This window comes from Arthrobacter sp. FW306-06-A, assembly GCF_021870055.1.
GTDB lineage: Bacteria > Actinomycetota > Actinomycetes > Actinomycetales > Micrococcaceae > Arthrobacter.
Genome location: NZ_CP084552.1, coordinates 1 through 226377, shown reverse-complemented (window position 1 = coordinate 226377; position 226377 = coordinate 1). Strand labels below are relative to the sequence as shown.

The 226377-nt window shown below is 65.2% G+C and carries 219 protein-coding genes, 3 tRNA genes, 7 pseudogenes and 2 riboswitches (1 of these 231 only partly in view); of the genes and pseudogenes, 114 read left to right on the top strand and 115 right to left on the bottom strand.

The window, feature by feature from the left end; translation table 11 throughout:
- Together istB (LFT49_RS01135) and LFT49_RS01130 are read left to right on the top strand one after the other, a co-directional pair.
- Positions 1-486 carry the 3' portion of an IS21-like element helper ATPase IstB gene (gene istB / locus LFT49_RS01135; RefSeq protein ID WP_237428195.1) on the top strand. Its footprint begins 303 nt before the window's first position, so the window shows 486 of its 789 coding nt (coding positions 304-789); the start codon falls outside the window, past its left edge; the stop codon is at positions 484-486.
- 120 nt (positions 487-606) lie between these two features.
- Positions 607-1179, top strand: coding sequence for a hypothetical protein (locus LFT49_RS01130; RefSeq protein WP_237429467.1), 573 nt, complete (start codon positions 607-609; stop codon positions 1177-1179).
- Here the strand turns inward: LFT49_RS01130 and LFT49_RS22670 are convergent.
- Positions 1172-1465: pseudogene (locus LFT49_RS22670) on the bottom strand (hypothetical protein); the annotation flags it as partial. The gene LFT49_RS01130 and the pseudogene LFT49_RS22670 overlap by 8 nt on opposite strands.
- Positions 1466-1950: 485 nt before the next feature.
- Here LFT49_RS22670 and LFT49_RS01125 point away from each other — a divergent pair.
- The 4 genes from LFT49_RS01125 (at position 1951) to LFT49_RS01110 (ending at position 3700) form a co-directional block, all read left to right on the top strand.
- Complete coding sequence (locus tag LFT49_RS01125) at positions 1951-2121, top strand: hypothetical protein (RefSeq protein WP_237429466.1); 171 nt, start codon at positions 1951-1953, stop codon at positions 2119-2121.
- A complete protein-coding gene (locus LFT49_RS01120) occupies positions 2118-2786 on the top strand; it encodes a helicase associated domain-containing protein (RefSeq protein WP_237429465.1) in 669 nt (222 codons plus the stop codon). Before LFT49_RS01125 ends, LFT49_RS01120 begins: the two co-directional genes overlap by 4 nt.
- Before the next feature lie 80 nt (positions 2787-2866).
- Positions 2867-3010, top strand: a complete 144-nt coding sequence (locus LFT49_RS01115) for a hypothetical protein (protein WP_183044490.1) — start codon at positions 2867-2869, stop codon at positions 3008-3010.
- A 258-nt stretch (positions 3011-3268) separates the two neighbouring features.
- Positions 3269-3700, top strand: coding sequence for a LexA family protein (locus tag LFT49_RS01110; RefSeq protein ID WP_237429464.1), 432 nt, complete (start codon positions 3269-3271; stop codon positions 3698-3700).
- 609 nt (positions 3701-4309) lie between these two features.
- Here the strand turns inward: LFT49_RS01110 and LFT49_RS01105 are convergent.
- The 5 genes from LFT49_RS01105 to chvE form a co-directional block, all read right to left on the bottom strand.
- Positions 4310-5215 carry an aldose 1-epimerase family protein gene (locus tag LFT49_RS01105; RefSeq protein WP_237429463.1) on the bottom strand — a complete coding sequence of 302 codons (906 nt, stop codon included), beginning with the start codon at positions 5213-5215 and terminating at the stop codon, positions 4310-4312.
- A 176-nt stretch (positions 5216-5391) separates the two neighbouring features.
- Entirely contained in the window at positions 5392-6606 is a 1215-nt protein-coding gene (locus tag LFT49_RS01100) for an ROK family transcriptional regulator (RefSeq protein ID WP_237429462.1), read from the bottom strand.
- A gap of 33 nt (positions 6607-6639) precedes the next feature.
- Entirely contained in the window at positions 6640-7842 is a 1203-nt protein-coding gene (gene mmsB, locus LFT49_RS01095; protein WP_237429461.1) for a multiple monosaccharide ABC transporter permease, read from the bottom strand.
- Positions 7843-7844: 2 nt separating this feature from the next.
- The gene (gene mmsA / locus LFT49_RS01090; protein WP_237429460.1) at positions 7845-9374 is read right to left on the bottom strand and encodes a multiple monosaccharide ABC transporter ATP-binding protein; all 1530 of its coding nucleotides are present in this window, start codon (positions 9372-9374) and stop codon (positions 7845-7847) included.
- Between the two features lie 95 nt (positions 9375-9469).
- Complete coding sequence (chvE, locus tag LFT49_RS01085) at positions 9470-10570, bottom strand: multiple monosaccharide ABC transporter substrate-binding protein (RefSeq protein WP_237429459.1); 1101 nt, start codon at positions 10568-10570, stop codon at positions 9470-9472.
- Positions 10571-10879: 309 nt separating this feature from the next.
- On the opposite strand from chvE, the gene xylA reads away from it, so the two are divergent.
- Both xylA and LFT49_RS01075 read left to right on the top strand, forming a co-directional pair.
- The gene (gene xylA / locus LFT49_RS01080) at positions 10880-12067 is read left to right on the top strand and encodes a xylose isomerase (RefSeq protein ID WP_237429458.1); all 1188 of its coding nucleotides are present in this window, start codon (positions 10880-10882) and stop codon (positions 12065-12067) included.
- A 78-nt stretch (positions 12068-12145) separates the two neighbouring features.
- Complete coding sequence (locus LFT49_RS01075; RefSeq protein ID WP_237429457.1) at positions 12146-13570, top strand: xylulokinase; 1425 nt, start codon at positions 12146-12148, stop codon at positions 13568-13570.
- Between the two features lie 170 nt (positions 13571-13740).
- Here the strand turns inward: LFT49_RS01075 and LFT49_RS01070 are convergent, their stop codons facing one another.
- From LFT49_RS01070 to LFT49_RS01060, 3 genes are all read right to left on the bottom strand, one after another.
- A complete protein-coding gene (locus LFT49_RS01070; protein ID WP_237430445.1) occupies positions 13741-14289 on the bottom strand; it encodes a recombinase family protein in 549 nt (182 codons plus the stop codon).
- 78 nt (positions 14290-14367) lie between these two features.
- Complete coding sequence (locus LFT49_RS01065) at positions 14368-15258, bottom strand: AAA family ATPase (protein ID WP_237429456.1); 891 nt, start codon at positions 15256-15258, stop codon at positions 14368-14370.
- 13 nt (positions 15259-15271) lie between these two features.
- Positions 15272-16369, bottom strand: coding sequence for a Mu transposase C-terminal domain-containing protein (locus LFT49_RS01060; protein ID WP_237429455.1), 1098 nt, complete (start codon positions 16367-16369; stop codon positions 15272-15274).
- A gap of 152 nt (positions 16370-16521) precedes the next feature.
- Between LFT49_RS01060 and LFT49_RS01055 the strand changes: the two genes are divergently transcribed.
- Positions 16522-16707 carry a hypothetical protein gene (locus LFT49_RS01055; protein ID WP_237429454.1) on the top strand — a complete coding sequence of 62 codons (186 nt, stop codon included), beginning with the start codon at positions 16522-16524 and terminating at the stop codon, positions 16705-16707.
- 191 nt (positions 16708-16898) lie between these two features.
- Here LFT49_RS01055 and LFT49_RS01050 read toward each other — a convergent pair.
- A pseudogene (locus LFT49_RS01050) lies at positions 16899-17246 on the bottom strand (recombinase family protein); the annotation flags it as partial.
- Positions 17247-17668: 422 nt separating this feature from the next.
- On the opposite strand from LFT49_RS01050, the gene LFT49_RS01045 reads away from it, so the two are divergent.
- The 8 genes from LFT49_RS01045 (at position 17669) to nhaA (ending at position 25083) form a co-directional block, all read left to right on the top strand.
- The gene (locus LFT49_RS01045; RefSeq protein WP_237429453.1) at positions 17669-18529 is read left to right on the top strand and encodes a hypothetical protein; all 861 of its coding nucleotides are present in this window, start codon (positions 17669-17671) and stop codon (positions 18527-18529) included.
- A 42-nt stretch (positions 18530-18571) separates the two neighbouring features.
- Positions 18572-18662: riboswitch (Fluoride riboswitch) on the top strand.
- 21 nt (positions 18663-18683) lie between these two features.
- The gene (locus tag LFT49_RS01040) at positions 18684-19439 is read left to right on the top strand and encodes a 2,3-bisphosphoglycerate-dependent phosphoglycerate mutase (RefSeq protein WP_237429452.1); all 756 of its coding nucleotides are present in this window, start codon (positions 18684-18686) and stop codon (positions 19437-19439) included.
- A gap of 30 nt (positions 19440-19469) precedes the next feature.
- Positions 19470-20756 carry a phosphopyruvate hydratase gene (gene eno / locus LFT49_RS01035; RefSeq protein ID WP_237429451.1) on the top strand — a complete coding sequence of 429 codons (1287 nt, stop codon included), beginning with the start codon at positions 19470-19472 and terminating at the stop codon, positions 20754-20756.
- A 23-nt stretch (positions 20757-20779) separates the two neighbouring features.
- A complete protein-coding gene (locus tag LFT49_RS01030) occupies positions 20780-21334 on the top strand; it encodes a universal stress protein (RefSeq protein WP_237429450.1) in 555 nt (184 codons plus the stop codon).
- Positions 21334-21948, top strand: coding sequence for a fluoride efflux transporter FluC (locus LFT49_RS01025; protein ID WP_237429449.1), 615 nt, complete (start codon positions 21334-21336; stop codon positions 21946-21948). The genes LFT49_RS01030 and LFT49_RS01025 overlap by 1 nt, the downstream gene beginning before the upstream one ends.
- 5 nt (positions 21949-21953) lie before the next feature.
- Positions 21954-22322 (top strand): fluoride efflux transporter FluC, encoded by a 369-nt coding sequence (locus LFT49_RS01020; protein ID WP_237430582.1) that lies wholly within the window; start codon positions 21954-21956, stop codon positions 22320-22322.
- A 58-nt stretch (positions 22323-22380) separates the two neighbouring features.
- Positions 22381-23628, top strand: coding sequence for an MFS transporter (locus LFT49_RS01015; RefSeq protein WP_237429448.1), 1248 nt, complete (start codon positions 22381-22383; stop codon positions 23626-23628).
- A 108-nt stretch (positions 23629-23736) separates the two neighbouring features.
- Positions 23737-25083, top strand: coding sequence for a Na+/H+ antiporter NhaA (gene nhaA, locus LFT49_RS01010; RefSeq protein ID WP_237429447.1), 1347 nt, complete (start codon positions 23737-23739; stop codon positions 25081-25083).
- A gap of 200 nt (positions 25084-25283) precedes the next feature.
- Here nhaA and LFT49_RS01005 read toward each other — a convergent pair whose 3' ends face one another.
- The 5 genes from LFT49_RS01005 to LFT49_RS00985 form a co-directional block, all read right to left on the bottom strand.
- Positions 25284-25853: an inorganic diphosphatase gene (locus LFT49_RS01005; protein WP_237429446.1), complete on the bottom strand. Its 570-nt coding sequence runs from the start codon at positions 25851-25853 to the stop codon at positions 25284-25286.
- A gap of 126 nt (positions 25854-25979) precedes the next feature.
- Positions 25980-26057: riboswitch (Fluoride riboswitch) on the bottom strand.
- 248 nt (positions 26058-26305) lie between these two features.
- Positions 26306-27145, bottom strand: coding sequence for an undecaprenyl-diphosphate phosphatase (locus LFT49_RS01000; protein ID WP_237429445.1), 840 nt, complete (start codon positions 27143-27145; stop codon positions 26306-26308).
- Positions 27146-27334: 189 nt separating this feature from the next.
- On the bottom strand, positions 27335-27946 hold the full coding sequence (locus tag LFT49_RS00995; RefSeq protein ID WP_237430581.1) for a recombinase family protein: 612 nt from the start codon (positions 27944-27946) through the stop codon (positions 27335-27337).
- 235 nt (positions 27947-28181) lie between these two features.
- Complete coding sequence (locus LFT49_RS00990; protein ID WP_237429444.1) at positions 28182-28613, bottom strand: DUF3105 domain-containing protein; 432 nt, start codon at positions 28611-28613, stop codon at positions 28182-28184.
- Positions 28614-28877: 264 nt separating this feature from the next.
- The gene (locus LFT49_RS00985; RefSeq protein WP_237429443.1) at positions 28878-30065 is read right to left on the bottom strand and encodes a TDT family transporter; all 1188 of its coding nucleotides are present in this window, start codon (positions 30063-30065) and stop codon (positions 28878-28880) included.
- Between the two features lie 106 nt (positions 30066-30171).
- Between LFT49_RS00985 and LFT49_RS00980 the strand changes: the two genes are divergently transcribed.
- The 7 genes from LFT49_RS00980 to LFT49_RS00950 all read left to right on the top strand — a co-directional run bounded on the left by LFT49_RS00980 (position 30172) and on the right by LFT49_RS00950 (position 37209).
- The gene (locus LFT49_RS00980) at positions 30172-31125 is read left to right on the top strand and encodes a LysR family transcriptional regulator (RefSeq protein WP_237429442.1); all 954 of its coding nucleotides are present in this window, start codon (positions 30172-30174) and stop codon (positions 31123-31125) included.
- Positions 31126-31302: 177 nt separating this feature from the next.
- Complete coding sequence (locus LFT49_RS00975) at positions 31303-31908, top strand: recombinase family protein (RefSeq protein WP_237429441.1); 606 nt, start codon at positions 31303-31305, stop codon at positions 31906-31908.
- A gap of 41 nt (positions 31909-31949) precedes the next feature.
- Positions 31950-32402 (top strand): helix-turn-helix domain-containing protein, encoded by a 453-nt coding sequence (locus tag LFT49_RS00970; RefSeq protein WP_237429440.1) that lies wholly within the window; start codon positions 31950-31952, stop codon positions 32400-32402.
- A 3-nt stretch (positions 32403-32405) separates the two neighbouring features.
- A complete protein-coding gene (locus LFT49_RS00965) occupies positions 32406-32663 on the top strand; it encodes a hypothetical protein (RefSeq protein ID WP_306971917.1) in 258 nt (85 codons plus the stop codon).
- A gap of 60 nt (positions 32664-32723) precedes the next feature.
- Entirely contained in the window at positions 32724-33917 is a 1194-nt protein-coding gene (locus LFT49_RS00960; protein ID WP_157238326.1) for a tyrosine-type recombinase/integrase, read from the top strand.
- Positions 33914-36625 carry a tyrosine-type recombinase/integrase gene (locus tag LFT49_RS00955; RefSeq protein ID WP_237429439.1) on the top strand — a complete coding sequence of 904 codons (2712 nt, stop codon included), beginning with the start codon at positions 33914-33916 and terminating at the stop codon, positions 36623-36625. Before LFT49_RS00960 ends, LFT49_RS00955 begins: the two co-directional genes overlap by 4 nt.
- The gene (locus tag LFT49_RS00950; RefSeq protein WP_157238328.1) at positions 36622-37209 is read left to right on the top strand and encodes a hypothetical protein; all 588 of its coding nucleotides are present in this window, start codon (positions 36622-36624) and stop codon (positions 37207-37209) included. The genes LFT49_RS00955 and LFT49_RS00950 overlap by 4 nt, the downstream gene beginning before the upstream one ends.
- Before the next feature lie 178 nt (positions 37210-37387).
- Here LFT49_RS00950 and LFT49_RS00945 read toward each other — a convergent pair whose 3' ends face one another.
- From LFT49_RS00945 to LFT49_RS00925, 5 genes are all read right to left on the bottom strand, one after another.
- Positions 37388-38086, bottom strand: a complete 699-nt coding sequence (locus tag LFT49_RS00945) for a GOLPH3/VPS74 family protein (protein WP_157238329.1) — start codon at positions 38084-38086, stop codon at positions 37388-37390.
- A 219-nt stretch (positions 38087-38305) separates the two neighbouring features.
- Entirely contained in the window at positions 38306-38644 is a 339-nt protein-coding gene (locus LFT49_RS00940) for a hypothetical protein (RefSeq protein WP_157238330.1), read from the bottom strand.
- Between the two features lie 65 nt (positions 38645-38709).
- On the bottom strand, positions 38710-39342 hold the full coding sequence (locus LFT49_RS00935; protein ID WP_157238331.1) for a LutC/YkgG family protein: 633 nt from the start codon (positions 39340-39342) through the stop codon (positions 38710-38712).
- Positions 39339-40865 carry a LutB/LldF family L-lactate oxidation iron-sulfur protein gene (locus tag LFT49_RS00930; RefSeq protein WP_237429438.1) on the bottom strand — a complete coding sequence of 509 codons (1527 nt, stop codon included), beginning with the start codon at positions 40863-40865 and terminating at the stop codon, positions 39339-39341. The genes LFT49_RS00935 and LFT49_RS00930 overlap by 4 nt, the downstream gene beginning before the upstream one ends.
- Positions 40862-41665 carry a (Fe-S)-binding protein gene (locus LFT49_RS00925; RefSeq protein WP_237429437.1) on the bottom strand — a complete coding sequence of 268 codons (804 nt, stop codon included), beginning with the start codon at positions 41663-41665 and terminating at the stop codon, positions 40862-40864. Before LFT49_RS00925 ends, LFT49_RS00930 begins: the two co-directional genes overlap by 4 nt.
- 186 nt (positions 41666-41851) lie before the next feature.
- Here LFT49_RS00925 and LFT49_RS00920 point away from each other — a divergent pair, with 186 nt between their 5' ends.
- The 3 genes from LFT49_RS00920 (at position 41852) to LFT49_RS00910 (ending at position 45884) form a co-directional block, all read left to right on the top strand.
- Positions 41852-43594: an L-lactate permease gene (locus LFT49_RS00920; RefSeq protein WP_237429436.1), complete on the top strand. Its 1743-nt coding sequence runs from the start codon at positions 41852-41854 to the stop codon at positions 43592-43594.
- A 74-nt stretch (positions 43595-43668) separates the two neighbouring features.
- The gene (locus LFT49_RS00915) at positions 43669-44415 is read left to right on the top strand and encodes a FadR/GntR family transcriptional regulator (RefSeq protein ID WP_237429435.1); all 747 of its coding nucleotides are present in this window, start codon (positions 43669-43671) and stop codon (positions 44413-44415) included.
- 452 nt (positions 44416-44867) lie between these two features.
- Positions 44868-45884: an ATP-dependent DNA ligase gene (locus LFT49_RS00910; protein WP_306971984.1), complete on the top strand. Its 1017-nt coding sequence runs from the start codon at positions 44868-44870 to the stop codon at positions 45882-45884.
- A 26-nt stretch (positions 45885-45910) separates the two neighbouring features.
- On the opposite strand, the gene LFT49_RS00905 is transcribed toward LFT49_RS00910, so the two are convergent.
- The 16 genes and pseudogenes from LFT49_RS00905 to arsB form a co-directional block, all read right to left on the bottom strand.
- Positions 45911-47164, bottom strand: a complete 1254-nt coding sequence (locus LFT49_RS00905; protein WP_094180404.1) for an APC family permease — start codon at positions 47162-47164, stop codon at positions 45911-45913.
- Positions 47157-47477 carry a PadR family transcriptional regulator gene (locus LFT49_RS00900; RefSeq protein WP_094180403.1) on the bottom strand — a complete coding sequence of 107 codons (321 nt, stop codon included), beginning with the start codon at positions 47475-47477 and terminating at the stop codon, positions 47157-47159. Before LFT49_RS00900 ends, LFT49_RS00905 begins: the two co-directional genes overlap by 8 nt.
- Before the next feature lie 123 nt (positions 47478-47600).
- Complete coding sequence (istB, locus tag LFT49_RS00895) at positions 47601-48419, bottom strand: IS21-like element helper ATPase IstB (protein WP_237429434.1); 819 nt, start codon at positions 48417-48419, stop codon at positions 47601-47603.
- Positions 48416-49399, bottom strand: a pseudogene (locus LFT49_RS00890) (Mu transposase domain-containing protein); the annotation flags it as partial. The gene istB (LFT49_RS00895) and the pseudogene LFT49_RS00890, both read right to left, overlap by 4 nt.
- Positions 49400-49445: 46 nt before the next feature.
- On the bottom strand, positions 49446-51881 hold the full coding sequence (locus LFT49_RS00885; protein ID WP_028264595.1) for a site-specific integrase: 2436 nt from the start codon (positions 51879-51881) through the stop codon (positions 49446-49448).
- 2 nt (positions 51882-51883) lie between these two features.
- Positions 51884-53095 carry a tyrosine-type recombinase/integrase gene (locus LFT49_RS00880; protein ID WP_028264596.1) on the bottom strand — a complete coding sequence of 404 codons (1212 nt, stop codon included), beginning with the start codon at positions 53093-53095 and terminating at the stop codon, positions 51884-51886.
- 71 nt (positions 53096-53166) lie between these two features.
- Positions 53167-53871, bottom strand: a pseudogene (istA, locus tag LFT49_RS00875) (IS21 family transposase); the annotation flags it as partial.
- A gap of 344 nt (positions 53872-54215) precedes the next feature.
- A complete protein-coding gene (locus LFT49_RS00870; RefSeq protein WP_237429433.1) occupies positions 54216-54692 on the bottom strand; it encodes a universal stress protein in 477 nt (158 codons plus the stop codon).
- Entirely contained in the window at positions 54682-55902 is a 1221-nt protein-coding gene (locus LFT49_RS00865) for an MFS transporter (protein ID WP_237429432.1), read from the bottom strand. The genes LFT49_RS00870 and LFT49_RS00865 overlap by 11 nt, the downstream gene beginning before the upstream one ends.
- A gap of 3 nt (positions 55903-55905) precedes the next feature.
- Complete coding sequence (locus tag LFT49_RS00860; protein ID WP_237429431.1) at positions 55906-56337, bottom strand: arsenate-mycothiol transferase ArsC; 432 nt, start codon at positions 56335-56337, stop codon at positions 55906-55908.
- Positions 56334-56993 carry an arsenate reductase ArsC gene (locus tag LFT49_RS00855; RefSeq protein WP_237429430.1) on the bottom strand — a complete coding sequence of 220 codons (660 nt, stop codon included), beginning with the start codon at positions 56991-56993 and terminating at the stop codon, positions 56334-56336. Before LFT49_RS00855 ends, LFT49_RS00860 begins: the two co-directional genes overlap by 4 nt.
- A gap of 30 nt (positions 56994-57023) precedes the next feature.
- Entirely contained in the window at positions 57024-58412 is a 1389-nt protein-coding gene (locus LFT49_RS00850) for an FAD-dependent oxidoreductase (protein WP_237429429.1), read from the bottom strand.
- 184 nt (positions 58413-58596) lie between these two features.
- A complete protein-coding gene (gene trxB, locus LFT49_RS00845) occupies positions 58597-59595 on the bottom strand; it encodes a thioredoxin-disulfide reductase (RefSeq protein WP_237429428.1) in 999 nt (332 codons plus the stop codon).
- Between the two features lie 29 nt (positions 59596-59624).
- The gene (locus LFT49_RS00840; protein WP_237429427.1) at positions 59625-60047 is read right to left on the bottom strand and encodes an arsenate reductase ArsC; all 423 of its coding nucleotides are present in this window, start codon (positions 60045-60047) and stop codon (positions 59625-59627) included.
- A gap of 129 nt (positions 60048-60176) precedes the next feature.
- Positions 60177-60851 (bottom strand): arsenate reductase/protein-tyrosine-phosphatase family protein, encoded by a 675-nt coding sequence (locus LFT49_RS00835; protein ID WP_237429426.1) that lies wholly within the window; start codon positions 60849-60851, stop codon positions 60177-60179.
- Between the two features lie 56 nt (positions 60852-60907).
- A complete protein-coding gene (gene arsB, locus LFT49_RS00830) occupies positions 60908-61903 on the bottom strand; it encodes an ACR3 family arsenite efflux transporter (RefSeq protein WP_237430579.1) in 996 nt (331 codons plus the stop codon).
- Between the two features lie 202 nt (positions 61904-62105).
- Between arsB and LFT49_RS00825 the strand changes: the two genes are divergently transcribed.
- The 5 genes from LFT49_RS00825 to LFT49_RS00805 all read left to right on the top strand — a co-directional run bounded on the left by LFT49_RS00825 (position 62106) and on the right by LFT49_RS00805 (position 66217).
- Entirely contained in the window at positions 62106-62456 is a 351-nt protein-coding gene (locus tag LFT49_RS00825) for an ArsR/SmtB family transcription factor (protein ID WP_237429425.1), read from the top strand.
- A 199-nt stretch (positions 62457-62655) separates the two neighbouring features.
- Positions 62656-63114 carry a DinB family protein gene (locus tag LFT49_RS00820; protein WP_237429424.1) on the top strand — a complete coding sequence of 153 codons (459 nt, stop codon included), beginning with the start codon at positions 62656-62658 and terminating at the stop codon, positions 63112-63114.
- 192 nt (positions 63115-63306) lie between these two features.
- Positions 63307-64836 (top strand): IS21 family transposase, encoded by a 1530-nt coding sequence (gene istA, locus LFT49_RS00815; RefSeq protein WP_237428196.1) that lies wholly within the window; start codon positions 63307-63309, stop codon positions 64834-64836.
- Complete coding sequence (istB, locus tag LFT49_RS00810) at positions 64833-65621, top strand: IS21-like element helper ATPase IstB (RefSeq protein ID WP_237428195.1); 789 nt, start codon at positions 64833-64835, stop codon at positions 65619-65621. The genes istA (LFT49_RS00815) and istB (LFT49_RS00810) overlap by 4 nt, the downstream gene beginning before the upstream one ends.
- Before the next feature lie 284 nt (positions 65622-65905).
- The gene (locus tag LFT49_RS00805) at positions 65906-66217 is read left to right on the top strand and encodes a thioredoxin family protein (protein ID WP_237429423.1); all 312 of its coding nucleotides are present in this window, start codon (positions 65906-65908) and stop codon (positions 66215-66217) included.
- A 369-nt stretch (positions 66218-66586) separates the two neighbouring features.
- Here LFT49_RS00805 and LFT49_RS00800 read toward each other — a convergent pair whose 3' ends face one another.
- From LFT49_RS00800 to LFT49_RS00780, 5 genes are all read right to left on the bottom strand, one after another.
- A complete protein-coding gene (locus LFT49_RS00800; protein WP_237429422.1) occupies positions 66587-66796 on the bottom strand; it encodes a helix-turn-helix transcriptional regulator in 210 nt (69 codons plus the stop codon).
- Complete coding sequence (locus tag LFT49_RS00795; protein WP_237429421.1) at positions 66793-67299, bottom strand: hypothetical protein; 507 nt, start codon at positions 67297-67299, stop codon at positions 66793-66795. The genes LFT49_RS00800 and LFT49_RS00795 overlap by 4 nt, the downstream gene beginning before the upstream one ends.
- 32 nt (positions 67300-67331) lie before the next feature.
- Entirely contained in the window at positions 67332-67976 is a 645-nt protein-coding gene (locus tag LFT49_RS00790) for an NADPH-dependent F420 reductase (RefSeq protein ID WP_237429420.1), read from the bottom strand.
- A gap of 396 nt (positions 67977-68372) precedes the next feature.
- Positions 68373-68594, bottom strand: coding sequence for a hypothetical protein (locus LFT49_RS00785; protein ID WP_237429419.1), 222 nt, complete (start codon positions 68592-68594; stop codon positions 68373-68375).
- Between the two features lie 281 nt (positions 68595-68875).
- Positions 68876-69055 carry a hypothetical protein gene (locus LFT49_RS00780; RefSeq protein WP_237429418.1) on the bottom strand — a complete coding sequence of 60 codons (180 nt, stop codon included), beginning with the start codon at positions 69053-69055 and terminating at the stop codon, positions 68876-68878.
- 24 nt (positions 69056-69079) lie between these two features.
- On the opposite strand from LFT49_RS00780, the gene LFT49_RS00775 reads away from it, so the two are divergent.
- Entirely contained in the window at positions 69080-70369 is a 1290-nt protein-coding gene (locus tag LFT49_RS00775; RefSeq protein ID WP_237428630.1) for an ISL3 family transposase, read from the top strand.
- A gap of 45 nt (positions 70370-70414) precedes the next feature.
- On the opposite strand, the pseudogene mscL reads toward LFT49_RS00775, so the two are convergent.
- Together mscL and LFT49_RS00765 are read right to left on the bottom strand one after the other, a co-directional pair.
- Positions 70415-70732, bottom strand: a pseudogene (mscL, locus tag LFT49_RS00770) (large conductance mechanosensitive channel protein MscL); the annotation flags it as partial.
- 278 nt (positions 70733-71010) lie between these two features.
- A pseudogene (locus LFT49_RS00765) lies at positions 71011-71307 on the bottom strand (ATP-binding protein); the annotation flags it as partial.
- 289 nt (positions 71308-71596) lie between these two features.
- Here LFT49_RS00765 and LFT49_RS00760 point away from each other — a divergent pair.
- Complete coding sequence (locus LFT49_RS00760) at positions 71597-72844, top strand: IS256 family transposase (RefSeq protein WP_237429415.1); 1248 nt, start codon at positions 71597-71599, stop codon at positions 72842-72844.
- A gap of 352 nt (positions 72845-73196) precedes the next feature.
- On the opposite strand, the gene LFT49_RS00755 is transcribed toward LFT49_RS00760, so the two are convergent.
- Both LFT49_RS00755 and LFT49_RS00750 read right to left on the bottom strand, forming a co-directional pair.
- Positions 73197-73844: a tetratricopeptide repeat protein gene (locus tag LFT49_RS00755; RefSeq protein WP_237429417.1), complete on the bottom strand. Its 648-nt coding sequence runs from the start codon at positions 73842-73844 to the stop codon at positions 73197-73199.
- A 53-nt stretch (positions 73845-73897) separates the two neighbouring features.
- Positions 73898-74086 (bottom strand): hypothetical protein, encoded by a 189-nt coding sequence (locus LFT49_RS00750; protein ID WP_237429416.1) that lies wholly within the window; start codon positions 74084-74086, stop codon positions 73898-73900.
- 1216 nt (positions 74087-75302) lie between these two features.
- On the opposite strand from LFT49_RS00750, the gene LFT49_RS00745 reads away from it, so the two are divergent.
- The 3 genes from LFT49_RS00745 to LFT49_RS00740 all read left to right on the top strand — a co-directional run bounded on the left by LFT49_RS00745 (position 75303) and on the right by LFT49_RS00740 (position 77472).
- On the top strand, positions 75303-76550 hold the full coding sequence (locus LFT49_RS00745; protein ID WP_237429415.1) for an IS256 family transposase: 1248 nt from the start codon (positions 75303-75305) through the stop codon (positions 76548-76550).
- Between the two features lie 63 nt (positions 76551-76613).
- Positions 76614-76757, top strand: a complete 144-nt coding sequence (locus LFT49_RS22710) for a hypothetical protein (RefSeq protein ID WP_442863722.1) — start codon at positions 76614-76616, stop codon at positions 76755-76757.
- Positions 76758-76899: 142 nt separating this feature from the next.
- Positions 76900-77472, top strand: coding sequence for a recombinase family protein (locus LFT49_RS00740; RefSeq protein WP_237429414.1), 573 nt, complete (start codon positions 76900-76902; stop codon positions 77470-77472).
- Positions 77473-77905: 433 nt separating this feature from the next.
- Here the strand turns inward: LFT49_RS00740 and LFT49_RS00735 are convergent, their stop codons facing one another.
- From LFT49_RS00735 to LFT49_RS00710, 6 genes are all read right to left on the bottom strand, one after another.
- Positions 77906-78226 carry a hypothetical protein gene (locus LFT49_RS00735; RefSeq protein ID WP_237429413.1) on the bottom strand — a complete coding sequence of 107 codons (321 nt, stop codon included), beginning with the start codon at positions 78224-78226 and terminating at the stop codon, positions 77906-77908.
- Positions 78226-78858: a division plane positioning ATPase MipZ gene (locus LFT49_RS00730; protein ID WP_013603138.1), complete on the bottom strand. Its 633-nt coding sequence runs from the start codon at positions 78856-78858 to the stop codon at positions 78226-78228. The genes LFT49_RS00735 and LFT49_RS00730 overlap by 1 nt, the downstream gene beginning before the upstream one ends.
- A 547-nt stretch (positions 78859-79405) precedes the next feature.
- Positions 79406-80203: an SDR family oxidoreductase gene (locus LFT49_RS00725; RefSeq protein WP_237429412.1), complete on the bottom strand. Its 798-nt coding sequence runs from the start codon at positions 80201-80203 to the stop codon at positions 79406-79408.
- A gap of 82 nt (positions 80204-80285) precedes the next feature.
- A complete protein-coding gene (locus tag LFT49_RS00720; protein WP_236800514.1) occupies positions 80286-80732 on the bottom strand; it encodes a hypothetical protein in 447 nt (148 codons plus the stop codon).
- Between the two features lie 89 nt (positions 80733-80821).
- Positions 80822-81271 carry a hypothetical protein gene (locus LFT49_RS00715; RefSeq protein ID WP_236800513.1) on the bottom strand — a complete coding sequence of 150 codons (450 nt, stop codon included), beginning with the start codon at positions 81269-81271 and terminating at the stop codon, positions 80822-80824.
- A 175-nt stretch (positions 81272-81446) separates the two neighbouring features.
- Complete coding sequence (locus LFT49_RS00710; protein WP_237430578.1) at positions 81447-82223, bottom strand: class I SAM-dependent methyltransferase; 777 nt, start codon at positions 82221-82223, stop codon at positions 81447-81449.
- Between the two features lie 226 nt (positions 82224-82449).
- On the opposite strand from LFT49_RS00710, the gene LFT49_RS00705 reads away from it, so the two are divergent.
- The 3 genes from LFT49_RS00705 to LFT49_RS00695 all read left to right on the top strand — a co-directional run bounded on the left by LFT49_RS00705 (position 82450) and on the right by LFT49_RS00695 (position 86905).
- Entirely contained in the window at positions 82450-84105 is a 1656-nt protein-coding gene (locus LFT49_RS00705; protein WP_237429411.1) for an ATP-binding protein, read from the top strand.
- Between the two features lie 19 nt (positions 84106-84124).
- Positions 84125-85672 (top strand): putative bifunctional diguanylate cyclase/phosphodiesterase, encoded by a 1548-nt coding sequence (locus LFT49_RS00700; protein WP_237429410.1) that lies wholly within the window; start codon positions 84125-84127, stop codon positions 85670-85672.
- Between the two features lie 171 nt (positions 85673-85843).
- Positions 85844-86905: an EAL domain-containing protein gene (locus LFT49_RS00695; RefSeq protein WP_237429409.1), complete on the top strand. Its 1062-nt coding sequence runs from the start codon at positions 85844-85846 to the stop codon at positions 86903-86905.
- Between the two features lie 54 nt (positions 86906-86959).
- On the opposite strand, the gene LFT49_RS00690 is transcribed toward LFT49_RS00695, so the two are convergent.
- A complete protein-coding gene (locus LFT49_RS00690) occupies positions 86960-87196 on the bottom strand; it encodes a DUF6480 family protein (protein ID WP_236800509.1) in 237 nt (78 codons plus the stop codon).
- 135 nt (positions 87197-87331) lie between these two features.
- Here LFT49_RS00690 and LFT49_RS00685 point away from each other — a divergent pair, with 135 nt between their 5' ends.
- Complete coding sequence (locus LFT49_RS00685; RefSeq protein ID WP_237429408.1) at positions 87332-87700, top strand: hypothetical protein; 369 nt, start codon at positions 87332-87334, stop codon at positions 87698-87700.
- A 33-nt stretch (positions 87701-87733) separates the two neighbouring features.
- On the opposite strand, the gene LFT49_RS00680 is transcribed toward LFT49_RS00685, so the two are convergent.
- From LFT49_RS00680 to LFT49_RS00665, 4 genes are all read right to left on the bottom strand, one after another.
- On the bottom strand, positions 87734-88561 hold the full coding sequence (locus LFT49_RS00680; protein WP_237429407.1) for a glycerophosphodiester phosphodiesterase: 828 nt from the start codon (positions 88559-88561) through the stop codon (positions 87734-87736).
- Positions 88562-88607: 46 nt separating this feature from the next.
- Positions 88608-88856: a hypothetical protein gene (locus tag LFT49_RS00675; protein WP_237429406.1), complete on the bottom strand. Its 249-nt coding sequence runs from the start codon at positions 88854-88856 to the stop codon at positions 88608-88610.
- Positions 88857-88976: 120 nt separating this feature from the next.
- Complete coding sequence (locus tag LFT49_RS00670) at positions 88977-89795, bottom strand: HAD family hydrolase (protein ID WP_237429405.1); 819 nt, start codon at positions 89793-89795, stop codon at positions 88977-88979.
- A gap of 118 nt (positions 89796-89913) precedes the next feature.
- Entirely contained in the window at positions 89914-90471 is a 558-nt protein-coding gene (locus LFT49_RS00665; protein ID WP_237429404.1) for a hypothetical protein, read from the bottom strand.
- Between the two features lie 137 nt (positions 90472-90608).
- Here LFT49_RS00665 and LFT49_RS00660 point away from each other — a divergent pair, with 137 nt between their 5' ends.
- Together LFT49_RS00660 and LFT49_RS00655 are read left to right on the top strand one after the other, a co-directional pair.
- On the top strand, positions 90609-91040 hold the full coding sequence (locus LFT49_RS00660; RefSeq protein WP_237429403.1) for a LexA family protein: 432 nt from the start codon (positions 90609-90611) through the stop codon (positions 91038-91040).
- Between the two features lie 23 nt (positions 91041-91063).
- Entirely contained in the window at positions 91064-92362 is a 1299-nt protein-coding gene (locus LFT49_RS00655; protein ID WP_236820953.1) for a Y-family DNA polymerase, read from the top strand.
- 83 nt (positions 92363-92445) lie between these two features.
- On the opposite strand, the gene LFT49_RS00650 is transcribed toward LFT49_RS00655, so the two are convergent.
- Positions 92446-92592 carry a lmo0937 family membrane protein gene (locus tag LFT49_RS00650; RefSeq protein WP_236800501.1) on the bottom strand — a complete coding sequence of 49 codons (147 nt, stop codon included), beginning with the start codon at positions 92590-92592 and terminating at the stop codon, positions 92446-92448.
- A 290-nt stretch (positions 92593-92882) separates the two neighbouring features.
- On the opposite strand from LFT49_RS00650, the gene LFT49_RS00645 reads away from it, so the two are divergent.
- Both LFT49_RS00645 and LFT49_RS00640 read left to right on the top strand, forming a co-directional pair.
- Positions 92883-94061, top strand: coding sequence for an ABC transporter substrate-binding protein (locus tag LFT49_RS00645; protein WP_237429402.1), 1179 nt, complete (start codon positions 92883-92885; stop codon positions 94059-94061).
- A 359-nt stretch (positions 94062-94420) separates the two neighbouring features.
- Positions 94421-95203, top strand: coding sequence for a matrixin family metalloprotease (locus LFT49_RS00640; protein ID WP_237429401.1), 783 nt, complete (start codon positions 94421-94423; stop codon positions 95201-95203).
- Positions 95204-95289: 86 nt separating this feature from the next.
- Here LFT49_RS00640 and LFT49_RS00635 read toward each other — a convergent pair whose 3' ends face one another.
- Together LFT49_RS00635 and LFT49_RS00630 are read right to left on the bottom strand one after the other, a co-directional pair.
- On the bottom strand, positions 95290-96246 hold the full coding sequence (locus LFT49_RS00635) for a carbohydrate kinase family protein (protein WP_236820946.1): 957 nt from the start codon (positions 96244-96246) through the stop codon (positions 95290-95292).
- Positions 96247-96288: 42 nt separating this feature from the next.
- Positions 96289-97080 (bottom strand): alpha/beta hydrolase, encoded by a 792-nt coding sequence (locus LFT49_RS00630; protein ID WP_237429400.1) that lies wholly within the window; start codon positions 97078-97080, stop codon positions 96289-96291.
- Positions 97081-97226: 146 nt separating this feature from the next.
- Between LFT49_RS00630 and LFT49_RS00625 the strand changes: the two genes are divergently transcribed.
- From LFT49_RS00625 to LFT49_RS00610, 4 genes are all read left to right on the top strand, one after another.
- Positions 97227-97874 carry a cyclodeaminase/cyclohydrolase family protein gene (locus LFT49_RS00625; protein WP_237429399.1) on the top strand — a complete coding sequence of 216 codons (648 nt, stop codon included), beginning with the start codon at positions 97227-97229 and terminating at the stop codon, positions 97872-97874.
- A gap of 92 nt (positions 97875-97966) precedes the next feature.
- Positions 97967-98932 (top strand): hypothetical protein, encoded by a 966-nt coding sequence (locus LFT49_RS00620; protein ID WP_237429398.1) that lies wholly within the window; start codon positions 97967-97969, stop codon positions 98930-98932.
- Positions 98933-99022: 90 nt separating this feature from the next.
- Entirely contained in the window at positions 99023-99256 is a 234-nt protein-coding gene (locus LFT49_RS00615) for a hypothetical protein (RefSeq protein WP_236800495.1), read from the top strand.
- Between the two features lie 93 nt (positions 99257-99349).
- Positions 99350-100090, top strand: a complete 741-nt coding sequence (locus tag LFT49_RS00610; RefSeq protein WP_237429397.1) for an SDR family NAD(P)-dependent oxidoreductase — start codon at positions 99350-99352, stop codon at positions 100088-100090.
- Between the two features lie 124 nt (positions 100091-100214).
- Here LFT49_RS00610 and LFT49_RS00605 read toward each other — a convergent pair whose 3' ends face one another.
- Genes LFT49_RS00605 through uriH form a run of 3 tightly spaced genes read right to left on the bottom strand, consistent with a single transcriptional unit; the run spans position 100215 to position 103726 of the window.
- The gene (locus tag LFT49_RS00605; protein ID WP_237429396.1) at positions 100215-101177 is read right to left on the bottom strand and encodes a ribokinase; all 963 of its coding nucleotides are present in this window, start codon (positions 101175-101177) and stop codon (positions 100215-100217) included.
- Entirely contained in the window at positions 101174-102604 is a 1431-nt protein-coding gene (gene uriT / locus LFT49_RS00600) for a uridine transporter UriT (protein ID WP_237429395.1), read from the bottom strand. The genes LFT49_RS00605 and uriT overlap by 4 nt, the downstream gene beginning before the upstream one ends.
- Positions 102605-103726: a uridine-preferring nucleoside hydrolase UriH gene (gene uriH / locus LFT49_RS00595; protein ID WP_237429394.1), complete on the bottom strand. Its 1122-nt coding sequence runs from the start codon at positions 103724-103726 to the stop codon at positions 102605-102607.
- Positions 103727-103944: 218 nt separating this feature from the next.
- Here uriH and LFT49_RS00590 point away from each other — a divergent pair, with 218 nt between their 5' ends.
- The 12 genes from LFT49_RS00590 to LFT49_RS00535 all read left to right on the top strand — a co-directional run bounded on the left by LFT49_RS00590 (position 103945) and on the right by LFT49_RS00535 (position 117378).
- The gene (locus LFT49_RS00590) at positions 103945-104934 is read left to right on the top strand and encodes a LacI family DNA-binding transcriptional regulator (RefSeq protein ID WP_442863741.1); all 990 of its coding nucleotides are present in this window, start codon (positions 103945-103947) and stop codon (positions 104932-104934) included.
- 47 nt (positions 104935-104981) lie between these two features.
- Positions 104982-106088, top strand: coding sequence for a GTP pyrophosphokinase (locus tag LFT49_RS00585; RefSeq protein WP_237429392.1), 1107 nt, complete (start codon positions 104982-104984; stop codon positions 106086-106088).
- Positions 106089-107069 carry a hypothetical protein gene (locus LFT49_RS00580; RefSeq protein WP_237429391.1) on the top strand — a complete coding sequence of 327 codons (981 nt, stop codon included), beginning with the start codon at positions 106089-106091 and terminating at the stop codon, positions 107067-107069.
- 259 nt (positions 107070-107328) lie between these two features.
- On the top strand, positions 107329-109479 hold the full coding sequence (locus tag LFT49_RS00575; RefSeq protein ID WP_237429390.1) for an amylo-alpha-1,6-glucosidase: 2151 nt from the start codon (positions 107329-107331) through the stop codon (positions 109477-109479).
- A gap of 108 nt (positions 109480-109587) precedes the next feature.
- A complete protein-coding gene (locus LFT49_RS00570) occupies positions 109588-110640 on the top strand; it encodes a D-2-hydroxyacid dehydrogenase (RefSeq protein WP_237429389.1) in 1053 nt (350 codons plus the stop codon).
- Between the two features lie 12 nt (positions 110641-110652).
- A complete protein-coding gene (locus LFT49_RS00565) occupies positions 110653-111390 on the top strand; it encodes a fumarylacetoacetate hydrolase family protein (protein ID WP_237429388.1) in 738 nt (245 codons plus the stop codon).
- An 89-nt stretch (positions 111391-111479) separates the two neighbouring features.
- Positions 111480-112277, top strand: coding sequence for an IclR family transcriptional regulator (locus LFT49_RS00560; protein WP_237429387.1), 798 nt, complete (start codon positions 111480-111482; stop codon positions 112275-112277).
- Positions 112278-112433: 156 nt separating this feature from the next.
- Positions 112434-113783 (top strand): MFS transporter, encoded by a 1350-nt coding sequence (locus tag LFT49_RS00555; protein WP_237429386.1) that lies wholly within the window; start codon positions 112434-112436, stop codon positions 113781-113783.
- A 71-nt stretch (positions 113784-113854) separates the two neighbouring features.
- Complete coding sequence (locus LFT49_RS00550; protein WP_237430577.1) at positions 113855-114709, top strand: NAD(P)-dependent oxidoreductase; 855 nt, start codon at positions 113855-113857, stop codon at positions 114707-114709.
- Positions 114710-114767: 58 nt separating this feature from the next.
- A complete protein-coding gene (locus LFT49_RS00545; protein WP_237429385.1) occupies positions 114768-115544 on the top strand; it encodes an SDR family oxidoreductase in 777 nt (258 codons plus the stop codon).
- Between the two features lies 1 nt (position 115545).
- Positions 115546-116604 (top strand): L-idonate 5-dehydrogenase, encoded by a 1059-nt coding sequence (locus LFT49_RS00540; RefSeq protein WP_237429384.1) that lies wholly within the window; start codon positions 115546-115548, stop codon positions 116602-116604.
- Between the two features lie 138 nt (positions 116605-116742).
- Positions 116743-117378 carry a PAS and ANTAR domain-containing protein gene (locus tag LFT49_RS00535; protein ID WP_237429383.1) on the top strand — a complete coding sequence of 212 codons (636 nt, stop codon included), beginning with the start codon at positions 116743-116745 and terminating at the stop codon, positions 117376-117378.
- Between the two features lie 20 nt (positions 117379-117398).
- Here the strand turns inward: LFT49_RS00535 and LFT49_RS00530 are convergent, their stop codons facing one another.
- The 5 genes from LFT49_RS00530 to LFT49_RS00510 form a co-directional block, all read right to left on the bottom strand.
- A complete protein-coding gene (locus tag LFT49_RS00530; RefSeq protein ID WP_237429382.1) occupies positions 117399-118286 on the bottom strand; it encodes a helix-turn-helix transcriptional regulator in 888 nt (295 codons plus the stop codon).
- A 30-nt stretch (positions 118287-118316) separates the two neighbouring features.
- Positions 118317-120656 carry a beta-galactosidase gene (locus tag LFT49_RS00525; protein ID WP_237429381.1) on the bottom strand — a complete coding sequence of 780 codons (2340 nt, stop codon included), beginning with the start codon at positions 120654-120656 and terminating at the stop codon, positions 118317-118319.
- 12 nt (positions 120657-120668) lie between these two features.
- Entirely contained in the window at positions 120669-121988 is a 1320-nt protein-coding gene (locus LFT49_RS00520) for a cellulase-like family protein (protein WP_237429380.1), read from the bottom strand.
- Positions 121985-125311: a DUF5107 domain-containing protein gene (locus LFT49_RS00515; RefSeq protein WP_237429379.1), complete on the bottom strand. Its 3327-nt coding sequence runs from the start codon at positions 125309-125311 to the stop codon at positions 121985-121987. Before LFT49_RS00515 ends, LFT49_RS00520 begins: the two co-directional genes overlap by 4 nt.
- Before the next feature lie 121 nt (positions 125312-125432).
- Positions 125433-125822 (bottom strand): CBU_0592 family membrane protein, encoded by a 390-nt coding sequence (locus LFT49_RS00510; protein WP_236800475.1) that lies wholly within the window; start codon positions 125820-125822, stop codon positions 125433-125435.
- A 220-nt stretch (positions 125823-126042) separates the two neighbouring features.
- Between LFT49_RS00510 and LFT49_RS00505 the strand changes: the two genes are divergently transcribed.
- From LFT49_RS00505 to LFT49_RS00495, 3 genes are all read left to right on the top strand, one after another.
- Complete coding sequence (locus LFT49_RS00505; RefSeq protein ID WP_237429378.1) at positions 126043-126492, top strand: helix-turn-helix transcriptional regulator; 450 nt, start codon at positions 126043-126045, stop codon at positions 126490-126492.
- Positions 126489-126908: a VOC family protein gene (locus tag LFT49_RS00500; RefSeq protein ID WP_236800473.1), complete on the top strand. Its 420-nt coding sequence runs from the start codon at positions 126489-126491 to the stop codon at positions 126906-126908. The genes LFT49_RS00505 and LFT49_RS00500 overlap by 4 nt, the downstream gene beginning before the upstream one ends.
- Before the next feature lie 111 nt (positions 126909-127019).
- Positions 127020-129389, top strand: coding sequence for an ATP-binding cassette domain-containing protein (locus tag LFT49_RS00495; RefSeq protein WP_237430576.1), 2370 nt, complete (start codon positions 127020-127022; stop codon positions 129387-129389).
- Here LFT49_RS00495 and LFT49_RS00490 read toward each other — a convergent pair.
- Positions 129386-130348, bottom strand: a complete 963-nt coding sequence (locus LFT49_RS00490; RefSeq protein ID WP_237429377.1) for an alpha/beta hydrolase — start codon at positions 130346-130348, stop codon at positions 129386-129388. The two genes, LFT49_RS00495 and LFT49_RS00490, sit on opposite strands and share 4 nt — an antisense overlap.
- Before the next feature lie 104 nt (positions 130349-130452).
- On the opposite strand from LFT49_RS00490, the gene LFT49_RS00485 reads away from it, so the two are divergent.
- Together LFT49_RS00485 and LFT49_RS00480 are read left to right on the top strand one after the other, a co-directional pair.
- On the top strand, positions 130453-131034 hold the full coding sequence (locus tag LFT49_RS00485) for an MOSC domain-containing protein (protein WP_237429376.1): 582 nt from the start codon (positions 130453-130455) through the stop codon (positions 131032-131034).
- 243 nt (positions 131035-131277) lie between these two features.
- Positions 131278-132261 carry a trypsin-like serine peptidase gene (locus tag LFT49_RS00480; RefSeq protein ID WP_237429375.1) on the top strand — a complete coding sequence of 328 codons (984 nt, stop codon included), beginning with the start codon at positions 131278-131280 and terminating at the stop codon, positions 132259-132261.
- Between the two features lie 136 nt (positions 132262-132397).
- On the opposite strand, the pseudogene LFT49_RS00475 reads toward LFT49_RS00480, so the two are convergent.
- From LFT49_RS00475 to LFT49_RS00440, 8 genes and pseudogenes are all read right to left on the bottom strand, one after another.
- Positions 132398-133042, bottom strand: a pseudogene (locus LFT49_RS00475) (cyclase family protein); the annotation flags it as partial.
- Positions 133043-133112: 70 nt separating this feature from the next.
- Positions 133113-133370, bottom strand: a complete 258-nt coding sequence (locus LFT49_RS00470) for a hypothetical protein (RefSeq protein ID WP_236820915.1) — start codon at positions 133368-133370, stop codon at positions 133113-133115.
- 9 nt (positions 133371-133379) lie between these two features.
- Positions 133380-134717, bottom strand: coding sequence for a TRAP transporter large permease subunit (locus tag LFT49_RS00465; protein WP_236820914.1), 1338 nt, complete (start codon positions 134715-134717; stop codon positions 133380-133382).
- Positions 134718-134796: 79 nt separating this feature from the next.
- Complete coding sequence (locus LFT49_RS00460; RefSeq protein ID WP_236800466.1) at positions 134797-135576, bottom strand: NAD(P)-dependent oxidoreductase; 780 nt, start codon at positions 135574-135576, stop codon at positions 134797-134799.
- A 37-nt stretch (positions 135577-135613) separates the two neighbouring features.
- Positions 135614-136243 carry a methyltransferase gene (locus LFT49_RS00455; protein ID WP_236800465.1) on the bottom strand — a complete coding sequence of 210 codons (630 nt, stop codon included), beginning with the start codon at positions 136241-136243 and terminating at the stop codon, positions 135614-135616.
- A 31-nt stretch (positions 136244-136274) separates the two neighbouring features.
- Positions 136275-137288 carry a tripartite tricarboxylate transporter substrate binding protein gene (locus LFT49_RS00450; RefSeq protein WP_236800464.1) on the bottom strand — a complete coding sequence of 338 codons (1014 nt, stop codon included), beginning with the start codon at positions 137286-137288 and terminating at the stop codon, positions 136275-136277.
- 58 nt (positions 137289-137346) lie between these two features.
- Positions 137347-138849, bottom strand: a complete 1503-nt coding sequence (locus tag LFT49_RS00445; protein WP_236800463.1) for a tripartite tricarboxylate transporter permease — start codon at positions 138847-138849, stop codon at positions 137347-137349.
- A gap of 2 nt (positions 138850-138851) precedes the next feature.
- Positions 138852-139355, bottom strand: coding sequence for a tripartite tricarboxylate transporter TctB family protein (locus LFT49_RS00440; protein WP_236800462.1), 504 nt, complete (start codon positions 139353-139355; stop codon positions 138852-138854).
- A 121-nt stretch (positions 139356-139476) separates the two neighbouring features.
- On the opposite strand from LFT49_RS00440, the gene LFT49_RS00435 reads away from it, so the two are divergent.
- Complete coding sequence (locus LFT49_RS00435; protein ID WP_236820910.1) at positions 139477-140277, top strand: IclR family transcriptional regulator; 801 nt, start codon at positions 139477-139479, stop codon at positions 140275-140277.
- Positions 140278-140506: 229 nt separating this feature from the next.
- Here LFT49_RS00435 and LFT49_RS00430 read toward each other — a convergent pair whose 3' ends face one another.
- Together LFT49_RS00430 and LFT49_RS00425 are read right to left on the bottom strand one after the other, a co-directional pair.
- On the bottom strand, positions 140507-141886 hold the full coding sequence (locus LFT49_RS00430; RefSeq protein ID WP_236820909.1) for an MFS transporter: 1380 nt from the start codon (positions 141884-141886) through the stop codon (positions 140507-140509).
- A 220-nt stretch (positions 141887-142106) separates the two neighbouring features.
- Positions 142107-142979, bottom strand: coding sequence for an NAD(P)-dependent oxidoreductase (locus LFT49_RS00425; protein ID WP_237429374.1), 873 nt, complete (start codon positions 142977-142979; stop codon positions 142107-142109).
- 120 nt (positions 142980-143099) lie between these two features.
- On the opposite strand from LFT49_RS00425, the gene LFT49_RS00420 reads away from it, so the two are divergent.
- Positions 143100-143351 (top strand): DUF3072 domain-containing protein, encoded by a 252-nt coding sequence (locus tag LFT49_RS00420; RefSeq protein ID WP_237429373.1) that lies wholly within the window; start codon positions 143100-143102, stop codon positions 143349-143351.
- A 146-nt stretch (positions 143352-143497) separates the two neighbouring features.
- On the opposite strand, the gene LFT49_RS00415 is transcribed toward LFT49_RS00420, so the two are convergent.
- A complete protein-coding gene (locus LFT49_RS00415) occupies positions 143498-143701 on the bottom strand; it encodes a hypothetical protein (RefSeq protein WP_236820908.1) in 204 nt (67 codons plus the stop codon).
- Positions 143702-144055: 354 nt separating this feature from the next.
- Between LFT49_RS00415 and LFT49_RS00410 the strand changes: the two genes are divergently transcribed.
- Together LFT49_RS00410 and LFT49_RS00405 are read left to right on the top strand one after the other, a co-directional pair.
- A complete protein-coding gene (locus tag LFT49_RS00410; RefSeq protein ID WP_237430575.1) occupies positions 144056-145345 on the top strand; it encodes a glycosyltransferase family 87 protein in 1290 nt (429 codons plus the stop codon).
- A gap of 28 nt (positions 145346-145373) precedes the next feature.
- Positions 145374-146630 (top strand): DUF2029 domain-containing protein, encoded by a 1257-nt coding sequence (locus tag LFT49_RS00405; RefSeq protein WP_236820907.1) that lies wholly within the window; start codon positions 145374-145376, stop codon positions 146628-146630.
- Here the strand turns inward: LFT49_RS00405 and mptB are convergent.
- Positions 146627-148258, bottom strand: coding sequence for a polyprenol phosphomannose-dependent alpha 1,6 mannosyltransferase MptB (mptB, locus tag LFT49_RS00400; protein ID WP_237429372.1), 1632 nt, complete (start codon positions 148256-148258; stop codon positions 146627-146629). The two genes, LFT49_RS00405 and mptB, sit on opposite strands and share 4 nt — an antisense overlap.
- Positions 148259-148428: 170 nt before the next feature.
- On the opposite strand from mptB, the gene LFT49_RS00395 reads away from it, so the two are divergent.
- Complete coding sequence (locus tag LFT49_RS00395; protein WP_442863721.1) at positions 148429-150012, top strand: SulP family inorganic anion transporter; 1584 nt, start codon at positions 148429-148431, stop codon at positions 150010-150012.
- A gap of 74 nt (positions 150013-150086) precedes the next feature.
- Here the strand turns inward: LFT49_RS00395 and LFT49_RS00390 are convergent, their stop codons facing one another.
- From LFT49_RS00390 to LFT49_RS00370, 5 genes are all read right to left on the bottom strand, one after another.
- A complete protein-coding gene (locus LFT49_RS00390) occupies positions 150087-151208 on the bottom strand; it encodes an NAD(P)/FAD-dependent oxidoreductase (protein ID WP_237429370.1) in 1122 nt (373 codons plus the stop codon).
- 73 nt (positions 151209-151281) lie between these two features.
- Positions 151282-152325: a Gfo/Idh/MocA family protein gene (locus LFT49_RS00385; RefSeq protein WP_236820903.1), complete on the bottom strand. Its 1044-nt coding sequence runs from the start codon at positions 152323-152325 to the stop codon at positions 151282-151284.
- Positions 152325-153101, bottom strand: a complete 777-nt coding sequence (locus LFT49_RS00380) for an amino acid ABC transporter ATP-binding protein (protein WP_272912535.1) — start codon at positions 153099-153101, stop codon at positions 152325-152327. The genes LFT49_RS00385 and LFT49_RS00380 overlap by 1 nt, the downstream gene beginning before the upstream one ends.
- Positions 153098-153886: an amino acid ABC transporter permease gene (locus tag LFT49_RS00375; RefSeq protein WP_236820902.1), complete on the bottom strand. Its 789-nt coding sequence runs from the start codon at positions 153884-153886 to the stop codon at positions 153098-153100. The genes LFT49_RS00380 and LFT49_RS00375 overlap by 4 nt, the downstream gene beginning before the upstream one ends.
- A gap of 110 nt (positions 153887-153996) precedes the next feature.
- Positions 153997-154860 (bottom strand): ABC transporter substrate-binding protein, encoded by an 864-nt coding sequence (locus LFT49_RS00370; protein WP_236820901.1) that lies wholly within the window; start codon positions 154858-154860, stop codon positions 153997-153999.
- A 172-nt stretch (positions 154861-155032) separates the two neighbouring features.
- Here LFT49_RS00370 and LFT49_RS00365 point away from each other — a divergent pair, with 172 nt between their 5' ends.
- The gene (locus LFT49_RS00365; RefSeq protein ID WP_237429369.1) at positions 155033-156136 is read left to right on the top strand and encodes a LacI family DNA-binding transcriptional regulator; all 1104 of its coding nucleotides are present in this window, start codon (positions 155033-155035) and stop codon (positions 156134-156136) included.
- Between the two features lie 34 nt (positions 156137-156170).
- On the opposite strand, the gene LFT49_RS00360 is transcribed toward LFT49_RS00365, so the two are convergent.
- Both LFT49_RS00360 and LFT49_RS00355 read right to left on the bottom strand, forming a co-directional pair.
- Positions 156171-156872 (bottom strand): polysaccharide deacetylase family protein, encoded by a 702-nt coding sequence (locus LFT49_RS00360; RefSeq protein WP_237429368.1) that lies wholly within the window; start codon positions 156870-156872, stop codon positions 156171-156173.
- Positions 156873-157016: 144 nt separating this feature from the next.
- Complete coding sequence (locus LFT49_RS00355; RefSeq protein WP_236800447.1) at positions 157017-158045, bottom strand: LacI family DNA-binding transcriptional regulator; 1029 nt, start codon at positions 158043-158045, stop codon at positions 157017-157019.
- A gap of 186 nt (positions 158046-158231) precedes the next feature.
- Between LFT49_RS00355 and LFT49_RS00350 the strand changes: the two genes are divergently transcribed.
- Positions 158232-159398 carry an endo-1,4-beta-xylanase gene (locus tag LFT49_RS00350; RefSeq protein WP_237429367.1) on the top strand — a complete coding sequence of 389 codons (1167 nt, stop codon included), beginning with the start codon at positions 158232-158234 and terminating at the stop codon, positions 159396-159398.
- 119 nt (positions 159399-159517) lie between these two features.
- Positions 159518-159769, top strand: a complete 252-nt coding sequence (locus LFT49_RS00345) for a hypothetical protein (RefSeq protein WP_237429366.1) — start codon at positions 159518-159520, stop codon at positions 159767-159769.
- A gap of 17 nt (positions 159770-159786) precedes the next feature.
- Here LFT49_RS00345 and LFT49_RS00340 read toward each other — a convergent pair whose 3' ends face one another.
- Together LFT49_RS00340 and LFT49_RS00335 are read right to left on the bottom strand one after the other, a co-directional pair.
- Entirely contained in the window at positions 159787-160995 is a 1209-nt protein-coding gene (locus LFT49_RS00340) for a mandelate racemase/muconate lactonizing enzyme family protein (protein ID WP_237429365.1), read from the bottom strand.
- Positions 160996-161038: 43 nt separating this feature from the next.
- A complete protein-coding gene (locus LFT49_RS00335) occupies positions 161039-162082 on the bottom strand; it encodes a LacI family DNA-binding transcriptional regulator (RefSeq protein WP_237429364.1) in 1044 nt (347 codons plus the stop codon).
- Positions 162083-162318: 236 nt separating this feature from the next.
- On the opposite strand from LFT49_RS00335, the gene LFT49_RS00330 reads away from it, so the two are divergent.
- Genes LFT49_RS00330 through LFT49_RS00300 form a run of 7 tightly spaced genes read left to right on the top strand, consistent with a single transcriptional unit; the run spans position 162319 to position 169591 of the window.
- Complete coding sequence (locus LFT49_RS00330; protein ID WP_237429363.1) at positions 162319-163647, top strand: extracellular solute-binding protein; 1329 nt, start codon at positions 162319-162321, stop codon at positions 163645-163647.
- On the top strand, positions 163644-164579 hold the full coding sequence (locus LFT49_RS00325) for a carbohydrate ABC transporter permease (protein ID WP_237429362.1): 936 nt from the start codon (positions 163644-163646) through the stop codon (positions 164577-164579). The genes LFT49_RS00330 and LFT49_RS00325 overlap by 4 nt, the downstream gene beginning before the upstream one ends.
- A gap of 1 nt (position 164580) precedes the next feature.
- Positions 164581-165486, top strand: coding sequence for a carbohydrate ABC transporter permease (locus LFT49_RS00320; RefSeq protein ID WP_237429361.1), 906 nt, complete (start codon positions 164581-164583; stop codon positions 165484-165486).
- A 31-nt stretch (positions 165487-165517) separates the two neighbouring features.
- Positions 165518-166708 carry a Gfo/Idh/MocA family protein gene (locus LFT49_RS00315; RefSeq protein WP_237429360.1) on the top strand — a complete coding sequence of 397 codons (1191 nt, stop codon included), beginning with the start codon at positions 165518-165520 and terminating at the stop codon, positions 166706-166708.
- Between the two features lie 33 nt (positions 166709-166741).
- Positions 166742-167746, top strand: coding sequence for a sugar phosphate isomerase/epimerase family protein (locus LFT49_RS00310; protein WP_236800439.1), 1005 nt, complete (start codon positions 166742-166744; stop codon positions 167744-167746).
- Positions 167747-167792: 46 nt separating this feature from the next.
- The gene (locus LFT49_RS00305; protein WP_237429359.1) at positions 167793-168491 is read left to right on the top strand and encodes a ThuA domain-containing protein; all 699 of its coding nucleotides are present in this window, start codon (positions 167793-167795) and stop codon (positions 168489-168491) included.
- Positions 168476-169591, top strand: a complete 1116-nt coding sequence (locus LFT49_RS00300; RefSeq protein ID WP_237429358.1) for a Gfo/Idh/MocA family protein — start codon at positions 168476-168478, stop codon at positions 169589-169591. Before LFT49_RS00305 ends, LFT49_RS00300 begins: the two co-directional genes overlap by 16 nt.
- Before the next feature lie 39 nt (positions 169592-169630).
- Here LFT49_RS00300 and LFT49_RS00295 read toward each other — a convergent pair whose 3' ends face one another.
- Positions 169631-170782 (bottom strand): GGDEF domain-containing protein, encoded by a 1152-nt coding sequence (locus tag LFT49_RS00295; protein WP_237429357.1) that lies wholly within the window; start codon positions 170780-170782, stop codon positions 169631-169633.
- A gap of 147 nt (positions 170783-170929) precedes the next feature.
- Here LFT49_RS00295 and LFT49_RS00290 point away from each other — a divergent pair, with 147 nt between their 5' ends.
- The 13 genes from LFT49_RS00290 (at position 170930) to LFT49_RS00230 (ending at position 183247) form a co-directional block, all read left to right on the top strand.
- Positions 170930-171166 carry a zinc-ribbon domain-containing protein gene (locus tag LFT49_RS00290; RefSeq protein WP_236800434.1) on the top strand — a complete coding sequence of 79 codons (237 nt, stop codon included), beginning with the start codon at positions 170930-170932 and terminating at the stop codon, positions 171164-171166.
- A gap of 126 nt (positions 171167-171292) precedes the next feature.
- Positions 171293-172654 carry a hemolysin family protein gene (locus tag LFT49_RS00285; protein ID WP_236800433.1) on the top strand — a complete coding sequence of 454 codons (1362 nt, stop codon included), beginning with the start codon at positions 171293-171295 and terminating at the stop codon, positions 172652-172654.
- Complete coding sequence (locus LFT49_RS00280; protein ID WP_237429356.1) at positions 172647-173687, top strand: hemolysin family protein; 1041 nt, start codon at positions 172647-172649, stop codon at positions 173685-173687. Before LFT49_RS00285 ends, LFT49_RS00280 begins: the two co-directional genes overlap by 8 nt.
- Before the next feature lie 298 nt (positions 173688-173985).
- The gene (gene rsgA, locus LFT49_RS00275; protein ID WP_442863720.1) at positions 173986-175146 is read left to right on the top strand and encodes a ribosome small subunit-dependent GTPase A; all 1161 of its coding nucleotides are present in this window, start codon (positions 173986-173988) and stop codon (positions 175144-175146) included.
- A gap of 43 nt (positions 175147-175189) precedes the next feature.
- Positions 175190-175906, top strand: coding sequence for an alpha/beta fold hydrolase (locus tag LFT49_RS00270; protein ID WP_237429355.1), 717 nt, complete (start codon positions 175190-175192; stop codon positions 175904-175906).
- Positions 175907-175948: 42 nt separating this feature from the next.
- On the top strand, positions 175949-177052 hold the full coding sequence (locus LFT49_RS00265) for an agmatine deiminase family protein (protein ID WP_442863719.1): 1104 nt from the start codon (positions 175949-175951) through the stop codon (positions 177050-177052).
- Positions 177049-178821, top strand: coding sequence for an amidase (locus LFT49_RS00260; RefSeq protein ID WP_237429354.1), 1773 nt, complete (start codon positions 177049-177051; stop codon positions 178819-178821). The genes LFT49_RS00265 and LFT49_RS00260 overlap by 4 nt, the downstream gene beginning before the upstream one ends.
- Positions 178822-178851: 30 nt before the next feature.
- Positions 178852-179757, top strand: coding sequence for a pentapeptide repeat-containing protein (locus LFT49_RS00255; protein ID WP_237429353.1), 906 nt, complete (start codon positions 178852-178854; stop codon positions 179755-179757).
- A 43-nt stretch (positions 179758-179800) separates the two neighbouring features.
- Complete coding sequence (locus LFT49_RS00250; RefSeq protein ID WP_237429352.1) at positions 179801-181051, top strand: D-arabinono-1,4-lactone oxidase; 1251 nt, start codon at positions 179801-179803, stop codon at positions 181049-181051.
- Positions 181052-181114: 63 nt separating this feature from the next.
- Positions 181115-181459 (top strand): hypothetical protein, encoded by a 345-nt coding sequence (locus LFT49_RS00245; protein WP_236800426.1) that lies wholly within the window; start codon positions 181115-181117, stop codon positions 181457-181459.
- A gap of 105 nt (positions 181460-181564) precedes the next feature.
- Entirely contained in the window at positions 181565-181780 is a 216-nt protein-coding gene (locus tag LFT49_RS00240) for a hypothetical protein (RefSeq protein WP_237429351.1), read from the top strand.
- Entirely contained in the window at positions 181777-182913 is a 1137-nt protein-coding gene (locus LFT49_RS00235) for a baeRF2 domain-containing protein (protein ID WP_237429350.1), read from the top strand. The genes LFT49_RS00240 and LFT49_RS00235 overlap by 4 nt, the downstream gene beginning before the upstream one ends.
- A gap of 46 nt (positions 182914-182959) precedes the next feature.
- On the top strand, positions 182960-183247 hold the full coding sequence (locus LFT49_RS00230) for a hypothetical protein (protein ID WP_236800423.1): 288 nt from the start codon (positions 182960-182962) through the stop codon (positions 183245-183247).
- A 69-nt stretch (positions 183248-183316) separates the two neighbouring features.
- Here the strand turns inward: LFT49_RS00230 and LFT49_RS00225 are convergent, their stop codons facing one another.
- Positions 183317-183850 carry a MarR family winged helix-turn-helix transcriptional regulator gene (locus LFT49_RS00225; protein ID WP_236800422.1) on the bottom strand — a complete coding sequence of 178 codons (534 nt, stop codon included), beginning with the start codon at positions 183848-183850 and terminating at the stop codon, positions 183317-183319.
- Positions 183851-184123: 273 nt separating this feature from the next.
- On the opposite strand from LFT49_RS00225, the gene LFT49_RS00220 reads away from it, so the two are divergent.
- The 3 genes from LFT49_RS00220 to LFT49_RS00210 are packed head-to-tail and all read left to right on the top strand — an operon-like array spanning position 184124 to position 186104.
- The gene (locus LFT49_RS00220; RefSeq protein WP_237429349.1) at positions 184124-185014 is read left to right on the top strand and encodes a hypothetical protein; all 891 of its coding nucleotides are present in this window, start codon (positions 184124-184126) and stop codon (positions 185012-185014) included.
- Positions 185014-185445: a phage holin family protein gene (locus tag LFT49_RS00215; protein ID WP_237429348.1), complete on the top strand. Its 432-nt coding sequence runs from the start codon at positions 185014-185016 to the stop codon at positions 185443-185445. The genes LFT49_RS00220 and LFT49_RS00215 overlap by 1 nt, the downstream gene beginning before the upstream one ends.
- Positions 185442-186104 (top strand): DUF3618 domain-containing protein, encoded by a 663-nt coding sequence (locus LFT49_RS00210; protein ID WP_236800806.1) that lies wholly within the window; start codon positions 185442-185444, stop codon positions 186102-186104. Before LFT49_RS00215 ends, LFT49_RS00210 begins: the two co-directional genes overlap by 4 nt.
- 96 nt (positions 186105-186200) lie before the next feature.
- Here LFT49_RS00210 and LFT49_RS00205 read toward each other — a convergent pair whose 3' ends face one another.
- Entirely contained in the window at positions 186201-187022 is an 822-nt protein-coding gene (locus LFT49_RS00205) for a LysR family substrate-binding domain-containing protein (RefSeq protein ID WP_237429347.1), read from the bottom strand.
- On the opposite strand from LFT49_RS00205, the gene LFT49_RS00200 reads away from it, so the two are divergent.
- A complete protein-coding gene (locus tag LFT49_RS00200; RefSeq protein WP_237429346.1) occupies positions 186985-187389 on the top strand; it encodes a DUF5997 family protein in 405 nt (134 codons plus the stop codon). The two genes, LFT49_RS00205 and LFT49_RS00200, sit on opposite strands and share 38 nt — an antisense overlap.
- Positions 187390-187479: 90 nt before the next feature.
- Here LFT49_RS00200 and LFT49_RS00195 read toward each other — a convergent pair whose 3' ends face one another.
- Positions 187480-187860 carry a VOC family protein gene (locus LFT49_RS00195; protein WP_236800416.1) on the bottom strand — a complete coding sequence of 127 codons (381 nt, stop codon included), beginning with the start codon at positions 187858-187860 and terminating at the stop codon, positions 187480-187482.
- Positions 187861-188021: 161 nt separating this feature from the next.
- Here LFT49_RS00195 and LFT49_RS00190 point away from each other — a divergent pair, with 161 nt between their 5' ends.
- Together LFT49_RS00190 and LFT49_RS00185 are read left to right on the top strand one after the other, a co-directional pair.
- Positions 188022-188651: a hypothetical protein gene (locus LFT49_RS00190; RefSeq protein ID WP_237429345.1), complete on the top strand. Its 630-nt coding sequence runs from the start codon at positions 188022-188024 to the stop codon at positions 188649-188651.
- A gap of 54 nt (positions 188652-188705) precedes the next feature.
- A complete protein-coding gene (locus tag LFT49_RS00185; protein WP_236800414.1) occupies positions 188706-189314 on the top strand; it encodes a DUF6919 domain-containing protein in 609 nt (202 codons plus the stop codon).
- Between the two features lie 26 nt (positions 189315-189340).
- On the opposite strand, the gene LFT49_RS00180 is transcribed toward LFT49_RS00185, so the two are convergent.
- Both LFT49_RS00180 and LFT49_RS00175 read right to left on the bottom strand, forming a co-directional pair.
- The gene (locus LFT49_RS00180; protein ID WP_236800413.1) at positions 189341-189823 is read right to left on the bottom strand and encodes a pyridoxamine 5'-phosphate oxidase family protein; all 483 of its coding nucleotides are present in this window, start codon (positions 189821-189823) and stop codon (positions 189341-189343) included.
- 66 nt (positions 189824-189889) lie between these two features.
- A complete protein-coding gene (locus LFT49_RS00175) occupies positions 189890-191281 on the bottom strand; it encodes a flavin monoamine oxidase family protein (protein WP_237430571.1) in 1392 nt (463 codons plus the stop codon).
- A gap of 135 nt (positions 191282-191416) precedes the next feature.
- On the opposite strand from LFT49_RS00175, the gene LFT49_RS00170 reads away from it, so the two are divergent.
- Positions 191417-192139: a TetR/AcrR family transcriptional regulator gene (locus LFT49_RS00170; RefSeq protein ID WP_236800412.1), complete on the top strand. Its 723-nt coding sequence runs from the start codon at positions 191417-191419 to the stop codon at positions 192137-192139.
- A gap of 3 nt (positions 192140-192142) precedes the next feature.
- Here the strand turns inward: LFT49_RS00170 and rlmN are convergent, their stop codons facing one another.
- A complete protein-coding gene (rlmN, locus tag LFT49_RS00165) occupies positions 192143-193378 on the bottom strand; it encodes a 23S rRNA (adenine(2503)-C(2))-methyltransferase RlmN (protein WP_237429344.1) in 1236 nt (411 codons plus the stop codon).
- A 149-nt stretch (positions 193379-193527) separates the two neighbouring features.
- Between rlmN and LFT49_RS00160 the strand changes: the two genes are divergently transcribed.
- Together LFT49_RS00160 and LFT49_RS00155 are read left to right on the top strand one after the other, a co-directional pair.
- Positions 193528-194655 (top strand): L-talarate/galactarate dehydratase, encoded by a 1128-nt coding sequence (locus LFT49_RS00160; protein WP_237429343.1) that lies wholly within the window; start codon positions 193528-193530, stop codon positions 194653-194655.
- A 23-nt stretch (positions 194656-194678) separates the two neighbouring features.
- On the top strand, positions 194679-195383 hold the full coding sequence (locus tag LFT49_RS00155; RefSeq protein ID WP_237429342.1) for a FadR/GntR family transcriptional regulator: 705 nt from the start codon (positions 194679-194681) through the stop codon (positions 195381-195383).
- 174 nt (positions 195384-195557) lie between these two features.
- On the opposite strand, the gene LFT49_RS00150 is transcribed toward LFT49_RS00155, so the two are convergent.
- Positions 195558-195640, bottom strand: a tRNA-Leu gene (locus tag LFT49_RS00150).
- Between the two features lie 395 nt (positions 195641-196035).
- Here LFT49_RS00150 and LFT49_RS00145 point away from each other — a divergent pair.
- From LFT49_RS00145 to pknB, 7 genes are read left to right on the top strand one after another with little or no spacing between them, the layout of a single operon-like run.
- Positions 196036-196776, top strand: a complete 741-nt coding sequence (locus LFT49_RS00145) for an FhaA domain-containing protein (protein WP_236800408.1) — start codon at positions 196036-196038, stop codon at positions 196774-196776.
- Entirely contained in the window at positions 196773-197255 is a 483-nt protein-coding gene (locus LFT49_RS00140) for an FHA domain-containing protein FhaB/FipA (RefSeq protein ID WP_236800407.1), read from the top strand. Before LFT49_RS00145 ends, LFT49_RS00140 begins: the two co-directional genes overlap by 4 nt.
- Before the next feature lie 2 nt (positions 197256-197257).
- A complete protein-coding gene (locus tag LFT49_RS00135) occupies positions 197258-198973 on the top strand; it encodes a PP2C family protein-serine/threonine phosphatase (protein ID WP_237429341.1) in 1716 nt (571 codons plus the stop codon).
- Entirely contained in the window at positions 198970-200367 is a 1398-nt protein-coding gene (locus LFT49_RS00130) for an FtsW/RodA/SpoVE family cell cycle protein (RefSeq protein ID WP_237429340.1), read from the top strand. Before LFT49_RS00135 ends, LFT49_RS00130 begins: the two co-directional genes overlap by 4 nt.
- Complete coding sequence (locus tag LFT49_RS00125; protein ID WP_237429339.1) at positions 200364-201824, top strand: peptidoglycan D,D-transpeptidase FtsI family protein; 1461 nt, start codon at positions 200364-200366, stop codon at positions 201822-201824. The genes LFT49_RS00130 and LFT49_RS00125 overlap by 4 nt, the downstream gene beginning before the upstream one ends.
- Positions 201821-203575, top strand: coding sequence for a serine/threonine-protein kinase (locus LFT49_RS00120; RefSeq protein ID WP_237429338.1), 1755 nt, complete (start codon positions 201821-201823; stop codon positions 203573-203575). The genes LFT49_RS00125 and LFT49_RS00120 overlap by 4 nt, the downstream gene beginning before the upstream one ends.
- 16 nt (positions 203576-203591) lie before the next feature.
- Positions 203592-205577 carry a Stk1 family PASTA domain-containing Ser/Thr kinase gene (gene pknB, locus LFT49_RS00115; protein WP_272912534.1) on the top strand — a complete coding sequence of 662 codons (1986 nt, stop codon included), beginning with the start codon at positions 203592-203594 and terminating at the stop codon, positions 205575-205577.
- A 27-nt stretch (positions 205578-205604) separates the two neighbouring features.
- Here pknB and LFT49_RS00110 read toward each other — a convergent pair whose 3' ends face one another.
- The 3 genes from LFT49_RS00110 to LFT49_RS00100 are packed head-to-tail and all read right to left on the bottom strand — an operon-like array spanning position 205605 to position 207210.
- Positions 205605-206246, bottom strand: a complete 642-nt coding sequence (locus LFT49_RS00110) for an aminodeoxychorismate/anthranilate synthase component II (RefSeq protein WP_236800403.1) — start codon at positions 206244-206246, stop codon at positions 205605-205607.
- Entirely contained in the window at positions 206243-206413 is a 171-nt protein-coding gene (locus LFT49_RS00105) for a hypothetical protein (RefSeq protein WP_237429337.1), read from the bottom strand. Before LFT49_RS00105 ends, LFT49_RS00110 begins: the two co-directional genes overlap by 4 nt.
- Positions 206414-206415: 2 nt before the next feature.
- Complete coding sequence (locus LFT49_RS00100) at positions 206416-207210, bottom strand: class E sortase (RefSeq protein ID WP_237429336.1); 795 nt, start codon at positions 207208-207210, stop codon at positions 206416-206418.
- 192 nt (positions 207211-207402) lie between these two features.
- Between LFT49_RS00100 and LFT49_RS00095 the strand changes: the two genes are divergently transcribed.
- Positions 207403-207654, top strand: coding sequence for a cell division protein CrgA (locus tag LFT49_RS00095; protein WP_236800400.1), 252 nt, complete (start codon positions 207403-207405; stop codon positions 207652-207654).
- A gap of 52 nt (positions 207655-207706) precedes the next feature.
- Complete coding sequence (locus LFT49_RS00090; protein WP_442863658.1) at positions 207707-208291, top strand: DNA-3-methyladenine glycosylase I; 585 nt, start codon at positions 207707-207709, stop codon at positions 208289-208291.
- Positions 208292-208557: 266 nt separating this feature from the next.
- On the opposite strand, the gene LFT49_RS00085 is transcribed toward LFT49_RS00090, so the two are convergent.
- The 3 genes from LFT49_RS00085 to LFT49_RS00075 form a co-directional block, all read right to left on the bottom strand.
- Positions 208558-209025 carry a carboxymuconolactone decarboxylase family protein gene (locus LFT49_RS00085; RefSeq protein WP_237429335.1) on the bottom strand — a complete coding sequence of 156 codons (468 nt, stop codon included), beginning with the start codon at positions 209023-209025 and terminating at the stop codon, positions 208558-208560.
- Positions 209026-209561: 536 nt separating this feature from the next.
- Positions 209562-210440 carry a rhomboid family intramembrane serine protease gene (locus LFT49_RS00080; protein ID WP_237429334.1) on the bottom strand — a complete coding sequence of 293 codons (879 nt, stop codon included), beginning with the start codon at positions 210438-210440 and terminating at the stop codon, positions 209562-209564.
- Positions 210441-210449: 9 nt separating this feature from the next.
- On the bottom strand, positions 210450-210995 hold the full coding sequence (locus LFT49_RS00075; RefSeq protein WP_236800397.1) for a peptidylprolyl isomerase: 546 nt from the start codon (positions 210993-210995) through the stop codon (positions 210450-210452).
- A gap of 155 nt (positions 210996-211150) precedes the next feature.
- Between LFT49_RS00075 and LFT49_RS00070 the strand changes: the two genes are divergently transcribed.
- On the top strand, positions 211151-212092 hold the full coding sequence (locus LFT49_RS00070; protein ID WP_237429333.1) for a hypothetical protein: 942 nt from the start codon (positions 211151-211153) through the stop codon (positions 212090-212092).
- A 138-nt stretch (positions 212093-212230) separates the two neighbouring features.
- Positions 212231-213106: a glycosyltransferase gene (locus tag LFT49_RS00065; RefSeq protein ID WP_236800395.1), complete on the top strand. Its 876-nt coding sequence runs from the start codon at positions 212231-212233 to the stop codon at positions 213104-213106.
- Positions 213107-213109: 3 nt separating this feature from the next.
- Here the strand turns inward: LFT49_RS00065 and LFT49_RS00060 are convergent, their stop codons facing one another.
- From LFT49_RS00060 to dnaA, 12 genes are all read right to left on the bottom strand, one after another.
- The gene (locus LFT49_RS00060; RefSeq protein WP_237429332.1) at positions 213110-214066 is read right to left on the bottom strand and encodes a DMT family transporter; all 957 of its coding nucleotides are present in this window, start codon (positions 214064-214066) and stop codon (positions 213110-213112) included.
- Between the two features lie 83 nt (positions 214067-214149).
- Positions 214150-214225: transfer RNA gene (locus LFT49_RS00055), tRNA-Ala, on the bottom strand.
- Positions 214226-214296: 71 nt separating this feature from the next.
- Positions 214297-214413: a DLW-39 family protein gene (locus LFT49_RS00050; RefSeq protein ID WP_229748488.1), complete on the bottom strand. Its 117-nt coding sequence runs from the start codon at positions 214411-214413 to the stop codon at positions 214297-214299.
- A gap of 70 nt (positions 214414-214483) precedes the next feature.
- A tRNA-Ile gene (locus LFT49_RS00045) sits at positions 214484-214557 on the bottom strand.
- A 97-nt stretch (positions 214558-214654) separates the two neighbouring features.
- Positions 214655-215326, bottom strand: coding sequence for a DUF3566 domain-containing protein (locus LFT49_RS00040; protein WP_236820894.1), 672 nt, complete (start codon positions 215324-215326; stop codon positions 214655-214657).
- The gene (gene gyrA, locus LFT49_RS00035; protein WP_236800392.1) at positions 215319-217997 is read right to left on the bottom strand and encodes a DNA gyrase subunit A; all 2679 of its coding nucleotides are present in this window, start codon (positions 217995-217997) and stop codon (positions 215319-215321) included. Before gyrA ends, LFT49_RS00040 begins: the two co-directional genes overlap by 8 nt.
- 55 nt (positions 217998-218052) lie before the next feature.
- Positions 218053-220140, bottom strand: coding sequence for a DNA topoisomerase (ATP-hydrolyzing) subunit B (gene gyrB / locus LFT49_RS00030; protein ID WP_272910817.1), 2088 nt, complete (start codon positions 220138-220140; stop codon positions 218053-218055).
- A gap of 379 nt (positions 220141-220519) precedes the next feature.
- Positions 220520-221074 carry a DUF721 domain-containing protein gene (locus LFT49_RS00025; RefSeq protein WP_236800391.1) on the bottom strand — a complete coding sequence of 185 codons (555 nt, stop codon included), beginning with the start codon at positions 221072-221074 and terminating at the stop codon, positions 220520-220522.
- Entirely contained in the window at positions 221064-222269 is a 1206-nt protein-coding gene (gene recF, locus LFT49_RS00020; RefSeq protein WP_237429331.1) for a DNA replication/repair protein RecF, read from the bottom strand. The genes LFT49_RS00025 and recF overlap by 11 nt, the downstream gene beginning before the upstream one ends.
- Before the next feature lie 45 nt (positions 222270-222314).
- On the bottom strand, positions 222315-223199 hold the full coding sequence (gene gnd / locus LFT49_RS00015) for a phosphogluconate dehydrogenase (NAD(+)-dependent, decarboxylating) (protein ID WP_237429330.1): 885 nt from the start codon (positions 223197-223199) through the stop codon (positions 222315-222317).
- Positions 223200-223292: 93 nt separating this feature from the next.
- Positions 223293-224417 carry a DNA polymerase III subunit beta gene (gene dnaN / locus LFT49_RS00010; RefSeq protein WP_237429329.1) on the bottom strand — a complete coding sequence of 375 codons (1125 nt, stop codon included), beginning with the start codon at positions 224415-224417 and terminating at the stop codon, positions 223293-223295.
- Positions 224418-224955: 538 nt separating this feature from the next.
- Positions 224956-226377 (bottom strand): chromosomal replication initiator protein DnaA, encoded by a 1422-nt coding sequence (gene dnaA, locus LFT49_RS00005; protein ID WP_018769876.1) that lies wholly within the window; start codon positions 226375-226377, stop codon positions 224956-224958.

Sequence of the window (226377 nt, the reverse complement as noted above, 5' to 3'; positions counted from 1 at the left end):
CGGACCCTGGAATGGATCACCCGCAGGGAAAACTTGGTCGTCTGCGGGCCCTCGGGGACGGGGAAGACGTTCTTCCTCGAAGCCCTCGGCCAGCAGGCCGTCGAAGCCGGAATGCGGGTCGCTTGGTTCAGGCTCGAGGACCTCGGCGTCCTCATCCGCGCCCACCGAACCGATGACAGCGTCACCCGGGCCGTTGCCCGGATCCTGCGCGCCGAGCTCGTGGTCATCGATGATATTGGTCTGTTGCCCGTGGCCACGGACGCCGCCGAAGGCCTCTACCGGGTCGTGGACGCAGCCTACGAAAAACGCTCCGTCGCGATCAGCTCCAACCTCCACCCCGCCGGGTTCGATGAGCTCATGCCCAAAACCCTCGCCACCGCCACCGTTGACCGACTGCTGCACCACGCCCACGTCTGCCAGACCAGCGGCGATTCCGTCCGTCTTACCCAGGCCCTCGCCGGAAAAGGAGTGACCCGCTTGAACTGACCAACCCAACGATGGCCGACCCCGCCGAAACGAATCAGTGGGCAGATCTGTTGGCCATAACCGGGCAGTTTTACTGGCCACCAGCGGGCACATCAACTGGCCGCCCATGGGCAGAACGTAATGGCCATTGACAGGAGCGACACCCGGGGATCCATGATGACCGAAGCCGACTACCACCAGGTCGTGCACCAGCTCGAAACAGACACCACCATCCCGCCGAAAATTCGCATCGCAGGACTGTTCGTAGGCCTTTACGCCCAGCGCCTCACACACATCGCAGCACTGACCAACGCCAAGATCACCAGTAACAGCACACAAACACGGCTATGGTTCGGGTCATCACACATCCTGGCCGAACCCGTCCTGGCGGACCTGATCCACCACTACCAGCAAGAAACCCAGCGCCATACTCCCAACGCCACAGGATGGCTCTTTCCCTCCCGCAATGCCGGACAACACCTCAGTTCCTCTGCCCTGACCCGCGGCCTGTCCCGAATCGGGATAGACACCCGGCAACTGCGGGGCGCAGCGCTGACCAACCTGGCCGGGCAACTGCCCATCCAGCCCCTATGCGATCTCACCGGGCTCGGCATCGAAGCCGCCGTCAGCTGGGCCGACATCGCCGCCCGGTCCTGGAACGCCTACCCCCAACTACGCAGCGAGAACTATTCGAATAGCGCACGGATCGAATAACGCACCTGCACCAGTAGCAGGTCACGTCACCCTCGCAATAGGTGGCGATGCCAAACAGGTTGCCGACCCTGTCAGCGGTGCGGGTGACGGCGACCATGACGTAGGGCCACTGGCCAAGGTCCCAGCCGTCACAGCCCCAGCTGGAGAGCACGGCCCAGCCGTGCTCTTCGATCAGTTCCATCCAGTCGTAGCCACCGTTCATGTGGTAATCGCCCAGCACGGTCACGCCCTCGATGCTCTCCTCCGTGTCCGCGAGGGTCACGGTCTTTTTACTTACTGCGCTCATGTGGTGTTGCTCCTTCTTGCCGAGAAGTTGGGTGGGTGGGGCGACCAATGGTGACCGGCCAGCTCCCCTCTCCCCCCGTTGTTTTTGGCTGCTGGCGAAGCTTGCGGAGCTGTGCACGTGCAGGCCCGTCTACCCGCAGGGCAAGACCCGGGAAATCTTCGAAAGGAAATAAGCGACGAAGGAGCGCCGGAGAAGACTTTCCCGGGCCGCAGGCCCCGGAGGAACGAAGGGGCTAGAGGGGCCGGAACGGGCACGTACAATCCGAAGGACAGCAGCCAAAAACGTCGTAGACACACAGGTTCAGGGGGTCCGGAGCTCTGCGACGGTGCGCCCTGGACCCAACAGCCGGCCGCGCCAGCGGACGCCCAACAACTGGTTGAAGCGCAGCGCAAACCAGGGCGAGCCCCGCGAGCATGCACTGCTTCTTGAGCAGGGGTGTTGAGGTCGGGCGTAGGCTACGGCCTAGACAATTTTTGGGGGAATCAATGAACGTCGGTCCAAGCTTCGGAGTCCTGGCCGTGCTCTACATCGTCGTGATGGCCGTCCTGGTCGGCCTGGCGATCTATGTCCTGGTCCTGGTCATCACGTTTCTCCGGCTGCGGATCGCTGAGTTGAACCGGGCCGCGCCGCCGAAGGGATCCTCGGGGCAACCATGACGGAGTCCCGGCGCGTGGCGCCCGATCCCGGGTTTGTCCTGCAGTACCGGCAGGGTGCGCCGACATCGACGATCGCCGCCGCGGCCGGCGTCGCGGAAACCACCGTCCGGTACCACCTGCAGATCGCTGCGAAGGCAGACCCGGGCATCCGGGACGAACACAAAGCCGCGCTGGCCCCTGCCCCGCGGAAATCCGGGGCGGGCCTGCGGAACCTCGCCGACGTGCTGGCCTTCCATGAGGCGCATGGCCGCTTGCCGGTCAGCCACGGGAAGACGGCCCGGGAGCGCGCCCTGGCCGCGTGGCTGGCAAACCGCCGCAGGCAGGCGGCCGAGGGAACACTCTCCCCCACCTACCGGGCTGCCCTGGCGGTGATTCCCGGATGGGCCAGGCCTTCGAACCGCAAGGCCGAGGACAAGAAACGGTGGCACCAGCGGCTGGAGGAGCTCCATCGGATCAGGGCCGCCGGCGGTGACTGGCCCCGGCACCAAAAAACGGACGACCAGGTAGAACGGACCCTGGGCGTGTGGCTGCACGGGCAACGGATCGACTACCGCGCCGGAAGGTTGGACCCGGCCAAAGAGCAGAAGCTGAACATCCTCCTCCCCGGCTGGCGGGAAGGCCGGGGCCACCGCGGCGGCCGCCGAGGGACCCACTCTCGGCCGTAAGTCTCCGGAAGGCACGGCAACAGCGCCAGGCTGCGTGTCCAAAGGGTCACCGGCGGTCAAATCCGCCTAGGGTCAAGATCATGGAGCGGGATAGGTCTGGAGAGCTGGAAGGGCAAACATCGGTCAACGACCTGCTCGACGAACCCATCGGAGCCGAACCCCTCCAGATGGCCCTGCCCATCCTCGTACAGATCCGCCCCGGCGAATTCCGCCGCCTTTCCTGACACCACCCACAGCCGCTGACCACATCAGCAGGCAATCCCTTCGACGGTGAGACCGGGCACCCGGGTATCCAGCCGCCCATGTCCGGTGCGGCGGGTTGTGCACACTGGCGGGCAGGTGGAGCCCTCCGCACAGCTCAAAGCTGTCCCCACTGTGTACAACCCGCCGCGGCTTGCGCCTCCCGAAAACATCTCATGCACGAATGTCCGACCCCCGGAGTACACTGAATACTCGAACATATATTCGAAAAAAGGTGTGTTGTGGGCGTGATTGTCGGTCCCCGCGTGATAGATGCGGGCGTGTCCTTGTTGTCGGTGCTGGTCTCCCCGGTGCCGGTAGCGGCGGGCTTCCCGTCGCCGGCGCAGGACTATTTCGATGGCCGGATCGACCTGAACGCGCACTTGATCAAGGACGTCACCAGCACCTATGTGGTGCGGGTGTCCGGGGAATCGATGGAAGGCGCGGGCATCAGCGACGGGGATGAACTGATCGTGAACCGGGCGCTGGAACCGCATGACGGGTCCGTGGTCGTGGCCGTGCTGGACGGGGAACTGACAATCAAGCGGCTGAGGATCACCCCGACCGGGGTGGTGCTGCAGGCGGAAAACCCGGCGTATCCGGACATCGTGGTGCCGGCCCTGTCGGACCTGACCATCTGGGGTACCGCTATCCGCTGCCTGCACCACGTTTAGGGCCCGTGATGTCTAAGCCGGCCCTGATGCGGCACATGCCCGAGATGGGGCTTGAGGACCAATGCTCGGGAAAGTCACGCTAAGCCGGTGGGGGCCAGGTAGCCGGGGTTCTGGCCGGAGCTGCTGTTACGCCGGGCCGGGGGAGCCGCCGGCGGCTCGCCGTCCGATGCTTGTTTTGTTGAGGTGGCCGTAGATTGTGGAGCGCGGTACCTGGAGCAGGTCGGCGGCTGGACCCTACCTGACCTTCATCCACCGCGCCTCTTTGACTGGTCAGGAGTTCGCCGAGTTTCGCTGCTTCTTGACGGGGGAACCACACGGAGAACGGTCGGTCATCGCTTGTCCTCTCCAAGGTGTTTGTCCTCTCCAAGGTCACGGGCACGCCATTACCCGCGCCGTCAGCTACGAGATAGTCTGCCAGCGCCGGTTCGAGGTCCAATCCCATCAGGATGATCCCGTCACCGCCCGTGCTGTCCCATCGCTCCCCGGCATCCAGGGCTAAACGTGGGTATTCAGGGTATGGGTTGCTTGCGGCCACGCCCCCGAATACACCATAGAGAACGGGCGGGTGCTTCGGCGCTTCGAATACCGCTTGCCATGTGTATGGGACCGTCAGCGGCTCACGGCGGAGATTGACCAGCTTGCTTCATGCGACTCCCCCGGGTCGAGCCGGATCAGATCAACGCCGCTGTTAAAGGCATTCGGTGGGCATGACATTGGTTCAACAGCCAGGCCGATCCGGCTAGGGCCGTCAGGCCTGTCGGCCGTGTGCACCTGTAGCCATGGCCAGTGGCTGTCCCACGAAAGTTCGACTCCGGAACCGGAGGGATCGAACAGTTGCACCCGGGCGCGATCGTCCTCATCCCGGGAGATCCCGGTATAGGCATGGTCGAGCTGGATGTCCCCTAGCTCCCGCTCGCACCGAAAATCATTCGGTGTTCCGTCCACCGGGACTACCTCTCCCGGAACCATCCGCTCGCTGCCCACCAGCATGACCTCGGCGGCGGGGATGCGCACAGACCACTCATCAAGGGGCGCCTCTCCTGCCACGAGGTAGGGGTGAGGGCAAACTCCGTAGGGGGCCGTGCCGGTACCCCGGTTCGTTGAGCGCACGGTACCGTGAAGTCCTTCTTCATCAACCCTGTATCGGACTTCGATATAGAGGTTGAAGGGGTAGGCATCACTGCGGCTCACCTCGCAGCCCATTGACACGGAATCCTCCGTCACCTCAAGGGTTTTCCAATTCCTATTGAAAACCAGGCCGTGCAGGGCGGCGCCGTTGGCGAGATCATTTAGCGGCAGGTGCAGCTGGCGTCCCTCAGCGGTGTACTTTCCGTCGACAACCCTGTTGGGCCAGGGGGCACAGATTACTCCACGAAAGTCGGGGATCTCACCGTTCTCACCGAACGGCACGACGAGGTTCCTCCCCCGATGCCGCAGCTGCCGGAGAGCTCCTCCCCGGGTCGTGACGAGGGCCTCGTACTGGCCCCAGCGGATTTCGAAGTCCGTATCGGACACATCTCTCCCAAGGACAAATTAGTAGTGAAAAAGTGCCAGTGTTTCAGGCATGCCCTGCCCGTTACCCGCGCGGTCATGCGTCGGTATCACTGTCATTGAGTTCTCGCCGCCTGTTCGTGGCAGGATGCTCGACCGGTAACGGTTGACTTGGTGGCCCGGGTTTCTCGAGGGAAGGTTTAGGCCGTCCCGGCGGGGTCAGCGAGGAGCTGGGCAAATGCCAGCTCGGCGGCGCCAACCAATAGCAATTCGGACCCGAGGACCGCCCTTTTGATTTTGACGTCCGCTCCGAGTCCCCCGATCGTCTCCTCGGCCACGGCCGAGATAAGGCGCTCGGGGTCCAAGGAGAAGATAGATCCCAGAAACCCGCCGAGCACGATCATTTCGGGGTTGAAAATGTTGACAAAATTCGTCAGCGCCACCGCAAGGAGGTCGATCTGCCGTTCAACTTCCTCTTGTAGCTCCCGGGACGGACGCTCGGCAATGGCCCGCTCCAGCTCGTCCTGGTCCGCCCGGACACGGCCGAGGGGGGCGAGCAGCCGTTCGAGGCGGACTTCGGCATCCAAACACCCGGACCTTCCGCAATGGCACTTTTCCCCGTTGGTTCGCACCAGAGTGTGTCCGAGTTCGCCGGCAAAACCTGCAGAACCCCGCAAAGGCCTGCCTCCGGAAATGACGCCACCGCCGATGCCGCTGGCACTTCCGTTCAGATACACCACGTCCGAGACCCCCACGGCGGCCCCGTAAATACTTTCGGCGAGCGAACCCAGAGTTGCATCATTCCCGGCACGCACCGGACGGCCCAGGGCTTGCTCAAGGGAGGCCGCCAGGGGCTCATCGGCCCACTGGAGGTGCGGTGCCAGGAGTATCTGCCCGTCGGAGGATCTGACGAGTCCAGGAACGGCAAGCCCAACCCCTGTAATCCGGTCGATGGCCTCCAGGTCGGACTGCATTCCTTCTACAATCGCCCGGCTGATGTTCACTGTTTCCGTCACGGAAGGCTGTGTGGCGGCCTCATACCGGATCCTGCGATGCACGTGACCGCCGAGGCCGACAAGCCCGACGGTCACGGCATCTACATCTGGATTAATGGCTAAGGCCGCGACCTTTTCGTTGGGATGAACGAGGGGGCTTGGCCGTCCTGCGCGCCCGATGGCAGGCGGTTCTGTTTCGTAGGCAAGTCCGAGGTCGCCGAGCTCGCCGACAAGGGCGCTTATAGTTGACCGGTTCAACCCCGTCTGCTTCGTCAGGTGGGCACGCGATAGCGGTCCTTCCCTGTGGAGCAGGCCCAGAATCAACGACAGGTTGTTGCGTCTGATTGTGTCCGTGCTCTGGAGTGCCTTCGTGGTGGGTCTTTGCGCGCCCTGGAGCGGGGTCAGGTGTGGAACGGTCACTCTTTGCCTCTCGAAATTAGTTGTAGTCTCTGCTCATCGTCCTCCGGAACGGCGCTTGTTGAAAATATCGAAAGCGACGGCGAGGAGAAGCACGAGGCCCTTGATGGCCATTTGCCAGGCAGCATCGACGGAGAGAATCGACAGGCCCATATTAAGCACGCCCATGACGAGGCCTCCGATGACCGCCCCGATGATCGTGCCTATTCCGCCCTGGACTGCAGCACCACCGATGAATACGGCTGCGATGGCGTCCAGCTCATAGTTCTGCCCGGCAGAGGCGACAGCGCCGCCCGCTCTGGCCGTGCTGACAACACCCGCCAGGCCTGAGAGTACTCCGATGTTGACGAAGATGAGGAAGTTGACCCATTTTGTCTTGACGCCTGACATCTCAGCGGCAAAGAGGTTGCCGCCCATTGCGTAGATGTGGCGGCCGAACACTGTGCGGTTCAGGACGAACGTGTACACCAGGATGAGGGCCGCCAGGATGATCAGGATGATCGGCGTGCCGTTGTAGCCGGCGAGCAGCCAGGCCAGTGCCATGATGCCGATGACGGCGCCTGCGGCCTTGATGTTGAATGACGTGACGGGCTCTCTGGGCAGGTCAAGTCGTTTGAGCGTCTTCCGGGTACGGATAAGTTGGAGCACGAGGGCCGCAGAGGCGACAATCCCGATCAGGAGCGTGAGGCTGTCCTTCTTTGCGACCTCGCCAAAGATTGGAGGCAGCCAGCCTGCGCCGATGGCGGTGAACGGCGCGGGCAGTCCGTTGATGGTTCCCCCGGTCAGCAGGACAAGGGTCAGCCCGCGGAACAGCAGCATTCCCGCGAGGGTGACGATGAATGCCGGTATCTCCACGAAGGCTATCCAGAACCCCTGCCACGCGCCGATCGCTGCCCCCATAAGCAAGCCGAGAATCACCGCGGCCCACCAGGGTAATCCCCAGTTGTTCATCGCAATGGCGGTCACCGCCCCGACCATTGCCACCACGGAGCCAACTGATAGATCGATGTGTCCGGCGACGATGACGATTACCATTCCGATGGCAAGGATCAGAACGTAAGCGTTTTGTTGGATGAGGTTGTTCACGTTGCCCGGCATGAGGAGCCGGCCGTTGGTGAGGAACTGGAACAAGGCGACGATGATGACCAGCGCCGCCAGGAGTCCGTACTGGCGTAGGTTGATCGCGGCTTTTCGGGGGGAGGCCTTGGGCGTGGGCTTGAGGGTGGTGTCGGTACTCATGGTTAGTCCTTTCCAGCAGTCATGTAGTGCATCAGCACTTCCTGGTCCGCTGCTTCGCGTGGAACTTCGCCGGTGATGCGGCCTTCCGAGATCGCGTATATCCGGTCCGAAAGTCCCAAGAGTTCCGGGAGTTCTGAGGAGATGACGATGACAGCTTTTCCTTGTGCTGCGAGTTCGTTGATGATGCCGTAGATTTCGTATTTCGCCCCGACGTCGATGCCCCGGGTGGGCTCATCGAGAATGAGGATGTCGGGCCCGGAGAAGATCCATTTGCTGAGGACAACTTTTTGCTGGTTCCCGCCGGACAGTTTCCCGGTGATGGCCTCGACACCGGGGGCCTTGATATTCATCCGTTCCCGGTATGACTCGGCGACCTGGTATTCCCGGTGGCGGTCGATGACCCCCCACCGTGCCAGTTTGGACAAGGCGGCAGCTGAGACGTTCACGGTTATGTTTCCGATCAGGTTCAGGCCGTACCTTTTCCGGTCCTCTGTGGCGTAGGCGAGGCCGTTCGCTATTGCCGCTTCCACGGTGCGGACGTCTATGGGCTTCCCGTGCTTGAAAACCGTCCCGGAGATGTTTCTTCCGTACAGCCGCCCGAAGATACTCATCGCCAGCTCCGTGCGGCCGGCCCCCATCAGCCCGGCGAATCCGACGATTTCTCCTGCCCGAACATAAAAGGACGCGTCGTCCACGACACGTCGGGTGTGATCGACAGGGTGGTAAACGGTCCAGTTTTCGACCCGGAAGATCTCTTCGCTGATTTCGGGCTTCCTCGGCGGGAACATACTGGTCAGTTCCCGGCCTACCATGGACCGGATGATGCGGCCTTCGGTGCCATCGGGGCCGTGCATGTCGATCGTTTCGATCGACTTTCCGTCCCGGATGATGGTGACCCGGTCAGCGATGCTGCGTATTTCTTTGAGCTTGTGGGAAATGATGATGCTGGTTACTCCCTGTTGGCGAAGGTGTTCAAGGAGGTTGAGCAGGTGCTCGGAGTCTTCGTCATTCAGGGCCGCGGTCGGTTCGTCGAGGATGAGCAGCTTCACTCTCTTGGACAGCGCTTTGGCGATCTCCACCAGCTGCTGTTTCCCGACCCCAAGTTGGAGGACCGGGGTGGCGGGGCTTTCCCTAAGCCCTACGCGGGCAAGGAGAGCGGCCGCTTCCAGGTTCGTTCTGTTCCAGTCCACAATGCCGTTTCGCGCGCATTCATTGCCCAGGAAGATGTTCTCAGCGATGGACAGGTAGGGGCTGAGCGCAAGTTCCTGATGGATAATCACGATTCCCCGGGCCTCGCTGTCATTGATCGACCTGAAGGCGGCCTCTTCCGCTTCGAACTCAATGACGCCGCCGTAGGTTCCGTGTCCGTAGACCCCGGACAGGACCTTCATCAGCGTTGACTTGCCTGCGCCGTTTTCTCCACAGATGGCATGGACTTCACCGCGGGCCACCTCGAGCGAAACCCCGTCCAGCGCCTTTACTCCATTGAAATCTTTGGTGATGTCCAGCATCCTCAGGATGGGCACATTCATGGCTTCTCCCTTTCGTTGTGGTCTCAATATTCCGGAGACCCGGGTGGCCCTGACCTAGAGACGACGGTCAGGGCCACCCGGGCATGGGTTTTCGGTCAGAGACCCACGTCGGAAGACTTCAGGAAGCCTGAGTCGACGAGCTTTGCCTTGACGGTGTCCTTGGTAACCACTTCGGGGACCAGCAGGTAGGAGGGAACGACTTTCTTTCCGTTGTCGTAGGTCTTCGTGTCATTCACCTCGGGCTTCTGCCCGTCGGCAATCGACTTCACCATTTTGAAGACCTGCTCACCCAGTGCGCGGGTGTCCTTCCATACGGTCATCGACTGCTCGCCTGCAAGCATTGCCTTGACGTTGGCCTTGTCTGCGTCCTGGCCGGTGATGATCGGGTAGTTCGCGCCGGGGGCGTAGCCTGCCGATTTCAGGGATGCCTCGATGCCAATGGCAAGGCTGTCGTTCGGGGACAGAACGACGTCCACTTTCTTGCCTCCGCCGTAGAAGGAAGACAGGCGGTTGTCCATTTCCGCCTGGGCCTTGTCGCTGGCCCACCCCTGAATGCCGATGGACGCCCATTCGGCAGCGGATTTCGGCGCCTTGCCCGACGGAACTGTCAGCTGGCCCTTCTGGATGTAGGGAGAAAGTACATCCCAAGCGCCGGCAAAGAAGAACTTCGCGTTGTTGTCATCAGGACTGCCGGCAAACGCTTCAAGGTTGAAGGGCCCCTTGCCGTCCTTGAGTTTCAAGGTGTCCACGATGTACTGGCCCTGCAGCTGGCCCACTTTGTAGTTGTCAAACGTTGCATAGTAGTCAACGTCCTCGGTGCCGTTGATCAGACGGTCATAGGCGATGACGGTCGCGTCCTGCTTCTTGGCCTGAGCGAGGACAGGGGCCAGGGCAGCGCCGTCGATGGCAGCAACGACCAATATCTTTGACCCGCCAGCCACCTGATTCTGGATTTGGCTGATCTGCTGGTCGGTCTTGTTGTCCGCGTACTGGAGATCGACGGTGCAGCCCGCGGCCGCGAGCTTGGACCGCAGGCCCTCACCGTCGTTGATCCACCGCTCGAGACTCCGGGTAGGCATGGAGATTCCCACGTTGCATCCGGCTGTCTGGGGGGCTGCACTGCCACCGCACGCGGCTAGCGAAAGACTCAGGACCGCTACCGTACCGACGGCGGCCAAGGATTTGGATAGTGACATGTTGTTGTTTCTTTCTTCTCTGAACAGGACAACAAATTGAATTGTTGGGTCGCCGCGCACGTCGCCCATCGTAAGCGGAGGAAGCTGGCCGGCCGATGCTCAGGGTTCATGACGAAACCCTGCTTTTAGAATGTTGCTAGACACAACTTACTTTCTAACCATTAGTGATGCAAGTCTCCTTGCGTGAAAAAGTGCCGCACTTCCACTGCTGCACATTGCCCACATCGTGGTGTCCCGTCGGCAAAAGACCTCTTGACAACGTCTATACGTGCACATAAGTTGTCATCAACAACTAACCCTTGGAGACACATGACAACGACGCCTACGCCTCAGGACCGCTTCACTTTCGGACTTTGGACAGTGGGGTGGACCGGGGCAGATCCTTTTGGCCAAGCCACCCGAGCAGCTCTGGACCCTGTGGAAGCCGTTCACAAGTTCAGTGAACTTGGCGCCTACGGCATCACTTTCCATGACAACGACCTGATTCCCTTTGATGCCAGCGCAGCCGAGCGGGAGCTGATCCTGAAGAACTTCACGGCAGCCCTCGCCGAGACCGGTTTGAAGGTTCCGATGGTCACCACTAATCTCTTCAGCCACCCGGTCTTCAAGGACGGGGGATTCACCTCCAACGACCGTTCCATCCGGCGTTTCGCGCTCAGCAAGGTCCTGACCAACATTGACCTCGCCGCCGAGCTCGGTGCAGACACGTTCGTGATGTGGGGCGGCCGCGAAGGCAGCGAATATGACGGCTCTAAGGATCTCTCCGCCGCACTGGACCGCATGAAGGAGGGCGTCGACACTGCCGCCGCCTACATCAAGGAGAAGGGTTACGGCCTGCGCATCGCGTTGGAGCCCAAGCCCAACGAACCCCGGGGCGACATCTTCCTGCCTACCGTGGGCCACGGTCTGGCTTTCATCGCCCAGCTTGAGCATGGCGACATCGTGGGCCTCAACCCGGAAACCGGCCACGAGCAGATGGCTGGCCTGAACTTCACCCATGGCATCGCCCAGGCACTGTGGGCGGGCAAGCTGTTCCACATCGACCTCAACGGCCAGCGCGGCATCAAGTTCGACCAGGACCTTGTCTTCGGCCACGGCGACCTCACCAGCGCCTTCTTCACCGTGGACCTCCTGGAGAACGGCTTCCCCAACGGCGGCCCGAAGTATGACGGTCCCCGTCATTTCGACTACAAGCCCTCCCGCACAGACGGTTACGACGGCGTCTGGAACTCCGCCAAAGCGAACATGTCCATGTACCTGATGCTGAAGGAGCGCGCCCTGGCCTTCCGCGCCGACCCCGAAGTCCAGGACGCGCTGGCCGCCTCCGGTGTCTTTGAATTGGGCGAACCGACGCTGAGCACCGGCGAGACCACCGCCGATCTGCTGGCGGACGCCTCCGCGTTTGCGGAGTTTGACGCCGACAAGGCTGCAGAGCGTTCTTTCGCGTTCGTCCAGCTGAACCAGCTGGCCATCGAGCACCTGCTCGGCGCCCGCTAAACCGAAACCCAACCGAATCGTCGTTCCGCTGCCGCCGGATCCCCGATCCGGCGGCAGCTTTTCAGAAAGAACCTATCCATGCCGTTGGTAGCAGGTATCGACAGTTCCACCCAGTCATGCAAAGTGGTGATCCGTGATGCCCTCACCGGCCACCTAGTCCGACATGGCCGCGCCGCTCACCCCGCGGGCACTGAGGTCCACCCCGAGTACTGGTGGACTGCCCTTCAGGAGGCAGTAGCTCTGGCAGGGGGCCTGGACGACGTCGACGCCGTCTCTATCGGCGGCCAGCAGCATGGCATGGTGTGCCTGGATTCGGCCGGCGAGGTGGTCCGCCCCGCTCTGTTGTGGAATGACATGCGTTCTTCTGAGGATGCGCGCCAGCTTATCGTTGAGGCCGGAAACGGAGACGTCGACGCCGGTTCCGTTTTCTGGGCGCAGTCCACAGGCACTGTACCGGTTGCCTCCCTGACGATCACGAAGCTCCGGTGGCTTGCACGCCATGAACCTGGCAATGCCCGGCGGGTCGCAGCCGTCTGCCTACCTCACGATTGGCTCAGCTGGCGTCTGGCCGGCCACGGTCCCGGAACAGGCCCGTCGTCACTCCAGCTGCTGAGAACCGATCGCTCAGATGCTTCGGGCACCGGCTACTTTTCCACGGCAAGCGGAGCCTACCGTACGGACCTCGTGGAACAGGCGCTCGGCCACGTACCGGTGCTGCCTGCAGTGGTCGGCCCGCTGGAAGCTGCCGGCAAGACACCGTCCGGAACGCTCATCGGACCCGGCGCCGGAGACAACGCCGCGGCTGCACTGGGAGTCCAGGCTGGCCCCGGCGACGTAGTTGTGTCACTCGGTACATCCGGGGTCGTCTTTGCTGTTTCGCCGACGCCGGCGGCGGATCCTTCGGGCCTCGTCGCCGGCTTCGCCGACGCCTCAGGGAACTTCCTGCCGCTGGCCTGCACGCTGAATGCCACGCGGATTTTCGATGCAACCGCCGGGCTGTTGGGCGTGACGCTTGACGGGCTCTCCGAGCTCGCCCTCTCCGCTCCCGCTGGCGCGGACGGCCTGACCTTGGTTCCCTATTTCGAGGGTGAGCGCACGCCTAACCTCCCCCAGGCCAAAGGCTCCGCGTACGGGCTGACACTGGGCAATTTCACCCCTGCCAACATGGCCAGAGCTGCCATTGAAGGTGTGGTGTGCTCCCTAGCAGACGGCCTCGCCCAGCTGGAGGCCCAGGGTGTTACGGCCGTGCGGATCATCCTGGTGGGCGGCGGGGCGCAGTCCCCGGCCGTCCAGCAGGTTGCCGCAGCAGTCTTCGGGCTGCCGGTGGTGGTACCCGAACCCGGCGAATATGTGGCAGACGGCGCCGCCCGCCAGGCGGCGGCCATCCTCAGGGGATCATGGCCCGACTGGACCCCCAGCATCAGTGAAGTCTCCGCCACCGTCAGCGCGCCGGAAGTTCTGGCTCAGTATCGGAACTACGCAAAGGCGTATGTCAGTCACTGATGGCAAGGCGACGTCTCATGGTCACTCCCTTGAGTTGCCTTAGCCTCGGCTAGGCCAGTCAAGGGCAGGGGCGCCGACGGGGCCTCCAAAGTCGGCGAAAAGTAGCGCTTACTGGAGCAGTCAGCGGCGTCGATTGAGCCAGGTAGCAGGGGTTCTGGCCGGAGCTGCTGTTACGCCGGGCCGGGGGCGCCGCCGGCGGCTCGCCGTCCGATGCTTGTTTTGTTGAGGTGGCCGTAGATTGTGGAGCGGGGTACCTGGAGCAGGTCGGCGATGCGTTGGACGGTGTGGTCCCCTGCGTCGTAGAGCTGTTGGGCGTGGAGGGCCTGGTCGGGGGTGAGTTTCGGGCGTCTTCCTCCGGTTCGTCCGCGGGCGCGGGCGGCTGCGAGCCCGTCGCGGGTGTTGGCGATGATGAGTTCTCGTTGGAGTTCGGCGAGGACGGAGAGCATTCCGAACATCGCCCGTCCTTCCGCGGTCGTTGTGTCGATGCCTTGCTCAAGGACGCGTAATCCCACACCACGCTCCCTGAGGGTTGCGCCCAGGGTGACGAGGTGGAGGACGGAGCGGCCGAGCCGGTCGAGGCGGGTGATGACGAGCTGGTCGCCGACCCGGTTGGCCGAGGCAAGGGCTTTGTCGAGCTCTGGCCTGCTGGCTTTAGCCCCGCTGGCGTGGTCGAGATAAATGTTTGCCGGATCGACGCCGGCGCGGGTGAGAGCGTCTATTTGGTGGTCGGGGTTCTGGTCGGCTGTGATTCTCAGCGCTATATGGCCTTGATTTTGCAGCGCTATTTGGCCAGATCGTCAGGATCCGATGAGGAGGGTTTCGCGGGCGGCTTCGACGACCTCGGCGGTGATGGTGTTGAGCTGGTTGATGTCGCGGATGCGCCTGATCTGGGTGAAGAGGCGTTGGACGAGGCGGAAGTTGCCGTTGGTGATGCGGGCGACGGCCGCTATGGCTTCGGCGTCGGTGAATTCGCCGGGATCCAGGGGCAGGCCGAGTTCGTGCCAGCGGTTTTGGAGGACGAAGGCCAGTTCGCCGGTGTTGAGGGTCCGGTATTGATGGGCGAAGCCGATGCGGCTGTAGAGCTGCGGGTAGCGGGCGAGGCGTTTTTCGATGCCGGGCATGCCGATGAGGATGACGCCCATGGTGTGGCGGTCGTAGTAGTCGCGGACCTGTTCGAGACCGCCGGCCTTGAGCCGGTCGGCTTCGTCGATGATGAGCAGTTCGGTCAGTCCCGAGCTGCGTGAGTCACGCGGTGCGAACGGATCGATGACGCCGTGGTCGTGATAGTCGATCATCCAGGAAATCTGCTGGCAGATGCGGGGCAGGGCCTGGTCGATCTGGCGTGGGCTTGCGGTGACGGTGGGAGTCCAGAACGCGGTGCGGGCTTCGAGGATCCGTGCCGGGATGGGGGCCGGGTCGGCCTCGCCGTTGCGGTGCCATTGCTCCCATTCGGCGGTGCCGGCGTAGCGGCGGGCGGAGAGTGTCTTGCCGACGCCGGGCGGGCCGTAGCAGACCCCGATGTAGCGGTTCTTCCGCACGGTGTCGGCGAACTCTTCGAACCGGCGGTGTTCCTTGGTGACCAGGAACACCGGTGCACCGGTGGGAGGGCGCGGCGGGACGGATGAGAGCTCGCCGAAGGGCCCGGTGAGGAACCTGCGGCCATCGTCGCCTTCGTCCAGGATCGACATGGGTGTGCTCCGTTCAGTCGGTTTCGTACAGGCGCAGCTTCGCTGCCGGGGCGGCGGGAGGTTCCGTGACGTCCGGCGCCGGCACGGCGGTGTATCGGGTGTCGGGCGGAAGGGCGTCGGCGAGGGACAGCTTGCGGCGCAGCTGTCCCTTGAGTGCCTTGCGCCGTTCGTTCCGCGCGGCCTGCAGCTGTTTGAGGGAGACGGTTCCGGCCGCCAGTTCGGGTGCGATGGCCCGGCACAGGAACGTGTCCTCGTGCCAGACTCGGATCTCGGCCAGGTCCCGGGGGTCGTAGCGGATCGTGACGGGTTCGCCGACGTAGGCGGCGAGGGTCGGGGAGATGTAGCGGACGCCGCTGAAGCGGATGCCGTCCCGGTGCACGGTCCGTGCCTTCGCCACGGTGAGCAGCAGCAGGTCGAGGTCTTCGGCATGCTCGGGCAGGCGCGGCAGCCAGCCGCCGGCGGCCCAGTGTTCGGCCGGCGGCCGGCCTGTTTCCGAATGCGGGCGGCGGTGGTAGGTGGAGACGATGAACGTTTCGAGCGCGGCATCGAGTTGCTCGAGGGTCAGGGCCGGGGCCGAGGCGGGTTCGCCGCCGGTGCCGTGCGGAATGAACCCGGGCAGGTGGGGCAGCAGTTCCTCGGTGACGGTGCGGTAGAAGCGTTCGATCTTGCCCCGGCCCTGCGGCACGCCGGGGCGGGAGTGGATAAGCCGGACGTGGGTATCGAGACAAACGCGTTCGAGGCGGGCGCTGGTGAAGTCGGAGCCGTGGTCGCTGTAGAGGACGTCGGGCAGGCCCAGGACCGGCCAGGCCGGGTTCGCCTTCCGGTTCACGGCCTGGTGCAGCGCCAGGGCGGTGCGCTCCGCGTCCGGCGCGCCGAGGAACACGGTGTACCCGGCGACGGCACGGGAGTAGTCGTCCAGGACGACGGTCAGCCACGGCCGCGCGGTCTTTCCCTGCCCGTCGATGACCATGACATCGAGCAGGGTGTGGTCGCATTGCCACTGCCCGTTCGGACGCTTCGCGGTGCGGCGGTAGACCAGCTCGAACCGGTCCCGGTAGGCGGTCTCTCCCTCGTGTGCCAGGGTCCTGAGCCCGGGGTCGATGCCGGCCACGATCGCCCTGACCGTCGAATAGCTGGGCGCGGGAAGGCCGGCGGTCCGCGGCGATGTCGGCGATCCGGCGGTGGATGAACGCGACCGTCGGGGCGGGATGGCGCAGTGCGAGACCCTCCACCGCCCCGACGAGATCCGCCGGCAGCTGCCGGATGCCGCGGTCCGACCGGTCCTTCCGTTCCAGCCCGGCAGTGGTGCCGGTCCGGGCGAACGCGGCCGCCCATCGGCGCAGCGTCCGCGCCGGGATGCCGGACTCGTCGGCGAGCCGGGTCAGCGGTGCCCCGTCGTCGAAGTGGCGGCGCAGCAGCCCGATCTTCTCTTCGGGAGTCAGCCGCTGACCCGCCATGGCCGTCTCACGCCTGCTTCGCGGCCGGCGGATTGACCCGGGCCAGGTGCCACCGCCCGCGTCATACATGGCCCGTGCCTGGGCGATCTTCGTCGCCGTCATCTTGAACTTCGGACCGCCCTTCCGGCCCCTGGCCCGGGCGGCCGCCAGTCCGTCCTGGGTGCGCTCGACGATGAGGTCGTGCTCGAACTCGGCGATCGCGGCGAGCATGTGGAAGAACAGCCGTCCTCCCGGCGTGGTGGTGTCGATCCCCTGGGACAAGGCGCGCAGTCCGACGCCGCGCTCCTGAAGATCGTCGGCGATCTGCTTCAGATTCCGCACCGAGCGGCCCAGCCGGTCCAGCTTGGTCACCACGAGCGTGTCACCGTCCCGGAGATACCGCAGCGTCTCGTCCAAGACCGGGCGGCGCGCGAGAACCCCGGAGGCGTGCTCAACGAACACCTTCCGGCACCCGGCCGCGCTCAACGCGTCCGTCTGGCCCTCGGGGTGCTGCTCCCGGGTCGACACCCGCGCGTAACCGACCAAAGCCATGCCGTCAGTGTATTGCCAACGTCGCTTCGTTTATATACATCACGGACACGGGTCATGAGACACGACACGCCGTGCCGCCGGCCGGGCGTCCGGCTGTCTTGTCAGATTCAGAAGTCGTCTGCACGGAATGTCAGAAGTCGTCTGCACTTTTCGGACATAGCGCTGATTCATGAGGTTCCCGAGCCGTCCTCCAGGGTTTATTCCTGCTCTTCGGGGCTTCGGCTTGGCGTTGGACCGCGAGAGTTTCTGATCGCTTCTGCGCTGTGGGGCGTTCCCCGACAAATGGGACGTAGTACGGGAAGTGGAAGGGGTTTAGCCTTGTTGTAACGGTGATGGATCCCGCCGGGACCGGTTGTTTGCCGGTTCGGACCGCCGAGGTGGCTGATGGGTCCTGCCCCGAATACGGAGGGCGGGTCATTCGCATGACTGGAAATCGGAACGGGTCCGGCACCCTGGAGACGCGCGAACGGGACAACGTCACCGGCGCTTTGTTGCCCGTGCGCCCGCTGGAGCTGTCGGCGGAGGAAGTGCGCCAGCTGTGGTCTTTCATCCACGGAGACATTATGGACGGGAGCATGCGGCGACTGTTGCGTGCCTCGCTTGGGTTGTGTCCCCGGCACACCTGGGCGTACGCGGTGGTGGAGATTGAGCTCTGGCAGGCGGGCGCAGGGGTCCGCGGCGGCCACCAGCCCTTTGACGTCACGGTTCTCTATGAGGATCTCCTCGAACACGTCGCTGCCGGGCTGGGCCGGAAAGGCTCGCTGCTGCACCGGCATCCGGACGAAGTGCTCCTGCCGGTGGGGCCGTGCCGGATCTGTGAGGATATGGCCTCCCCGTCCCTGCCCGGATTGCGGATGGGTTACGCGAACTCCAACACCGAGGCTCTCACCGTTGAAGCGAACGGGCTGGCACACACGACAGCCTGGTGCAGGGAGACATTCCCGCTGTGGCGGGACAGGGTCTGCCCCGCCTGTGATCCTGAGACGTCGAAAGGGGCTGGCGACCCGGTGCTGTTGTGCCGTTTCCATTTGACGGCGCGACGTCCCTTGCCGGAGCAGCTGCGTCACGCAGTTGCCTCGCGGTTGCGCGAGATCAGGGGACGGATGAGGCACCTGACCGACTCGATGACGGACTACGGCGCCCCGGTCGGCGGTGAAGAAAATGCTTCCTGGATCGAGGCCGTTGGCTTCTTTGCCGGCTGGGGCCTGCCCCTGTACCTGGCCAGCAACCCGCGGGAGGCGGAACCCGGTCCGGAAACGACAGGAGCCGAGCGCAGCGAGTAACCGCGTCATATGCTGGCGGGCACCGCCGCTGTGCCTGTAGTCTCTGTTCACGGTGATGGATCCCGCCGGAACAGCCCGCTCAGAAGGTGCCGGGCGTTCGAACCGCCTCCTGGCTGATGGTTCCTACCTTTGCTTAATCGAAGGTAGGTGGCCCATGCCCGCACCCGGCTCGCTGATCCTGCTCCGCCACGGTCAAAGCGTCCTGAATGCCCAGGACCGGTTCACCGGTCTGCTGGACCCGCCGCTGACCGCAGCTGGCAAAGGCGAGGCTGAGGCAGCCGGGAAGCTCATGGCTTCCGCTGACTTCCATCCCGATGCCGTTTACACGTCCACCCTTTCCCGAACCCGGGACACAGCCCGCATCGTCCTGTCTGTGCTGGGGCAGGCTACGGCGCCGGCCACAGCGGCGTGGGAGATGAATGAGCGTAGCTACGGCTCCCTCACCGGGCGGAACCGCAGCGAACTGCTGAGCGAGCTCGGGCCGGAGGTCTTCCACTTCTGGCGCCGCTCGTACTACGGTGCGCCGCCGCCGATGCCACGGGCCGAACTGGCCGCGATCCGGCGCAGCCCGGCTATGGCAGGGCAGCCTCCCGAAGCCGTCCAAGCCACCGAGTCTCTTTGTGGAGTCGTCAAGAGGGTCAGGACGTTCTGGCACCAGCATCTTCGCCCCCGGCTTCGGGAAGGGGAGGATGTGCTCGTGATCGCCCACGGGAACTCTCTGCGGGCGCTCTGCCGGGTCCTGGACCGGCTCTCGGAAGCAGAAGTCGAATCGCTGAACATTCCCACCGGGCAGCCCTTGCTCTACCGTTTCAGCCCAGACCTGGTGCCGCTGGTGCGGGGCGGGGAGTACTTGAATCCGCTGGCGGCGCGGACTGCCGCCGCCCTGGTCGCCGCCGCCGGCGGGACCTGAGATGAGGACGAGGAAATGGAGAAAATCATCATGAATGAACTTCAGATCACCGGGGTGCGTGCCCTGCAGATCCTGGACTCCCGCGGCTACCCCACGGTGAAAGTCTGGCTCACCGCGGCGGATGGCACAGTCTCCGCCGCTTCGGCACCCTCGGGGGCGTCCACCGGTGCCCATGAGGCGGTCGAGTTGCGCGACGGCGGCCAGGAATACTCCGGCAGGGGCGTGCAGAAGGCCGTGGCGAATGTCCGCGGTGAAATCGCCGGGCTGCTGACCTCCCGGAGCTGGGCAAGCCTGACCGATCTGGATCACGCTCTCATATCTCTGGATGGCACACCGGGCCGCTCCCGGCTGGGCGCAAACGCGATCGTGGCGGTCTCCATGGCCGCTGCCCGGGCCTTCGCGGCCGCGGCAGGAACCCCGCTGCATACCTGGATCGGCCACGGCCTGGGCCGGGCAGGGCGGCTGCCGGTGCCGCACTTCAACGTCCTGAACGGCGGAGAGCATGCGGCGAACCCGCTGGAGTTTCAAGAGTTCATGATCGCCCCCGCCGGGGCGCCGTCGTTCGCTGACGGGGTGCGCTGGGGATCTGATGTTTATCATGCGCTGTCCCGGCGGCTGCGCAAACAGGGCCTCTCGACCGGACTGGGCGATGAGGGCGGCTACGCCCCTGACATCGCCCGCCCTGAGGAGGCACTGGACTTGATTGTGGCCGCCATCGGGGATGCCGGCTACGCCCTGGGGCGGCACGGGGTCGCGATCGCCCTGGATCCGGCGGCGAACTCCTTCTTCGGGGACGGGACCTACACGGTGGCGGGACGGGGCTACACCCCGGAGCAGATGATCGCCTACTACGACAGGCTGATCACCGACTACCCGATCTGGAGCCTCGAAGACCCCCTGGCCGAAGACGACCCCGAGGGGTGGCCGGCACTGACCGCGGCCCTCGGGAGCCGGGTGCAGGTGGTCGGCGATGACCTGTTCGTCACCTCCGCGGACCGGGTGAGGGAAGGTATCCGGACCGCGTCCGCGACCGCGGTGCTGATCAAACCCAACCAGGCCGGAACCGTGAGCGAAACCTTCGACACCCTCACGGCCGCCTCCGAGGGAGGTTTCGGGGCGATGGTTTCGCACCGGTCCGGTGAAACCGACGATACGTTTGTCGCGGACCTTGTCGTAGGTTCAGGCTGCGGTCAGCTGAAATCCGGGGCACCTGCCCGGGGGGAACGCGTCGCCAAATACAACCGTCTCCTGGAGATCACCGACGAGTATCCGGAGCTGCCTTACGGGCCGACCGGCACCCACCTCAACGACCAGTAGACACCGCCACGTTAGGAACGCCCATGAATGAGCCCGCAAAGGAACCCCGGCCCGGCACCGGACCCATCGCCTACGTACCGCGCCGGATTTCCGGGCCGGTGCTGATGGGGGTGGTCCCCGGCCAGCCCCTGGCCGTGGCACACCGCGCCGCGGAACTGGCCTACAGCCTGGACGTGAAGCTCATCTGCGCCTACGTGGACGTCACCACCTACCTCGCCGAGGAACCCGACGGGCGGATCGAGGCACGGCCGATTGATCCGGACGGCATCGATGACGACATCGAAGGCATCGCCGCCGCCATCAGGGAACGCCTCCAGGACGCCCTGGACGGAACCGGCATCGATTGGTCCTTCGCGACTCTCTCCGGGGAACCGGCCCGGGCGCTGGGACGGCTGGCCGAGTCCACGGATGCCTCGGTCATCGTCGTCGGCACGCGCGAACGCGGCCTCGGCGCCCGCCTCGAGGAGGTGCTGGTCGGCTCCGTCGCGGTCCATCTCACCCACCGCCAGCACCGCCCCGTGCTGGTCGTCCCGCTCGCCCCGCACACCAGACACCCCCGGCAGGAGGGCCACCACTGATGGAACCGCGCATCCCGGAGATCACAGCAACCGACCCCCCTTCGGCAGGACCCGACACCACGGCCATGGACCGGTTGCCCATCGATAGCGACCCTGAACAGGTAGTGGCGGATGACGCGGACGCCGGGACCCTCGGCGAGGTGAGCGCACACCGCCCGGTGCACCTGCACCCCGGGTTCGTGCTGGTCGTCATCACCGGAGGCGTGGTTGGGGCCCTGGCCCGTTACGGTCTCAGCATTGTCCTGCCCGCCCCGGGCGGGTGGCCGCTGCCCACCCTGATCATCAACCTGGCCGGGGCATTCCTGCTCGGGGTCCTGCTCGAGGCGTTGGTCCGCCGCGGCCCCGACACCGGCAGGCTCAGGGTGATCCGACTGCTCGCCGGGACCGGGTTCATGGGCGCCTTCACCACCTACAGCACCCTGGCCCTGGAAACGAACACCCTGCTCGGCTCCGGACGGACCACCGATGCTTTGATCTATGTGGCTGCCTCGCTGCTGGGCGGCACTGTCGCGACGGTGGCGGGGATCCGGGCTGCCGCCGGCCACCACACCCGGATGACCACCCGGCGCCGGGACGCGACCCTCCGCCCCGACCGGCAGGAAGGCCATCAGTGAACGTCCTGACCATTCTGCTGCTGGGCCTCGCAGGCGGCCTCGGCGCCGGAACCCGCTTCGTCGTCGACGGGCTGGTCCGCTCCACAATCCGCGCCGCACTGCCCATCGGCACGATCGCTATCAACGTCACCGGATCCTTCCTATTGGGACTCGTCGCCGGGTTCGTGATAGCCCACGCCGCCCCGGTCGAGCTGCAGACCATCGCCGGTACCGGATTCCTGGGCGGATACACGACCTTCAGCACGGCCAGCTTCGAGACCGTACGGCTCATCCAGTCCCGCCGGACCGGGCTGGCCCTCCTGAACGGGATCGGCACCGCCGCCGCCGCCATCGGCGCCGCAGCCGCAGGCCTCGCGGCGGCAAGCCTCCTATGAAACCGGCCAGCCACGGAACCATCTCCACGAACCAGCCCAAGGAGAAGCAGTGCCGGAAATGAATCAAGACCACCTCAGCACGGACGGAACACCGAAAACCCGCCTGCACAGGCTCGGACCCATGGGCTTCGTGCTGGCCTTCGGCGTAGTCAGCATGCTCGCCGACGTCGTCTACGAAGGAGCCCGGTCCATCACGGGACCGTTCCTGGCCACCCTCGGCGCGTCCGCGGTCATGGTCGGCTTCATCACCGGCTTCGGGGAAGCTGTGGCCCTCGTGCTGCGCCTGGGCACCGGCCCCCTGGCGGATAGGACCCGCAAATACTGGCCGCTGACCATCGCCGGTTACGCCCTGACCGTGATCGCTGTCCCCTTCATGGCCCTGACAAGCTCACTGTGGCAGGCCTCGGCCTTGGTCATCACGGAGCGTTTCGGCAAGGCAGTTCGCACCCCGGCCAGGGACACCATGCTCTCCCACGCAGGGGCCGAAATGGGCCGCGGAAAAGCCTTCGCCATCCACGAGGCCCTCGACCAGTCCGGGGCACTGCTGGGGCCCCTGCTCGTCGGACTCATGGTCGCCGTCTCCGGTTTCCAACTCGGATTCGGTGTCCTCGCCATCCCGGGTGCAGCGGCACTCGTTGCCGTGATCCTGCTCCGCCGGGCCGCGCCCGATCCTGCACGCTACGACACACACACGGTCAGCGAACCAGCCCCCGCGCCCGGGCAGGTACGGGTCCGGGTCCCGTTGCCGGCCCGGTTCTGGTGGTACAGCGCCTTCACCGCCGTGTCGATGTTCGGGTTCTCCACCTTCGGGGTTATCTCCTACCACCTGGAAGTCCAGAACGTGATGCCCTCGGCGCTGATTCCGGTGACCTATGCGGTGTCCATGGGCGCAGCAGCGCTGGCAGCCCTGGGCTCCGGGGCGCTCTATGACCGGATCGGGCTGCGCGGGCTGCTCATCGCCCTTCCGCTGACCGCGGCCGTCCCTTTCCTGTCCTTCAGCAACACGCCCGTCCTGGTCTGGGTTGGTGCCGTCGTCTGGGGAGCGGCCCTGGGCATTCACGAATCCACCCTCCGCGCCGCCGTCGCAGACCTCGTCCCCTCCGCCACCCGGGGCACCGGATACGGCATCTTCACCGCCATCTACGGCATCGCCTGGCTCGCCGGATCCACCATCATCGGAGCCCTCTACTCAACGTCCCTCACCGGGCTCATCATCTTCACCATCGGCACCCAGCTCGTCGCGCTGATCGCCTTCATCCCGTTGCTCAAATCCGTGCCCGCGCCCACGCAGGGACCCGCTGCGTAGCCGGGCGCGGACTGCCTGATGACGCAGGCGCCCCGTAGACTATATGAAGGTGAGCCGGGAAGTCTGGTCGGCAGTATTTTTTGTCGACCTAACTTTTAGGAGTCCTTCATGGGCCAGAAACTCCCCTCACCGCCGCCCCGGTTCACCATCTTCGGACGGGGCAGTTACGCGGAGTCATTGCGCATCGGCGAGATCCTGCGCAAAGAAACCGTCGGCGGCGTGCTCCTGGTGGCGGCCGCCGCCATCGCGTTGATCTGGGCCAACTCTCCGGTGTCCGAGAGTTACTTTGCCCTCCGGGACTTCAAGATCGGCTACGAGCCATGGCACCTGCAACTGAGCCTCGGCGCCTGGGCCGCAGACGGGCTGCTGGCCATTTTCTTCTTCCTAGTAGGCCTGGAACTCAAACGGGAATTCGTCGCCGGAGACTTGCGCCAGCTCAATAAAGCGATCGTCCCGGTCACTGCCGCCGTGGGCGGCGTGGTGGTCCCCGCACTCATCTACGCCGCTATCAACATCACGAGCCCCGAGACGCTTCGCGGTTGGGCCATCCCCACCGCCACTGACATAGCGTTCGCTGTCGCCGTTCTGGCCATTATTGGCTCGCACCTGCCCAGCGCCCTGCGGATCTTCCTCCTGACCCTGGCCGTGGTCGATGACCTCCTCGCCATCAGCATCATCGCGTTCTTCTACACCACCGAAATCCAGACCGGGCCGCTGCTGTGGGCACTCATCCCGCTGGCCCTCTACACGTTCCTGGCACAGAAATACCGGCGGTTCTTCAAGATGAAAGCCCCTGCGGCGTGGCTGATCCTTTTGCCGTTAGGCACGCTCGCGTGGGCGCTGGTGCACGCCTCGGGCGTCCACGCCACCGTCGCCGGCGTGCTGCTGGGGTTCGCCGTCCCCGTCCTTCGTTCCAAGGCCAGCGGCGGTCCGGACGCGGGCCCCGGCCTTGCCGAAGTCTTCGAGCACAGGTTCCGCCCGATCTCCGCCGGTGTTGCCGTACCCGTGTTCGCGTTCTTCTCCGCCGGCGTGGCCGTCGGCGGCTGGGACGGTCTGGTCTCGGCGCTGACGGACCCGGTGGCCGCCGGCATCATCCTGGCGCTGGTCCTGGGCAAGCCGGCCGGAATTCTCGGAACCACCTGGCTCCTCACCAAGTTCACCAGAGCGCGACTGGACAGCACCTTTAAATGGATAGACGTGCTCGGGGTATCACTCCTGGCGGGCATCGGATTCACCGTCTCGCTGCTCGTGGCCGAACTGAGTTTCGGTAACGGAAGCCTGCACGATGATCATGCGAAGGTGGGTATCCTCACAGCGTCCGTCCTGGCCGCACTGCTGGCTGTCGCCGTGTTGCGGACCAGGAACCGGCAGTACCGGCAGGCCCACGAAGCGGAGCTGATCGATTCAGACCACGACGGCATCCCCGACGCCTACGAACCCCGGAATTCCTCCTGACCGTTCCCATCGATACCATCCCGCGGACGATCGCTCAGCGAATCTACGAAAGATAAGGGCCAGCCGGACAGATTCCGCGCTGGACGCGCGGATGCAGAGCAGACGCAGAGCAAGAGTACTCCCAGAGCACCGACGGCAAAGGGGAGCTAGCCGGTCACGCCTCCTGCCGCCGAGGCTGTGCCTGGGGCATGGGCTTCGGTTCATGCCAGGAGGGGGCCTCGTGGTTGCGGTCCGCCGCCCATTCGGTCCTGCCAGCGTTGGCTGCATTCGCCGAGAATCCTGGCGGCTTCCTCAGGCGTGCCCCAGCCCAGGACCTGGGCGCGGGTTCCGGGCTGGAGGTCCTTGTAGTGATTGAAGTGGTGGGTGATCTGTTCCTGCCACCTGGTACCGAGATCTTCGATGGTGCGGATACGGTCCCCCTCGTCGCGGTCATCTGCCGGGACTGCGACGATCTTATAGTCCATATCGTCCCCGTCGCGGAAGTTCAGGACGCCCAGAATCCGGCCGCGCACGACGAGCCCAGTGGGCAGCGGTTCGCGGGTCACGCACAGAATGTCCAGTTCATCGCCGTCCTCGTCCAACGTTTGCGGGATGAATCCGTAGTTCACCGGTTTGGCGAAAATTCGCGGGTCTACCCGGTCTAGGTGGAAGAGGCCCGTGGTGCGGTCCCATTCGATCTTGTGGCTCGATCCCATCGGAATGTCAATAACACCGATGACCAGGCCACGGTTGTAGTCCCCGCACCCGAGGAGGGCGTTGTAGTCAGTCATGAGAGCACCCCATGTCGGCAACCTGGGTCGATGCAGGGCGAGAGTCTTTACGGTCCGCTTGGGGACGCTCATCCCGCATATGTGAGGCGGTGGCGAAATTAGGCATAGTTCTCCGTCTGTGCGTGGCACTAAACAGGAACTATCAGCCGGGTGCGGCGGTTCGGACGGTGGCCCGCCCCGGCGAGATCCATCACCGTCCCTGTAATCAACCACATGACGAGGCCCGCTGGCAAGGACTTGCCCGCCGTGTCATCACGGCGAGCCATGGGGGATGCTTACAGCTGCCCGGGCCATGCCCGGTCTTAGTGCACGTGGAGCTTCCTGCCTCGCGGACCGATTTTCTGGACAGGCCAGCCGGGGAACGTGCGGGACGACAGACTTTCGCGGGCTTGCCCGTTCGAGCCGCCGGCTGTGGGCACGTATGTCGGGGAGCGGAACCGAACAGGGCGGAGCTACGTGGCGGCGATGATCCCGAAGCCAAGAAGCGCCGCGAGGACGACGCCGAGCCCGATGCGGTATCCGATGAAGACCGTGATGCTGTGTTTGGCGACCAGGCGCAGGAGCCAGGCGATCGATGCGTACGCAACGATGAAACTAACGGCAGTACCGACGATGGTGGGTATCCAGCCAACCGTCGCACTGATCTCCCCGGCCTGGGTAAGACCCTCGTAGGCTCCGGCGGCGGTGAGCGCGGGGATGGACAAAAAGAACGAAATTCTGGTGGCCGCTACCCTGTCCAGATCCCGGAATAGACCGGCGCTGATGGTTGCTCCGGAGCGGGAGATGCCGGGAATGAGAGCGATGCACTGCATGAGGCCGATGACCAGCGTGTCTTTGAGGGTGACCGCCCGCTCGGGGCGTGTCTGCCGGCCCGTCCGTTCAGCCGCTGCCATGACGATGCTCCAGCCGATGAGGGCGGCAACGACAACCCAGAGGTTCCGCAGAGACCCGGCGATGAGATCCTTGCCGAGAAAACCGATCACACCGATCGGAATGGAACCGATAATTACGTACCAGGCGAAACGGTAGTCGGGATGGGTGCGGGCTTCGGCCCGGCGCAGCCCCTGGGCCCAGGCGAGGAACAACCGGGCAATATCGGCTCGGAAATACACGACGACGACGGACAGGATCGCACCGACCTGGATGATCGCCGTGAATGCTGTTACTCCGCCGTCGTCGACCTGCAGACCGAGGAGCTTCTCAACGATCGTCAGATGTCCGGTGCTGGAGACGGGCAGGAACTCAGTCACTCCTTCGACGACACCCAGGACGATTGCTTGAAGCAGGTTCATTCTTTCGCTGATCACTTTCCGGCCCAAAAAGGACCAGCCTCAGTTGACGGATCGAAGTGGAGCCGGTGAAACGCTACCTGATCCCGGTCCGGCCCGTCATATCGCACCAGGGGGCAGCCAGAACAGGAGCCGACATCGTCCGTGGGCACTCAGCGGCAGGGGGCGTGCGCAAGGGAGCCGCGAATAAACCTATCGGGAAAGAAGCCTTTCGCCATCCGGCCGCAGCTCTCCTGAGGGCGAAACATGACGGTACAAGGTTTGCCGCGTGATGCCCAGCTCGGTGCAAAGTTCGCCGACTTTGGTGCCTGGTCGGCCCATGGATGCCATGGCGAGCCGGAGTTTCGCGGGGGTCATCTTGTAGGGACGTCCGCCGTTCCTGCCGCGGGCGCGGGCGGCGGCGAGGCCGGCAAGGGTTCGTTCGGAAATGAGTTCACGTTCGAACTCGGCAAGGGCGGCGAAAATTCCGAAGACGAGCTTCCCTGACGCGGTGGTGGTGTCGATCGCAGCGCCCTGGCCCGTCAGGACCTTGAGCCCGATTCCCCGTTCGGTGAGGTCGTGGACGATGTTGACCAGGTGCCGCAGGTCTCGGCCGAGCCGATCGAGCTTCCAGACCATGAGGGTGTCGCCGTGGCGTAGAGCCTTGAGGCATGCTGCGAGCTGGGGCCGGTTATCCTTCGTTCCGGATGCCATGTCTTCGTAGAGCAAACCGGCGTCGACGCCGGCGGCCAGGAGCGCGTCCCGCTGCAGGTCCGTGGCTTGGGATCCGTCTGCTTTCGAGACGCGCATGTATCCGACCAGCACCGATTTCTCCTCTGTCATCTATACGTTCGTTTAAGTGACAGGTCGATTCCAAACCGGGCCGGAATCAAAATATGTCACTTAGCCCGTTTGTGACTTTTAGTCGGAGTTGGCGGTTAAATCGCAGTTTAGATTGGCGGTTTGTCGTCCCGCCCGGGAGCCATCAACGGGTGAGCGGCAGTTCATGGGACAGCGCGCGTTGGGGGCTGACCGGTCGAGCGGCGGTATGTCTCCTGATTTATCCGTTGACTCCGCCGCTGCAGGTCTCGCCGGGTTCGGGTGTCTGCGGACCCTGCTGAAATGCTTTGATGAATGCGAACAGCCGCGGATCTGCCGGGTCTGTGACGCTTAGTTGTTTTCCCCAGGCGGTTGCTTCGATGAGGGATCCCTGTCCGGGAAAGGGACTGACCAACACGTGGCTCTGGTTGGTTGCAAGCCGGGCGAGTTTGGCGATGTCATCGGCGGGAAGCCCGGGTTGGTAGCTGATCCAGACGGCACCGTGTTCAAGGGAGTGCACTGCCCGGGCTTCCTGCACGGGCCGGTCGTAGGCTCCGCAGTTCGTCCACACCGGTGAGTGGTCTCCGCCGACGCCGGGACGTTGCGGATAGGTCACCGCAGTCTGGACGTGGTTCCTGCTCAGGCCGGCATAGCTGATGACTCCTTCGATCATGGTCGGGCCCTTCTCTGCTGGCGGGGTCGGTTGGCCGGTGCCGTTTGCGGTGATTCCGTAGGTGAGCGCGCCGGCTGCGAGGAGGAGTGGCACGCCGACGGCGATCAATGGCCGCTGCAATCGGGCGGGCGACCTGGACCCTTTTGTGTTGGTGGGTGAGCGTTGCTGTGAACCGGGTGTTGTCCGGGGTTTCATGAGGCCACCTTCGGGCGCTGTTAACGGTTGCTTGTTTGCGTGAGGGGTTGCTGGTCCGCTGCGGCCCGCCTACGGTGCGGTCGTTGCGGGCTTCTGGAAGAGGGTGCCTTCGAGGATGCTGCCGTGGAAGGTCCGCGCGGCGACGATGATCCAGGCGACGACCAGCAGGGTGTAGCCTGCGACGGCCATTGCGTCGAACACGGCGAGGTGGGTGTGGGCGGCGAGGCCGGTCAGGCCGGTGACGCAGGTTCCGATGGGGAAGGTGAAGGACCACCAGGTCAGGGAGAACGGCAGGCCCTGACGGGCGGTGCGGATCGTGATGGCGGTTGCGAGGGCGGCCCACATGAGCGCGAAGCCCAGAACCGGCACCCCGTACAAGACGCCGAAGGCTTCCATCGCCCGGGCCAGGGTCCCGGACACGGCGAGGTGGGCGTTCCCGCCCAGGAGGTTCGCGGCGGTGATGGACTGGCCCAGCGGGCCCAGCACGATCCACAAGGTGGGCACTGCCGCGGCGGCCCCGATCTTGTGCCCGGCGAGGCGGTTCCAGATCAGTGTGGTGATTATGATGGAGGCCAGCAGGCTCAGTCCGAACATCGCGTAGCAGCCCATCAGCAGGGTCAGGCGTGCTTGCCCGGCCGGGACGTAGGGCAGCAGCAGGGCCCCGGTGGAGGCCGAAACCATGGGCGGGACGACGGGCATAAGCCAGCCGCCGAACGCACTGTCCTGTGTGACCTGGTGCCGGGTGAACTGCAGGTACGGGACAGCGACGGCGCTGGCCAGCCCCAGCAGGGTCCCGGCGATCCAGAGCACCGCGTCGATGCCGAGTGCCAGCTGTTCGCCCAGGACGTCTTTGCCCAGCAGCAGGGTACCGGCGCCGACGGTGAGCAGCGCCATGGGCGGTGCGCCGTAGAAGTGCGCCATCACCGGATGGCTGTGGTGGCTTCGGGCGGTTTCCCGGTGCCGGATCCAGTGCACCCCGGTCGCGGCACTCAGCAGGATCAGCAGCAGGGACGCCAGAGCCCAGACGACGGTGGCGCCAGTGCGCAGGCCGGGAAACTGCAGGGGCAGCGTCGCGGCTGCGGTCGCGACGATCCCGGTACCCATGATGGAGGCGAACCAGTTCGGGGTCAGGTTCGCGAACAGCTCCGAGGACCTATCCAGACGGCGCAGGACGCGCCGGCCCCCAGCACGGCGACCATGGGTCTGTGCCGGTGGTGTGGAGTGGTGTTCGTCGGCGGTCAGCAGCAGAGATTCCATACCTTCTATGCTCCCGGACCGGGACCTGCCGCAGTAGGGGGCATACACTTGTCAGGGTACAAGCCGGACTTGTATCACATGTGACGTTTCTGAAGGAGATTCCCCGATGCTCAGCCCCCGGATACCGGATCTCTCCGCCCTGGAAATGCTCGCCGCGGTCCATGATCTGGGATCCCTCTCCGCCGCCGGGAAACGCCTTGGACTGTCCCAGCAGGCTGTCTCCTCCCGGATGCGTTCCCTGGAGTCCCAGATCGGGTCCGCCCTGCTGACCCGGACACCGCGGGGATCCACCCTGACAGAATCAGGTGCACTGGTCGCAGGGTGGGCGGCGGAGGTCCTCGCAGCCGCGGAACGGCTGGACGCCGGGATCGCCTCGCTGCGATCCGACACCGCCCGGCAACTGAAGGTCGCGGCCAGCCAGACCATCGCCGAACACCTGCTGCCGCTCTGGCTGGTCGCGCTGCGCCGCCAGCAGGAGAGCCTCGGACTCGTCCCCACCGTCGTGGAGCTGACGGTGAACAACAGTGAAGCCACCGTAGCCCTGGTCCGATCCGGACAGGCAGCCATCGGCTTCATCGAAAGCCCGCACCTTCCCCCTGACCTGAGCGCAGCGGCGGTGCAGAACGATGACATGGTCCTGGTCGTCGCCCCGGAGCACCCCTGGGCCCGGCGCCGGATCCCCGTCACGGCAGCCGAACTGGCTACAACCGCGCTGGTCACCCGGGAACACGGCAGCGGAACCCGGGACGCCCTCGAACACCTGCTCACCGCCGCAGGGGCCCCGCCCCTGGCAGATCCGCTGGTGGAACTGTCCACGACGGCGGCCGTCCGCTCCGCCATCGCAGCCGGCACGGCCCCCGGAGTACTCAGCGCACTGGCCGTCCGCGACGACCTCGCCCTGCAACGGCTCATCGCCGTTCCCGTCCGCGGGCTGCCCCTGCGCCGCACCCTGACCGCCATCTGGCAGACCGGCACCACACCACCGCCCGGACCGGCCCGTGACCTGGCAGCCATCGCCGCCAGAGCGGCCCCAGGAACCGCCACCCGCCGAAAGTCATGAAACCAGGCGACTTCGCGAAGCAGGGAGGTTCGGCTACCTAAAACGACCGTATCTGCGACAAACCAACCGACTCAATGAAGAGATTCGATGCACCCCCGAATTTTGTAGCGGAACCCAGTGCCGGATTCTATGTGCCGGTTCTTCTGCTGGTTGACGGGTATTGGTACATTTGGGCGCATGGGACATCTGTTGGGCTATGCCCGGGTATCGACCGGGGACCAAGACGCGGCTCTGCAGCAGGACGCGTTGAAGGCGGCCGGCTGCTACCGCATCTTCACGGACACGGCTTCCGGGTCTCTGGAGTCCCGGCCGGAACTGACCAAGGTTCTGGATCAGCTACGGCCCGGGGACACTTTGGTTGTGTGGCGGCTGGACCGGCTTGGCCGGTCCATCCGACACCTGATTGACCAGCTGGCCGATCTCCAGGAGCGTGGCATCGGGTTCCGGTCCCTGCAAGAGGCGATCGATACAACTTCCTCGGGCGGACGTCTCGTTTTCCATGTGTTTGCGGCGCTGGCGGAGTTCGAGCGGGATCTGATCCGTGAGCGGACTAACGCAGGGCTTCAGGCGGCACGGGCTCGCGGGCGCTTTGGTGGCCGGCCCCCGTTGCTGACCAAGGACAAGCTCCGGACCGCCCGCCGGATGTATGAGCAGAAGGACATGACGGTCGAGAAGATCGGCGAGGTTCTGGGCGTCAGCCGGACCACCGTCTACCGGGCACTCCGGCGCGAACCGGCCCCTGCCGTGCCGCGGCGCCGTTCAGGGCAGAAAACAGTCCGGTGACGGCCGGAGGCAGCGGCACCCTCACCGGTAACACTGCCTCCATGCCTGACCAGACAGCGTTTATGCGCTGGCGGATCCTGCGCCGGCATATCGAAGACGGCGTGCCCCTTACTGCCCTTGCTGAGCACGAAGGCATCGGACTTCGGACACTGCAGCGCTGGCACGCGGCCCACAAACGCAACGGCATCGCCGGACTGGCTACTGCAAACCGAGGGACCACCCGACGCAGAAGCACCTCCGAGCTTGTCGCACTCGTCGAAGGCCTGGCATTGGTGAAACCGCCCCTGTCTGTGGCTGCCATCGCCCGCAAAGCCAACCGCGTCGCCGCCGACCACGGCTGGCCACCTCTCTCCTACAGCACCGTCCGCTCCATCACTGCGGGCGTTGACCCCGGCATGAAGACACTTGCCCAGCTGGGAACCGCCGCTTACCGGGACACCTATGAATTGGCATGGCGGCACCGGGCCGAGCGAGGAACTTGGGAGAGCGCGTAAACCGTGACAGCAGTAGCGAATGAAACAACTCTGGACGTCGAGGTCGACGTCCGCTTTACCGCGGCCGGCGCTCCCCTGGCCGTCAGGTTCGACGGCCGTATCTGGGCCGTGGGCGCAGACCCGGTGCACTGGTTCGCCAGGAACGACTGGTGGAACACCAGGCGGACCGCAGCGCTGGGCACAGGGGACGTCGTAAGTGTCGAATACTGGCGGGTGCAGGTGCGGCTTATCTGCCCTCAAGTGGGGTTCACAGCGATGTAGGTTCTGCATTAGGGTCGTCTCGGAACGCACGGATTATCTACCCTGACGAGGTACGTTCGTATGCCGCAGTCCCTGATTCCGTTTCCGTCGACCACCCACCCGATCGTCCCGATTTCACGGCGCTGGATCGCGTTCAGCGTCATCCACAAGGCTGGAGGCCCGTCCTGGGCAGTAGTGGACTCCTCCACCTACGAGTTGCATTCTGAGGCCAGCGCCTACCTTCACTACCTTCTGGGTTCTGCCCGGTCCGCCAACACCATCCGGGCCTACGCGCAGCGCCTGGCCGCTTTCTTCACCTGGCTCGGTCCGGCGAGGTTGGACTGGACTGACGGTGTTCCTGTCGTTTCCCGGTTCATCCGGGAGCTCGCCGTCACCGCGTTGAACGCCCCGGAGGGAAACGCGGAATATCGTGAGCCGCGCTACCGGAGCGGGAAAACAATGAACCAGTATGCCGCGGCAATAACCCAGTTCTACATGTGGGCCGCGCGCAGTGATCTGGTCAGTGAGAAGACAGCCGCAGGCTTCTACGAAACCAGAATCGCCTACGGCTATTCCGGTGACAGACTCCTGCCGGGCCAGGTGTTGAGGTCCCGGGCAGTTCGCGTCAAGGAAATCGAAGAAGCCCCGAAGTTGCTGAATGAAACCGGTGCGGAGTCGTTGCTGGAGGCGGTCTCCAACCACCGTGACCGTTTCCTGGTGGCACTGATGGTCGAAACGGGCGTCCGGATCGGTGAGGCCTTGGGGCTGCGGACAGAGGATCTGCACCTTTTCCATGACTCGCGTGCCGTCGGTTGTGTGTCCGTTGGGCCACATATCCACGTCCGGCGGCGACAGAATCCCAACGCTGCGCTGTCCAAATCCTCGAACCCACGCACAGTCCCGGTCACTGAAGCGGTCTGCACCCTGTATTACCTGTACCTTGAGGACCGCATCGACCGGTTGGCCCAGGATTCCAACCCGATGGTCTTCGTCAACCTGTATTCCCGGTCCCATGTCGGGGAAGCGTTGAAGTACTCCAACGCCGTGAAGATGTTCTACCGCTCTTCAGGCCGTGCTGGGCTCCGGGTAAACCCGCACATGACACGGCACACCGCGGCGACCCGCTGGAAGAGGGCAGGAGTGCCGACGCGGGACGTTCAGGCACTGCTCGGGCACCGCAGTCCCTCATCCCAGCTCGTGTATGAGCACTCCTCCGACCAGGACCTGCGCGAGGCCATCGAACGTGTCCGGTTCCGTTCGTCGGAGCCCACATGAGCGGCGGACAATCAGTCATCTTCGATGTTTCTCCGGTCCTACCGCGGCCGGAACCAGTCGACCCGGCCGCGGACCTTGCAGGCTTCCAGCACATGCTTGCCCAGGAAATCCGGGACGATTGGCGGCCGGAGGAATGGGACAGCGAGGCCTGGGTCTTCACCGGAGTTCCTGGCCACTTGGGCACGCTCGTCAACCAGTGCAGGTTCCCTGGCTGCCATGGCCCCTCATTTACACGCCGCAGCGGGCTGTGCAACGTCTGCACCGGCCGCTACCTCCGGCACACCAGACGCCTCGGCGCCATGACCGCCGAGGCCTGGGTCGAAAGGGCAGTCCAGCTGCAGGACACCAACTGGGCATCCCGCGTCGTCCCGATCCTGTGTTCGGTGACGAACTGCACAAACCGTAGCAAGGGACTTGGTGTGCCCTTGATGACCCCGACGGAGGGGAACCCCAAACGATGGCACCAGCAAAAAGACCGGCTCCCTCCCCTGTGTCTGGGCCACCAACCACGCCACACAGTCGAAGACATCAAGGAATGGATCGCGTCCCAAGCCGCCAATCCGGTAGCAGCGCCAGAGTATTGCGCAGTTCCGTGGTGCGGCTACAAACGTCACCACGCCAACCAGACGGGCATCTGCAGAATGCACGCCAAGCTGATCCACGACCCGAGTGAGCTTGCGCTGCATCTTGAACGCGAAGCTGTCGTCTCTCTGGAACCTGACGGCTACCGGGAAATCCACGCGCCGCCGGCGAGAACCGACGGGTACGAACTCAACCTGGCCCCTCTACGCCGCCGGCACCCGGGACTGGCCACGGAACTGCTGTGGTCCCTTCAGCATCAGGACCGCATTGGCTTCCCGATCAACATCACCACGACCAAGGCCCTCATCAAGTCGGCGCTGGAATTCCCTCAGGCCACGAAGTCCTTCCTGAACGCCGACACCCACGCACTTGCTGAGGGCAATATGCTGTGTTCCGTAAATGCCTGGTCCATGTTCCGGGTGGTGCGGGCGAGGTTGCTGGAACGCTACGTCCCGTGGTCCACGGACGGTGATCTGCTGCAATCGGACCTCATCCCGTTCGGTCTGCTCATGACCTCTTCAAACAGATCCGGCTCCGCACGATCCATGGCTGCCCTGGATTTCCGCCCGATCCCTCTGGACTGGGCCCGGCACATGACCAAGCTCTGGATCCTGGAGCGGTCCACCACCGAAACCTCCTCGACGACCCTCATCACTCACGTCGCAAGACTATGCACCGACTTCATCGTCCAATGCTCGGCGCGACGCCTTCCCGCGCCGACCAACGCATCCGGACTGACCCGCGAGCATGGCAAGGTGCTCGCACATGCACTGGCCGGCCTGACGCGGCTCGACGGAAAACCCCTGACCAACGCCTACAAACGCTTTCTCGGGTCAACCGTGGCGGGCATGATCGACTACACCCGGAAGAACTCTGACCTGTTCGAACACACCACGCTCTCCTTCTCCCTCGACTACGACCTGCAAATCCCGCTAGAAGACGCCCCAGGGACAGACGCTGACGACGAGACCGGACGGGCAATCCCCGAACCCGTCATCGAGTACCTCTTCAAACAGTTACCCACGGCCCGTGTCGCCAGTCCGACCTCGGCCGCGGTCCCCAATGACGTCTATAAAGCAGCCTTCACCTGCTACATGACCCTGCTGCGCGACGCCGGGAGGCGGCCGAACGAGACGGCAAGCCTCCGAAGGGAATGCCTGAGCTACGACAGGACCGGTCAAGCCACCCTGCTGTGGCACAACGACAAAGGCAGACGCAGGGGCAGGCGCCTCCCCATCTGGGCAGAAACCGCCCACGCCCTGGAGTCGTGGTTCATCATCCGCGACCGCCACATCGAGGCGATGCCTGCCGGGCAGCAGGACTGGCTGTTTCCCACGTTCCGCTCCCGCGCCCGGGACAAACACCTCAAAACGGCCTGGTTCAACCGCCGGCTCCGTGACTGGATCGATAACCGGCTCCCGGACCTGCCCGGCCCGGCAAACGGCCCCGGAACGGGGACTCCTTTCGGCAAAACCTCCGTCTTCGCCTATGCATTCCGCCACTCCTACTGCCAACGGCTGGCCGACGCAGGAGTCGCCCAGGAAACCCTCCGCCGCCTCATGGACCACCGATCCGCGGACACCACAGCCAGGTACTACACGGTGACCAACGCACGAAAACGTAAAGCCATCGAATCCGTCAAAAGACTCTCCTTCGACACCCACGGCACCCACGCCCCCGTCGCTGAAGAGCTCTACTCAATGGCCGCCGTGGCCGTCCCGTTCGGCAACTGCACCGAACCGACCAACATCAAAGCAGGAGGCAAGGCATGCCCCGCCCGCTTCCAATGCGGCGGCTGTACGTTCTTCAGATCGGATCCTTCCCACCTGCCTGACCTCAAGGCGCATCTGGAACGCATGAAAGAAGACCTCGCGTGGCAGATCGCCCAGAACCTGCGCCCCTCGTTAATCACGGACACCAAGAATGAAATAGAAGCGTTCACGGGCCTTATCCAGGCACAGGAATCACGCCTTGCCGACCTGCCTTCCATCGAGCGGGAGTCACTGGCCGAGGCCTCCGCTGTGCTCCGCCGGGTCCGCGCCAGCGTCCCGACCGCCGTCGAGAAGCCCTTCATCCCGGTCGGAAGCCTCAGACTCAGGACCGATAACGGCAAGGAGATCGAGTGAGCAAACATCCGGGCAACGCGGCCGCCATGGTCCGGCAACGAAAGAAGGACAGCAATAACAAACGAGGTGCGGTTCTGGCAACCCTTGAGGCCATGGAACGTACGCGCAGCCCCATCACGGTAGCCGAGGTTGCACGCCTCGCCGGTGTCAGCCCGTGGCTCGTCCGACAGGAACCCCTCCTGGACGAGGTCAGGAAAGCACAGAAACGACATGCCACGGGCTCCGTGACATCCCCGGAAACAACAAAATCAACGACGGGCTCGCTCCAAGTCGAACGTGATCTTCTGCGCCAGGAGAACCAACGGCTCAGGCACGAACTACAGAGGCACCAGCGACGCATCTCCGAACTGCTCGGGGACCAAATCGACGGCACGGACGCCCACTCCCAAAGCCTTCGCGTCCAGGAACTGACAGATCAAAACGCCATCCTCTCCAAACAAACCAGCGAGAGAACCCAAGAGCTTCATCACGCTCAGCAGCAAGTCGCAGCACTCTCATCAGACCTGCAAGCAGCCCACAGCGTTAACCGTTCCCTGATGACCGAACTAAACCGCCCAGAACGAACCCGCCCCGGCCGAACTTAAACTTCAGTCTTACAGCTTCGGTTGCAGCTACCTCTTCTGGTCTGGACTCGGGCCGAGGGAACAAGCTGTCCTGTCGCGCTCCGGCTCCCATTCGTCAGTAACTGGCCGGGCCCACGAAGGCACAGACAAGATATTCCCGGGAGGGAGGGCCTGCCGTTACAAGCTGTAGCACGGTCTCCTAGACGAGCGGTTCAGCAGCCACCCTGAGCTCGCGAAGTTCGTCCTCCACCGCACGGGCCGGCCAGTGGTCATGCGTCAGGTCCTGAATCCGGTTCCGATCGGCTGCCGGGAATAGCTTCTCAAGCAAGCGCGCTGCGTGCAGGAGTGCGATCAGCGCCCGGTTCCTGGGATCTGTTTCCGCGCGGGCAGTTTCTGAAGGCTCCAACTGCTCGGCACGGGAACCGGACGCCGATTCGGCGCGGCCACCGCTCAGCGCCGACTCGATCCTCTTCAGGAGCGCCGCTTCTGGAGTATGGTCCTTCTCCGGGTACCGCACGCTCTTGAACACGCCGAGGTGCTTTTCGCCGACTTGATCCAGGATGCCTCGGGAGGCCATGCTCTCGTAGACGCGCTGCACCTCGGCACGGCCCTCGAGCATGGAGACCCACTTTTTAGGTGGGTGCGGACGGGATTTGTGGCGGATGATCTCCAGTTCGTGCTGGAGGTGTGTTTGTGGCTCTGTACCGGTGGCCCGGACATTCTTGCCCTGCAGTTCGATTGCGCCAAGCAGGTCCAGTTCGGCCAGGATTGCCCCCGCCACCGTGGTCCTGAGTACGTAAGACGGCAGCTCCGGTTCGCCGTCGATATCGTTCGTTGCCAGCAGGAGGAACGCCTGTGGAAGGCTCAGCTCTCCGCCATTAGCTGTTTGAGGATCCATAAGATCATGGTGCTCCCGTCAGGGTTCCGTCACAACCAGTCGCGTTGATTCATAGAAGATGACTGGCTAGACGCGTGTCTGCCGTCCCGGCGCGGGGTGCGGCCACGGCAACGCGGATAGATCCCCTGTCCGTGCTGCCGTGGCTGTTGCCATAACTGCCCTAGTTACGGTCAGGCGGTCATTTCGTGGCGAAGGTATTGGAAAGCCGGAGCAAGGTGTCTACGACGCCTTGTCCGTCACTGCAGTTCTGACGCGGTAGCGGTGCCGTCCATGGCCGGCGTTCCTGCGTGCCCGATGTCCGCTCCCGTCCTGAAGTGCTAGCGATGTCATCCGGTAGGAGCGCTGACCCTCAAGCTTTCTGGGCTCGACCCACACCTCGTGTCCTTCAGCGGCTTCGATCAGAACACGGCCGGTGAGCCCGTCGGCGGCGATCCAGAGCGCCGAGGAATCGGGCATGACATCCTCAACGAGTCCTTCCCGAACGACCGTGCCGTTTTTCCGGACTTCCACGAGGGCGCCGAGAAGGGTGTGCCAGAGGTCATGGCGGTAGAAAGTCATGCGGGTACCTTTCGTTCAACTGCGGAGGGGAACGGAAACTGCGTTGGTGCCTTTCGGCCCGGATCCTACCGGGCGATAATGACGTCGAGCTTGCGGGGGCCGTGGACTCCCTCGACGCGTTCAAGTTCGATGTCGCTGGTGGCACTCGGGCCGCTGATCATGGTCAGGGGCCGAGTGCCGTCGATCCGGCGCAGCGCTTCGGGCAGGATCCCGGTTATATCAGTGGTTTTGACGATGCAGATGTGGTGGTCCGGGACCAGGGTGATCGCGCGGCGGCCCTGGTTGGGGCTGCCGTCCAGGATGATGGTCCCGGTCTCGGCGACGGCGACGGCGCTGCCGGTCACGACGGCGTCGATGCCGTCGAGCTCGGCGACGGACAGCGGCGCTGCGGCCGAGTCCTGGCGGCGCCGGCTGTCGTGTTCGAGTTCGAGTCCTGTGAGCCAGCCGGCGTCGAGCCCTGTGGGCACGACGTAGCTGCCGGCGTCGGCGAGGAGTTCCGCGATCCGCGCCGGGACCTCTGCGTTGTCCACGACCGAGACCTGTGCTTTGTAGTCGATCAGGCGGTCCACCAGCAGCTCGATCAGTGCCTCCTCATCCAGCTGGGATGCCGCCCGGTACTCCCGCGGGATCTCGGGCGCCACGGGGCTGTCTTTCAGGGCGGTGCGGATCCGCTCGAGGATTTCTTCGCGTGCGCTCATGGCTGGTTTTCCTGATCTTGGGACGCGGCGGGGGCAGCGTCTGGCTCTGGTGTCCGGTGTTCCTTTTTCCACCAGTCCCGGAAGGACTGCGAGGGGGGTGCCGGGATGTCGCGGCTTTGGGTCCAGCCGGCGGCGATGCCGGGCAGCTTGGTGATCTTCTTGTCCGGGCCGGCGGCCAGGCGTCCCAGCGGCAGCCCCTTTTCGAGAAGGCCGAGACGTTTTCCTGAGGACAGCGCCCAGGAGGCGGCGTTCATGCCGACATCCATCTGGGTGGGGATCTTCTTCTTGCCGCGTTTGCTGTCCACATCGACGCTGCGCAGGTGCACCAGGATGTCGGGGATGTTGATCTTTACCGGGCAGGCGTCATAGCAGGCCCCGCAGAGTGAGGACGCGTAGGGCAGCGAGTTGTTCTCCTCGGCCTGGATGCCGGTCATCAGCGGTGAGAGAATCGCCCCGATAGGCCCGGGGTAGGTGGAGCCGTAGGCGTGGCCGCCCGTGCGCTCATAAACCGGGCAGACGTTCATGCAGGCGCTGCAGCGGATGCAGTGCAGCGCGGACCGGCCCATTTCATCTGCCAGCGCGGCGCTGCGGCCGTTATCCAAAAGCACCAGGTGCACGTTCTGCGGCCCGTCGCCTTCGGTGACGCCGGTCCAGAGCGAGGTATAGGGGTTCATCCGTTCCCCGGTGGAGGAACGCGGCAGCAGCTGCATGAACACTTCAAGGTCCTGCCAGGTGGGGAGAAGCTTCTCCACGCCCATCACCGTAATCAGTGTCTCGGGCAGTGTCAGACACATCCGGCCGTTACCTTCAGATTCAACAACAGCGAGGGTGCCCGAATCTGCCAGTGCGAAGTTGGCCCCGGAAACGGCGACCTTGGCGGTAAGGAACTTCCGGCGCAGGTGCGCCCTGGCGGCACCGGCGAGGCGGGCCGGTTCGTCGGTCAGCTCCCGGTCGACGCCCTCCATTTCGCGCAGGAAGATGTCCCTGACCTGGGTCCGGTTCTTATGGATCGCCGGGACGAGGATGTGGCTGGGCTTGTCGTGGTCCAGCTGGACGATCAGCTCGGCCAGATCGGTTTCGTAGGCCGCGATGCCCTGCTCTTCAAGGTATTCGTTGAGGCCGATTTCCTGGGTGGCCATGGATTTGATCTTGACCGCTTCGGTTTCCCCGGTTTCCCGGATCAGACCGGCGACGATCCCGTTGGCCTCATCGGCGTCGCGGGCCCAGTGGATCACGCCGCCTCGGGCGGTGAAGTTTTTCTCGAACTGTTCGAGGAGTTCGGGAAGGCGGGCCATCACGGATTCCTTGATTGCGGATCCGGCGTCGCGCAGTTGTTCCCAGTCCGGCAGTTCGGAGACCACTTGGATGCGTTTGTCTCGGATGGTGTGGGTGGCGTGGCCGAGGTTGGCCCGGAGCTGGGTGTTGGCGAGTTCGCGGTGCGCGGCCTGGGGGAAGGATTCGGAGGCGTGCAGGTTGCCCGTGCCATGAACGGGGAGTGAGGGCATGCCCAGGTAGGTGCTCATCGTGTGGCCTTTCCGGTGGTGACGCGGACTTCGCCGGTGACAGAGGCCGGTTCTTCCAGGGTGCTGGCGAGGATTTCGGCCAGGTGCAGGGTGGTGACGTCGCTGCCCTGGCGGGAGAGGCCGCCGCCGATGTGCATGAGGCAGGAGGCGTCCCCTCCGGCGCACAGGCTTGCCCCTGTTGCCGCGATATTCGCCGTCTTGTCCTCGAGCATGGCGGAGGAGACGTCGGCGTTCTTCATCGAGAACGTGCCGCCGAAGCCACAGCATTGGTCAGCTTCCGGAAGTTCGGCCATGTCGATCCCTGCGACACTGCCCAGCAACCGCGCCTGCCGGTCCCCGAGCCGGAGCAGGCGCATGCCATGGCAGCTCGGGTGGTAGGTGACGCGGTGCGGGAAGTAGGAACCGAGCTGCGCGCCAGCATCGGTCACGCCGAGCACGTCCACCAGCAATTCGGAGAGCTCGTAAGTTTTGGCGCCGACTGCGGTTGCACGTGTTTCCAGATCCTTGTCGCCGCACGAGCGGGCGACCATAGGGTGCTGGTGCTTCACGGAGGCGACGCAGGAACCGGACGGGGCAACCGCGACGTCGTAGTCCTCGGTATCAAAGGCGGCGACGTGGTTGGCGATCACGGGAACCGCCTCTTTGAGGTAGCCGCTGTTGACGTGCATCTGCCCGCAGCAGGCCTGGCCGGACGGGAACACAACTTCGTGTCCCAGCCGTTCCAGGATTTTCACGGTAGCCCGCGCTGTGGCGGGGTACATCGCATCCACGATGCACGTAGCGAACAAAGCGATTCGCATGGCAGCCTTTCGGGCTAAGGGGTTGTGGTCTGACCATAGTAGATCACGTGACCGACGCCACTGGCAACCGGCGGCTCCAAGTGAAGCTGCTCACACTTTCAGAAAAATCTACGCTACACTCTGATGGTCCGACCACAAAGGTCTGACCATACCCCCCTGCCGTCCCCCTCAATGTGGAGGAACTCCGTGGATCAGTTCACACCCAGCACCGACCCGGTGCTCAACAGCGTCATGTGGTCGGCCATCGTCGCCCTGCTGCCGCTGCTGACGTTCTTCATCCTGCTTGCCGTCGTCAAAACCCGCGCCCATGTCGCCGGTGCCTTTGCGCTCCTGGCTGCCCTCCTGGTCGGAATATTCGCGTTCCAGATGCCGGCCGGGCTGGCGCTGCTCTCCGCTACCCAGGGCGGGGTTTTCGGCGCCTTCCCTGTCTTGTGGATCGTCATCATGGCCGTCTGGCTCTATCAGGTCACGGTCCTCAGCGGACGCTTTGAGGACCTCCGCCGCGTCTTCGATGTAATCGGCAAAGGCGACGTGCGCCTCCAGGCGGTCCTGATTGCCTTCTGCTTCGGCGGGCTGCTCGAAGCCCTCGCCGGTTTCGGTGCGCCGGTGGCTATCACGGCCACCATGCTGCTGGCGCTCGGACTGCCGCCGCTGCGCGCTGCCGCCGCGGTGCTGGTTGCCAACACGGCACCTGTTGCCTTTGGCGCCATGGCCATCCCGATCACCACCGCGGCCGGCCTCACCGGACTGCATGCCACGGACATTGCCTCCGTCGTTGGACGTCAGGCTCCGCTACTGGCCACCATCGTGCCGCTGATCCTGCTCTTCATCCTCGATGGCCGCAAGGGCCTGAAAGACTGCTGGCCCGCAGCGCTGGTGGTTGGCTTTTCATTCGCCACGGCACAGTTCCTGTGCTCCAACTTCTTCTCCTACGAACTCACCGATATCGTCGCCTCCCTCGTAGGCCTCGGCGCGGCCGTGCTGTTCTTCCGCGTCTGGACGCCCAAGGGAAGCGTCGCAGCACGCGAGCGTCTCGGAGCAGCCTTTGATGCAGCCTCGAAGAACACAGCCTCCACCACCGCCGGCGGCGGCTCCCGGCGGGCTACGGCTGTCGCCGTCAGCGAGGCCGCTGCAGACCGGTTGACCCCGACCCGGACGTGGCTCGCCCTGTTCCCGTACTTCCTCGTGATCGTCGTCTTCGGCATCGCCAAGCTATGGAAACTCGGTGCGGACGTGCCCGCATTCCTCGCCTCGACCGACGTCAGAATCCCCTGGCCGATCCTGCACGACGCTCTGGTCAATGCCGAAGGCAAACCCGTCTCCTCCACCATCTACTCCTTCCAATGGCTCTCCACCCCTGGAACCCTGCTGCTAATCACCGGCCTGATCGTCGCCTTCGTGTACTCGAAGTACAACGACGGCGGCCGCTACCCCATCACGGTGGCTAACGCGGTGAAGGAGATCGGCCGCACCATCTACAGGATGCGCTGGGCCGGACTGACCATCATCACCGTCCTCGCACTCGCCTACGTGATGAACTTCTCCGGGCAGACAGTATCCATCGGCACCTGGCTCGCCGGCACTGGCACCTTCTTCGCGTTCCTCTCACCCGTCCTGGGCTGGATTGGCACCGCCGTCACGGGCTCCGACACCTCCGCGAATGCCCTGTTCGCCAAGCTGCAGCAGACCGCCGGCATGAAAGCAGGAATCGATCCGAACCTTCTCGTGGCCGGCAATACCTCCGGTGGTGTTGTGGGCAAGCTGATCAGCCCACAGAACCTCGCCATCGCGGCGTCCGCGGTCAACCTTGAAGGCAAGGAATCGGTGATCCTGCGTAAAGTAGTCGGGTGGAGCGTGGCGCTGCTGCTGGTGCTGTGCACCCTCTCCTACCTCCAGTCCACTCCCATCCTCGGCTGGATGCTGCCTTAGCGTCCAGCCTACTCAAGACGCAGTGTGCGGGCCGCCCCCTGGCCCGCACACTGCCCGCCCGTAAGGAACCGCCCGTGATCACCGCCGAAGCAGGAGCAACACCCCGCCGTCGTACCCATGACGCGCTCCTGAAGGACATCGAGGCGGACCTCCGCTCGGGCAAAATCAAAGTCGGGGACCGGCTCCCGGGAGAACGCACCCTCGCCGAAAGCTACGGGATTTCCAGGGCGTCGGTGCGGGAGGCCATCCGGGTACTGGACGCCATGGGAATACTGCGCAGCTCGGTCGGATCCGGACCCTCCTCCGGGGCAATCGTCGTCTCCGACCCCTCCGCGGGCCTGTCATCGGCCCTACGACTGCACGTCGCCAGCAGCACACTGCCGGTCGAAGACATTGTCGAGACCCGCATCCTGCTCGAAACCTGGACCGCCCGGGCCGGCGCGAACCGTACAGGAGGCGACGAGGACCTAGAACAGGCAGCCCAGCTCCTGCAAGCCATGGACAATCCCGGCATCAGTCGTGAAACGTTCCATGAACTGGACGCCAGGTTCCATGTCGCCCTGAGCTCCCTGGCAGGGAACGCTGTGGTCGCAACCATGATGGAATCACTCAGCGGCGCCATTGTTGGCTACGTTAAAGGCGCAATGGACGCCATGGACGCCTGGCCCGACGTAATCTCCACACTTCGAAACCAGCATCACGGCATCTTCGACGCCGTCCAGTCACACGAAGGAGAGCTCGCAGCCCGACTCCTGCAAGAGCACATCGAGTGGTTCCATCAGAAGGCACAGGAAGCGACCGCCGCCGAAATCGGGAGCTGAACTAGTGTGACGATTCATGCAGGCGCTTTCGCACGTCCGCCACACTGACCGACCCTTACAGCGGGGTGGGAGCTAAGTCATGAAAATCAATGAACTAGCGCCATCACCAAACGACGTCATTGAAGCTGCGCGCTCAAGCCCTCCTCATGTGAACCTCTAACCGCCCAACCACGCCGTGAAGAAAAACGGCCATTTCTGGACAAAAGCCACACTACGAACAGCACAAGACCTCTGGAACTGATGGAAGTAGCTACAACAGCACCGACGTGCCCAACGTGGCTCACACCAGCACCAGCTCCTGACCAGCCCATACGATCCACAAGGGGAGATAATCCGGCATACGTCGGATTCACAGCTGCGGACCTTTGAACTGCGCCGTGAACCCCTCGCTGAGCAGTGGCTGCTGGAGGCCATCACTGACATCTGAGCCAGCTCCTGCGTAGCGTAGGGCCATGGAAATCAGGGCCGGGCTACCGGCAGGGCTTACCCCGCCGGTCAAAGTTGCACTGGCCCGCGCCATCGACAAGATGCCCCGCCGAGATGCAGCACACGGGGACCTGCTTTTTGAACCCAAGTGGGACGGGTACAGGTGCGTCACGGTCCGGGATGAAGCCGGGGCCACGCTGTGGTCCCGGCAGGGGAAGGAACTGACGGGGTACTTCCCCGAACTTTGTTCGGCGGTGGCTGCGGCCGTTCCTCCGGGATGCGTGATCGACGGCGAAGCCGTGGTCTGGAGCAAGGGCCGGCTTAACTTCGACGCACTGCAGCAGCGTCTGGGCGCCGGGCCAAAAACTCTTCCCGGCCTGGTGGCAGCAGCGCCGGCCAATTACGTGGCGTTCGATGTGCTGGCCGTTGCGGGTCATGACGCGCGGGACCTGCCCTTGTCCCAGCGGCGGGCGCTCCTTGAAGAACTGGCCAACGGGTGGGAGCCGCCGCTGTCCCTCTCCCCCACCACCACGGACCATAGTGTTGCCGAGCAGTGGTTCGAAGACCTGCCCCATACCGGGATCGAGGGGCTGGTCATCAAGAGCACGAATCAGGCGTACACGCCCGGTGTCCGCTCCTGGTTGAAGCTCAAGCACAGGGAAACCGTGGAAATCATTTGCGGCGCGGTGATCGGGCCGATAACCCAACCCTCTGAGGTCGTTGCCGGCCTCGTCCTGGACGGCGAGCTGCGGATCGTGGGCCGGTCCACGCCGCTTAAGGCGAGGGAGGGCAGGGAGCTGGCACGGTGGCTTCACCCTCCGAAGGGCGAGCATCCTTGGCCAACCAGTGTGAAAGGTACGGCCCTGGACAGGTTCAACAGGGACAAGGAACCCGTGGCACTGACTTTGGTGGAACCGGTGGTTGTTGAAGTCTCCGCCGACACTGCGTGGTCCGGCAGGTCCTTCCGGCACCCCTTACGGGTGCTCAGGGCCCGGCCGGAGCTGGATCCGTCTGAGTATGTCAACTATTTTTGGCCCCGTTAGGGCGGCCATATCCGGCCCCGTCCGGGTCAGGATTTTCTGCTTAGCCTGACCAGGCGCAGGATGATTCCTGCCGCGAACATGAGGATGCCGAGCACCACAGACAGCGGCGGGAGGGTGGTAACCAGGGCAACGCATGCCACGGCGCCAAGTACTTGCAGTGCTTTGGGATAACGGCGGTCCGTGTCCGGCTGCGTGAAAGCGGCGATGTTGGCGACCAGGTAGTAGATCAGCACGCCGAACGAGGAGAAACCGATCGCGCCTCGCAGGTCGGCGACGGAGATGATCGCGCAGATCACCACGGCCAGGGTGGTCTCGGCCCGGTGGGGAACTTTGTAGCGGGGGTGGACGGCGGAGAGCCAGTGCGGAAGGTCGTGTTCGCGGGCCATGGCCAGGCTGGTTCGTCCCAGCCCGGCAATGAGGGCCAGCAGGGCGCCCAGTGCCGCGACAGCTGCTCCTGCCCGGACTACGGGGCCAGCCCATGACATCGACCCGGCTTCTACCGCGGCGGCGAGGGGTGTGGGGTTGGTTGCCACTCCTTCGGGGCCGATGGTCGCCAGGAGGGTGACGGCAATGACGGCGTAGACGATGATGGTGATGCCCAGGGCGATACCGATAGCGCGGGGGATGGTGCGTTTGGGGTCACGGACTTCTTCGCCCATGGTCGCGATTCTGGCGTAGCCGGCGAAGGCGAAGAACAACAGCCCCGCGGATTGCAGGATCCCGTACCAGCCGTGAGCCAGCAGCCCGTCCCCGAGAATCCTTGCCGGGTCCGGGGAGGAGCCTCCCCAGCAGGCCGCAACGGCGATCGCGAGGGCTGCCAGCACGGCGACGACGAGGATGCGGGTCAGCCCGGCTGTCCTTGTTACGCCGTGGTAGTTCACGGCGGCGAGAACGATCACGGCGGCGATGGCCACGGGACGTTCCCACCCTGCCGGGGCGGCGTAGGCGGCGAAGGTCATGGCCATGGCCGCGGCGCTGGCGGTTTTGCCGATCACGAATCCCCACCCTGCCAGGAATCCGGACCAGGGACCGAGCCGTTCACGGCCGTAGACGTAGGTTCCGCCTGAGGTCGGGTAGACGGCGGCGAGCTGGGAGGAGGATGTGGCGTTGCAGAACGCCACGAAGGCCGCGACGACCAGACCAACCAGCAGGCCGGACCCTGCCGCGGCCGCTGCAGGGGTGAATGCCGCGAACACACCGGCGCCGATCATCGAGCCAAGACCGATGACGGACGCGTCGAATGTTCCCAACCGGCGGGCCAGGGCCTGAGGGTTACTCATACGGGTTCTCCTTCGGGGACGTGGGGAGGACTTCGGCGGCGAGTTCAGCAATGGACCTGCGGCCTTCAGCCAGGGCGTCAAGGCCTGCTGTCGTAGCCCGGTAGACGCGGCGGGGCCTGCCGCCGACTACTTCCTGGCGGGAGACCAGCAGGCCGTCCTGCTCCATCCGGTGCAGTGTCGGATACAGGGTTCCGGGAGAAATGGAATACCCGTGGTTGGCCAGCTCTTCGGACATCCAGGCGCCGTGGATGTCTTCCTCGGCGGCGTGGTGGAGGATGTGGAGTCGCACGGCTGCACGCATCAATTCACGCATCGCACTCCCAATGTCGAATACAGATATCGAAATCCGATATCTGGTCTGGGTTCTACGATACCTCCGCTCCGCGTCTTCTCCGAGCCCGAGGACACGTTCTCGGACGGAGGGCCTGGACCGCGCTTACTGGCCCTGGGCCGTTGCGAGACTGCGGGCGAGTCGGTAAGAGTCAGTGCCGGTTTCGATGATGGTGCCGTTGAATGTCAGACGGTCCACGATGGCTGCACAGAGTCGTGGATCCGTAAATGTCTTGGTCCAGCCGGAGAACGACTCGTTGCTGGCGATGGCCACGGAGTTCTTTTCTTCGCGTTCGGTGAGGACCTGGAACAACAGCTCTGCACCGCGCCGGTCCAGTTCCATATAGCCAAGTTCGTCAATACACAACAAGTCCACGCGCCCGTAGCGGGCAATGGTCTTGGCCAAGACTTTCTCATCAGAGGCCTCGACGAGTTCGTTCACAAGCCGGGTGGCGAGGGTGTATTTGACCCGGTAGCCCTTCTCGGCCGCTGCGGTGCCGAGCCCGATGAGCAGGTGGGATTTACCGGTCCCCGAGTCTCCGATGAGGCACAGGGGCGCGCCTTTGCGGATCCAGTCCCCGGTGGCCAGCGTGTGGATGGTCGCTGGGTTGATGTTCGTGTTCGCGTCGAAATCGAAATCCCCGAGCCACTTATCCCGAGGAAAGTTTGCAGCTTTGACGCGGCGGATCGAGGAGCGCCGGTCCCTATCGTCGCATTCGGCCAGCAGCAGCTCGGCCAGGAACCCCTGGTAGGACAGTTGTTCTTTCCCGGCGACGCTTAGTGCTTCGTCTAGGACCCCACGGATGGTTGGCAGGCGCAGGCGGCGGCAGGCTTGGTCCACGGCTGCGACCGCGGCCTGTTCGGTCAGACCGCGTCGTCGGCGCAGGACCGGAGTGACGTTTGTAGCAGGGGTTGTGGGGCTCATGAGATGTTCTCCTTCGAAGCGGTTTCCGCAGGGTGTTCGGCGCGCTTGGCCAGCAGCTCGTCATAGGCGCGGACTGAGGGCAGGGGCCGGCTATCAGAAGGCAGCCCCGCGATGACGGCCGCCGGGTCCATGAGTCGACGCTGCGTCAGGCTGACAACGCGTTGCACTTCCGCTTGAGCGTGGTCACCGCGATGACGGTTTGACCTGGGCCCACCCTCAGCGGCGGAAGTCATTGCGTGTCTGCGGGCTTCGACCGCGACGACATCGGCGCTGACCGCACCCACTCGCAGCGCGGCGGTGATTCCTGCTTCGATGTCTGCTCCATCCATGGAACGGTGGAGCAGCAGGACATCGATCAGCTCACGAGTCCCTTCGGCGTCGCCGTTGACCCGACGCGAGGCAGCCCAGAAAGCCTCATGGGCGCTGGTGAAAGAACCTGATGCCCGAGCCCGTGCCAAAGCCGTGGAACCAGGCAAAGCGCCGGGTTTGGCCTTGAGGACCTCCAAGTAATGGTCGAGCTGGACCGACTGGCCGCCCTTGGCGACAATTCTCTGATGCCGGGCCGCCACCGCACGGCCGTCGAACACCACAAGCTCCGACGCCCGCAAGGACACCCGGACCCTTCGGCCGATGAACCGTGCCGGTACGGAATACTTCACCATCCGCACCGTAATCATTGAGGACCTGTCCACTCTCGGGTTCAGCACAAGACCGGGGTCGAACTCTTCGGCCGGCAGCGGCGCCAGGAACGGACGCTCGGCGGCGAAGTCATGGCCGATGGTGCGGATCCTGCCATCAATCCGCCGCTGATCGTCCTGGACCTCGCGGTCCCGGATCCGGTCGTTGAGCTCCTCAAGGGACTTCACGACAGGCATCGGGGTAAGGCGGTTGCGGCGGAACCAGCCCACCTCGCCCTCGACCCCGCCCTTCTCGTGAGCCCCGGCAATACCTGGCTGGCAATAAAAAGGATCAAAACCGTATTCTCTGAACTCGCTCGAAAGGGATGGCTGGCGCTGTCGGTGATGATCAAATTTTCTTGGCGGAGGGCAACCCGAGAGAGACAGTCGGTTGGCCCGTCCGGCGCCGTTGAGCCTGGGCGAGTTTGTCTTCGGCTCCTGCGAGACTGACTTGCAGGCCTTCGATCTCGCCGATCCATCCTTCCCGTTCAGCCTCGGCGATGCGGGCAAGGAGGTTGTCGCGGATCTCGAGGAGCCGGCCATGCTGGGCAGGGTCGGGCCAAAGCATCGGGCAGCGGATGCAGGCGTGCTCGTGGATGCAAGGTGTTCCGAACGCTCGTCCGCAGGTCCCGGCCGCGACTTTGCGTTTCTCGAAGTGCCCGAGGAACTCTTTCCATTCTTCTTCGGTGGGGGTGCGGTATTCCTCGCTGGGCCGTAGCGACCGTCTGCGGGCGAGGAATGCCAGGTGGGCGTCGATGGCCTCGGTGGGGTAGACGGCCTTGTAGCCCATGGTGACGTTGATGTCTCGGTGGCCGGCAATGATCTGCGCGATGTGTGGCGGCAGCCCACTGAGGACGGCTTCGGTGATGAACAGCCTTCTAAAGTCGTGCGGTGTGAAGTGCAGCGGTTCTCCCGTGACGGGATTGACCAGGCCGGAATGTTCCAAGGCTGCGGTGAGCAGTTTGCGGATCAGTCCCGCGCTCATCGCGCGGTGCTCGCCCACGACGCGGCGCTGGAAAAGGAGAGGCGCCGCTGGTCTCCAGACTCGCTCGTGGTCGTCGTATGCTTCGACCAGCGGAATGGCTCCGGTCTTCGGGTTCTGGACGCGGCGGATGATCAGGCTGAGGACGTCGGCTAGTTCGGGACTGACCACCAGCAGCCGCTCGGTATCGGTCTTTGACGGCGCGATCTGCAGCAAGGGAACGATTTCTCCGGTGGTGGGCAGCCGGTATTGGATCAGACTGTGGTGGGACAGTTCGGTGAGTTCCTCGACGCGGATCCCGGTAGCCCGAAGGGTCTCGACGGCGGCGAAAGCCCAGAACGCGTGTTCTTCCTCGCGACCCAAATCGCGCCGCTGACCGGTGTCGGGTTCGACTGCCCAGATCTTCACGGCAGCCGCTCGGGATGGAGCCACTCGCATCAGGTTTTGACCGGCCGCGGTGAACGTCGCTCCCGGGGCCGTCCGGGTTGCTGATTCGAACAGTTCGGCGGCTTCCTTCCGGCGCCGGTTCACGCTCTCGACCAGGACTGGCAGGACCGGTAGGCGTTCTCGCGTGCGGGCGTCCATGCGGGACTTCAGGTGGCGCTTGGCCTTCCGGCGGTCGATCTCCTCCCTTCCGATCGGGCAAGGGGCGACCCAGTGCGCCCAGCGGGCCGGGTCCTCGACGGCCCACTGAGCCAGGTCGAGGTAGAGCGCCCGGACAGGAGTCAGGCATTCGCGGTAACTGACCCGCTCGACTTCGGCATCACGTTTACGGCCATCGGAGTCGGTGACGGAACGGGTGATGGTGCGCAGTCTCCGCTTCCAGGCCGCGGCGACGCCGGCGGGGAGGTCGAGGCTGTCAATGCCCGGGTGATGGCGTTCCAGATCGGCCCAGAACAGCCCCGCCAAGTGGTAGGTGATCGAGGTCAGACTACTGTAGTCGAGGCTTGCCTGGCGTTCCTTGAGGTAAGCGATCAAGAGACCGCGGATGTGGTCGGAAGAGAGTTGGTACTGGTCGATCATCTGTTCGGGGGTTTTCTGTCCGGCGACGCGCAAGTGGCGCAACGTGGCTGGCGCGTCGGGTCCGAAGGAGCCCATCTCGTGCAGCAGCCGGTAGAACAGGCCGGTCGAGCCGATAGTGGTGCCGCGCGTGGAGGCTTCGGCGTCCAATACTTCCACGACATCACCGGGGGTGATGTCGCTGATCGTCCCGCCCATGGCCGAGACCAGCGCGGCGGCGCGGTATAGGTTGCGGGTCAGTGCAGTCTGGGAGACGTTCGGGTCGGCGGTGCATTTGGCCCGGAGTTCGGCGAATCCGGCAGGGTCGCGCATGGCCGCCATAGTCCGGGCCAAGGACCCGGACCCGAATGCCGCGATGCAGAGCCAGGAGAGTGAGGGGCGGATCAGGTCGGCGCCGAATACGATGTGGAGCGAGCGGAGGAACTGTTCGTCATTCCATTGGCTCTCCCTGCCTAGGTTTCGCAGCCAGGCCAGGGGAATCTGCCGCCAGGGCCGACCTGCTGCTTCAACGCCGGTCGCCGACCATCGTTCCTGCCACGTCGCGCCCGGATGCTCGTCAAGCCAGTCCAGAACCCATTGACTGCCCTGACGGGGGATCTTGATGTGATCGCTCGCCTCTACATGTCGCGATCTCATGCGGGTCAACGCTGCGTCCCGGTCCAGCATCGTTGCAGCCCAGCGCGTGGCGGTCGGCCGGGCCCGAAGTGATTCGCTCAGCAGTGGTGCGGTGACCTGCTGGGTACTGCGGTGAGCTTTGGGATCGTCAACGACCAGGACAGTCATAGTCATGACCTTCCGAACAGGATTTGCAGGGTCTCGGGCGCATAGCCCGGTGCCGGCGCTGGAACTGCCCGGCGCTCGGCTTGGCGGGTCTGTTGCTCGTGGTGCTCCAAGACCCGCCGGATTACTTCCTGCTTGCGCGGAGTGAGGTAGATCTGCGTGGTCGTCAGCAGCGCGTGCCCGAGCACGAACTGGACATCGGTCAATGGCAGATTCGGGTCTTCGGCCATCCGGTAGGCCGCCGTATGCCGCAGCCCGTGGAGCGTCGCATCGCTCCCTGCCGCACGGACCGCCCGCTCGAACATTCGGTGCGCCGCATGGTAAGTCAGGGGACGATAGGGCTCCCGGAGCGTCCACCAGATCGGCATCGATCGCCCTTTCGGCAGGCGTCCTTGCATCTCGAGCTCATAGAGCCGGAGCCAAACGAACGCGTCAGTTGAAGCCGGCAGCTCCTGACTCGCCCCCGAGCCTTTCCGGATCACTGTGATCACCTGCCGGCCCGGATCAACACCGCTGCGCAGGGCCGACAACAGCTCCGAGGCCCTGGCCCCGGTGGAGACATAGAAGGCAACCAGCGCACGATCCCGATGTGAGGGCAGGCGCGCAAAGATCTCGTTGAATTTCGCGTCAGGAATGCTGCGCGGGATCCTCGAGGCAAGTCGCGGCCGGAACAGGCCGCTGCGTTCGTTTCGGTGGGGCTCCATTGGATTGTGATGGGCATGCGCACGACCCCCGCGCCGTGGACGCTCCAACGGGAACGGGTTGAGCAGTGGCCCGGTTCCTGTGTCGAGGTGGAAGTCGTAGAACCGGCGCAGCACCGTCTCGGTGTGTGCCCGGACCGCGGGCGAATACGGGACCGGCTTCGCCCGGCGCTTCACTGATTCGCCGGGCCTGCGCCAATGCGATCGTTGCGGCTTGCCCGATACCAGCATCCAGCGGGCGAAGTCACGGGCCTCGACCCGGCTCGCCCGGTTCCAGGCGACGTCGATCTCCCAGAGGAAGCGGAACCACCGCAGCAGGTCCATCCCGTAGGAACGCAGCGTCGAGGCCGATCTGCCTGCCGCCTGCAACTCGTCGAAGAACGCCGATACCGCCGCGATCGGTGCGCCTCCGGCATCAACTAGCCGACACGGCCGACACAGGTCCCCTGTGCTTTCAACCGCCCCTACCAGCGGCACCGACAGTCGAGCCAGGTCTCTGTCCACGTCTTCGCTCATCACAAGACAGACCGTAGTCAGCGAACCAGAATCTAGGCGTCAACCAGCACAAACGCGTGTCGTAGTTCAGTAAACGGGTAGAACGAGCGGAACAACACCCACCGGTCGTTCTCCTGCCGTTGCCGGCCCTGCCCGAACACCACGGCACTGACCGCGCTGGTGAGATTGTCGTAGCGGATGTGCTTCGTTGGGATGCCGCCCAAAACTTGGAAGGCGGCGATGTGGCCTTCCAGAAACGCTTCCTGGGCCTGTGTCGGGTAAATCCGGTGGATAGCCTTGCCGGAGTGGGATAACCGGAAGACGAACATATGACACTTCGTCTTCACACCATTCAGGACCACCCAGACTTCACCGAAATCCACCTCCGCCTCCGCACCCGGGGCATGCTCCTGCGGGACGAATACTTCAACCCGGCGGCCGGCCTCCACATCGATCTGAGCCCGACGGACCCGCACATAGTCACGCACGGTCGAATACGACAACTCCTCCGCCCCGCGCTCCTCAATGAGCCGGGCCAGAATCCGGCGGGCAGTATGGCGTTGCTTCCGTGGCGCCGTCGTATCCTCGGTCAGCATGGCATCGATCGCAGGCTTGAACGGCTCCAACCGCCAGGCCACGCCTTGTCGTGGTTTGCGTTCGGGAGGGGAAGCAGATTCCAGAGCCTGTCTCACAGTCCTTCGGTGAACCCTGTGCCTAGCCGCTAGTGCACGGACCGAGAGGCCCTCGACCCGGGCATCCCTTCGGATCTGCGCGAACAACTCCACTCTCGACTCCATCCAGACCAGCCTTCCGCCGCATCCATACACTGATGAATCCAAGGTTGAAGGTGGGGCCACATATAACCGTCACAAGGTGCCCGGCGAGTCATGAAGTGGGGCCAGAGATAACCGTCCTACCGGGGCCATTCAAACCTGTCACAGTCATCCGTCCGAGGTGAGGATCCCTGCGGCATTGAACGGCCAGCGTTGAGTTGCTTGGACGGCGCCACCTGCCCGCAATGGGCATAAACCGCCCAGGACGAGTTGTGTCCGCCGGAAGAGGACTTCCGGGGCGCCCCTTTTCCTGGCCGCCCGGTCCGGGGAAAGACCAGAAGCCAGGCGTCGTGACCGCCAGAGTTTGGCTATTTTTCGTTGGGAACGATGAGGACTGGACGTTTCTGTCGGCGGGCCAAGGATCCTGAGATGGACCCTTCGAGGATCCTGTCCATCCTTCCCAGTGGTCCTTGGCGGTCAGCTCCGACGATCAGCAGGCAAGCTCCAGTGTTTTCGGCCAGGCGGCATAGTGCCTTGGAAACGTCACCGTTGAGCACACGGAAGGACCATTGCTTTCCGGGCGGCCCCAGGAGTGATTCCAGGCGGTGCCGCAGTTCGTCGGCCGGATATTGGGCCTCTTCATTAGGGGCTGGTTCGAGGGACTGCGCGGTCCTGGACGGACCCGGTTCCCATTCCGTGAGGTAACCGGCCGGGTCGACGAAGGCACAGATAAGATGTCGTCCCAGCGCGGTCGCCAGCTCCGCCGCAGTGTGGATTAGGTGGGGGGAAAAGGTCCATTTGACGCCCAGCACGATGGGCCCGGTGATCCATCCTTTATCGTCCATGTCGCTGTCCTTGGCGGATGCGGAGTGGACCCAGGACAGTCAGGCCCGCGGCCATCCCTGCAGCGGCTGCCATGGCGTAGGCCATGGCTGTGTAGCTGCCAAGCAGGCCGGCCAGTGCGGAGCCTGCTGCGGGGGCGAGGGCGGTGATGATGGTGAGGGGTGCGGCGAACGTGCCCTGCAGGAGCCCGAGGCTGGTGCTTCCCCATCTGTCGGCGACGAGGGTGGCCTGCAGCAGTGTCTGGCAGCCGCGGACGGCACCGGCGAGCATGCCGGCGGCGATCAGCAGGGGCGCCGGTCCTGGCAGGAGAGCCAGGAGAAGGATGGCGCCGGTGGCAGTTCCGCTGACGGCGATGATGCGCGTCGTGGCGGGAATGGCGGCGAAGAGCATGCGTCCGGCTACTTGTCCTGCCCCGACGAGTCCGAGGCCGACCGCGGCCGCGGTGTGGTCGGCGCCTTTTTCCATGAGCAGCGGGATGATGTTCAGCGTCACGGTGTACAGGCCGAGGCTGAGCAGGACCATGAGTGCCTGCAGTCCCAGGAATTCCGGGCTGCGCCGGATGGACCGGACACGCGCCCTGTCACCAGCTGGTGATAATCCCGGCTCAACGTGCCGCCATGCTCTGTTCAGGCAGCGGGCGTGCAGCGGAACGGTGACCAGCACCAGCACGCCGGCGAGGATGAGGAAAGCAGCGCGCCACCCAAAGGTTGAGCACAGCGCCGCCGTGAGCGGGGCGAATATCGTGGACGCGAAACCGGCGACGAGGGTCAGGATCGTCAGCGGCCTGACCCGGGCCGGGCCGTACCAGCGGCTGATCACGGTGAAGGCTGACTGATACAGCACCGCTGCCTGCGCGGTCCCGGCCAGCAGCCACGCCGCCGTGAAAACGGGCAGGTTGGGTGCGGCACTGACCAGGACCAATGCCAGGGCTCCGAGCAGCGAACCGCCGGCCATCAGGTGGCGGGGGCCGGTCCTGTCCAGGATTCGGCCGACCGCGATTCCCGCGGCCGCGGACACCACGAGCCCGGCAGAAAACGCCGCGGTGACCAGGGCCGCGTCCCAGCCGGTGTCCTCGCTGATGGGCCGGACTGCCGCCAGCAGCGCGTAGTAGAGCACACCCCAGGCCGTGGTCTGCGTGATGCAGAGCGCGGCCAGGCCGCCGCGGGGTGCACCCTCCGCGACCAGTTCCTGTACCGGCGCCTGGGCGGACATCGCCTAGTTCCCGGTGAGCTCCGTGTAGAGCTTCTGGACCCGGTTCTTGATGTCGTCCCGGACCAGGCGCATGCGTTCCATGCCTTCAATGCCCCGTTCGGAGGGCTCGTCGGTCTCCCAGACTTCAAACCGGGTGCCCTCGTGGGGTTCGAGCTTCGCTTCGGTGCCCAGGACGACGACGGCGTCGACCGTGTCCAGGACCTCCTCGGTGACCGGTTTGGGGTGTTCACCGGTGATGTCGATGCCGAGCTCGGTCAAGGATTCCACGGCCTGGGGGTTGAGGTCCTTGCCGGGTTTGGTGCCGGCGGAGTACACGGCAATGGTGTCTCCGGCGAGGTCGCGCATGAGTCCGGCGGCGAGCTGGGATTTGCCGCCGTTTTTGCTGCAGACGAAGAGCACTGCAGGCCTGTGCTGGCCGGGTGTTTCGGTGGTCATGGGTGCGTTGTTTCCTTTGTGAGTGAGTCGACCAGGGTTTTAACCCGGTCGTGGATCTGGTCGCGGATTTCCCGGACTCTGTCGAGGGGCTGCTCTGCGGGGTCCGGCAGGTCCCAGTCCTCGTAGCGCTTGCCCGGGTAGATGGGGCAGGAGTCGCCGCAGCCCATCGTGATGACCACGTCCGAGGCCCTAACGACGTCGTCGGTGAGGGGCTTGGGGTAGTTCCGGGTCAGGTCCAGGCCCATCTCGGACATCACTGCGACGACGGCGGGATCCAGCTCCGCCGCCGGGAGGGAACCGGCCGAGCGGACGTGGATCCTTCCTTTCGCTTCGACGGTGAGCAGCGCGGCGGCCATCTGGGACCGGCCGGCGTTCTGTACGCAGACGAACAGAACCTCGGGTACCTCGGAGGCGATGGCGCCCTTGGACTTGGCAAGGGCGGCGAGCCGGTCGCCGGCGAAGTGTTCGGTCGTGGCGGGCAGGTAGCTGCTGATTTTTGCCGTCCGGGCCAGCGCGGCGTAGGACTCGAAGACATACCGCTCCACCGTTTCGGCCGCGAAAATGCCATGGAATTTCTCGCCGAGGCGGGCGCTGATGCGGTGCAGGATTTCGGTGTTGTCCTGCAGCCCGAGGCTGGTCTCACGGTTCTCAGTCATGGCAGCAATCCAGTTGTTTTCGGTGCGGGGTCAGTTGATTCCGGAACGGCCGTGGGCCAGCCCGGTGGGAAAGCCGACGAGTACCGGTTCGGGTGCAGCGCAGCACCCGCTCTCCTCCGCTGCCCCTCCGGTTGCCTTGGCGGTGGTTGTGGGGACGTCGCAGCTGGTGCCGGCGTCCGTGGAGCAGACCCCGGTCTCGGGCAGCTCGAGGTGGACGGTATCGGCGGCGTCGTGGTCCCCGGCCAGGGCGGCGACGACAGAGCGGACCTGTTCGTAGCCGGTGGCCAGCAGGAAGGTGGGGGCCCGGCCGTAGGACTTCATCCCGACAATGTAGAAGTCCTTGTCGGGATGGGCCAGCAGTCGCGCCCCATGGGGCGGGACGGTGCCGCAGGAGTGGAATTCGGGGTCGATCAGGGGGCCGAGCTCCACCGGGGCTTCGACGGCCGGGTCCAGGTTGAGCCGGAGTTCGCGCAGGATGTCCAGGTCAGGGCGGAAGCCGGTGCACGGCACGATGACGTCAGCTTCGATCGTGCGGCCGTCCACGGCCTCGACGATCACGCCGGAGTCGAGGGTTTTGAGGGCGGCGATGCCGAAGCTGGTGTGCAGTTCGATCTTGCCTGCTTCGACGAGGCGCCGGACGCGGCCGCCGAGCTGGCCGCGGGCGGGCAGCCCGTCGGCGTCGCCGCCGCCGTAGACCTTCTCGGCAGTGGCGCCGCGGACTGCCCAGAGGATGCGGGTGTCCGGTTCGTCTTTCGTGAGGTCGGCGAGGCTGATGAGGGTGTTCGCTGCGGAGTGGCCTGCGCCGACGACCAAGACCCGGCGCCCGGCGAACGCTGCACGGTCCCGCCCTGTCACGTCCGGCAGCGGGGCGGAGATCCGGCCCGCAGCGGTGTCTTCGCCGATGGCGGGCAGCCCGGAGGTGCCCAGCGGGTTGCGGCGGGACCACGTGCCGGAGGCGTCGATGACGGCGGCGACGGTGTGGTCGCGGGTTTCTCCGTCGGAGTGCTCAACCCGGACGGTGAAGGGGGTGGTGTCCCGGTCCCGGACATGGGTTTTGTCCAGGCCCTGCCGGGTGACGGCAGTGACGCGGGCACCCACCTGCAGACGCGAGGAAATCTCAGACAGCGCGGCCAGCGGGGCGAGGTAGTTGTCGATGAGTTCGCCACCGTAGGGCAGGGCGGTGGGCCGTGGGGCGATCCAGCCTTCGGCTTCGAGCAGGCGGAGGGCGGCGGCGTCGGTGTTGTAGCGCCAGGGTGAGAAGAGTCGGATGTGGCGCCATTGTTCGATGGCGGCGCCTGCCGTGGGGCCGGCTTCGAAGATGAGGGGTTCCAGGCCGCGTTCGAGCAGGTGCGCGGCGGCCGCGAGGCCGACGGGTCCTGCTCCGATCACGGCGACGGGCAGCGTGTTCTTCTCAGCCATGGTGTTCCTCATTTCCGTTGGTGGCAGTTTGGTTGTGGTGTGAGGTGCCTGCCCGGCCCAGAGGGGGAAAGGGGCCGGGCAGGGCGGTGCGCCTTAGCAGCAGTCCTGGTCGTCGCAGTCAGTGCCGCCGCAGCAGCCGGTGTCTGTAACCATGGGTGCTCACCTCCTCCCCGGGGTGGGAGTTTCAGGCGTGACGGGGTTCCTCGACCAGGGCGGTGGCGATGCTGTCGGCATCTTCCAGCGCGGCGAGGTAGCGTTCGGCGTCCAGGGCTGCCGCGCAGCCGGTGCCGGCCGCGGTGATGGCCTGGCGATAGCGGTGGTCCACGGCGTCGCCGCACGCGAACACACCCGGCAGGTTGGTGACCGTGGTCGGTGCATCGACCTTGATGTAGCCGTCGTCGTCCAGGTCCACCTGGCCGGTGAGCAGTTCGGTGCGCGGTACGTGGCCGATGGCCACGAAGATCCCGGTTGCCCCCTGGTGCCGGGTTCCACCGGTGACGGTGTCGGTCAGGGTCACGCCGGTGACCTTTCCGTCGCCGTGGATGGCGGTGACGGCGGAGTTCCAGGCGAAGCTGATCTTGGGGTTGTCCTTGGCCCGTTGGGCCATGATGCGGGAGGCGCGGAGTTCGTTCTTGCGCACGACGACGGTGACGGACTTGCCGAACCGGGTCAGGAACATCGCCTCCTCCATCGCCGAGTCACCGCCGCCGACGACGATGATGTCCTGGTCACGGAAAAAGAACCCGTCGCAGGTCGCGCACCAGGACACACCATGGCCGCTGAACTTCTTCTCCTCCGGCAACCCGAGCTCCTTATACGCGGAGCCGGTGGCCAGGATGACGGCGGGCGCCTCGTAGGTCTCCCCTCCCCCGGTGACCACGCGTTTGAGGTGGCCGGTCAGCTGGACCTCGGTGACGTCGTCAAAGACGACCTTGGCGCCGAACTTCTCTGCCTGCTCCTGCAGCCCGTCCATCAGTTCCGGGCCCTGGATGCCTCCGGGGAAGCCCGGGAAGTTCTCGACCTCGGTGGTGTTCATCAGCGCCCCGCCGGCGGTGACGGAGCCGGCGAGGACCAGGGGGTTCAGGCCGGCACGGGCGGCGTAGATGGCGGCGGTGTAGCCGGCGGGCCCGGATCCGATGATGATCAGCTGTTCGGCGGTGGCCGGTGCGTTGTTGGTGCTCACGGGTGTCGCTCCTGGTGTCCGGGGGCCGGTTACTTGGCGGCGGGGATGAGCGAGTCGATCAGGCCCTCGATGCGGGTCTTGATCTCGTCGCGGATCGGGCGGACCGATTCGACGCCCTTGCCGGCCGGGTCTTCCAGGACCCAGTCCTCGTAGCGCTTGCCCGGGAAGTAGGGGCATTCGTCACCGCAGCCCATGGTGATGACGACGTCGGATTCCTTCACGGCCTCGGTGGTGAGGACCTTGGGAACCTCGGCGGACATGTCGATGCCGACCTCGGCCATCGCCTCGACGGCCGCGGGGTTGATCTTGTCGGCAGGCTGGGACCCGGCGGAACGGACCTCGATCTGGCCCTTGCCGAGGGTGGTCAGGAACGCGGCGGCCATCTGGGAGCGGCCGGCGTTGTGGACGCAGACGAACAGAACGGAGGGCTTCTTGGCGGTTTCAGTGCTCACTGGTTATCTCCTGGAATCAGTTGCTTGGTCTGGGTGGTCATGCCGAACCAATACCCGAAAGACATTGATATTCATCGATGTACTGAGTATCGGCGCATAAATTGATGTTTGTCAATATTTTGAATCGGGTCAGGCTGCCCGCACGCGGAGAGCCAGATCATGGACGCGGCGTGAAATGTCGGCGAAGGCGTCCTCGAACGCGAGGTCATTGTTCAGCCGCAGTGGATCCGGAACCGACCAGTGAATCCCGCGCAGTCCGGAAAGTTCCTCGTGGGCGTTATCGCAAACGGTGACTATCAGGTCTTCATCGAGGGCCACCTGGTCAATACGGCGGGGCAGGGCATCCCGCAGGTCAAGGCCATTGCGGCGCGCTACCTCAACGGCGCCCTGGGCCACGTGCTCCGCGGGATGCGTTCCCGCCGACACCGAGGGAACGGTACTGACATTGCGCCAGAGTGCAGCGGCCAGCTGCGAACGTGCGCTGTTGCGGGTGCAGACGAACAGGACCCGGCGCGCATCATGCTCGCGACCCGGGACCAGGCCATCCAGGGCCGCGGGCGCGAGCTTGAAGTAACTGCGACGCTTGTCGGCTTCGGAGCGCAGCCGCACCGCCAGGCCGGCCTCTTCCAATGTCCGCAGGTGATGGGAGAGCAGGTTGGACGGCATTCCCAACTCGGATTGCAGCTCCTTGGGCGATAGGTCGCCCAGGGTCAGCAGGTCCACGATGCGCAGCCGCGCAGGATCGGCCAGGGCGGCATGCTTGGCTACCCTGGCCTGAAACGTCACTTCTTGATCAATGTTCATTGATTCAATTCTGACTGACCTAATTTGTTCAGTCAATCCGGGCGTCCCTGCGGAGGTTATGCGTTCGTTCCGATGCTGCTGGGGAAGTAGCGCTTGCGGGCCCATAGCGCCGCGTAAACCAGTGCCACGAGGACGGGAACCTCGATCAGCGGCCCGACGACGCCGGCGAGGGCCTGTCCGGAGGTGACGCCGAAGGTGCCAATCGCGACGGCGATGGCGAGCTCGAAGTTGTTCCCTGCCGCCGTGAACGCCAGCGTCGTCGTCTTGGCATAACCAAGGTTCAATAGCCGGCCAAGGACCATGCCCACCCCGAAGACCACGAGGAAGTAAACCAGCAGAGGTACTGCAATGCGGACCACGTCCAGCGGCCTGGAGGTAATCGTGCCGCCCTGCAGCGCAAACAGGAGCGTGATGGTGAACAGCAGTCCGTAGAGAGCCCAGGGTCCAAGCCTGGGCAGGAGCTTGCTTTCGTACCAGTCCCTCCCCTTGGCCTTCTCGCCAACGGTGCGGGTCAGGAAACCGGCCAGCAGCGGGATGCCCAGGAAGATCAACACCGAGAGGGTGATGGCCCAGAACGAGAAATCTGCGCTGGTGGTGGGCAGGCCCAGGAGGGACGGCAGCCATTGGAGGTAGAACCAGCCAAGCGCGCCGAACGCGAGCACCTGGAAGACGGAGTTGATGAACACGAGCACGGCCGCGGATTCGCGGTCACCACAGGCAAGGTCGTTCCAGATCATGACCATGGCGATGCACCGGGCGAGGCCGACAATGATCAGCCCCGTGCGGTACTCGGGAAGGTCCGGGATGAAGATCCACGCGAGGGCGAACATGAACGCCGGAGCCAGGATCCAGTTGATCACCAGCGAGGTGATCATCAGCTTCCGGTCGGCCAGCACCCGGTGCGCCTGATCATAGCGGACCTTGGCGAGGACCGGATACATCATCACGAGAAGGCCGATGGCGATCGGCAGGGACACTTCGCCGACTTTCACGGCCTCCAGCGCAGTGTTCAGACCGGGGATCAGGCTGCCAAGCAGCAGACCAAGCGCCATGGCGGCGATGATCCATACGGGCAGGAAGCGGTCAAGAGTGGAGAGTTTACCTACGACGGCAACTTCTTCCCGGCGTAGGGGTGGGGTATCGGTCCGATTGCTCACGGTTCTCCTGTGCAGCTCGCAATAAATTGACGGGGATCGATATGCGAGTATTCCCGGTTATATCGATGAATGTCAATCTGTGTGCATAATGGGACGCATGAACTCTCTGCAAACTTTTGAGCCCAAGGCCGACACCGCCTGCTGCGTGCCGGCTGACAAGCCGGCGCTGAGCGCTGAAGAAGCACAGCAGAAGGCCCTCGTTTTCAAGGCGCTGGCGGACCCGAGCCGGCTCCGTCTGCTGTCCATCATCAAGGCCTCATCGTCCGGTTCGACCTGCGTATGCGACCTCACCGAGCCCCTGGACCTGAGCCAGCCCACGGTGTCCCATCACCTGAAAATCCTGGTCGAGGCGGGCCTGCTGCTGCGTGAGAAGCGCGGCACCTGGGCCTACTTCTCGCTCGCCCCGGGCGCGCTGGAGGACGTCGCAAACCTCCTGGTCGCCCTGTGAGCGCGACCCTGACGGTCCGGGCCATGGAACCGTCGGACTGGCCTCAGGTCCGGGCCATTCACCAGCACGGCATCGACACCGGGCACGCGACCTTTGAATCCCCCGCCCCCCCGGGTGAGTAGTTTGACCAGTACAGGCTGCCCGGCCACCGTCACGTTGCCGCTTCTGGAACAGCCGGCCGGCTACCGTGGAGGACGAGATGGAATCGAAACAGGAAGAGATCCTAGCCGGCTACCGCCGGGCCCGGACCGACCTTGATGCCTGGCTGACGAACGCCACCACGGCGGACCTCCACCGCAAAAGCAACGGCACCAAATGGACCAACGAAGAACTGCTCTTCCACATGGTCTTCGGCTACATGATCGTCCGCGCACTGCTTCCGCTGGTTCATCTCATCAGCATGCTCCCTGCCCCCGTGGGCAGGGGCTTCGCCGCAATCCTGAACGCGGGCACGCGCCCCTTCGACGTCATCAACTACTGGGGCTCCCGCAGCGCAGCCCTCTACTACAACCACCGCCGGATGAGCCGGAAACTTGAAACCACCATCAACGCCATCACCCGGAGACTGGAACGCGAGAACATTAGATCCCTGGGCAGATCCATGCCATTCCCGGACCGCTGGGATCCCTTCTTCGCCCCCACCATGACCATCTGTTAGCGGCCATGAAAAACTGCCCATAGGCGGCCACGAAAGTGCCCGCTGGCGGCCAGCAGAACTGCCCGCCGGTGGCCATGAGATCTGCCCACTTCCTTACTTGTTCCTGCCGCGTCTTTAAGCGGTGGGGGCCTCTCCCTGCGGTTTGATGACGGTGTCTAAGCGCACCAAAAGCGAACCAGGAAGAGGCCCTGTATGAAGTCTGACGGAGAAATCATGGAAATTCTTGCTGCCTACGATCTGACCGGATCGTTGCGCGCCACCGCGGAGCTCACGGGCTGCTCGCACCACACCGTTGCTAAACACGTCACCGCCCGTGACGCGGGCCGGCCGATCGGGGAACCCGCGGCCCGCGGCCGGGTCACCGACGCGTTCCTGCCCAAGATCGAGGAATGGATCGAAGCCTCCAAGGGCCGGATCCGGGCCGACAAGGCCCACGAAAAGCTCCTCGCTCTGGGCTACACCGGTTCGGAACGGTCTACCCGCCGGGCGATCGCGCAGGTCAAAGCCGCGTGGCGGCTGGGCCACACCCGCGTCCACCGGCCGTGGATCACAGAACCGGGGATGTGGTTGCAGTACGACTTCGGCGACGGGCCCCGGATCGGCGGGGTGAAGACCATCCTTTTCGTGGCCTGGCTGGCGTTCTCACGCTTCCGCATCGTGATCCCGCTCAGGGACAGGACCGCGCCGAGCGTGTTCGCGGCCCTGGACCGGTGCTTCCGGATCCTCGGAGGGGCGCCGACCTATGTCCTCACGGACAACGAGAAGACCGTCACCACCGCCCACGTCGCCGGGGTCCCGGTGCGCAACCAGCAGACCCTGGACTTCGCCCGGCACTACGGGGTGACCGTGCTGACCTGCCAACCGGCGGACCCGGCCACCAAAGGCGGAGTCGAAGCGTCCGTGAAACTCGCCAAGGCCGACCTCGTGCCCAAAGACACCAACCTCCGCGATGACTACCGCACCTTCGCCGAGCTCGAGGCCGCCTGCACGGCGTTCATGGACGAGGTCAATCACCGTGAGCACCGGACGACGCGGCGGAAACCCGCGGCCATGCTCGCCGAGGAAGCCCCGCGGCTGCACCGGATCCCGGACACCGCCCACACGGTCGCGTTCGGCCTGGCCCGCGGCGTTCCGGAGAACACCCCAATGGTCACCTTCGAAAACGCCCAGTACTCCGTCCCGGCCCACCTGCTCGGAGCCCGGGTGTTCGTCCGCACCCACGGCACCGGGCCCGGCGAGCAGGTCATCATCGTCCACCACGGCACGACCGGGCCCGTCGAAGTCGCCCGCCACGAACGGGCACGGCCCGGCAGCCCCGCCATCAACGACGAACACTTCCCCGGAACCCGGGCGAAGCTCCCCGGCGACTACGAGGTGAGGGCCCGCAGCGCGGACGAGGCCGCGTTCCTGGCCATCGGCGAAGGCGCCAGAACCTGGCTCGTCGAGGCCGCCGCGGCCGGGACCGCAAGGATGAACGTGAAAATGGCCGAAGCCGTTACGCTGGCCAAAATCGCCGGCACTGATCAGGTCGACCGGGCCCTGGGCGACGCCGCCCTGCACGGCCGGTTCGCGCACCCGGACCTCGCCTCGATCTTGAACGCCAACATCCGCCGCACTACCACCCACGCCGCCAACGAAGCCACCTCCCTCACCCAAGGAACAGGGGCGTGGGCCGCGATCGGCAACCCCGCAACCATCACCACGCCGGAGGAGGCCCGATGAGCCCCGTCACCACGACCAATACCGTGGCTCCGCCGCTACCGGCGGACCTGGAGGCCCTGATGCGGTCCCTGAAAATGCCCCACGCCCGGGCGCTGGCCCCGGACCTGATCGCGACCGCCCGCGCCCAGCGGTGGGAACCGGCCGAGGTCATCAAGGCCCTCTTCACGGAGGAAGCCGCCGGCCGGGCCCGGTCCATGCTCGCTTCCCGCCGCAAAGCAGCCGGGTTCCCGACCGGGAAGACCTTCGAGGCGTGGGACCCTGCAGCGTCCTCCATCCCGGGCCCGACCCAGCAGGCACTGCGGACCCTGGAATGGATCACCCGCAGGGAAAACTTGGTCGTCTGCGGGCCCTCGGGGACGGGGAAGACGTTCTTCCTCGAAGCCCTCGGCCAGCAGGCCGTCGAAGCCGGAATGCGGGTCGCTTGGTTCAGGCTCGAGGACCTCGGCGTCCTCATCCGCGCCCACCGAACCGATGACAGCGTCACCCGGGCCGTTGCCCGGATCCTGCGCGCCGAGCTCGTGGTCATCGATGATATTGGTCTGTTGCCCGTGGCCACGGACGCCGCCGAAGGCCTCTACCGGGTCGTGGACGCAGCCTACGAAAAACGCTCCGTCGCGATCAGCTCCAACCTCCACCCCGCCGGGTTCGATGAGCTCATGCCCAAAACCCTCGCCACCGCCACCGTTGACCGACTGCTGCACCACGCCCACGTCTGCCAGACCAGCGGCGATTCCGTCCGTCTTACCCAGGCCCTCGCCGGAAAAGGAGTGACCCGCTTGAACTGACCAACCCAACGATGGCCGACCCCGCCGAAACGAATCAGTGGGCAGATCTGTTGGCCATAACCGGGCAGTTTTACTGGCCACCAGCGGGCACATCAACTGGCCGCCCATGGGCAGAACGTAATGGCCATTGACAACCATCGAAGATGTTTACGCGTACCCCACAAAACACTTCGACTTCCACGCCCGACAGCTTGACCTCAACCGGCCGGGCTAACTCGCACATCAGCGGCCGCGCCCAGGGTCTAATGGGATCAGCCGCTGCCACCGGGCAGGAGAACGAAATCATGAGACTCGAACTACTCCATATCGATGAGTGCCCCAACTCGGATCAAGCACGCAAACGTCTTGAAGACGCGCTGGCCGCCATGGGCCGCGAGGACCTCAAAATACACATACGGCTTCTGAAGACCCCGTCGGACATCCAAGGCAGCGGATTCGCCGGATCACCGACCATCACGGTCGACGGGGCCGACGTTTTCCCGACCGGAGCACCGACAAGTGAACTCGCCTGCCGCGTCTACCAAACGCCCAAAGGCCTTGCGGGAACGCCAACCGTTGATCAGCTAGTGGAAGCGCTCAAAAAGCATGGAGTCTAAACGCCAGCAACCTGCCGCTGCTGCGGCAGAACCATGGACCGATTATCCACGTGCCCAACATAGCTCTCCCCAGATTCTGCCTCTGACCAGCGCATTTCCCTCCTCAGGGCAGATAATCCGGCTCGCATCGAACTCGCTGCTGCGGACCTTCGAGCTGCGCCGCGATCCCCTCTCGGAGCAGTGGCTGCTGGGGGCCATCACTGACAACTGTTCATGGCCCTGCGTAGCGTAGGGCCATGATCCACCTAGCCAGGTTGCCCGCGGGGCTTGCCCCGCCGGTGAACTGCGTGATGCGCTGCGCTCAACCCCACTACATTGCCAAAAGGAAGCTCAACCGCCGCTATGAGCTCCGGCTCGTTACTTCAGCCGTCACGCACGACCTTTCAATTCCAGTGTGAGCCCCAGGGCCTGGGCGATCTTGGCAATGGTTGTGGTCGTGACATCATGATTGGCTTCCACCCGAGCGATGGTCGGACGGGAAACGCCTGATTTCTCGCCAAGCTCCGCCTGCGACCAGCCGTGCTCCCTTCGGGCTTCGCGGATGATGTCCCCAAAAGCCACCTGTCCGGCGCCGCTCATGACTCTGAGGCCTTTGTTGCAGCCCCCGGATCAGCCGCCCGGTGTTGACCGTGAAGCGCCTCCGCGGCAATCTCGGCAATCTGCCCCAGGAACGCGGGGTCGGTCATGTACGACTGGATTTCCTGTGACTCATTCACGGTTTTCAGTACTGCCAGTCCGACGGCTCCGCTGAAGCCCTCAGATGCCTTGAGCTGAGAGACGGTGTTGTTTTTCGCCATCGCCACGGCTTCTTTATTGGCATCGAGGAAGCCCCAGAACGTGGTGATGAAGCCGGAGACACTCTCCGGGCTCACATCGACGCCTTTTGCCTTGAACATCTCGTTCACCTTCTCGATGGCCTCATCGAGCGGGCCGCGTTTGGGCGCCTTTGCCCTCTGGTGCTCCCCGTCAAAGGCCGGCAGCTTGATGCCGTCGCTGCTCCCTTCGCTCAGCGAGTGGTCCACATTGATCGCCGAAGGTACAAACTGGACACCGGAGGGGGCAAGCAGGAAGGCCGGCGCCATAAGCGCCGACCTTCCTGTCCAGATTACTGAGGTTAGGTAGCGGGCTGGAACCTGAGGGCGGAATTCCATTGGAATTGCGGGAGCTGGTCGTTGGCAGAGAGCAAGATATTGAGGAATCCGGCTTGTTCGAGCTGCTGGGCGCGACGCAGTGGGCCAACGACGATCGGGGTCAATCCACCGGCCTTTGCGAAATCGGCGACAGCCCGTACAGCGGCGTCATCGTCGCCGGCGACGAGGACATCCAGCTGCTGACCGGCGACCTGTCCGTCGGTGAGAGTGGCGGCAAAAGTAGTGTTGAACGCCTTGACCACCTTGGCCCCGGTGGCTTTTTGCAGTTCCTCCGCTGCGGACGAACCTGCAGGAACTGTCAGGCCCTCGAAAGTGGAAAAATCGATCGGGTTGGTGATGTCGACGTAAACTTTGTCGTTGAGGGCATCACCGTACTGCGCGATCACGTCCTTGGAGGCGTCGAAGTAAACTGCGGGCACAACGATGGAGCCTGTGATGGCGTCACCGACAGTGTCCGCACTGACCTGCCCGCCCAGTTCCGCGGCAATGGATTCTGCCTTGGCCTTGTCCGAGTGGGCCAGCAGCTGGACACTTTTGCCGCCAGCCAGGGCGCGCGAGGCGAGGCCGCGGGCCATGTTGCCGGTGCCGATGATGGTGATATCAGTCATTTTGTTCTTCTTTCCAAAGAGGCGGGATAGGAGGTTCACTGCTGTTCTTTCCTCTCGTCTTACTTGAAGTTTCAACCAACCTTTCCGTTGTTCCATTCCCGGCGCCTCGCCGGTAGCCCCAACATCTTCGGAGAGTTCACCTACCCGGTACAGGGGTTGCCAACATGCCAGGCGCAGGACGTGACGATGTCGTTCGTACGCGCGGTCCCCTTGGAGGTGTGGCCGACCCGTTGTAGGGGTGTCCATGCAATGGGTAGAAGGACAAAAGATGGGGGACATTCTCCTCGACTTGCTGTGCTTTTGCCACCACGCAGCACGCCAGAACTTGGTGAAAGGTCCGACCGGCTCGGGCCGGTCGGACCTTCTCATGGCGCGTCGGCGGCCGGCAACGGCGGGTTATCCGACTTTGCCCGCCAGCGCCACGAGCACACCGGCTGTGGCGAAGAACTTGTTGCTCCCCAAGTCGCGGATGGTCTTGATGCCCATGCCGGCGAGCAGTTCATCGTGCTTTTCCGTCAGCCCGGCAAGGGCCGAGGGCGGCGCGGCCAGAACTTCGTCGAGAGTCGAGTTCTCGTAGGCCTTATCGAGTGCCTTGCCCAATTCAATAGAAACAGCCATGTACATGTCCTTTCATCGATACGGAACAACAGCACACCCGCCGCGGATCCTGCGAAGCAGGAATGGGGCATGCACGGACGCCGGGATATTTCCCCGCGCTCCTGGCCGGATACGCTATCGCAGTGCACTCACCAAAACATCAATATCCGGCAATTAATGTGCACAGACGCTGCGCACCTGCATCACGATAAGCCCGGACGGCGCTGGGGCGCCGGACATTCAATTTGCCCTACCCCGAAAGAAAGGCCAGCCTCTGGAGGCCGGCCTTTCCTCGTTGGCTACTAGCGGCGGTCCTGCTGCAGGGAGTCACGAATTTCGGTGAGCAAAGCAATCTGCGGATCCTCCGCTGCTTCTTCCTTGACATCCGGGTTGATGGCTCTTCGTGGTTGATGGTGAAACAGGTTCGTGTCTTGAAAGCTGAAGGGCTCGTAGCCCTGCTGTGATGGATGTTCTCTACGCATTCATCAAGTCAGGAGCTACGAGCCTTGATCGAGCCTACTTCGCCGCGCCCCGATGCTGCCACCGCAATTTTCAACCTGCCCGACTACCGCGTCACCGATACTGAGATCCTCGCTTTCGGGCAGCGCCGGATCCAAGTCGTGGCCACCGCCGAGGCCGGCTGCCCATCCTGCGGCGTCATCAGCACCCGCGTTCATTCCCGCCGGCCACAACGCCTGCGTGACATCCCCGTCGCCGGGCCGGTCGAAGTGGTCTGGGCCAAGCGGAGATTCTTCTGCGATGAGTACCTGTGCCCGCGCCAGACATTCACCGAGGAAACAACCCAGGTCCCGCGCCGGGCACGGTCCACCCATCGGCTCCGTGAGGCCCTGGTTGCCGCCGTCATCGGATCCGGCAGGGCAGCCGCCGAGGCCGCCGCTTCTTTCGGAGTCTCATGGTGGCTCGTGCAGCGGGCCCTGGACTCTGCGGCGCTGACGCTGCCCGATGTCGACGCCCTTGCACCGCGGATGCTCGGCATCGATGAACATCGCTACCGGTCCGTGCGGTTCTTCCGCGACCCGGCCACCAAGGCCTGGAAACGCTACGAACCATGGATGACCACCATCGTCGATCTTGACACCGGACAAGTCCTAGGGATCGTTGACGGCCGCGACAGTGAGGGCGTCGGGGACTGGCTTTTCGCCCGTCCGCTCGAATGGCGCCTGGGCGTGCAGGTCGTTGCCATCGACCCATCCGCCGCTTTCCGCAAAGCCCTGCGGATGTGGCTGCCACGCACCGCTGTCTCAGTCGATGCATTTCACCTGGTCAAGCTTGGCAACGACATGCTCACCGAAGTCCGGCAGCGCCTCACGCAGCAGGTTCATGGCCGGCGGGGACGCGCCATCGACCCGGTATGGGCAAATCGGCGACTGCTCCTGCGGGCCGGGGACACACTCTCGGACCGGGCACGGAACAGGCTCAGCACCGTGTTCGACACCGACGACGCCACCGGGAAGTTGCAGGCCGCGTGGCTGGTCAAGGAACAGCTCCGCGCCCTGCTGACCACCGGGTCCCTCGCCCACGCGGCCGCCGCGAAAGACCAGCTTCAGACACTGGTTGTCAAAGCCGCGCAGCCCGAAACCAACCGGCTCTGGCGGACGGTCTGCCGCTGGTGGAAAGAGATCGAAGTGCTCATCGTCACCGGTGCGACAACCGCGAAAGTGGAAGCCAACAACACCGCGATCAAGCACATAAAGAGGACCGGCCGGGGATTCACCAACGCACGCAACTACAAAACGCGTATCCTGTTGCGCAGTGCCGCCAGAACAGCGGCATGAACATCCTTCACGGCAGAACATTCACCACGAACCGTGAAGAGCCGGGTTGATGCCCAGGCGCCGGTTGCGGCGTTCGATCATATGGTTCATCGGGACAACAACGACGAAGTAGATGGCTGCAGCCACGAGCAGGAAATTGACGATGGCGGTGAGCAGGACACCGAATTTGATGTCGTTTCCGTTCAGGGTCACGACGGCGAAACTGTCGAAATTGGGCGATCCGACCAGAGCCGCAATGAACGGCATGAGAACACTTTGGACTAGGGCCGTGACCACGGCGCCGAAAGCGGCACCAATCACGACGGCGACGGCAAGGTCTACGACGTTGCCCTTCAGGATGAAATTCTTGAATCCGGTCAACATGTTCCTCAAGTTACTCCACTATGAAGCCGATTCCGTGACCAGCGGATAAATTACCGGGGGGGTGGCGAAGATGACAAGCCAGCGCTAACTGCCACGTCATCCCTTCTCGAGGAGAAAGACTTGGAAGATTTTCCCTTGGAATGCCGGTACTTTGACTCAGTTTGCCGGAATCCTGCAGATACTACGATCGCTTCCGGCAGACCTGCCATGACCGCGCAAACGGGATGCGGTAGTTCCGTGCCGGCCGAATCGACGCAGGAATGTAAATGGGCATGTTGTCAGCCGACAGGATTGCGCGCAATGCTGTGGGCGAGTCGGTAGGAGTCTGATCCGGTTTCGATGATGGCCCCGTTGAACGTCAGCCTGTCCACGATCGCTGCGCACAGCCGCGGGTCGGTAAAGGTCTTCGTCCAACCGGAAAAGGATTCATTGGAGGCGACGGCGATGGAATTCTTCTCCTCCCTCTCGGTGAGGACCTGGAAGAGGAATTCTGCGCCGCGGCGGTCCAGTTCCATGTAGCCGAGTTCATCGATGCAGAGCAGGTCCACGCGGCCGTAGCGGGCGATAGTGGGAGCGCCTCGATGCTTTGGGGGATGCATCGAGGCGCTTGGGTGAGCATATTAGGAGGCATTTTTCAAGTCAAATCGTTACGGCTGTCCCTGCGGAACCCCCAGACGCTACAGGTCCCTAAGCGGGGCGGCCCGATTTCCCGCGGCCTGCGATAGGACAACTCACGGCAATTAGTGGAGTCCCGCATAGTGGTGTAACGCCACGGTGGTTGTCTGCGTCGTTGCTGACGTGAAGGCGGTCACCGTGTGATCCTTCGAGGAAACTCTCACATCCCACTCGAAAGGCATCAACACGATGACCGCTCCTCATATTGTCGACCCCGCGACCGTGCTCGGCGAAGCCCTGACCGACGCGTCCCCGGATTTGATGCGGCATCTGCTGCAGACCATGATCAACGCTTTGCTGTCCACTGACGCCGATGCCGTCGTCGGCGCGGAGTGGGGCGAACGCAGCCCTGACCGCACCACCCACCGCAACGGCTACCGGCATCGGAGCCTCGATACCCGTGCCGGGACGATCGATGTCGCTGTCCCGAAGCTGCGACAGGGCAGCTACTTCCCGGAATGGCTCCTCGAACGCCGGAAACGATCCGAGGCCGCGCTCATCACCGTCATCGCGGACTGCTACCTCGCCGGCGTCTCGACCCGCCGGATGGACAAACTGGTGAAGCAGCTCGGTATCCACTCCCTGTCGAAGTCGCAGGTGTCCAGGATGGCGGCCGATCTCGATGAACACGTGGACGAGTTCCGGCACCGCAACCTGTCCGAGGCCGGCCCGTTCACCTTCGTTGCCGCGGACGCGTTGACGATGAAGGTCCGAGAGGGCGGCCGGGTCGTGAACACCGTGGTCCTGATCGCGACCGGGGTCAACGGCGACGGACGCCGTGAGGTCCTCGGACTCCAGGTCGCCACGTCTGAGACCGGTCCGGCATGGAACGCGTTCTTTGCCGATCTCACCGCCCGCGGCCTTACCGGGGTGCAGCTGGTCACCTCCGACGCGCACGCCGGGCTGAAAGACGCGGTCGCCGCGAACCTGCCCGGGGCAGCCTGGCAACGCTGCCGCACCCATTACTCCGCGAACCTGATGAGTGCGACACCCAAGAGCATGTGGCCGGCCGTGAAAGCGATGCTGCACAGTGTCTATGACCAACCCGACGCTGCCGCGGTGACCGCACAGTTCGACCGGACCCTGGACTACGTGAGCGAGAAACTTCCCGACGTCGCCTCGCACCTCGACGCGGCCCGGGCAGACATCCTCGCGTTCACCTCGTTTCCCAAGGACCTCTGGCAGCAGATCTGGTCGAACAACCCCAACGAGCGGCTGAACAGAGAGATCCGCCGCCGAACCGACAGCGTCGGAATCTTCCCCAACCGGGACGCGATCATCCGCCTCGTCGGTGGCGTCCTCGCCGAGCAAACCGACGAATGGACCGAGGGACGCCGCTATCTGGGTCTCGACATCCTCGCCCGCTCTCGCATGCGCCCCACCACTGACACCGGAAGCGAGGTGGACACCGACACGATCATGGCCCTCAGCACATAAGCGAAGGATCAACCGTTACACCACTCCACGGGACTTGACCCGGCAATTCTTTGCATGGGATGTGGCTCGATATCCGATTTCTTGACCCGGACTTCCCTTTCCAGTTTGATGCTGGTGACCTGGCGTGCGGTTTGGAATCATTGATGATGTATTGGGAAGCAGGAACGGCGTCCCTCTCGCAGGGGAACCAGCGGGTGGTAAGGGAATTATTGTGGAAGATCCACGACGAACAGCGCGACACCTGATTGGCCGGGGTGAGATAAGCCTCGGAGAGTTATGGCTGCGGTACTGGGCCAATGGCGGTGACGCGCAGCCGTTCGAGTTTGAGGCGTACATACATGAGATGTACGAACTAAGAGCGATCGATCAGGACCTTCTTGCCCTTGCGATGGAAGAACTCGAAACCCCCAAGAACCGCTGGGGGTAACCCCTGAGACGCATAGTCCGCTGGTTGCGCGGACCGCCCGTGGTCGTTTACCCGCCTGTCGTGCCTGGGGGTTTGGATCGTTGTTTTCCTTTCCTTGAACCAGGGTGAGCGGTCCGGGCGCAGCGGCCAGCCTATAGTGTTGGTCTGCGGCTGAGTGCCCGTGCTCTGTCCAGGGCTTGTTGGCAGGCCTGGACGAGGTGTTCGCGTTGCCCGGTGCTGCGGTAGGTCGCGGGCCCATTCGAATTCCTGTGCCGCTTCCCGGTAGCGTGCTTCGTCGAACAGCCGTCGGCCGATCTGACGGCGGACCAGTGCTTCCCGCGCCCGGGTACGGGCCAGGCGCAGGGCTTCTTCCTGTAGCCTCGCGGCCTCGTGCCAGGAGTATTGCCGCTGGTATGCCTGGGCGAGTAACAGCAAGGGATGGAGCTGGTCCGATGAAGCGTCCAGCAGTTTCTGTCCTTCGGTGATGGCTTCCTGGGTCCGGTCCAGCAGGCACAGGATCCAGACCCTTTCCAGCGCCGGGCACTGGGTCAGGCGGGCCTCCATTGCGTCCCGGTCCAGCACGATGTCCCGCAATGTCGCAGGATCTGTTCGCCAGATATCCCGGGGCGCCCGCGCCGGGTCCGGGGTCACAGCCCCGGACCGTCCCCCGGTTCAGAGGATGGATGGCTGACCGGGCGGTGCCAGCGGTCCTTTTCGCGGATGATGCCATGCGGGACATCACTGCTGGCTTCCACGGTGAACAGTGACTGGCTCCGGCGGGTAACGAGGATCCCCCGCCGGTCCCCGGGCACGGCAGTTGCGCGGATCTGTTCCACGGCCCGATCCAAATCATTCTGCAAAGACTTCGGGTCCCCGGCCACGATCTGAAGGATTACGGGGACAGGGTGAGAACCAGGGGTAACGGCCGCAGGCATGGGTAGAGGGGCCCTTCATCTTTTCCGGCACAGGCATAGCCCGCGTTGACGATTTTTTATCTGCCCTCATACCCGATGACGGTGCATACTACTTTCCCCCCCTTGCTCTGGGTGGAATAACGGGGATTCCTGCAAAGGGGGCCGGGCTAACCTGGGCCTTCACCAGCATAAACTCTTCCGGAACCGCCTACCAGCCTCCGGATCAACCCTCGGTTTTGTTCGCGCTGAAGCATGTCCGAACCGATTTCATCAGCACGAATCTGTAGGACAAGGGCTGTGTAAGGCGTATGTTAGGGAGAAGCAAAAATGAGCACGTGGTCGCCGCTGACCCTGGGGGCTGATTTCTATTCAATACATTTGTTGTGAGTGTGGACGCCCGGCCGCGCCTATCCTGCGCGCGCCAACGCTGACCCCGGCCAGGGAACAGGAACCCGCGGTGCATAACTGGTGCTGCCCGGACCCGTGGTGCAAGAACTCGATCGGCAGACTCAACGGCCGGCTCGGCTTCCGCCCGATGGACAACGGCACGCACAACACCCGCCGACGCTGAACCGCAAGCCGTGGGTGCTAGGCTCGGCCCGGTACGCTGGGAAAGCCTGACAATGACGCTCGTTTGCGCGCTATGAAACTCGCAGCCCACTGAGACCGCGCGTCTGGCCCGGCACCTGCCCCTCGGATGGGCCCTGACAAGGGCGCTGCGCAGGATAAGGACAGCAGCTGGGAATCATAGCTATTCAATAAATAGGAATCTAATGGCCGCATTTGACGTCGCCGAGGGCAAAGGGGCCCTTGAACTGAGAGGCACTATCCTCCGGCTGCGCTGGAAAGAAGGCCAGACTATCCAAACTGATGATGCTCTAGCCGTCGTGTCCCACCTTCGGGCGCGATACCAAGGCAAGAGCTATCCCATGCTCATTTTGGTCGACAGTGTCACTTTCTCCCGGTCCGCACGAAAGCTTCTTACCTCTTCGGGACGCGCATCCCGGATCGCAATTAGTGGAGTCCCGCATAGTGGTGTAACGCCACGGTGGTTGTCTGCGTCGTTGCTGACGTGAAGGCGGTCACCGTGTGATCCTTCGAGGAAACTCTCACATCCCACTCGAAAGGCATCAACACGATGACCGCTCCTCATATTGTCGACCCCGCGACCGTGCTCGGCGAAGCCCTGACCGACGCGTCCCCGGATTTGATGCGGCATCTGCTGCAGACCATGATCAACGCTTTGCTGTCCACTGACGCCGATGCCGTCGTCGGCGCGGAGTGGGGCGAACGCAGCCCTGACCGCACCACCCACCGCAACGGCTACCGGCATCGGAGCCTCGATACCCGTGCCGGGACGATCGATGTCGCTGTCCCGAAGCTGCGACAGGGCAGCTACTTCCCGGAATGGCTCCTCGAACGCCGGAAACGATCCGAGGCCGCGCTCATCACCGTCATCGCGGACTGCTACCTCGCCGGCGTCTCGACCCGCCGGATGGACAAACTGGTGAAGCAGCTCGGTATCCACTCCCTGTCGAAGTCGCAGGTGTCCAGGATGGCGGCCGATCTCGATGAACACGTGGACGAGTTCCGGCACCGCAACCTGTCCGAGGCCGGCCCGTTCACCTTCGTTGCCGCGGACGCGTTGACGATGAAGGTCCGAGAGGGCGGCCGGGTCGTGAACACCGTGGTCCTGATCGCGACCGGGGTCAACGGCGACGGACGCCGTGAGGTCCTCGGACTCCAGGTCGCCACGTCTGAGACCGGTCCGGCATGGAACGCGTTCTTTGCCGATCTCACCGCCCGCGGCCTTACCGGGGTGCAGCTGGTCACCTCCGACGCGCACGCCGGGCTGAAAGACGCGGTCGCCGCGAACCTGCCCGGGGCAGCCTGGCAACGCTGCCGCACCCATTACTCCGCGAACCTGATGAGTGCGACACCCAAGAGCATGTGGCCGGCCGTGAAAGCGATGCTGCACAGTGTCTATGACCAACCCGACGCTGCCGCGGTGACCGCACAGTTCGACCGGACCCTGGACTACGTGAGCGAGAAACTTCCCGACGTCGCCTCGCACCTCGACGCGGCCCGGGCAGACATCCTCGCGTTCACCTCGTTTCCCAAGGACCTCTGGCAGCAGATCTGGTCGAACAACCCCAACGAGCGGCTGAACAGAGAGATCCGCCGCCGAACCGACAGCGTCGGAATCTTCCCCAACCGGGACGCGATCATCCGCCTCGTCGGTGGCGTCCTCGCCGAGCAAACCGACGAATGGACCGAGGGACGCCGCTATCTGGGTCTCGACATCCTCGCCCGCTCTCGCATGCGCCCCACCACTGACACCGGAAGCGAGGTGGACACCGACACGATCATGGCCCTCAGCACATAAGCGAAGGATCAACCGTTACACCACTCCACGGGACTTGACCTCGCACTTCTAGGATCATCGCCCGTGGACTACGTCGTGGCGCTCTTTTTTCTCCACTGTCAAGCCTCGCCGTGCCCGATCATGTATTTCACCTCCCTCCGGAAAGCAATGTCCTGGCTCCGCGCCGACAATGGGGTGGATGTGAATTCGTCGAAAATCAAACGCTAAGCAACGAAACGTTCGCTAACGATCGTTCACGAGACATACCCGGAGCTTTTCAACAGACCGCTCCAACCCAGTGCTCAATTTGTAAAGCTTGCCGCGTACGCGCCAATGTAACGACTAACAGGGTTGGTGATACGTTGTGGTGATGCGCATTGGCTATGGGCGGGTCTCTACCCGCGATCAGCACCCCGAAGCCCAGCATGATGCCCTGGCCGCGGCTGGCTGCGAACAAGTGTTTGTTGATGTGGCATCAGGAAAGCTAGCCCGCCGCCCTGAACTAGACAAGGCTCTACTCTCGGCCAACCGGGCAGGAGACCAACTCGTCGTCACCAAACTCGACCGACTCGGCCGGTCACTGGAAAACCTCATCGAAGTCTCCAAGACTCTCCAAGAGCGCGGGGTCGATCTGGTGGTCCTGGACCAAAACATCGACACGTCCACCGCAATGGGGCGGATGTTCTTCCAGATCCTCGGCTCAATCGCCGAATTCGAACACGCCCTGATGTCCGAACGAACGCGTGACGGTTTGGCCGCGGCGAGGGCGAGAGGCCGGACCGGCGGCCAGAAACCCAAACTCGGCCCCCGCCAGGTAAAGCTGGCCCGGGAAATGTATGAAGAAAGAGGCGCGGACGGGAAGCGAGCACACACGGTCGAACACATTGCCCAGGAATTCGGCGTCACCCGGCCCACGATCTACCGGCACCTCGCGAAACCATGACCTGCCGCCCGGTTGTGGAACACGATGCCGGCATGTCCGTGGGGCGAGAGCCCTGCGCAGATCGTGCAGGTTAAACAACTACGAATTGTGCAGAGGAGTTTTGAGCGAAATGCGGTTTCGTGCAGGCGACTTCTGACACTTCGGTATCCATACTCGGCTGCACAACCCCGGAAACACGCAGCCAGTTGTGCAGACGGGTACTGAAAACGACATGTGATTGGCGGCAACTGCTAAGTCAACAGGCTGCTGATACTGCAGCCGTTCGCTTGTGGGTCGGGCTCACCCTGATTAGAGGACCGTCACGGCCCAAACGGGCACCTACGCAACCTCGCGCAGATTGTTCACTGCCAAGCGATCATTGACGAGGGCCGCGTTCGCAGCCCCCAGGTGATACGGAGTTGCTATCAAACTGATAGCAACTCCTATCAATAGCTCATTCGTAAGTATCGCGGACCTGCTCGAGACCGATCCTAAGCGCGCGCAATGCCATTGGATGCTTCTTGCGGCCTTCAAGCTTCGCCACGACCGCGAGCAACTCCATGAGCTCACGGTCCTCGTCGAAACGAAGCAACATCGTCCTGGCGCTTCCCTTGTCCCTCGAATCGCTCAGTGTGGGCGTCACGCTGGGCCTAACCGGAGCTCCACGCGCAGCACTGACAGCCGGCGGAGTCAGTAACGGTTCAGCCGCATTGCCGAAGGCCTCGATAGCCTCGTCCCTAGCCTTCTCAGACGCGGAACGCTTCTTGATTGCCACTACCCCATCAACTCCTCTGCCAACCCGCGGATTTCCCTCGCCGCTTTAGGGTTTTTCCACTCAACGACCCCGAGCCCCTCCCCCACCACGTCTCGATAAGCCTTGCGCTCGTACAGGACAGTTCGCAGTGGCTCGATACTCGGATAGTCGGAAAGGTAATCCCTGGCGTCACCACTTTCGGACTCGAACGCGTTGGTCGACACCCGCGTGAGGGCCCCCCTGACACGTAACGAGGGGTTGAAGTCCCGGGCTGTTTCAATCAACCTATCGACAGTCGCGAGTGTGTCGAGATCAAACTGGCTCGATTGCGTCAGAACCAACAATTGATGTGCGGCAGTCATGGCTGTCCGCATCTCCTTGCTGTCCTTCCCTGCCACATCAACGAGGACAACGTCATAGCTCGTATCCAGTTCACGCAAGGTCTCGTGCAGGCTGCCAAGTTTCTCCACCACAAAGATGCGAGGTTCATGCCCAGCCTCTTCTCGGTCTCCCGCCCAACGTGCAGTGGACCGCTGCCGATCACCGTCCACTACTGCTATGCGCATCCCTCGCTTCGCCAACTCAACGGCAAGGTTGGTTACAACGGTGGACTTGCCTACGCCGCCCTTTTCGCTACCCACAACAATGATCATGGCTCCAACCTAATGCCGACGTTGATAGCAGAAGGCTAGCGACACGCTACTTATTTGATAGCACTATGAAAGTAGTATCTAGGCCGCAGTTTCAAACTGCTATCAAAGTGCTACTTTGGCCTCACCGTCTGATGAGTAGCCCTGGGCTGCGGGGGCGACTCCGAATCCCCGACCCCAAGGCCCTCCGCTCGCGTCTTGGCCCAAAGCTATGCGGCATTCCAGTGTCTCGGCTATCAATATGCTACGAATTCGATAGTGCTTTGCTAGCGATTGTAGGCATGGGATGACTAATCCCTGCGAAGATAGCAATGGTTAGCGTAGTGCTACCTATTTGATAGCACTATCAAAGTACTACCAACCCTTGCCGCAGCGCGGATCGATGCGCGTATGCCCAGTTGTTCTAGCAGTTTCAAACTACTATCAATATGCTGCTTATGGCTCGGGCCAGCGAAGAGCGGCGCCAGGGGGCAACCAGAGCGAAGAATGCAGAAACTGGGGTGCCAGTGGTTGGGCCAAATCAAGATGCTAGCGACTGTCTATCAAAGCGCTAGCAGTGGCTGGTAATGTGCGAACCCGCCTGCGGACCCATCTGCAGCATGCCACCGTCGACAACCCAGCCTGCGCCGGTGACATAGCTGGAGGCCGGTGAGGCGAGGAACGCGATGACGTTGGCGATCTCCCAGGCGTTTCCCGGCCGGCCCAGCGGCACCCCGGGCCGCTCCGCCGTCGTCGGGTCCTGGTCCTCCTGCCCGGTCATCGGGGTGGCAATCTCGCCGGGGGCCACCGTGTTGGCCGTGATGCCGTACTGTCCCAGCTCAAGGGCAAGCGTCTTCATGAGGCCGCCCAGTCCGTGCTTGGAGGCGTCGTAGGCGGATGAGCCCACACGCGGCTGGAACTCGTGCACGCTGGACACCGCTACAAGCCTTCCGCCCTTGCCTGCCTTGACCATGCGCCGTGCCGCAGCCTGCAGGCAGACGAACGCGCCGTTGAGGTTCGTGTCCAGGATCTGCATCCAGTCGTCGATTTCCATGTCCAGGAACTTGGTGCTTGCCCCCGTCCCCGCGTTGTTGACGAAGACGTCCAGTCCGCCCAGCTCCTCGGCAAGTTCGTCGATGACGCCTGCCGCGTGGCGCAGTTCAGTCGTGTCCAGCTGCCGGACCACAGCCTTGCGCCCCAGGCCCCGGATTTCCTCAGCAGTTTCCTCCGCCCCCTCCTTGTCCGAGTGCCAGGTGACGCCGACGTCCATCCCGGCGCGGGCGAGTGCCACGGCAGTGGCCTTGCCGATCCCGGAATCGGATGCGGTAACGATGGCGGTGGTGGGGGCAAAGTTGCTGGTATCCGGCATGGCGGGCCTTTCGTTAGGTCGAGCGGTGCGTTCGGTTAACGGTCGTCGGGTCAGGCGGCGGGCGGGTCAGGCGGGGGGTGGCTCAGGCGGGCCGGCGCATGTCCGGTTGATAGGACTCGCTGGCGGCTTCGGCCGCGTCCTCGCGGCCCGCCGCCTCCGAATCATCAGCGGTTTCCGGCACGGCCATCAGCGGGACGGCGAAGGTCACCACGGGACGGCCGTCAGAGTCGTCTGCGGACCTGATGGTCAGGCTCCGGGTGCCCGGCGGTACCGACGGGCTGAACACCTGAAGATTGCGGGAACCGATGGCGGCCGATTCCCGCAGGGTGTATTCGGTACCAAAGTGGTCCTGCAGGATGAGCCGCGGTTCGGGTGCGTTGTCCGAGGGCAGATGGATGTTGACCACCAAGCCGGAGGCCCACACCTCCACGGAAAGGACGGTGAACTCGGTGGCGGAGGTGACATGCCGCCCGTAGGTGGGGGGCAGCAGCATCCGACGCAGTGCGCCGGATGGAATCAGGTTGCTCATGATATGTCCTGTAGGTCTTGCGCCGGCGGTTGGCGGGTAGCGCCGGAGGATGATCCGGTGCGCGTCAAGCGCTGGGGCGCGGGTGCGGCTTAGGCGTCTTCCCGGTTGGGGTTTTCCAACCGGAAGAAGTTCGATTGGGTGCCGTCGCTGCGCTGTTCCTGGTAGATGAAGTTGAGTTTTCGGGAGTCGAAAGTGTCAAACCATTCCTCCCAGCTAACGTGGCGGAGCTTGTCGTCCTTGCCACCGAAGTCGATCCGCAATACGCCGAGATGGTCGCCGTGTTCCGTGCCCTCCACTGTGGCGGGCACGCCATCGCGCTCTTCCGCCCACTGTTTGATGACTTCGTGGTGCGTTGTGGCCAGGCTGCGGCCTTCACGCTCCGGCTCATCCTCGGTTGAGGTGACTTCCTGCGAGTACTTCAGGGACTTTGCGGAGTCCGGTCCGCGGCGTATCTTCCCGCCCTCCGGGCCGGCCCCCAGGCCCTCTTCGTCCCCGCTTCCATCCGATTCACGGTTCTTGCTGCCTTTGTCTTCTGCCATGCCCGCCTTCCTTTCACCCCGGGCTAACTAGTAAGTCTACTTACCATGGAGCCTCCGGACAGGACCCGCTGTCAAGGGGACGGAAGACACTCTGCGGCCTGCCTGCGGAAGATGGGCAAAATCTGCGGGACCGGTGGAATGCTGCCGCTGGTGGGCTGCTCTACTTGCAGGGCGACTACCGGAGCGGGCGGACCACCGCGTAGTAGCCGGGCACCCGGTCCTGTCCCGGGACGCCGGTCACGGGGTTGGTTTCAATGGCCACGTGGCCATCCTCCAGCAGTTCCCATGCCGACGCCGGGAAGGCACGTTCGCGCTCTTCGGGCCCGAAGTGCCCCGGCATGGGGAGTCCGCGGATGGCGAGTTCCAATGGCGCCGGAATGCCGCGGGTGGTGGCTCCGAGGTGGGACACGTACTCCACCGGATTCCCCTGGAAATTGGTTTCGGCCATGAAGACCGTGCCGCGGCGGCCGGCAAGGTGCCGCAAGTTTTCGACGAGTGCCGTTTGGTGCTCCGGGTCGAGGACGTGCAGTACGCCGCGGATGAAAACATTGGCCCCGTCATCGCCGGCGCCAATGGACCGTGCCAGGGCTGTACCGGCACCATCCGCCGTCATGTCCCGTGCTTCAAATGCTGCGGTGCTGCTGCCTGCCGACTCCGCGCGCGCCCTGGCAATGGCGTGCCGCGACACATCAACGCCAATGACCCTGGGAAAGATCCCGGCGAGTGCGCGGGTAAAACTGCCGTGCCCGCAGCCGGTGTCCACCACGGGAAGCGCGGGATCGAGGTAGCGCAGGAGACCGTCCTTGTAGCCAAGGAACTCATGGTCGCTCCCGGAGTCCCACAGGACCTCCCCGCCCGGGCCCGTGGCGGTGATGCTGGCCCAGTAGGTGTCCCATGCCTTATGCCGGTCCTTCGGGGCGTTCCGCGAGAGCCTGACGAGTTTGGGGATCATCAGGTACTTCTGCCAGGCCGAGGAGGATGACTTTGTTGGGGACACGGCTCAAATATATGTTCCCTTGCTGGGAGCCGCGGCACGTTGGGCTGGATTACGGCGCGCCACGCCGCACATCGCGCGAACCGGGACGGAAACGGCAGAGGTGGGACGGGCGTCCTCCCTGGTAGACCCGCCAGGCTGCCATCCCCCTAGAATGTACTCAACTGGGAGGGAAGGGAGCACTGTGACGGCTGCGCCGAGTGACGTCCTCCTGCCCCGCACCGCCGTCGTCGCCGATCCCGACGCCGGCCGGCTGGCCACCAACGCCCGGGCACTGCGCGAAGCCGGATACAGCGTCTTCGAAGCAACCGACGCCGATGGCCTCGCCGCCCTGCTGGACACCACCGAACCCTCCGTCATCGTCGCCGATGCTGTCCTGTCCACAGCATTGCCAAACGCCCCCTCCGCCGCGCCCGTCCTGGTAATGGTGGACCTGGACAACCCCCAGGAGATCGGCGCGGCCAACCCGTCAGGCGTCCACGACTGCATCACCAAGCCGCCGGCGCCCAGGGAGTTGGTCCACCGCGCCTCCGTCCTGATCGAGCAGGTGTCCCGGCGCCGCGCATCCCGGCAGGAGGCCGAAGGGCTGCGCGGGCAACTGCGCGAGGTCTCGGCTGCGGTGCGCGCCACCAACGATCCCCAGGAGATCGCAAACCACGTCGTCGCCGGATTCGGGCGGACCTTCAAGGCGGACCACGTTGTCCTGGCCACCTTCGAGGACCACCGGGTCCCGGCGATCACTGCCGAGTGGCACCGACCCGGCCTGGCGGCCCTGCCCCCGGACGCCCTTCCCGGCGAAGACGAAGCCCGCGCCATGGCGGACACGCTCTGGGCGGGGACCGAGACCCTCTCTGCCGAGGGGAACGAGGCCGAGCCCAGGACGGATGACAAGCCAGCGGCCGCCGTCGCCGGAGCCGCCTCCACCCTTGCGGTGCCCATCGGCGAAGGAAATTCCTCCCTGGGCATCATCTGGATCGCCACGATGGACCGGCCCCGCACGTGGTCCAACGCCGAGCTGGGGCTGATCCAGCACGTGGCGGGCAACGCCGCCTATGGCCTGATCCAAAGCCACCTGATCAGCAGCCAGCAGCAGGTGGTGAAGCAGCTGCGCGAACTCGATAAAGCCAAGACAGACTTCCTGGCCACCGTGAACCACGAGCTGCGCACGCCGCTGACCTCGATCATGGCGTACCTGGACATGATCCAGGAAAGCACCGAGCACCCCGTGTCCAGGGAAGTCCACCAGATGCTGGACATCGTGGTCCGCAACACCGAACGGCTCCGGACGCTCATCGAGGACATGCTCAGCGTCTCGCGCGGCGGCCTCGACAACACGGAGATGCACCTGGCACCGGTCCGCCTGGGACACACACTGGACCTCGTGGCCGCGGCGCTCCGGCCGTTGGCCACACTGCAAAACGTGACCATCGACGTGGACCCGGTGCCGGAGGATCCGGAAATCCTTGCCGACGAGGTGCAGCTGCAGCAGGTATTCACCAACCTGGTGTCCAACGCCATTAAGTTCACGCCCAAGGGCGGAAGGATCGAGGTGGGCAGCGAATCCCACGCGGCGGAAGACGGCTCCAAGTGGGCCACCGTGCGGATCGCTGATACCGGCATTGGCATTTCGAGTGATGAAATCAACCACGTCTTCACCAGGTTCTACCGCGCCTCCAACGCCATGAATGGCGCCATCCCGGGCACGGGGCTGGGCCTTGCCATTTCCAAGGACATCGTGGACCGCCACGGCGGGCGGATCGACGTCGACTCCACCCTGGGCGCCGGGACCACGGTTACCGTCTGCCTCCCCCTTGGGACTGACCGCGTGCAGGCCAACTAGGCGCCGAAGGAGGACTGCCATGTTTGCCGACGACGACCCCCGGCTTTCCCAGCTGCTGGAAGGCATTGTCCGGCTTGCCTCCGGCGACCTCAATTCCCGCATCGAGGTCTCACCTGCCCGGGATGAGCTGGATGCGATCATCATGGGCACCAACCTGCTGGCCGAGGATCTGCAGGTCATTTACGAGGAACTTGAGCAGCGGGTCCAGGTCCGCACCCAGCTCCTGCACGAGGCACACCTCGAGATGCAAAAAATGGCCATGCAGGACCCGCTGACAGGCCTGGCCAACCGTTCGGCGCTGATCGAAGCCCTTCGCACCGCCCTGGAGGCGCGCCCGGGGCCGGAGCGGGAACCGGCAGAAGGTCCGGCCATCCTGCTGATGGACCTCGACGCGTTTAAGTCGATTAACGACAGCATGGGGCACACCGCGGGTGACCAGGTGCTGGTGACCGTGGGCGAAAGGCTGCGGACCGCCGTCCGGGCATCCGACGTCGTTGCCCGCCTGGGCGGGGACGAGTTTGCCATAGTCATGCCGTCGGCGTCGGCGGACCAGGCTGCGGTGGTGGCACACCGGATCCTGGCCTCGCTCAATGACCCGATTGAACTGCCCGGCCGCAGCGTGCGCTGTGGTGCCAGCATCGGGCTCAGCGTGGGCAGCGAAGGCCAGACCCCGGAGGACATGCTGATGGAGGCCGACGTCGCCATGTACGCCTCCAAGGCTGAGGGGCAGAACAAGCTGCACAGGTTCGAGCCGGCCTTGCTGCTGATGCGGCGGCTCCGGAGCCAGTTGGTGGACGACCTGCGGGCCGCCATCAAGGACGACGCGCTGACGCTGCACTACCAGCCGGTGGTGGAGCTTGGTACCGGACGGATTGAAGGCGTGGAGGCGCTGGTCCGCTGGAACCACCCCACCCGCGGCTTCATCATGCCTGAAGAGTTCATTCCCCTTGCCGAGGAAGCCGGGCTGATCTCGGAACTGGGCCTGTGGGTGCTCCAGACCGCGGTGAAGCAGCTCCGGTGCTGGACAGACGCCGAGTTGGTGGACAGCACCTTCTCGGTGCGCATCAACATTTCCGCTACCGACCTGCAGAGCCTGCAGTTCATTGAGGATGTGCGGAACATCCTCCAGGACACGGGGGTCAAGCCGGAGCAGGTGGTCCTGGAACTGACGGAAGTGGCCATCGTCAAAGGCAACGAGTTGGACCGGTATTCGCTGGGCGGGCTCCGCGGCCTGGGCGTGGGCATTGAAATCGACGACTTCGGCACCGGCTACTCCTCCATCAGCTATCTCCGCCGGCTGCCGGTGGACCGGGTCAAGGTGGACAGATCGCTGATCACTGGCCTTGAGAGCGACCCCAGCCAGCCTGCCCTTGTGGCAGCGGTGCTGCAGCTGGTGCGAGCCTGCGGACTGGAGGCGGTCTGGGAAGGCGTTGAGACGGCGGAGCAGGCGCAAATCCTGCGGGACCTGGGCTGCCGCAGTGCCCAGGGCTACTACTTCAGCCGTCCCGTTCCGCCGGAGCAGATCCCGGATCTGCTGGCTGACCAGCAGGAAAGCGCTAACCAGTAGCGCAAAACTACTGCGCTTTTGGAGCCGCCGTTATACGATCAGCGTGCGGTGTCCGGTTCGTCGCTGCCGCGGAATTCAGGGTCGTTCGGCACCGTACTTTTATAAGGCGTTTGGAAATTTGAACATAATTGGGCCATTGGGTCATTACTTCGTCAACTGGGGGCGTTGCTAATGTCGGTTCGGGTACAGGCATGGGGAATTATCGCCGCTGTCCTGGCGGATACGGATCCTGCGGGAGCGGCTGTCCGGCAGCGGTTGAGCAACAGCCTCGACGAAAATCCCGGCGTGCCGGAGCGGGCGCTGCTGGAGTATCTGCTTGAGACCAGGCGCAGTGATGCCAATACGGTGGAGACGCTGGAAACGGCCAGGGAAATGCGCCTGACCCCGCCCGCCCTGCCACCGCAGTTCGCGGAGCAGTTGGACGCCATCCGCAGCATGTCCCGGATAAGCGCCCTGCTCGAAAACCAGATGCTGATGACCGCCTTCCAGCCGATCTATGGGCTCGAAGGAAAAACCGTGGTGGGTGCAGAGGCTCTCTCCCGTTTCGTCAGCGACGACGGAGCCGCCGCTGAATTGTGGTTCGCCGAGGCAGCCGCCGTGGGCCTTGGGGCAAACCTTGAGTTTTCTGCGCTCGGCTCCGCTGCCGCGGCGGCCCGCACCCTGCCGGAAAACCTATATGTTTCGCTGAACATTTCGCCCACGTCCTGCACGGACCCGCGGCTGCCGGAGCTGTTCGACCACATCGAGCTTCCCATCGACAGGGTGGTTCTCGAATTGACCGCGGATATTCCGGAAGAGGAATACCTGCAATTTATTTCTGCGATTAATCCGCTGCGCGAAAAGGGGCTGCGGATCGCCGTCGACGACACCCACACCGGCGCAGGGGCACTGAGCCGCATGATCCACCTGCGGCCCGACTTCCTCAAGGTGGGCCGCAACGTCATCGCCGATGTGGACAAGGACGGGCTGCAGCACGCCCTTGCGTCGTGCCTGGTGGACTTCACCGAGCAGATTGGTGTGACTCTGGTGGCGGAAGGCATCGAGACTGTGGGCGAACTGAAGGCCCTCACCGAGCTTGGCATCAGCGCCGGCCAGGGCTACCTGCTGGGTCGGCCGTCCGTCCGGCCCGAGGACTGGGCCAACTGGAATACGCGCCTGGACATGGACGGCCTGGAGCGCCACTTGGCCGGCCCGGGCGAGTCGCGGAAGAAGCGGGGCACAACGGCGTCGTGACGATGGACCAGCGGCCGGCGGACCGAAAGCCGCCAGCCGCTGCCCACCCAGGCACTACTCGGAGTGGCCCTGGTCCCTGCTCATTTGGTCCTCGGCGGGCGGGGTCTCCCCGGGAGGAACTCCCCCGCCCGGCTCCAGGCCGGTGACGTTGCCCTCCGCAGGGTCGGGGTTCGGCGATCCGCCCGACTCTTTGCTGCGCTGCTCAGCGAGGTGGGGCTGGGCGGCGCCAACATCGTCCTTCCCGGGACGGTCGGGATTCGCGGGGTCATTTTCCGGATGGTAAGTGCTCATGCTGCCTTTCCTTCCTCTCCGGCTGCGGTTCGGTTCCCCAGCACTGGACTAATTGTAAGCATGCTGATAATTCTGGAGGAGTAGGGCCGGTAAGCCGCTGGGGCGCCGGCATACGACGTCGGAAGGAGCAGTCAGATGGGAATCGGCGACAGCATCGGCAAGGCAGCGGAAAACGCGATGGAGGACCTGGCCGGGACATCCAAGCCGACAGAAAAGATGGATGTTCCGAATCCGGCGGACCCCAATGACGACGTTGAAGTGCACTCTTCCCTGAGTGAGGGTTCGAATGCGATGGAGGCGGAGAAGCAGAAGGCTCCAGGCCTCAAGACCGGGGCCGCCCCGGCCCCGGTGTCCAACAGCCCGTTGGGCGGGGACGTTGATGAGACGGACAACCTCAGGGCGCACAGCGGCATGGCCCGGAACGACCAAAAGCAGAACGAGGCGTCGGACGACGGCGGCCTGGCCGGCGATGCGACAGCGCCCACCGAAGCGGACCGCGGCTAAGTCTCCCGACAGGTTGGATAAGCCGGGTGCGCTTCAGCCGGCCGGGTCCTCCGGCCCGGGCGCATGCCGCCACTGGCCGCGCGCCCGCAGCACGTCGCGAAGCAGGTCCGCCCGGTCCGTGACAATCCCGTCCACGCCAAGGTGGAGGAGCCGGTGCATTTCCGCCTCCTCATTGATGGTCCATACGTGCACCACCAGGCCCAGCTCATGGGCGCGCCGGATGAAGCCGGCAGTGACTACAGGTATCCGTCCATAGCGGACGGGTACCTGCAGTGCGTGCACGTCGCGCAGAGTCCGGCGCATCAGCCGCCGGAACACCGGGCGGGGCAGTACCGGGCCCAGCAGCGTGAAGAGGGCATTCGAGGCCACTCCGGCGGACGAAGCCACCGGTTGGCTGAGCAGCTTCAGCACCGCCCGCCGTCGGCGGTCCGAAAAACTGGTGACCAGCACCCGGTGGTGCACCTGGTGCCGCTCGATGGCGGCCGCAGTGCTGCGGACCGAGCCCCAGTCCTTGACGTCGAGGTTGAGCCGGGCGTCTGGAAGCTGGGTTACCAGTTCGTCGAAGGTGGGGATGGGCTCGCGGCCGTTGATCCGCGCCTTTGCCACCTCCGCCGCGGGCAGCTCCGCAACCCGGCCCTTGCCGTCCGTCACCCTGTCCAGGGTTTCGTCGTGGAAGAGCAGCAGCACGCCGTCGGACGTGGTGTGGACGTCCGTTTCGAGGTACCGGAAGCCGAGTTCAACGCCGGCGCGGAACGCGGCCATGGAGTTTTCCAGGCCCTCGCCCGAGAACCCGCGGTGGGCCATGGCGATGGGCAGCTGCCGCCCGGCGTCGTCCGGGTGCTCGAAGAAGGGCAGGGTCACACTGCGAGCGTACCCGAGGCCCGAGGCCTTCAGTCAGCGCGGCAGTTCAGCCAGCGCAGGGAAGGATGTCCACGCCGTCACCGCAGTGCAGCAGGGTCCGCCCGCGGCCGCCGTCGAGGTGGACCCAGACCGCCGTGTGGTCCGGCGTGATGGTGTCCACCACGCCGCCCGATTCAAAGCCGGGTGAAAAGAGGACCCGGACCCGGTCGCCCTGGCGCAGCTGCTTCCAGTGCGGAGCGGGCGTTGCTGCGTGGAGCGGCGCCTCGGCTGCGTGCTGCTTGGTGCTTCTTGCCATCGTTACCCCCTTCGAGCCGGCGGAGGTGCCTGCTCTCCACGCTTGACGCTACGGCGGGAAGGTAAACGCCAGGTGAGCGGAAGCTGGGAAAACGGTGGCGCCGGATGCGGCAGGCTGGGGTCAGGAAAACTGGACGCCCAGGGAAGCGAGGCGGGCCTCCAAAACCTGGGCCACGCCGTCGTCGTCAAAATGCGGTGCCTGCTGCCCCGCCGCGCGGATGGCCTCCGGGTGGCCGCTGGCCATGGCATAGCCGTGGCCAGCCCACCGGAGCATTTCAATGTCGTTGGGCATGTCCCCGAAAGCCACTACGTCAGCGGCCCCAATGCCCAAGGCGGACGCATACTCGGCCAGCGTGACGGCCTTGTTCACACCGGGCAGGGACAGTTCCAGCATCGCGACGCCAGGCGAAGAATGGGTGGCCGCTGCCAGGTGTCCGACAGCGGGAGCCACCTCGGCGAGAAAGTCGTCAGGCGTGCCGTCGCGGACGATGGCGAGGAATTTCACCACAGAGTCCTCGCCCGTGAGCGTGTCCTTCAGCGGCGCCGGGGTGAATTCGGCGAGCAGCTCGCTGGACTCGTTCTCGATGAAGCCCGGTTCCAGATGGAAGCCGGTGAGCGTCTCCGCGGCGAACAGCGCAGCCGGGCGGAGCTCCTTGATGATGTGCCGGACTTCCAGGACAGTGTTGATGGCCAGGGTACGGGCGGAGACCAGGCAGTCCGCTTCCAGGTCCCACACCACGGCGCCGTTTGAGCAGATCACTCGACCGGTGTGGCCCAGCTGTTCTTCGAGGGGGTGCAGCCACCGGGGTGGCCGGCCTGTAACAAAGACAAGTTCGACGCCGGCATCACGGCAGGCGCGGAAGGCGCGGACGGTGCGGGGGCTGATTTTTCCGTCATGCCCGAGGATCGTTCCGTCGATATCGCTTGCTACCAGCCGCATCCTGCAAGTCTACGTGGGTCATTGGGCAGCCGGAGTGCGCTGGAAGGCGGCAGGGCGTCGTCGTACTTCCCCGCAACGCACCTCCCGCGTCTGTTGGATCACGGACGTGCCCCTTTCATCAGGGGATGATGGCAGCCGATTCCACGGAGTAGAGCCGGGCATAATTCAGGCACATGCTCACGCTTTCGTCGGCGGGGACCCGGTTGCCGGTGAGGGCTACCGGGTCGCGGATGGCAAGCCGGGGGCCGGCGGGCAGGAGGAGTGTTTCGCCATCGAGGCTGGTTCCTTCGGGGAAGATCAGCGTGTAATCATCCCCAGCCTCCGACTGCAGGATGACGCAGCCTGCCCCGTCCTTGGCCAGCGTGCCTCTGAGCTCCGCCTCAGGCCCGGAAGCGGAAGGCTGGCCGGAATGGACCACCACTTTCAGCCCGTCCGCGCCCTGCAGCATGGCGGTGGCAAGTTCCGGGGCGGCCGGCACCGGCCGGAAGGCGTAGCGGCTGGCGGCGCCGTCCGCAGGGTTCATGAGGAAGTCCACTCCCCGCGCCTGGTCGGTGTCCAGGTTCCGAGGTGCCGTTGTCGGCGGCGCTGACGGCTTCGCCTGCCCCTCCGGCGGGCCGCTGTACTCGCAGCCCGTCAGCGCGGCGAGTATCACTGCAGGAACCAGCCAAAACCGCACGAACCGCATCCGCTTCCCCCAGAGCTGACAGTGCTCCCAGCCTAGCCTCTCCGCGCCCTGGGCCGTGAGGAGTGCCGGTTGTCAGCCTCCGGGGCTACACTGAAACTATCGAACATATTTTCGAATAAAGGTGTGTTGTGGGCGTTATTGTCGGTCCCCGCGTGATAGACGCGGGTGCCTCGTTGTTCTCGGTGCTGATCTCGCCCGTGGCGGTGGCGGCGGGCTTTCCGTCGCCCGCACAGGACTACTTTGACGGCCGGATCGACCTGAACGCGCACCTGATCAAGGACATCACCAGCACCTTCGTGGTCCGCGTGACCGGTGACTCCATGGAGGGAGCGGGCATCAGTGACGGCGACGAACTGATCGTGAACCGGGCGTTGGAGCCCAAGGACGGATCCGTGGTGATCGCGGTGCTTGACGGCGAACTGACGGTCAAGCGCCTCCGCATCACCCGCACCGGGGTGCTGCTCCAGGCGGAAAACCCCAAGTACCCGGACATCCGTGTGCCCGCCCTGTCCGAGCTGACCGTCTGGGGCGTTGCCACCAGGTGCCTGCACCATGTTTGAGGCCGTGAAGGCTGGGAAGTCCCATGGCTAAGCCTATGGTGATGCGGCAGATGCCGCAGATCGCTCATGTGGACGTCAACTGCTTCTATGCCTCGGCCGAGCGCGCGTTCGACCCCTCCCTGGAGGGACGCCCGCTGGTGGTGCTGTCCAATAACGACGGGTGCGCGGTGACCCGCTCCCCCGAGGCGAAAGCCCTGGGCATCACCACCGGTGAACCCTGGTTCAAGCTCGCGCCGCGGGCCAAGGAGTGGGGCCTGGTGGCAAAGTCGAGCAACTATGAGCTGTACGGGGATATCAGCGCCCGTGTGATGGAACTGCTGGGCAGGTACTCGGCTTGGCTGGAGGTCTACAGCATTGATGAGGCATTTCTGGGCGTGAAGGGCGGCCCGGGAGAGCTGCTGGCCTTGGGCCGCAGGATGAAGGAGGCAGTCCGGCGGCACGTGGGCGTCCCGGTCTGCGTGGGCATTGCGCCCACCAAGACCCTGGCCAAGCTCTGCAATAAGTGGGCCAAGAACAATCCTGCTTTTGGCGGGGTCTGCCTTTGGGAGTCGGTCCCGGCAGACATGCGGGAGGCACTGATGGGCCGCCTGCCCGTGGATGAGATCTGGGGCATCGCCGGCCGGCTCACCAGGCGATTGAACGTCCTGGGGATCTTCACCGTCCTGGACCTGGTCCGCGCGGACCCCGTGGTGATCCGCGACAGGTTTTCCGTGGTCCTGATGCGCACCGTCCTGGAGCTGCGCGGCACCCCGTGCATCCCCATGGAGGAGGAACGGATTGGACGCGACCAGTTGATCTTCTCCCGCTCCTTCGCCACGCCTGTGACCACCACCGCAGGCCTTCGGGAGGTGCTCAGCATCTATGGGCAGCAGGCGAGCGCCAGGCTCTCAAAGCACGGGCTGCAGGCCAAGGTCCTGACGGCGTTCGCTGCCACTTCCCCGTTCCGGGACAACGAGCAGGCCTACCCCTCGGTATGCGTCTCACTGCCCATGCCCACGGCGGATCCGCTGCTGCTCACCAAGGCCGCGCACGCCCTGTTGCCCCACACCCGCGAAGGGCTGAAGTACGCCAAGGCGGGCCTGATGCTGACCGACCTGCGGCCCACGGGAAACCAGCCGCCGCTGGAGCCGTTCGAGAACCGGCATGAGGAACGCGGGATCGGGCCGCTGCTTGAGGACGTGAGCAGGCGTTTCGGGCGGGGTGCCATCGGATTGGGGCACGCGGGCATCAAGTCCGGTTTGGACTGGACCATGAAACGGGACATGCGCTCCCCCCGGTACACCACGCACTGGGACGAACTCCCCCTGGTCAAAGCGGCCTGAAAAGCAGCAGGTCCCGCCGCCGGCACAGTGCCAGCGGCGGGACCTCATTCCTGCATGGAAGTCTTAGTCCGGACGTTGCCCGCCTAGACGCGCTTCCGGGCTGTGACGAAGTGGAAGATCAGGACGACTACTGCAACGACCAAAAGAATGTGGATAAGGCCGCCGCCGATGTTCGCGAGCAGTCCGAGAAGCCAGAGAACAGCGATGATAATGGCGATCCAAAGCAACATGAGAGTCTCCTTGACTAGTTTTTCAAAATCCCCATGCGGGCCACGTACCCACCAAGGCGGCAGCTGAATCAATGCAGGCGAAACAGGAAAAGCAAGCGTCGATCGCATCCGCCGCCGATACCGGCTGCCTATCAGCCCGAACCAAGACGTCCCGGGACGAATTTTGACTTCCCGCTACGCCGCGTTGAGCCTGCGAGTCGCCCCGTGAACGCCTGCTACATGATCGATTGTCGGGCCGCCGGGCGCTCCGTAATCTCGTCTCAGCATCCGCCCCAGCAAAGGATTTACCCATGGCAAACCCGCAGGACAACAGTCCGCAGAACCAGCAAGGCTCCACCCGCATCGTCGCCGGCCAGTCCGCCAAACCCAACCGCTCGGTAGGCCTGAAGATTGGGATCGCGGCAGCCGTCCTGGCCCTCATTGGCGGGGGTGCCGCCGTCGCCTCCTCCGTTAACAGCGCCACCCCTGCCGCCACGCAGGAGACCGTCCCGTCCGGCAACCCCGCCGCCGAACTGAAGCTGGGCTACTTCGGGAACGTCACGCACGCCCCCGCACTGGTGGGCGTCAGCAACGGCTTCATCGCCGATGAACTCGGCAGCACCAAGCTCAGCACGCAGGTCTTCAACGCCGGCCCCGCAGCCATCGAAGCGCTGAACGCGGGCGCCATCGATGCCACCTACATCGGACCGAATCCGGCCATCAACTCGTTCGTCAAGAGCCAGGGCGAATCCGTCAACATCATCGCCGGCGCAGCCGCCGGTGGTGCGCAGCTGGTGGTCAAGCCGGAGATCAACTCCGCCGCGGACCTGAAGGGCAAGACCTTGGCTTCGCCGCAGCTTGGCGGCACGCAGGACGTGGCGCTCCGCGCCTGGCTTTCGTCCCAGGGATACAAGACAAACGTCGATGGCAGCGGCGACGTCGCCATCAACCCCACGGAGAACGCCCAGACCCTCAAGCTGTTCCAGGATGGAAAGCTCGACGGCGCGTGGTTGCCTGAGCCATGGGCCTCACGCCTGGTACTGACCGCCGGAGCCAAGGTACTGGTGGACGAAAAGGACCTGTGGGACGGTTCGCTGTCCGGCAAGCCGGGCGAGTTCCCCACCACCATCCTGATCGTGAACCGGAAATTCGCCGCGGACCACCCGGACACCGTCAAGGCCCTGCTGAAGGGCCACGTGAAATCGGTTGAGTGGCTGAACTCAGCGTCCACCAGTGAGAAGGCCACCGTCATCAACGCGGCACTGAAGGAAGCTGCCGGCGCCGAGCTCAAGCCCGACGTTATTGACCGCTCCTTGAAGAACATCGTCTTCACGGTGGACCCGCTGGCCGGGACCTACCAGAAGCTCCTGGCCGACGGCGTGACTGCCGGCACTACCAAGCAGGCCGACATCAACGGCATCTTCGACCTGCGGGCGCTCAACAGCGTGTCCGGCGACAAGACCTCGGCGGCGGGACTCGGCAAGGAGTAGCTCTCACCCCCATCCATTGCTGCGCTGATTTCTTGCGCAAATCCTGTGCTTTTCCGGCGCCAAGGCTGGAAAGCCCGCCGCTAGGCTGAGGGGGTTGCCCTGCGGCGGGCGGCGAAGGATTGGGGGTGCCGGTGCACGGTTTCGGGACAAACAGGGATTCGCTGTCGGAGGTCCCAGGCGGTTTTCTCCCACCCAACGTCCGCCGTTCCGCCAGCGGACGGATCCCGCAGTGGGCCATCGATGAAGCTCTTGGAAAGGCCGAGCCCCCGGCATCTTGGCGCAGTCCTGACCCTTCCCCGCCTGGCCGGCGGAAATTCCGGCGCCGGCCAAGGAAGCAACAGCGCCGGCCGAAGCGGTCGGTGCAGTTCAGGACGATGCTGGGAATCGCCGTCGTGGTCTGCCTGTATTTCACACCGACGCTCTTCGACCGCGTGGTCCTCCCTGTCGCTGCCCCGTACCTGCCCGGCGCGAAGGTGCCGCCGCCCGGCGTCGAGGCTGCTCCTTCTCCCCTCGGGACGCCACCGGCAAGCACCGGTTCCACTGCATTCGTGCTGCAGGAGTCGCCCAGGGCGGGACAGTCCCTAGTAGCGTACGATCCGTGCCGCCCCGTGCACTATGTTGTGCGTCCGGACAATGCCTTGCCGGGTGGAGATGCCCTGATCAGCGAAGCGGTGGCATCAGTTTCCCGTGCCTCCGGGCTGCAGTTCGTCTACGACGGACCCACTACGGAGGCGCCGGCCGATCAGCGGCAAGCTTTCCAGCCTGACCGCTACGGGAAGCGCTGGGCCCCAGTGCTGATCGCCTGGTCAACGCCGACGGAAACCCCCGATCTCGCGGGAAACGTGGCAGGCCTCGGCGGGAGCGGGTACGCGGAAGCCGTGGGGCAACCGCTGGTCCTTGCCGCCGGACAAATCAGCCTGGACGCCCCTGACCTCGCCGGCATCATGGCCAGCCGGGCGGACGGCGCCGCGGAAGTGCGGGCCATCATCATGCACGAACTCGGACACGTGCTGGGCCTGGCCCACGTCAACGATCCAAGCCAACTCATGTATGCCGAGAACAAGGGCGTGCAGGACTTCGCCGCCGGCGACCGGGCGGGGCTTGCGCTGCTGGGAAGCGGCCCCTGCGTGCCGCAGTTGTGACGCCCGCCGAAGAAGAACCCATCGATTGCTGCGTACATGCCCTTTTGAACCCTCAAAACGGCACTTAGGGAGCAGCCGATTCCGGCTTAGGCTTCCTTTTCGGCGCCGCGCTTTTCAACCCCGTGCAGCTCGGCGCGGGTGGGCGGGTTCGCGCCGGGACGGGAGACCGTGACCGCTGCCGCACGGGCAGCGTGCTCCAGGAGCTCAGCCAAGGCCTCGACGGGGAGTTCCCGCAGGTCCTGCCGGTTCTGCGCCCCGTCCAGCTCGCGGTCCACCAGGCCCGACAGCAGCGCCGCCATGAACGAGTCCCCCGCACCCACCGTGTCCGCCACTTCAACCTTGGGCGCGGGAACGGATGTTTCGCCGGCGCGGCATACACCCCAGGGGCCCTCCGCGCCGCGGGTCACCACCACCATTGCCGGTCCTTCGTCACCGCCCAGCGCCAGCCACTTTCGCGCCGAATCCAGCACGTCCTCCCCCGGGTATAGCCAGGCCAGGTCCTCGTCGGACGCCTTCACCACATCCGAAAGCGTGACGAACTTCTCCGCCTGCCCCCGCGCATAATCCACGTCCGTGATGATGCTGGGCCGGCAGTTCGGATCGAAGCTGATGGTGGCGGACGGGTGGGCGTATTCGACGGCAGCCAGCACCTCGGTGGCGCCCGGCTTCAGCATCGTGGCGATGGACCCCGTGTGCAGCAGCGTGGTGCCCTGCAGCATGAAGCCGAGCCGGTCCCCCATGCCGGGAAGCTCCCAGGCGAGATCGAACGTGTAGGTGGCCGCGCCGTCGTCGTCAATCAGCGCAGTGGCCACGCTGGTAGGCAAGTCATCCGGGGGTACCGGCAGCATCACCGAACTCGCCCGCAGGTGCGCTGCCACCGAATCCCCGTAGGCATCCCGGCCGTAGCGGCCGATGAACTGCACCGGATGGTCCAGCCGGGCCAGGCCCACTGCCACGTTTAGCGGGCTGCCGCCCACGTGGGCCTGAATTCCGGAGGCGCGCTGGACAACGTCAACAAGGCCTTCGCCGATCACTGTGAGCATGGTCATACTCTGCCAGAAATAGGCCGCTGCCAGCAGTTCGTGTCAGCGCAGCAGCCTGCCCACCAGTTCCCGGCACGTCACATAGGCTTCCGCGGTGACGTCGATCAGGGAGAAGTGATCGCCCGGCACCATGACGAGCTCCGCTGGCACAGGGCCCACGCTGCTGGCATCCACGTACGTTGTGGACATGCTCAGCGGCACGTCCACATCCTCCGCTGCGTGGAGGGCAATGACCGGGACGTCCAGCGGCAGGGCGGCCATAGGGTCAGCCATTCGGTGCCGCACGGGGAAGTCCGACGACGGTCCGCCCATCAGGTTGGCCACGGCTCCGTTGCTGAGGTTCAGGCGTTCGGCCTCGGCCAGGTTGAGGACGCCGGACTGGCTCACCACGCCGGTGAGGCGGACGCCCTCATTCTCCATCTGCAGGCCGTCCGCAGGCCCAAGCCCGCGCAACCGGTCCCTGCCTGCGGCCCACACTGCCAGGTGGCCGCCGGCCGAGTGGCCCAGCGCCACCACTTTGCCCAGGTCCAGTGCGTGCGGTTCCGCGAGCGCGGCGAGCTTGTCGATCCCAGCGAGGATGTCCTGGAAGGTGCCGGGCCAGCCCCCGCCGTTCCCGGCCCGCCGGTATTCCAGGTTCCAGGCGGCCATGCCGTGTTCGGCGAGGTCCTTCGCCAGCGGCTCCCCCAGTTCTGCCCCGTACTGCGAGCGCCAGTAACCGCCGTGAATCACCACCACTACGCCTCGGTGTTTCCCACCGGGTGGAAGGTCTGGCAGGAACAGTTCGCCCCACTGGTCGGGGTCCTGGCCGTAGTCATAGCGGTGGCGTTGCGTCACACTGGCCCACTTTAGCTGCCCGGTTCCGCGGAGATGCCGCGGACTTTCGGGGCCACGGCCGTGAAAACTGGGCCAGTTTGTGCGGTCCGCGGTTCCGTTGCCCTTGCATCGTTTAGCCTGAGGCCTTTGTGGGCACGCCTCCTGGTATGGAAAAGCCTGAAGTGACCACCCAGGAATCGACGGTTGAGGAATGGACGCGCGCGCTGGCGGAGTCAACGGGTTCGCCCGGCGGCGGGGCGGGCACGGGGCTGATGCTGGCGGTGGCGGCGTCGCTGACGTCGATGGTCGCCGGCTACAGCGGGGACGAGGGCGGCGAGCCGGACAGGATCCGGGAGCGCGCCCGTGCGCTGCGGCAGGAAGCCCTTCGACTGGCAGATGACGACGCCTCGGCGTCCAAGGCATTCGGTGCTGCCTTCCGGCTGGAGCCGGGGGACGAGCGGGACGAAGCAATCCGCCGCGCATCCGTGGAGGCCGCGGCTGCTTCCGCCGTCCTTGGCGAGCGGGCCATCGAAGCGATCGACGACCTCGCCTGGCTGGCGACCAATGGCAACCGTGCACTGGTAGCGGATGTCGTCGTCGCGTTCGGTGCCCTCCGCGCTGCCGTGGCGGGTGCACGCACCAATGTCAGTTTCGATCTCGGATCGCTCCGATCGGCCGGCACGGACCTGGAACAGGTCCGGGAGCAACACCCGGACCTGTGGGCGGCCGTCGAAAAACTCAACGCCGGGATGGACCGGATTGACGAACTTACCGCAGCCATTGATCACCGCGCTGCCCCTACGGATGCCATCTGACGCTGCCGCACCGCATTTGGACCTGCCACCTGACCTGTGCTTATGGTGGACAGCATTGCTTGCCGAAGCGCACCTGTGGGGAGGGGTACCAAGTGAAGTCCGAAAGCACTGCTTGGGCGTTCCTCCGGCCCCTCCTGCTCGCTGTGGCGGCAACTGCAGCCTGGATTGCCCTGTCGGCCGCGGGCGCGTCGGCTGACTCCTCACCCTCCCGCGACTTGCTTCCGGGGGTTTTGGATTCTGCCGCCGCCAACCTTACCCACCAGGGTAAAGATGCCCCGGAACCGGTGATGGCAGGGCCGGACGGCGGGAAGGCCACGGCCACGGCTTCCACGGTTGCTTCACTTGTTCCGGCGCCGTCCCTCCGCCCCGCCGCGGAGGAGGTCTCCGGCCTGGCCGAGGATGTTGTGCAGTCGGTTCCGGCGGCCAACGAGCTTGTGCCCTCGGGAACGGTAGCGGCTGTGGTGGATCCTGCAGTGGTTGCCGTGGATGGCATCGTGGACGGGACGGTGGGGGCTGCTGTTCCGCTGGCAGTTACCGTCCTGGCACCCCTGGACCCGGTCCTTGAACCGGCCCTTGAACCGGTCATCGACGCAATGCCCCTGCCCATCGCTGCCCCGGAAGCAGAGCCCGTCGCGGTCCTTCCCGTCACTACGGATGTCGCCGCGGCTCCCGCTCCGGAGCCCGCACCTGCCTCTCCCCCAGCTGCTGAACTGCCGCAGACCACCGGGGGCGTGACGGGTCCCGCGCAGTCCCCCGGATTGTTGCAAAGCACCAGCCCGGAAAGCCGCGTCCAGATGAAGCTTGCGGCCGTAACGCCGGTGCTTTTCAAGGCCGGCCCCGAAGACGAGCCATTCCGCACGCCGTGGGATGTTCCCCCTGCCGTGCCAAGTGCTGCCACGAGCGGAAGCAGCCTATCCGGTGGCAACGACCCGGCGGCTTCGGGCTGGACCAGCTCACCTCACTTCCCAGCCCCGGCAGCTGGGACGTCTGCCATCGGGGGCCCTTTGCTTACCGCCCCCTCTCCGGTGTCCTTCGACCCCGGCTCTTCACCTGACTAGTTAAGGCCCTCCCCGCGTCGCTTTCGCGCGGGCACGCGCCAGCTTCCGGGGTAAGCAGTAGCCCCAATTCAACTTTCAGGAGAATTCCCCATGATGCACCGCACCTTCCGCAGATGCCTGTTCGGTACCGCTTTCGCCGGCGGACTCTTGGCCTTCGGCGGTGTCGCAGCCAATGCAGCCGCTGCGGCAATGCCAGTGGGCTACTCCTCAACTCCATCAACGCTGGCCAACACGGGCGTGAACAGCGGCCTTTTGATAGTGGGCCTGTTGTTTCTTGCCTTTGGTGGACTGCTGACGCTGGTCCTGAGCCGCAAACGCCGCTGAGCGCACCCGCTGCTGCCGGGCGCGGCCTGCGTCATGAACTAAAGCCGGCAGAAGTAGCGTAGGGACAACACCCACAAACCAGGGAGGTCCCGCATGGCACGCGTCTTCATTACCGGATCCACCGACGGGCTGGGCCGGGCCGCCGCCGCCTCGCTCCTGCAGGACGGCCACGAGGTGATCGTGCACGCCCGTTCCTCCCACCGGCTCCCCGCGGTGCAGCACCTGCTGGACCGCGGGGCGCAGTGCGTCACCGGGGACCTCGCCAAGGCGGCGGAAGTCCGGGGGATCGCCGACCAGGTCAACGGGATCGGCGGCATTGACGCCGTCATCCACAACGCTGGTGTCCTGAACGGCGCCGCGCTGCTGCCAGTGAACGTGGTGGCACCTTACCTCCTGACGGCCCTCATTTCCGGCCCCCGCCGGCTCATCTACCTGAGCAGCGGCATGCACCGCGGCGGCGACACCGGCCTGGACGGCCTGGACTGGTCAGGACGGACGACGACGGCCTCCTACTCCACCACCAAGCTCCAGGTCACGGCACTGGCGGCAGCCGTGGCCCGGCTTTTTCCGAACGTCACCAGCAACGCGGTGGACCCCGGCTGGGTGCCCACGAGGATGGGCGGCCGGTCCGCACCGGACAGCCTGGAACTGGGCCACCGCACGCAGGAATGGCTGGCCACCAGCGACGACCTGGCGGCGCTGGCCAGCGGCGGCTACTGGTACCACCAGCGCCGGCAGACCCCGCACCCCGCCACCCAGGATCCCCAGTTCCAGGACGCCCTGCTGGACCGGCTCGCCGAGCACACCGGTGTCACGCTGGACGCTCTTACTTAGTGCCCCGCCCCCTCATCGATTGCTGAGTACTTGTCGTTCTCGAGCCTGAAAACGACAAGTAGTCAGCAATGGACGGGTGTAAAAGGTGCGGAGCGCTCAGACAAGGATGGCGAGGGGTGGGGGGTTAGGGCGTGCGGAGGCGGCGTTCGACGTCGGCCGCTTCCGGGTAGGCCGCCTGGGTGCCTTTGCGAGTGGTGGCCAGAGCCGCAGCAACCGAGGCGAAGGCTGCAGCGTCCGCGAGCGCATCACCGGCCGCCAGCCGAACAGCAACCGCACCGGTGAAGGCATCACCCGCCCCGGTGGTATCCACGGCCTGCACCTGCATGGGCTGGACAAATGCCACCCGGGAACCCGCCGAAGCCAGCGAGTCCAGCACAACGGAACCCTGCGAACCCAGCGTCACCAATACCTGCTGGATTCCCCGCTCAGAGAACCGAGACCGCACCGCATCCCACTCAGAGGCAGCGGCGCCGGCAGCGGGAACCGAAGAACCCAGGAACAGCGCGGCCTCATGCGCGTTCACCAGCAGGATGTCGGCCAACCCGGCCAGGGCTGACGGAATCTCCGCATACGGCGAGAGGTTCAGCAAGACTGTGGCGCCGGCGTCGTGCCCTGCCTGGGCGGCCGCAAGCACCGTGTCCATGCTGACTTCCAGGCAGAGGCTCACCACGGCGGCGCCCTCCATGACATCCGCGGCCTCGGCGACGTCCTTCGGAGACAGCGTGCCGTTGGCGCCTGCCGAGACAATGATGTTGTTCTCACCGCGGGCGTCCACGGCGATCACGGCAACACCTGTGGGTTCGCCCGAGGTCCGCACATGCCCCACATCCACGCCGGCCCCGGCCACCGAGGCCTCGAGCATGGCGCCGTTGGGATCCTCCCCCACTGCACCCACCAGGCTGACGTGGCCGCCCAGGCGCGCCGCGGCGACGGCCTGGTTGGCGCTCTTGCCACCCGGATTCACCGCGAACCCGTGGCCCTGGACCGTTTCGCCGGGCTGCGGGAGGCGGTCGCAGTAAATGGTGAGGTCGGCGTTGAGGGAGCCGACGACGACGATCCGGCCCACCCCGGAGGCTGCGGCACTCATGGTGCCACCTCGGCCTCAACCGGTTTGGGGATCAGCAGCGAGGCAGCGAACGCGGCCACAGTCAGCGCCAGGCCGACCACCACCACGGTCAGGTACGACGCCGCCGCATCGCCAAGGGCCGACGTCGCCACCAGCACGGCCGGCAGGATCAGGAAGCTCAGGCCCGCGCCGAGGTTGAAGGCGCCGGCGTTCATGCCGGGCAGGAAGCCGGGGTTGCCGGCGGGCGAGAGGACAACGCCGAGTCCGTTGAGCATGATGTTGACCGTACCGGCGTACATGATGCCCAGCAAGACCGTACCGGCGATCATCATCGGCAGGCTGTGAAGCCCAAGGAACCCGATGATGGCGAGCGCGGCGATGCTGCCAAGGAGCCCGATGCGCAGCACCTTGGTGTAGCCAAGGACCGGGGCCAGCTTCCCGCTCAGCGGTCCTACAATCCAGCCGAGCAGGGCGTACGGGGTGAGGATGATTAGCGACATCTCGGTGGGTCCCACGCCAAACCCCGGGGAGGCGGCCTGGACGTAGGCGGGGACGATGCCGTTGATCACGGCGAAGATGCCGGTCATGGTCAGCGTGGTGGTCAGCAGCGGCGCCCAGGTGGCGCGCTGGCGGAGGTGGACCGTTTCCACCATGGGCTGGGCCGCACGCTGCTCGGTTCGCCAGAAGGCAAGGAACGCGACGGCGGCCACGAGCACCAGTGCCAGGCTCAGCACCAGCACGCCTGGGTTAAATCCGGCCACCAGCTTGGAGCCTTCGTTCAGGGCGGTCAGGAGGGCGCCCACGGCCACCACGATGAAGAACACGCCCAGCCAGTCCATCCGGGTGCCGGCGGCAGGCTTGCTTTCGGCGGCGAGGAGCAGGATGAGGGCGGTGGCCGCGACGGCGAGGACCACCATGAGCCAGAAGATGCTGCGGAAGCCGAAGTGCTCTGCGAAGTAGCCGCCCACGAAGGAGTCCACGCCCGCCACGCCGCCGTTGACGGCAGTAATAAGGCCCATCAGCGTGCCGTACTTGCGCGGGTTGCTGACGGCCGAGCGCAGCATGATGAGGCAGAGCGGGACGGTGGGGCCGCTGACACCCTGGATGATGCGGCCCACGAACAGCCACGTGATGTCCGGGGCAAGGGCGGCGATGACAGAACCCACCGCCATGAGCACCATCATGCCCACCAGGACCTTCTTGCGGCCCACGATGTCGCTCAAGCGCGGCAGGAACAGGGAGAAGAGCGCGGCAGCGGTGAAGAACCATGTCTGCGAAAGCCCGATCAGGGCCTGGTCCGCCTTGAGTTTCTGGCCCATGGTCACCAGGGCAGGGCTGAGCATGGAGGCGTTGAGCTGGAAGGCCACGCAGGCGGCCAGCAGGGCGGTCATGAGGGCGGCGATGTTGCCGCGGCCGGTCTTGGTTTCAGCCAGGGTTGCGGTCGTCATTTACTTGACCCCTCCGGCGGTGAGGTGGGCACTGTCCGGGCGTACGACGTCGGCTGCCCCGCCTTGGGTGCGGGCCGCACCAACGTGCGTGCCGCCGTCGTCCGCGTTGCCTTTGTTGGTTTTGTCGCCGGCGCCCGGCTCGCCGATCCTGACCAGCGCGTCGGTGACGAGGTCCCAGAAGCGCGCGTGGTCCAGGTCCACGGCCACGCTGGTGTGGCAGTCGGCGGGGGCGGGGGCGCGGAAGTCGGCGACGGTCATGCCCAGGGTGAGCGTTCCGGTCAGTTCGATGTTCACGGGGACCTTGCGGGTGCTGACGATGCTGGGGTCGATCACGTAGGCGACGGCACAGGGATCGTGGACGGGCGGGTAGTCGAAGCCCTGGGCGTCCTTGTAGGCATGCGCGAAGAAGTCCATCAGCTCGGTGACGAACTTTGCAGGCTTCGTGCCGATGGCGGCGATCTTTTCCACCACGTCCGGGGTGGCCAGCGCCTGGTGGGTGAGGTCCAGGCCCACCATGACCACCGGCCACTTCTCGTTGAAGACGATGTGCGCGGCCTCAGGGTCGATGATGATGTTGAACTCGGCCACGGCGCTCCAGTTGCCCACGTGGTAGCCGCCACCCATGAGGACAACTTCCTTGACGCGTTCGACGATTCGCGGTTCCTTGCGGGCGGCCATGGCGATGTTGGTCAGGCCGGCGGTGGGGACGAGTGTGACGGTGCCGGGCTCGTGCGCCATGACGGTGTCGATGATGAGGTCGACGGCGTGCCGCGGGTCCAGCTCGATGGTGGACTCGGGCAGGGCCGGGCCGTCCATGCCCGAGTCGCCGTGGATGTCCGGCGCGGTTTCGATGCTCCGGACCAGGGGGCGCGGGCAGCCGGCGGCGAAGGGGACGCCGGTGATGCCGGCGATGGTGCCCACGGCCAGGGCGTTGCGGGTGACTTTTTCGAGGGTCTGGTTGCCCACCACGGTGGTGACGGCCAGCAGTTCGATGTTGGGGTTGCCGTGCGCCAGCAGGAGGGCCACGGCGTCATCGTGGCCGGGGTCGCAGTCCAGGATGATCTTCCTGGGTTCTTGCTGGTTCGTTTGCGGATTTGGTTCCACGATGGTTCTCCACGTCATTGGGGCCTGCCTTTGGGGCAGGGGCTTCTGTCTTCCGGGAGCGATCATGGCAGGATTACGTGGCGTGCGTCAAACGCTTAACGTTGGTCGGGTATCAGCGCACGTCAAACGCTTGACGCCTTGCCCTCTCTAGTTGGTCCACCGGCGGATAGGATCGAGGTATGGATTCCGGCAAACAGGTGCAGCAGCGCGCGCGGCCAAGGCGGGTGACGGCGGCGATGGTCGCCGCCCGGGCCGGGGTGTCGGTGGCAACGGTGTCCCTGGTGGCCAACGGCAAGACGGCGGGCCGCGTCTCGGAGGACAACATTTCCCGGGTGCGCGATGCCATCTCCGAGCTGGGCTACGTGGTGGATGGGATCGGCAGCTCGCTGGCCAAAGGCGTCAGTTCCATCGTGATTTTGGTTGCGCCGGATATTTCCAACCCGTTCTTCGCCAAGGTGATCGGCGGGGTGCGCGAATCCTTGGGGCCCAGTTACCAGCTGCTGCTTTCCGTCACGGATTCGGGCGAGTTCCCCAAGGCCGACGACGTCCGGAAGCTGATGTCCCTCCGTCCCGCCGGGCTTTTGGTGGACGCGCCGAACGCAGGTTTCCTGGCCGATCTCTCGATTGCCGGGCCGCTGGTCCTGCTGGACGCGCCCGGCCTTGAATCGCTGGCCCCGGCCGTCAACCTGGACGTCGCGCAGGGGGCCCGGGAGTTGGCCTCCCACCTCGCCGCCGCTGGCCACCGACGGGTGGCCTACCTTGACAGTGTCACCGGGACGGAAACCTTCGCGATCCGCCGCGAGGCATTCCTGGCCGAGGCCACTGCACTGGGCATGTCTGTGGATGCGAACCACATGCCTGCCACCACCATCGACGTCGGCGAGGCGGCGGCCGCCTTCGCCGCAGCGTGGCCGGACTGGCAGAGCGAGGGGGTGACCGCCGTCGTCTGCGCCACTGATACGCATGCCTATGGCGTGCTGCAGGAAGCACGCGTGGCGGGGGTCCGGATTCCGGAGGAGCTGGCGGTGGCCGGGTTCGACGACCTCCCGTACTCCGCCACCAGCAGCCCCGGCCTGACCAGCGTGCACCTGCCGGCCAAGCTGCTGGGCCTCAAAGCCGGGGAACAGCTGCGCCGGCTAATGGAGGGCCAGGAGCTGGAGCAGGAGGAGCTGACGCTGGAAAGCTCGCTGGTGGTGCGCGGGTCCACATCGCCGGCCGCAACGTAAGGGCTTTTTGACCGGCTCGTGTCGGACCCCGGCCGTAAGCTGGGATCATGCCGAGTAACTGGGAAAGCCTGGACGCCCCGCTGCGCGAGTCTGTGCAGCACAACGTGGAGATCTATGAACGCGTCCGGCCTGCCCTGAAGCTTGTCACCCGCGACGTCCTGCTGACCCTGCGCGGCATGCTGAAGGACAGCGAGGTGACGCCGCTGTTCGTCACCGGCCGCACAAAGACGGTGGAGTCCTTCAAGGAGAAGATTTCCCGCACCGAGGAACCGCTGGAGCCGGGCGGCCGGCGGCTGCTGAAATTCCCGGACCCGTTCCGCACGCTGAATGACATGGTGGGCATCCGGGTCATCACCAAGCTGCCCGCGGAAAACGCCGTGGTGGCCAACATCATCAAGCGGCAGCGCCAGGTTTTCGATTGCCGCGGGGACCGCGAGAAGGACATCGGTTCCATCGAGTCCGGCACCTACGGTTACTCCAGCCGGCACCTGATCCTGCGGAGCATCCAGAACGAGGCCGTCAAGGAATACCAGCAGGTCTTCAACCCGGACGCGCAGCCCAACGGCAGCTACTTTTTCGAGTGCCAGATCCGCACCATCTTCGCCCATGCCTGGAGCGAGATCGAGCATGACATCCGCTTCAAGGCCGAGGATCCCCGCGCCTGGACGCCACACTTCGACCGGCAGTTCACCGCCACCGCTGCCATGCTGGAGACGGTGGAAACCGCCTTCGCCGACCTGCACGAGCGGTATGAGGAAGTCCGCAGCTACTGGGACATGGACGGCGAGGGGGCAGCCCCCCTCACGCCCAACCGGATCCGCGACGTCTGGCGAACGCTGCTCCCCCACGTTGACCGGAAAGTGGACGATGACTGGGGCTGGGCCGCCGAACTGCTCGCTGCACACGACCTGAACCAGACCATGCAGCTGGCCGGGCTCCTGAATGCCAACCGGATCACCGAGGTCCGCAAGGCCCTGGACCACCGCTACTCCCCCGGCCCGGACCGGCTCCTGGACGACCTCCTCCTCTGGCAGTACGGCACCAGGCATGTGGACCTCACCGCAGAAGCGCCCGACGTCGTCCCGCACCCGCGGCGCGACAGCCTCCTGCGGCGGCTGCGGCAGATCGAGCGGTACCGGCTGACGAACAAGTAGATGGCTTTGGGCGTGCGCCTGGTCCTGTCCGGGTCCGGTGCCGTGGGACGGGCGTTTGTTGACTCCGTTTTGGAGCAGGATTCCTTGTTGCAGGTTGCCGCGGTCCGGGGTCACGGGACGGAGGTTCTCCTTGCGCCCGGCTGCCCAGTGCCGGAGCGCTCTTCCTGGGGGCCTCTGCGGCCAATCGAGGAGACTCTTACCCTTACCCGGGCTGACATCCTGGTCCAGGCGCTGCCTTCTTCACCCGAGGCCCACGCGCGTGTCCTGCACGAGGCGATTGCTGCGTTGAGGAGCGGCGTCGATGTGGTGACGGCGACGAAGAGCCATGTACTCAGCCATTGGCGGGACCTTGAGCGTGCAGCTGGCCAAGGCGGGGGCCGGATCCGCATTTCCGGGGCCACCGGCGCTGCACTTCCCGCTGCCGACATGGCCCGCGTTGCGCTGAGGGGGATGGGCTGTACCGGCGTACGGGCTTGCCCCAACGGCACGTCGACGTTCATCCTGGATGAGCTTTCCGCTGGCACCGGGCTTGAGGCGGCGGTGTCGGAAGCACAGCGGCGGGGCGTTGCGGAGGCAGACCCTTCCGCGGACCTGTCCGGACAGGATGCAGCCACCAAGGTGCGGCTGATCGCCGGACTCCTGTGGGACTGGGACGTTTCCCGGATTGCGGTGGAAACGGAGCCAATCGACTCCACCACCCCCGCCAGGGCGTTGGCTGCCACTGGGAACGGCCTGCGCCTCCGCGGCGTTGCCAGGGCGTCCCTGGACCGGCCCATGGTGGTCAGCGTGCAGTTGGAAGCTGTGCCGCCCGGCGACCCGCTGTTCTCCCTCACTGGTCCGGAAAAGGCCATGGTCTTCAGCTGCCCCGAGGCCGGGGACATCACTGTGCAAGGAGGCCGCTCCAGTCCGAAGGGCGCGGCGCTGGCGATGCTGAAGGACGTACTTAACCTGGCCGGGTCAAAGCTGGGCGGTTTCCGCTAGCCGTAGGCGCCCTTTTCATCAGCGACGCACCCCTGTCCCCGACGAACAGCCAAAAGGTCCAACAGCGCAAAATGTGGTGCCTCGGTTCTGTCGTCGGAAATGTTATCGACGAGATGGCCCCGGGTTCCAAAATCCCGGCATGGGACTCTGGCGGCCAAACCGCAGCAAGCGTAGCGTCGAGCAGAGAGCCGCCATGGTCAAGAAACAGGGGCCCGATGGCCCCTGGCCAGCGGTTGTCGAGTTCCCAAGGAGACAGGTAATGGCGGGGTGGAACGCTGATACGGCAGCCGGACCTTTAGGGGCTGGAACTGTCACCCTGGTGGAAGGTTCGTCCTTCTGCATCTCCATGCCCAACGGAGATATCAATCCAGCGCATCCCCATGGCCTGTTCGTCCAGGACACCCGTTATGTTTCCAAATGGGCCCTGACAGTGAACGGGCTGCCGCTGGAGCCGCTCACTGCCGAGCTTAAGGAACCCTACCGGGCCCTTTTCGCCGGCCGTATTCCGCGTTCTGACGGCTATGCGGACAGCCCCCTGATCGTGGAACGGCTGCGTGAGGTGGGTGAAGGCATCCGGGAACAAGTCACCATCCGCAATTTCTCCCTTGAACCCATCGAATGCACTCTGCAGCTGGTGGTTGGCTCGGACTTCGCTGACCTCTTCGAAGTCAAGGAAGCCAGGATCCGGAGGCAATGGGAAGAGCTCCGGCACGCTGACGCGGGCATGCTGGCGATCCGTGGCAGGTGGAAGGACGTCCAAAAGGACATCGCATTCAATGCTCCCGGTGCGGACGTGACGCCGGAAACCATCACATACCGGGCCATCGTCCAGCCAAGGTCGGAATGGTCCACACTCATCAGCGCCGTACCGGCCACCGGGAAGTCAGGTCCGGCAAGCTTCAGCCACTCGGGGGGCGGGCTGTCCCCAAGTGACCGGCGCCGCCGGGAGTGGGTGGCAAGGATCCCGATGCTGCGGATGGGAAACCCGGCTATCGAGCGCACCCTCCGTCGCAGCTATGACGATCTGGGCGCTCTCCGGATCGAGGACCCGAACCATCCGGACCGGGTGGTGGTGGCAGCCGGGGCGCCATGGTTCATGACCATCTTCGGCCGCGATTCGCTCTGGGCCTCAGAGATGGCGCTTCCGGTCGACCCCTCCCTTGCACTGGGCACCCTGCAAACCCTTGCCGACCGCCAGGGAAGCGTGGTTGATCCAGTAAGTGAAGAGGAACCGGGGAAGATCCTCCACGAAGTCCGGCTGGATGTCTCCAGTGGGCTGTCACTCGGAGGAAAATCCACGTACTACGGCAGCGTGGACGCCACCCCTTTGTTCGTCGACGTTCTGGGCGCTGTCAGCCGCTGGGGCTTCGCAAAGGAAACCATCAACGCCCTGCTGCCCCACGCGGACCGCGCCCTGGACTGGATCCGCGACTTCGGCGACAAGGACGGTGACGGGTTCGTCGAATACCAGCGGCTCAACCCCAACGGGCTGGTCAACCAGGGGTGGAAGGACTCGTGGGACGGGATCAATTTCGCGGACGGACGGCTAGCCGAACCTCCCATCGCGCTGTGCGAAGTCCAGGCATATGTCTACGCTGCATACCTGGCCAGGGCCTGGATGGCATACGACGACGGCGATGATGGGCTCGGAGCCGCATATGCGGACCGCGCAGCGGTCCTGAAGAAGCGGTTCAACGAGGAGTTCTGGATCCCGGAGCGGGGCTATTACGCCATTGCCCTCGACGGTCACAAGCAAAAGGTCGACGCGTGCGCCTCCAACATGGGCCACTGTCTGTGGCTGGGCCTGGTGGACGACGACAAAGCTGCGGAAGTGGCCGGGCACCTGATGTCACCCGAAATGTTCAGCGGCTGGGGCGTCCGCACGCTGGCAAGCAACATGGGCGCCTATAACCCTGCCAGCTACCACAACGGCTCAGTATGGCCCCACGACAACGCCATCATCCAGGCAGGCCTGGTCCGCTACGGGTTCGTGGAAGAAGCGCAGCGGATCTCCACCGCGCTGCTGGAGGCAGCTGAATTTTCCGGTGGCCGGCTACCGGAGCTTTTTTGCGGGTTCAGCCGCGATCAATTTGCCGAACCCGTCCCCTACCCCACCGCCTGCTCGCCCCAGGCATGGGCGGCGACCTCGCCGATCCTGCTGCTGACCAGCCTGATGCGCTACGACGCCCATGTTTCCCGCGGCGGAGTCTGGATGGACCCGGTGCTGCCAAAATCCTACGGCGACCTGCAGATCACCAATGCACCGCTGGCTGGCGGACGCGTCACGATCAACATCAGGGACTCTGTCCCCAGCATGGACGGGCTTCCGGAGGGCATGGCGTTCCACCGCGGCCACCGCCCCTGGATTACCGAACTCGTAGAACAAGCCGACCACCGCAGCAAGAGCTGACCAGGCCGCGAGGTCAACCCTGAAGGAAGTCCTATTTCACGAACCGGGCCCCTGAACACCGGCCCATGCAGGGACATTTTTTCGAACGCCGTCCACTATACTGAACGCATGACTTCACGTAAGACCGTGGCCATCGCCGTCCCGCTCGAAGCTGAGCTCGTGGAACGGATCCGTGCCGTTGACCCGTCCATCACCGTCCTCTACGAACCGGACCTCCTGCCTCCCGAACGTTTCCCGGCGGACCATGCCGGTGATCCCGCCTTCAAGCGCAGCGAGGAGCAGGAGGAATGCTACTGGGCCATGCTCAACAGCGCCGAAGTGCTGTACGGCTTCCCCAACGAGAGCCCTGCGGGGCTGGCCCGGATCGCACGCGAAAATCCAAAGCTGCAATGGGTCCACGCCATGGCGGCGGGGGCGGGCGGGGCCGTCAAGGCTTCGGGTCTCAGCCAGGACATCCTGCAGAAGTTCAAGATCACGACCTCGGCCGGAGTGCACGCCCTGCCCCTCGCGGAATTCGCAGCGATGGGAATCCTGAACGGCTTCAAGCGGAGCGCGGAACTCGCGCAGGACCAGTCGGCAAAGGTCTGGCCCGAACTCCGGGTCCCCACCCGGCTGGTCAACGGATCCAACCTGGTTATTACCGGCCTGGGTGAGATCGGCCTGGAAACGGCCCGGATAGCCAAAGCGCTCGGCATGAAGGTCAGCGGCACCAAACGGACCGTTGAACCCATTGACGGCATCGACGAAGTGACAGACAACGAAGGCCTGCCGGGCCTCCTGGCCGCGGCAGACGCCGTCGTCAATACACTGCCCGGGACCGCCTACACGGAGAAACTGTTCAACCGTGAACTGTTCGCCGCCATGAAGCCCGGAACCACCTTCGTCAACGTGGGCCGCGGAACCGTGGTGGATGAGGAGGCGCTGCTGGAGGCGCTGGACAACGGCCAGGTGGGCTACGCGTGCCTGGACGTCTTCGCCGTGGAACCGCTGCCGCAGGACAGCCCCCTCTGGAACCACCCGAAGGTCATGGTCTCGCCGCACACTTCCGCGCTCAGCGCGGCGGAGAACAGGCTGATCACCGAGCGGTTCTGCAGCAACCTCCGGACGTTCCTGGACGGCGGGGATCTCCCCCACCTCGTGGACACCGTGCATTTCTACTAAGCCGGAGCACCCATGCGTATCGCCAGAATCAATACAGCAGCAGGTGCCCAGCATGCCGTCGAACGGGACGGCACGTGGCACCACGTCAGCGACCCCTTCGAGGCCCCCCTTTGCTACACGGGGGACGCCACTCCCCACGAAGAGGCCGTATTCCTCGCCCCGGTGGCACCCGCCGTCGTCATCGGCATTGGCCACAACCGGACCCTGAATGACCATCCCCTGCCCATCCAGGCATGGCACAAGTCCGTCCACACGGTGGCGAGCCCCGAGGATGCCATTGTGGCGGCCCGGGATCGCGGCATCGTCCATGCGGAGGGTGAACTCGCCGTCGTGATTGGCAAAACGGCCACGGACCTCACAGCGGAGAACGCCCTGGAGCACGTCCTGGGCTACACCTGCGTCAACGACGTCACCAACGTGGACCAGAACGCCGTGGACGAGCGGAACTTCCAGGGCAAGGCCGGCGTCAACTACACCCCCCTGGGTCCCTGGATAGAGACTGAACTCCCGGACCCCGAGCAGGCGGCCATCGACGTCCACGTCAACGGCACCGCCAGGGCCAGGTCCGGCACGTTCAACCTGCCCTCCAGCGTGGTCGAGTGCCTCACCTACGTCACGTCCTGGCTGACCCTTGAACCGGGTGACGTCGTGATGACGGGGGCACCCGACACCGCCGTTCCCGTGGAACCCGGCGACCGGGTAGACATCGTGGTGGAAGGCATCGGCACGTTGAGCAGCACCGTAGCCTGACGTCGGCGGCAGCGGCCTCGACGCCTTTATGATGGATAGCGTTCAGTTGACTGAACGCTCAGCCATCGTCCGGCGACCTAAGGAGAATCATGGTCGATTCCCATACCCCCGCTTCATCCGAAAAGCCGGGAGCCTCATCGCCGGCACCGGCAGTCACCCGGGCAGCAGCCGTACTGGACGCCCTCGCTGCCTCGGCTACCGGACGGCTGACCCTGAGCGACCTCTCGCGCGAGGTGGGAATTCCCAAGTCCTCCACCTCCAACCTCCTGCTGGCCCTGGAGGAAGCACGCCTGATCAGCAGACAGGGTGCAGAGTTCACCCTGGGCCGCAAGCTCGTGGAGCTCGGCGCGGCCTACCTTGGCCGCATGGATGAGGTGCAGGAGTTCTACCGATACTGCGAACAGGCCTCCGTCCTCTCCCGCGAGACGGTCCGGATCGCCATGCTGGACGGCGCGAACGTGATTTACCTTGCCCGCTACGAAGGCCATCCCGCCGTACGGCTCACGTCCAATATCGGCGACAAGATGCCCGTTTCCCTCTGCGCAGTGGGCAAGGCGCTGATCGCCCGGCTCAACTGGCATGACATCGAGGAGATGTTCCCGGATAACGCCGAACTCCCCGTCCTCACCCCCAAATCCCTGCGCACTGGCGCGGAACTGAAGGCACAGCTGAAGGAGATCCGCGAGCAGGGCTTCGCCTTCGAAGATGAGGAATCGACCACCGGGGTGGTGTGCCTCGCCGTCTCCGTCCCCACCCGCGGCGCCCACGGTCCCAGCCTTGGGCTCTCCGTCACGGCACTCAAGGCCACCTACACCCCCGAGCAGGGATCCCAGATGGTCAAGGAACTGCAGGGACTGGCCCACTCCCTGGGCAACCCCATGGGATAGGCGCGGCCCGCCCCCGCTTAACCCCTTCGCAAAACTGAAAACTATCGCCAGCCGTTCAGGATGCTGTATTGTGTTCAGCATAGTGACCGGCACAACAGGTGTTGTCGCTATCCCACCAGGCCAACGGGGGCCTGGAGTGCATTAGAGGGAGTTTTCGTGACAACTCGTACTAACTCACCGCAGGCCATCACGGACGGCGCCGTCGTCGATCCGGACCAGCTGCGAAGGGCAACACTTGCCAGCTCCGTAGGCTCCGCCTTGGAGTACTACGACTTCTACATCTACGGCCTTGCCTCGGCCCTGATCTTCGGACCGCTGTTCTTTGCCCCGCTTGGGGAGAGCGGAGCGGTCATCGCCTCCTTCGCCACCTACGGCGTCGGGTTCGCCGCCCGGCCGTTCGGCGGTGTGGTGTTCGGCCATATCGGCGACCGGTTCGGCCGCAAGATGGTGCTGATCCTGACCATCGGCCTGATGGGCCTGTCCAGCTGCGCCATCGGCCTGCTGCCCACCTTTGACCAGGCGGGAATGCTGGGCGCAGTGCTCCTGGTGACGCTGCGCATCCTGCAGGGCCTGGGCGCCGGGGCCGAGCAGGCAGGCGCCACCACCCTCATCTCGGAGGTGGCCCCGCGCCGCCGTCGCGGTTTCTTTGCTTCCCTTCCCTTCGTGGGCATCCAGCTGGGCACCCTCCTGGGCGCAGGCACCTTCGCCCTCATGGCGCTGGCTGACAAGGAAGTCCTGCACGGCTGGCTGTGGCGCGTTCCCTTCCTCGCAAGCATCATCCTGATTGCGATCGCGGTGTTCATCAGGCTGCGGCTCAAGGAGACCCCGGTCTTCCAGGAACTCGAAAAGCACAAGGCCGTGGTGAAGAACCCGGTGGGCCAGATCTGGAAGCACTCGAAGAAAAACGTACTGATCGGCATCGGCCTGCGGATGGGCGAAAACGGCAACTCGTCCATCTACTCTGCCCTGTTGGTCTCCTTTATCAGCATGCCGGCGGGGGTCTTTGCCGGGGACAAGTTCATCGGCCCCACGGGCCTGCTGATTGCCGCCGGCTTCGCCGCGGTGCTGGTGGTTGCCTTCGGCGCCCTGTCCGACCGCTACGGCCGGGTTCCCGTTTACCGCTACGGCGCGCTCTTCCAGGCCGTCATCGCCCTGCCCGCGTTTTACCTGGTCACACTCGGCAACGTCGCCCTGGTCTGGGTGGTCATGGTGGTGGGCATCGCCCTCGGCGTGCAGGCCATGCTCGGCCCGCAGTGCGCGCTGCTGCCCGAACTCTTCGGTTCCCAGCACCGCTTCACCGGCGTGGCCCTCAGCCGTGAACTCTCCGCGGTACTCGCCGGCGGCTTCGCCCCGATGATCGGCGTGGCACTGCTGGCCGCCACCAACCACTCCTGGCTCGTTCCGGCGCTTTATTCACTGGTCCTGGCAGCAATCTCCTTCGTCACCACGTTCGTCACCCCCGAGACCAACGGCCGTGACCTGGTGCTCGTGGAGGATGCCAGGTGAGCAGCGGCACCACCGTGCCCGCCCCGGCGGATCCTGCGCCCCAGCGTGCAGGGTTCGTCGGGCTGGGACTCATGGGTGCCCCCATGGCGGCCAACCTGCTCAAGGCAGGCTGGCAGGTCAAGGGGTGGAACCGCTCCCCCGGTGCCGTCCGGGCGCTCGAGGGGCTGGGCGGGACCGGCGTGGACAGCGTCACGGACCTGCGTGATGAACACGTCCTTATCTTCATGCTCCCCGACCTTCCATTCATCGAAGAGGCCGCGGCGGGGCTTCTTGAGGCGTGGCGGGAGGTGCCGCCCGCCCCTGGAACGCTCGTAGTGGTTATGAGCAGCGTGTCGCCGGTTGGTGTGCGGGCTTTCGCCAGCACTGTTGCGGACGCGAGTAATGGAAACGCCTCGGTGCTCGACGCGCCGGTCAGCGGCGGCACTGACGGCGCGCGGCGGGGAACCCTCGCCATCATGACGGGCGGATCGGAGCAGGACTTCCGGCGGATCCTGCCGGCCCTGGAAGCCATGGGCTCGTCAGTCCGCCTGCTCGGGGACCTGGGCGCGGGATCTCTGGCCAAGGCATGCAACCAGCTGATCGTAGGAACCACGACGGCGGCACTCGCCGAGGCTGCCGAACTCGCCGAAAGTTCCGGCATGGACGTCCACGCCCTCTTTGAGGTCCTGTCCGGCGGCCTGGCAGCCAGCCGGGTGCTGGAGCTCGTGGGCCCCCGACTGGCGGCAAAGGACTACACTCCGACGGGGCCCGCGAAGTTCATGCACAAGGACCTCTCCTTTGTCCTCGAAAGCGCCGGCACTGCCGGCACTGCCGCTCCCATGGCTTCGGCCGGCATCGACCTCTACGCGGATGTGGTGGCCCAAGGCCTGGGCGACCTGGACCTGGCCGCGGTGCGGCAGGCCATCGCCACTATGGGTACCGCGTAAAGTGCCACTGACCACCACCACGTAATCCCACAGCGCACATCGAGAAGAGGCCCCCTCCATGGACCACGCATCACCATTCGACCTGACCGGACGGACGGCCCTGGTCACCGGATCAAGCAGGGGCATCGGGAAGGCTTTGGCCGCGGGCCTCGCGCAGGCCGGTGCCACGGTGGTACTCCACGGACTGGACGGGGCACGCCTGGAAGCCAGCCGCAAAGAACTGGCAGCCATCTTCGGTGACGACAAGGTGGGCGCGGTCTCTTTCGACATCACAGCCGAAGGCCAAGTGGCGGCGGGGGTAGCCGAGGCCGAGGCAACCTTCGGCGCGCTCGACATCCTGGTGAACAACGCCGGCATCCAGCACCGGGTGCCCTTGCTGGAACTGGAAGTGGCGGACTGGAACCGGGTGCTCGCCACCGACCTCACCAGCGCCTTCCTGGTGGGCCGCGAGGTGGCCCGCCGGATGCTGGAGCGCAAGCGCGGGAAGATCATCAACATCGGCTCGGTCCAGTCGGACCTGGCCCGGCCAACCATCGGCGCCTACACGGCCGCCAAGGGCGGGCTCCGCAACCTGACCCGGGCCATGACGGCCGAATGGGCCTCCCAGGGTCTGCAAATCAACGGCATCGCCCCGGGCTACATCCACACCGAAATGACCCAGGTCCTGGTCGATGACGAGGCCTTCAACTCATGGATCCTCGGCAGGACACCGGCCGGCCGCTGGGGAACCGTGGAGGACCTGGCCGGGCCTGTCACCTGGCTGGCCTCGGACGCCTCCAACTACGTGAACGGCCAAACAATCTTTGTCGACGGCGGAATGACGACGGTGGTCTGACATGGCAACGGCAACAAGCAGCGCACTGTCAGGACAGGCCGTTGTGGTCCATGGCGTCAACGACCTCCGGATCGAAACCGTCGAACAGGCCGCCCCCCGGCCCCACGAAGCCGTGGTGGACATCGCCTACGGCGGCATCTGCGGATCGGACCTGCACTACTGGCTGCACGGGGCAGCCGGTGAATCGATCCTGCGCGCACCCCTGGTGCTGGGCCACGAAGTGGTGGGCACAGTTGTCCAGGCCGCGGCGGACGGCTCCGGCCCCGCCGTCGGCACCAACGTCGCCGTTCACCCTGCCACCCCGGGCGGAACGGGCGTCCGGTACCCGGAAGACCGACCCAACCTTTCGCCGGGCTGCACCTACCTGGGCAGCGCCGCGCGCTACCCGCACACCCAGGGCGCCTTCAGCCGCTATTCAGTCCTGCCCGCCAGGATGCTCCGGCCGCTCCCCAGGGGCCTGGACCTGCGCGCCGCCGCCCTCACCGAACCGGTCAGCGTCGCGTGGCATGCCGTCGCCCAGGCCGGCGACCTTGCCGGCAAACGCGTCCTGGTGATCGGCAGCGGTCCCATCGGCAGCCTCGTCGTGGCCGTTGCCAAGCGGGCGGGCGCCACGGAGATCATCGCCGTCGACATGCATGAGGAGCCCTTGAAGATCGCGACGGCGGTGGGCGCCACCGGGACCATCCTCGCCACCGACACAGACGCCATCGCAGCCGTGGAGGCCGACGTGGTGCTGGAATCTTCAGGCAACCACCGCGGCCTGGCGTCGGCGCTTCGCGGCGCCATGCGCGGCGGCCGCGTGGTCATGGTGGGGCTCCTGCCCAGCGGCGACCAGCCCGTCCCGATCTCCCTGGCCATCACCCGCGAACTCCAGCTGGTGGGCTCGTTCCGCTTCAATGCTGAGATTGACGACGTCCTGGCCGCCCTGGCCGACGGATCCCTGTACGTGGAGCCGGTGGTCACCCACGAATTCCCATCCACCCGGGCACTTGAAGCCTTCGAGCTTGCCAAAGACCCCACCAGGTCCGGCAAGGTGCTGATTTCGTTCCGCACCGGGTAAAGCCACCACGGATTCACGTGGCCGGTGAACCTGGCTGCGCCGGGACTCGACACTAACTGGCATTCCAATTGCTATATTCTGGTGTTTTCGCGCCGGGCAGGGGGTAGCCCGCGTACCGCACGTAGGAATGGCCCTTTATTGACAGCCAGCAGCAATGATCCAGGACCCGTGCAGGGGAGGGTCCACCAAAACGACTTCCTCGACTGCCCCACCGGCCTTGTCGAGTACTACTTCGAGGACGGAATCTTCCGCTGGTCTGACGGGCTGTACCGCATGTACGGGTATGAGCGGGGCGAGGTGGTCCCCTCCATGGACATGGTTATGCCCCATCTCGAGCCCGAAGACCGCCCAAGGGTCCAGGCGTATTGGGAGCACGTGTCCAAGAACGGCGGGCCGTCATCCATTTATGTGTCCATCCGGGACCGCAAGGACCGGCAGCACAAACTGCTTTACTCTGCCGACTACATCCTGGACGGAACCACCCCCATCGGTGTCTGGGGCGTAATCGTGGACCTGACCACGTCAATCCATTCGGACCGGCACCAACTCGCCACGGAGGCGGTGGCCGCGTCGGCCGTGAACCGGTCGGTCATTGAGCAGGCCAAGGGCATCCTGATGGGGCGCACCGGCATCACGGCCGACGAGGCCTACGGGCTCATGAGCCAACTGAGCCAGGATACGAACCGCAAGGTGTACGCGATCGCGCAGGAGATCGTCGAACGCACCACCGTCGGGGCCGGCAAACAGGGCAACCAGGACCATCCCCTGCTCTAGCTGCAGGACTGGAAGATGAATTACCCCTTCCGCTCCGCCCGGTAGACACTGGGGCTGACCCCGTGCAGGCGCCGGAACTGGCGGGAAAAGTAGAACTGGTCCTGCAGGCCCACTTCCCGGCCCACCTGCGCAATGGTCAGGTCGGTCGTATCCAGCAGATGCCGTGCGCGCGCCATCTTCAGGGCTGTGTGATGGGTAAGCACTCCCCCGCCGGTCGCCTCGCGGAACAGCTTGCTGAGGTGCGACGACGACACCCCCACCAGCGCGGCAAGCTCGGGCAGCCGGATGGTCCCGTCCGCCCGTTCCTCCAGGTAGTTCATCGCCTGCTGCAGCGGTGTCCCCTTCTCAGGGACGCGACGGTCCACCGCCAGCGTGGCCAGCAGCTTCCACGCCATGCCCGCCGTAACTACCAGCCGCGCCGGTGACTGGTCCTTCTCCAGTGCCGTGATGATCTCATCCAGCATGGCCGTCAAACGGTCCACGGCCAGCAGCGGGATGATGGGTCCATCGGGGCGTATCCCGGCCTCCGTAACCAGCTCGGGGACATCGCTTCCCCGCACGTGGCACCACCAGATCGTCCATGGATCATGTGTCGCGGCCCCGTATGCATGTGCCTGGCCGGTTCCGCCGGGAAGCACCACGGCGGTTCCCTTGCCTACGTCGGTCCGGGTACCGGCGGTTTCCACCCAGCCCCGTCCGGCCACGCAGAGGATAATGATGGTTTCCTCGGCACCGCCCGGACGGTAGCGTCCATGGTCCTCCGCGGCCGGGAAGACGCCTGCGTCCGTGACCACGAGGTGCCGGGTGATGGGACGGGCAAGCGCCTCACGGACCAGCGGACGTGGCACCACCACCAGCCTCTGGTTGGCGAACCCGTGTGCCCGCTCCACATCCGCTCCCTCCGTCACGAAACGTCCATCCTACGCCGGAGGGGCGCCTCAGGCTCGGGCTTCCCGCCATTCAGTCCAGTGCACCATCTGCACGCTGTCCAGGGCGAGCAGGTCCCCGTCCACGGCATCCCTTCGGAGCTGGGCCGGTGCGGGCACGCCCACCCTGGCTGCCTTGGGCAGCGGCAGGACCTGAAGGACGACGTCGGAACCTGGCTGGATGCCCACGTCACTGGTTTCGAGGATCCAGGGGGAGCCGTCCCAGAAACGGTCCGCCACCACCCTGCCGTCCACCACAAGGCGGGCGACATCGCCCGCCCAGGCGACCTCCAACTCAGCCAGCCCTCCCCCGGTGGTGGGTCCCGCCGTCGGAAGTTCCAGCCGGTACACCGCTGCGGAGTGGCTGATGGCTGCATCGTCCGGGGCTCCGGCCCGGCCCGCCAGTGAGCCGAAGAACGCAGGAACGGCCTGCGCGGAGCGGACAAGCTCCACCGGCACGGCCAGGCGTGCGGGCTCCAGTCCCTCCGTTTCGACGGCCACGTCCTCAAAGCAGCCAGGCTCCGGGGAGTACCGCCGGACTGCCGCCGTTCCCCCAGACCTTCCCGACAGCCGGCCCCCGGCATCCAGCCAGACTGGATCTGCGGACAGGACCAGCTCCCGGCCGCACGAGGTATCCAGGACCCAGGTCTGGTCCGCCAATACGGCGGGCAGCACCAAAATTGCCAAGGAACCTGTGGGGGTAGCCGCAGCCAGCGTCACCGGAGCAGAGGCAGCAACCACATAGGCGTTGCCCCCAAGCGCAGTTGCGGGGCCCTCCAGCACCGTCCCCTCCTGGAAACACAGCTGGGGCTCGATCCCCTCTTCGGCTGCAAGGACCAGGGTGGCCGAACCGTCGGCATCGAGAACGGTCAACGGCGTTGCCGTGGCCCACAGCAGCCGCACACCCCCAACTTCCAGGTTCACCGGCCACGCCGCGATGGTGCCGGCGGGAACGTCCACGGGCGCGGCGGGAAACGTCACCGTCTCCACATCGAGGTCCAGCCGGAACTGCGCACCGGAGTATTCCGGAAGGGGAATATGCGGCTGGTGCCAGGTGATGAAGACAAATCCGGAGTTCCCATCGGAGCGAAGGGCCCAGCGGAGGGTCGCCGAATCCTCCACCCCGGAGGGCACCCGGTCCGGCAGCGTGGAGGGCATCGGCGCCAGAAGCTCTCCGAACGCGGCCAGGAACGCGTGCTGCCGGCGCAGCAGCCCGAAACTCTGCGCCAGCCGGCCCGAGGTGCCGATCGGAGCGTGGAAGTCGTAGTCGAATGCCGGAAGATCGTTGGGGTAACCCGTCGCCTGCGATTCCTGCAGCTCCGGCCCCGGGTTCATGCCGCCGGCGAACATGTAGTAGCCCTGCCAACTGGAGCCGCTGCCGATCTTGTTGTTCGCCACCGCCGCCACATCCTTGCCCGAAGGCCAGGGCCGGCGCTGGTACGCAGTAGCCATGCCGCCGGTCAGCTCGCAGGTGGCAGGCGGGTAGAGCTCGGATGGCGAGCGCGGAGCGGAAGCCTCCGCCCCGGAAAAATGCTCGCGCAAATCCGCGCCGATGCCGGGATCGTCCCACTGGTGACTGAAGAGGTAGTGCTGTCTGAAGGTGGGGTTCCAGGGAGCGTCGGCGTCCACCCAGAACCCGTCGCCGTAGCCCCCGAAGACCGGCAGCACATCCTCCAAGGGAAGATCGGCACCGCCCCATGCAGTCGCCGTCCAGATCGGGGCAGTGATCCCCGACGCACGCGCCAGCCTCTTCAGCTCGGTGATATGCCCGGGCTGGTCGTACAGCTCGTTCTCCAGCTGGATGCCGATCACGTTGCTGCCCGGCCCGGTCAACCCGTTCAACTGGGCACCAATGAGGTTGAACCAGCGCTCTACCAGTGCCAAGTACGCGGGATCGTTGGTGCGGTGCCCGACGTCGGCGGCCTGCACCCAGTCCGGAAACCCGCCGTTGCGGGCCTCGCCGTGGGCCCAAGGCCCGATGCGCAGGACGACGTCCAGGTCCAGGGCCGCGCACAGCCGGACGAAGGCAACGACGTCCAGGTTGCCGTCAAACCGTGGCTCCCCCTGCACCGGCTCGTAGTGGATCCAGAAAATGTAGCAGGCCACCACGGTGATGCCGCCGGCCTTCATCAGCCGGAGCCGGTCCTCCCAGCGGTTCCGGGGAAGCCTGCTGAAGTGGATCTCCCCCGACACCGGAATGTAAGGGCCACCGTCGCGCTCCAGATAGTGGCTGGTAAGCCGCCAGCGGTTGTGCACGTCCTCGGTATTGCTCATGGCAGGCAGTTGCCGCCGCCCGGCGAAAGGCCGGTGGACGGCAGTCAGCAGCTCAAGGGCGGTGTGTTGGCCAGTCAATGCGGGAGTCCTTCAGTTCGCAGGGGCGGTAAGTATCAGCTTGTTGACGCGGCGTTGCCACGCCTCGTCGGCCCACAGGGGATGGTGGGGAGCCGCGTTGGAGCAGGGCACCATGCCCCATACGCCATGGTCCAGGGCTGTGCGGATGCCGTGCTCGGCCAGGTCCCGCCCTACCGGCCCCTCCTCGAACGTGCCCAGGAGCGGGGTGTACCCGATCCAGCCCTCACCCACCAGGGCGGGCACGTTTTTCCACCGCGCCCAGGCGGCGATGGCGATGACGCGGGACTCGATCTCGCGCCGCATCACCTCCCGGTAGGGACCGTAGTTGTTGTACAGCCAGGTGTCCCACGCGTCCGGGTCGATCCAGTCGTAGCCGTAAAACATCTGGTCGGTCACCACGGTGGCGCGGTATTTCCAGGCGGCGAGGCGGCCGTAGTCCGGAAAAGGAGGTGCGTCTGCCCGCAGCAGCGCACGCAGTGCCGGGTTGGGGAAGCCGTCGGTCCCCTCGGACCGAATGTCGATCTGCTGCTGCAGCGCGTCCAGCACGCCATAGCTGTAGACATGGAATTGCGCTGCACCCAGGCCGTCGGGCACCGTGTGCATGGCCAGGTGCGGGGGTTTTCCGTAGCTGGCCGTCACCAGCAGGTCGGGATGCAGCCGGCGCAGGCGCTGTACCTGCTCGCTGCCGCCGTCGGCCAGGGCCGGCAGGATGGAAAAGTCCACCTCGTTGTGCAGTTCCACGAGGGCGATGCTGTCCCGGTGCCCGGCGTCGGAGACCGCCCGGATCAACCGGTCCCAGGCTGCGGCCAGGACCCCGTACCGGTCCGCCAGCGGGACGGCATCGATGGCTTCGAACCACTGCGGCGACGCGGCGAACACCGGAGACTGCTGGTACTCCCAGCTGGCCAGGACCACCACCAGGCCATGCCGTTGGGCGGCGTCGAACAGGTCCAGCAGCCGCTGCCGCAGGTTCAGCCTGTACCCGCCCGGGGCGTCATACCAGCGCGTCCCGCGGCCGTACATACCGCCGTCGGGCGCCGTGCCCAGTCCCTCGATCTCCAGATCCTCCGCCAGCGCGTCCAGGCCCAGGCCTCCGAAGAGCAGCAACGGCGCGGCGCAGATGCGGATGGCGTTGTACCCGAGCTCCGCTGCCTTGGCACACGCCTTGTCCAGGTCCGCGTACGGCCCGCCGTCCTCGGCGCGGGTGTACCAGGAGAAGTCCCAGAGCGAGATGGCCATGCGGGAGGGAAGGTGCGCCGGCGGCGCGCCGGTCAGGCTGCGCGTGTCGACTTCCAGGGTCCCGGACCCGAGGTATCGCGGTTCTTCAGTCACCGGGAGACCTCTTCCTTCATTTGCAGGGGCCCGGACAGCCGGCCGCGCCTGGCCAGTTCCCGAAGCGAGGCCGCCGCAGCGCCACGCGACGCAGCGGTATCAGTGGCGAACAGCAAAAGCTCCGGCCGCGAGGTGGCGAAATAGTCGGGTTGCGCGGGCGCCGCCTCCAGTTCGGCTGCCCGGATTTCCAGGCTGTCCCAGATCCGGTCCGCTTCCTGGCGCCTCCCCAGACGGATGAAAGCCACACCCCTCCAGTAGTCGGCCGGCCCGGCCGGACCCCGATCCACGGCCAACGCATTCCCCCCGCCGCAGGCTGCAGCCCAGGCCTCCCTCGCAGCCACGCCGCCACCTGACCGTTCCAGCGCATCGCCCAGCGCCACGAGCCGTTCAGCCATGCTGTCCCCCGGATGCCGCCCCTCGCCCAGGTTCGCCGGCGCTGCGATGCCCTCGCGCAGCAGGGTGATTGCCGCCGTCGGCTCCTGCTCCATTAACGTCCGCGCCTGCTGGACCGCGGCCCGGTCGTAGGCGGCGAGCGCCAGCCCCTCGCCGCCTTCAAAGGGCTGGAAGGTGCGCGAGGCCAGGAGTGCCAGGGCGTCGTGGGCGCGTCCGACGTCGGTCAACAGGTTGGCGTAGAGGACGGCGAGATCAGCACGGGCCAGGACGGCGGGCCCCTGCTGTTCGATGTCCGCGATACGCTGCTCGGCAGGCAGGCCGCGCAGCCCCGACAGCACGGCCCGTTCAAAGACAAGCCGGGCGTCCCCCGGACTGAGGTTTAAAGCCCGCGCAAGGCAGTTGTCGGCAGTGGCGGGGTCGCCACCGGTGTTGGTCACAGCCAGGGCGCTGTTCCGCCACACCACAGGGTCTGTGCTGCCGTGTGCCATGGCCTGCTCCAGGTGGCCCAGAGCGTCGGCGGTCCGCCCGCTGTCCAGCAGCCAGCAGCCCAGGAGTCCGTGGGCCACGTGGTCGCGCGGGTCGGCTTCGAGGGCGCGGAGCAGCGCGTCATAGTCATCCAGGCCGTAGGGGAAGGCGTAGCACGAGTCCGCGCACCGGGCCTTCGTGCGCTCGGCAGCCGCGGCCCGGAAATCCAGGAGTTCCTCCAACCAACAGGCACGCAGATAGTGGCGGAGCGGACCGGGGTTGCCGAACGCCGGGTAGTCCGCGGCTTCGGCTTCGGCTTCGGTCAGGTCCAGGGCACGCTGCCACTGCCCCGCCCGGGCCAGCCAGCAGGCCACAGTCAGCCCGGTCTTCGGATCCGCCACGTCCAGGGCCCCCGCGAGCGCCAGGGCCACGGGATCCAGCGGGTCGGCGGCCACGATGTCCTGCAGCAACTGCCCACTCTCCGTCCTGCACCCCAGCTGTTCCAGCGCCAGGTACCGGAGGTGCCGTGCTTCGGGGCTGGTGGTTTCCAGGGACGATGCGGCGTCAGCGTGCTGCAGGGCACGGGCTGGGTCTTCGCCGCGCAGGGCCAGCCGGGCCAGCGCAAGCTGCGCCGGATGTGCCCATGCCCTGTCCCAGGCAGCCTTCCCAAACCGTTCCCGGGCTTCGTCCATGAGGCCAAGGCGTTCCAGGACGAGGCCCAGCCGGTAGCTGGCCTCCCCGCTGGGCGGGTTAAGGTTCCGCCGGGTCAGTCGTGCCAGTGCATTCGCCAGCAGGTCCCGCGCCTGGCCGTAGCGGCCTTCCCGGTACCTGGCTGCGCTCAAGGCGATGGACGCGCGGGAGTCCAACGGATCCCGGCGGATCATCTCCTCGAAGTAGGGCAACGGCGACCGTGTGGGGTGCCGGTTTTGCGCCAGGTGGGTTGCGGTGACAAACAGCTCGTCCTGGCTTTCCATATCCCGCGGCTGCGCGGGTTCGGTGGCCACCCAGGGCCCGGCCGCATTATCGACGGGCTCCCGGGGCGTCCAGGTAATGAGTTCGCGCCCGGCATCGAGGACCTGGAGCGTCAAGTCCGTTGCCCTGGCCGGCGAGGGCAGGTCAAAGGTGGCGGTAAACGGATGCGCTGGCGAGAGAAGGACAGTCCAGCTCCGGACCGTTTCGCCGGAGCACTTCAGGACAACGGCCGCATGTTCCCTGCGGGTGGTGCCGGAGACGCCAACGGTGGCGGTCCTGCCGGAACCGTCCAGGGAAAGCGCGACGGCGGCGTCCAGGTTCGCCTGGTGCGCTGGCCCCATCTGCCGGATGGGGTACCAGTACTGGCTGAAGGTGCGCGTCTCGCCCGGGGCGAGGTAGCTGAAGTCCGGCTGGTTGTCCGTGAAGACGCCGGCCATCAGCTCAACGTACGGGCCGTCGTCGTCCGTTAGATGCCCGTCCCATGCCTGGCCCACCGGACCGTTGCCCCACGTCCACTGCTTCTTGCCGGGCGCGATGCTGCGGTCCGCCCAATGGACGAACCCGGCATCCGCCTGGTGGTCGTAACCGCCGAAGAAGCTGTCCGCCGTGTCCGTAACCATGTAGGAGGTGGGGACGGGGATGTTGGCGTAGAAGTCGAGCCGGTCCGCGTCCGGCCGGCCCTCGGCAGGGCTGCTTGCGGCGGCCAGCGCGGGATAGTCCACGCCGTAATAGGGCCGGTCAGCGCGCGGAAAAGCGGTGATGGCCCGGCGGGCGTGGTCCGCCACGTACCGGACGTCGGTGGGAAAGAAAGACTGGTAGCTGTCATGCGCCCGCGCGGCCACGTTGGCCCACCAGAGGAAGGTCTGCGGCTCATCGGTCCGGTTATGCAGCCGCGCATCGACCTCGATGAGTGAACTGCCGGGCCGGAGCCGGACGCCGTGGGTGCCCCGCATCCGCTGCAGCGGGTCCAGGTCGCTGTGCCAGACGGTCACGTCACCGTTGCCGGCGCGCTCAACGGCCGTTTCCACCGGCAGGAACGTGGCGGGCCGGTGGTGCTGCGGCCAGTTGAACTCCACCCCGCCGGAGATCCACGGCCCGGCCAGGCCCACCAGCCCGGGCTTGATCACGTTGTTCCGGTAAAAGAAGTCGTAGCCGGTGGTCTTGTCGTAGCCGACGTGGATGCGGCCCCCGATCTCCGGGAGCAGCATCAGGCGGACGTACTCATTCTCCAGGTGGATGGCCTGCCACAGCCTGGGCTGTTTCACCGCCTCGATGCTGTCGATGAACGGCATCGGATATACCTTGCCGCTGGATCCCTGGTAGACGCGCCGGTCCAGGAACAGCGGATATCTGTCCGGCTTACCGGGTGCGTAAGTGTCGATCCATACCGGCTCGCTCCAGCAGGCCACGCCGCCTGCCGCCAGGAGGTCCTGCTGGCCAGCGGGGGCGTCGGGCAGGAGGATCATGCTGGGGTTTTGGGGGTCGCTGGTCACCCCTCAAGGCTATGGAGCCCTGGAACCGGTTCCCATGGCAAAAACGATCAGCTATATGGACGATCGTGTACCACGCGGGAGTGGACGCCGGCGATTCCCGCGGCGCCTGTCCGCCGGATTGCTACAGAGCCAGGCGCGGCCCGTCCGCCACTACCGGCGCCGAGGACACCACAGGCAGGGCGTCGGTGAGGGCCTCGACAATGGCCATCTGGCCTGTGGAGTCCGGAACGCCCGGGTACTGGACATGGGCAGCTTCCGCAGGCTCGGCGGCCGCCTCCTCCGAGCGCATCCGGACCAGCGCCACCGCGGAGATGAGGAACCACGCAACGTTAGTGACCACGGACGGCCAGGCGCTGTGCAGGGTGCCGTTGATGATGAAGGCCACGGAACCGAAGAGGTTCGCTGTCTGGAAGCCCTTCCCTGCCTTCAGCCAGCCCATGGAAACGGCGAGGTACGCACTGAGAATCGCAACCGCGCCTGCCCAGCCGGCGATTTCCCACAGCAGATTCATGGCGTCCTTTCAAGGGTCCCGAGCAGTATTCGGGCAGGGTTTAGGAGGGGGTGAAACAGGGTTGGTTTGCCGGTGCCGGGTTTCTCGAGCCCTGTTCGGGCGAGGACCTCATGCTGGTCAGCGGGATAATCATACCCTCCGCCGCAGGGTCAAAATGTCCACCGGAACCCCGGTGTCCGGACTCTGGACAACCCCTCCCGGACGTAGCACGATCGGAGCTGTGACCAGCACACCCGCCAATGATCCGTACCTGCGCGAACTCGTCCAGCTGAGGCGCGTCAAGGACCGGATGGACCGCGAGTACGCCCAGCCGCTCGACGTCGAATCGCTCGCCAAGGACGTCCACATGTCCGCAGGCCATTTCAGCCGCCGCTTCAAGCTCGCCTACGGCGAATCGCCCTACAGCTACCTCATGACGCGCCGAATCGAACGGGCCATGGCACTGCTGCGCAAGGGTGACCTCAGCGTCACGGAGGTGTGCTTCGCCGTCGGCTGTTCCTCCTTGGGGACTTTCAGCACCCGCTTCAGCGAACTGGTGGGAATGCCCCCGAGCGTATATAAGCAAGAAGCGGGAGGATCGACGGCGGGGATCCCCGCTTGCGTGGCGAAACAGGTCACCAGACCGGTCAGGAATCGAGAAGCGCCCACCCCTGAGCCGTTACTAGCATGACTGCCATGGACATCAACATTTCCTCAACCTTCCTTCCCGCAACCGATCCCGATGCTTCGCTGGCGTTCTACCGCGACGCTTTGGGCTTCGAAATCCGCAACGACGTGGGCCGCGGCACCATGCGCTGGATTACCGTTGGCCCCGCCGGGCAGAAGGACGTTTCCATCGTCCTGCACCCGCCTGCAGTAGACCCCGGAATCACCGAGGATGAGCGCCGTACCATCACCGAAATGATGGCCAAGGGCACCTACGCCACCATCGTGCTCTCCGCCCCCGACGTGGACGCCGCCTTCGCCAAGGTGGAGGCGACCGGGGCCGACGTTGTCCAGGAACCCATCGACCAGCCGTACGGCATCCGCGACTGCGCCTTCCGCGACCCCGCCGGGAACACCGTCCGCATCAACCAGCAGCCTTAGGCATATAAACAGCCACGTATATAAGGGACGACGCCGGTCGGAGACTCACAGTGCAGCCTCCGCCCCGCGCCGCTCCACGAGAAGGGGGACACCTTGAGCACGGACGCCGACATGGAGACCAGGCAGGCGCTGCACATCGCCGACAGCCACGACCGGATCCGGGTGCAGGGCGCCCGGGAAAACAACCTGAAGGACATCAGCCTGGAGCTGCCGAAGCGCCGCCTGACCGCCTTCACCGGCGTGTCCGGCTCCGGCAAGAGCTCGCTCGTGTTCGCCACCATCGCCGCGGAGTCGCAGCGGATGATCAACGAGACCTACAGCGCGTTCGTGCAGGGCTTCATGCCCAACCTTGCCCGGCCGGATGTGGACCGGTTGGAGGGGCTGACCACCGCCATCATTGTGGACCAGGAGCGGATGGGCGCCAACCCGCGCTCCACCGTGGGCACCGCCACCGACGCGAACGCCATGCTGCGGATCCTGTTCAGCCGCCTGGGTAAACCGTATGTCGGGCCGCCCACCGCCTTCTCCTTCAACGTGCCCACCCGCAAGGCCAGCGGCATCATGAGCACGGAAAAGGGCGGCCGGGTGGAAAAGAACGTGGTGCGCCAGGTGACCTACCTCGGCGGCATGTGTCCTCGCTGCGAGGGCATGGGGAACATCAGCGACATCGACCGGACTGCGCTGTACGACGATTCCAAGTCCCTGAATGAGGGCGCGCTCACCGTCCCCGGCTACTCGATGGACGGCTGGTACGGACGCCTGTTCGAGGGCATGGGCCTGCCCATGGACAAACCGATCGCCAAGTTTACGGCGAAGCAGCTGGACACGATGCTGTACGCCGAACCCACCAAGATCAAGGTGGAAGGCGTCAACCTCACGTTCGAGGGCATCATCCCCAAGATCCAGAAGTCCATGCTGTCCAAGGACGTGGAGGCCATGCAGCCGCACGTGAAACGCTTCGTGGAGCGGGCGGTCACCTTCGCCACCTGCCCGGACTGCGGCGGAACCCGGCTCACCCCGGAAGTGCTCAACTCGAAGATCAATGGCAGGAACATCGCGGACCTGTGCACCATGCAGATCAGCGACCTGGCGAAATGGATCCGTGACCTGGACGAACCCTCGGTCCGGCCGCTGCTGGCCGGGCTGCGGGACCTGCTGGATTCCTTCGCCGAGATCGGCCTGGGCTACCTGTCCCTGGACCGCCCGGCGGGCACCCTTTCCGGCGGCGAGGCGCAGCGGACCAAGATGATCCGCCACCTGGGCTCCTCGCTCACCGATGTCACCTATGTCTTCGATGAGCCCAGCATCGGGCTGCATCCGCACGACATCGAGCGGATGAACACGCTCCTGCTGCAGTTGCGGGACAAAGGCAACACCGTGCTGGTGGTGGAGCACAAACCGGAGATGATCGCCATCGCCGATCACGTCGTCGACCTCGGCCCCAAAGCCGGCACGGGCGGCGGCGAGATTGTCTATGAAGGCGACGTGGACGGGCTCCGTTCCAGTGGGACCATCACCGGCCGGCACCTGGACGACCGCGCCCGACTCAAGGAATCCGTCCGGAAGGCAACCAGCGCGCTTGAAGTCCGGGGCGCCTCCACGAACAACCTGCAGAATGTGGACGTCGACGTCCCTCTCGGCGTGCTGTGCGTGGTGACGGGCGTGGCCGGCTCGGGGAAGAGCTCGCTGATCCATGGCTCGCTGGCCAAGCGGGAGGGCGTGGTGGTCATCGACCAGGGCGCCATCAAGGGGTCCCGCCGCAGCAACCCGGCCACCTACACCGGCCTGCTGGAGCCCATCCGCAAGGCCTTCGCCAAGGCCAACGGGGTGAAACCGGCGCTGTTCAGCTCCAACTCCGAGGGCGCCTGCCCCACCTGCAATGGCGCCGGGGTGATCTTCACCGAGCTCGGCGTCATGGCCACCGTGGAGTCCACCTGCGAGGACTGCGAGGGCCGCCGCTTCCAGCCCGCCGTCCTCGAATACACGTTGGGCGGGCAGAACATCGCCGACGTTCTGGACATGTCAGTGGACGCGGCGCTGGCGTATTTTGCCGGGGGTGAGGCGAAGACGCCCGCCGCGCACAAGGTCCTTGAGCGGCTGGCGGACGTCGGCCTCGGCTACATCACCCTGGGCCAGCCGCTCACCACGCTGTCCGGCGGCGAGCGCCAGCGGCTCAAACTCGCCACGCAAATGGCGGAGACCGGGGACGTGTACATCCTGGACGAGCCCACCGTGGGCCTGCACCTGGCGGACGTCCAACAGCTGCTGGGCCTGCTGGACCGGCTCGTGGATGCAGGGAAGTCGGTGATCGTGATCGAGCACCACCAGGCGGTGATGGCGCACGCGGACTGGGTCATCGACATCGGCCCGGGAGCAGGGCACGACGGCGGCAGGATCGTTTTCGAGGGAACGCCGGCTGAGCTGGTGGCCGGGCGGGCAACGCTCACCGGGCGGCACCTGGCAACGTATGTGGGGGCCTAAAGGCGGCCCAGGAAGGCGACGGTGGCGGCGGCGATCTGCTGCTGGGCGGCCTGGCGGCTGACGCCGGGTTCGCCGTCGCCCGGCTGGTTGCCGTAATCGCCAAAGAACGCGTGCACTCCGCCCCTGACAGCCGCAAATTCCGTGTCGGCGGGCAGCAGTTGGCGGGAGGCGTCAATTTTTGCCGGGGTGCTTAGTCCGTCGCTACTGCCGGAGACGGACAGGATGGCCAATCCGGTCCTTCCCCGCAGCGACTCCACAGGGTAGGAGGCGTACAGGACCAGGCCCTTGATGTCGGCGTTGTGGAGGGCGAACGAGGATGCAGAGACACCGCCGAGCGAGTGGCCTCCCACGGCCCAGGTAGTGATGTCCGGGTTGTCCCCGATGGCGCCGCGGGCCTGGTTGCCGTCCAGCAGGCTGAGCCCCAGCGGTTCCTTCAGGATGACCACCCGGTACCCGGCGCCTACCACCGGCGCAAGAATGTCCTGGTAGGCCCGGGCATCCACGCGCGCGCCGGGGTAGAAGACCAGGCCCTTGGAAGTGGCGCTCCCCTCGGGTGACATGGTGACGGCGGCGTTCGTTTCGGTGACGCTGAAGTCCGACGTCGGGCCCGCCTCCGCCGTCGCTCCCGGCTGGTAGGCAAAGGGGTTGAGCCAGGCAAGCCCGGCAGCGAACGCCAGAACGGCCAACCGGCCCAACCATGCGCCAACAATCCTGGGTAGGGAGCGGGGCCGGGGAACATCCCGGCGCAGCCACAGCAGGACCGCCCAAGCCACGCCCGCGGCGCTGGCCGCCAGCAGGATTCCCGGCAGCAGCGGATGACCGGCCAGGACGGCGGGGTTCCCGGCCAGCATCCACACGGCAACCCCCGAGAGGGCCGCGGCGCAGACCACTGATACCCAGAAAATAGCCGTCCGCCGTCTGGGCGGCGCGACGGCGGCCGGGGAGGATGAGGTGTCCATGGTTCCTGATCCTGCCACCGAAGCGCGGGATTTCAATGCCGGCCTGCCCTACGCTGGTTTTACCAGGGCCCGCGGCCGCAGGGTTCCCTGGCCGAGCTTGCGAGGTGAGGGAACGGTTGGGGACCTACCGGTACGACGTCGAGATCCTGCATCTGCTGGTGTCCCCCGCGCATGCCTATTTCGGCCGTGCCCGGGACGGTGCCGCCGACGTTCCCACCACTGATGCAGACCAGGCGGAGGTGGTGGCCGGCAAGGGCATCGTGGGTGACCGGTTCTTTGGCAAGGCCGCGCACATGGACGCCGCGGTGACCCTGTTCGCCGTCGAATCCCTCGAAGCCATCGCCGCCGAGCTGGGCGCCCGGCCGTTCGATCCCCTGCTGACCCGCCGGAACGTGGTGCTCCGCGGAGCCCAGTTGGCGCCCCTGCTGGGGCAGGACTTCACGCTGGAATCCGGCGGGTCTGCGGTGTCCCTGCACGGCGGCCGGCACGCCCAGCCTTGTGCGTGGATGAACGAGATGCTGGCGCCCGGCGCGCATCCGGCCATGCGGGGCCGCGGGGGCATCCGCTGCCGGGCCGTCTCCAGCGGCTTCCTGCACCGGGGCCCTGCGGTGCTGGTCAGTCCGGTACCGCTGCACACGGACCGGGCCGGCGAAGCGACCCTGCTGCGGCCATCCCGCCTGCCGTAGATCCGGGCGCCCCGCGGCGGGGGACCTGCATCCTGTTGGTCCTGAAGCTCCACGGCAGTCCGGCGGACCGGCTTGAGGAACTCACCGGCGAGCCCCACACCCTGCGCCGCAAGCCTGGGATTACAGATTAGTTGAGCGAATAACTGATTCAGGAATCTTATTTACAACTTTGTCATACCGGGATAGGTTCATCCCCAGCGAACCACATCAGGTCCGCTTCACCCGAACCTACCGAGGACAGCTATGACATCACCCAGGACTCTGGCCACAAGCCTCATGAGCCTCACAACAGCAGCACTGTTCGCCCTCTGCTCAGCGGGTCAGGCAACGGCGGCGCCCGCATCGCCGGACACCAAGGACGTTGCCGGCGTCAGCAGCATGGCCCTCGCCGACACAACCGGCGCCGACTACTGGACGCCCGAACGCATGCGCTCGGCCATCCCGGCGGACGTTCTGGCGAAAAAGGCTGTGGACCGGCAACAGTCCAGCCCGGCCATCCTCCCGGAGCAGGCTAAGGTCCCGGAGACCAAGATCCAGGGCTCGGCACCCCAGATCCAGACCAAGGCCAACGCCAGCGAAAGCCCCGTGTCCCACATCGGCAAGGTGTTCTTCACCCTCGGCGGCACGAACTATGTCTGCTCGGCAAACTCGGTGGCATCGGCCAACCGGAACACCGTGTCCACCGCCGGCCACTGCCTCAATGAAGGACCCGGAGCCTTTGCCACCAAATTCACGTTTGTTCCTGCATACCTGAATGGCTCCGCACCCTACGGAAAGTGGACCGCCAAGGCGCTTTACGCCCCAACCCAGTGGAGCTCGTCCGGCAGCATGGAGTATGACACGGGCTTTGCCGTAGTAAGCCAGCTCAACGGCCGCAACCTCGCCGACGTCGTCGGGGCCTCCGGGGTGAGCTTCAACGCCGCCCGCGGCCTCGCCTACAAGGCATTCGGCTATCCGGCAGCCTCACCGTTCAACGGCGAATCCCTGAAAAGCTGCTCCGGCACCGCCACCAACGATCCCTACAACCCCCAGTTCAACAGCCAGGGAATTCCCTGCAACATGACGGGCGGTTCCTCGGGCGGGCCGTGGTTCATCGGCACCAGCTCCAGCGGCTACCAGAACTCGGTCAACAGCTACGGCTACGGCAGCAACTCCACCAAGATGTACGGCCCGTACTGGGGTTCAGTGATCCAGCAGGCGTACAACGCCGCGTCCTCAGCCCCTTAAAGCGGACGACGGCGATGCCCGGCATCTTCCGCTGATCCACGCCGGCTTCACAATGAACGCAGAAAGGTCCGGTCGGTGACTCACACCGGCCGGACCTTTCTGTGGCGTCACGGAGGGCACTCCCCAGTGGTCGGGGTCAGGTGATGGCTGTGGCGTTGGCCGGGGAACCGGTAGCCCCGGTGATGTTCAGGGGCTTGATGCTGATGAAGGCATCCCAGCTGCCGGTGGTCCTCATGTGCCGGGCCAGGGGCGTGAGTTTCCAGAGTTCGCCCAAGGGCAGGCCGAGTTTGGCCAGGAGTTGCTGGTGCATCATGCCGTGGTCGTTGGTGGCCGAAGACCGGTACGGGCTCTCAGGTACCGCTGGCAGGCATTCGAACGCGAAGTTGTCCGCGGCGACAAGAGCGAACTGGCTGTCCCACGCCCAGGCCACGAACTCCTCCGACTGTGCCACACCGGACGCCTTGCGGCTCTCGCGGATGCGTTGCTTCTCCTCCGGACCAAGCGCAAGGAACCATTCGCACCAGCCGGTGTGGAGCATGAGAATGTCGCCGGGACGGGTGGTGATGGATTGCGCCGCCATGGCTGCCTGGACCAGGCCCAGGGTGAGAGGTTCCCCGGCAGCGTGGTCGATCGGCTCTCCCGCAGCGTTCCGGTACCCCTCCACGTCGACGAGCACGGCCCGGCCGGTGATCGGGTGTTCCGCCCATTCCTGGATGCCGAGGTCCGGGGTGCCTTCAGTGATCCGGTCATCCGCGGTGCCGTTATAGAAGCCCACGTCGTCCAGGATGTCCCTGACAACCCGCCTTCCCGCTGCAGGAGATCGGCGAAGCGCGGAAACTGTTTGTGCCCGGTCATCGGGTGGTTGCTTCCTGTTGCTGCGGCGACTGCTTTTGCGGGCGCTTGTAGCTGAGCAGGAACCCGGCCACCGCGCAGACGGACGCCGCAATGCAGATGGGGGGCTTGATGAAGTTATTGAAGAAATCGAGCCATCCGCCCTGGCCGGCCACCAGCCCAGCGGCCTGCCCTGCCACAAACAGAACGCCACCGATGAGGAGCGCTCCGAGGGTGATGACGAAGACGGTTTCGGTGACTCTTCGAGATGTGTCCATGGTGGTTCCTTAGATCGGCAGGACGCCGAGGATGATCAACACGCCGATGACCAGCAGGGGCAGGGCGTAGTGGGTGAGCAGGCGCGCGAAGGTCTTGATGGGGTTGACGTCCGCTATGCCACAGGCAACATAGAGCGGGGCGCCGCCGGGCGGGACCGCCGCTTCGCAGGAGGAGAAAACCAGGACGGCGACGGCGGCCGTGGTGGCCGGAACACCGGCCGCGACGAGGGCTGCGACGCCAACCGTCCCGACGGCGGCCATGGTGGCCGTGGCGGACAGCGGGGCCGCGACGGCGATGACGATCAGGCCGATCAGGATGGCGAGCAGCCAGAGGGGGAGGTTCATGCCGTTCAGGAGTGCCGTCATCTGCTTGGGAAGGCCGGTGGCGGCGAGCGCATTGGCACCGGCGAAAGCGAAGACCACCGTCACGCCAACAATTCCGAAGCGCGGTGCAGAGCCTTGGAGCAGTTCGACCCAGGCGCGGCCGGTGCGTGGCAGTTGTTTCCGCCCCAGCAGGGCACCTGTGATGAGCAGGACCACAGGGATCCAGACGATCACGCTGACGGACTTGCTGACGTCACCACCGGTCCAGTCCGAGAGCGCCGACGTGAGGAATCCCGAGGTGATGACCAGCGGGATGGCGACGACGACGAACAGCAGGAGGGTGGCCCAGCCCTGGCCGAAAGCGGCCCGGACGGACATCCGGTGGGCTGCATCAAGGGGTGCCATCCCGCTTTTGCGGATCAGCAGCCAAGTGACGATGAGCCGGTGCAGGAAGCACCACAGGCCGCCGAAAAGCAGTGGCAGGACCAGCGCGTTGATGTTCAGGAGGGGCCCCACCGTGGCTGAACCGACCAGGACGAACATGGAGGCGCTGAACGGGAAGGTAATGCCCATCCCCGCGTTGCCTGCCACAAGGGTGGCGGCCGCGGGCTTGTCCAGCCGGGACTTCTCCATCCAGGGGATGGTGACCGACCCCACGGTCGCGGCGATCGCAGCCTGGTTGTGGACCACGCCGCCCAGCCCCGCTGAAGCCACTGTCGAAACCCATGCCGGCCCGCCCTTCACGCCGCCAATCAGGGAGTTGAGCAGGTCGATCAACCTGTCCAGGACGCCGCCCTTGTCCAGCAGGTAGCCCATGAAAACGAAGGCCATGGTGGCGTAGACAATTTCGTCAGTTGCAGCCGAATAGAGTGCCGACCATCCAACTTGCGCCGCGGCTGCGCCGGTGAACGGGAGGACCACCAGGAATCCCAGGATCATCGCTTCCCCCACGCTGCGCTTGATCAAGGTGGTCCAGAGCAGGATGACGGCCAGATAGGCGCCGAGTGCCCAGATACCGATCATGCTGCTGCTCCTGACGGCGGAATGCCGGTTGTTGTGGAAATCATGTGTTGCCTGTTCCTGATTGTGCCCGACCGGGCGGTCAGCGCAAGGCCGGTTCCGTTGCGTGCGCGATGCGGGTCAAGGCATTGGCGGAAGCGGTTGTCATCTCTGCGGGGACGCCAAGGTCCGAGAGGTAGCCGGCGGTGTCCTGCATCTCCCTGGACCGGCGGGCGGCATGTTTGGCGGTGCCGGTGAGGAACCTGTCGATAACGGCCTGGCCGTCACCGGCAAGCTGCCCGGCAATCTGGGCGCGGATCCAGTCCTCGAGGCCTGCGGCCTTGCCTGCCGTGACGGCCTCGACCACCACGGAGGCCAGGCCCTTCATGAGGACGCTGCGCAGCAGCTTGTGCGCCATGGCCGCCCCGGGGCCGCCGTCGGCGATTTCCACCTGGACGCCCAGGGGTTCCAGCAGGGCGGCGACGGCCTGGGCGCCGGGGCCACTGACCATCAAGGGCGTCTTCTCCCCCAGCGCTGAGACCGGGCCGAGGATGGCGACGTCGGCGAAGGCGGCCTGGGTGGGCAGCTGCCCGAGTTCCTGCATGACGCCGGGCGATGAGGAGGTGAAGTCGGCGTAGCAGCTGCCGGGGGCCAGGACCGGCAGGCACTCCTGGGCTACACTGCGGGCAGCTGCGGCTCCGGTCATCACCAGGACGATATCGGCCCCTTCACAGGCTTCTGCAGCGGTGGCGGCGCGGGTGACGCCGGCGGGGGTGGACGCTGCCACGGGGTCGAACCCAGTGACCGCGTGGCCGGCAGCGGTAAGTGCCGCGGCGTAGGTGGCGCCGGCTTCGCCGAGGCCAATGACGGTGCATGCTGTCATGGAATTGGTGTCTTTCTTGCTTGGAAAGGTGCGGCGGCTAGGAGCGTGCCGCGACGATGGTTTGACGGCGGTTGGTTTCGTCCGCGAACACGGCCTCCGCTGCTTCGGCGACGGCGTTTGCCTGTTCGCGGGGAACCACCACCACGCCGTCGGAGTCTCCGATGATGATGTCGCCTGGCAGGACAGGAACACCGCCAAAGGCGACGGCGGTGCCCATTCGGAACGGACCGTCCTTGTAAGGACCTGCCGGCGAAGTAGCCCGGGCAAAGACCGGCATGCCGATCTCACCCAGCGCCTCGGCGTCGCGCGCTGCTCCGTCCAGCGCAAAGCCCGCGACGCCGAGGTTGATGGCGCGCTCCCCTATTAGTTCCCCCAGCAGGGCGCGGGACTCATCGCCGCCGCCGGCAACGACAATGACGTCCCCGGGCCGCACCTGCTGCAGGGCGGCGTGGATTCCCTTGTTGTCTCCGGGCCGGGTCCACACCGTGAAGGCCGGTCCTGCGAGCTTTGCACCGGGCCAGACGGCCTGGATGGCCGAGTCGGCTACGCCGAGCCGGTCCATGGCATCGCCGATGTTCGCGGCGGGCAGCTTGGCGAGGCGGTCCACTACGTCCCGGTCCGGCCGGGCGAAGTCAACGTCAACAGTGTCAAGGGCTGGGGTTGTCATAGGGGTTCTTTCGGTGGGTGGGGCGGGTGGATCAGTCTTTTTTCTGGACCAGCGGGAGGACCTGCTTGAAGTCGCCTTCCTGGCCGGCCCACATCTGTTCGTAGTCCTTGGCCGTGAGGTAGCTGGTCTGCAGGCCCAGGTCCTTCATCTTCTGCACTACGGCCGGGTCTTCGATGGCCTTCTCAAGGGCAGCTTCGAGTTTCTTGGCAACGGCATCGGGGAGTCCGGCCGGTGCGGAGTAGCCACGGGCGGTGCCCGCTTCGACGTCGTATCCGGATTCCTTAAAGGTGGGCACGTCAGGCAGCGCCGGAGAGCGTTCGGCGCTCATGACACCCAGGACGCGGGCCTTGCCCTGCTTGGTGAGGTCGTTCACGTCGCTGACGTTGGCCACCAGGACGTCCACGTGCTTGCCGAGGAACGCGGTGGTTGCCTGCGAGGCCCCTTCGGAGAAGTGGACCGGGGCAAACTCGGAGCCGGTGACCTGCTGGATCTGGGCCAAGGCGAAGTGCTCGCCCGTCTGGATGCCGGTGGTGCTGGCGGTGAGGGACTTGGGGGTGGCCTTCTCGGCGTCCAGGAGTTCCTTCAGCGTCTTGTAGGGACTGTCCGGCTGCACGGCGATAACGGCGGGGTCAAAGACCTGCCGGCCCAACGGCTTGAAGCTGTCCCGGGTGTACTTTGCGCCGCGGGCGGGATCGAGCGGCGAGACGACGACGGACGGTGAGCCCGTCGCGCCGATGGTGTAGCCATCCGGCTTGGCGCTGGTCAGCGCTGTGTAGCCGATCTGGCCGCCTGCGCCGGGCTTGTTGACCACTTCGACCTTGGTGCCGAGTTCCTTCTCCAGGACGGGCTGGATCAGCCTGGCGGCCGTGTCCACGGCGCCGCCGGAGGAGAACGCGACGATCAGGTCGATGGACTTCCCCTTTTTCGGGAAGTCGGTGGCACCTGCGGTCGAGTTGGAGGCGCCGGCGTTGGCGTTGGCGCCGCAGCCGGTGAGGGCGATCAGGGATGCTGCTGCGAAGGCAGCAATGATTTTCTTGCGTGACAAGGGTCTTCTCCTTTGAAGTGATGCGGATGGAGCGGGGATGGGTGTTTGTTGGGGAGTCTTAGGCTTCGGGGTCCTCGGTGAGGGCTTTGGGCTTGCGGATTTTCAGCAGCGGGCTGCAGAGGATCAGCAGGCCGACGGCGATCAGCACGGCTGAGATTGGCCGGCTGAGGAAGACGCTGAAATCGCCCTGGGAAATCTCCAGCGATTCGCGCAGCGAGCGTTCCATCAGGGGGCCCAGCACCAGGGTGAGGACCATCGGGGCCAGCGGAATGTCGAGGTTCCGCAGTGCAAGGCCCAGGAGGCCGAAGCCGACCATGACGTAGACGTCGAAGACGCTGAAGTTGATGGTGTAGGCGCCGATGACCATGAACAGCAGGATCACGGCGGTCAGGATGGGGGTGGGGACGCGCAGGATGGAGGTCCACAGTCCCACCAGCGGAACGTTGAGCAGGAGCAGGATGACGTTTCCGATGAAGAGGCTGGCGATGATTGCCCAGGCAATATCCGAGTGCTCGGTGAACAGGCTGGGCCCCGGTGTGAGGCCCTGCTGGAGGAAGGCTCCCATCAGCACCGCAATGGTGGGCGATGCCGGGATGCCCAGGGTGAACAGCGGGATGAGTGCCGCGTTGGCGTGGGCGTTGTTGGCGGTTTCGGGGCCGGCCACACCTTCCACCGCGCCCTTGCCGAGCTCGTGGCGGAAGCGGGAAAACTTCTTCTCGGCGGCGTAGGACAGCAGGGAGGACACCGATCCGGTCATGCCCGGGATCAGGCCAAGGCCGAAGCCGACGCCGGTGCCGCGGGCCATGGACGGAGCGCTTCGCCGCCACTCGGTCCGCGATGGGAACAGCTGCCGGAAACCGGGAGCGTGGACGATGGGGGTTACGTCGTTCCGGCGGAAGGAGAGGATTTCCGAGAGCCCGAAGACACCCACGATGACGGCCACGAAGCTCACGCCGTCCAGAAGGTTGTCGATGCCAAAGGTGAAGCGGGGGGCGCCTGCCACGGGGTCGATGCCCACCATGGAGATCAGCAGGCCCAGCGCGCCGGAAATCACGGCCTTGACCAGGGATTTTCCGGCCAGGGCCACCAGCAGCGAGATCCCGACGACCATGAGCGCGAAGAACTCGGGCGGGCCGACCAGGAGTCCCATTTCACCGAGAGGCTTGGCCGCCGCCACCAGGCCTACGGTGGCGATGGTGCCGCCGATGAAGGACCCGACCGCGGCCAGCGTCAGCGCGGCCCCTGCCCTGCCGATCTTGGTCATGGCGTAGCCGTCGATGGTGGTAATCGCGGACGACGCTTCACCGGGGGTGTTCAGCAGGACGCTGGTGATGGTGCCGCCGTACTGGGTGCCGTAGAAGATGGCGCAGAGCATGATGATCGACCCCGCAGGGTCCAAATTCAGCGTGATCGGGATCAGCAGGGCCACGCCTGCCACTGGTCCTACACCGGGCAGGACCCCGATGATGGTGCCCAGCAAACAGCCGAGGAAGGCAAAAATCAGGTTCTGCCAGGTCATGGCGGTGGCAAAGCCGCCAAGGAGTTCATTGAGGGTTTCCATGCCTAAAGTCCGATCAGGTTCAGCGGAGCGAGTGACGAAACCGGGAGTGCCACGTTCAGGCCGTAGTTGAAGGCGTAAAAGGCGCCGACGCTCCCCGCCAGGGCGATGATCAGGGAGGGCACCCACGCCCGGTGTCCGCGGATTTTCAGGTGGTAGAGCAGGAACGCGAACATGCTCAGCTGGAAGCCCAGCAGGTCCATCACGGACGCCAGGATGACCAGGCTGGCCACGACGGAAATGACCACTCCTTTGTCCACACCTTCACCTCTGGCGCTCGGCCGGCGGAGTTCCTGGAGGAGCCAGACTGCCGACATCGCCACCAGGAGCGTCCCCATCGCGAAGGGGAACAGTCCGGCGCCCGGGCCCAAGGACGTCCAAAGGCCCAGGCCCAACGAGCTGACCAGGACGTAGATGCCGACGGCGGCGAAGGCGCCAATTCCCGCCAGCACACCGGGAGCAATCCGGATGGTGCTGCCTGCTTTCGTCGTGACTGACTCCGTTGTCATGAGCTTCCTTTTCACAGCGCGTCATTGCGTTTCACAGAATGAAACTATATTGCGTACTGAGAAATAGTGACAGGAGACACAGATGCTGTCAAGCGCAAGTAACCTTACATACAATGAAAGAATGGAAACCACGACTTCCACCCCGGCCAGCACGGCAGAAGAGAGCCCCAAGTCCTCGAACATGCGCTCCCTTTCGAGGGCCATGGAGGTCTTTGCCGAGCTGCAGCGGGCCGAGCGGCCGCAGCGGCTCAGTGATCTGGCGCGGAACTGCGGCATGAGCCTGCCCACCACGCTGAGGATCCTCCGGGTGCTGCAGGATTTCGGAATGGTGAGCCAAACGGACAAGTCCTACCGGATCGGCCCCGCCGTCCTGCCGGCGGCAAAGAGTTTCCTGGAAAACGATCCCTTGGCGGTCGCGGGACGTCCGGTTCTGCAGCAGCTCGCGGCCCAGACCGGAATGTCTGTTTCCCTGCACACCCGGCTCGGGTTTGAGCGGATCCTGGTGGCACGGGTTCAAGGCGAAGCGCCCATGCAGTATGACCTGCCCCTGGGTAAACGCCTCCCCCTGACTCGTGGCGCGGCCGGAAAGATCCTGATCGCGGGCGCCTCCGATGCCGAACTCCAGCAGGTGGTAGCGGCCGCTATCGCCTCCGGTCACGAGGAGCAGGGATTCACGGTTGAGGAACTGAAGTCACGGCTGCCCGAACCTGGTTGTGACTACGCCTATTCTGCGAATGAGCGTGTGGTTGGCGTGCTCTCCGTAGGGGTGGCATTGACGAACAGAGCCGGCCGCGCCAACGAATCAATGGCTTTGAACTGCCCAGCGGAGGCGACGACCGAGGAGAAGATCAAAGCCAACGTTCCGGAACTGCGCCGTGCCGCCAGGCGACTCTCCGAACTGCTGGAGGGCTCCGTCTACTGAGCGGCAGCCCTCCGGCCCACTGCAGGAAGGCGGACGACGGCGTCACGCACGGCACGCCTTCGGCCCACCCTTGGCGGGGGTACCCCGGAAACGCGGGCCACCGCCGTCGTACGCTGACTGAAAGCGTGCCCAGCGTGACGGACCTGCCGGAGAAGGGCTCCATGGGCAGGCGCGGGAAAAGGAGGAGACAGCCACCGGCTGTCCCCTCCTTTTCAGGTCGATGGTGAAGTTATGCGTGCAGGTTTCCGGCCCGGCCGGCCCTCGGCGCCTCAAGGTCCTCCAGCGAAGTGCCCTTGGTGTCGCTCGACATCAGGGTGGCCACCGCAGAGACCAGGCAGATGCCCAGCGTGGTCAAGCCGATCGTAAGCGGTACATTGGCGGATCCTGGAGGCGCGATCGCCGTGAAGATGCTGGGAAAGAACGAGGCAATCATGAGCCCGATGTTCTGCGATACCGCAAAACCGGTCACCCGGATCCGCATGGGGAACTGCTCCTGGAAGAACGTGGCGAACGTGGCGTTCCACATCTGGAAGAAGATGCCCTGCACGATTACCACGCAGACGAAGACCAGCGGAAGGCTTCCCTGCTCGATGGCCCACAGGTAAACGCCCACCAGCAGGCCTCCGACCATGCCGCCGGCCGCCATGAGCATCCGCCGGCCAACCCGGTCGCTCAGCGCGCCGAACAGCGGGATGGTCGCCACGGCCGCGATGTTGGCCACCAGCGTGACCCACAGGAACTCACTGCTTGAGAAGCCATTGCCGTAGCCCTTTTGGGTGGCGTAGGAGACACCGAAGATCAACGTGGCCATGCCGATGACGTTGGTGAAGGTCATGAGGACGCAGCGGACCAGGACCCCGGGGCGGGTGCGCAGGAGTTCCACGAGGGGAAAGCGGCGCTTGGTTTCACCGGCACCGGACTGCGCCACATACGTGGGCGGTTCCTGCACGCGGCGCCGGATGAAGTACCCGGCCAGGATCACGACGGCGCTGAGCAGGAACGGGATGCGCCAGCCCCAGCTGCCGAACTGGTCGGCCGGGAGGACTGCGGCGAGAGGGAGCAGGACCGCGGTGGCAAGGATGGAGCCCACCTGGGTGCCCTGCAGGCTGAAGCTTGCAAAGAAGCCGCGCTTGGCATCGGGAGAGTGCTCGACGATCATGGCACTGGCGCCACCCAATTCCCCGGCCACGGCAAAGCCCTGGATCAGGCGAAGGATCACCAGGAGCGCCGGCGCCAGGAGGCCTACTTGGCCGTACGTGGGCAGCAGCCCCACAGCGAAGGTCGCGAAGCCCATAAGCAGCATGGCGAAGACGAGCACCTTCTTGCGTCCGTGCCGGTCACCGTAGGCACCCAGGACGACGGCGCCCACCGGACGGGACACGTAGCCCACGGCATACGTGGCAAGGGAGGCGATGATCCCGACGGTTGGGTTCTCCGAAGGAAAGAAGATGGAGGGAAAGATCAGCGTTGCCGCCAATGAGTACAACGCGAAGTCGTAGTACTCCAGGGCGCTTCCGATCCAGCCGCTCATCGCCGCTTTCCGCGGATCCCGCGAAGGGGCGTCAACACCCTGGCTGGGAACGGCGACGCGGGTGGGGGTGGTGCTCATGTGCTTATGTCCTTCGTCTTCATTGGCAAGGAACCGGAACCGCTGGGCTCAGCAGGTGTTCTTGGCTGTGTCTGCGCCGGAATTGGTCCAACCGGACCTGAAGCGACAGCTCTTGAATCGATTCATCCAATATAGAAGGTGACCCCCGTTACGTCAACGGGCAAGCGTTATCCCCCATTCTCCCCGCGGTCCCGGCCGTTCCTCGGAAGGACCCTGCCTGCTACCGGCTGGCGTAATAGGCCGCAGCCATGTCCTGCTTGGCCCGACCCTGCTCCGACACCCGGTCCAACCTTGCGGCGAAAGCTTCCGCGCCGTCGAGCTTCACGCCCTGCTCAGCAGCCGCATCGACAATGAGGTGGGCATCCTTGCACGCCGTATCCACTGCGAAGGAGGCGGGGTCCAGGCCGTCTTCCATGATGAGGCCCATCTTGGTCCGCAAGTAAGGAAGGTCAAGGCCGCCGCCTTCGATCACGCCGAGGAACTGCTGCGGATCGACCCCAAGGGCTTCGGCGAGCGCAACCACTTCCCCGGCGGCGTTGGAGGCGGCGATGACCCAGCTGTTGACCACGAGCTTGAGGCGGGCTGCCGATCCGGTTGAGGCGTCTTCCCCAGTCCAGATGGTGCGGGCGCCGATGGCGTCGAGGACTTGCTCCACGCGCCGGCGCACAGCTTCGGGCGCGGCGGCAAGGACCAGCAGCTGGCCGGCTTCGGCAGGACCGCGCGTACCTGAGACCGGCGCCTCCACTAGGTCCAGGCCAAGCTCGCCGGCCAGGCCAGCCAGGACGGGTACGTCCCGCACGCCCACGGTGGTGGACTGAACCCAGGCCGTACCGGCCTTGAGCCCCGGGGCCGCGGAGCGCATGACCTGCTCCACCGCGGCGGCGTCGTACAGCATGGTCAGGACCACATCAACATCTGCCACTGCTTCGGCGGGGTTGGCGGCCCGGTGTGCGCCGTCTGCAGCCAGCGGTTCGGGTTTTGCCGGATCCCGGTTCCACACGGAGACGTCGTGACCGGCACGCAGGAGGTTGCGGGCCATGGCCGCCCCCATGATTCCGGTTCCCAGCACAGCCACTTTGAGCTTCGTATCCATTGAGCAGTCCTCCTTGGTCCAGGTTTGGCTTTCCCTACCAACTCAACGTCTCCAGGATTCACTCACTTATGCAAACAGCGTTCCAGCGGAATGTCGGCGCCCCCGCCTAGACTCGTACCCATGAGCGACAGCAACCAGGAAACAATCGGCAGCCCGGAACCCGAACCCAATGCAGGCCTCAACAGGGACCCGGAAGACTGGGTGACCGGGGACGAACCCATGACGGCGGCACAGCGCAGCTACCTCGACACGCTGGCGCGCGAGGCCGGGGAGGAACTGCCCGCGGACATGAGCAAGGCTGAGGCGTCAAAGCACATCGACCGGCTGCAGCAGCGCAGCAACCGCGTGGCCGGCGACGGGGCCGGCAGCTAGGCTGCCGGAGCCGCAACACGCTGACGACGGCGGCAGCGCAGGATGGTGCCTAAAGACAGGATTGCGCCAAAGACACCTGTGCGAAAGGCGACTGCCCAGCGGCGGCTACCGGAGGTTGGGTGACGAAAGCCCGCTGAAAAGGAGCCTTACCAGGCCTGGCACTCACGGGTGACGCCGAAGGGAACCGTCTCGCTGAGGTCAACGGTGAACTGGTTCACGCCGTGGCGGGTTACCAGGATGCCGTGGCGCTTGCCGCTGAGCGCATGGGCCTTAGCGGCTGCGACGGCGGCGTCGAGTTCGCTGTCCATGCTTTGGCGGTCGGACACGGTGAGGGTCAAGGGGAAGTTCATGGAGTTGCCTTTTGTTTCTTCGGGGGTGGTGGTCATGCACCGCCCTGCGCTCCCCCTGGCTGCATCGGCGGCGGACGCCTCAGCGCCTCGATCCATGGTGCCCGAGCATGCTTGAACCATCAACTTTACATAAAGCCCGCAGGTCAGGCGTCAGACTACCGGCCATGTCCTGACAATTACACCCCTGAAGCGCCGTCAATTAGAGTTGAACAGGAGTGGCAGTCGGTTTTCGAGGCCTCCGCCGCCTCCCGCAACCCGCTTTGCGGCATGACCCGAGCCATTATTGCGCGACCGCTGACTGTGCAACGACCTGACAAGGATTCCGCCATTTCCACCGACGCTCTTTTCGGCAATCTGACCAGGATCCGCAACCTCATCCTCCCCACCCCGGTGCGGAACGGATTGAACACGGGGCGCGGGCTGCTGGGCGGCTTCATCGTGGTCCATCTTGTCTTCCTGGTCTTCGCGGCTTCGCTCTCCCTGCGCGGCGAGGCGTTCAGTGACACCTTCATTTACCGCGACTGGGCCATGGCGGGGTTCAACGACGCCAACCTGAGGGGCGGCCCCAGCCCTTGGGTCTACCCCATCCTGGCGCTGATCCCCATGGCGATCGCAGGGCTGGCGGGACCTGCGCTGTTCTTCTTCGTCTGGGTCCTCATGACCACGCTCCTCAACGGCTGGGCGCTCCTGAAGCTGACGGATCGCGGCCGGAACAAACAGGCCATCCCTGCCGGTTGGTGGTGGCTGGTGTTCACCTTCCTGATGGGCTGGCTGGGCTTCGCCCGCGTTGACGGGCTGACCGCGCCGCTGGTCCTGGTTGCCTTGGCCTACGGCGTCCAGCGCCCGTTTGTTGCCTCGGTCCTGCTGGCCATCGGCACCTGGGTGAAAGTGTGGCCGGCGGCCATCATGCTGGCCCTCTTCGCCGTCGTGAAGAACCGCCTGCTGGTGGTGCTGGCAGGGGTGGTGACCACCGTCGGAGTGGTTGCGCTGGCAGCCGTGCTGGGCAGCGTTCCCAAGCTGTTGAACTTCCTCACGCAACAAGGTGACCGCGGAATGCAGCTCGAGGCCACCTTCACCACCCCCTGGCTCTGGCTTTCCGTCCTGAACGTGGGCGGCTCCCGCATGTACATGAATACGGACATCAACTCGATGCAGGTGGACGGGCCGGGCACCGCCATCATGTCCGTCCTCATGCAGCCGCTCCTGGTCCTGGCCGCCGTACTGGTGGCCGGGCTGACCTTCTGGGCCCTGCACAACGGCAAGCAGCACAGGGTGGCCGGCGGTGTGGACCGCACCGAACTGCTCCTGGCCGGCGCGCTGACCCTGGCCACCGCCTTCGTGGTGTTCAACAAGGTGGGCTCCCCGCAGTTCATGGTGTGGCTGGGCCCCGCCGTCGCCGTCGGCCTTGCCCACAGCTGGCGGGAATGGCGTGTCCCGGCACTGATGCTGATCGCCATCGCCGTGGCGACGTACTTCATCTACCCCCTCTTCTACGATGCCCTCAGCCACAACAACCCCTGGATGGCGCTGGTGCTGACCATCCGCAACGTCCTGCTGGTGGTGCTGTTCCTGTGGAGCGTCCGGCGCCTTTACTCGCTGGGCAAGAAGACGGCCGCACCTGCCCCCGCGCTCAAGGAGACCTAAGATTTCCACGAGGTTCTTTGACCGCCTGGTGACGGTCCGCACCAAACTGCTCCCGGCAAAAGTGGTGGACTGGTTCGCCCGCCCGTCCAGTGTCTGGTGGGGCTTCGCCGTCGTCCATCTCTATTTCCTGGGCTGGATGGCGTCCTTCTTCCTGAACGGCGATACGTTCAGCGACACCGAGCAGTACCGGCAGTGGGCCATGGACGGCTACAACCCGGCGGACCTGACCGGCAAGATCAGCCCCTGGGTCTATCCGGTGCTGGCGCAGATCCCCATCTTCCTCGCCAATCTTGCCGGGCCCAGTCTCTACCTCCTGGTCTGGTTCCTGATCATCGCGGCGCTCAACGCCGTCGGCCTGCTCTACCTCACCCGGGGCCCTCGGAAAGTGACGGGCGTTGCGCCGGCCTGGTGGTGGCTGTTCTTCACGGTCTTCATGGGCTACCTGAGCTTCGCCCGGGTGGAAGGCATCACGGCCCCGATCGTGCTGATCGCCCTGCTCTACGCCGCCGAACGGCCCGTGGTGGCGGGCCTTCTGCTCAGCATTGCCACGTGGATCAAGGTGTGGCCGGCCGCCGTCCTGGTGCCCATCGTCATCGCAAGCCACAAGCGCCTCCAGGTGGTGCTCGCCGGCGTTGCCGTCACCGCCGTCGTGGGCCTGGGGACGTGGCTGTCCGGCGGTCTCCCGCACATCATGGACTTCCTCCTGAACCAGGGCGAGCGCGGCATGCAGCTCGAGGCAACGTTCTCCACCCCCTGGGTCTGGTTGAGCGTGTTCCATATCGCCGGTTCGAAAATGGCGGACAACACGGCCATCAACTCCACCGAGGTCTACGGGCCGGGAGCCAGCACCGCGGCGTTCCTCATGCAGCCGCTGCTGATCCTCGCCGCCGTCACCGCGGCCATCCTGCTGGTGCGGGCCATGCGCCGCGGCGCGGAGCGTGAGGAACTCTTCCTTGAGGGTTCGCTCATGATGGTCACCGCGTTCATTGTGTTCAACAAGGTGGGCTCGCCGCAGTTCATCATCTGGCTGGCCCCGGTGATCATTGCGGGCCTGACGCACGACTGGGAGCGGTGGAAAGTCCCGGCGGCCCTGCTCATGGGCATCGCCATGACAACCTTCGTGATCTACCCCCTGTTCTACACCCCGCTCATCCACGCCCACCCGGTCATGGCCGCCATCCTCACCACCCGCAACGTGCTCCTGGTGGTGCTGCTGTGGTGGTCGGTGAAGCGGACGGCCGAGCTGGGACGGAAGACTGCAGCGACGGTTCCGGCGGGAGCCTAAGGGGCTTCGCGGCGTTCGACGGCGGCGCTGTCGCCCTGGCGGGCGGCCGCTGCCCGGCGCTGGGCCCGGCGTTCCAGAGCCCACTCCCAGCCCCGGCGGGCCAGGTCCAGCGGTTTGCCTTCGATGAGCAGTTTGCGCGTGTGGACGTCCAAAACCAGCAGGTAGAACGTGAACGCCAGGGCGGTGAAGAACGCCAGGGACGAGGCGTCGATGGGCAGTTCCACGAAGGACCAGACCGAGAGTTGGTCCTGGGCGCCGAACACGACAAAGAACGTCACGCCCACGTACAGCGACCGGATCTGCCAGTCGTCCCGGATCCCGGTGACGGCAAGGAACGGCAGGAACCACAGGATGTACCAGGGCTGGATGATGGGCGAGAGCATCACGACGGCGGTGAACGCCAGGGCCATCCGGCGCACCGCCCGGGAGTAGTCGCCGCGGAACATCAGCAGCAGGACCAGGGCGATGGCGGCCCACTTCATGGCGGTCCGCAGCCACGTGGCCAGCGTCCCGCCGGGCAGTCCCAGCGCGTTGGCGAGCATCTCCACCTGCTGGCCGAGGAAGCCTGACGGTGAGTAGCCGGTGTAGCCGGGGGTGGGATCCATGATGGCCCAGGTCCATCCGATGCCCAGATTGAATGGGATGCCGCTGAGGACCAGGACGCCGAAGCTGATGCCCGCCGTCGCGGCCCACATCAGGAACTTGCGCGGCCAGGTGGCGGAAGGACCGGCCCACATGATGCCGATGAACGGCAGCAGCAGCACGGTAATGGGCTTGATGCCGATGGAGGCGGTGACCAGGAGGATGCCAAGCAGGTAGCGGCGGGTGGCGGCGAGGTACACGCCCGCGACGGCGAGACCCACCATCAGGGCATCATTGTGGGCGCTGGCGATGAAGCTGATCAGGAAGAGCGGGTTGGCCACGGAGATCCAGAGGGCGCGCGCACCGTTGATGCCGTGCAGTTCGGCCAGTTTGGGCACGTAGATGACGCACAGCAGCACCCCGACGCCGGCCAGCAGCCGGAAGAGCAGGACGGACGCGTCCGGCTGGGCTCCCGTCAGTCCCACCACCGCCCGCGCCAGCCACAGAAAGTAGGGGCCGTAGGGGGTCCGGTTTTCGGCCCAGGCGGGATCGGCGCCCAAAGCGAACCAGTTGTTGAGGGTGGAAATGCCCACCTCGTACGGGTTCTGGCCCTCCATCACCAGTCTGCCTTGGCCGGTGTAAGCGTAGACGTCGCGGGAAAAGACCGGCACGCAGAACAGCAGGGGCAGGGACCACGCGGAGATGGCCACCACCACGGAACGCAGGGACGACTGTCCCCAGTCCCCCAGCCGCTGGCCCAGGCGCAGCCACGAGCGCATCAGCAGCATGGCGCCGGCCGTCAGCAGCACAGTGGACACCGCCACCCCCCAGCCTTCGGTGCGGAGCGCGATCACCACAGGCTGGCGGATCATGGGGGAACCGTTGGCGATCCAGCCCGTTCCGATGGAGCCGACGAACATCATGAGGGCGCCGATGAAACCCTCGAGGGTTGCCAGGTAGGCACGACCCTTGGCAGGCATGGAAGCGTCGGCCGAGGTGCCCGGCCTGCTTTCCGATGTCCTGAGGTGCGACCCGCCTGCCGTCATGATTGTGTGGTCCCCTACTTCGTTACGGCACTGCTCGCCCCAGCTTCACAAGGCCGCCCTGCAACCCGGTCATTTTATCAGCCATACTTACTGCCTCTTCAGGGCCCCGGGGTAGTGTTGCATGCGCAGCCGATATCACCGGCGCATTCCCTCCACCCCCATTGTCTTCCATGGCAGGGCGGGACCCGGCGCACCGTGGCGCACAGAAACATTGCACACCGCTCTCCCAGAGCCAAGTCCCCTGGAGCCGCTCCTTGGCCGTCGCTGACCGCACCCGTCCCCTTCGGCAACCGATCACAGTCCTCACCGCCCTGCGTTCCCCGCGGCAGCTCAGCCGCGAGGTCCTGGCGGGGATGGTCACCACGCTCGCACTGGTTCCGGAAGTCATTTCATTTTCGATCGTGGCCGGTGTCGATCCCATGGTGAGCCTTGTCGCCTCCATCGTGCTGGCCCTGGCCATGTCCATCCTGGGCGGACGCCCTGGTGTGGTGACCGCGGCCGCCGGTTCCGTCGCCCTGGTGATCGCTCCGCTGGTCCACGGGCACGGCGTCGAGTACGTCCTGCCCACAGTGCTCCTTGCCGGCGTGATCCAGGTTGTCTTTGGCCTGGCCGGGCTGGCGAGGCTGATGCGGTTCATTCCACGGTCGGTGATGATCGGGTTCGTCAACGCCCTGGGCGTGCTGATCTTCATGGCGCAGGTGCCCCATGTCCTCAACGTCCCCTGGCTCGCCTACGCCCTGTTCGCCCTGACGTTCGCCATCATCTTCATCCTGCCCCGGTTCACCAAGGTGGTCCCGTCGCCCCTGGTGGCCATCGTCGTCGTCACCGCATTCGTCATCATCGCCGGACTGACCGTGCCGAACGTCTCGGACGAAGGCCCGCTCACGGGCAAGCTGCCCGGGTTCACGGCATTCCTTTTTCCGGTAAACCTTGAGACCTTCCAGCTGGTCCTGCCCACGGCGCTGAGCGTGGCCTTCGTCGGACTCATGGAAACCCTCCTCACGGCGAAGCTCGTGGACGACATCACAGAGACCCCTTCGCACAAGGGCCGCGAGTCCTGGGCACTGGGCGTCTCGAACATCCTTGCCGGCTTCTATGGGGGCATCGCCGGCTGCGCCATGATCGGGCAGACCGTCCTCAACGTGAAGACCGGCCAGGCCCGCACCCGCATTTCGACACTCGTGGCCGGGCTGTTCCTGCTGGCACTGGTGACCGGGCTCAGCTCGATCATGGGCCAGATTCCCATGGTGGCCCTTGCCGCGGTGATGATGGTGGTTGCCGTGACCACCGTCGACTGGCACAGCGTGAAGCCGTCCACCCTGAAGCGGATGCCGGTGCCCGAGACGCTGGTCATGGTGGTCACCGTCGCCGTCGTGGTCTTCACGGGGAACCTGGCCTACGGTGTGCTGGTGGGCGTCATCCTGGCGATGGTGCTGTTCGCCCGCCGGGTGGCCCACGTCATCACGGTGGATCGGACCCTGGCGGACGACGGTGGAACCGTCCGCTACGACGTGGTGGGGCCGCTGTTCTTCGGAAGCAGCAATGACCTGGTGGAGCAGTTCGCGTACGCCGACGATCCCGCCTCGGTGACCATCGACCTCAGCCGCGCGCAGATCTGGGACGCCTCAACCGTCGCCGCGCTCGACTCCATCGAAACCAAGTACGCGGACCACGGAGCCACGGTGGCGATCGAAGGCCTCGACGAACGCAGCACCGGCTTCCACCGACGTCTCACGGGACACCTGGGCGCCTGAGCGGAACCTCACCCCCGGCATGCGGAAGAGGCGGGGCTGCAGACTGCCGCCCCGCCTCGTTTTTCCAGGCGTGCCTAGGAAAAGCGGCCGGGCCGGAACGTCGCCAGCATGGGGTGCTTCCTGCCCATCAGGATCTCACCGGCCAGCAGTTCGCCGGCGATGAGTCCCAAGGTGGCACCGGAGTGCGTAAAGGCGACGAAGCAGCCCGGTACCTGGCCCAGTTCGCCCAGGACCGGCTCGCCGTCGCCCGGGATCGGCTTGTAGCCCATCTTCCAGGAGGCCGGCTTGAGTTCCGGGTTGCCGGCCACCAGCTTGGAGGCCTCGTCGGCCAGTTCCTGCACCACGTCGTCCGGAATGGTGAAGGAGCCGTCCGCGTGCTCAGTGATGTGCTCCTCGTACCAGTCGTGGTCCAGGGCGAACGTGCCGCCCGGGTTGGGCCGCAGCGCGGCCCGGGGGGTGTTCATCACGGCGGTGACCTCGTGCTGCACCTGCTTGGTCACCACCAGCATGGAGACGGGCGAACCGTTGGGAATGTGCACACCCAGGGGTTCGACGACGGCGGGCGTCGCTGCGCCGCAGGCCACCAGAACGGCGTCGGCCGGGTACGTCCCGCCCGCCGCGGTTTCCACCCCGGCGGTCCTGCCACCCTCCACCATGACGGAGGCCTTGCCGGCGTTGAGCACCAGCTCGCCGCCGCGGGCGTGGAACTCCTCCATCAGGAAGTCGATCAGGTCCGGCAGGCTCACCCAGCCTTCGCCGGGGTTGAAGATGGCCTTGTCCGTGACGGCGCTGGAATCGACGCCGGGGGTAGCCGAGGCGATCTCCTCCGAGGCAAGCAGCTTCGAGTCATAGCCAATGGACTTCTCGTAGGCATGCCGCGCCTCCGTGGCGTCGGCCTGGCCGGCCGCGTTCCACATGAGGCCGCCGCCGAACTGGAGCCACTCCCGCTTGGGGTCCGAGGCGAAGAGGGTGCGGTAGCGGTCCACGCCGGCAACACGCAGCTGGTGGTACGGGGTGGACCGTTCGCCGGCGGAGTTGAGCCAGGACAGCGAGCGGCCGCTGGCTTCGCTGGCGAGTCCGCGCTCGGTCAGCAGGATCACGGAGGCGCCTTCGCGGAGCAGGTGCACGGCAGTGGAAACGCCCAGGATGCCGCCGCCGATGATCGCGACGCGCTTGGAAGCTGGAGCAGAGGACATTGGTGTCCCTTTCTGTGGAATTCGTGGTTGGGATGGACGCGAACGGTGCGTCAACGGAACAGAGCGCGGGCAGTCAGGCCAGGGCGTGGATGCCCTCGATGACCTTCAGGACTTCGAGCGGACCGGCGGGATCCACCGGCAGCGGTCCGTTCCCGCGAAGGGCGGCGGCCAGCTGCACGTAGAACTGCGGGTAGTCGCCGCGCTCGGCAGGAACGGGACGCGTTGCTCCATCGACCCCCAAGAGCCCCCAACGCTCCTGGGGATCGATGCCATAGGCCGGGTCCGACGGCGGGATCCCCGCTGCGAGGGCAGGTTCCTGCCCGTCGAGTCCCCATTTGGTGTAGGCGGCCTGCGAGCCAAGGATGTGGAAGCGGGCGCCCGCCTGGGCAGCCATGCCGTTCATCCACAGGCGTGAGCGGACGCCGGATGCGTGCAGCAGGGACACGAAAGCCTCAGTGTCGGCTGCGTCCGGATGCGGGCCGCGGTTGGCGGTCTCGCCGTAGCTCTGATCCACCGGGCCGAACAGCTGGATGGCCTGGTCGATCAGGTGGGCGCCCAGGTCGTGGAGGATCCCGCCGCCTTCGGCCAGGGATACCGTGTCCCGCCAATTTCCAAAGCCTTCCGGCCGCCACCATTCGAAACGTGACTCGAAGCTGCTGACCTGACCCAGCGCTCCGGAGGCCAGGACCTTCCGGAGGGTCAGGAAGTCCGCGTCCCACCGGCGGTTCTGGAACACCGTAAGCCGCACCCCGGCGTCGTCCGCCCTGCTGATCAGTTCCTCCCCCAAGGCGGACGTGGGCACGAAAGGCTTGTCCACCACCACGTGCAGGCCGTGGGCGATGGCCGCTGCCGCCAGCCCGAAGTGGGTGTGCGGCGGGGTGCCCAGGATGACCAAATCCAGGTCGGCGGACAGGACGAAGAGCTCCTCCGGGGTTCCGACAATCCGTGCCTGCGGGTAGAGGCGTGCCGCCTCCGCAGCCCGTTCCGGCTGCGCCGTCACGATCACGTCAAGCGAGAAATCCGGGTTGGCCGCAATCAGCGGCGCGTGGAACACCTTGCCGGAGATCCCAAAGCCGACGACGGCGGTCCGGATGGGTGCCGCTGCAACAGTGCGCATCAGAGCACCTCGGAGAGGAAGCGTTGGAGGCGTTCGCTGCGGGGGTTGTCGAAAAGTTGGGTGGGAGTTCCTGCTTCGACCACTTCGCCTTCATCCATGAAGACCACCTGGTCTGCGACTTTGCGGGCGAATCCCATTTCGTGGGTGACCACGAGCATGGTCATGCCGCGGCGGCCCAGGCCGGCCATGAGGCTCAGGACGCCTTTGACCAGTTCGGGGTCCAGGGCACTGGTGGCTTCGTCGAAGAGCATGACTTCGGGTTCCATGGCCAGGGCCCGGGCGATGGCGACGCGCTGCTGCTGGCCGCCGGAGAGGTCGCGGGGGCGGTGGTCGGCGCGTTCGGCGAGACCTACCTCGGCAAGGCGCTGGCGGGCTTTGGCCATGGCCTGGGCTTTGGGCATCCCCTTGACGGCCCAGAGTGCCAGGGCCACGTTTTCTTCGGCGGTGTGGTCCGGGAAGAGGTTGAAGTGCTGGAAGACCATGCCGATCCGGGTGCGCAGCGTGTCCGGGTTGCTGCCCAGGGTGCTGTCCCCGGCCAGGAGCACATCGCCGCCTTTGGGCTCGTGGAGCCGGTTGATGCCGCGCAGCAGGGTGGACTTGCCGGAGCCGGAGGGGCCGATGATGCAGGTGGTGGTGCCCGGGGCGACCGTGAGGCTGACGTTGCGCAGGACCTCGATGTCGCCGTAGGCCATGGTCAGGTTGCGCAGTTCCAGGGACGAGCCGTGGAACGTTGGGGCTTCCTGGCCGCTGGTGGTGTCTTTGGTGGGGGTGGTCATGTGTTGCTCCCGGTGGTGAGCGGCGAAGCGGAGGCGAGTTCCTTGACTTCCTTCAGCCCGCTGGTGGGCGGTACGGGGCGGCGGCGGCCGGTGCGGAACTTGTTGTCGAAGTAGTTGACCAGGTGGGTCAGCGGGACGGTGATCACCAGGTAGAACAGGCCCGCGGCGACCAGGGGTGAGAGGTTGCCGGAGAGCACGGCGGCGTCCTGGCCCACGCGGAACAGTTCGCGTTCGCTGACCAGCAGGCCCAGGAAGTAGACCAGGGAGGAGTCCTTGACGATGGCGATGAACTGGTTCACCAGGGCCGGGAGGACCCGGCGGACGCCCTGCGGGACCACCACCAGGGCCATGGACTTGGCGTAGCTCATGCCCAGGGCGCGGCAGGCCTCGCCCTGGCCCTTGTCCACGCTAAGGATGCCGGCGCGGAAGATTTCGCCGATGTAGGCGCTGGCGATCAGGCTAAGCGCGATGATGCCGAGTGGGTAGGGGGACGGGCCGAAGATCGACTGGCTCAGGCGTGCGAAGCCCTGGCCGATCAGCAGGATGGTCAGGATGGCCGGCAGGCCACGGAACAGGTCGGTGTAGATCCGGGCCGGGATGCGCAGCCACTTGGACGGTGAGATGCCCATGACGGCCACCACCATTCCCAGCACCGTGCCAAGGACGGTGGCGGCAATGGAAATGATCAGCGTGTTCAGCAGGCCGACCGCCAGCAGTTGGGGCAGGACCTCGGCCATAGCGCCGAAGTCAAAGAAAGTTCGGATGATGGTGTTGAACCAGTCCATGATTGCTCTCAGACGTTGATTGGGTGAAGGTGCCGGGCGCGCCGCGGGCTGCAGCCCGCCCGGCAATGTGCTGAAGCCTTGCTGGCTCCGGCGCCTATGTGCTTACTTGCCTACTTGCTCGGCGTGGGCGACGCGGAGGCGCCCTGTTCGGCCTTGGGCAGGTACTGCTCGGGCATCGGGGAGCCCGGGAACCACTTCTGGTAGAGCTTTTTCCAGGTCCCGTCCTCCATCGCAGCTGCCAGTCCCTTGTTCAGGGCTTCCTTGAAAGCGGTCTTGCCCTTGGCCACGGCGAACCCGGCCGGGGCGTCGAAGGACGGAATGTCCGCGGCGCTGACCAGGCCGTGCTGTTCCTCGTAGGCTTTCGCTGCCTCGTAATCCAGGAAGTGTGCATCCACCGTGCCGCTGTTCACTGCGGCAATGGCGGTGTTGTTGTCCGGGAACCGCACCAGGCTGGCAGAGGTGAAGTTCTTCACCGCGTAGGCTTCCTGCAGCGTGCCCTGCACCACACCCAGGCGTTTGCCGGCCAGGCCGTCCACACCGGTGATGCCGGAATTCTTCGTGGTGATCACCGTCAGGTAGCCGGCCAGGTAGCCGTCGGAAAAGTCCACGGTTTCCTTGCGCTTGTCCGTGATGCCGATCGCGGCCACGCCGGCGTCGAACTGCCCGTTGGCAACTGCGGCAAGGAGGCCGGAGAAGTCCTGTCCGGTGAAGACCACATTGTCCACACCGGCCCGGTGGGCCACATCCTTGAACAGTTCCACGTCGAAGCCGGTGAAGTTACCGGAAGCGTCGGCGAAGGTGTAGGGCTTGGAGTCGCCCAGGCTGGCAACGCGGATGGTGCCGGGCTGGATCAGGCCGTAGGGGTTGTTTTCCGTAGTGGAAGCGGCGGAGGTGGAGCTGCAGCCGGAAAGTGCCAGTACCGCTGCAAGTGCGGCGGCGGCAAATCCGGCCGGTCGGAGGTTCTTTTTCTTCACAGCGTTGTCCAATCGTTGGGAGGGAGGCGGTGCTGTCAGGGCCGCCGAAGAAAGTCGCCGATGCTCTTGTTGAGTCCGGTCTCACACTCTAGGATTGAGACCGGACTCACATCGATGGATAGAAATGTAGCTGAAGTCACAGGGGCCGTCAACAGCCCCTCGAAAGGTGAAGATGAAGGCTGAAGGAGCACGACGGCGGGACGTCACCGTTGCCGACGTCGCCAAGGCTGCCCAGGTGTCCAAGGCCCAGGCCGCGCGGGCACTAGGGAATTACGGGGCCGTCAGCGAGGATGTCCGCGAACGCGTCCTCGCTGCTGCCGAGGCGCTTGCCTACCGGCCTAATGAGCTTGCCCGCAGCATGAACACCGGGAAGTCACACACCATCGGGGTGGTTGTGGGTGATATCGAAAACCCGCACTTTGGCTTGGCCACGCGGGGAATCACGGACACCGCAAAGAAGGCCGGCTACAACGTCATCCTGGTCAACACGGACGAGGACCGGGCTGCCGAAGTGGATGCGGTCCGGGTCCTGCTGGACAAGCGCGTGGACGGTCTCATCGTCGCTCCTGCGTCATCGGTGGACACCGGACACCTCCAGGAAGTGCACCGGTCGGGACGGCCCTTGGTCTTCATTGACCGCACGGCCGGTGACATGCCGGTGGAGACCATGGCCGTGGACATGGCACGGATTTCCCGGGAAGCCACCCAGTACCTGCTGGATGCCGGGCACCGCCGCATCGCCTTTATTTCAACGCTGACGACAGACGCTCCCTACACGGCCGGGATGGCGCTTGGGTCTTCCCAGATCGCTGACCGCATCGAGGGCATGCGGGAGGCTTACCTTGACTCCGGGCTGGATTTTCCGGAGGACCTGGTCCGGCTGAATGCAGGCGACGAAGACTCCATTCGGAGCATTACGCGTGAGGTGCTGCGGGGGCCGGACCGGGCCACCGCCGTGGTGGCGTCCGACGGTCTGATCGCCCTGAGCGTGGTGGAGGCCATCCAGGAACTGGGCCTGTCCTTTCCGGGCGACGTGTCATTCCTGATGTACGACGACTTTGCGTGGACCAGGCTCACAAGCCCGCCCCTGACCGTCATCGCCCAGCCGGTCTACAACATGGGGGTGGCAGCAGCCAAGGCACTGATTCGGCAGATGGAGGGGCTGCCTTCCGCCGCCCCCGCGCAGTTCACGGCCACCCTGGTGCGGCGGGGGTCGGTGGGGCCGTGCCCGGAAAGGTCGGCGAACGAGCCGGAGCTGGAAGCTGTGGATCGTTAGCTCCGCGATCCACAGCTTCCTCTTGTTGTTTCAGTCAGCCCCGGCGGGCGGGCTTGTCGAAGCGCCACCCCTCTGACCTGAGTTCGGGAATGATCTGGTCGACGGCGTCGACTGTTTGGCTCCTATCGCCGCCGCCGTCATGCACGAGGACTACCGCCCCGGGGGTGATGCCCTCCCGGAGGCGGCGGACCAGTTCCGGCGTTCCCGGCGGCTCCCAATCTCCGATGGCCAGGCGCCACCCGAGAGGCTGCATCCCCATGTCAGCGGCTACCTCCGGCGTCTGTCCCCAGCTGCCGTAAGGGGCCCGGAAATAGTTGATGGTGGCATCCGGAACGGCCTCGCGGATGACGGCACTTGTCGCTTCCAGGTCCGCCCTGATCGCCTCGGGGCTCCACGTGGACATGTCGTCGTGGTGCATGGTGTGGTTGCAGAGCGTATGCCCGGCGTCAGCTATCTGCCGGACGATTTCAGGGTGCTGCTTCACGTGGTCACCCCAAAGGCAAAAGGTCGCCTTCACGTGGTGCTTCTCCAGCACGGCAAGCAGCTTGGGTGTGTTGACAGGATCGGGGCCGTCGTCGAAGGTCAGGCTCAGGTAATTGCCGTCGTGCCGGGTGGAGTCGACAACGGCCGGCGTTGCCTGGTCCGCAAGGGCAGGAGCCGCAGTTGCAAGCCCCGCCGGAACAGCGGCGGCTGCCGCCAGGGCGATGGCAGCCAGGGGCAGCACAGTCTTTGGCATCAGATCGAGACGTCGTGGTGGCATCTTCATTGCTACCTCTTCAGGTCACAGGAACTTCCGGAAACTTCCGGAATGCGAACAGCGTAGGGAGCTGTCCGGAGCCACGTCAAGGGTTATTGGGGGAACTGAGCCGAAGAGGAGAAATCACTGCCGGCGTGGCGGCGCCGTGCTCTCCCGTGGGACGAGCCTCGTGGCCAACTCCACGCGTGGACTCTCCACGCCTTCACCCTGCAGCATCCTGAGGATGGTGCGCGCGGCGAGCTTGCCCATTTCTGCCAGCGGTTGCCGCACGGTCGTCAGCGGCGGAGAGGCCCAGCGGGCTTCCGGAAGGTCATCGAAGCCCACCACACTGATGTCTTCCGGCACGCGGAGCCCGTTTTTGCGGACCGCCTCATACACACCCAAGGCCATCTGGTCACTCGCAGCGAACACGGCAGAGGGCCGGTCGGCCAATTCAAGGAGCCTGCAGCCAGCGCGGAAACCCGACTCGTAATCGAAGTCCCCCTCCACTACAAGGGCAGGATCAAAGGCAATGTCGGCAGCATCAAGGCCTGCCCTGTAGCCGTCCAGCCGGGCCCGGCTGCACCACAAGCCCGGCACACCGGCCACGAAGCCGATCCGCCGGTGGCCCAGACCGGTGAGATGCTCGGTGGCACCGACAGCCCCCATCCAGTTGGTTGCGCCGATTGTGGGCACCTCCAGGTCAGGGACGCCGGCAGGATCGACCACCACAACGGGCACGTCCAGGCGCTGCAGTTCCGCTTGCAGGAAGGGATCGAGGTCGGTAGTGACGAGTATGGCACCGTCGGTCGCCCTGGCGCTGAGGTTGTCCAGCCATTGCCGCGTGGACGTTGTGCCTGCCCTGCGGTGGATGGCCGACACCACCGTGGATGCGCCGGCTTCATTGGAAGCTTCCTCCACACCACGGATGATTTCAACGGCCCAGGGGCTGTCCAGATCGTTGAAGACAAGGTCGATAAGGCCCGACCGTACCTCCGGACGGACGCCCCTCCGCTTGTAACCGTGGTCGCGCAACAAGTTTTCCACCCGTTCGCGGGTACGTGGCGAAACGTCTCCACGCCCGTTCAGCACGCGGGAAACGGTGGGTACCGAGACGCCGGCTTCCGCCGCGATCGCGGAAATTGTGACTGCCGGGCGTTGGGTCTCGCGCACGCATTTCCTCCTGCTTTCGCTGCAAGTATAGGCCTTCACACATACGCGGATCCGAAACTTTCTGCGAAAACCCTTGACGCAGCGCTGGGAAGATTCCTAAGTTACAACGACGCGGTTCCGGAATTTTCCGGAACCGCGGGTCGGCTTCCCCACCCGATCCACTCGTACCTCAAAGGAGAGCTCTCAATGAAGGTTGCCAAGACTCTCGCCGCTGCAGTGCTTGCCTCGGCGTTCGCCCTTCCCACGGCACTACCTGCCCTGGCCGGCGGGAACGACACCCCGCAGCCGCCGGGACTGGCCAAGCAGGACACCCTGCGCTGGGCCGCGCCAAAGGATTTGCGCATCGGTACCGCCGTCGCCGGCGGCGGCCACCACGAGACCATGCCGTACCCCAATCCCTTCACCTTCGACCAGCAGTACCGCAGCGTCCTGGCCTCCGAGTTCAGCTCGGTCTCACCGGAAAACCAGGCAAAGTGGGAATTCATCCACCCGCAGCGGGACCAGTACCGTTTCGCAGAGATGGACGCGATTGTGGAATTCGCCCAACAGCATGGGCAGGTGGTCCGGGGCCACACGTTGTTCTGGCACAGCCAGAACCCGGCCTGGCTGGAGCAGGGCAACTTCAGCAAGGAGGAACTCCGATCCATCCTTAAGGACCACATCACCACTGTTGTTGGCCGCTATGCGGGCAAGATCCAGCAGTGGGACGTCGCCAACGAGATATTGAACGGTGACGGCACGTTGCGGACCTCGGACAACATCTGGATCCGCGAACTTGGCCCGGAGATCATCGCCGACGCCTTCCGGTGGGCGCATGAGGCTGATCCCGCCGCCAAACTTTTCTTCAACGATTACGGCGTAGAAAGCATCAACCCGAAAAGCACCGCGTATGTGGCCCTCATCTCCAGGCTCCTCGCAGAGGGCGTGCACGTGGATGGCTTCGCGGTCCAGGGCCACCTCAGCACGCAGTACGGCTTCCCGGGTGACCTGAAGGCGAACCTCCAGCGCTTCGATGACCTCGGCCTGGAGACGGCTGTGACGGAAATCGATGTCCGCATGAACATCGCTGCCGGGACCAAGCCCACGGAGGCGCAGCTGGCAAAGCAGGCAAGCTACTACCAGCAGGCGCTCGAAGCATGCCTCAATGTCGAAGACTGCAAGTCCTTCACAATTTGGGGCTTCAACGACAAGTACTCGTGGGTTCCCGTCTTCTTCAGCGGTCAGGGCGAAGCTACGGTGATGTGGGAGGACTACACGCGCAAGCCCTCGTACTACGCACTGCAGTCCGCCCTTCTTCAGGCGAACCCCGGCGGCGGCGCCCGCGACGCCCACCACCCCGCCTACCAGCAGTAGCGATTCCCGGAAGAGCTGGAGCGGTCTGGGAACACCTGTTTCCAGACCGCTCTGCTGTTCCTGTTACCAAGCTTCCGAAGCCGGTGGCGGTAACTCTCGAATCCCTGAAAGGAAACCCCGTGGAAACGATGCAGTCCCTCATTGTCGAGGCCACCACCGGCTCGGAGCTTGATGAAAAGCTCAACGCCTCGATCCAACGGCTCCAGGGCCTGGCCCAGCAGGCCCCGGTTCGGGGCATCCTCGTGACCCACCAGGGACCGGGCCGCTACTCAGTCAAACTGAGCGACCACGTCCCGTACGGCGAGACGTGGGAAACGGTTCAGTTTGTTTCCCACGAGGCAGAACGGCCCACCCGTTGCGAGGACAGGTAGCCCGCCTCCTGCAACGGTTATCGATGCCCGCCAATGGCGGGGCCCGCGGCTGCAGTGGCCAGGTTGAAGTAGGAGCGGGCATCCGGCGGGCGGATGTCAGCGACCGCATCAGTGAAGATCCTCATCGGATGCGGCGTGTACGGATGCTCGGCGATGGCGTCCAAGTCCAATTCGATGCCCAAGCCCACGCCCTCGGGGATGAGAACATCACCCTCGTCCGTCAGTTGGAGGCGCTCATTCGAGATCTCGCTGCGCCAAGGCACGTCCGTCGCCATGATCTCCAGGTAGCGGAAGTTGGGCAGGGTGGCGCCCAGTTGCAGGGTCGCCGCAGTACTGAGCGGGCCGCTGGGGTTATGCGGTGCGAACGGAACGTAATGGGCGGCCGCGAGGGTGGAAATGAACGAAAGTTCCAGGAGGCCCCCGGCGTGGGTGACGTCGGGCTGGACGTAGTCAACGGCGTTGCGGGCCAGGGCAGGGATGAAAGTATTGCGTCCCATCCACCGCTCTCCCGCTGCAATGGGGACGGGGGATTTGCTGCGAACCTCAATAAGCGCATCGATCCCATCAGGCGGGCACGGCTCTTCGAAGAACACCGGCTGGAACTGCTCGATTTCGCGTGCCACCCGGATCGCTGTGGGCACATCGAACCGGCCGTGTCCTTCAATGAAGAGTTCAACATCATCACCGACCGCCTCCCGGACAGCGGCGACGGGTTCGAGCATGCGCCGCAGGTCCCGTGGCTCCAGGATGAGGTCGGCCGCCTCGAAGGGGTCCCATTTGAGTCCCCGGAAGCCTTGCGCAACTGTCTGGACGGCCGCCTGGGCAAAATCTTCAGGGGTTTTGGCGCCGGAAAACCAACCGTTGGCGTAAGCGCGGACCCGGTCACGGACCTGTCCGCCCAGCATGCGGTGGACTGGCACATCCAAGGCGCGGGCTGAGACGTCCCACATCGCCATTTCAAGGGCACTTAGCGCGGTCATCGATACAGGTCCGCCGCGCCAGTAGGCATCCCGGTTGAGTTCGTAGACCGTCTGGCTGATCCGCGTTGGGTCCTTGCCCCGGACCGCGTCGGCCAGGACCGCCACGGCTCCCCGGACTGCATGTTCCTGGCCCTCGAGGGTGGCCTCCGCTACCCCGGTAAGGCCCTCATCGGTGCTCAGCCGGACGAAGACCAGGTTGGTCCGGTAAAAGTCCACGACCACAGTGTCGAGGTTGGTGATTTTCATACGTCCGCGTCTTTCGTTGGAGGCAGGGGCTCAGTGGGTGCAGTCAGGCCGCCGGCGGGGCGGTGGATTCGCGGACGATTACTTGGGTGGCCAGCTCCACGCGGTGGGAATCCAGCACCTCGCCCTGGGCCTGGCGCAGGAGTGACCTCAGTGCGGCCCTGCCCATCTCTTCAAGGGGCTGGGCCACCGAACTCAACGAGGGGACGGACTGCTCGCCCTGGTTCGTGCCGTCAAAACCGATGAGGCTCATGTCCTCCGGAACCCTGATCCCGTGGTGCCGCGCCTCGCTGAGGACACCCAGGGCAATGGAGTCGCTGCCGGCAAAGATGGCCGTTGGGAGGGCGTCCAGCTTCAACAGCTCTTTGAATCCGTTAACTCCGCCCTCGGTGCGGAAATGGCCTCCGGACACCACGTACTGAGGGTCCACCGCGATGCCTTGCGCCATCAGGGCAGCCATGTACCCATGCAGCCGCGCCTGATTGCACTCCGAGCCCTCGATCCCGCCGATGTAGGCGATGCGGCGGTGACCCAGTTCCAGCAGGTGTTCGGTGGCCGCCTTGCCGCCGGCCCAGTTGGTCGCGCCAACACTGACCACGTCCGCGGAGGGCGGGTTGAGCGGGTCGATCACCACAACCGGGATCTGGCGCCGGCGGAAGGCATGCAGTTGTGCCTCGCTGAATGCCGAGGTCACCACGATCATCCCCGCCCTGCCCTCTTCGAGCATGCGCTGGGCCCGGCGTTCCGGGGTCTGCCGGCCAGGAGTTGACCTGCCTGTCACGCTCACCAGGATTTCGACGTCGGCGCCGGCGGCGAACTGCAGGATGCCGTTCAGGACCTGGATGGTGTAGGCGGAATCGAGCACGTCGATCACCACTTCGACCACGGTCCCGCTTTCCGCAGCCGCCCGGCGCTGCACCGGCGACTGGTAACCCGCCTGCTCAAGCACGGCAAGGATCCGCGCCCTGGTTTCAGGTGCTACATCGTCACGGCCATTGACCACCTTGGAGACAGTGGGCGCTGAGACTCCTGCTTGCCTGGCCACGGTTGCGAGCGTGGGTTTGGTCCGCTCCGGCAATTTGGTCGTCATGGGTTCGCAATCTTTCGAAGGGTGGAGGTTCATTTATTCTGAGGACCGTGCACTTCATCCGTCAAGGATTGGTCAAATTAGGCTCATTTTTCAAAAATATCCTCTACGATCCCTTGACTACGGGGATATTTGAAGCTTTAGTTTACAGCGTGACTTATATCACCGTTCGAAATCTTTCGAACGAATGTCGGAGCTGACGCCCCGTACCTCGACAGCAAATTCACAATGGAGAAGCAATGAAGCAACCCCAGACCTCACGGCGATCCTTCCTCGCCCTCGCTGCCCTTACTCCCTTTGCCGTTGCCGCAACCTCTGCCTGCGGCACGTCGGGTCCGGGTGCCTCCAGCGGCGGAGGAGGAGCCAGCATGTGGTACCTGTCCGGCGAGCCGAACCAGACCACCATGCAGAAGGCCGTGGATGCCTTCAACTCGGCGAACCCCGCCGACAAGATCTCAGTCACTTACTTCCAGAACGACGCCTACAAGACCAAGATCAAGACCGCGATCGGCGCCAACCAAGCCCCCACCATCATCTACGGCTGGGGCGGCGGCGGGTTGAAGACCTATGCGGAGGCAAACCAGGTTGAAGACCTGACCGGCTGGTTCGACCAGAACCCGGACCTGAAGAAGAAGTTCTTCCCGTCCGTGTTCGGTGCAGCCACGGTCAACGGCAAGATCTACGCCCTGCCCAACCAGTATGTTGCCCCGATCGTCCTGTTTTACAACAAGGAACTCTTCCAGAAGGCAGGCGTCCAGCCGCCCAAGACCTGGGACGACATCATGTCGTTGGTCAAGACCTTCAACGGCATGGGGGTGGCACCTTTCTCCTTGGGAGGCCAGTCTCGCTGGACCTCGATGATGTGGCTTGAGTACCTCCTGGACCGCATCGGCGGCCCCGAGGTGTTCAAAGCCATTTTCGAAGGCAAGCCCAATGCCTGGATGGATCCCGCCGTCATCGAGACCGGCACCAAGATCCAGGAACTGGTCTCTGCTGATGGCTTCATCAAGGGCTTCTCCTCCATCACGGCAGACTCGCAGGCGGACCAGGCCCTGCTGTTCTCCGGCAAGGCAGCCATGATGCTGCACGGTTCCTGGACGTACGGGGCCATGAAGAAGGCGGGCCAGAACTTCGTCCAAAGCGGAAAACTGGGCTTTGTCCCCTTCCCCACCGTTGCCGGCGGGAAGGGAGACCCGAAGAACGGCGTGGGCAACCCTGCCGCCTACATGTCCATCTCGTCGAAGGCCAGCGACAAGGAAAAGGAGTCCGCCAAGAAGTTCTTCAAGGACGGAATCCTGACCGACACCGTGATCGATGCCTACATCAACTCGGGTTCGGTGCCCATTGTCAACGGCATTGAAGACAAGCTGAACACCTCCGAGGACAAAGAGTTCCTGAACTTCGTCTATGACATGGCCAAGAACGCCCCGAGCTTCCAGCAGTCCTGGGACCAGGCACTTAGCCCCACCGCAGCTGAAGCCCTGCTGAACAACATCGACCAGCTGTTCCTGAAGTCCATCACGCCGCAGCAGTTCGCCGAGAATATGAACGGCACCCTCGGGAAATGAGTAACGCCGTCTCCACCGCCCCGGGGCGCGCCGCCGGCGTCAAGGATTCAAAGCACACGGAACAGCGCAAGGCCGCCCTGGCGTGGCTGACGGTGCCTGCACTGTTCTTCTTCCTGGTGTTCGCGGTCATCCCGCTGGCCGGTGTGCTCATCCTCAGCTTCGCCAGCTGGGACGGCATCGGTGCCATCGGGGCGGCGGGCCTGGACAACTGGCTTTCCGTGCTGGCGGATCCGGGGCTGTACAACGCCCTGGGCCTGACCTTCCTCATCATGATCGTCTCGTGGCTTGTGCAGACTCCCATCAGCCTTCTTCTGGGGGTCTTTACGGCAGGAAGCCAGCGCTACCGGGCAGTCCTGGCTGTCTTGTACTTCCTGCCGCTGCTGCTGTCCTCGGCCGCCGTCGCCATCGCCTTCAAAGCACTGCTGGACCCGAACTTCGGCCTGGCGACCGGCTTGGGCCTGCCGTTCCTTGCCCAGGACTGGCTGGGTGTCCCGCAGTTGGCCCTCGGCCTGGTCATCTTCGTCATCGCCTGGCAGTTCGTGCCGTTCCACACGCTCATCTACCAAGGCGGCGTGCGGCAGATCCCGAAGTCACTGTACGAGGCGGCCCAGATCGACGGGGCCGGGACCATCAAGCAGTTCTTCCACATCACCCTTCCGCAGTTGAAGTACACGATCATCACCTCCTCCACGCTGATGGTGGTGGGTTCACTGACCTACTTCGACCTGATCTTCGTCCTCACCGGCGGCGGGCCCGGAAACTCCACCCGCATCCTGGCCCTGGACATGTACCTCCGCGGCTTCCGGGCCAACCTCATGGGTCCGGCCAGCGTCATCGCCGTCATTCTCGTCATCATCGGCCTTGCACTCGCTTTGTTCCTCCAGCGCCTTGGGGGCAAGGACAAGCAAGGCAGCCAATTGGAAGGTTTGTAGGGTGAGCACCGTCCTGAAAAGCAATACCCAGGAAGCCCGCACCGGGTCGCTTGGCGGCACTGCAGCCGCCAAGCGGGGACTTGGCACCAGGCTTCGGGGCCTCAATATCCCCGGTGGCCTGGGCGGCTGGATCTGGCTGGCCATCATCATCCTGCCCGTCTACTACGTGGTGATCACCAGCCTCAAGACGCAGGCCGGCTACTTCGGCCAGAATCCGCTGGCCATCCCCACCGAGCCCACGCTGGAGAACTACCAGCTGGTCCTGGAGGCGGACTTCGCCCAGTACTTCATGAACAGCGCCATCGTCACGCTCGGTTCCGTGATTCCCACGGTGCTGATCTCATTCATGGCATCGTTTGCCATCGTTCGCGGCGCCGGCAGGTTCCTGAAGCTGGTCAACGGCATGTTCCTGATGGGGCTGGCCATCCCGCTGCAGGCCACGATCATCCCCATCTACCTGATGATCATCCGGCTCAACCTGTATGACAGCCTGCTGGCGCTGATGCTGCCGTCCATTGCCTTCGCCATTCCGCTGACGGTGCTGATCCTGTCCAACTTCATCCGCGACGTCCCGAACGAACTGTTCGAGTCCATGCGGCTGGACGGCTGCAGCGAGTGGCAGACCATGTGGCGGCTGGCCCTGCCCCTGACCCGGCCGGCCATTGTGACGGTTGCCATCTACAACGGGTTGCATGTCTGGAACGGGTTCCTGCTTCCGTTGGTTCTTACCCAGAGCCCCAGCCTGCGTGTCCTGCCCCTCGGCCTGTGGACCTTCCAGGGTGAATTCAGCGTCAACATTCCCGCCGTTCTCGCCTCCGTGGTGCTCAGCACACTGCCCATCCTGGTGCTTTACGTCGTCGGCCGACGCCAGCTGCTCGCGGGCCTGACCGCCGGCTTCAGCAAGTAACGCCCCGGAATTTACCGAAAGGACTTTCAACATGACCACCGCTAAGCCCCTGCGGGTCGGAATGGTGGGCTACGCCTTCATGGGTGCAGCCCACTCCCACGCCTGGCGCACCGCGCCCCGGTTCTTCGACCTGCCGCTGCAGCCACAGCTCACCGCGGTGGCCGGCAGGAATGCCGACGGCGTGCGTGCCGCTGCGGACAAGCTGGGCTGGGACTCTGTTGAGACTGACTGGCGCCGCCTGATCGAGCGCGACGACATCGACCTCATTGACATCTGCACTCCCGGGAACACCCACGCCGAGATTGCCATCGCCGCCCTGGAAGCCGGCAAGCACGTGCTGTGCGAAAAGCCGCTGGCCAACTCCGTGGACGAGGCTGAGCGGATGACGCTCGCGGCGGAAACGGCCGCAAAGAACGGCGTCTTCTCCATGTGCGGCTTCAGCTACCGCCGCACCCCGGCACTGGCACTGGCCAAACGGTTCGTGGAACAGGGCAGGCTCGGCGAGATCCGCCACATCCGTGCCCAGTACCTGCAGGACTGGCTCTCCGACCCCAACGCCCCCATGACCTGGCGGCTGGACAAGAGCAAGTCCGGGTCCGGCTCCCTGGGTGACATCGGAGCCCACAGCATCGACGCGGCGCAGTGGGTCACGGGCATGAACATCAACGGGGTATCCGCAATGCTGGAGACCTTCGTCCGGGAACGCCCGCTTGCGGGCGACATGGTGGGCCTGGGTGGCCACGGCGACCTGAGCGACGACGCCCCGCGCGGGCAGGTCACTGTGGATGATGCGGCCATCTTCAGCGCAAAGTTCGACGGCGGCGCTTCCGCAGGTGCCATCGGCGTCTTCGAAGCCACGCGCTACGCACTGGGCAGGAAGAACGCCATGCGCCTGGAGGTCAACGGCACCAAGGGCTCCCTCGCCTTCGATTTCGAGGACATGAACGTCCTGTCCTTCTATGACGCGGCGGAGTCCCCGGATGCGGGCTTCCGGCGGATCTTCGTCACCGAGCCCGAGCATCCCTACGTGGGGAACTGGTGGCCCACCGGCCACGGACTGGGATACGAACACGGCTTCACCCACCAGGTGGTGGACCTCGTCACGGCCATCGGTGAAGGACGCCAACCCGAACCATCCTTCGCCGACGCCCTGCAGGTGCAGCGGGTCCTCGCCGCGGTGGAGTCCAGCGCCGCCAACTCCAGCCAGTGGCAAAAAGTCTGAGCAACGTACGGCTTCGATCAAATAGGAACTCACATGACACGACCAATCACGCTCTTTACCGGCCAGTGGGCCGACCTGCCCTTCGAGGAGGTGGCGCGGCTCGCCGGCGAATGGGGCTTTGACGGGCTCGAAATCGCCTGCTGGGGCGACCACCTTGACCCCCGCCGGGCTGCCGAGGACGACAACTACCTCCAGGGCCGCCTGGACATCCTCGAAAAGAACAACCTCAAGGTGTTCGCCATCGCCAACCACCTGACCGGACAGGCCGTGTGTGACGATCCCATCGACGAGCGCCACCGGGACATCCTGTCGGCAGAGACCTGGGGCGACGGCGAGCCCGAAGGGGTGCGCCGCCGGGCAGCGGAGGCCATGAAGGACACCGCACGGGCGGCTGCCCGCCTCGGGGTGAAGACGGTAACGGGTTTCACCGGCTCCTCCATCTGGAAGGCCGTGGCCATGTTCCCGCCGGCCTCGCAGGCAATGATCGACGCCGGCTACCAGGACTTCGCCGACCGCTGGAATCCCATCCTTGACGTCTTCGAGGAAGAGGGTGTCCGGTTCGCCCTGGAAGTCCACCCGTCCGAAATCGCCTACGACTACTGGACCGCCAAGCGCACGCTTGAAGCCATCGGGCACCGCGAGAGCTTCGGCCTGAACTTCGACCCCTCCCACTTCATCTGGCAGGACCTGGACCCGGTGATGTTCCTGCAGGACTTCGCAGACAAGATCTTCCACGTCCACGTGAAGGAATCCGTCCGCCAGCTTGACGGCCGCAACGGCCGCCTGGGCTCGCACCTTGCCTGGGCGGACCCCCGGCGCGGCTGGGACTTCGTCACGGCAGGGCATGGCGATGTGCAGTGGAACCGCATCTTCCGGACCTTGAACGCCATCGGCTATGAAGGTCCCACCAGCATCGAATGGGAGGACGCCGGGATGGACCGGCTCATCGGCGCCCCGCAGGCGCTGGCCATGGTCCAGGAACTGGCCCGGATCGCCCCGCCGGCAGCTGCCTTCGACGCCGCCTTCGCCAGCCGCTGACCATGCTTCGCCGGCACCAGCCGGCAACCAAACAAAGGAAACTTTAATGACAGATCGCAAGCACGCGCTGGTCGTCCGCGGCGGCTGGGACGGCCACCAGCCCTACGAGGCCACCGAGCTCTTCATTCCCTACCTCAAGGACAACGGCTATGACGTCCGGATAGAGGAATCGCCCAAGGTCTACGCCGACGCCGAATACATGGCCGGGGTGGACCTGATCATGCAGTGCATGACCATGAGCACCATCGAAAAGGACGAATTCGCCGGACTGCGGACGGCCGTGGAAAACGGCACCGGCCTGGCCGGCTGGCACGGTGGCATCGCCGACTCCTACCGGAACACCTCCGACTACCTGCACCTGATCGGCGGCCAGTTCGCCTGCCACCCCGGCAAGCACCCGGACGAGTGCGTTGGCGAACAGTCGGACAACTACGTTCCGTACACCGTCAACATGCTGCCCGCCGCGGCGGAGCACCCGATTACCAAGGGCATCAAGGACTTCGACCTGGTCACCGAGCAGTACTGGGTCCTCGCCGATGACTACATCGATGTCCTGGCCACCACCACCCAGAAAGTCCGCGAGTGGGATCCCTGGCACCGCGAAGTGACCTCCCCGGCCATCTGGACCCGCCAGTGGGGCAAGGGACGCATCTTCGTCTGCACTCCCGGCCACCGCGTCGAAATCCTCCAGGACCAGAACGTACGCACCATCATCGAAAGGGGCCTGCTGTGGGCAAGCCGTTGAACGTCGGAATCATTGGCTGCGGAGCCATCATCGCCCAGTACCTCACCAATTTCCGGCGGCTGGACCAGGTCAACCTGGTGGCCGTGGCGGACCTGGACCCGGCACGTGCCCGGGCCGTAGCGGATGATTACGAGGGCGTCCGCGCCCTCTCGGTCGAAGAACTGCTCGCCGCTGACGACATCGACCTGGTCCTGAACCTGACCATCCCCGCCGCGCACGCCGACGTGGCGCTGCAGGCGATCGCGGCCGGCAAGAGCGTCTACGGCGAAAAGCCGCTGGCGGCCACGACTGAAGAGGCACGCCAGGTGCTGGACGCGGCACGCCAGGCAGGCGTCGTCGTCGGCTGTGCCCCTGACACCGTGCTGGGCACCGGAATCCAGACCGCCCGCAAAGCCATCGACGACGGGCTCATCGGCGCCCCCATCTCGGCATCGGCCACCATGGTGACCCCGGGCCACGAGCGTTGGCACCCCAACCCGGACTTCTATTACCAGCCGGGCGGCGGCCCCCTCCTGGACATGGGCCCCTACTATGTCACCGCCCTGGTGACGCTGCTGGGTCCGGTGGTTTCGGTGCTCGGCGCGGCCAGCCATACCCGCGACGAGCGGACCATCGGCTCCGGGCCGCGGCAGGGCGAAAAAGTGCCGGTTACCATCGACTCCCACGTCACGGGCATCCTGGTCCACGCCTCCGGGGCGCTTTCCACGCTGTTCATGAGCTTCGACGCCGTGAAGTCCAAGTCGCCGAACATCGAGATCCACGGCGAACGCGGATCCCTGGTGGTGCCCGACCCCAACCACTTCGACGGCGACGTCCAGCTGTTCTCCCTGGGCGCCGAGGACTGGGAAACCCTGCCTGTCTCGGCGGGATACGTGGATGCCGGCCGCGGGTTTGGCATCGCCGATCTCGCTTCCACCCCCCGGGGCAAGGAACCCCGGGCAGGCGGAGCCCTTGCCTACCACGCGCTGGAGGTCATGGAATCTGTCCTCAAGGCTGCGCACAGCGGCATGACCGTAAGCATCCAGAGCACTGTTGAGCGGCCGGAAAGCGTGGCACTCACCGTCCTCGCCGAACAGGCAGACGCCCTCCAGGCGAAGTAGCCCTCCGGAACCGGAACCGCGCCGCCCGCCGCAGTGGAGCTAGTGCAGCTCATCGCTGCGGGCGGCGCGGTTCCTTCCCAGTGACTTGGCCCTGTACAGGGCCGCATCCGCTGCGGCGATGAGGCGGTCCACGTCGGAGGTCCCGCCGTCGTAGGTCGAAATGCCGTAACTGGCGGTGGGCATCTCCATGCCGTCCGGCGCTTCGGCGCCTGCCAGCCGCCTGCTGATTTCCTCGGCAATCGTCTCTGCCCGTTCGGCGTTGGCCCCGGGGACCAGGATCACGAATTCTTCCCCGCCATACCTGCCGGCCAGGTCGGTGGAGCGGACCGTGGCAACGCAGGCGTCAGCGAAGGCCTGCAGCGCCAGGTCGCCTGCGGCGTGGCCGTGGGTATCGTTGACCACCTTGAAATGGTCAAGGTCGGCCAGGATCAGCGCGCCGGAGCCACCGGTGATGGTGCGGTCGGCCAACTGTTCCGCAGCCAGGTCCAGGAAGGCCTTGCGGTTCAGGAGTCCGGTGAGGTCGTCCCGGGTGGCAACCACCCGCAGGGCGCGGGTCTGCTGTTCGGTGCTCAACCCGGCCATGCTGAAGGACACCACCACCAGCAGCACCATGGTCACCATGGTGGTGACGGCGGATCCAAAAACGGTAACGAAAATGGCCCCATCCGGGCCCTCCACCAGGAACGCCAGCCAACGGAAGAAGTAATAAGCGGACAGCCCGCCCGCGGCCACTGCCATGGGAATCCGCACCCGCGAGTAGCCCGGCTCGAGCCGCCACAGCTCACGCGACGCCAGTCCGATGGTCAGGCTCATGGCGGCGAGGAACACCGGACCGCCGGACCAGGTGTTGGTGGCGGGATGGTCCAGCAGGGACGCCACCAGGGTGGCAAGCGGAATACCCGTGAAGGCCCACCGGGGCCGGGGCACCGTGCGCAGCGAGCGGGCGCCCGCCCACACGGCAACTCCGCCATGCACCAGCAGCGTGTTACCCACCGGGTTGGCCCACCACTGGTGCGGCGTGCCTTCCAGCAGGAAGCAGGCGGAGCCGGAAAGGAAGAAGAGCAGGGCGCCGCACCACCAGGCGCTGTAGGGCGAGCGGGTTACCCGGTAGGCGGAAAAGTAGAAGAGAACCACCAGCACCAGGGCCATCAGGCCAAACGCGATGCGCAGGGTTGCCGTATCCAGAACCATGTGCCAGAAGTCCCCCCAGAAGCCCGAATGCTGCCCACGCCAGTATCGCACCCACCCATATGGCGCAAAGCATCCCTACCCCGGATGGGCACCCGTCAAACTCGCCTAGGGTGGGAGGTTAACCATCCGGACAACGTAAGGCCGCCAATGCTCCTCCTCTTCGGGTTCAAGACCGTGTTCAAGGCGCTGCCGGGCAGGACAGCAACCTGCCCGCACTGCGGCGCTTTCATCCACCACCTCCTTGAAGAACAAGCCACGAAATTCACCCTGTTCTTCATTCCGCTGCTCACGGTGTCCCGGAAGTTCCGGATTACCTGCACTAACTGTGGCTACGTTTCGTCCATCAGCGGGCGTCAGAAGCGGGCCTTGGAGCTGCGCCGGTAGGAGGCAGCGGGAACTTCCCCGGTGCCAGCGGAGTTGAACCACATATGGACGACCCTCCTTCACACATGCCCTGGCCCCTCTGCCAACTGACCGGACCACCGGCCACCACAGGAGAGGGGCGCTCCAATGTATGAATGGATCATGTTGGGCATCGGCCTGGTCCTGACCGTCGGCACCGGCTTCTTCGTCGCCTCGGAGTTCGCCCTGGTGAACCTGGACCGGCACGATCTCGAAGCACGCCAGGCCCGCGGCGAGAAGCGCCTGGGCCCCACCATCAAGGCCCTTCGCATCACCTCCACCCACCTCTCGGGTGCCCAGCTGGGCATCACGCTGACCACGCTCCTCACGGGCTACACCTTTGAACCGGCCATCAGCCGCATGCTCAGCGGCCCGCTGCAGTCCGTCGGCGTCCCCCAAGCCCTGGTGCCCGCCGTCGGCTCCGTTGCCGGCATCTTCCTGGCCACGGTCTTCTCCATGGTGGTGGGCGAGCTGGTGCCCAAGAACTTCGCCCTGGCCCTGCCGCTGGCCACCGCCAAGGTGGTAGTCCCCTTCCAGGCACTCTTCACGGCCGTGTTCAAGCCCGTGATCCTGCTCTTCAACAACACTGCCAACAAGATCATCCGCGGGTTCGGCATCGAGCCCAAGGAGGAGCTTTCCGGCGCCCGCAGCGCAGAGGAGCTAAGCTCCCTGGTGCGCCGCTCCGCCGTCGAAGGCGTCCTGGACCTGGACCATGCCACCCTGCTGCGCCGCACCCTCCGGTTCTCCGAGTACAGCGCCGCGGACGTCATGACACCCCGCGTCAGGATGGCCGCCGTCGGCCTGTCCGACACCGCAGAGGACATCGTTTCCCTTGCCACGGCCACGGGCTACTCCCGGTTTCCCGTGATCGGGCGGGACCGGGATGACGTCCTGGGCCTCCTGCACGTGAAGCAGGCGTTCGCCGTCGCCCTGGAGCATCGGGCGGACACCACCGCGGCGGAGCTCATGATCGAGCCCCTGCGGATCCCGGAATCCATGGGCGTAGACACCCTCCTGGGCCTGCTGCGGCGCCAGGGCCTCCAGGTGGCCATCGTTTCCGACGAGCATGGCGGGACCGCCGGGATCGTCACCCTGGAGGACTTGGTGGAAGAGATCGTGGGCGAGCTGGAGGACGAGCACGACCGGGCGCGCGCGGGCGTTGTCCGCGTGGGCCGGTCCGTCACGTTCGATGCCGCGCTGCGGCCGGACGAGCTGCTGGACCGCACCGGAATCGAAGTGCCGGACGGGGACGAGTACGACACCGTGGGCGGGTTCGTCACGGACCGGCTGGACCGCCTGCCCGAGCTGGGCGACGAGGTGGAGGTCGACGGCGGCACCCTCCGCGTGGAGCGCGTGGCAGGCATGCACGTGGAGCGGCTGCGCTTCACCCCCGCCGCGTCCGGCGAACCACCCCGGAGCCCGCACGACCGGATCATCGACGGCCTGACCAGGGAGCTGACCCATGAGTGAATACCTTCCCGGCATCATCTGGCTGGCAGTGCTCCTGGTGGTCAACGGCTTCTTCGTGGGCGCAGAATTCGCCGTCATTTCCGCCCGCCGCTCCCAGATCGAGCCAAGGGCCGAGGCCGGCAGCAAAGCGGCAAAAACCACGCTGTGGGCCATGGAACACGCCACGCTCATGTTGGCCACCAGCCAGCTGGGCATCACAGTCTGCTCGTTGGTCATCCTGAACGTCTCCGAACCGGCGATCCACCACCTGCTGGAGATCCCGCTGGGCCTGACGTCCTTGTCCTATGAGGCGATCAGCATCATCGCGTTCATCGTGGCGCTGCTGCTGGTGACCTTCCTGCACGTGGTGGTGGGCGAAATGGTGCCCAAAAACATCTCCTTTTCGGTCCCCACCCGTGCAGCCCTCCTGCTCGCCCCGCCGTTGGTCATGGTGGCCAAGGTGTTCAAGCCGGTGATCTGGACCCTGAACGGGATTGCCAACTCCGTCCTGCGGCTGTTCGGGGTTGAGCCCAAGGACGAGGCCACCAGTGCGTACACGCTGGATGAGGTGGCCACCATCGTGGAGCAGTCCACCCGGGACGGCATGCTGACAGACACCACGGGCACCCTGACCAACGCGTTCGAATTCACCGCCAAGACGGTTGCGGACGTCCAGGTGCCCATGGCCGACATGGTGCTGCTGCCCGAATCCGCCACGCCCGCCGACATCCAGCAGGCCGTGGCAGGGCACGGCTACTCCCGCTACATCCTGACCAACAGTGCCGGCGAGCCGGACGGCTACCTTCACCTCAAAGACGTCATGGACCTCACCGCGGCGGAAAAGTTCCACCGGCCGGTCCCGGCCAAGCGGGTCCGCCGCCTGGCGTCGGCATTTGCGGGCGCGGACCTTGAGGATGCATTGGCGTCGATGCGGCGGTCGGGAGCCCACGTGGCCCGGGTGTTCGACTCCGACGGCAGGACCACCGGGATGCTCTTCCTCGAGGACATCATCGAGGAACTGGTGGGCGAGGTGCAGGACGCCACCAGCGCGTAGCCGCTGCTTCCTGGGATTGGGTGCGGTTTCCTTCGGGGGCCGCACCCTTTTTGCGCCTGCACCCTAGCGCCCGACGGCGGCGGGAACTAAGGTGGGATCGGTTCTCCCCTGCCGTCCCCGGCAGGAGGACGAAAACCCGCACGAGGGAAGGGAGGTGGTTTTGATGACTGCTGTTGCCGCGCGCCCGGAGCGCCCCGCACCCACCCCATCACCCATCCTTCCCGGCTGCCCACGATTGACCGACGGCACCTGCCCGCCATAGCACCGCGGCACCGGGGACCCTCGCAAGGAAACCAACGTGCACAATTCTTCAGGCAACGCCCTGGACAACACCCCAAGTACCACCCAACCAACCCGCACGCTAGCCGCGTACGGCTACACCCCTGCCGTCGCCCGCCACTTCGACCAGCACCCCTGCCCGGGCGCCACGGGACGCGGACGGGTGGTCCGCGTGGACCGAACCCTGCTGCTGGTTGCAGTCGACGACGGACTGCTCCACCTGCCCTATCCGCTGTCCGGCGAGCCGGCGGTCACCGGCGACTGGGTCTGGACCGGTCCTAACCGCGCCGGAGGGTGCCAGATCCTGGCAGTCCTCCCCCGACGTTCAGAGCTCAGCCGCAAGCGCGCGTTCGAGGACTCCTCCGAGGAACAGGTCCTCGCCGCCAACATGGACACCGTGGGGGTCGTAGTTCCCGTGGACCGGCCGCTCACCCACAACAGGCTCGAACGAACCCTCGTTGCCGCCTGGGACTCCGGCGCCACCCCGCTGGTGATCATCACCAAGGCGGACCTGGCCCAGGTGGCTGACGACGTCGTCGGGAAAGTCATCCTGCAGGCGGCGGGCGTCGACGTGGTGACCACGTCCGCCGAAAACGGCGACGGGGTCGACGAACTGATGTCCCGCATCCCGCCCGGCGGCACCATCGTGCTCCTGGGACCGTCAGGCGCCGGCAAGTCCACCCTGATCAACGCGCTCGTGGGCCGGAAGGTGCAGCAGACCGCGGAGGTGCGGGCCGGTGACTTCAAAGGCAAGCACACCACCACCTCCCGCGAGCTGGTGCCGCTGTCCAACGGCACCGTGCTGATGGACACTCCCGGGGTGCGCGGCTTCGGGCTGTTCGACGCCGGGGAAGGCCTGGGCGGGATGTTCGGCGATGTGGAGGAACTGGCCGCCGGCTGCCGGTTCTCAGACTGTGCCCACGGGAACGAGCCGGGCTGTGCGGTCCGTGAGGCGATCGACAGCGGTAACCTCCCCGAGCGCCGCTGGAACTCCTATCTGAAGATGCAACGGGAGCTTGCAGCGCTGGCACGGCGGTCCGACGTCGCGGCCCAGCGCGCGTACCACCGCGAGTGGCACCAGAAGGTGGTGGCGGCGGGAAAGTCGCAGCGCTGGGCGGAGCGGGAGGCCACTGAGCGCGGCAACCGGAGCGAAGGGAAGGACCGGAAGCGGAAGCGGTAGGAATGCCGTATTCCGTGTCGGGGGTCGGGAGTAGGGTTCGGTCATGGACATCATCCTGGTACCCGGTTTTTGGTTGGACGCCTCATCGTGGGAGGGGGTGGCACCGGCCCTGGAAGCGGCAGGGCACCACCCCCACCCCCTCACCCTTCCCGGCAAGGAGTCGGCGGACGCCAACCGCGCGGGCATCAACCTGCAGGACCACATCGATGCGGTGGTGGAGGTCATGGACGGCCTGCCCGGCAAGGTGGTCCTGGTGGGGCATTCCGGCGGCGGAGCCGTCATCCATGGAGCCGTGGACGCCAGGCCGGACAAGGTGGAGCGCGCCATCTACGTGGACAGCGGTCCCCTGGGCGAAGGCGGCGTGATCAATGACGATTTGCGGGTTGTCGGGGACGATGTGCCCTTGCCTCCCTGGGAGGATTTTGACGACGCCGACCTGGTGGACCTCGACGACGGACTGCGGCAGGCATTCCGGGCGCGGGCAGTACCGGAGCCCCGGGGCGTGGCCCGCGGCAGGCAACAGCTGCATGATGAGCGGCGTTACAACGTGCCCGTCACCGTGATCACCTGCGAGTTCCCGTCCGCCATGCTCCAGGAGTGGGTCGCAGCCGGCAATCCTTTCGTTGCAGAGCTGGCCAGGATCCCGGACGTGGAGTACATCGACCTGCCCACCGGGCACTGGCCGCAGTTCACCAAACCGAGCCCACTGGCCACGGCCATCCTGGCGGCTGTTGACCGAACGGAGGTGGATGAAGCCTGAAACACTCTTGCGTGCGGCCAAAGCCGTCCCCATAATAAATGAATGGCATTCATTTATCCGACCATGGTCACGGGCAACGCCGCCCCTGGCCACGCAGTAATCGGCACCGCAAACCACATGCCCGCAGAGTGGGAAGCGCACCAGCGCACCTGGATGGCCTTCCCGCCGCCCAACGACACTTTCGGCCCGGTGGGAAGCTCCACCCTTGACCGGGCGCGGGCCGCATGGACCAGGGTGGCGCGCACCATCGCCCGCTACGAACCCGTCACCGTCATCGCCGATCCCCGGGACGCCACCGCCGCCAGGGAATGGCTTGGCAGTGGCATCGACGTGCTGGAGGTGCCGATTGACGACGCCTGGCTGCGGGACAGCGGCCCCACGTTCGTCCACGCGGCCGACGGGTTGCTGGCCGCGGTCGACTGGACCTTCAACGGCTGGGGCGCCCAGGACTGGGCCGCCTGGGGCAACGACCAGGAGGTGGCCCGGACAATCGCGGCAAGCGTGGACGTGCCCGTCCGGGCGTCCGCCCTGGTGAATGAGGGCGGCGGCTTCCACGTGGACGGTGCAGGAACCGTGCTGCTGACCGAAACAGTCCAGCTTGATCCCGGACGCAATCCCGGCGCCACCAAGGAATCTGTCGAGGCAGAAGTCCACGCGGCCCTGGGCACCACCAAGGCCATCTGGCTGCCGCGCGGGCTCACCCGGGACTACGACGAATTCGGAACCCGCGGCCACGTGGACATCGTGGCCGCTTTTGCCGGGCCGCGCACCATCCTGCTGCACCGCCAGGACGACCCCGCGCACCCGGACCACGCGGTCTACCTCCAACTGAAGACGGTCCTCGCCGGGCAACTGGACGCCCAGGGCCGGCCGCTGCGCATCATCGACGTCCCCGCACCCACCACACTCAAGGATGAGGAGGGCTGGGTGGACTGGTCCTACATCAACCATTACGTGGCCAACAACGTGGTGGTGCTCTGCAGCTTTGACGATCCGAACGACGCCATTGCGGCAGGCATCCTGGAACGCGCCTATCCCGAACGCACCGTGGAACTGGTGGACGCCCGGGACATCTTTGCCTTCGGCGGCGGCATCCACTGCATTACCCAGCAGCAGCCGGCCCCGCGGGAAGGCGATGCGGCATGAAACTGGCAGAGCACATGCGGCAGCCGGTGGCAGCGGAAACGTTCGACGTGGTGGAAGCCAGTATTAGCCAACTCCGGGCTGCCCTGGAGGGCGGTGACGTGACCAGCGAGGAACTGGTCCGTCTGTATCTTGAGCGCATCGAGAAGTATGACTCAACGGGCATATGCCTGAATGCACTGGTCGTCATGAACCCTTACGCCATTGCCGAGGCGCAGGCGTCCGACCGTCGCCGCGCTGCCGGGTTCACACTTGGCCCGCTCGACGGCATCCCCTACACGGCAAAGGACAGCTACCAGGTTAAAGGCCTTACCGTGGCTGCGGGATCGCCGGCCTTCAAGGACCTGGTAGCGCAGCAGGACGCCTTTACCATCGAGCGCCTAAAGGCCGGCGGGGCAGTCCTGATAGGACTGACCAACATGCCGCCCATGGCCAACGGAGGTATGCAACGCGGGGTATATGGCCGGGCGGAAAGTCCCTACAACGCCCGCTTCCTCACGGCGGCGTTCGCCTCGGGATCGTCCAACGGGTCCGGAACCGCCACCGCGGCCAGCCTCGCTGCCTTTGGCCTGGCGGAGGAAACCTGGTCCTCGGGGCGCGCGCCGGCGTCGAACAATGCCCTCTGCGCCTACACGCCGTCGCGCGGCGTCATCTCCGTCCGAGGCAACTGGCCGCTGGTCCCCACCATGGACGTGGTGGTTCCGCACACCCGGACCGTGGCGGACCTGCTGGAAGTCCTGGACGCCGTGGTGGCGGACGACACCCAAACGCGCGGTGACTTCTGGCGCACCCAGCCCTGGATCCCGGTGCCCAAGGCATCCGCCGTCCGCCCGCCGTCGTACCTTGAGCTGGCTGTCCCGGACGCAACCGCCGCCGCAGCCGTCCTTGCGGGCAAACGTCTGGGTGTCCCCCGGATGTACATCAACGCCGACCCAGACGCCGGAACGGCGCAGGCCCCGGGCATTGGCGGCCCCACCGGCCAACGGATCGAGACGCGCGCGTCCATCCTGGAACTGTGGGCTGCGGCCCGCCGCGACCTGGAAGCCGCCGGGGCCGAGGTGGTGGAGGTGGACTTCCCGGTGGTGTCCAACTACGAAGGCGATCGGCCCGGCGCGCCCACCATCGCCACCCGTGGCCAGGTGTCCCCCGAGTATCTCCGACGTGAAATCGTCGACCTCTCCGCTTGGGCCTGGAATGACTTCCTGGCCGCCAACGGCGACCCCCAGCTAAGCACGCTTGCCGACGTCGACGGTTCAATGATCTTCCCCGCTCCCCAGGGCGCTCTGCCGGACCGCTATGACGGGTTCGATGACGACATCGCGGACTATCCTGCCTGGATCCGGGAGCACGGCGTCCCTGCCCTCACTGACATCCCGCAGCTGCCCGAAGGCCTGGCGGGACTCGAGGAAACCCGCCGGGTGGACCTGGAGCAGTGGATGGACCAGCTGGGACTTGACGCCGTCCTGTTCCCGGCGGCCGCCGATGTCGCCCCGGCAGACGCCGACACCAACGAACGCTCGGCGGACATCGCCTGGCGCAACGGCGTGTGGGTGGCCAACGGGAACCTGGTCCCGCGGCACCTGGGGATTCCCACGGTGACCGTGCCCATGGGCCTCGCCGCGGACATCGCGATGCCGGTGGGACTCACGATCGCGGGCAAGGCCTACGACGACAACGCGCTGCTCCGGTTGGCAGCGGCGTTCGAAGCCACAGGCCGACGCCGTGTACCACCGCCCCGCACCATGCCGCGAGGAGCTGTAGAAAGCCCCTGACCCAGCAAGCCGCATGGGTAGTCTGGAGGCATGGCACCGCCCCTTGCCACCCCGGCTGCCCTGCGGCCTGACTGCTCGCAATGCTTTGCCCTGTGCTGCACCGCGTTCGGCTTCACCCGCTCGGCGGACTTCGCTATCGATAAGCCGCCGGCCCGCCCGTGCCCCAACCTGGCCGCGGACTTTTCCTGCACCATCCATGACAGGCTCAGGCCGCGCGGTTTTGCCGGCTGCACGGTGTTCGACTGCTTTGGCGCCGGGCAGGCCGTCAGCCAGCGGCTGTTCCACGGCACCAGCTGGCGGGACAACCCGGGTTCGGCGCCGGACATGTTCGCCGCGTTCAGGGTCATGCGCCAGCTGCATGAAATGCTGTGGCACCTGGCGCAGGCGGAGGCGGTTGCGTACAGCCCGGACGCCGCCGACGAGGTCCGCCTTCTCCAGATGAAAGTCCGGGAGGTGGCTGAAGGCAACCTGGGGAAGGTCCTTACTGCCGACGTCGGGAGCCTCCACCTGCAGGTGGGTGAAGCATTGCGCTGGGTCAGCGAGGAGGTCCGCGCGGGGTATTTCTCCGATGGGCCGCAACGCCACGGCCTGGCACCGGGCGCCGACCTGGCAGGAGCAAACCTGAGCGGGTCGGCCCTGTGCGGCGCCGATCTTCGCGGCTCATACCTGATCGGTGCCGACCTCCGCGGTGCCGACCTGACGGCGGTGGACTTCCTGGGCGCAGACCTGCGCGATGCAAGGCTCGACGACGCCGACCTCAGTGGTTCCCTCTTCCTCACCCAGGCACAAATCACCGCAGCCCGCGGCAACCTGTCCACGCGGCTGCCCCCAAGGCTTGAGGTGCCCGCCCATTGGATTCCATCGCCGCCACCCCCGCCTCCAGCCCGCCGGGTTCGGCCCACCCAGCGGAAGCGCCTTGACAGGCCCGATTGTTAGCGCTGACAGTGAGAGGAAACCGACGCCAATCGAAAGCCACTTGATGAAGAACTGGGCAGGAAACCTCGAATACTCCTCCGCGGATGTCCGGCGGCCGGAATCTGTAGCGGAGCTGGCCTCCATCGTGGTTGGTTCGCCGCGCGTCAAGGCCCTGGGGTCCCGGCACTCGTTTAACCGGGTGGGCGACACGGACGGCGTCCACGTGCTCCTCGATGCCCTGCCCCAGCAGGTCGAAATGGATTCCGCCCGTGGCACGGTGCGCGTCAGCGGCGGAGTGAGTTACGGGGCGCTCTGCCGGACCCTCGAGAAATCCGGCGTTGCCATCCATAACCTCGCCTCGTTGCCGCACATCTCGGTGGCAGGCGCGGTGCAGACCGGAACGCACGGCTCCGGGCTCAACAACCCTTCGCTTGCCGGTGCCGTGGCATCCATCGACCTGGTCCGCGCCTCCGGCGAGCAGGTCACGCTTACCAAGGCGGACGGGGACGAGTTCCTGGCCAGCGTCGTGGGCATCGGGGCCCTGGGCATTGTCACCGGCCTGGAGCTTGCGGTGCGCCCGAGTTTCCGGATGCGGCAGCGCGTCCTTGAGGACCTGCCCTGGGACAACGCCCTTGCCGACTTCAAAGCCATCGTCTCTGCGGCCTACAGCGTGAGCCTTTTTACCGACTACGCCGGTAACACCGTCAACCAGGTCTGGCTCAAAGCCCTTGATGAGGAGCCCGCGCTTCCCAGCCTGTTCGGGGCAACCGCCGCCCTGCGTCCGCGGCACCCCCTGCCGGACATGTCCGCGGAAAACTGCACGGCACAGCTGGACGAACCGGGATTGTGGCTGGACCGACTGCCGCACTTCCGGCACGAATTCACTCCCAGCAACGGCGATGAACTCCAAAGCGAGTTCATTCTTCCCCTGGAGCACGCCCCCGCTGCCCTCCAGGCAGTCCGCGGGCTGGCCGGACAGCTTTCACCCCTGCTTTTCGTCTCGGAAGTGCGCACCGGGGCCGCCGACGAGTTCTGGCTCAGCCCGTTCTACCGGCAGCAGAGCGTGGCGCTGCACTTCACCTGGAAGCCGATGCAGCCGGAGGTTGAGGCATTCCTTCCGGTCCTGGAGGAGGCCCTGCGCCCCTTTGGCGCCCGCCCGCACTGGGGCAAGCTGTTCACCCCCGGCGGGCACGACTGGGAAAAGCTGTACCCGCGCTTCGCCGACTTCCGTTCCTTCGCCGCAGGTCACGATCCTGAGGGCAAGTTCCGGAACGGGCTGCTGGACAGCATTCTGGGTGTCCCGGCCCACCGCTAGCCGCAGCCGCTCCCGGAAGCTTCGGCCGGCCGGAGCGGAGACGTCCGCCGGTACGCTGGAGCCATGACCTTTCGTACCGCCACCACCCGCGCCGCTGCCCTGTCCACCGTATTGATGCTGCTGACCGGTTGTGGCGCTGTCGGGGAAGCTGCGGGCACCGCGGCGAGCGATGCCGCGTCCAAGGTCGCCTCCAGTGCCGCCCAGGAAATCAACCGGCAAATATGCGCCGTAGTGGAAGACGGCCTGGTCAGCCCTTCAGACCGGCAGGCATTGGCCGGCTTGGTCTCGGCAGCACGGACGGCAGGGGTCCCGGCGGAAATCACGACGCCGCTGGGCAAGATCGCCGAGGCCGGGGACCAGGTGCCGGAAGACTCCGTCCGGGCATTGCAGGACGCCTGCCACGCCTAAGCAGGAAGCCCCACCGAACCCCTTTAGCCGCCTGCCCGTTGGTGCTACGGTGAAGTGACGAACTAGTAAGCCTGTGATACTAAATCGCTCGCGAAGGAGATCGTCATGGCAGAACGCGGCAACACCACCCACGGCCAGAATCTGGACGACCAGATGAAGCATGAAGCGCAGGGGGTGGTCCAGGGAAACCAGCCCGCCCATGCCGAGGAATGGCGCGAAACAGAGCCTTTTCCGGATGACACGGACCCGGCGGAAGTCCGGGAGGCGTTGAATCCTGTCGCCTCGCCGGACCCCCTTCCCACCGAGGAGGGGGAACAGTGACCACCAGCCTGCAGAAATACGCCGACCTGTACCGCCGCCCCGGACCTTGGTGCACCGCCTACGTGCCTGCCGGGACCGGAACGGTGGACTCACTGGAAGCCGGCGATGTCCGCCCGGGCAACGCGCAGGCCCAGCTCGAGGCGCAGGGGGCAGCCGCAGCTGACATTGAGGCAATGGAGCAGGCACTCCAGCCGGCAGCAGGGCTGCCCTCCCCCGTCTCGAGATTCGTCCTGGTCCACAGCGGGAAGGCCGAAATCAACGAGGTACTTCCCGGAGACCTCGTCCTCCCCGAACGGGTGGCCATGGAGTCCATCCCGGACCTGCTGCCCCTGGTCAAGCACCGGCCGGAAGAATTGCCGTATGTCGTGGCGGAAGTCAGCCGGGAACACGGCGAAATCCGGTTGTACCGGGCGGGCGCCGGGGCTCCCAGCAGCGTCCAGGAAGTGGAAGGCGAATCCGAGAACATACACAAGTTCCACGGCGGAGGCTGGTCGGAACTGCGGTTCCAGCATCACACCGAAGACGTCTGGCGCCGCAACGCGGATGAAGTGGCGGGTGAGATTGACCGGGTGGCCCGTGCCAGCGGCGCACGGCTCATCGTCCTCGCCGGTGATATCCGGGCCCGCGGCCTGGTGAAGGACAACCTCTCCGAGGCCAGCAAGGCGCTTGTATCCGAGGTGGATTCGCACACCCACACCGGCGGGGCGGACAGCGCAAACCTGGAGGATCGGGTCAACCAGCACGTTGCAGAGGTATGGGCCGAAGAACAGCGGAGCGTGATGGACAGGCTGGCGGTCCAGGAGGGACAGGCCAACCCGGAAGCCGCCCACGGTGTGGGAGCCGTGGTGCACGCGCTGCAGCAGGCGCAGGTGGACACCCTGATCCTGGATGACGACGCCCTGTCTGAACGCACCATGCTGGCCCTGGATGCGGAACCGTGGATCGCCACCGCCAAGGAGGAGGCCCTGGGTGCGGAAATCCTGGGCGAAGTCCCCGCTCCGGCGGCGCTGCTTCGGGCCGCTGCGTTGACTGACGCCCGCGTTCTCCTGGTCCCGGGACCGGTCCTGCCGGAGGGCGTCCATGTCGCGGCACTCCTGCGCTGGTCCTCGGGGCCGGGCGTCCCGTCGTCGTAAAGCCCTGCTAACCCTTTTCGCCGAACCATGTATTGGAAGGTGCGCCATGAGCACTGCAGATGAAAACCCGGATGATGTCCTCGACAGCGTGATGGTCCCGGAGGAGGACGCGCTTCCGACTCCTACCCGCACGGGCCACGGCAAGATGCCGGAAGACGTTGACGACGACGATTACCAAAAGGCCGTCGAACAGGAGCGGGTGGCGGCCGGGCTGGCCGATTACGCCCCCAGTGACGTTCCGCCGGCCACGGATCCATTGCCGCCGGAAGCGGCTGATGCCGCAGACCTTGCCCAGCGGGGCCTATTGGAAGAGGAACCGGACGACAACAGTTAGACCAAAAAGCAGTGGCCGGCCCTACGGGGCCGGCCACTGCTTTTGGTTTAGGCAACAACTTCGGTCAGCTCAGTTCTGGCCTGGCTGCTCCCAACCCCGCATGCCCGCCGCCCGCCCCGCCTGGGGACGGTGCCCGGTCCGGTGCTCCGGTGGGGCAAACGGGACAACCCCGGCATCGCGCGTGAGCGGCACCGCACGGACAAACTTCGTCAGTTCATCCCGCAGCACCTTCCACTCAATGTCCGGATCGTCCGGGTAGGCATTGATCTCAGCCTGTCGCGCCGCGTCAACGGCGGCAGCCCCGGCATCCGTCAGCTCAACCTTCAGCTGCCGGCGGTCGGAGGCGTGGCGGGTCCTGGTGATGAGTCCGGTAGCTTCGAGGCGGGTAAGGACCCGCCCCAGCGTCTGGCTTTGCACCCTGATCGCGTCTGCGAGCTGTTCCTGGTTCAGTGGGCCCCCCGTCAGGCCTTCCAATGCAATAACTGCCGCACGGGTGAGGCCAAGGGGGGCCAGTGCATCGTCCTGCCGCCGCTGGATCAGCCGGGCCGCCAAAGTGATCAGGCGGTAGCTGCTCCGGGCGTCCGGATCGAGATTGCTGGTCATCGGCCGCGGCCTTCCTGTAGGTGGCGAAGTGCTGGTCACCCTGCGTCGCTACACCCCTACAATAAGCATGCTTAGCAACATATTCGCAAGTAGGCTTACTATCCGATTGGCAAGCGGCGCCGGCGCCGGCCATCTTCCGACCCAAAAACCGGCACTGCCCCTTGCATTCGAAATGGGAAGTGTGCTTAGTATCTAATTAGTAACCTTGCTTACTAAGTCGCCAGCACTGCTGGTTCTTGATCGCCAGCTAACCCTTTCTGAAAGAGAGCGAAGATGACAGAGAACCAATGGCCCCAGACCCCGCACACCGGCGCCGACCCGGCCATCACTGATCCGTACGGAGCAACAGAGGTGGCTCCCGGGCAGGCCTCCTATGCTGCAGAGGGCGATACCTCGAAGACCCAGGCAGCCAAGGACGAGGCTTCCAACGTGGCCGGCGAGGCGGCATCTGCCGCCCAGGGAGTAGCGCAGACTGCCAAGAGTGAAGCCGCGAACGTGGCGCAGGAGGCGAAGTCCAATGCGCAGGACCTGCTGCACCAGGCCAAGTCGGGGCTGACCACCCAGGCCGGCACACAGCAGCAGAAAGCAGCCGAAGGCATCCGCAACATTTCCAGCCAGCTGCACAGCATGGCCAGCGCCCCGGACCAGCAGGGCATGGCCAGCGACTTGGTCCGGCAGGCAGCCGAGCGCACCTCCTCGGCAGCATCCTGGCTGGAGAACCGCGAGCCCGGTGACCTCCTGAACGAGGTCCAGCGCTTCGCCCGCAACCGCCCCGGCACCTTCCTGCTCCTCGCAGCAGGTGCAGGCGTCCTGGCCGGACGCCTCACCCGCGGCCTCACCGCGGGAGCCCCGGAATCACAGGGACAGGTGCAGGCAGGATCGGCCCAGGGCACGGGCCAGTACCGGGCCGTGCAGTCGCCGCCGGTTGCGCCGCTGCACCAGGAGACCGTGTACGCCGCGGGCACCGATGACCTCTTCGATGAGCCGGTAGTGGGCGGAGCCCCCGTTTCCACCAGCACCCTGCCCTCGGGCACCGCAGAGGAGTCCCCACTTCGGTTCGAGGACGACCCCTACCGGGCCGAAAATGGCGTGTACACCGGTGAAGAAACCTTCGGCAGCGAAGGCACCTCCGGCAGCGGCCGCCACCAGACGGGTGGTCTGTGATGAGTAGCCAGATTCCTGAGCCGCCGCCCAGCGCGGCGCATGTGAAAGCGGACAACGCGTCCCTGGGCGATCTGCTCGGTGATGTGACCCGGGACCTGTCCACCCTGATGCGCCAGGAAGTGGAGCTGGCCAAGGCCGAACTCAAGCAATCCACCTCCCGGGCCGGCAAGGGCGCAGGCATGCTCGCCGGCGCCGGCGTAGGCGGACACTTCGTCCTGCTCTTCCTCTCCCTGGCCCTGATGTGGGCCCTGGGCGCCGTCATGGCCCTGGGCTGGGCCGCGTTGATCGTCGCCGTGATCTGGGCGATCATCGCCGCAGTCCTGGCCTCGATGGGCCGCAAGGAACTCAAGCAGATCAAGGGCCTGCCCCAAACAGGCGAAACCCTCTCAGAAATTCCCCCAACCCTAAAACCAGGTGAGGTAAACCGATGAGCGAAAACCCTGACGTCATCCGAGCAGACATCGAAGCGACCCGGGCACGCCTGGGCACCAACGTCGACGCCGTAGCCGACAAAGTCACCCCGTCCAACATCGTGCACCGCCAAACCGACAAAGTCCGCGATGCCGTCACCGGGGTGAAGGAGAAAATCATGGGAGCAGCAGACACCGCCACCACCAAGGTCCACGACACAACCTCCGCCGGCGCCGGACACACCAGCAACGCCATGAGCTCGGCCGGAGACAGCCTGCACCAGGCCACCGACACCGTCTCGGCCAAACTCTCCGACGCCGGCCACACCGTCAGCGCCGCCCCGGACCAGGTCAAAGCCAAAACCGCCGGCAACCCCCTGGCCGCCGGACTCATCGCCTTCGGCGCCGGGCTCCTGGTCTCCTCCCTGATCCCGCCAAGCCAGAAAGAACGCGAAGCCGCGGACCAACTCAAAACCGCAGCCCAGCCCCTGGCAACCCAAGTCACCGACGCCGCCAAAACCGTCGCCCAGGACCTGAAGGAACCCGCCCAGGAAGCCATGGAAAACGTCAAGGCCACCGCCACCGACGCCGCCCAAAACGTCAAAACCGAAGGCCAACAAGCCGCCACCGACGTCAAAGACCGCGCCACAGACGCCAAAGACAACGTCCAAAACACCTAGCCCGCCTGGCTAGGCAAGGATAAACAACGAAGCCGGACCGCGTGAGCGGGCCGGCTTCGTTGCTGCCCGCCGATAAACCAGGCCCGTCAGGCCCGGCTAGCGCTTGCCCTTTTTGCGGGAACCCTTGCCGCGTCCCTTGTCCGGGTTGGGCGCGTAGCGCTGGGCCACCTTGGGCGCTTTCTTCGCTCCGGTGCCGCGGCGGTCCGGTTTGGGCTCCTTCTTCACCTTGGCAGGCTGGGCGGAGGGCTGCCGCGAGCTCTGGGCGGTGCGTCCGCGGACAATGCCGATAAATTCCTCCAGCACCTCGTCCGTGGCCTCGGTGGGCCAGGCCAGTGCAATGTCCGTCCCCTCCGCGCCCGTCAAACGGCGCGCAACAGTGTCCTTGACGTTGAAATGTCGGGCCACCGCCATGGGAAGGACCACCAGGCCCGCGCCGGAAGCAACCACCTGGAGCGCTGCCTCCGGTCCGCCCAGGGCGGCAACATCCAGGAACGATTCCTCAGCGAGGTCAGCAAACGGTACTTCCTCGAACACCGAGATCTCATGGCCCTTTGGGGCCACCACCACTGGCTGTTCTTCGTAGAGCGGGATCACGCTGAGGCCCTCCCGCTCGATGGGGAGGCGGACAAAGCCCATGTCCGCACTGCCGTCCTGCAGCGGCCCAAGCTGGGCAGCGTCCTCGACCATAAATGCCTGCAGGGGAATATGCGGCATGCGTTCTTCCCACCGGCGGATCCACTTGCCGGGTGTTACCCCTGCCACGTAGGTGATGCGCAGCACCCGCGGGGCCGCCTCTTCAGGGGCAGCGGGGGCATCGGGCGTGGGGGTATCATCGGCTGGCACGTCTTCACAGTACCCGCCGCCCGGATACCCTTGAAGCATGACCTCTGCAAACTCCCAGTCCATGAAGCCGGCCACCGTTGCCAAGAAACTTGGCATCTACCTCCCGGCCACGCCGCAGGAGTTCCAGGATTCAACCATCACCCGCGAGCAGTTCGCCGAGCTCCAGGCCAACCCGCCGGAATGGCTGGCCGAGCTGCGCCGCAACGGCCCGCACCCCCGCCCGGTGGTAGCCCAAAAGTTGAACGTGTCCATCAGCGGCCTGGCCCGCGGCGGCGTGGAGGAGGCATTGACGACGGCGGAAATCACCGCACTGCTGCAGGCCCCACCGCAGTGGCTGGTCGCCGAGCGTGCCACACACGCCGCCGTCCGGGCCGAAGCCCAGCGGGTCAAGGAAGAGGCCGCCAGGAAGCAGGCGAAAAAGGACCGCGCCCAGGCCGAGTAGCATCCAGTCACGTCTCAGAAGCTTGTTCGCCGGCCTGGACCTTGAACGTCCGGATGCGCGGACAAGCTTCGGTCGCGTCCCCGGGCCTCGTCAGTCCTGGTGGATCTGGATGTAGTTGCCGCAGCCATCGTCGAACACCGCGCTGGTCCCGAACGGGTCCGTGGTGGGCGGGATCTTGAAGCTGACACCAGCGGCCACCAGCCGGTCATACTCCGCCTGCACATCCGGGACCCCAAAGACGATGGCGGGCAGCCCCGCCTCGCGCACCGCGTTCATGTAGTCCGCGCCGATCGGGTTGTCACTGGGTTCCAGGAGCAGCCCGACTGAACTGTCGTCCGCTCCAGGATCCTTGATGATGTACAGGTTGTGCTCCGGCATCACCATGAGCGTGTCAAAACCAAGCGTTCCCGTGTAAAAGGCGTAGGCCGCGGCGGGGTCCTGGACATGGATGCTGCACATTTTGATTCGCATGGACCCACGGTACCTGCCAGTCCATGACCGTCTGCAGTGCCTTCTTTCCCTTCTCACCTGCCATTGACCCTGTGGACCGAACACGGTGCAATGGAAGGACCACCGCGGGCTTTTCGGCCGGAGGCGGTGTAATGGGGAATGCCGGGCGCCGGAGGTGCAGGATGTCAGCCGCGGAATCGTTGATGCAGGGACTGCTTCATAGTGCGTGGGCGGTCCTGTTGTGTGGCCCGGTGCTGGTTGCCGCCGTAGCCGCCACCGTTTTTGTCGTCCGGCGCCGGTCCCTTGCCCCCAGTGACAGCGCGGCGGAGCGGACGGACCAGCTGTTCTGGGACCTGTTTTTGGGTTCCTGCGTGGCCCTTCCTGCGTTGATCATTCCGGCGCTGGTGTCGCCGTTGGCGGGTTTGGTGCTGGCAGGGGCGGCAGCCGCGTCAGGTATTGCCGCGCACCGCGCCACCCCGAAATTCCTGGCCCGGCGTGCAGCACGCATCGAGGAACGGCAGCGGATTGCCGCGCACCAGGAAGCCCGGCTGCAGCACGATGAAATCCTGCTGCGATGGCGGCGCTACGAGCTGGATCCGGCCTGCGGCATCGACTATCCGGCGTTGACCGATGTGCGGCTTCCGGAAACGTCCGCGCTGATCAAGTCGATGCGGGCTGCGGACCAGCTGCGGACCGCCGCGCACAAGGGGTACCCGGATGCCGTGGACAGCCTGGCCGCGTCACTGGCAGCGGCGGAACGGGCAGCCGGCATTCCGGCCGGCCTGCCCGCAGAGCAGGCCGGCCGAGGTTAACTGCCGTGTCGCCGGCGTTGGATCGGCCCGGAGGACCGGCGATAGCATCCAAAGATGAAGCCTGAGGAACTGCCTGCCCATGACGAGTACGGCCGGCTGCTGGAGGACCGCGGGGTCTGGCGGCAGGCCACCACCCTGGAGGCCGCCGGTGAGTTGACCGCCCGCTGGTTAGAGGGTGGGAGCTCGTACCAGCCGGGGCATTTCGCCCCCGGCTTCGACACCGAGACCATCCCGCTGGCCGCAGCCTTGGCGGAGCTGAACCGCAACGGGCTGTTCACCAAGGAGTCCCAGCCGGGCATCCTCACCGATAGCGCAGCACAACGGGAGTATGTCACGGGCTTCTGCAGCGCCGGCACCGCCCGCGAACTGCTGGCCCTTTCCACGCGCACCGAACTGGTCACCGTGGCCCACGCACCGGGTGAGGCAAGCAATGCTGCGATTCCCGTGACCCTGGCAGGCACGGAGGTCACAACGGTGCTCGGTTCCAGCGAGAACCCTGTAGACGAGGCGCAGATCAGGGACTGGGCGGACGAAACCAATGACGCGCTGGCCCTGCTGCTCGCGGACTCCTGGTATGTGGAAGTCCTTGATCCGGTGTGGGGGCGCAACGACGTGCTGTTGCCGGCGGTCCTGCAGGCGTTGAAAGGGGCGGGGCAGCCCTAGCCGCCCCGCCCCTTCAACGTCCGGTACTACAGCTCCACGGTGCCGCTTTCGCCAACACTCATCCGGCTGTGGGTGACCTTGGCCTTCACCCACTGGAGCACCGTGGCGGCCGTGCCGCCTGGGCTGGTCCAGTATTCGGCGGAATCCGAGTCCACGCGCAACAGGCACACTTCGGGAGTGTCCGGGCCATCCGGGAACCAGGCTTCAACAGCCTGGTTCCACAGTTCGTGGATCTTGGCCCGGTCGGTGACCACTTCGGCGGTTCCGGCCACGGAAACCCATTCGGTGTTCTTGCCAAAGGCGACGTTGACGCGTGAATCAGCCCGGACGTGCGCGACCTGGGAGGTGCCGAGGCCGGTGAAGAACCACATGTCGCCGTCGTCCTTTACCTCCTGGACGGCCAGCGGCCGGCTGACGAGGGCGCCTTCTTCGTTGATGGTGGTGACCATTCCGATCCTGGAATCGTTGATGATCTCCGTAACCTTGCTGATGCTCTGGGCGTCAGTCATGCCTCACCTCGTTCGTCTGAAGTCGGGGACGCTCCCCGTCGCCAGCCTATTAGTAAGCATGCTTATTTACCAGCCGGCAGCCACCGGCACCTTTGCCACTTCGGCGATCCGGGCAGCAGTGATGCGGCCCATGCGGATGGCGCCGTCCACGTGCTGGTAGCCTTCAGCAGCAAGGTCGGAGGAGGACCAGTAAATGGGGCCCACAGGGGCGTGCTGGTCCTTGCCGTAGCGGTGGAGGCCGCCCAGGTCATAGCTGGAGGCATAGGCGCCGCGGGTCCATTCCTCCGAGCCCCAATCCGACTCGTAGTACACCTCCGGGGTGAGGGCCTCGTCGCCCAGGTAGCCGGCGATGGATTCCAGGATGGCCTTCCGGCGCTCTTCGGGGGGCAGCTCGAACATGGCGTCTGCCTTCTCATCCGAAACGAAGCCCACCAGGGTTCCGCGCGGATCGGCGTGGTTCGTGTTGTCGTAGACCTCCTGCACCAGGGCATCGGCCCCGAAGCCGGTGCCGGAGAGCCCCTTGTCCCGCCAGAAGGGGGTGCTGTAGACGGCGTGGACCTTGATGACCAGGCCCAGGGACTGGTGCTGGTGCATCTGGTGCTGTCGGCGCGGCAGCGGCGGATTAAAGGAGACGCGGGAGTAGAGGTTGGGCGGTACGGCCATGATGACGAATCGGGCGTTCACGGTGGCGCGGTCGGATACAACGGTCACGCGATGTCCGCCGTCCGCGTCCTGCTCCCAGTTGATGGTCCGCACCGGAGAGTCAAGGACGACATCGTCACCCAGCTCCTGCGCCTGCAGCAGCGACACCTGCTGCATCCCGCCCACCACCCGGCGGTCCAGGATGAAGTCCTCATCCGTGAGGTGGGTGAAGGAGCCGGCGGAGGCGGCCATCAGTACCGCCTGAAGGGCTGAGAAGGCGTGGGCCGGCTTGGTGAGCATGCCGCCGGCGATGAAGAGTCCGATGTTATTGCAGGCTTCCTCATTGGCGGAGTTCTGCCTCAGCCAGTGATGGAAGGAAATGGTGTCCAGCTCGCGCGCCTTCGGGTGGGCCCAGGGTTCGGTGGGGCCGATCTCGGCCGCCAGCCCGTCAAGGAGGGTCACCAGGCGGTCCATTTCGACGGCGGTGTCCGGGTCCACCGGGAAGGTGTCACCGGTGTAGCGCACGGGGCTGCCGTCCGCTCCAATGTAAATGGACTCTCCGTCCCGGTACCGCGGATAGGTTTCCAGATTCAGTTCTGCCAGGAGTTCCAGGAGGGCAGTCTGGTCCGGGGAGACCCATTGGCCGCCGATTTCGAGCATGGCGCCATCCACAGTGTCGGTCCAGGTCCGGCCGCCCACACGGTCGCGGGCCTCGAGCACAGCTACGGTCAGGCCGGATTTCTTCAGTTCACGGGCGGCGGTGAGTCCGGACGGCCCGGCTCCAACGACCACGACGTCGCGGTTCAGGTTCAGCATGATGTCCTCTCTGCGGCCCCTGGTGACGGGGACCACTAAATGAATGTCATTCATTTATTAGAACTATAGCTGCTGCCCGCTTTGAGCGGAAGTATCGGATGGAATAATGCAGGGGACACCGACGAAAGGGCAGGAATGCCGGCAGTATCAGCCGCACAGGCACGCTCCACCAACAACGGCGGCGCGCAGCGAAGGCGGGCCGGTCGCCCGTCCGCGGCAGTGCTGGACAAGTCCGGAATCACGGCGGCGGCGCTTGAGCTGGTCAGCCGCAAGGGCTACGACGGGTTGACCATGGCAGCCCTGGCCAAGGAACTCGACGTGGCACCGTCTGCCCTCTACAACCACGTGGCATCAAAGCAGGATGTGCTGCTCCTGGTGGAGGACCACCTGATGTCCCTCGTGGACGTCTCCGGTTTTGACGGCCGCAGCTGGGAGGACGCGGTCCGCACTTGGGCCCGGAGCTACCGCGACGTATTTGCCGAGCACACTCCGCTGATCCCCGTCATCGCCGTCCTGCCGGTCACCGACGCACCGCAGACCCTGGCGATGTACGAGACCGTGAGTAAGGGATTTTCCGACGCCGGATTTCCAGAGGAGCGCATTGTGCCGGCCATCGTGGCGCTGGAGTCCTTTATTTTCGGATCCGCGTACGACGTCACCGCCCCGGAGGACATCTTCGACTCCGGCAGCATGGCTGAGTCCACTCCGTATTTCACTGCAGCAGTGCGCAGTTCCTCTGCCGGCCAGGATGCATCTGCCGGCCAGGGCGGCCAGGAACGCGGCCGCCCGGCAGACACTGCCTTCCAGCTTGGGCTGGATGCCCTGATCGCCGGATTGGGAGCGCTGCGGAAGGGCTAGCGCCTAGTCCTCGGCGGCGGCCAGCTGGCCGCAGGCGCCGTCGATTTCCTTGCCGCGGGTGTCCCGGAGGGTGCAGGGCACGCCCGTGGCGCGGAGCCGCTCGATGAATTCCTGCTCCACCGGCTTGTCCGAGGCGGTCCAGATGGAGCCTGGAGTTGGATTGAGCGGAATCGGGTTGACGTGCACCCAGCCGCGTCCGCGCTGGTTGAGCTTCTTGCCCAGCAGGTCCGCACGCCACGGATGGTCATTCATGTCCTTGATCAGCGCGTACTCGATGCTGACCCGGCGGCCCGTCTTGCGGTAGTAGTCGTAGGCGGCATCGAGCGCCTCGTCCACCTTCCAGCGGTTGTTGACCGGAATCAGTTCATCACGGAGCTCGTCGTCGGGGGCGTGCAATGACAGCGCGAACGTGACGGGAAGGTCCTCTTCCGCCAGCTTCCGGATGGCCGGAACCAGGCCGACAGTGGAAACGGTGATGTTCCGGGCGGACATCCCCAGGCCCTCCGGCGCGGGATCCACGAAGCGGTGCAGGGCGGCCATGACCCGCTTGTAGTTGGCCAGGGGCTCCCCCATGCCCATAAACACGATGTTGGTGACCCGCTCGTCGTCGTGCTCCTTCGGACCCAGCTCACCGGCCGCGATGGCCCGGTTGGCAGCAACCGCCTGGTCAACAATCTCCGCCGTGGACATGTTGCGGGTCAATCCGGCCTGGCCGGTGGCGCAGAAGGGGCAGTTCATGCCGCAGCCTGCCTGCGAGGAGACGCAGAGGGTGATGCGGCCGGGGTAGCGCATCAGGACGGACTCCACCAGGGCACCGTCGAACAGCCGCCAGAGGAATTTGATGGTGTCCCCCTTGTCGGTGCGTTGCCGGCGGACCTCGGTGAGCAGCGGTGGGAACATCTGGGAGACAAGCTCCTCGCGGCCCGCCTTGGGCAGGTCGCTCATCCGCTCCGGGTCCACCGTCCAGTGCTGGAAGTAGTGCGTGGAGAGCTGTTTCGCCCGGAAGGCCGGCAAGCCAAGCTCCTTCAGCTTCTCACCGCGCTCGGCCAGGCTCAGGTCCGCCAGGTGCGCCGGCGGCTGCTTCACGCGGGGGGACGCGAATTGGAGCAGCGGCCGGCCTTCGACAGTACGCGCCTGCTCCCAGCCCTCGGCAGTGGGGCGGACCTGCGGCCGGGCAGTGCCGGCGGCTGCCTTGGAGGCGCGGACAGGAGTTTCAGGGGAAGGATTGGGGGAAGTCATCCCCTCTATCATCCCACGAGGGCAAAATAGGACGGGAATCGCCAAGAGACACGTGAGTTGGATTCGCACGGAGCTACTTGTAATACAAGTTTGATACTTATATCCTAGGGAAGTGGGCGAAGGAGCCCGCCCGTCTTCCAGGAGAATCAATGAGTCCCGTCGACATGATCCGGCACGTCAGGCTATCCACCGCCCGCCTACCCCTCGCTGTCCCCATCAGCGACGCCAAGGTTTTCACCGGCCGGCAAAAGCCCATGAGCGAGGTCGTCTTCCTGTTCGCGGAGATCAGCACCGAACTGGGGCACTCCGGCATCGGCTTCAGCTATTCCAAGCGTGCCGGCGGTCCCGCCCAATATGCGCATGCCAAGGAAGTCGCCGAAGGCCTCCTCGGCGAGGACCCCAACGACATCGCCCGGATCTACACCAAACTCCTGTGGGCCGGGGCTTCCGTGGGGCGCTCCGGCGTCGCCACCCAGGCCCTCGCCGCCGTCGACATCGCTTTGTATGACCTGAAGGCCAAACGCGCCGGGCTGCCGCTGGCAAAGTTCCTCGGCTCCTACCGCGACTCGGTGCGGACCTACAACACCTCCGGGGGCTTCCTGAACGCCAGCCTTGACGAAGTTAAGGCACGCGCCACCCAATCCATCGAGGAGGGTATCGGCGGCATCAAGATCAAGGTTGGCCTGCCGGACAGCAAAGAAGACCTGCGCCGCGTCTCCGGGATCCGCGACCACATCGGCCCCGACGTCCCGCTCATGGTGGACGCCAACCAGCAATGGGACCGCGCCACCGCCCTGCGCATGGGCCGACGCCTCGAGGAATTCGACCTGGTGTGGATCGAGGAACCCCTGGACGCCTACGACTTCGAAGGCCATGCCCACCTGGCACAGGTCCTGGACACCCCCATCGCCACCGGCGAGATGCTCGCCTCCGTGGCTGAACATAAGGGACTCATCGCCGCCAGCGGCTGCGACATCATCCAGCCCGATGCCCCGCGCGTCGGCGGCATCACCCAGTTCCTCCGCCTCGCCGCCCTGGCCGACGAACGCGGACTGGGCCTGGCCCCGCACTTTGCCATGGAAATCCACCTCCATCTGGCCGCTGCCTACCCGAGCGAACCGTGGGTGGAGCACTTCGACTGGCTGGACCCGCTCTTCAACGAGCGCCTGGAAACCAAGGGCGGCCGGATGATGGTTCCGGACCGCCCCGGCCTTGGCATCACCCTGAGTGACCAGGCCCGAGCCTGGACCACCGAGAGCGTCGAGTTCGGCGCATAACCCCGAAGCCGTAATCTTTAGCCATGACCCGGAACCTCACCGCGGACCTAGCCGCCGACCTTCGCAACCGCATCGTCGACGGCGTCATCCAGCCGGGGGAAAAGCTGCCCAGCGAGAACACGCTGATCAGCGAGTTCGGTGTCAGCCGGACAGTGGTCCGCGCCGCCCTTACCCGGCTGCAGGCCGAAGGACTGGTCGAAACCGAGCGCGGACGCGGCAGTTTCGCCCTCACTCCCCCGGCGGACAGGCCCTCGGAGGGTGTGGGGATCCGTCCGGTGGCCAGCACGGAGGACAGGCTGCACCTGCTGGCCTTCCGCATGGGAGTGGAGACCGAAGCCGCAGCACTGGCAGCCCGGAACCGCACCGAGCGGCATTTAAGGGCCGTGAGCACTGCCCTGGACACCTTTACGGAAAGTTCCGGGCACCCGGCGCATGCCATGAAGGCTGACTTCGAATTCCACCGTGCGGTTGCCGCAGCCTCCGGCAACCCCTATTTCTCCGATTGCCTGTCGGCCCTCGGGCAGACCATGATCGCTATGCCGCGCACCCGCTTGATGACGGACGCCGAGCATTACGCCCGCGACCATTTCGACCAAGTCGTGTTGGAGCACAGGTCCATCCGGGATGCCATTGCCGATGGTGACGAGGCTGCCGCTGCGGCCGCCATGCGAACCCACGTGGCAAATTCACGACGCCGGTTCAAGGCTTCGGCGCGCCCGTCCACCTAGGCCCCGCCCCGCCGTCGTCCATTGCGGCCAGGTGCCCAAGCACCCGCCACCGGACGTATCACCAGCGAACGCGGGGGTGTGAAATCCGGACGTTGGTGCAATCCCCGGAACTTGGGTTTCACGGCAGGAACGCAAAAGAGCCCCGGTCCAAAGACCGGGGCTCTTCCAATTGCGTGCGCGAGGGGGGATTTGAACCCCCACGCCCTTTCGGACACTGGCACCTGAAGCCAGCGCGTCTGCCGTTCCGCCACTCGCGCGCAACTTCTTCCACTCAACCGGACCGGTTTCCCGTTTCCGCGTCTCGTAAAAGCAGCGAGATCAAGCATAACGGACACTTGCCGGAAATTACCAATTGGCCTCCACCCGCCCCTCACCTCCCGCACGCGCACGGCGCAAAACCGCTGCGAATCGGGCCGCATGCCGGTGCCGGAAGCCGCAGGAAGACAGCACGACGGCGGGTTGCTGCGGCCCGGAAACCGAACTTTCGCGGGCGCCCGGCCGTTGCGGATTAAGGTCATTCACAGGGGTGGCAAGTAGTATCGGATGTAGGAGTGGGCACTGCCGGCGGGCGAACCGTACGGCAGCGGACTGCCCTGCAGGTGCTGGTCAGCAGCAACTAATGCCCCGGAGCCGGGGGGAAAGGAGAAGAACCATGGGTCTGCTGGACAAGGTGGAACGTGGCATCGAAAAGGCCGTCCGCGGCGTCTTCTCCACCGGTTCCAAGGCGCAGGTGGAACCGGTGGAAATCGCCAGCAGGCTCCGCCGCGAAGTGGACCACAAAGCCCTTACAGTGGCGGCCGGACGCACGCTGGTGCCCAACGTGTTCGACGTGCAGCTCAGCGACGACGACTTCGCGCGGGCACAGGAATGGGGCACCCCGCTGGCCGAAGAACTCTGCGATGTGGTGATCAACCATGTCCGCGGCCAGGGCTACATACTCCAGGGGCCCGTGCGGATCTCCTTCCGCCGGGACAGCGAGCTCCGTGCCGGTGCCTTCGAAATTGCTTCAACCACTGAAAAATCCCAAGGCGCGGGCGCCGCCCAGCCAAGGCCCAACGTTCCCGCCGCACCAAGCCGGCAGCCCGTCAGGCTCCAGCCGGTCCTGGACATCGACGGCCAGCGCTATTCGCTTAACGCCCCGTCCATCGTCCTGGGACGGTCATCCGAAGCGGACATCCACATTGAAGATACGGGAGTTTCCCGGCGCCACCTGGAAATCCGCACGGCCAACGGCGTTACCAGTGCCGTGGACCTCGGATCCACCAACGGCAGCTATGTGAACGGCCAAAAGGTCTCCGGAAGCACCGAACTCACAGACGGCTCCACCATCACGATGGGACGGACAAAGATCATTTTCCGCCTGCTTCCTGCCAACCCGGGTGGCCACGCATGAGCGACCTGACCATCACCGCGCTGCGGTTCGGGTTCCTGCTGCTCCTCTGGGTACTCATTTTCAGCATCGTCTCCGCCATGCGGCGCGACCTCATGGTGGGACGCAAGGCCGCGGCCGGCGCGCCCACCGCCCGGCAGGTCCGGCGGAATCCGGAACTCGCCGAGGCACAGCCCCAGCCTGTGAAGCAGCAGGCGCGTCAGCTGGTGGTCGTCGAAGGCCCACTCAAGGGCCGCACCCTGCCGCTGGCCGCCAGCCCCATCCTGCTGGGACGCGCACAGGAAGCCACCCTCGTTTTGGAGGACGACTACGCCTCCGGCCGCCACGCCCGGCTCTTTCCGCAGGGCAGCCGCTGGTTCATCGAGGATCTGGGCTCCACCAACGGCACCTACCTGGGAGACCAGCAACTTACCCGTGCCCTGCCGGTTGAGCCAGGGGTACCCGTGAGAATCGGCAAGACGGTCATTGAATTGAGGCCGTAACCGTGGCCGTGCCTGAAAACCCCGCAACCGGCTCCAGCCCGGCGCAGCGGCCCCTCATCATGCGCTTCGCGGCGCGGTCCGACGTGGGCCGGATCCGGTCCAAGAACGACGATTCCGCTTACGCCGGCCGCCACCTTGCCGTCGTCGCGGACGGCATGGGTGGGCACGCCGGCGGTGACGTCGCCTCGGCGGCGACCGTCCTGGACATGATCCACTTGGATAGTCCGGAATATGGGGACGACGCCGGCACCGTCCTTGCCGATGAGATCCAGACTGCGAATTCGCTGCTCTCCGAGCTCGTGCACATCAACCCCAAGCTCGCGGGCATGGGCACCACGGTCACCGCGCTCCTGCTCGCTGACAACAAACTCCATTTCGCGCATATCGGCGATTCCCGCGCGTACAGGCTGCGGGATGGTGAGTTCAAGCAGATCAGTGTGGACCACACCTTTGTCCAGCGCCTCATCGATGAAGGCCGGCTCCGCCCGGAGGAAGCCGAAACACACCCACACAAGAACGTCCTGATGCGCGTCCTGGGCGATGTGGATGCCAGTCCGGAACTGGACCTGGACACCCTGGACGCCAAGCCCGGCGACCGATGGCTGCTGTGCTCCGACGGGCTGAACTATGTGGCCGCGCACGCCGTCGAGCGGACGGTCCGGGAAACCCACAACCTGCACGAGTGCGCCGAAACCCTGGTTGAACTGACCCTTGAGGCCGGCTCCCCGGACAACGTCACCGTGGTCATGGTGGACATCGTGGAGGAAACGCCCGACGACGTCAGCACCGCCGCCGTCGACATCGTCCCGCCGGTGCAAGGCAGCAAGCCGGCCGCGGCTTTGGCGGCTGGCGCACCCGCCTCCGAAGCTGCAGCCACCGCCCCTGCGGGTCCCGCCGAGGGCAAGGAACCCGCCGAAAACGGTGCCAAGGATGGCGCCGCCGATGACGAGGCCTCCGACAATACGAACGCCGACGCCACGGAGCCCGGCAGCACCGACCCGCATCTCGGTGAACACCTGTCTGCCGAAGTGCTGCGCGAAGAGCTTGCCTCGCGCCCGCACGAGCTGGTGGGTGCGGCCGCCGCCGCAGCGGAATCGGGATCCATCCCCACTGTTGCCGGACGAACCGTCGCCCGGCGGGCTGCCACGCTCCTTACCCACAAGGCAGAACCCGCCGCCGACCCTGGGGAAAACCTGGTGCCGCTTCGGCCACGCCGCTGGTTGGCATGGTCCGTTGCAGCTGCAGTGCTGGTTGTGGTGGCCGTTGGGCTTTGGCTGGGCTACGCCTGGACCCAGACCCGCTACTACGTGGGTGAGTTCGATTCCCGGGTGGCGATCTACAACGGTGTCTCCCAGAGGCTGGGTCCCATCCAGTTGTCATCCCTTGAAGCCGTAACCGATATCCGGATGGACTCCCTCCCGCCGTTCTCGCAGCAGCGCGTGCGGCAGACGGTTCCGGCCAACGACCTTTACGACGCGCAGCGGATCGTCAAGAACCTGGAGCTCACGGGGACCACTTCTCCGGAGGAGGCGTGCCCCAAGCCTTCGGGCTCCGCCACTGCCCCTGCCCCGTCCGGCAGCCCCGCACCGCCTTCCAGCGCCCCACCCGCGAGTGCAGCGGCTCCGCCGCCCGCACCGGGCGCGTCCGCCCCTGCCCCGGCACCGTCGGCAGCTTCCCCATCACCTACTCCCACCATTACTTGCGAGGCGGCCAAATGAGCCAGGTAAGCAGCATGCCCAAGCCTCGCCGCAACGTCGAACTCGCGTTGCTGCTGCTGGCCCTTGCCGTAGGAATTGGGGCCAACATGCTGGTGGGCGTGGACCAGGAGAAGGCCTTCGACTCCGACTTCTGGTTCCAGTCCAGTCTGCTGGCAGTCGCCGCCCTGGTGTTCCACGGTGTCCTGCGGTTCCGCGCAAAATATGCTGATCCGGTAATACTTCCCCTGGTGGTTGCACTGAACGGCCTGGGGCTGGCTATGATCCACCGGCTGGATCCGCCAGGCGGGGACACGGGAAACAACCAGCTCCGGTGGACGCTGATTGCCATGGCGGTGGCCATCGCCGTCATCTGGTTCCTGAAAGACCATCGGGTACTCCGCAGGTTCACGTTCATCTCGCTTGCAGCCAGTGCGGTCCTCCTGGTCCTTCCCCTGATCCCCGGGATCAGTGCCGGGGAGATCCTTGGTGCACGGGTGTGGATCCGTTTGGGCCCCATGACGTTCCAGCCCGGTGAAATCGCCAAGATCACCCTCGCCATTTTCTTCGCAGGGTATTTGTCCTCCAACCGTGACCTGATCCTGCTGGCGGGCCGGAAGATCGGGCCGCTGCAGTTCCCGCGCTTCAAGGACCTCGGGCCCATGGTGGCCGCATGGCTGGTGAGCATCGGCGTGCTGGTCTTCCAGAGCGACCTCGGGTCCTCCGTCCTGTTCTTCGGCCTCTTCATCGTCATGATCTATGTAGCTACCAGCCGGATCAGCTGGGTTGTCATCGGCCTGGCCCTCCTCCTGGGCGGCGGCTTCATCGCTTCACAGGTCTTCTCGCACGTGGGCCTGCGCATCGACGGCTGGCTGAATGCCTTCACCGACGAGGTCTACGGCCGCCAGTACGGCGGCAGCTTCCAGATCGTCGAGGGGATGTTCGGCATGGCCAATGGCGGCCTGGTGGGAACGGGCCTGGGGCAGGGCCGTCCGGACCTGGTTCCCTTTGCCAACAGCGACATGATCATCGCCTCCCTGGGCGAGGAACTTGGCCTGATCGGCCTCTTCGCCGTAGTCCTGATGTACCTGCTCCTGTTCACCCGCGGTTTCCGCGCCGCCCTTGGCACACGCGATGCCTTCGGAAAACTGCTGGCCTGCGGCCTGTCCTTCGCCGTGGCGCTCCAGTGCTTCGTGGTGATCGGCGGCGTCACCAGGCTCATCCCGCTGACCGGCCTGACCACTCCGTTCCTGGCCGCCGGTGGCTCATCGCTGCTGGCCAACTGGATCATCGTGGGACTGCTCCTGATGATCTCGCATACGGCACGGGGCCCGATGGACACCACTCCCCTGCCGCCGTCAGCGGGGGCGGAATCCATAGGCATTGATACCCCAACCGAGGCGGTGAAGCACGCATGAACCAGGCAATACGGCACTCATGGGTAGCGGCCATCGCCATGTTCGCCCTCATCTTCGGTGCCATCAGCTATGTCCAGGTGATTGGTGCGGACGCACTGAAGGACAACCCCTGGAACAAGCGCGCCATCCTCCAGACCTACTGCAATGACCGCGGCTCCATCATCGTGGGCGGCACCCCGGTGGCGGAATCGGTGGAGAGCAACTCTGAGACGTGCAAATTCCAGCGCACCTACCCGCAGCCGGAGCTGTATGCCGGCCTGACGGGCTACTTCTCCCAGAACTACGGGGCCACCGGACTGGAGCAGTCCATGGGTGCCGAGTTGGCAGGCAACTCGGACCAGCTCTTCCTGGACCGGGTGGGCCAGCTCTTCCTGGGCAACCAGCCCAAGGGTGCCTCCGTCGAACTCACCATCGATCCCCAGATCCAGCAGCTGGCCTACAACCTGATCCCGGACGGCCAGCGCGGCTCGATCGTGGTCACCAATCCCAAGACCGGTGCCATCCTGGCCATGGCTTCCAAGCCGTCCTACAACCCGAATTTGGTGGCCACCCAGGATCCAAAGGCCGAAAGCGCCAACATCAATGAGCTGGTCAAGATCCCGGGCATCAACCTGAACCAAAATGTCAGCGGTCCCACCGGTGAGCTCCTCGCCCCGGGGTCGGTCTTCAAGCTCGTGGATACGGCGGCCGCCCTGGCCTCAGGGAAATACAACAAGGACAGCGTCCTGCCCAACCCCGCGGAGATGCCTTTCGACGGCATCCAGTACAAACTGCCCAACTACGCCGGCGGCAACTGCTACACCAGGGACACCGCCAGCTTCGCCTTCGCACTGCAGCAGTCCTGCAACACGCCGTTCGCCAGCATCGCGCTGGACCTTGGCCGGGACGCCATCGCCGCCCAAGCCAAGAAGTTCGGGTTTGGCGAGGACGTGGGGGACCTACTGAAGCTGGGCCATGCAACAGGTAATGGGTTCCCTGAAAACCTGGACGCACCCGGATTGGCCCAGTCCGCCATCGGCCAGAAGGATGTGCGGGTCACGCCGCTGCAGGTGAACATGATGACAAACGCCATCGCAAACGGCGGTGTCCAGATGGCGCCGAGCCTGGTCAAAACCCTGCGGTCCCCGGACCTGCGCGTCATTGATGAGCCCCAGCCGGCACAGCTCAGGACGTCCACCACCCCGGAAATCTCCAAGCAGATCACGGACTGGATGACCAGCGTCGTTACGGACGGTATCGCCAAAGGTGCCGCCGTTCCCGGCGTACAGGTGGCGGGCAAGACCGGCACGGCCGAACTCGGAAACGGAACCAACAATTCGTGGTTCACCGGGTTCGCCCCCGCTGACAACCCGAAGGTCAGCGTCACGATCGTCATGGAAGGCGTAGACATTTACGCGGGAGCAAAGCTGACCAGTCCCAACGCGAAGAAGATTTTTGAGGCGGTGTTGAATAAGTGAGGCCTACAACGGGAATCACCCTCGGCGGCAGATTCCAGCTGACCACGCGGATCGCCATTGGCGGCATGGGCGAAGTCTGGAAAGCCAAGGACCTGGTCCTGGGCCGCATCGTCGCCATTAAGGTGCTCAAGGAGGAATACACGGGGGACCCCGGGTTTCTCCAGCGTTTCCGTGCCGAGGCCCGCCACACCGCGCTCCTGAACCACGTGGGCATCGCCAACGTCTTCGACTACGGCGAAGAGGAAGGCTCCGCCTACCTGGTCATGGAACTGGTCCCGGGCCAGCCGCTGAGCAGCATCATCGAGCACGAGCAGGTGCTGTCGCCGGACCGTACGCTCTCGATCATTGCGCAGACCGCCCGCGCTTTGGCCGTGGCGCATGCCCAGGGCCTGGTCCACCGTGACGTCAAGCCCGGAAACCTCCTGATTACGCCCGACGGACGGGTCAAGGTCACCGACTTCGGCATCGCCCGGCTCGCCGACCAGGTGCCGCTCACCCAGACCGGGCAGGTCATGGGGACGGCGCAGTACCTGGCACCCGAACAGGCAACCGGCCAGACCGCCACCGGATCCTCGGACATCTACTCCCTCGGCGTCATCGGCTATGAGTGCCTCAGCGGCCACCGTCCCTTCTCCGGTGAATCGCAGATCGCCATTGCGCTGGCCCAGGTGAACGACGCTCCGCCGCCGCTTCCGGACAGCCTGCCTGCCCCGGTCCGGGCGCTCCTGATGTCGATGCTGGCCAAGGATCCCAAGGACCGGCCTGCCAATGCCATCAAGCTGGCCGAGGCAGCGGAAGCCATCCGCAACGGCGATATCAGCGCAGCCCGCGCCGCCGTGCCCGGAATGCTCCTCTTCGACGCGGACACCGGCCCCATCACCGCGCCCGTCGACACCACCACCGCCCCCACCGGCGTCATTGGCACCCAGCGGGATTCCCCCACCGCCACCTCTGCCCTGCCCGTGCTCGGTGCAGGTGCGGCCGGCGCCGCCGCCGCAATGGCTGCAGGGGCCCATGGCGCATCAGCCACTGAGGGCGACGCGCCTCAGGGTCCGCTTGCCCGCGCCAATGCGCTGGCTGCCCAGCGCAACTGGGACCAGCAGGACGAGGACACGTACGGCGGGGAAACGTACGACGACGACCGCACCGACGAGCCCCGGCGCAAGGGACGCAGTCCCTGGACATGGCCTCTGGTCGCCTTGATCCTGCTGCTCCTGTTTGCGTTGGTGGGTTTCCTCCTGAACCAGGTGGGACTCTTCTCGCCGTCCGGCAGCCCCAGCGCCAGCGCCACCGCCAGCAGCGCGCCGCCGTCGTCCGCGACGCCAACACGGACCACGCAGTCGGCGACGCCCACGCAGACACGCAGCACGCCGACGCCCACACCTACCCCGGAACCCACCCAGGCAACGGTCAACGTCATTCCTGAGGCTTACCTGGGCAAGCCGTACCGGCAGGTGCAGGCTGCCCTCGCCGGACTTGGACTGCAGGTGACGGTGCTGCCGCAGGAAAGCAGTTCCGCGGCCCCCGGCACGGTCCTGGAACTGAACCCCACGGGGGTTATTCCCAAGGGATCAGCCATTACCGTCGTCTACGCAACGGCTCCGGCTCCGGCGCCGACTCCCACGCCCACCACGGTGGTGCCGACCCCGGCGCCCACAACGTCCTCCCAGGCCGGGCCCACGCCCATCTCGCCGCTTGCAACCTGCGCGGTGGGCCAAGCGCCCGGGACGCCCCCTACCTGCACGCCGTAAACGTCAGGAAACGCCAGTGAATGAGTCACCACGCGCACCGTTGCACCGGGAGGACAGCCTCCCGGTGGATAACCGGCGTGTCCTGAGCGGCCGCTACGAGCTGGGGAACCTCATTGGCCGCGGCGGCATGGCGGATGTCTACAGGGGGATGGACACGCGGCTGGGCAGGACTGTTGCCGTTAAGCTGCTCAGGCCGGACATGGCCAGGGACCCGCAGTTCCAGGCCCGGTTCAAGCGCGAGGCCCAGGCAGTGGCCGCCCTGAACCACCCGTCCATCGTTGCCATCTTCGATACCGGCGAGCACACCGTGCATGACGGCTCGGCCGAGGACGTGCGGGTGCCCTACATCGTCATGGAATACGTTGAGGGCAAGACGCTGCGTGATTTGATCCGCGCCAACGACGTCACCATCGACCAGGCCATCGACTACACCCTGGGCGTCCTTGGGGCCCTCGAATACAGCCACAAGGCCGGGATCGTGCACCGGGACATCAAGCCTGCCAACGTGATGTACTGCCCCGGCACAAACTCCGTGAAGGTGATGGACTTCGGCATTGCCCGGGCCATCGCCGACTCCTCGGCCACGATGACCCAGACCCAGGCGGTGGTGGGAACGGCCCAGTACCTGTCGCCGGAGCAGGCCCGCGGTGAAACCGTGGATGCGCGCAGCGACCTCTACTCGGCCGCCTGCCTGCTCTACGAAATGCTTACCTCGCGGCCGCCGTTCGTCGGCGATAGCCCCGTGTCCGTTGCCTACCAGCACGTCCGTGAAATCGCCGAGCCTGCCAGCAGCCTCAACCCGCAGGTGTCACCGGCGCTGGACACGGTCCTGGCCAAGGCCCTGCAGAAGAACCGGGCTGACAGGTTCCAGGACGCCGCCGCTTTCCGGCGCGCCCTGCGGGCTGCCAGGGCCGGGGTCGCAGTCCCGGCCGTGCCGGCGTCCGAGGCGCCCACCGACCCCAACGACCACGTTCCCGAAGCAGCGCCTCCCACGGAGGCATTCGCTGCCGGAGGGGCGGTGGGTTTCCTTGATAACGCGCCCACGGGGCGGCTGGCCGCCACCAACCTATTCCATGACGACGGCGGGCCGGCGGTTCCGCTGGAACTTGCGGATGAGCACCGGACTAATGGGTACGACGGCGGCGGGTACAGTCCAGCTGCCGCCTTGCCGTTAGGCCTCCCTCCGGAACGTGAGCGGACCGCACGGCAGAAGTCCCGCCGTCGTGCGTGGATTGCCACCCTGGTGATTTTCACCCTGCTGGTCCTCGCCGGGGGCGGCCTCTGGCTGTACCAAACCGTCAACCGTCCGGCGCCCGCTCCCGCCAAAGTGCAGATCCCGTCGGTGGCATCCTTGTCGGAAACTGCCGCGCTGCAGGCGCTGTACAACGCCGGGCTTCGGCCCAGGATCGCGCGCGCGGCGAACGACACGGTGCTTAAGGGGACAGCCGTCGGGACCGATCCTGCCGCCGGCGGTGCACTCGACCCGGGCGCCGAGATCATCCTCAACATCTCCGACGGGCCGAGCTCGGTGAAGATCCCGGACAGCCTCCCGGGCAAGACAGAGGCCGCTGCACGGGACATCCTGCGCCAGGCGGGCCTTGTCGGCGCCCCGTCCACCACAACCGCCAACAGCGCCACCGTTCCGGCCGGAATCGTCATCACCTCCAACCCGGCGCCAGGGCAGAGTGTTGCCGTCGGCACCAGCGTGGAACTCATCGTTTCCACCGGCAAGGTGGTTGTCCCGGAACTTCGCGCCCTTACCCGGGACGAAGCCGAAGCCGCCCTGAAGCAGCTGGGCCTGGTGCCCTCGGTGATCGAAATGGAGAACTCGCAGGTAGAGCCGGGCAAGGTCACGGACCAAAGCGATCCAGCCAACACTGCCGTGGACCAGGGAAAGACCATTACCATCGTGGTGGCGAAGGCACCGCCACCACCGCCACCACCAACGGAAACCCCCACGCCTACGGCCACACCCACCCCGAAGCCGACCAAAAAAGGCTGACGTTTCGCTGGCCGGGGACAGTTCCGTCTAGTGCTGGATCAGCGGGCTGAGCTTCGCGGCCCGGGCAGCCGCACCCTTCATGCCCAGTGATTCCAGCCAGTTGCCGAGCATCTGGTACCCGCCCTCGGTGAGCACCGACTCCGGGTGGAACTGCACCCCGCACAGCGGTGCCGTCCGGTGCTGGAGCCCCATGACCACGCCTGATGCGGTTTGCGCCGTGACTTCCAGGACGTCTGGAATCGATTCCTTGACGGCGGCCAGCGAGTGGTAGCGGGTGGCCGTGATGGGGGAGGGGAGCCCGGCGAAAACGCTGGTGCCAATGTGTTCCACCTGGGACGTTTTGCCGTGCATGAGCTCGGGAGCGTGCGTTACCTTGCCGCCGAAGGCCTCTGCCAGCGCCTGGTGGCCCAGGCACACGCCAAACATGGGGACGCTGTTTTCACCGCACCACTTGATCAGTTCAATGCTGACTCCAGCCTCCGCCGGGTTCCCCGGACCGGGCGAAATGAGAACGCCGTCACGGGTGCCGGCAAGTTCGATCGCCTCCGCCAACGTGACGTCGTCGTTGCGGACCACCGTGGTCTCGGCGCCGAGTTCCTGGAGGTAGCCCACCAGGGTGTAGACAAAGCTGTCGTAGTTATCCACTACAAGGATCTTGGTTGTAGTCATGGCTGGTCTGCAGAACCAATCGTTGAGTCGGTGAATTGGGTGAAATGGGACATCCAGGGGAAAAGGAACTGGACCGTCAGGACCAGGGCAATGAAGACCAATGCCAGCGACATGATGATCCTGACCCAGAGCGGTCCCGGGAGGTGACGGAAAATCCAGGCGTACACGGTCAGCTCCTTCCGGTGGCTGCCGCAACCTGCGCCGCGATTTCTGCCGGCGGCCCGGCCGAGGCGGGGCGCCAACTGTCCAGCAGGGCGTAGGCAATGATGCGTTCTTCCGCGCCGAAGCGGGGGTTGCAGCTGGTCATGGTGAGGTAGCTTTCGGTGGGTGCGGCGCCGGGCTGGGTGGGTACCGGTTCCAGCACATCCGTGCGGGAGGGCATCACGATCTGGTTGTTCCGGAAGACATAGACGTAGTAGCCGTCCTTGGTCTGGACGTAGATCTTGTCGCCCGGCACCAGCGTGTGGATGTTGTCCAGCACGGCCCCATGGGTCTGGCGATGGCCGGCGACGGCAAAGTTGCCCACCGCCCCGGGCATCGCCGTGTTGCTGTAGTGCCCCAGGCCAAGGGTGTCCAGGACGTCCTGGCTGGTTCCCTCGACGATGGGGCGCGTGTAGGTAGGGCCGAACCGCGGGATGTATACGATGCCGATGGTGCCGGCGTGGGCGGGAGCAGTTCCCACCACAGGCTTGCCGAAGTCTTCGGGGGCAGCGGGTTGGGCAGCAGGCGCGCTGGTTGCCGGGGCAGGTGTGGCGGTGCCCAGGTCCTTGGCGAATTCCTTGATGACCTGGCTTTGTTTGGCGTCAGACTCCACGTTGGTCCACCACAGCTGCCATGCCACAAAGAGGAGGAGGATGACGCCTGCGGTGATCAGCAGCTCGCCAAGCACCTGGATAGTGCCGCGCAGCAGGGCACGACGGGGGGCGGTCGCAGTGGCGGGCCCCGCCTTCTCCTGCAAAACCACGCGTTCCCCTCCGGGCGTTTACCCTGGCAGTGCCCCGGCCACGCCCGCACGGGCGGCCCAGCAACTGCGGCTAGAATTGGCTGCTAGTAAGAATCCAGATTTGACCAAGATCGCGCAGACCGCTGGCAATTTCCTTCTTGCAGGATACCAAGCCCGGGCCGCCGAGCTTGCCCAGCCCGTCAAGGAGAGCCAGTGCCCGAGTCAAAGCCTCGCAAGAAGACCGCCAGCACCGCCCAGCCGGCTTCCCCACAGGCTTACAAGCCCAATCCCGTCTGGTTCAAGCCTGTCATGTTCGGCCTGATGATTATCGGCCTCCTGTGGATTATCACCTTCTACATCAGTGAGGGCCGGTTTCCGGTCCAGGCCTGGCAGTCCTGGAACATCGTGGCGGGTTTCGGCATTGCCATCGTCGGGTTTTTGATGACCACCCGCTGGCGTTCCTAGCGGCACGCAGCCTGAATCAGGGAGGACTGCACTGGCTGCCGGGTCCGCGGGGGTGATCGTTGGCGAGGATGGCCTCGCCCGGCCCGCCTGGGCTGCAACCGATCCGCTCATGCGGAATTACTACGACCAGGAATGGGGACTGCCCGTCACGGACGAGCAGGGCCTGTACGAACGGATCTGCCTCGAGGGCTTCCAGGCAGGGCTTTCCTGGGCAACCATCCTGCGAAAGCGCCCTGCATTCCGTGCCGCCTTCGCCGGGTTCGATCCCGAGCAAGTCGCCTTGTTCAGCGTCGCTGACGTGGAGCGGCTGATGCAGGATCCGGGGATCATCAGGAACAGGCTTAAGATCCTCGCCGCCGTCAGGAATGCCCAGGCCACCCTGGAGCTAAGGAACGACGGCGGATTGGTGGACTTCGTATGGAGCTTCCGCCCTGCCAGCACGCCCAGGCCGCAGGCAATCACCGACATCCCCACCCAGTCGGCAGAATCCCTTGCCTTATCCAAAGCGCTCCGAAAGCGTGGCTTCTCCTTCGTGGGACCTACCACCATGTATGCGCTGATGGAGGCCGTGGGGATTGTAGACACCCATCTCCTGGGCAGCCATCGCCGGGGTTCCTCGGGCATCTGGCCTGAGTAGCGCCCTTTCCCGCCCCGCCTCCTGCAACTGCCTGTCTGTCCGTAGTGCGTCCTGGTCCGGCTATCCAGTTATCCCCAGCTGTTGGGAAAGTTATCCACACTGTGGAAAAGCAGTGCTTGCATGGCCGGGGAAACCAGGCGCGGCGGTGGGCAGCAGGGGTCCGGCGTCATCCCGCCCCTCAACCTGCTGTTATTAACAGTGTGGAATACCTGTGGATAAAGCGTTGGCCGGGCTGGGATCGGCTTCATGCACAGTAACGCCGGTGGCTAAGGACGCTCCCGCCTGACGGGATGATGGCTGGTGATGGAGACCCGATTAAAGGCATTCATTGTCACGGCAACCCAACTCACGGCGGAAAATTCTTCAGCTGTAAGGCATTGCCGCGCGACTGCCTCTGCGTGCTCCCTGGCACGGTCGTCCGGGAGCTGCGTAATGCTTTCCACGAGCCCCAGTGCCGCCCGCTCCTTGTCCGTAAACAATGCAGTCTCACGCCATGCCGGCAGGACCGCCAGCCGCTGGGAGGTCTCTCCCGCCTCTCCTGCCCTCCGCACGTGCAGGTTCAGGCAGTAGGCGCAACCGTTGATTTGTGAAATGCGGACGTTGAGCAGTTCCAGCAGGCCCCGCCCTATTCCGGCCTCTTCCGCCGTTTCCTGCACCTTGAGGCCCAATCCGCTGATGGCCTTCCACAGGGCTGGATGCTGTTTGTCCAGGTACAGATGCTCGTTGACGCTCACGGGTGTCCTTCTCGCGGTAACGGCTGGCAGGCAACCATCATAGGCAGGATGGGAACCCTGCCCGGCTGCCTGTTATCCACTTACCAACATCGCAATACCCACAAGTTATCCACAGCTGTGGGAAACAGAGTGGAAATCCCCACCGCGAAGGGCTTTTGGCCCTACTCCCACGGGTTGATCCGGCTCGGGAACTACAACTCTGTGACTTATTAACACTGTGTATATCGCTGTCGATAACTCTACGCCGGGATCAGCCGTGGGGGCTTTGGGGCTGGAAATGGCCCGTTTTTCCACAGCAGCGTCCAGAATCCCCCGCTTATCCACTTACACACAGCGATATCCCCACAGGTTATCCACAGGTGTGGAGAAACGGCCGACCCACGAGGCAGGCTGGCCAGTACAAGCCGTCAACGCTGGGGTTGGTGCATGAACTACACCTTTGTAAGTTATTAACACTGTGGATAAGGGCTGTGGAAAAAGAAAGCGACTCCGCACCTTCCGGTCCGGAGTCGCTGAGTACTGCAGGCTCGAGGGGGCTAGAGAGACACGCGCACCCAACTCACGGCGATAAGCAGCGCAAACACGGCTGCGAGGCCCAATGCCTGGATGAGGCCCCGTCGCCGCCCGCGCGGAGCGTAGGCAAGGACGGCGGCACACAGAGCGCCGGTGACCAGGCCCCCCAGGTGGGCTTGCCAGGCGATGTGGGGGATCAGGAAACCGATGACGCCGTTGATGGCGATCAGGACCCACAACTGGCGGGTATCTCCGCCGCGCTGCCGCTGGACCAGGAGCATGGCACCGAAAAGGCCGAAGATGGCGCCGGAGGCGCCCACCAGCCCCATCAGTCCCTGCCCGGGCACCAGCAGGGGGTTCATTAGCAGGTAGCCCACAGAGCCGCCGAGCGCGGAGATAAGGTACAGCGCCAGGAACCTAACGCGGCCCAGGATCGGTTCCAGGGCCTGCCCGAAGATCCAAAGCGTGTACATGTTCAGGAGGATGTGCAGCAGCGAGTTCGGCGAGTGGAGGAAAGCTGACGTGATCATCCGCCAGGGTTCGAAGGCGCCGTACTGCGGGGCCGCAAAGATGTTGTTGTAGGCGAACTGCTTGTACACCCAGTCGCCGGGAATGAGCATCTGCAGTGCGTAGACAACAACGCACGCTGCGATGATGCCGAACGTCACCAACGGCTTGCCAGTGGCAACGGCACCGCCATAGACGGTCCGCACCTCCGGCGTCGCCCGTTGTGTTTCGTTGACGCAGTCAACGCATTGGAATCCGACGGCGGCCGCCCGCTGGCAGTCGGGGCATGCCGGGCGCCCGCAGCGCTGGCAGCGCACGTAGGACGGCCGGTCCGGGTGCCGGGGGCAGACCGGAACCTGGGCGGACGGCTCAGCCGACGGAATTCCGTAACTCATGGTGGAGCGTTACAGCTGTTCGATGTCGATGCTGTTGATGGTCACGTCTTCCACCGGGCGGTCGCCCATGCCGGTGCGCACGCCCTCGATGGCGTCGACGACCTTCCTGGATTCTTCGTCAGCCACCTCACCAAAGATGGTGTGCTTGCCCTGGAGCCAGTCCGTGGGAATGGTGGTGATGAAGAACTGTGAACCGTTGGTGCCCTTGCCCATCTGGATGCCGGCGTTGGCCATTGCGAGCTTGTAGGGCTGGTTGAAGTTCAGTTCCGGGTGGATTTCGTCGTCGAAGCGGTAGCCGGGCCCGCCGGTTCCACGGCCCAGCGGGTCGCCCGCCTGGATCATGAAGTCCTTGATGATGCGGTGGAAGATGGTTCCGTTGTACAGCGGGGTGCCGGTCTTGTCCTCGCCGGTCTCAGGGTGGGTCCAGGCCTGCTCGCCGGTGGCAAGGCCCACGAAGTTCTTGACCGTCTTGGGCGCGTGGTTGCCGAAGAGGTTAACCACGATGTCGCCGAGGCTGGTGTGGATGGTTGCTTTTGCAGTTGCGATGGCAGTCATAGGCCCCATTCTTCCATGCCGGTTCGGGCCGGCCACGGCTGCGCAGTCAGTTCCGCGCTGGGTGAAATCCCCCTAAAATCCGCAGAGTGAATAGCCCGTGAAGATCTGGGCACGTAGGCTAGCGACAGAACCGTCACATTAATCGGGAGGTAGTTGTGAAGAAATCGGATCGTATTGCCCGTGACCTTGAGCAGTCGGTCACCAGCGCGGTGGTAAACGCCAAAGATTGGGCGGCTCCCCGGGTGGAGGCTGCCGTGGACTGGGCTGTTCCCCGCCTGCAGCAGAGCCTTGATACTGCATCTCCCAAGATCCAGGAGGGCCTGAAGTCGGCCGCCCATAACCTGGCAGGCGGTGTTGCCACCGTAACTCCCCGGATCCAGGACGGACTGGCCCAGTTGGCTCCCAGGATCAACGACGTTGTCGAAGGCGCATCCCCCAGGCTGCACGAAGCATTGGACAAGGCCACCCCGGTGGTCCTGAATGCGCGTGACCGGGTTGTGGTGGAGTACCTCCCCAAGCTCTCGGACCAGATCGGCGTGGCGTCCGGAGCGGTGCACCGCACCCTGGAAAGCACTCCGGCGCGGGTTGACGCCGTGGCTCAGAAGCTGGGGGACGTGGGACTCATCAACGCCATCCAGGAGCAGGCCCAGGCGACTGGAGCCCAGCTCAAGGCCGCTGCGGCCGGCGCCGGCCGCGCGGTGGACGTCCAGTTGGCCCAGCCGGAAAAGCCGAAGAAGCGCGGCTGGCTGATCTTCGGCGTGGTGGCCGCAGCCGTGGCAGCCGGCGTTGCAGCCTGGAAGGCATCCAAGCCGGTGGAAGACCCGTGGAAGACTCCTTCGCCGGTCACGCCCACTCCCGCCCCCGTTCCCTCCACCACCGTCAGCGACGTCAAGGAAACTGCTGCAGACGCCGCTGGCAATGCTGCGGCTGCAACCGGTACGGCCGCAGAAGCCGTGGCGGACAAGACCGCTGACGCAGCAGAGGCCGTCAAGGAAAAGTCTGCCGACGCCGCCGAGAAGGCCAAGCATGTGGCCGACGACGCTGCCGAAGGTGCCCAGAGCGCCGCCAAGGATGACAAGGGCAGCAGCCAGGCCTAGCTTTCCCCGCGGCACAAAAGCCTGCACCTAAAAAGGAGCTCCGTTTCACGCGGAGCTCCTTTTTTGTGCCTACGGTCCGCTTCCGGGACCGGCCCCTCGGTCCCCGGCAGGAAGAGGCCGGATGCTAGATTTGAGGTAATGCCAGCCAACCGATCCTCTGGGGATGCCGTGAACGACGCAGCCATACAGCTCCGCGTGTCCATCGTTATCCCGGCGTACAACGAGGAGAGCGTGATCCGGCAATGCCTCATCGCTGCCATCTATCAGTCCGTTCCTGCCCACGAGATCATCGTGGTGGACAACCTCTCGAAGGACCGGACCGCTGACATCGTCCGTCAAATGCAGCTGGAATATCCGGAAAGCCCCATCATCCTCCTGACCCAGGACCGGGAGCAGGGGCTTATCCCCACCCGGAACTTCGGGCTCAACTGCGCCACCGGGGACATCCTGGGACGTATTGACGCGGACTCCATCGTGGAACCGGACTGGGTGGAACAGGTTCAGAAGGCGTTCGCCGATCCGTCTGTCCAGGCCGCCACCGGCCCCGTGGTTTATTACGACATGCCGATGCGCCGCTTCGGGCTTAAGGCGGACGACAAAATGCGCCAGCTTATGTTGAAGCTGGCCAAGCACCAGTACCATTTCCTCTTCGGCTCCAACATGGCCCTGCGTGCCAGCGCCTGGGAGACCATCCGCGACGAGACCTGCCGGGACGAAAAGGACGAGATGCACGAAGACATCGATTTGTCCCTGCACCTGGCCGACCATGAGCTACCGGTGCGCTACTGGCCGCAGATGGTGTCGGGGATGTCGGCACGCCGGCTGGAGGACTCACCCCGCGACTACCGCTACTACGTCACCAGGTTTGACCGGACTTACAAGGCCCACAACGTCAAGAAGATGGCGCTGAAGGCTCCCATGGTGGTCTTCTTCTCGGTGTATTTCCCGGCCAAGCTCCTTAGGGCCATCCACACGGTGAACACGGCACAGCCGATGCGCCGCGGCGGCCAGTAGCGCTCAGTCAGTTCCCAGCTCGGCCAGGCGTTCCGACGGCGGCTCCTCCTGGGTCGCCGCCCCGCGCCTGCCGGCCCTGCCGCTCCTTTGCCCCCTGCCGTTCCTTTGACCCAGGACCACGACGGCGAGTCCCACCAGGATCAGCCCGAGCCCGGCGTACGTGCCTGCAGGCAGGGTCTCGTGCAGGAACACGGCCGCCAGCAGGGCCGCGCCGGGGATTTCCAGCAGGATGATCATGGAGACGATGAGCGGGCTCATGGTGGCCAGCAGGTGGTTGAAGGCGGTATGCCCCACCAATTGCGCGCAGACGGTAATGGCGGCGATGCCGAGCCACCCGGCAGGTTCGAAGCCGGCGAGGGGCTGGCCTGCGATCAGGGCCAGCACGGCCACCAAAGCCGCGCACATGCCGTAGCACAGCGTGGTGTAGGTTCCAGTGGTCATGCTCTGCCGTGCCTTGCCTCCGGCCAGTGTGTAAAGGCCGGCCAAGGCACCGCCGGCCATGGCCAGCAGGTCACCCACGAGGGCTTGCGGGGAGGATCCCAGATCGAAGCCGGTGATGGCCACGACGCCGCCGAACGCGATGCCCAGGCCAACCAGTACCTGCCAGCGGTGCCGGGTACCGCGGACAAGCTGGAAGACCGCAATCCAGGCCGACTGCAGGCACACCAAGGCCGTGGCCGCAGCCACGGAGGTAAGCTGCAGGGATGTGATGAAGCAGGCAAAGTGCAGGGCAAGGGCGACGGCGGCCAGTGCTGACCAGCGGAACTCGCGGCCAGTGATGCGGCCGAACTGGCGGGGCTGCCGGACCAGGGTGGGCGTGGCCATGACGGCTGCACCGATGGCATTGCGCCAGAAGGCGATGGCCAGGGCGCTGACGCTGGTGGCACCAAGGGTGGCCGCGATCAAGGGACCTGAGGAAGCGACACCCAGCACTCCCAGGGCCGCGAAGAGGAAGTTCACTGCGGCCCCCTGATACTGGTTTCCCGGCGACGATCAAAAGCAAAAGTCCCGGCCTGCGTTATACGCTGACCGGGACTTTCCTATGGTGGAGGCACGGGGACTCGAACCCCGAACCCCCTGCTTGCAAAGCAGGTGCGCTACCAATTGCGCCATGCCCCCATAAGAAGCAACCCGTCCATCATACCCTAGAACCGTGGAGCGTCTGACCGCTCCCGGAGCAGGTGTCCGGGCTAATCAACCGTATCGGTTGACTTGCTCCAGACTGTTTTCCGGGCTTCGGACTCCTGTGCTTTCCGGTAGACCAGGACGCCTGCGATTGCCGCTGCCAGTACAAGCAACTTCTTCACATGCTCCCCGTTCCGGCCAGGTACCGGACGAACCGGACCAAACCTCCGTTTGAAACCTGCACAGGTTCCGTGGGCGTACCAGGACTTGAACCTGGGACCTCTTCGTTATCAGCGAAGCGCTCTAACCGCCTGAGCTATACGCCCCGATCCCTCATCGGGCCGAGACATGACTTTACAGCACACCCCGGCCCGATCTCAAATCGGGCTTTTCCGTCGGGCCGCAGCCGCCGGAAGTGGCTTCCTAATCGTCCGTGAGGGTTACACCAATACCGCCCACCAGGGTGGCGGAGATGTTGTAGAGGACGGCGGAAAGCATCGACAGTGCAGTCAGCAGGACAACGTTGACCACGGCAATGATGGTGGCGAACGAGGCCACCTGTCCCAGCGAGGCAACCTTCTTCAGTTCAAAACCGCCGCTTTCAGAGCCGGCGAGCGTGCCGAGGAGGCTGTCCACCTGGTCGAAGATTCCGGTCAGGTCCAGGACAGTCCAGAGGACGATGGCGGCCACCACGGTGACGATGCCCAGTGCCACGGAGAGCAGGAACGCCATTTTCAGGACGGACCAAGGATCCACCTTGCTGACCAGAAGGCGCGCGCGGCGGACCTTGGCCTTGGGAGCCGGCTTGACCAGGCCGGGCGTCCCCTGGCCGGAGGATCCCTGCGCAGGGCGCTGTCCTGCCGGTGCCGGGCGCTGCCCCTGCTGGCCCTGGAGGGGGCGCTGGCCGGGCTGCACAGGGCGGTCACCCTGCTGCGGGCGCTGACCGGGGACGGCGGGCCGCTGGCCCGGCGCACCGGCGGGGGCCGCCGGGCGCTGCTGCGGACGTACGGGGGCGTTCACGCGGGGTGCCGCTGAAGGCCGGTTCCCGTCGGGAACAGTACTGTTCGGCTTGGGAAATGAGTCGGAATTACTCACTCGTTACCTCCGTGTTGTCTTCGTTCGGCTCAGCGTCGCCCGAGGCGTCCTCTGACTCTACGGCCGGTGATTCTTCTGCCATTGCTGGCGCGGCGGATTCCCCAGCGGTACCGCCATCTTCAGCCAACGTTACGTCATCACCGCCGGATTCTTCCTCCTCGAGGCCACGTTCGCTGTTGCGTGCCACCTCGATGATCCGGTCATTCTTGTCCGGTTTTGCGAAGATGACGCCCATGGTGTCGCGTCCCTTTGCGGGAACACCGGCAACGGAAGACCGGACAACCTTGCCGCCCTCCATGACCACCAGTACTTCATCCTCCTCCTGGACGATGAGTGCGCCCACCAGGTGGCCGCGTTCCTCCTGGTACTTGCCTACCTTGATGCCCAGGCCACCGCGCCCCTGCAGGCGGTATTCCTCCACCGCCGTGCGCTTGGCATAGCCGCCCTCGGTGACGATGAACACGAACGAACCGTCGGTGACGACGTCGGCGGCCAGCAGTTCGTCGTCCTCGCGGAACTTCATGCCGGTGACGCCGGACGTCGCACGTCCCATGGGACGCAGCGCATCGTCGGTTGCCGTGAACCGGATCGACTGGCCCTTGCGGGACACCAGGAAAAGATCGTCGGTTTCCGAGACGAGCTGCGCGGAGACCAATTCATCGCCATCACGCAGGTTGATCGCGATGACGCCGGCCGAACGGTTGGTGTCGTAGTCCTCCAGCCTGGTCTTCTTTACCAGGCCCCTCTTGGTGGCCAGGACCAGGTACGGCGACTGCTGGTAGTCCTTCAGGTCCAGGACCTGGGCGATATGTTCATCGGGCTGGAATGCCATCAGGTTGGCAACGTGCTGGCCCTTGGCGTCCCTGCCCGCTTCCATCAGCTCGTACGCCTTGGCACGGTAAACGCGGCCCAGGTTGGTGAAGAACAACAGCCAGTGGTGGGTGGTGGTGACGAAGAAGTGTTCCACCACGTCGTCGCCGCGCAGCTGGGCACCCTTGATGCCCTTGCCGCCGCGCTGCTGCGACCGGTAGTTGTCGCTGCGGGTCCGCTTGACGTAGCCGCCGCGGGTGATGGTGACCACCATCTCCTCTTCGGGGATCAGGTCTTCCATGGACATGTCGCCGTCGAAGCCCATGAGGATCCTGGTGCGCCGGTCATCGCCGTGCTTGTCCACGATTTCGCCCAGCTCGGTGCTGATGATCCCGCGCTGCCGCTCTTCGGAGCCAAGGATTTCCTTGTACTCGGTGATCATGGCCTCGAGTTCAGCGTGCTTTTCCTGGATCCGCTGGCGTTCCAGGGCAGCCAGGCGGCGCAGCTGCATGTCGAGGATGGCACGCGCCTGAATCTCGTCGATGTCGAGCAGTTCCATCAGCCCGTCACGTGCGGCCTCGGTGGTGCTGGAGGCGCGGATAAGGGCGATGACCTCGTCCAGCATGTCCAGTGCCTTCAGGAGGGCCCGCAGGATGTGGGCCTCTTCCTCCGCCTTGCGCAGCCGGTACCTGGTACGGCGCGCGATGACGTCCATCTGGTGCGTCACCCAGTGGCGGATGAACGCGTCGAGGCTCAGGGTGCGCGGCACGCCGTCCACGATGGCCAGCATGTTGGCCGAGAAATTGCTCTGCAGCTCGGTGTGCTTGTAGAGGTTGTTCAGCACCACCTTGGGCACGGCGTCACGCTTCAACACGATGACCAGCCGCTGGCCGGTGCGGCCGGACGTCTCGTCCCGAAGGTCCGCGATGCCCTGGATCTTGCCGTCCTTGACCAGTTCGGCGATCTTGATGGCCAGGTTGTCCGGATTGGCCTGGTATGGAAGTTCCGTGACCACCAGGCAGGTGCGTCCCTGCAGCTCCTCCACGGCAACCACGGCGCGCATGGTGACGGAACCGCGACCCGTCCGGTAGGCGTCCTCGATGCCCTTGTGCCCCAGGATGGTCGCACCGGTGGGGAAATCGGGGCCCTTGACCCGAACCAGCAGCTCCTCAAGGAGCTCCTCACGGCTGGCCTCAGGGTTGGCCAGGTACCACTGCACGCCGTCGGCCACTTCCCGCAGGTTGTGTGGCGGGATGTTGGTGGCCATGCCCACGGCAATGCCGGACGAACCGTTTACCAGCAGGTTGGGGAACCTGGCCGGCAGGATGGTGGGTTCCTGGTTCTTGCCATCGTAGTTGTCCTGGAAATCGACCGTTTCCTCGTCGATGTCCCGGACCATCTCCATGGCCAGCGGGGCCATCTTGGTCTCGGTGTACCGGGGCGCCGCGGCACCGTCGTTGCCCGGCGAGCCGAAGTTGCCCTGACCCAGCGCGAGCGGGTACCGCATGGTCCAGTCCTGGATCAGGCGCACCAGGGCGTCGTAGATCGCGGTGTCACCATGCGGGTGGTACTGGCCCATGACCTCGCCCACCACGCGGGCACACTTGTTGAAGGAACGGTCCGGGCGGTAGCCGCCGTCGAACATCGCGTAGAGCACGCGGCGGTGCACGGGCTTGAGGCCGTCCCGGACGTCGGGGAGGGCACGGCCCACGATGACGGCCATGGCGTAGTCCAGGTAGGAACGCTGCATTTCCGTCTGCAGGTCCACCTGCTCCACGCGGTCGATCAGAACGTCGCCTTCAAGAACGGTGTCCGGAGTTCCGGCCTCGGGGGCGGGATTCTCGGGTGTTTCGTCGCTCATTCTTTATTTTCCGTTTCAGGTATATGTCTGGTTCTGAATACTTTGGAGCTGGTCCTTAGATGTCCAGGAACCTGACGTCCTTGGCGTTCTGCTGGATGAAGTTACGGCGCGATTCCACGTCTTCGCCCATCAGGACGGAGAAGATCTGGTCGGCGGCAAGGGCATCGTCCATGGTGACCTGCAGCAGGGTGCGGTGATCCGGGTCCATGGTGGTATCCCACAGTTCGGTGTAGTCCATCTCGCCCAGGCCCTTGTAGCGCTGGATGCCGTTGTCCTTGGGGATGCGGCGTCCTGCTGCCTGCCCTGCCACCAGCTTGGCGTCGCGTTCTCGGTCGCTGTAGACGTAGTCGTGCGGCGCGTTGGACCACTTGATCCGGTAGAGCGGGGGCTGGGCCAGGTATACGTAGCCGTTTTCGATCAGCGGCCGCATGTAGCGGAACAGCAGGGTCATCAGCAGGGTGGTGATGTGCTGGCCGTCCACGTCCGCGTCTGCCATGAGGACGATCTTGTGGTACCGCAGCTTGGCGAGGTCGAAGTCTTCGCCGATGCCGGTACCGAAGGCGGTGATCATGGACTGGACTTCGGCGTTCCCAAGGGCTTTGTCCAGGCGGGCGCGCTCCACGTTCAGGATCTTGCCGCGCAGCGGCAGGATGGCCTGCGTTTCAGGGTTGCGGCCGCGCTTGGCGGAACCGCCGGCGGAGTCACCCTCCACGATGTAGACCTCGCACTTTTCCGGGTCTTTGGAGGAACAGTCGGACAACTTGCCAGGCATGCCGAAGGATTCAAGCGGGCTCTTGCGCCGGGCATTGTCGCGCGCCTTCCTGGCCGCCATTCGAGCCTGTGCGGCGGAAATCGCTTTGCGGATCACATCGCGGGCGGGGCCGGGGTTGCGCTCCAGCCAGTCGCCCAGCCCGTCGGTGACGACGCGCTGGACGAACCCCTTGACCTCGGAGTTGCCCAATTTGGTCTTGGTCTGGCCCTCGAACTGGGGCTCGGCCAGCTTGACGGAGATGACGGCAGTCAGGCCCTCGCGGATGTCATCACCCGTGAGGTTGTCATCCTTCTCCTTGATGATGCCCTTTTCCCGGGCGTACCGGTTGATCAGGGACGTCAGGGCAGCACGGAAACCTTCTTCGTGGGTGCCGCCCTCGTGGGTGTTGATGGTGTTGGCGTAGGTGTGCACGCTCTCGGAGTAGGCACTGGTCCACTGCATGGCCATTTCCAGGGCGATCTTGCGTTCCGTGTCCTCGGTTTCGAAGGCGATGACGTCCTCGTGGACCACTTCCACTTTCTTGCCCGAGTTCAGGTGCTTGACGTAATCCAGCAGGCCTTCGTCGTACTGGTACACCACGGTGCGGTGTTCCGCGCTGACCTCACCTTCAGTGCTGAGGTCGTCGAGGTCCAAGTCGCCGTCGGCGTCACTTGACGCGGACTCGCGCTCATCGGTCAGCGTGATGCGCAGGCCCTTGTTGAGGAAGGCCATCTGCTGGAAACGGGCCCGGAGCGTTTCAAAATCGAATTCGGTGCTTTCGAAGATTGTGGGATCCGGGTAGAACGTCTGGCTGGTACCGGTGGCATCCGTTTCTTCGCCCTTGACCAGGCTGCCCTGGGGCTTGCCGCCGTCGGCGAAAGACATCCGCCAGACGTGGCCCTGGCGCCGTACTTCGGTATCCACCCGGCTGGACAGGGCGTTGACCACGGAAATGCCCACGCCGTGAAGGCCGCCGGACACGGCGTAACCGCCGCCGCCGAACTTTCCGCCCGCGTGCAGGATGGTCATGACCACCTCGACAGTGGGCTTGTGCTCAGTCGGGTGCATGTCGACGGGAATTCCACGGCCGTCGTCAACCACTTTGACGCCGCCATCTGCCTGCAGGACTACCTCGATATGGCTGCAGTAGCCGGCCAGCGCCTCATCCACGGAGTTGTCCACCACTTCGTAGACCAGGTGGTGGAGGCCGCGGGGACCGGTGGAGCCGATGTACATGCCGGGACGCTTGCGGACAGCCTCGAGGCCTTCAAGGACAGTGATGTCACTGGCGCCGTATTCCCGTGGAGTGGCTGCCGCAGGTGGAGTATCAGGGGTGCGGCCATCCTCGACTGCTGTATCTGCTGCCAGAATATCTGTATTGTCGTTAGCCACAGGCGCTGCGACTCCTCTGTTCTCGATGATGGCCGGCCGGTTTCTCTTCCCATGGGAAAAGCCACCGGCCAACAGGCACAAACTTATGGCGCCGGTGACTTGCTGACGGTTGGTGATCCATGCTCCGCACACGGGAAGTGCGCGGAGAACGGACTGAAGTCAACGTCTCATCCGCGCCCAGTTATCTGCGTCAATTCTACCGCGAACAGGCTCATATCCCCGCATTCCAGGGCCTTCGCCCGCAGCGAATATGCCCATGCGAGGCTCTACGCCCCGCCTAGGGCGGCCCAGCGGTACGCCCTCCGGGTGCCTATACACGCTGCGGTCCCTACAGCGCCCTACACGGCCTTGGACGCAGTTTCAAGAGCTGCCGTCCGGACTATCCATACGTATCCCGCGGCCCGCGGCCGTTGACGCTGCGCCCGCCTTTGCGCCAACTAGGTGCCGAGGGGCCAAGCACCTGGATGCTGGTAACCACGCCGTCGCCCAGTTCGCGGCGGAATTTCTCGAGCAGGCTGCTGCTCAGAAGCCGAAGCTGGGTTGCCCAGGCAGTGGAATCACACCGCACGTGGAGGGTGGTATCCGTGAAGCTTTCGGGTGTGCAGTGGGCGGAAATTTCCGGCCCGACCAGGGTGGCCCACTCGGCCATGACGGATCCAACGGCCACAGGCGAGGTCCAGCCGCGCTCCGCGACAAGCCGGCCAACGACCTTTCCCAGGCCCAGCGGATCGCGGCCGGTGGCGTGGAACTGGCTGAAACCCCTGGTGTCCCGGATGCTGCCTTTGGCCTTTGCGGCACCCGGCTTCGCCACTTTCCGGCGGACTTCGCCTCTTGCGGCCGCCGCTTCGCGCATGCGGTTCAGCGCAGCCTGCGGGGCGTCGATGTTGTCAGGTTCGCGGCCTGGCTGCAGCCCGCCGCCCTGTTCACTGCTCATCGATACCTCCCGGGATGACTTTCACCCGCCGCCCGGACAGCTCTTCCGGAATATCGGCGTCGACGGCGGCGGTCACCAGGACCTGTTCCGCGCCGGAGACTATAGCCGCCAGTTTACGCCGACGCTGGACGTCCAGTTCGGCAAAGACATCGTCAAGGATGAGGACGGGAGCGGAACCGCCAGTCCGGGCATCGTCCAGCATGACGTAGTAGGAAGCGAGCCGGAGGGACAGGCACATGGACCACGTTTCCCCGTGCGAGGCGTAGCCCTTGGCGGGCGCCTGGCCGAGCATCAGTTCCAGCTCGTCGCGGTGCGGGCCAACCAGGGAGATCCCCCGTTCCAGTTCCTTCTTCCGGGATTCGGCGAATGCCCGGACATACCGTTCCGTGAGTTGTTCGACGGAGAGAAGCCGCAGGTCATCCTGTTCGTCTGGGGAACCTCCGTCCGTGGTGCGCTGGGCGCCGGAGGCCGGGACGCCGTCGTCGTCCATCTGGTTCTGGAGGGTTGAACGGTAGGTGGCGTCAGCGGGCTTTGATGCGTCGGTGAGTTCCGCATAGGCGCGGGCGAGGTGCGGGCGAAGCCGTTCCACCAGCTCCAGCCGCGCGTGCAGCAATTCCGCTCCGGCCCGGGCCATGTGCTGGTCCCACACGTCCAGGGTTGACTCATGCGCGGCGGTGAACCGCCCGGCCCGCGCCGACTTTAGCAGGGCGTTGCGCTGCTTGAGAACCCGGTCGTAGTCACTGCGGGTGGCGGAGTGGTGCGGCACGAGGCTGGCAAGCAGCTCGTCCAGGAACCGGCGCCGGTTGGACGGATCGCCCTTGACCAAGGCCAGGTCCTCCGGGGCAAAAAGGACGGTCTGGCAGATGCCCAGCAGGTCGCGGGCGCGGACGGGGTTGCTGCGGTTGATGCGTCCCCTGTTGGCGCGGCCAGCATTGATCTCCAGCTCGAGGACTGTGGTCTGGGTGCCCCGGACCAGCCGGGCGCGGACCAGTGCCCGTTCCGTGCCGAACCTCAGCAGTGGCCCATCGGAACTGACCCGGTGGGAGCTCAGTGTGGCCAGGTACCCGATCGCTTCCATCAGGTTGGTCTTGCCGATGCCGTTGGAACCCACCAGGACGGTAACGCCGGGGCCCAGGGCAAGGTCAACCTGGGCGTAACTGCGGAAGTCGGTCAGTGAAAGGTGTTCCAGATACACGCGGTTTTCGGCAATTCTGGGAACCCTGCAGGTTCCCGGTGGGTGCTACTTGGCGGGACGGGTTGCGTGGCCGCCGAACTGGTGGCGAAGCGCGGAGACCATCTTCATGGCGGGTGAAGTGTCCTCCCTTGATGCGAAGCGGGCGAACAGTGCGGCGGTGATGGCGGGGGCGGGGACGGCGTTGGCGATGGCCTCTTCCACCGTCCAGCGGCCTTCGCCGGAGTCCTCCACGTAATCGTCGATCGAGGCCAGGCCCGGGTCCTCGTCAAGGGCCTTGACCATGAGGTCAAGCAGCCAGGAACGGACAACAGTTCCCTTCTGCCAGGCCCGGAACGTGCCGGGCAGGTCGGTGACGATGTCCTTGGCCGCAAGCAGTTCGTAGCCCTCGGCATACGCCTGCATCAGTCCGTATTCGATCCCGTTGTGGACCATCTTGGCGTAATGGCCGGCACCGATGCCGCCCACGTGGACAAAGCTGTCCGCCCTCTCACCCTCCGGACGCAGAGCATCAAAAACCGGAAGCGCCCGTTTGATGTCGGCGGCGTCACCTCCGGCCATCAGGCCGTAGCCGTTCTGCAGGCCCCAGACTCCGCCCGACACGCCGCAGTCGGCGAACTGGATCCCCCTGGCGGCGAGCAGTTCGCCGTGCTTCTGGTCTTCCGTGAACCTGGAGTTGCCGCCATCGATGACAAGGTCTCCCGGCTGCAGCTTCTCGCTGAGTTCGGTGACCACTGCGTCGGTGATGGGCCCTGCCGGCACCATGACCCAGATGATCCTCGGGGCCGGAACAGCAGCGATCAGGTCATCAACGGTGGCGGCGTCGGTGACATCGGGATTCCGGTCGTACCCGGTGACCTCCACACCGCCCTTGCGAAGGCGTTCGCGCATGTTGTATCCCATTTTGCCGAGACCGATCAGTCCAATGTGCACGTGGAACTCTTTTCTGCGCGGGTGGGAACGGGAAATTTGACGTTGCTGCCAGCCGGCGTCCTTGGCTGGGCCGGTCTGGAAGCCGTCAGCCAGCTAGTTGGGCAGGCGGACGGGCATCACCAGGTAGCGGTAGTCGTCCTGGTCCTCGCCGTCGGCATCGGCCTGGGCCGTGATCATGGCGGGCTTGGGTGCCGTGGTGAAGGAGAACCGGACGAACTTGGTCTCTATGACGCTGAGGCCCTCGATGAGGTAGTGCGGGTTGAAGGCAACGGTGATGTCCTCGCCGGACAATTGGGCTTCGAGTTCCTCCGACGCCTGGGCGTCCTCACCGGTGCCGGCATCCAGGTTCAGCAGGCCGGCAGTGAAGGCGAGCCGGACAGGGGTGTTGCGCTCGGCCACGAGCGATACACGGCGGACGGCTTCCACCAGTTCCTGCGTCTGGACCGTGGCGTGGATAGGCGTGGACTCAGGGAACAGCGAGCGGATCTTGGGGTAGTCGCCGTCCACCAGCAGGGATGTTGTGGTGCGGCCGCCGCTTTCGAATCCGATAAGCCGGCTGTCGTCGTTGGACAGTGCCAGGTTGATGTCTCCGCTGTTGCCAAGGGTCTTGGCAACCTCGTTGAGGGTCTTGGCCTTGACCAGGGCGCTGGTGGAGATGCCCGGCGTGACCGGCTTCCAGGGCACTTCCCGCATTGCCAGCCGGTAGCGGTCGGTGGCCAGCAGGGTGATCAGGTCATCCTCGATCTCCATGCGGACGCCGGTGAGGATGGGAAGGGTGTCGTCCTTGCTGGCCGCGATGATGACCTGGGAAACGGCCTGGGCGAAGGCATCGCCGGGGACGGTTCCGCTGATGGCGGGAAGGGCAGGCAACGGAGGGTACTCCGCCTCCGGCATGGTGGCCAGGTGGAAGCTGCTGCGGCGGCAGGTAAGTGTGACTTTGTTGCCGTCGGTCTCAACGTCCACGGGAGCGGAAGGCAGGCTGCGGCAGATGTCGGCAAGCAGCCGGCCGGAGACCAGGATGGTGCCTTCATCCCTGATGTCCGCGGTGATTTCAAGACGTGCCGAGGTCTCGTAGTCAAAGCTGGAGAGGCTGACGGTTCCTGCTTCAGCCTTCAGGAGCAGGCCGGAGAGGACGGGCACAGGCGGCCGCGGAGACAAGGACCGGGCTGTCCAGGTAACGGCTTCTGCCAGGACGTCCCGATCGACTCTGAACTTCACGGAGGGGTGCCGCCTTTCATTGCTGCTGCCATGTAAACCCGGGAATTTCGTGCGGAAACTCCGGAAGAAGTTGGGCGCACCCCTGCTGGTGCATGGTCCGCGGAGACGGAAACCACACAGAAACCCAAGGATGGGAGCGCTGCTGACAGCTTAGCCGGAAGATCCGGGATTAACCCATCCCCCCGAAGTCCAGTCCGGCCCTTGAGGGGCCGGCAGGACCCGTTGGTGGACCTGCGCATCGATCTTGTTGTTTGAGGGACTTCGATTTTTTGGGATTCGTAGTGTTAATAACTGCTGTGGAAACTGTGGATAACCCGGTCCTGCCCCACGGTTCCGCGGTTAAGCCCTGTTCATGGAGTGTGCGTTACCTGGGTTTTAAACAGGGTGTGGATGGGGACAACGCAAAAGCGCATTTTTAACGATCCACAGGCGGCTTAAGGGTTTTAAGCCCATTAACCGCGCTTGTCCCCTTAACTATCCACAGGCTTATCCACATGCCCCTGTTAATAAGGTATAGAGTGCGGGCCGCGGTGTGCATTCAGGAGTCGCGCTGCTGCTGCTTGATCCGGTTGGTCAGCTCGGTCACCTGGTTGTAAATCACACGGCGCTCGGCCATCAGCTCGCGGATCTTGCGGTCTGCATGGATGACGGTGGTGTGGTCGCGGCCGCCAAGTTCCTGGCCGATCTTGGGAAGCGACATGTCAGTGAGCTCCCGGCAGAGGTACATGGCGATCTGCCGTGCAGTGACCAGGGTCCGGGTGCGGGACTTGCTGCAGAGTTCCTCCATGCTGAGCTTGAAGTAGTCCGCCGTCTGCTGGAGGATCTGCGCGGAGGTGATCTCCTGCGCACCGTCATCGGTAATGAGGTCCTTCAGCACCATCTCGGCAAGGGCCACATCCACCGGCTGCCGGTTCAGGCTGGCGAACGCCGTGACGCGGATCAGTGCGCCCTCGAGTTCACGAATGTTGCTGGAGATCTTCGAGGCGATGTACTCCAAAGCGTCATCCGGGGCGGAGAGGCCCTCGCTCAGGGCCTTCTTCCGGAGAATGGCGATACGGGTTTCAAGTTCCGGCGGCTGGATGTCGGTCAGCAGGCCCCATTCGAAGCGGGATTTCATGCGGTCTTCGAAGCCCGCCAGCAGCTTGGGCGGCTGGTCCGAGGTGATGACCACCTGCTTGTTGTTGTTGTGCAGGGAGTTGAACGTGTGGAAGAACTCCTCCAGCGTCCGGTCCTTGCCGGCCAGGAACTGGATGTCATCGATCAGCAGCACGTCGACGTTGCGGTACGTGGTCTTGAAGCTGGCGCCTTCATCGTCGCGGATCGAGTTGATGAAGTCGTTGGTGAATTCCTCAGAGTTGACGTAGCGGACGCGGATACCGCTGTACAAGCGCCGGGCATAGTGGCCGATGGCGTGGAGGAGGTGCGTCTTGCCCAACCCGGAATCACCGTAGATGAACAGCGGGTTGTAGGCCTTGGCCGGAGCTTCAGCGACCGCGACGGCGGCAGCGTGGGCAAAGCGGTTGGAGGAACCGATCACGAAGGTATCAAAGACGTACTTGGGATTCAGCCGGCCGAACTCATGCGAGGTGCTGGGCAGCATGGGCTGCGGCTTCTGCTCGATGAGCTGGTCGGGTGCGTACGCGGGCTCGACGACGGGCTCAGGCTCTTCGTGGATGGGAACCAGATCCGTGTCGACGTCAATGGCGCAGCGGATGTCCTCGGAGAAGACGTTGTGCAGCGCGTCGTCCAGCGCGTCCTTGACCTGGGTCTGCAGTACTTCACGGGTGAGTTCGTTGGGAACAGCCACCAGGAGGGTGGAACCGATGAGTCCCTGCGCCTGGGCAAGGATGACAAAGCCCCGCTGCCGTGGGGAAACGCGGTGGTCCTGTTCAAGCAGGCTGACAACCCGGCGCCAGGAACTTCCGACAGTATTGGCGTGGTTGGCTTCGTCTACTGTCAT

Bases quoted from the DNA above. Each gene is read 5' to 3' on its own strand.
- LFT49_RS01130 (WP_237429467.1), top strand. From the start codon at position 607: ATGGCCATTGACAGGAGCGACACCCGGGGATCCATGATGACCGAAGCC.
- LFT49_RS01125 (WP_237429466.1), top strand. From the start codon at position 1,951: ATGAACGTCGGTCCAAGCTTCGGAGTCCTGGCCGTGCTCTACATCGTC.
- LFT49_RS01120 (WP_237429465.1), top strand. From the start codon at position 2,118: ATGACGGAGTCCCGGCGCGTGGCGCCCGATCCCGGGTTTGTCCTGCAG.
- LFT49_RS01115 (WP_183044490.1), top strand. From the start codon at position 2,867: ATGGAGCGGGATAGGTCTGGAGAGCTGGAAGGGCAAACATCGGTCAAC.
- mmsB (WP_237429461.1), bottom strand. From the start codon at position 7,842: ATGAGTACCGACACCACCCTCAAGCCCACGCCCAAGGCCTCCCCCCGA.
- mmsA (WP_237429460.1), bottom strand. From the start codon at position 9,374: ATGAATGTGCCCATCCTGAGGATGCTGGACATCACCAAAGATTTCAAT.
- chvE (WP_237429459.1), bottom strand. From the start codon at position 10,570: ATGTCACTATCCAAATCCTTGGCCGCCGTCGGTACGGTAGCGGTCCTG.
- xylA (WP_237429458.1), top strand. From the start codon at position 10,880: ATGACAACGACGCCTACGCCTCAGGACCGCTTCACTTTCGGACTTTGG.
- LFT49_RS01075 (WP_237429457.1), top strand. From the start codon at position 12,146: ATGCCGTTGGTAGCAGGTATCGACAGTTCCACCCAGTCATGCAAAGTG.
- LFT49_RS01065 (WP_237429456.1), bottom strand. From the start codon at position 15,258: ATGTCGATCCTGGACGAAGGCGACGATGGCCGCAGGTTCCTCACCGGG.
- LFT49_RS01055 (WP_237429454.1), top strand. From the start codon at position 16,522: ATGCCGCGGTCCGACCGGTCCTTCCGTTCCAGCCCGGCAGTGGTGCCG.
- LFT49_RS01045 (WP_237429453.1), top strand. From the start codon at position 17,669: ATGACTGGAAATCGGAACGGGTCCGGCACCCTGGAGACGCGCGAACGG.
- LFT49_RS01040 (WP_237429452.1), top strand. From the start codon at position 18,684: ATGCCCGCACCCGGCTCGCTGATCCTGCTCCGCCACGGTCAAAGCGTC.
- eno (WP_237429451.1), top strand. From the start codon at position 19,470: ATGAATGAACTTCAGATCACCGGGGTGCGTGCCCTGCAGATCCTGGAC.
- LFT49_RS01030 (WP_237429450.1), top strand. From the start codon at position 20,780: ATGAATGAGCCCGCAAAGGAACCCCGGCCCGGCACCGGACCCATCGCC.
- LFT49_RS01025 (WP_237429449.1), top strand. From the start codon at position 21,334: ATGGAACCGCGCATCCCGGAGATCACAGCAACCGACCCCCCTTCGGCA.
- LFT49_RS01015 (WP_237429448.1), top strand. From the start codon at position 22,381: ATGAATCAAGACCACCTCAGCACGGACGGAACACCGAAAACCCGCCTG.
- nhaA (WP_237429447.1), top strand. From the start codon at position 23,737: ATGGGCCAGAAACTCCCCTCACCGCCGCCCCGGTTCACCATCTTCGGA.
- LFT49_RS01005 (WP_237429446.1), bottom strand. From the start codon at position 25,853: ATGACTGACTACAACGCCCTCCTCGGGTGCGGGGACTACAACCGTGGC.
- LFT49_RS01000 (WP_237429445.1), bottom strand. From the start codon at position 27,145: ATGAACCTGCTTCAAGCAATCGTCCTGGGTGTCGTCGAAGGAGTGACT.
- LFT49_RS00990 (WP_237429444.1), bottom strand. From the start codon at position 28,613: ATGATCGAAGGAGTCATCAGCTATGCCGGCCTGAGCAGGAACCACGTC.
- LFT49_RS00985 (WP_237429443.1), bottom strand. From the start codon at position 30,065: ATGGAATCTCTGCTGCTGACCGCCGACGAACACCACTCCACACCACCG.
- LFT49_RS00980 (WP_237429442.1), top strand. From the start codon at position 30,172: ATGCTCAGCCCCCGGATACCGGATCTCTCCGCCCTGGAAATGCTCGCC.
- LFT49_RS00975 (WP_237429441.1), top strand. From the start codon at position 31,303: ATGGGACATCTGTTGGGCTATGCCCGGGTATCGACCGGGGACCAAGAC.
- LFT49_RS00970 (WP_237429440.1), top strand. From the start codon at position 31,950: ATGCCTGACCAGACAGCGTTTATGCGCTGGCGGATCCTGCGCCGGCAT.
- LFT49_RS00960 (WP_157238326.1), top strand. From the start codon at position 32,724: ATGCCGCAGTCCCTGATTCCGTTTCCGTCGACCACCCACCCGATCGTC.
- LFT49_RS00955 (WP_237429439.1), top strand. From the start codon at position 33,914: ATGAGCGGCGGACAATCAGTCATCTTCGATGTTTCTCCGGTCCTACCG.
- LFT49_RS00945 (WP_157238329.1), bottom strand. From the start codon at position 38,086: ATGGATCCTCAAACAGCTAATGGCGGAGAGCTGAGCCTTCCACAGGCG.
- LFT49_RS00940 (WP_157238330.1), bottom strand. From the start codon at position 38,644: ATGACTTTCTACCGCCATGACCTCTGGCACACCCTTCTCGGCGCCCTC.
- LFT49_RS00935 (WP_157238331.1), bottom strand. From the start codon at position 39,342: ATGAGCGCACGCGAAGAAATCCTCGAGCGGATCCGCACCGCCCTGAAA.
- LFT49_RS00930 (WP_237429438.1), bottom strand. From the start codon at position 40,865: ATGAGCACCTACCTGGGCATGCCCTCACTCCCCGTTCATGGCACGGGC.
- LFT49_RS00925 (WP_237429437.1), bottom strand. From the start codon at position 41,665: ATGCGAATCGCTTTGTTCGCTACGTGCATCGTGGATGCGATGTACCCC.
- LFT49_RS00910 (WP_306971984.1), top strand. From the start codon at position 44,868: ATGGAAATCAGGGCCGGGCTACCGGCAGGGCTTACCCCGCCGGTCAAA.
- LFT49_RS00905 (WP_094180404.1), bottom strand. From the start codon at position 47,164: ATGAGTAACCCTCAGGCCCTGGCCCGCCGGTTGGGAACATTCGACGCG.
- LFT49_RS00900 (WP_094180403.1), bottom strand. From the start codon at position 47,477: ATGCGTGAATTGATGCGTGCAGCCGTGCGACTCCACATCCTCCACCAC.
- istB (WP_237429434.1), bottom strand. From the start codon at position 48,419: ATGAGCCCCACAACCCCTGCTACAAACGTCACTCCGGTCCTGCGCCGA.
- LFT49_RS00885 (WP_028264595.1), bottom strand. From the start codon at position 51,881: ATGACTGTCCTGGTCGTTGACGATCCCAAAGCTCACCGCAGTACCCAG.
- LFT49_RS00880 (WP_028264596.1), bottom strand. From the start codon at position 53,095: ATGAGCGAAGACGTGGACAGAGACCTGGCTCGACTGTCGGTGCCGCTG.
- LFT49_RS00870 (WP_237429433.1), bottom strand. From the start codon at position 54,692: ATGGACGATAAAGGATGGATCACCGGGCCCATCGTGCTGGGCGTCAAA.
- LFT49_RS00865 (WP_237429432.1), bottom strand. From the start codon at position 55,902: ATGTCCGCCCAGGCGCCGGTACAGGAACTGGTCGCGGAGGGTGCACCC.
- LFT49_RS00860 (WP_237429431.1), bottom strand. From the start codon at position 56,337: ATGACCACCGAAACACCCGGCCAGCACAGGCCTGCAGTGCTCTTCGTC.
- LFT49_RS00855 (WP_237429430.1), bottom strand. From the start codon at position 56,993: ATGACTGAGAACCGTGAGACCAGCCTCGGGCTGCAGGACAACACCGAA.
- LFT49_RS00850 (WP_237429429.1), bottom strand. From the start codon at position 58,412: ATGGCTGAGAAGAACACGCTGCCCGTCGCCGTGATCGGAGCAGGACCC.
- LFT49_RS00835 (WP_237429426.1), bottom strand. From the start codon at position 60,851: ATGAACATTGATCAAGAAGTGACGTTTCAGGCCAGGGTAGCCAAGCAT.
- arsB (WP_237430579.1), bottom strand. From the start codon at position 61,903: ATGGCGCTTGGTCTGCTGCTTGGCAGCCTGATCCCCGGTCTGAACACT.
- LFT49_RS00825 (WP_237429425.1), top strand. From the start codon at position 62,106: ATGAACTCTCTGCAAACTTTTGAGCCCAAGGCCGACACCGCCTGCTGC.
- LFT49_RS00820 (WP_237429424.1), top strand. From the start codon at position 62,656: ATGGAATCGAAACAGGAAGAGATCCTAGCCGGCTACCGCCGGGCCCGG.
- istA (WP_237428196.1), top strand. From the start codon at position 63,307: ATGAAGTCTGACGGAGAAATCATGGAAATTCTTGCTGCCTACGATCTG.
- istB (WP_237428195.1), top strand. From the start codon at position 64,833: ATGAGCCCCGTCACCACGACCAATACCGTGGCTCCGCCGCTACCGGCG.
- LFT49_RS00805 (WP_237429423.1), top strand. From the start codon at position 65,906: ATGAGACTCGAACTACTCCATATCGATGAGTGCCCCAACTCGGATCAA.
- LFT49_RS00800 (WP_237429422.1), bottom strand. From the start codon at position 66,796: ATGAGCGGCGCCGGACAGGTGGCTTTTGGGGACATCATCCGCGAAGCC.
- LFT49_RS00795 (WP_237429421.1), bottom strand. From the start codon at position 67,299: ATGGCGCCGGCCTTCCTGCTTGCCCCCTCCGGTGTCCAGTTTGTACCT.
- LFT49_RS00790 (WP_237429420.1), bottom strand. From the start codon at position 67,976: ATGACTGATATCACCATCATCGGCACCGGCAACATGGCCCGCGGCCTC.
- LFT49_RS00785 (WP_237429419.1), bottom strand. From the start codon at position 68,594: ATGGCTGTTTCTATTGAATTGGGCAAGGCACTCGATAAGGCCTACGAG.
- LFT49_RS00780 (WP_237429418.1), bottom strand. From the start codon at position 69,055: ATGCGTAGAGAACATCCATCACAGCAGGGCTACGAGCCCTTCAGCTTT.
- LFT49_RS00760 (WP_237429415.1), top strand. From the start codon at position 71,597: ATGACCGCTCCTCATATTGTCGACCCCGCGACCGTGCTCGGCGAAGCC.
- LFT49_RS00745 (WP_237429415.1), top strand. From the start codon at position 75,303: ATGACCGCTCCTCATATTGTCGACCCCGCGACCGTGCTCGGCGAAGCC.
- LFT49_RS00740 (WP_237429414.1), top strand. From the start codon at position 76,900: ATGCGCATTGGCTATGGGCGGGTCTCTACCCGCGATCAGCACCCCGAA.
- LFT49_RS00730 (WP_013603138.1), bottom strand. From the start codon at position 78,858: ATGATCATTGTTGTGGGTAGCGAAAAGGGCGGCGTAGGCAAGTCCACC.
- LFT49_RS00725 (WP_237429412.1), bottom strand. From the start codon at position 80,203: ATGCCGGATACCAGCAACTTTGCCCCCACCACCGCCATCGTTACCGCA.
- LFT49_RS00720 (WP_236800514.1), bottom strand. From the start codon at position 80,732: ATGAGCAACCTGATTCCATCCGGCGCACTGCGTCGGATGCTGCTGCCC.
- LFT49_RS00715 (WP_236800513.1), bottom strand. From the start codon at position 81,271: ATGGCAGAAGACAAAGGCAGCAAGAACCGTGAATCGGATGGAAGCGGG.
- LFT49_RS00710 (WP_237430578.1), bottom strand. From the start codon at position 82,223: ATGATCCCCAAACTCGTCAGGCTCTCGCGGAACGCCCCGAAGGACCGG.
- LFT49_RS00700 (WP_237429410.1), top strand. From the start codon at position 84,125: ATGTTTGCCGACGACGACCCCCGGCTTTCCCAGCTGCTGGAAGGCATT.
- LFT49_RS00695 (WP_237429409.1), top strand. From the start codon at position 85,844: ATGTCGGTTCGGGTACAGGCATGGGGAATTATCGCCGCTGTCCTGGCG.
- LFT49_RS00690 (WP_236800509.1), bottom strand. From the start codon at position 87,196: ATGAGCACTTACCATCCGGAAAATGACCCCGCGAATCCCGACCGTCCC.
- LFT49_RS00685 (WP_237429408.1), top strand. From the start codon at position 87,332: ATGGGAATCGGCGACAGCATCGGCAAGGCAGCGGAAAACGCGATGGAG.
- LFT49_RS00675 (WP_237429406.1), bottom strand. From the start codon at position 88,856: ATGGCAAGAAGCACCAAGCAGCACGCAGCCGAGGCGCCGCTCCACGCA.
- LFT49_RS00670 (WP_237429405.1), bottom strand. From the start codon at position 89,795: ATGCGGCTGGTAGCAAGCGATATCGACGGAACGATCCTCGGGCATGAC.
- LFT49_RS00655 (WP_236820953.1), top strand. From the start codon at position 91,064: ATGGCTAAGCCTATGGTGATGCGGCAGATGCCGCAGATCGCTCATGTG.
- LFT49_RS00650 (WP_236800501.1), bottom strand. From the start codon at position 92,592: ATGTTGCTTTGGATCGCCATTATCATCGCTGTTCTCTGGCTTCTCGGA.
- LFT49_RS00645 (WP_237429402.1), top strand. From the start codon at position 92,883: ATGGCAAACCCGCAGGACAACAGTCCGCAGAACCAGCAAGGCTCCACC.
- LFT49_RS00635 (WP_236820946.1), bottom strand. From the start codon at position 96,246: ATGCTCACAGTGATCGGCGAAGGCCTTGTTGACGTTGTCCAGCGCGCC.
- LFT49_RS00625 (WP_237429399.1), top strand. From the start codon at position 97,227: ATGGAAAAGCCTGAAGTGACCACCCAGGAATCGACGGTTGAGGAATGG.
- LFT49_RS00615 (WP_236800495.1), top strand. From the start codon at position 99,023: ATGATGCACCGCACCTTCCGCAGATGCCTGTTCGGTACCGCTTTCGCC.
- LFT49_RS00610 (WP_237429397.1), top strand. From the start codon at position 99,350: ATGGCACGCGTCTTCATTACCGGATCCACCGACGGGCTGGGCCGGGCC.
- LFT49_RS00605 (WP_237429396.1), bottom strand. From the start codon at position 101,177: ATGAGTGCCGCAGCCTCCGGGGTGGGCCGGATCGTCGTCGTCGGCTCC.
- uriT (WP_237429395.1), bottom strand. From the start codon at position 102,604: ATGACGACCGCAACCCTGGCTGAAACCAAGACCGGCCGCGGCAACATC.
- uriH (WP_237429394.1), bottom strand. From the start codon at position 103,726: ATGACGTGGAGAACCATCGTGGAACCAAATCCGCAAACGAACCAGCAA.
- LFT49_RS00590 (WP_442863741.1), top strand. From the start codon at position 103,945: ATGGTCGCCGCCCGGGCCGGGGTGTCGGTGGCAACGGTGTCCCTGGTG.
- LFT49_RS00585 (WP_237429392.1), top strand. From the start codon at position 104,982: ATGCCGAGTAACTGGGAAAGCCTGGACGCCCCGCTGCGCGAGTCTGTG.
- LFT49_RS00580 (WP_237429391.1), top strand. From the start codon at position 106,089: ATGGCTTTGGGCGTGCGCCTGGTCCTGTCCGGGTCCGGTGCCGTGGGA.
- LFT49_RS00575 (WP_237429390.1), top strand. From the start codon at position 107,329: ATGGCGGGGTGGAACGCTGATACGGCAGCCGGACCTTTAGGGGCTGGA.
- LFT49_RS00570 (WP_237429389.1), top strand. From the start codon at position 109,588: ATGACTTCACGTAAGACCGTGGCCATCGCCGTCCCGCTCGAAGCTGAG.
- LFT49_RS00565 (WP_237429388.1), top strand. From the start codon at position 110,653: ATGCGTATCGCCAGAATCAATACAGCAGCAGGTGCCCAGCATGCCGTC.
- LFT49_RS00560 (WP_237429387.1), top strand. From the start codon at position 111,480: ATGGTCGATTCCCATACCCCCGCTTCATCCGAAAAGCCGGGAGCCTCA.
- LFT49_RS00550 (WP_237430577.1), top strand. From the start codon at position 113,855: ATGGGTGCCCCCATGGCGGCCAACCTGCTCAAGGCAGGCTGGCAGGTC.
- LFT49_RS00545 (WP_237429385.1), top strand. From the start codon at position 114,768: ATGGACCACGCATCACCATTCGACCTGACCGGACGGACGGCCCTGGTC.
- LFT49_RS00540 (WP_237429384.1), top strand. From the start codon at position 115,546: ATGGCAACGGCAACAAGCAGCGCACTGTCAGGACAGGCCGTTGTGGTC.
- LFT49_RS00510 (WP_236800475.1), bottom strand. From the start codon at position 125,822: ATGAATCTGCTGTGGGAAATCGCCGGCTGGGCAGGCGCGGTTGCGATT.
- LFT49_RS00500 (WP_236800473.1), top strand. From the start codon at position 126,489: ATGACTGCCATGGACATCAACATTTCCTCAACCTTCCTTCCCGCAACC.
- LFT49_RS00495 (WP_237430576.1), top strand. From the start codon at position 127,020: ATGGAGACCAGGCAGGCGCTGCACATCGCCGACAGCCACGACCGGATC.
- LFT49_RS00490 (WP_237429377.1), bottom strand. From the start codon at position 130,348: ATGGACACCTCATCCTCCCCGGCCGCCGTCGCGCCGCCCAGACGGCGG.
- LFT49_RS00480 (WP_237429375.1), top strand. From the start codon at position 131,278: ATGACATCACCCAGGACTCTGGCCACAAGCCTCATGAGCCTCACAACA.
- LFT49_RS00470 (WP_236820915.1), bottom strand. From the start codon at position 133,370: ATGGACACATCTCGAAGAGTCACCGAAACCGTCTTCGTCATCACCCTC.
- LFT49_RS00465 (WP_236820914.1), bottom strand. From the start codon at position 134,717: ATGATCGGTATCTGGGCACTCGGCGCCTATCTGGCCGTCATCCTGCTC.
- LFT49_RS00460 (WP_236800466.1), bottom strand. From the start codon at position 135,576: ATGACAGCATGCACCGTCATTGGCCTCGGCGAAGCCGGCGCCACCTAC.
- LFT49_RS00455 (WP_236800465.1), bottom strand. From the start codon at position 136,243: ATGACAACCCCAGCCCTTGACACTGTTGACGTTGACTTCGCCCGGCCG.
- LFT49_RS00445 (WP_236800463.1), bottom strand. From the start codon at position 138,849: ATGGAAACCCTCAATGAACTCCTTGGCGGCTTTGCCACCGCCATGACC.
- LFT49_RS00440 (WP_236800462.1), bottom strand. From the start codon at position 139,355: ATGACAACGGAGTCAGTCACGACGAAAGCAGGCAGCACCATCCGGATT.
- LFT49_RS00435 (WP_236820910.1), top strand. From the start codon at position 139,477: ATGGAAACCACGACTTCCACCCCGGCCAGCACGGCAGAAGAGAGCCCC.
- LFT49_RS00430 (WP_236820909.1), bottom strand. From the start codon at position 141,886: ATGAGCACCACCCCCACCCGCGTCGCCGTTCCCAGCCAGGGTGTTGAC.
- LFT49_RS00425 (WP_237429374.1), bottom strand. From the start codon at position 142,979: ATGGATACGAAGCTCAAAGTGGCTGTGCTGGGAACCGGAATCATGGGG.
- LFT49_RS00420 (WP_237429373.1), top strand. From the start codon at position 143,100: ATGAGCGACAGCAACCAGGAAACAATCGGCAGCCCGGAACCCGAACCC.
- LFT49_RS00415 (WP_236820908.1), bottom strand. From the start codon at position 143,701: ATGAACTTCCCCTTGACCCTCACCGTGTCCGACCGCCAAAGCATGGAC.
- mptB (WP_237429372.1), bottom strand. From the start codon at position 148,258: ATGACGGCAGGCGGGTCGCACCTCAGGACATCGGAAAGCAGGCCGGGC.
- LFT49_RS00395 (WP_442863721.1), top strand. From the start codon at position 148,429: ATGGCAGGGCGGGACCCGGCGCACCGTGGCGCACAGAAACATTGCACA.
- LFT49_RS00390 (WP_237429370.1), bottom strand. From the start codon at position 151,208: ATGTCCTCTGCTCCAGCTTCCAAGCGCGTCGCGATCATCGGCGGCGGC.
- LFT49_RS00385 (WP_236820903.1), bottom strand. From the start codon at position 152,325: ATGCGCACTGTTGCAGCGGCACCCATCCGGACCGCCGTCGTCGGCTTT.
- LFT49_RS00380 (WP_272912535.1), bottom strand. From the start codon at position 153,101: ATGACCACCCCCACCAAAGACACCACCAGCGGCCAGGAAGCCCCAACG.
- LFT49_RS00375 (WP_236820902.1), bottom strand. From the start codon at position 153,886: ATGGACTGGTTCAACACCATCATCCGAACTTTCTTTGACTTCGGCGCT.
- LFT49_RS00365 (WP_237429369.1), top strand. From the start codon at position 155,033: ATGAAGGCTGAAGGAGCACGACGGCGGGACGTCACCGTTGCCGACGTC.
- LFT49_RS00360 (WP_237429368.1), bottom strand. From the start codon at position 156,872: ATGCCAAAGACTGTGCTGCCCCTGGCTGCCATCGCCCTGGCGGCAGCC.
- LFT49_RS00350 (WP_237429367.1), top strand. From the start codon at position 158,232: ATGAAGGTTGCCAAGACTCTCGCCGCTGCAGTGCTTGCCTCGGCGTTC.
- LFT49_RS00340 (WP_237429365.1), bottom strand. From the start codon at position 160,995: ATGAAAATCACCAACCTCGACACTGTGGTCGTGGACTTTTACCGGACC.
- LFT49_RS00335 (WP_237429364.1), bottom strand. From the start codon at position 162,082: ATGACGACCAAATTGCCGGAGCGGACCAAACCCACGCTCGCAACCGTG.
- LFT49_RS00330 (WP_237429363.1), top strand. From the start codon at position 162,319: ATGAAGCAACCCCAGACCTCACGGCGATCCTTCCTCGCCCTCGCTGCC.
- LFT49_RS00325 (WP_237429362.1), top strand. From the start codon at position 163,644: ATGAGTAACGCCGTCTCCACCGCCCCGGGGCGCGCCGCCGGCGTCAAG.
- LFT49_RS00315 (WP_237429360.1), top strand. From the start codon at position 165,518: ATGACCACCGCTAAGCCCCTGCGGGTCGGAATGGTGGGCTACGCCTTC.
- LFT49_RS00310 (WP_236800439.1), top strand. From the start codon at position 166,742: ATGACACGACCAATCACGCTCTTTACCGGCCAGTGGGCCGACCTGCCC.
- LFT49_RS00305 (WP_237429359.1), top strand. From the start codon at position 167,793: ATGACAGATCGCAAGCACGCGCTGGTCGTCCGCGGCGGCTGGGACGGC.
- LFT49_RS00295 (WP_237429357.1), bottom strand. From the start codon at position 170,782: ATGGTTCTGGATACGGCAACCCTGCGCATCGCGTTTGGCCTGATGGCC.
- LFT49_RS00290 (WP_236800434.1), top strand. From the start codon at position 170,930: ATGCTCCTCCTCTTCGGGTTCAAGACCGTGTTCAAGGCGCTGCCGGGC.
- LFT49_RS00285 (WP_236800433.1), top strand. From the start codon at position 171,293: ATGTATGAATGGATCATGTTGGGCATCGGCCTGGTCCTGACCGTCGGC.
- LFT49_RS00280 (WP_237429356.1), top strand. From the start codon at position 172,647: ATGAGTGAATACCTTCCCGGCATCATCTGGCTGGCAGTGCTCCTGGTG.
- LFT49_RS00270 (WP_237429355.1), top strand. From the start codon at position 175,190: ATGGACATCATCCTGGTACCCGGTTTTTGGTTGGACGCCTCATCGTGG.
- LFT49_RS00265 (WP_442863719.1), top strand. From the start codon at position 175,949: ATGGCATTCATTTATCCGACCATGGTCACGGGCAACGCCGCCCCTGGC.
- LFT49_RS00260 (WP_237429354.1), top strand. From the start codon at position 177,049: ATGAAACTGGCAGAGCACATGCGGCAGCCGGTGGCAGCGGAAACGTTC.
- LFT49_RS00255 (WP_237429353.1), top strand. From the start codon at position 178,852: ATGGCACCGCCCCTTGCCACCCCGGCTGCCCTGCGGCCTGACTGCTCG.
- LFT49_RS00250 (WP_237429352.1), top strand. From the start codon at position 179,801: ATGAAGAACTGGGCAGGAAACCTCGAATACTCCTCCGCGGATGTCCGG.
- LFT49_RS00245 (WP_236800426.1), top strand. From the start codon at position 181,115: ATGACCTTTCGTACCGCCACCACCCGCGCCGCTGCCCTGTCCACCGTA.
- LFT49_RS00240 (WP_237429351.1), top strand. From the start codon at position 181,565: ATGGCAGAACGCGGCAACACCACCCACGGCCAGAATCTGGACGACCAG.
- LFT49_RS00230 (WP_236800423.1), top strand. From the start codon at position 182,960: ATGAGCACTGCAGATGAAAACCCGGATGATGTCCTCGACAGCGTGATG.
- LFT49_RS00225 (WP_236800422.1), bottom strand. From the start codon at position 183,850: ATGACCAGCAATCTCGATCCGGACGCCCGGAGCAGCTACCGCCTGATC.
- LFT49_RS00220 (WP_237429349.1), top strand. From the start codon at position 184,124: ATGACAGAGAACCAATGGCCCCAGACCCCGCACACCGGCGCCGACCCG.
- LFT49_RS00215 (WP_237429348.1), top strand. From the start codon at position 185,014: ATGAGTAGCCAGATTCCTGAGCCGCCGCCCAGCGCGGCGCATGTGAAA.
- LFT49_RS00210 (WP_236800806.1), top strand. From the start codon at position 185,442: ATGAGCGAAAACCCTGACGTCATCCGAGCAGACATCGAAGCGACCCGG.
- LFT49_RS00200 (WP_237429346.1), top strand. From the start codon at position 186,985: ATGACCTCTGCAAACTCCCAGTCCATGAAGCCGGCCACCGTTGCCAAG.
- LFT49_RS00195 (WP_236800416.1), bottom strand. From the start codon at position 187,860: ATGCGAATCAAAATGTGCAGCATCCATGTCCAGGACCCCGCCGCGGCC.
- LFT49_RS00190 (WP_237429345.1), top strand. From the start codon at position 188,022: ATGTCAGCCGCGGAATCGTTGATGCAGGGACTGCTTCATAGTGCGTGG.
- LFT49_RS00185 (WP_236800414.1), top strand. From the start codon at position 188,706: ATGAAGCCTGAGGAACTGCCTGCCCATGACGAGTACGGCCGGCTGCTG.
- LFT49_RS00180 (WP_236800413.1), bottom strand. From the start codon at position 189,823: ATGACTGACGCCCAGAGCATCAGCAAGGTTACGGAGATCATCAACGAT.
- LFT49_RS00175 (WP_237430571.1), bottom strand. From the start codon at position 191,281: ATGCTGAACCTGAACCGCGACGTCGTGGTCGTTGGAGCCGGGCCGTCC.
- LFT49_RS00170 (WP_236800412.1), top strand. From the start codon at position 191,417: ATGCCGGCAGTATCAGCCGCACAGGCACGCTCCACCAACAACGGCGGC.
- rlmN (WP_237429344.1), bottom strand. From the start codon at position 193,378: ATGACTTCCCCCAATCCTTCCCCTGAAACTCCTGTCCGCGCCTCCAAG.
- LFT49_RS00160 (WP_237429343.1), top strand. From the start codon at position 193,528: ATGAGTCCCGTCGACATGATCCGGCACGTCAGGCTATCCACCGCCCGC.
- LFT49_RS00155 (WP_237429342.1), top strand. From the start codon at position 194,679: ATGACCCGGAACCTCACCGCGGACCTAGCCGCCGACCTTCGCAACCGC.
- LFT49_RS00145 (WP_236800408.1), top strand. From the start codon at position 196,036: ATGGGTCTGCTGGACAAGGTGGAACGTGGCATCGAAAAGGCCGTCCGC.
- LFT49_RS00140 (WP_236800407.1), top strand. From the start codon at position 196,773: ATGAGCGACCTGACCATCACCGCGCTGCGGTTCGGGTTCCTGCTGCTC.
- LFT49_RS00130 (WP_237429340.1), top strand. From the start codon at position 198,970: ATGAGCCAGGTAAGCAGCATGCCCAAGCCTCGCCGCAACGTCGAACTC.
- LFT49_RS00125 (WP_237429339.1), top strand. From the start codon at position 200,364: ATGAACCAGGCAATACGGCACTCATGGGTAGCGGCCATCGCCATGTTC.
- LFT49_RS00110 (WP_236800403.1), bottom strand. From the start codon at position 206,246: ATGACTACAACCAAGATCCTTGTAGTGGATAACTACGACAGCTTTGTC.
- LFT49_RS00080 (WP_237429334.1), bottom strand. From the start codon at position 210,440: ATGAGTTACGGAATTCCGTCGGCTGAGCCGTCCGCCCAGGTTCCGGTC.
- LFT49_RS00075 (WP_236800397.1), bottom strand. From the start codon at position 210,995: ATGACTGCCATCGCAACTGCAAAAGCAACCATCCACACCAGCCTCGGC.
- LFT49_RS00065 (WP_236800395.1), top strand. From the start codon at position 212,231: ATGCCAGCCAACCGATCCTCTGGGGATGCCGTGAACGACGCAGCCATA.
- gyrA (WP_236800392.1), bottom strand. From the start codon at position 217,997: ATGAGCGACGAAACACCCGAGAATCCCGCCCCCGAGGCCGGAACTCCG.
- LFT49_RS00025 (WP_236800391.1), bottom strand. From the start codon at position 221,074: ATGAGCAGTGAACAGGGCGGCGGGCTGCAGCCAGGCCGCGAACCTGAC.
- dnaA (WP_018769876.1), bottom strand. From the start codon at position 226,377: ATGACAGTAGACGAAGCCAACCACGCCAATACTGTCGGAAGTTCCTGG.